The 230,686-nt window shown below is 34.0% G+C and carries 183 protein-coding genes, 10 tRNA genes, 7 rRNA genes, 1 other RNA gene, 6 pseudogenes, 1 riboswitch and 1 other annotated feature (2 of these 209 only partly in view); of the genes and pseudogenes, 161 read left to right on the forward strand and 46 right to left on the reverse strand.

Going from position 1 to position 230,686, the window contains the following annotated elements; translation table 11 throughout:
* On the forward strand, positions 1-139 hold the end of the coding sequence (locus MUA21_RS00270; RefSeq protein ID WP_262561547.1) for a phytoene desaturase family protein. The gene continues 1,367 nt to the left of window position 1, outside the view; 139 of the gene's 1,506 nt are visible here — the last part of the coding sequence; the start codon falls outside the window, past its left edge; it ends in the stop codon at positions 137-139.
* 176 nt (positions 140-315) lie between these two features.
* On the opposite strand, the gene MUA21_RS00275 is transcribed toward MUA21_RS00270, so the two are convergent.
* Positions 316-741: a pyridoxamine 5'-phosphate oxidase family protein gene (locus MUA21_RS00275; RefSeq protein ID WP_016911010.1), complete on the reverse strand. Its 426-nt coding sequence runs from the start codon at positions 739-741 to the stop codon at positions 316-318.
* Positions 742-965: 224 nt separating this feature from the next.
* On the opposite strand from MUA21_RS00275, the gene MUA21_RS00280 reads away from it, so the two are divergent.
* The 3 genes from MUA21_RS00280 to MUA21_RS00290 all read left to right on the forward strand — a co-directional run bounded on the left by MUA21_RS00280 (position 966) and on the right by MUA21_RS00290 (position 3,997).
* On the forward strand, positions 966-2,339 hold the full coding sequence (locus MUA21_RS00280; RefSeq protein ID WP_193325226.1) for a cryptochrome/photolyase family protein: 1,374 nt from the start codon (positions 966-968) through the stop codon (positions 2,337-2,339).
* Positions 2,340-2,369: 30 nt separating this feature from the next.
* Positions 2,370-2,801 (forward strand): antibiotic biosynthesis monooxygenase family protein, encoded by a 432-nt coding sequence (locus MUA21_RS00285; RefSeq protein WP_438873791.1) that lies wholly within the window; start codon positions 2,370-2,372, stop codon positions 2,799-2,801.
* A 644-nt stretch (positions 2,802-3,445) separates the two neighbouring features.
* Positions 3,446-3,997, forward strand: coding sequence for a DUF488 domain-containing protein (locus tag MUA21_RS00290; protein WP_019469203.1), 552 nt, complete (start codon positions 3,446-3,448; stop codon positions 3,995-3,997).
* Between the two features lie 222 nt (positions 3,998-4,219).
* Here the strand turns inward: MUA21_RS00290 and MUA21_RS00295 are convergent, their stop codons facing one another.
* Positions 4,220-4,402 (reverse strand): hypothetical protein, encoded by a 183-nt coding sequence (locus tag MUA21_RS00295; protein WP_258085596.1) that lies wholly within the window; start codon positions 4,400-4,402, stop codon positions 4,220-4,222.
* Between the two features lie 67 nt (positions 4,403-4,469).
* Positions 4,470-4,573, reverse strand: a riboswitch (SAM riboswitch).
* Between the two features lie 671 nt (positions 4,574-5,244).
* Between MUA21_RS00295 and MUA21_RS00300 the strand changes: the two genes are divergently transcribed.
* The 3 genes from MUA21_RS00300 (at position 5,245) to MUA21_RS00310 (ending at position 10,411) form a co-directional block, all read left to right on the forward strand.
* The gene (locus MUA21_RS00300) at positions 5,245-6,981 is read left to right on the forward strand and encodes an ATP-binding domain-containing protein (RefSeq protein ID WP_262561552.1); all 1,737 of its coding nucleotides are present in this window, start codon (positions 5,245-5,247) and stop codon (positions 6,979-6,981) included.
* Positions 6,982-7,068: 87 nt separating this feature from the next.
* Complete coding sequence (locus tag MUA21_RS00305; RefSeq protein ID WP_262561553.1) at positions 7,069-9,102, forward strand: MrcB family domain-containing protein; 2,034 nt, start codon at positions 7,069-7,071, stop codon at positions 9,100-9,102.
* Positions 9,089-10,411: a 5-methylcytosine restriction system specificity protein McrC gene (locus MUA21_RS00310; protein ID WP_262561554.1), complete on the forward strand. Its 1,323-nt coding sequence runs from the start codon at positions 9,089-9,091 to the stop codon at positions 10,409-10,411. The genes MUA21_RS00305 and MUA21_RS00310 overlap by 14 nt, the downstream gene beginning before the upstream one ends.
* 290 nt (positions 10,412-10,701) lie before the next feature.
* Here the strand turns inward: MUA21_RS00310 and MUA21_RS00315 are convergent, their stop codons facing one another.
* From MUA21_RS00315 to MUA21_RS00335, 5 genes are all read right to left on the reverse strand, one after another.
* Positions 10,702-11,724, reverse strand: a complete 1,023-nt coding sequence (locus tag MUA21_RS00315; protein ID WP_262561556.1) for a class I SAM-dependent methyltransferase — start codon at positions 11,722-11,724, stop codon at positions 10,702-10,704.
* The gene (locus MUA21_RS00320; protein WP_262561557.1) at positions 11,717-13,012 is read right to left on the reverse strand and encodes a tetratricopeptide repeat protein; all 1,296 of its coding nucleotides are present in this window, start codon (positions 13,010-13,012) and stop codon (positions 11,717-11,719) included. The genes MUA21_RS00315 and MUA21_RS00320 overlap by 8 nt, the downstream gene beginning before the upstream one ends.
* On the reverse strand, positions 12,993-14,114 hold the full coding sequence (locus MUA21_RS00325; protein ID WP_262561559.1) for an MFS transporter: 1,122 nt from the start codon (positions 14,112-14,114) through the stop codon (positions 12,993-12,995). Before MUA21_RS00325 ends, MUA21_RS00320 begins: the two co-directional genes overlap by 20 nt.
* The gene (locus tag MUA21_RS00330; protein ID WP_262561560.1) at positions 14,107-15,360 is read right to left on the reverse strand and encodes an ATP-grasp domain-containing protein; all 1,254 of its coding nucleotides are present in this window, start codon (positions 15,358-15,360) and stop codon (positions 14,107-14,109) included. Before MUA21_RS00330 ends, MUA21_RS00325 begins: the two co-directional genes overlap by 8 nt.
* Positions 15,361-15,832: 472 nt before the next feature.
* Positions 15,833-16,198, reverse strand: a complete 366-nt coding sequence (locus tag MUA21_RS00335; RefSeq protein WP_070038702.1) for a DUF4870 domain-containing protein — start codon at positions 16,196-16,198, stop codon at positions 15,833-15,835.
* Between the two features lie 257 nt (positions 16,199-16,455).
* On the opposite strand from MUA21_RS00335, the gene MUA21_RS00340 reads away from it, so the two are divergent.
* On the forward strand, positions 16,456-16,671 hold the full coding sequence (locus MUA21_RS00340) for a zinc ribbon domain-containing protein (RefSeq protein ID WP_262561561.1): 216 nt from the start codon (positions 16,456-16,458) through the stop codon (positions 16,669-16,671).
* 254 nt (positions 16,672-16,925) lie between these two features.
* Positions 16,926-18,860 carry a purple acid phosphatase family protein gene (locus MUA21_RS00345; protein WP_262561563.1) on the forward strand — a complete coding sequence of 645 codons (1,935 nt, stop codon included), beginning with the start codon at positions 16,926-16,928 and terminating at the stop codon, positions 18,858-18,860.
* 377 nt (positions 18,861-19,237) lie between these two features.
* Here the strand turns inward: MUA21_RS00345 and MUA21_RS00350 are convergent, their stop codons facing one another.
* Positions 19,238-20,170, reverse strand: a complete 933-nt coding sequence (locus tag MUA21_RS00350) for a ketopantoate reductase family protein (RefSeq protein WP_262561564.1) — start codon at positions 20,168-20,170, stop codon at positions 19,238-19,240.
* Positions 20,171-20,725: 555 nt separating this feature from the next.
* Here MUA21_RS00350 and isaB point away from each other — a divergent pair.
* From isaB to MUA21_RS00370, 4 genes are all read left to right on the forward strand, one after another.
* A complete protein-coding gene (gene isaB / locus MUA21_RS00355) occupies positions 20,726-21,322 on the forward strand; it encodes an immunodominant staphylococcal antigen IsaB family protein (protein ID WP_070038710.1) in 597 nt (198 codons plus the stop codon).
* Between the two features lie 405 nt (positions 21,323-21,727).
* Positions 21,728-22,156, forward strand: a complete 429-nt coding sequence (locus MUA21_RS00360) for an Rrf2 family transcriptional regulator (protein WP_262561565.1) — start codon at positions 21,728-21,730, stop codon at positions 22,154-22,156.
* Between the two features lie 433 nt (positions 22,157-22,589).
* Positions 22,590-23,228 carry an NAD(P)-dependent oxidoreductase gene (locus tag MUA21_RS00365; RefSeq protein WP_262561566.1) on the forward strand — a complete coding sequence of 213 codons (639 nt, stop codon included), beginning with the start codon at positions 22,590-22,592 and terminating at the stop codon, positions 23,226-23,228.
* 607 nt (positions 23,229-23,835) lie between these two features.
* Positions 23,836-26,316: a MucBP domain-containing protein gene (locus MUA21_RS00370; RefSeq protein WP_262561567.1), complete on the forward strand. Its 2,481-nt coding sequence runs from the start codon at positions 23,836-23,838 to the stop codon at positions 26,314-26,316.
* Here MUA21_RS00370 and MUA21_RS00375 read toward each other — a convergent pair.
* Positions 26,256-26,696, reverse strand: a complete 441-nt coding sequence (locus MUA21_RS00375) for a hypothetical protein (protein WP_262561568.1) — start codon at positions 26,694-26,696, stop codon at positions 26,256-26,258. The two genes, MUA21_RS00370 and MUA21_RS00375, sit on opposite strands and share 61 nt — an antisense overlap.
* Between MUA21_RS00375 and MUA21_RS00380 the strand changes: the two genes are divergently transcribed.
* Positions 26,686-26,931, forward strand: coding sequence for an LPXTG cell wall anchor domain-containing protein (locus MUA21_RS00380; protein WP_262561569.1), 246 nt, complete (start codon positions 26,686-26,688; stop codon positions 26,929-26,931). The genes MUA21_RS00375 and MUA21_RS00380 overlap by 11 nt on opposite strands.
* Positions 26,932-27,464: 533 nt before the next feature.
* On the opposite strand, the gene MUA21_RS00385 is transcribed toward MUA21_RS00380, so the two are convergent.
* On the reverse strand, positions 27,465-28,079 hold the full coding sequence (locus MUA21_RS00385; RefSeq protein WP_272884826.1) for an MFS transporter: 615 nt from the start codon (positions 28,077-28,079) through the stop codon (positions 27,465-27,467).
* 32 nt (positions 28,080-28,111) lie between these two features.
* Here MUA21_RS00385 and MUA21_RS00390 point away from each other — a divergent pair, with 32 nt between their 5' ends.
* A complete protein-coding gene (locus tag MUA21_RS00390; RefSeq protein WP_258085587.1) occupies positions 28,112-28,240 on the forward strand; it encodes a hypothetical protein in 129 nt (42 codons plus the stop codon).
* 420 nt (positions 28,241-28,660) lie between these two features.
* On the forward strand, positions 28,661-30,655 hold the full coding sequence (locus tag MUA21_RS00395; RefSeq protein ID WP_107525813.1) for a hypothetical protein: 1,995 nt from the start codon (positions 28,661-28,663) through the stop codon (positions 30,653-30,655).
* Positions 30,656-30,817: 162 nt separating this feature from the next.
* On the opposite strand, the gene MUA21_RS00400 is transcribed toward MUA21_RS00395, so the two are convergent.
* Positions 30,818-33,013, reverse strand: coding sequence for an amidase domain-containing protein (locus tag MUA21_RS00400; RefSeq protein ID WP_262561571.1), 2,196 nt, complete (start codon positions 33,011-33,013; stop codon positions 30,818-30,820).
* Positions 33,014-33,229: 216 nt separating this feature from the next.
* Here MUA21_RS00400 and MUA21_RS00405 point away from each other — a divergent pair, with 216 nt between their 5' ends.
* A complete protein-coding gene (locus tag MUA21_RS00405; protein ID WP_262561572.1) occupies positions 33,230-36,079 on the forward strand; it encodes a YhgE/Pip domain-containing protein in 2,850 nt (949 codons plus the stop codon).
* Positions 36,080-36,568: 489 nt separating this feature from the next.
* Here the strand turns inward: MUA21_RS00405 and MUA21_RS00410 are convergent, their stop codons facing one another.
* Positions 36,569-38,170, reverse strand: coding sequence for a trypsin-like peptidase domain-containing protein (locus tag MUA21_RS00410; protein WP_107525815.1), 1,602 nt, complete (start codon positions 38,168-38,170; stop codon positions 36,569-36,571).
* 288 nt (positions 38,171-38,458) lie between these two features.
* Between MUA21_RS00410 and MUA21_RS00415 the strand changes: the two genes are divergently transcribed.
* The 4 genes and pseudogenes from MUA21_RS00415 (at position 38,459) to tnpA (ending at position 43,851) form a co-directional block, all read left to right on the forward strand.
* Positions 38,459-39,832, forward strand: coding sequence for a poly-gamma-glutamate hydrolase family protein (locus tag MUA21_RS00415; protein WP_336606222.1), 1,374 nt, complete (start codon positions 38,459-38,461; stop codon positions 39,830-39,832).
* Between the two features lie 399 nt (positions 39,833-40,231).
* A complete protein-coding gene (locus MUA21_RS00420) occupies positions 40,232-41,299 on the forward strand; it encodes an acyltransferase family protein (protein WP_262561574.1) in 1,068 nt (355 codons plus the stop codon).
* A 116-nt stretch (positions 41,300-41,415) separates the two neighbouring features.
* On the forward strand, positions 41,416-43,191 hold the full coding sequence (locus tag MUA21_RS00425) for a glycosyltransferase family 2 protein (RefSeq protein ID WP_262561575.1): 1,776 nt from the start codon (positions 41,416-41,418) through the stop codon (positions 43,189-43,191).
* A gap of 184 nt (positions 43,192-43,375) precedes the next feature.
* A pseudogene (tnpA, locus tag MUA21_RS00430) lies at positions 43,376-43,851 on the forward strand (IS200/IS605 family transposase).
* Between the two features lie 431 nt (positions 43,852-44,282).
* On the opposite strand, the gene MUA21_RS00435 reads toward tnpA, so the two are convergent.
* Complete coding sequence (locus tag MUA21_RS00435) at positions 44,283-46,034, reverse strand: YSIRK-type signal peptide-containing protein (protein ID WP_262561576.1); 1,752 nt, start codon at positions 46,032-46,034, stop codon at positions 44,283-44,285.
* Between the two features lie 438 nt (positions 46,035-46,472).
* Between MUA21_RS00435 and MUA21_RS00440 the strand changes: the two genes are divergently transcribed.
* On the forward strand, positions 46,473-47,354 hold the full coding sequence (locus MUA21_RS00440; protein WP_046206882.1) for a mechanosensitive ion channel family protein: 882 nt from the start codon (positions 46,473-46,475) through the stop codon (positions 47,352-47,354).
* A 102-nt stretch (positions 47,355-47,456) separates the two neighbouring features.
* Here MUA21_RS00440 and MUA21_RS00445 read toward each other — a convergent pair whose 3' ends face one another.
* Complete coding sequence (locus MUA21_RS00445) at positions 47,457-48,191, reverse strand: NAD-dependent protein deacylase (protein ID WP_046206883.1); 735 nt, start codon at positions 48,189-48,191, stop codon at positions 47,457-47,459.
* Positions 48,192-48,403: 212 nt separating this feature from the next.
* Here MUA21_RS00445 and MUA21_RS00450 point away from each other — a divergent pair, with 212 nt between their 5' ends.
* The 8 genes and pseudogenes from MUA21_RS00450 to MUA21_RS00485 all read left to right on the forward strand — a co-directional run bounded on the left by MUA21_RS00450 (position 48,404) and on the right by MUA21_RS00485 (position 56,101).
* Positions 48,404-48,970, forward strand: coding sequence for a PadR family transcriptional regulator (locus tag MUA21_RS00450; protein WP_438873792.1), 567 nt, complete (start codon positions 48,404-48,406; stop codon positions 48,968-48,970).
* Between the two features lie 22 nt (positions 48,971-48,992).
* Positions 48,993-50,140 (forward strand): annotated as a pseudogene (locus tag MUA21_RS00455) (FAD-dependent oxidoreductase).
* Positions 50,141-50,358: 218 nt separating this feature from the next.
* Positions 50,359-51,222, forward strand: coding sequence for a MurR/RpiR family transcriptional regulator (locus MUA21_RS00460; protein WP_272884827.1), 864 nt, complete (start codon positions 50,359-50,361; stop codon positions 51,220-51,222).
* A gap of 14 nt (positions 51,223-51,236) precedes the next feature.
* Entirely contained in the window at positions 51,237-51,536 is a 300-nt protein-coding gene (locus MUA21_RS00465) for a PTS sugar transporter subunit IIB (RefSeq protein ID WP_262561578.1), read from the forward strand.
* Positions 51,537-51,572: 36 nt separating this feature from the next.
* Positions 51,573-52,868 (forward strand): PTS sugar transporter subunit IIC, encoded by a 1,296-nt coding sequence (locus MUA21_RS00470; protein ID WP_262561580.1) that lies wholly within the window; start codon positions 51,573-51,575, stop codon positions 52,866-52,868.
* 18 nt (positions 52,869-52,886) lie between these two features.
* Entirely contained in the window at positions 52,887-53,207 is a 321-nt protein-coding gene (locus MUA21_RS00475; protein WP_046206888.1) for a PTS lactose/cellobiose transporter subunit IIA, read from the forward strand.
* Positions 53,208-53,502: 295 nt separating this feature from the next.
* On the forward strand, positions 53,503-54,591 hold the full coding sequence (locus MUA21_RS00480; RefSeq protein ID WP_262561581.1) for a DUF871 domain-containing protein: 1,089 nt from the start codon (positions 53,503-53,505) through the stop codon (positions 54,589-54,591).
* Positions 54,592-55,093: 502 nt separating this feature from the next.
* Positions 55,094-56,101 (forward strand): zinc-dependent alcohol dehydrogenase family protein, encoded by a 1,008-nt coding sequence (locus MUA21_RS00485; protein ID WP_224396254.1) that lies wholly within the window; start codon positions 55,094-55,096, stop codon positions 56,099-56,101.
* A 551-nt stretch (positions 56,102-56,652) separates the two neighbouring features.
* On the opposite strand, the gene MUA21_RS00490 is transcribed toward MUA21_RS00485, so the two are convergent.
* The 3 genes and pseudogenes from MUA21_RS00490 to MUA21_RS00500 form a co-directional block, all read right to left on the reverse strand.
* On the reverse strand, positions 56,653-56,748 hold the full coding sequence (locus tag MUA21_RS00490; protein WP_145381056.1) for a type I toxin-antitoxin system Fst family toxin: 96 nt from the start codon (positions 56,746-56,748) through the stop codon (positions 56,653-56,655).
* 214 nt (positions 56,749-56,962) lie between these two features.
* Positions 56,963-57,862, reverse strand: a pseudogene (locus MUA21_RS00495) (Mph(C) family macrolide 2'-phosphotransferase).
* Positions 57,863-57,956: 94 nt separating this feature from the next.
* The gene (locus MUA21_RS00500; protein WP_145381058.1) at positions 57,957-58,787 is read right to left on the reverse strand and encodes a LysR family transcriptional regulator; all 831 of its coding nucleotides are present in this window, start codon (positions 58,785-58,787) and stop codon (positions 57,957-57,959) included.
* Between the two features lie 118 nt (positions 58,788-58,905).
* Here MUA21_RS00500 and MUA21_RS00505 point away from each other — a divergent pair, with 118 nt between their 5' ends.
* The 4 genes from MUA21_RS00505 to MUA21_RS00520 all read left to right on the forward strand — a co-directional run bounded on the left by MUA21_RS00505 (position 58,906) and on the right by MUA21_RS00520 (position 63,231).
* Positions 58,906-60,057, forward strand: a complete 1,152-nt coding sequence (locus tag MUA21_RS00505) for an MFS transporter (protein WP_224396253.1) — start codon at positions 58,906-58,908, stop codon at positions 60,055-60,057.
* Between the two features lie 369 nt (positions 60,058-60,426).
* Positions 60,427-61,530, forward strand: coding sequence for a helix-turn-helix domain-containing protein (locus MUA21_RS00510; protein ID WP_145381060.1), 1,104 nt, complete (start codon positions 60,427-60,429; stop codon positions 61,528-61,530).
* Positions 61,530-62,336: a membrane protein insertase YidC gene (gene yidC / locus MUA21_RS00515; RefSeq protein ID WP_224396270.1), complete on the forward strand. Its 807-nt coding sequence runs from the start codon at positions 61,530-61,532 to the stop codon at positions 62,334-62,336. The genes MUA21_RS00510 and yidC overlap by 1 nt, the downstream gene beginning before the upstream one ends.
* A gap of 112 nt (positions 62,337-62,448) precedes the next feature.
* Positions 62,449-63,231: a hypothetical protein gene (locus MUA21_RS00520; RefSeq protein WP_145381062.1), complete on the forward strand. Its 783-nt coding sequence runs from the start codon at positions 62,449-62,451 to the stop codon at positions 63,229-63,231.
* 201 nt (positions 63,232-63,432) lie between these two features.
* Here the strand turns inward: MUA21_RS00520 and MUA21_RS00525 are convergent, their stop codons facing one another.
* The 3 genes from MUA21_RS00525 to MUA21_RS00535 all read right to left on the reverse strand — a co-directional run bounded on the left by MUA21_RS00525 (position 63,433) and on the right by MUA21_RS00535 (position 65,207).
* On the reverse strand, positions 63,433-63,528 hold the full coding sequence (locus MUA21_RS00525) for a type I toxin-antitoxin system Fst family toxin (RefSeq protein WP_107526155.1): 96 nt from the start codon (positions 63,526-63,528) through the stop codon (positions 63,433-63,435).
* Positions 63,529-63,873: 345 nt separating this feature from the next.
* Positions 63,874-64,239: a cupin domain-containing protein gene (locus MUA21_RS00530; RefSeq protein ID WP_262561582.1), complete on the reverse strand. Its 366-nt coding sequence runs from the start codon at positions 64,237-64,239 to the stop codon at positions 63,874-63,876.
* A gap of 14 nt (positions 64,240-64,253) precedes the next feature.
* Positions 64,254-65,207: an NAD(P)-dependent oxidoreductase gene (locus MUA21_RS00535; RefSeq protein ID WP_107526153.1), complete on the reverse strand. Its 954-nt coding sequence runs from the start codon at positions 65,205-65,207 to the stop codon at positions 64,254-64,256.
* A 277-nt stretch (positions 65,208-65,484) separates the two neighbouring features.
* Here MUA21_RS00535 and ahlS point away from each other — a divergent pair, with 277 nt between their 5' ends.
* Complete coding sequence (gene ahlS, locus MUA21_RS00540) at positions 65,485-66,333, forward strand: AhlS family quorum-quenching N-acyl homoserine lactonase (RefSeq protein ID WP_262561583.1); 849 nt, start codon at positions 65,485-65,487, stop codon at positions 66,331-66,333.
* Positions 66,334-66,348: 15 nt separating this feature from the next.
* Entirely contained in the window at positions 66,349-67,476 is a 1,128-nt protein-coding gene (locus MUA21_RS00545; RefSeq protein WP_262561584.1) for a zinc-dependent alcohol dehydrogenase family protein, read from the forward strand.
* Positions 67,477-67,572: 96 nt separating this feature from the next.
* On the opposite strand, the gene MUA21_RS00550 is transcribed toward MUA21_RS00545, so the two are convergent.
* Positions 67,573-68,991 (reverse strand): anion permease, encoded by a 1,419-nt coding sequence (locus MUA21_RS00550; protein WP_046206908.1) that lies wholly within the window; start codon positions 68,989-68,991, stop codon positions 67,573-67,575.
* Between the two features lie 342 nt (positions 68,992-69,333).
* Complete coding sequence (locus tag MUA21_RS00555; protein ID WP_145381065.1) at positions 69,334-70,110, reverse strand: 3-hydroxybutyrate dehydrogenase; 777 nt, start codon at positions 70,108-70,110, stop codon at positions 69,334-69,336.
* Positions 70,111-70,311: 201 nt separating this feature from the next.
* Between MUA21_RS00555 and MUA21_RS00560 the strand changes: the two genes are divergently transcribed.
* The 3 genes from MUA21_RS00560 to ptsG all read left to right on the forward strand — a co-directional run bounded on the left by MUA21_RS00560 (position 70,312) and on the right by ptsG (position 74,516).
* Entirely contained in the window at positions 70,312-71,271 is a 960-nt protein-coding gene (locus MUA21_RS00560; RefSeq protein WP_145381066.1) for a cation diffusion facilitator family transporter, read from the forward strand.
* A gap of 213 nt (positions 71,272-71,484) precedes the next feature.
* On the forward strand, positions 71,485-72,321 hold the full coding sequence (glcT, locus tag MUA21_RS00565) for a glucose PTS transporter transcription antiterminator GlcT (RefSeq protein WP_107526148.1): 837 nt from the start codon (positions 71,485-71,487) through the stop codon (positions 72,319-72,321).
* 179 nt (positions 72,322-72,500) lie between these two features.
* Complete coding sequence (gene ptsG / locus MUA21_RS00570; protein WP_262561585.1) at positions 72,501-74,516, forward strand: glucose-specific PTS transporter subunit IIBC; 2,016 nt, start codon at positions 72,501-72,503, stop codon at positions 74,514-74,516.
* A gap of 85 nt (positions 74,517-74,601) precedes the next feature.
* Here ptsG and panC read toward each other — a convergent pair whose 3' ends face one another.
* Together panC and panB are read right to left on the reverse strand one after the other, a co-directional pair.
* A complete protein-coding gene (gene panC / locus MUA21_RS00575; RefSeq protein WP_107526146.1) occupies positions 74,602-75,450 on the reverse strand; it encodes a pantoate--beta-alanine ligase in 849 nt (282 codons plus the stop codon).
* Positions 75,447-76,259, reverse strand: a complete 813-nt coding sequence (panB, locus tag MUA21_RS00580; protein WP_073344825.1) for a 3-methyl-2-oxobutanoate hydroxymethyltransferase — start codon at positions 76,257-76,259, stop codon at positions 75,447-75,449. The genes panC and panB overlap by 4 nt, the downstream gene beginning before the upstream one ends.
* A gap of 288 nt (positions 76,260-76,547) precedes the next feature.
* Here panB and MUA21_RS00585 point away from each other — a divergent pair, with 288 nt between their 5' ends.
* From MUA21_RS00585 to MUA21_RS00600, 4 genes are all read left to right on the forward strand, one after another.
* Positions 76,548-78,044 (forward strand): glycosyltransferase, encoded by a 1,497-nt coding sequence (locus MUA21_RS00585; RefSeq protein WP_262561586.1) that lies wholly within the window; start codon positions 76,548-76,550, stop codon positions 78,042-78,044.
* Between the two features lie 301 nt (positions 78,045-78,345).
* A complete protein-coding gene (locus MUA21_RS00590) occupies positions 78,346-79,026 on the forward strand; it encodes a M15 family metallopeptidase (protein ID WP_073344814.1) in 681 nt (226 codons plus the stop codon).
* Positions 79,027-79,086: 60 nt separating this feature from the next.
* Positions 79,087-80,286, forward strand: coding sequence for a penicillin-binding protein PBP4 (gene pbp4 / locus MUA21_RS00595; protein ID WP_262561587.1), 1,200 nt, complete (start codon positions 79,087-79,089; stop codon positions 80,284-80,286).
* Between the two features lie 192 nt (positions 80,287-80,478).
* A complete protein-coding gene (locus MUA21_RS00600) occupies positions 80,479-81,750 on the forward strand; it encodes an amidohydrolase family protein (RefSeq protein ID WP_107520776.1) in 1,272 nt (423 codons plus the stop codon).
* 199 nt (positions 81,751-81,949) lie between these two features.
* Here the strand turns inward: MUA21_RS00600 and MUA21_RS00605 are convergent, their stop codons facing one another.
* From MUA21_RS00605 to MUA21_RS00615, 3 genes are all read right to left on the reverse strand, one after another.
* Positions 81,950-84,358: a heavy metal translocating P-type ATPase gene (locus MUA21_RS00605; protein ID WP_262561588.1), complete on the reverse strand. Its 2,409-nt coding sequence runs from the start codon at positions 84,356-84,358 to the stop codon at positions 81,950-81,952.
* On the reverse strand, positions 84,351-84,695 hold the full coding sequence (locus tag MUA21_RS00610) for an ArsR/SmtB family transcription factor (RefSeq protein WP_107520778.1): 345 nt from the start codon (positions 84,693-84,695) through the stop codon (positions 84,351-84,353). The genes MUA21_RS00605 and MUA21_RS00610 overlap by 8 nt, the downstream gene beginning before the upstream one ends.
* Before the next feature lie 399 nt (positions 84,696-85,094).
* Positions 85,095-85,712 (reverse strand): TetR/AcrR family transcriptional regulator, encoded by a 618-nt coding sequence (locus MUA21_RS00615; protein ID WP_064209913.1) that lies wholly within the window; start codon positions 85,710-85,712, stop codon positions 85,095-85,097.
* Positions 85,713-85,872: 160 nt separating this feature from the next.
* On the opposite strand from MUA21_RS00615, the gene MUA21_RS00620 reads away from it, so the two are divergent.
* A complete protein-coding gene (locus tag MUA21_RS00620; RefSeq protein WP_145381069.1) occupies positions 85,873-87,162 on the forward strand; it encodes a YhgE/Pip domain-containing protein in 1,290 nt (429 codons plus the stop codon).
* Between the two features lie 209 nt (positions 87,163-87,371).
* Here the strand turns inward: MUA21_RS00620 and MUA21_RS00625 are convergent, their stop codons facing one another.
* Complete coding sequence (locus MUA21_RS00625) at positions 87,372-88,202, reverse strand: AraC family transcriptional regulator (RefSeq protein ID WP_107520779.1); 831 nt, start codon at positions 88,200-88,202, stop codon at positions 87,372-87,374.
* Between the two features lie 180 nt (positions 88,203-88,382).
* On the opposite strand from MUA21_RS00625, the gene melB reads away from it, so the two are divergent.
* The 3 genes from melB (at position 88,383) to MUA21_RS00640 (ending at position 94,658) form a co-directional block, all read left to right on the forward strand.
* On the forward strand, positions 88,383-89,774 hold the full coding sequence (gene melB / locus MUA21_RS00630) for a melibiose:sodium transporter MelB (protein ID WP_046206928.1): 1,392 nt from the start codon (positions 88,383-88,385) through the stop codon (positions 89,772-89,774).
* A 13-nt stretch (positions 89,775-89,787) separates the two neighbouring features.
* Positions 89,788-92,766, forward strand: coding sequence for a glycoside hydrolase family 2 TIM barrel-domain containing protein (locus MUA21_RS00635; RefSeq protein WP_262561590.1), 2,979 nt, complete (start codon positions 89,788-89,790; stop codon positions 92,764-92,766).
* Positions 92,767-92,948: 182 nt separating this feature from the next.
* A complete protein-coding gene (locus MUA21_RS00640) occupies positions 92,949-94,658 on the forward strand; it encodes an ABC-ATPase domain-containing protein (protein ID WP_262561591.1) in 1,710 nt (569 codons plus the stop codon).
* A 223-nt stretch (positions 94,659-94,881) separates the two neighbouring features.
* On the opposite strand, the gene MUA21_RS00645 is transcribed toward MUA21_RS00640, so the two are convergent.
* The 4 genes from MUA21_RS00645 to lqo form a co-directional block, all read right to left on the reverse strand.
* On the reverse strand, positions 94,882-95,091 hold the full coding sequence (locus MUA21_RS00645) for a helix-turn-helix domain-containing protein (RefSeq protein ID WP_046206931.1): 210 nt from the start codon (positions 95,089-95,091) through the stop codon (positions 94,882-94,884).
* A gap of 36 nt (positions 95,092-95,127) precedes the next feature.
* On the reverse strand, positions 95,128-95,748 hold the full coding sequence (locus tag MUA21_RS00650; RefSeq protein ID WP_262561592.1) for a DUF2975 domain-containing protein: 621 nt from the start codon (positions 95,746-95,748) through the stop codon (positions 95,128-95,130).
* 325 nt (positions 95,749-96,073) lie between these two features.
* On the reverse strand, positions 96,074-96,175 hold the full coding sequence (locus tag MUA21_RS00655; RefSeq protein WP_064499651.1) for an SE2200 family small protein: 102 nt from the start codon (positions 96,173-96,175) through the stop codon (positions 96,074-96,076).
* Between the two features lie 227 nt (positions 96,176-96,402).
* The gene (gene lqo, locus MUA21_RS00660) at positions 96,403-97,893 is read right to left on the reverse strand and encodes an L-lactate dehydrogenase (quinone) (RefSeq protein WP_046206933.1); all 1,491 of its coding nucleotides are present in this window, start codon (positions 97,891-97,893) and stop codon (positions 96,403-96,405) included.
* Positions 97,894-98,410: 517 nt separating this feature from the next.
* On the opposite strand from lqo, the gene fadH reads away from it, so the two are divergent.
* Positions 98,411-99,175 carry a 2,4-dienoyl-CoA reductase gene (gene fadH, locus MUA21_RS00665; RefSeq protein WP_262561593.1) on the forward strand — a complete coding sequence of 255 codons (765 nt, stop codon included), beginning with the start codon at positions 98,411-98,413 and terminating at the stop codon, positions 99,173-99,175.
* Between the two features lie 131 nt (positions 99,176-99,306).
* Here fadH and MUA21_RS00670 read toward each other — a convergent pair whose 3' ends face one another.
* Positions 99,307-100,833 carry an SLC13 family permease gene (locus MUA21_RS00670; protein ID WP_046206935.1) on the reverse strand — a complete coding sequence of 509 codons (1,527 nt, stop codon included), beginning with the start codon at positions 100,831-100,833 and terminating at the stop codon, positions 99,307-99,309.
* Between the two features lie 295 nt (positions 100,834-101,128).
* Between MUA21_RS00670 and MUA21_RS00675 the strand changes: the two genes are divergently transcribed.
* Entirely contained in the window at positions 101,129-101,635 is a 507-nt protein-coding gene (locus MUA21_RS00675; protein WP_107520880.1) for a YfiT family bacillithiol transferase, read from the forward strand.
* 385 nt (positions 101,636-102,020) lie between these two features.
* Complete coding sequence (locus MUA21_RS00680) at positions 102,021-102,683, forward strand: transglycosylase family protein (protein ID WP_064209904.1); 663 nt, start codon at positions 102,021-102,023, stop codon at positions 102,681-102,683.
* 129 nt (positions 102,684-102,812) lie between these two features.
* On the opposite strand, the gene MUA21_RS00685 is transcribed toward MUA21_RS00680, so the two are convergent.
* On the reverse strand, positions 102,813-103,481 hold the full coding sequence (locus MUA21_RS00685; RefSeq protein WP_107520879.1) for an RluA family pseudouridine synthase: 669 nt from the start codon (positions 103,479-103,481) through the stop codon (positions 102,813-102,815).
* 441 nt (positions 103,482-103,922) lie between these two features.
* On the opposite strand from MUA21_RS00685, the gene MUA21_RS00690 reads away from it, so the two are divergent.
* A complete protein-coding gene (locus MUA21_RS00690) occupies positions 103,923-104,639 on the forward strand; it encodes a transglycosylase family protein (RefSeq protein WP_107520878.1) in 717 nt (238 codons plus the stop codon).
* A 155-nt stretch (positions 104,640-104,794) separates the two neighbouring features.
* Here the strand turns inward: MUA21_RS00690 and MUA21_RS13300 are convergent.
* The 3 genes and pseudogenes from MUA21_RS13300 to ilvD all read right to left on the reverse strand — a co-directional run bounded on the left by MUA21_RS13300 (position 104,795) and on the right by ilvD (position 108,503).
* Positions 104,795-106,338 (reverse strand): IS3 family transposase gene (locus tag MUA21_RS13300; RefSeq protein ID WP_437129139.1). Its coding sequence is split into 2 segments (ribosomal slippage): positions 104,795-105,661 and positions 105,664-106,338, totalling 1,542 coding nucleotides; the frame shifts between segments, so codons are not numbered across the junction.
* Between the two features lie 120 nt (positions 106,339-106,458).
* Positions 106,459-106,623, reverse strand: a pseudogene (locus tag MUA21_RS00705) (helix-turn-helix domain-containing protein); the annotation flags it as partial.
* A gap of 179 nt (positions 106,624-106,802) precedes the next feature.
* Positions 106,803-108,503 (reverse strand): dihydroxy-acid dehydratase, encoded by a 1,701-nt coding sequence (gene ilvD, locus MUA21_RS00710; protein WP_064209961.1) that lies wholly within the window; start codon positions 108,501-108,503, stop codon positions 106,803-106,805.
* Between the two features lie 445 nt (positions 108,504-108,948).
* Between ilvD and MUA21_RS00715 the strand changes: the two genes are divergently transcribed.
* Both MUA21_RS00715 and MUA21_RS00720 read left to right on the forward strand, forming a co-directional pair.
* Positions 108,949-109,728 (forward strand): arylamine N-acetyltransferase family protein, encoded by a 780-nt coding sequence (locus MUA21_RS00715; protein WP_107526063.1) that lies wholly within the window; start codon positions 108,949-108,951, stop codon positions 109,726-109,728.
* Positions 109,729-109,891: 163 nt separating this feature from the next.
* The gene (locus tag MUA21_RS00720) at positions 109,892-110,866 is read left to right on the forward strand and encodes a LysM peptidoglycan-binding domain-containing protein (RefSeq protein WP_262561595.1); all 975 of its coding nucleotides are present in this window, start codon (positions 109,892-109,894) and stop codon (positions 110,864-110,866) included.
* Positions 110,867-110,989: 123 nt separating this feature from the next.
* Here the strand turns inward: MUA21_RS00720 and MUA21_RS00725 are convergent, their stop codons facing one another.
* Positions 110,990-111,259, reverse strand: coding sequence for a hypothetical protein (locus MUA21_RS00725; RefSeq protein WP_262561597.1), 270 nt, complete (start codon positions 111,257-111,259; stop codon positions 110,990-110,992).
* A 182-nt stretch (positions 111,260-111,441) separates the two neighbouring features.
* On the opposite strand from MUA21_RS00725, the gene MUA21_RS00730 reads away from it, so the two are divergent.
* The 3 genes from MUA21_RS00730 to MUA21_RS00740 all read left to right on the forward strand — a co-directional run bounded on the left by MUA21_RS00730 (position 111,442) and on the right by MUA21_RS00740 (position 113,680).
* Positions 111,442-111,843: an NUDIX hydrolase gene (locus MUA21_RS00730; RefSeq protein WP_262561598.1), complete on the forward strand. Its 402-nt coding sequence runs from the start codon at positions 111,442-111,444 to the stop codon at positions 111,841-111,843.
* Positions 111,837-112,307: a GNAT family N-acetyltransferase gene (locus MUA21_RS00735; protein ID WP_262561600.1), complete on the forward strand. Its 471-nt coding sequence runs from the start codon at positions 111,837-111,839 to the stop codon at positions 112,305-112,307. Before MUA21_RS00730 ends, MUA21_RS00735 begins: the two co-directional genes overlap by 7 nt.
* 740 nt (positions 112,308-113,047) lie before the next feature.
* Positions 113,048-113,680, forward strand: a complete 633-nt coding sequence (locus MUA21_RS00740; protein ID WP_262561601.1) for a hypothetical protein — start codon at positions 113,048-113,050, stop codon at positions 113,678-113,680.
* A gap of 186 nt (positions 113,681-113,866) precedes the next feature.
* Here the strand turns inward: MUA21_RS00740 and MUA21_RS00745 are convergent, their stop codons facing one another.
* The 3 genes from MUA21_RS00745 to gltC form a co-directional block, all read right to left on the reverse strand.
* On the reverse strand, positions 113,867-114,655 hold the full coding sequence (locus MUA21_RS00745; RefSeq protein ID WP_262561603.1) for a YibE/F family protein: 789 nt from the start codon (positions 114,653-114,655) through the stop codon (positions 113,867-113,869).
* Positions 114,652-115,764: a YibE/F family protein gene (locus MUA21_RS00750; RefSeq protein ID WP_103161262.1), complete on the reverse strand. Its 1,113-nt coding sequence runs from the start codon at positions 115,762-115,764 to the stop codon at positions 114,652-114,654. Before MUA21_RS00750 ends, MUA21_RS00745 begins: the two co-directional genes overlap by 4 nt.
* A gap of 81 nt (positions 115,765-115,845) precedes the next feature.
* Positions 115,846-116,733, reverse strand: coding sequence for a glutamate biosynthesis transcriptional regulator GltC (gene gltC / locus MUA21_RS00755; protein ID WP_262561604.1), 888 nt, complete (start codon positions 116,731-116,733; stop codon positions 115,846-115,848).
* 141 nt (positions 116,734-116,874) lie between these two features.
* On the opposite strand from gltC, the gene gltB reads away from it, so the two are divergent.
* The 64 genes and pseudogenes from gltB to rrf (MUA21_RS01075) all read left to right on the forward strand — a co-directional run bounded on the left by gltB (position 116,875) and on the right by rrf (MUA21_RS01075) (position 180,497).
* Entirely contained in the window at positions 116,875-121,374 is a 4,500-nt protein-coding gene (gltB, locus tag MUA21_RS00760; protein WP_262561605.1) for a glutamate synthase large subunit, read from the forward strand.
* A gap of 18 nt (positions 121,375-121,392) precedes the next feature.
* On the forward strand, positions 121,393-122,856 hold the full coding sequence (locus MUA21_RS00765) for a glutamate synthase subunit beta (RefSeq protein WP_262561606.1): 1,464 nt from the start codon (positions 121,393-121,395) through the stop codon (positions 122,854-122,856).
* 60 nt (positions 122,857-122,916) lie between these two features.
* A tRNA-Ser gene (locus MUA21_RS00770) sits at positions 122,917-123,009 on the forward strand.
* A gap of 329 nt (positions 123,010-123,338) precedes the next feature.
* On the forward strand, positions 123,339-124,766 hold the full coding sequence (gene treP / locus MUA21_RS00775; RefSeq protein ID WP_064209969.1) for a PTS system trehalose-specific EIIBC component: 1,428 nt from the start codon (positions 123,339-123,341) through the stop codon (positions 124,764-124,766).
* 88 nt (positions 124,767-124,854) lie between these two features.
* Positions 124,855-126,489 carry an alpha,alpha-phosphotrehalase gene (treC, locus tag MUA21_RS00780; RefSeq protein WP_262561608.1) on the forward strand — a complete coding sequence of 545 codons (1,635 nt, stop codon included), beginning with the start codon at positions 124,855-124,857 and terminating at the stop codon, positions 126,487-126,489.
* A 30-nt stretch (positions 126,490-126,519) separates the two neighbouring features.
* Positions 126,520-127,245, forward strand: coding sequence for a trehalose operon repressor (gene treR / locus MUA21_RS00785; RefSeq protein ID WP_262561609.1), 726 nt, complete (start codon positions 126,520-126,522; stop codon positions 127,243-127,245).
* Positions 127,246-127,316: 71 nt separating this feature from the next.
* An RNA gene (gene ffs / locus MUA21_RS00790) (signal recognition particle sRNA large type) lies at positions 127,317-127,586 on the forward strand.
* Positions 127,587-127,767: 181 nt separating this feature from the next.
* The gene (locus MUA21_RS00795) at positions 127,768-128,298 is read left to right on the forward strand and encodes a GNAT family N-acetyltransferase (RefSeq protein WP_046206988.1); all 531 of its coding nucleotides are present in this window, start codon (positions 127,768-127,770) and stop codon (positions 128,296-128,298) included.
* 59 nt (positions 128,299-128,357) lie between these two features.
* On the forward strand, positions 128,358-130,067 hold the full coding sequence (gene dnaX, locus MUA21_RS00800) for a DNA polymerase III subunit gamma/tau (protein WP_073344944.1): 1,710 nt from the start codon (positions 128,358-128,360) through the stop codon (positions 130,065-130,067).
* A gap of 89 nt (positions 130,068-130,156) precedes the next feature.
* A complete protein-coding gene (locus tag MUA21_RS00805; RefSeq protein ID WP_026034724.1) occupies positions 130,157-130,474 on the forward strand; it encodes a YbaB/EbfC family nucleoid-associated protein in 318 nt (105 codons plus the stop codon).
* 4 nt (positions 130,475-130,478) lie between these two features.
* Complete coding sequence (gene recR / locus MUA21_RS00810) at positions 130,479-131,075, forward strand: recombination mediator RecR (protein WP_046206986.1); 597 nt, start codon at positions 130,479-130,481, stop codon at positions 131,073-131,075.
* Positions 131,076-131,602: 527 nt separating this feature from the next.
* Positions 131,603-133,156 (forward strand): 16S ribosomal RNA (locus tag MUA21_RS00815).
* Positions 133,157-133,439: 283 nt separating this feature from the next.
* A 23S ribosomal RNA gene (locus MUA21_RS00820) occupies positions 133,440-136,360 on the forward strand.
* Between the two features lie 77 nt (positions 136,361-136,437).
* A 5S ribosomal RNA gene (gene rrf, locus MUA21_RS00825) occupies positions 136,438-136,552 on the forward strand.
* The 16S, 23S and 5S rRNA genes sit together here, the layout of an rRNA operon.
* Positions 136,553-137,234: 682 nt before the next feature.
* On the forward strand, positions 137,235-138,578 hold the full coding sequence (locus MUA21_RS00830) for an aminotransferase class I/II-fold pyridoxal phosphate-dependent enzyme (protein ID WP_073346260.1): 1,344 nt from the start codon (positions 137,235-137,237) through the stop codon (positions 138,576-138,578).
* 1 nt (position 138,579) lies between these two features.
* The gene (gene tmk, locus MUA21_RS00835; RefSeq protein ID WP_046206572.1) at positions 138,580-139,197 is read left to right on the forward strand and encodes a dTMP kinase; all 618 of its coding nucleotides are present in this window, start codon (positions 138,580-138,582) and stop codon (positions 139,195-139,197) included.
* Positions 139,198-139,223: 26 nt separating this feature from the next.
* Positions 139,224-139,553, forward strand: a complete 330-nt coding sequence (gene darA, locus MUA21_RS00840) for a cyclic di-AMP receptor DarA (protein WP_046206571.1) — start codon at positions 139,224-139,226, stop codon at positions 139,551-139,553.
* A 125-nt stretch (positions 139,554-139,678) separates the two neighbouring features.
* Positions 139,679-140,605 (forward strand): DNA polymerase III delta subunit-related protein, encoded by a 927-nt coding sequence (locus tag MUA21_RS00845; protein ID WP_073346265.1) that lies wholly within the window; start codon positions 139,679-139,681, stop codon positions 140,603-140,605.
* Positions 140,606-140,607: 2 nt separating this feature from the next.
* A pseudogene (locus MUA21_RS00850) lies at positions 140,608-141,411 on the forward strand (PSP1 domain-containing protein).
* A 15-nt stretch (positions 141,412-141,426) separates the two neighbouring features.
* Positions 141,427-141,768 (forward strand): DNA replication initiation control protein YabA, encoded by a 342-nt coding sequence (yabA, locus tag MUA21_RS00855; RefSeq protein ID WP_107526251.1) that lies wholly within the window; start codon positions 141,427-141,429, stop codon positions 141,766-141,768.
* Between the two features lie 109 nt (positions 141,769-141,877).
* The gene (locus MUA21_RS00860) at positions 141,878-142,603 is read left to right on the forward strand and encodes a tRNA1(Val) (adenine(37)-N6)-methyltransferase (protein WP_262561611.1); all 726 of its coding nucleotides are present in this window, start codon (positions 141,878-141,880) and stop codon (positions 142,601-142,603) included.
* Complete coding sequence (locus MUA21_RS00865) at positions 142,596-142,844, forward strand: GIY-YIG nuclease family protein (RefSeq protein WP_046206566.1); 249 nt, start codon at positions 142,596-142,598, stop codon at positions 142,842-142,844. The genes MUA21_RS00860 and MUA21_RS00865 overlap by 8 nt, the downstream gene beginning before the upstream one ends.
* A 4-nt stretch (positions 142,845-142,848) precedes the next feature.
* Positions 142,849-143,682, forward strand: coding sequence for a 16S rRNA (cytidine(1402)-2'-O)-methyltransferase (gene rsmI, locus MUA21_RS00870; RefSeq protein WP_070039624.1), 834 nt, complete (start codon positions 142,849-142,851; stop codon positions 143,680-143,682).
* 302 nt (positions 143,683-143,984) lie between these two features.
* A complete protein-coding gene (gene metG, locus MUA21_RS00875; protein WP_262561612.1) occupies positions 143,985-145,958 on the forward strand; it encodes a methionine--tRNA ligase in 1,974 nt (657 codons plus the stop codon).
* Between the two features lie 25 nt (positions 145,959-145,983).
* Positions 145,984-146,757: a TatD family hydrolase gene (locus MUA21_RS00880; RefSeq protein ID WP_046206563.1), complete on the forward strand. Its 774-nt coding sequence runs from the start codon at positions 145,984-145,986 to the stop codon at positions 146,755-146,757.
* A gap of 132 nt (positions 146,758-146,889) precedes the next feature.
* The gene (rnmV, locus tag MUA21_RS00885) at positions 146,890-147,441 is read left to right on the forward strand and encodes a ribonuclease M5 (RefSeq protein ID WP_046206562.1); all 552 of its coding nucleotides are present in this window, start codon (positions 146,890-146,892) and stop codon (positions 147,439-147,441) included.
* Between the two features lie 6 nt (positions 147,442-147,447).
* On the forward strand, positions 147,448-148,332 hold the full coding sequence (gene rsmA, locus MUA21_RS00890; protein WP_169926878.1) for a 16S rRNA (adenine(1518)-N(6)/adenine(1519)-N(6))-dimethyltransferase RsmA: 885 nt from the start codon (positions 147,448-147,450) through the stop codon (positions 148,330-148,332).
* 98 nt (positions 148,333-148,430) lie between these two features.
* A complete protein-coding gene (veg, locus tag MUA21_RS00895) occupies positions 148,431-148,694 on the forward strand; it encodes a biofilm formation stimulator Veg (protein ID WP_019467722.1) in 264 nt (87 codons plus the stop codon).
* 346 nt (positions 148,695-149,040) lie between these two features.
* On the forward strand, positions 149,041-149,889 hold the full coding sequence (gene ispE / locus MUA21_RS00900; RefSeq protein WP_262561613.1) for a 4-(cytidine 5'-diphospho)-2-C-methyl-D-erythritol kinase: 849 nt from the start codon (positions 149,041-149,043) through the stop codon (positions 149,887-149,889).
* A gap of 18 nt (positions 149,890-149,907) precedes the next feature.
* Positions 149,908-150,732 carry a pur operon repressor gene (gene purR / locus MUA21_RS00905; RefSeq protein ID WP_046206559.1) on the forward strand — a complete coding sequence of 275 codons (825 nt, stop codon included), beginning with the start codon at positions 149,908-149,910 and terminating at the stop codon, positions 150,730-150,732.
* A gap of 17 nt (positions 150,733-150,749) precedes the next feature.
* A complete protein-coding gene (locus tag MUA21_RS00910; protein WP_046206558.1) occupies positions 150,750-151,124 on the forward strand; it encodes a RidA family protein in 375 nt (124 codons plus the stop codon).
* A 70-nt stretch (positions 151,125-151,194) separates the two neighbouring features.
* On the forward strand, positions 151,195-151,503 hold the full coding sequence (gene spoVG / locus MUA21_RS00915) for a septation regulator SpoVG (RefSeq protein WP_019467718.1): 309 nt from the start codon (positions 151,195-151,197) through the stop codon (positions 151,501-151,503).
* Positions 151,504-151,987: 484 nt separating this feature from the next.
* The gene (gene glmU / locus MUA21_RS00920; protein ID WP_262561615.1) at positions 151,988-153,343 is read left to right on the forward strand and encodes a bifunctional UDP-N-acetylglucosamine diphosphorylase/glucosamine-1-phosphate N-acetyltransferase GlmU; all 1,356 of its coding nucleotides are present in this window, start codon (positions 151,988-151,990) and stop codon (positions 153,341-153,343) included.
* A gap of 142 nt (positions 153,344-153,485) precedes the next feature.
* Positions 153,486-154,451, forward strand: coding sequence for a ribose-phosphate diphosphokinase (locus tag MUA21_RS00925; RefSeq protein ID WP_046206556.1), 966 nt, complete (start codon positions 153,486-153,488; stop codon positions 154,449-154,451).
* Positions 154,452-154,592: 141 nt separating this feature from the next.
* A complete protein-coding gene (locus MUA21_RS00930; protein WP_107526245.1) occupies positions 154,593-155,252 on the forward strand; it encodes a 50S ribosomal protein L25/general stress protein Ctc in 660 nt (219 codons plus the stop codon).
* A 190-nt stretch (positions 155,253-155,442) separates the two neighbouring features.
* Positions 155,443-156,015: an aminoacyl-tRNA hydrolase gene (gene pth, locus MUA21_RS00935; RefSeq protein WP_046206554.1), complete on the forward strand. Its 573-nt coding sequence runs from the start codon at positions 155,443-155,445 to the stop codon at positions 156,013-156,015.
* On the forward strand, positions 156,012-159,524 hold the full coding sequence (gene mfd, locus MUA21_RS00940; protein ID WP_262561616.1) for a transcription-repair coupling factor: 3,513 nt from the start codon (positions 156,012-156,014) through the stop codon (positions 159,522-159,524). The genes pth and mfd overlap by 4 nt, the downstream gene beginning before the upstream one ends.
* The gene (locus MUA21_RS00945) at positions 159,514-161,052 is read left to right on the forward strand and encodes a polysaccharide biosynthesis protein (protein WP_107526243.1); all 1,539 of its coding nucleotides are present in this window, start codon (positions 159,514-159,516) and stop codon (positions 161,050-161,052) included. Before mfd ends, MUA21_RS00945 begins: the two co-directional genes overlap by 11 nt.
* The gene (locus MUA21_RS00950) at positions 161,052-162,239 is read left to right on the forward strand and encodes a MazG nucleotide pyrophosphohydrolase domain-containing protein (RefSeq protein WP_107526242.1); all 1,188 of its coding nucleotides are present in this window, start codon (positions 161,052-161,054) and stop codon (positions 162,237-162,239) included. Before MUA21_RS00945 ends, MUA21_RS00950 begins: the two co-directional genes overlap by 1 nt.
* A gap of 2 nt (positions 162,240-162,241) precedes the next feature.
* A complete protein-coding gene (locus tag MUA21_RS00955) occupies positions 162,242-162,505 on the forward strand; it encodes an RNA-binding S4 domain-containing protein (RefSeq protein ID WP_046206575.1) in 264 nt (87 codons plus the stop codon).
* A 20-nt stretch (positions 162,506-162,525) separates the two neighbouring features.
* Positions 162,526-162,927, forward strand: a complete 402-nt coding sequence (locus tag MUA21_RS00960; RefSeq protein WP_046206550.1) for an FtsB family cell division protein — start codon at positions 162,526-162,528, stop codon at positions 162,925-162,927.
* A 100-nt stretch (positions 162,928-163,027) separates the two neighbouring features.
* Positions 163,028-163,426 carry a S1 domain-containing RNA-binding protein gene (locus MUA21_RS00965; RefSeq protein ID WP_046206549.1) on the forward strand — a complete coding sequence of 133 codons (399 nt, stop codon included), beginning with the start codon at positions 163,028-163,030 and terminating at the stop codon, positions 163,424-163,426.
* 197 nt (positions 163,427-163,623) lie between these two features.
* A complete protein-coding gene (gene tilS / locus MUA21_RS00970; protein ID WP_164987241.1) occupies positions 163,624-164,916 on the forward strand; it encodes a tRNA lysidine(34) synthetase TilS in 1,293 nt (430 codons plus the stop codon).
* A gap of 4 nt (positions 164,917-164,920) precedes the next feature.
* Positions 164,921-165,460, forward strand: a complete 540-nt coding sequence (hpt, locus tag MUA21_RS00975; RefSeq protein WP_046206548.1) for a hypoxanthine phosphoribosyltransferase — start codon at positions 164,921-164,923, stop codon at positions 165,458-165,460.
* A 284-nt stretch (positions 165,461-165,744) separates the two neighbouring features.
* Positions 165,745-167,859 carry an ATP-dependent zinc metalloprotease FtsH gene (gene ftsH / locus MUA21_RS00980; RefSeq protein ID WP_107526241.1) on the forward strand — a complete coding sequence of 705 codons (2,115 nt, stop codon included), beginning with the start codon at positions 165,745-165,747 and terminating at the stop codon, positions 167,857-167,859.
* Between the two features lie 213 nt (positions 167,860-168,072).
* Complete coding sequence (gene hslO, locus MUA21_RS00985; RefSeq protein WP_070039631.1) at positions 168,073-168,951, forward strand: Hsp33 family molecular chaperone HslO; 879 nt, start codon at positions 168,073-168,075, stop codon at positions 168,949-168,951.
* A gap of 157 nt (positions 168,952-169,108) precedes the next feature.
* Positions 169,109-170,041, forward strand: coding sequence for a cysteine synthase A (cysK, locus tag MUA21_RS00990; protein WP_046206545.1), 933 nt, complete (start codon positions 169,109-169,111; stop codon positions 170,039-170,041).
* 338 nt (positions 170,042-170,379) lie between these two features.
* Complete coding sequence (folP, locus tag MUA21_RS00995; RefSeq protein ID WP_262561617.1) at positions 170,380-171,183, forward strand: dihydropteroate synthase; 804 nt, start codon at positions 170,380-170,382, stop codon at positions 171,181-171,183.
* Positions 171,161-171,526 (forward strand): dihydroneopterin aldolase, encoded by a 366-nt coding sequence (folB, locus tag MUA21_RS01000; RefSeq protein WP_046206543.1) that lies wholly within the window; start codon positions 171,161-171,163, stop codon positions 171,524-171,526. The genes folP and folB overlap by 23 nt, the downstream gene beginning before the upstream one ends.
* Entirely contained in the window at positions 171,526-172,005 is a 480-nt protein-coding gene (folK, locus tag MUA21_RS01005; RefSeq protein WP_262561618.1) for a 2-amino-4-hydroxy-6-hydroxymethyldihydropteridine diphosphokinase, read from the forward strand. Before folB ends, folK begins: the two co-directional genes overlap by 1 nt.
* Positions 172,006-172,517: 512 nt before the next feature.
* Positions 172,518-174,005, forward strand: a complete 1,488-nt coding sequence (lysS, locus tag MUA21_RS01010; protein WP_070657450.1) for a lysine--tRNA ligase — start codon at positions 172,518-172,520, stop codon at positions 174,003-174,005.
* 473 nt (positions 174,006-174,478) lie between these two features.
* Positions 174,479-174,593 (forward strand): 5S ribosomal RNA (gene rrf, locus MUA21_RS01015).
* Between the two features lie 16 nt (positions 174,594-174,609).
* Positions 174,610-174,685, forward strand: a tRNA-Val gene (locus MUA21_RS01020).
* 15 nt (positions 174,686-174,700) lie between these two features.
* Positions 174,701-174,776, forward strand: a tRNA-Thr gene (locus tag MUA21_RS01025).
* Positions 174,777-174,782: 6 nt separating this feature from the next.
* Positions 174,783-174,855, forward strand: a tRNA-Lys gene (locus tag MUA21_RS01030).
* A gap of 14 nt (positions 174,856-174,869) precedes the next feature.
* Positions 174,870-174,944 (forward strand) — tRNA-Gly (locus MUA21_RS01035).
* Between the two features lie 7 nt (positions 174,945-174,951).
* Positions 174,952-175,040 (forward strand) — tRNA-Leu (locus tag MUA21_RS01040).
* Between the two features lie 13 nt (positions 175,041-175,053).
* A tRNA-Arg gene (locus tag MUA21_RS01045) sits at positions 175,054-175,130 on the forward strand.
* 27 nt (positions 175,131-175,157) lie between these two features.
* Positions 175,158-175,231, forward strand: a tRNA-Pro gene (locus MUA21_RS01050).
* Between the two features lie 18 nt (positions 175,232-175,249).
* Positions 175,250-175,325: transfer RNA gene (locus MUA21_RS01055), tRNA-Ala, on the forward strand.
* A 140-nt stretch (positions 175,326-175,465) separates the two neighbouring features.
* Positions 175,466-177,019 (forward strand): 16S ribosomal RNA (locus tag MUA21_RS01060).
* A gap of 102 nt (positions 177,020-177,121) precedes the next feature.
* Positions 177,122-177,198 (forward strand) — tRNA-Ile (locus MUA21_RS01065).
* Positions 177,199-177,384: 186 nt separating this feature from the next.
* Positions 177,385-180,305, forward strand: a 23S ribosomal RNA gene (locus MUA21_RS01070).
* A gap of 77 nt (positions 180,306-180,382) precedes the next feature.
* Positions 180,383-180,497: ribosomal RNA gene (gene rrf / locus MUA21_RS01075) — 5S ribosomal RNA — on the forward strand.
* Between the two features lie 418 nt (positions 180,498-180,915).
* On the opposite strand, the gene pdxR is transcribed toward rrf (MUA21_RS01075), so the two are convergent.
* Positions 180,916-182,292 carry a MocR-like pyridoxine biosynthesis transcription factor PdxR gene (gene pdxR, locus MUA21_RS01080; RefSeq protein WP_107526218.1) on the reverse strand — a complete coding sequence of 459 codons (1,377 nt, stop codon included), beginning with the start codon at positions 182,290-182,292 and terminating at the stop codon, positions 180,916-180,918.
* A gap of 97 nt (positions 182,293-182,389) precedes the next feature.
* Between pdxR and pdxS the strand changes: the two genes are divergently transcribed.
* Both pdxS and pdxT read left to right on the forward strand, forming a co-directional pair.
* The gene (gene pdxS / locus MUA21_RS01085) at positions 182,390-183,277 is read left to right on the forward strand and encodes a pyridoxal 5'-phosphate synthase lyase subunit PdxS (RefSeq protein WP_064209900.1); all 888 of its coding nucleotides are present in this window, start codon (positions 182,390-182,392) and stop codon (positions 183,275-183,277) included.
* A 1-nt stretch (position 183,278) separates the two neighbouring features.
* Positions 183,279-183,854, forward strand: coding sequence for a pyridoxal 5'-phosphate synthase glutaminase subunit PdxT (pdxT, locus tag MUA21_RS01090; protein WP_073343643.1), 576 nt, complete (start codon positions 183,279-183,281; stop codon positions 183,852-183,854).
* Between the two features lie 60 nt (positions 183,855-183,914).
* Here pdxT and MUA21_RS01095 read toward each other — a convergent pair whose 3' ends face one another.
* Entirely contained in the window at positions 183,915-185,129 is a 1,215-nt protein-coding gene (locus MUA21_RS01095) for a NupC/NupG family nucleoside CNT transporter (protein ID WP_107526217.1), read from the reverse strand.
* 156 nt (positions 185,130-185,285) lie between these two features.
* Here MUA21_RS01095 and MUA21_RS01100 point away from each other — a divergent pair, with 156 nt between their 5' ends.
* From MUA21_RS01100 to tuf, 28 genes are all read left to right on the forward strand, one after another.
* Complete coding sequence (locus MUA21_RS01100; protein ID WP_019468588.1) at positions 185,286-185,747, forward strand: CtsR family transcriptional regulator; 462 nt, start codon at positions 185,286-185,288, stop codon at positions 185,745-185,747.
* Positions 185,748-185,771: 24 nt separating this feature from the next.
* Entirely contained in the window at positions 185,772-186,323 is a 552-nt protein-coding gene (locus tag MUA21_RS01105) for a UvrB/UvrC motif-containing protein (protein WP_046207696.1), read from the forward strand.
* Entirely contained in the window at positions 186,316-187,326 is a 1,011-nt protein-coding gene (locus MUA21_RS01110; RefSeq protein ID WP_198644472.1) for a protein arginine kinase, read from the forward strand. The genes MUA21_RS01105 and MUA21_RS01110 overlap by 8 nt, the downstream gene beginning before the upstream one ends.
* 11 nt (positions 187,327-187,337) lie before the next feature.
* Positions 187,338-189,800, forward strand: a complete 2,463-nt coding sequence (locus MUA21_RS01115) for an ATP-dependent Clp protease ATP-binding subunit (protein WP_046207694.1) — start codon at positions 187,338-187,340, stop codon at positions 189,798-189,800.
* Between the two features lie 350 nt (positions 189,801-190,150).
* Positions 190,151-191,521, forward strand: a complete 1,371-nt coding sequence (gene radA / locus MUA21_RS01120; RefSeq protein WP_073343636.1) for a DNA repair protein RadA — start codon at positions 190,151-190,153, stop codon at positions 191,519-191,521.
* Positions 191,522-191,595: 74 nt separating this feature from the next.
* Positions 191,596-192,654, forward strand: coding sequence for a PIN/TRAM domain-containing protein (locus tag MUA21_RS01125; RefSeq protein WP_262561619.1), 1,059 nt, complete (start codon positions 191,596-191,598; stop codon positions 192,652-192,654).
* A 438-nt stretch (positions 192,655-193,092) separates the two neighbouring features.
* The gene (gene gltX, locus MUA21_RS01130; RefSeq protein WP_046207691.1) at positions 193,093-194,547 is read left to right on the forward strand and encodes a glutamate--tRNA ligase; all 1,455 of its coding nucleotides are present in this window, start codon (positions 193,093-193,095) and stop codon (positions 194,545-194,547) included.
* A 323-nt stretch (positions 194,548-194,870) separates the two neighbouring features.
* On the forward strand, positions 194,871-195,512 hold the full coding sequence (cysE, locus tag MUA21_RS01135; protein ID WP_046207703.1) for a serine O-acetyltransferase: 642 nt from the start codon (positions 194,871-194,873) through the stop codon (positions 195,510-195,512).
* Positions 195,496-196,896, forward strand: a complete 1,401-nt coding sequence (cysS, locus tag MUA21_RS01140) for a cysteine--tRNA ligase (protein ID WP_064209893.1) — start codon at positions 195,496-195,498, stop codon at positions 196,894-196,896. Before cysE ends, cysS begins: the two co-directional genes overlap by 17 nt.
* Before the next feature lies 1 nt (position 196,897).
* Complete coding sequence (locus MUA21_RS01145; RefSeq protein WP_046207689.1) at positions 196,898-197,284, forward strand: Mini-ribonuclease 3; 387 nt, start codon at positions 196,898-196,900, stop codon at positions 197,282-197,284.
* A 7-nt stretch (positions 197,285-197,291) separates the two neighbouring features.
* A complete protein-coding gene (rlmB, locus tag MUA21_RS01150; RefSeq protein ID WP_046207688.1) occupies positions 197,292-198,041 on the forward strand; it encodes a 23S rRNA (guanosine(2251)-2'-O)-methyltransferase RlmB in 750 nt (249 codons plus the stop codon).
* Positions 198,038-198,562 (forward strand): NYN domain-containing protein, encoded by a 525-nt coding sequence (locus MUA21_RS01155; RefSeq protein WP_019468577.1) that lies wholly within the window; start codon positions 198,038-198,040, stop codon positions 198,560-198,562. The genes rlmB and MUA21_RS01155 overlap by 4 nt, the downstream gene beginning before the upstream one ends.
* Positions 198,563-198,636: 74 nt before the next feature.
* Complete coding sequence (locus MUA21_RS01160; RefSeq protein WP_262561620.1) at positions 198,637-199,218, forward strand: sigma-70 family RNA polymerase sigma factor; 582 nt, start codon at positions 198,637-198,639, stop codon at positions 199,216-199,218.
* Positions 199,219-199,340: 122 nt separating this feature from the next.
* Positions 199,341-199,484: a 50S ribosomal protein L33 gene (rpmG, locus tag MUA21_RS01165; protein ID WP_071560108.1), complete on the forward strand. Its 144-nt coding sequence runs from the start codon at positions 199,341-199,343 to the stop codon at positions 199,482-199,484.
* 127 nt (positions 199,485-199,611) lie between these two features.
* Positions 199,612-199,791 carry a preprotein translocase subunit SecE gene (secE, locus tag MUA21_RS01170; protein ID WP_046207686.1) on the forward strand — a complete coding sequence of 60 codons (180 nt, stop codon included), beginning with the start codon at positions 199,612-199,614 and terminating at the stop codon, positions 199,789-199,791.
* Between the two features lie 14 nt (positions 199,792-199,805).
* Positions 199,806-200,354, forward strand: a complete 549-nt coding sequence (gene nusG, locus MUA21_RS01175; RefSeq protein WP_019468574.1) for a transcription termination/antitermination protein NusG — start codon at positions 199,806-199,808, stop codon at positions 200,352-200,354.
* A gap of 374 nt (positions 200,355-200,728) precedes the next feature.
* The gene (gene rplK, locus MUA21_RS01180) at positions 200,729-201,151 is read left to right on the forward strand and encodes a 50S ribosomal protein L11 (protein ID WP_019468573.1); all 423 of its coding nucleotides are present in this window, start codon (positions 200,729-200,731) and stop codon (positions 201,149-201,151) included.
* Between the two features lie 228 nt (positions 201,152-201,379).
* Positions 201,380-202,075: a 50S ribosomal protein L1 gene (gene rplA / locus MUA21_RS01185; protein WP_046207685.1), complete on the forward strand. Its 696-nt coding sequence runs from the start codon at positions 201,380-201,382 to the stop codon at positions 202,073-202,075.
* 90 nt (positions 202,076-202,165) lie between these two features.
* Positions 202,166-202,313 (forward strand) — a sequence feature (ribosomal protein L10 leader region).
* Between the two features lie 77 nt (positions 202,314-202,390).
* Entirely contained in the window at positions 202,391-202,900 is a 510-nt protein-coding gene (gene rplJ / locus MUA21_RS01190) for a 50S ribosomal protein L10 (RefSeq protein ID WP_107526213.1), read from the forward strand.
* Positions 202,901-202,940: 40 nt separating this feature from the next.
* Positions 202,941-203,309: a 50S ribosomal protein L7/L12 gene (gene rplL, locus MUA21_RS01195; protein WP_046207683.1), complete on the forward strand. Its 369-nt coding sequence runs from the start codon at positions 202,941-202,943 to the stop codon at positions 203,307-203,309.
* A 251-nt stretch (positions 203,310-203,560) separates the two neighbouring features.
* Positions 203,561-204,169 (forward strand): class I SAM-dependent methyltransferase, encoded by a 609-nt coding sequence (locus tag MUA21_RS01200; RefSeq protein WP_070657486.1) that lies wholly within the window; start codon positions 203,561-203,563, stop codon positions 204,167-204,169.
* A 199-nt stretch (positions 204,170-204,368) separates the two neighbouring features.
* Positions 204,369-207,920, forward strand: a complete 3,552-nt coding sequence (gene rpoB / locus MUA21_RS01205; RefSeq protein WP_064209891.1) for a DNA-directed RNA polymerase subunit beta — start codon at positions 204,369-204,371, stop codon at positions 207,918-207,920.
* Positions 207,921-208,090: 170 nt separating this feature from the next.
* Positions 208,091-211,684, forward strand: coding sequence for a DNA-directed RNA polymerase subunit beta' (gene rpoC / locus MUA21_RS01210; protein WP_169926877.1), 3,594 nt, complete (start codon positions 208,091-208,093; stop codon positions 211,682-211,684).
* 283 nt (positions 211,685-211,967) lie between these two features.
* Complete coding sequence (locus MUA21_RS01215; protein ID WP_070039467.1) at positions 211,968-212,222, forward strand: ribosomal L7Ae/L30e/S12e/Gadd45 family protein; 255 nt, start codon at positions 211,968-211,970, stop codon at positions 212,220-212,222.
* Between the two features lie 94 nt (positions 212,223-212,316).
* On the forward strand, positions 212,317-212,730 hold the full coding sequence (gene rpsL / locus MUA21_RS01220; protein WP_019468565.1) for a 30S ribosomal protein S12: 414 nt from the start codon (positions 212,317-212,319) through the stop codon (positions 212,728-212,730).
* Between the two features lie 71 nt (positions 212,731-212,801).
* Positions 212,802-213,272 carry a 30S ribosomal protein S7 gene (rpsG, locus tag MUA21_RS01225; RefSeq protein WP_019468564.1) on the forward strand — a complete coding sequence of 157 codons (471 nt, stop codon included), beginning with the start codon at positions 212,802-212,804 and terminating at the stop codon, positions 213,270-213,272.
* A 118-nt stretch (positions 213,273-213,390) separates the two neighbouring features.
* Entirely contained in the window at positions 213,391-215,484 is a 2,094-nt protein-coding gene (gene fusA, locus MUA21_RS01230; RefSeq protein WP_046207678.1) for an elongation factor G, read from the forward strand.
* A 215-nt stretch (positions 215,485-215,699) separates the two neighbouring features.
* Positions 215,700-216,887 carry an elongation factor Tu gene (gene tuf / locus MUA21_RS01235; protein WP_046207677.1) on the forward strand — a complete coding sequence of 396 codons (1,188 nt, stop codon included), beginning with the start codon at positions 215,700-215,702 and terminating at the stop codon, positions 216,885-216,887.
* 158 nt (positions 216,888-217,045) lie between these two features.
* Here the strand turns inward: tuf and MUA21_RS01240 are convergent, their stop codons facing one another.
* Positions 217,046-218,218, reverse strand: coding sequence for a M20 family metallopeptidase (locus MUA21_RS01240; RefSeq protein WP_262561631.1), 1,173 nt, complete (start codon positions 218,216-218,218; stop codon positions 217,046-217,048).
* A gap of 190 nt (positions 218,219-218,408) precedes the next feature.
* Here MUA21_RS01240 and MUA21_RS01245 point away from each other — a divergent pair, with 190 nt between their 5' ends.
* From MUA21_RS01245 to MUA21_RS01290, 10 genes and pseudogenes are all read left to right on the forward strand, one after another.
* Positions 218,409-219,596: a glycine C-acetyltransferase gene (locus tag MUA21_RS01245; protein WP_262561633.1), complete on the forward strand. Its 1,188-nt coding sequence runs from the start codon at positions 218,409-218,411 to the stop codon at positions 219,594-219,596.
* 194 nt (positions 219,597-219,790) lie between these two features.
* Positions 219,791-220,285, forward strand: coding sequence for an AAA family ATPase (locus MUA21_RS01250; protein WP_262561635.1), 495 nt, complete (start codon positions 219,791-219,793; stop codon positions 220,283-220,285).
* 108 nt (positions 220,286-220,393) lie between these two features.
* On the forward strand, positions 220,394-220,963 hold the full coding sequence (locus tag MUA21_RS01255; protein WP_070039463.1) for a GNAT family N-acetyltransferase: 570 nt from the start codon (positions 220,394-220,396) through the stop codon (positions 220,961-220,963).
* 24 nt (positions 220,964-220,987) lie between these two features.
* Positions 220,988-221,494: a GNAT family N-acetyltransferase gene (locus MUA21_RS01260; protein WP_064209885.1), complete on the forward strand. Its 507-nt coding sequence runs from the start codon at positions 220,988-220,990 to the stop codon at positions 221,492-221,494.
* Between the two features lie 159 nt (positions 221,495-221,653).
* Complete coding sequence (locus tag MUA21_RS01265) at positions 221,654-222,358, forward strand: CoA transferase subunit A (protein ID WP_262561638.1); 705 nt, start codon at positions 221,654-221,656, stop codon at positions 222,356-222,358.
* On the forward strand, positions 222,351-223,001 hold the full coding sequence (locus MUA21_RS01270; RefSeq protein ID WP_262561640.1) for a 3-oxoacid CoA-transferase subunit B: 651 nt from the start codon (positions 222,351-222,353) through the stop codon (positions 222,999-223,001). The genes MUA21_RS01265 and MUA21_RS01270 overlap by 8 nt, the downstream gene beginning before the upstream one ends.
* 147 nt (positions 223,002-223,148) lie before the next feature.
* A complete protein-coding gene (locus MUA21_RS01275; RefSeq protein WP_070657494.1) occupies positions 223,149-223,559 on the forward strand; it encodes a hypothetical protein in 411 nt (136 codons plus the stop codon).
* Between the two features lie 9 nt (positions 223,560-223,568).
* Positions 223,569-224,534: an ornithine cyclodeaminase family protein gene (locus MUA21_RS01280; RefSeq protein ID WP_262561642.1), complete on the forward strand. Its 966-nt coding sequence runs from the start codon at positions 223,569-223,571 to the stop codon at positions 224,532-224,534.
* A gap of 469 nt (positions 224,535-225,003) precedes the next feature.
* Positions 225,004-225,943, forward strand: a pseudogene (locus MUA21_RS01285) (NAD-dependent epimerase/dehydratase family protein).
* Positions 225,944-225,954: 11 nt separating this feature from the next.
* Positions 225,955-228,471 (forward strand): glycosyltransferase, encoded by a 2,517-nt coding sequence (locus tag MUA21_RS01290; RefSeq protein WP_262561644.1) that lies wholly within the window; start codon positions 225,955-225,957, stop codon positions 228,469-228,471.
* Between the two features lie 156 nt (positions 228,472-228,627).
* Here the strand turns inward: MUA21_RS01290 and MUA21_RS01295 are convergent, their stop codons facing one another.
* Together MUA21_RS01295 and MUA21_RS01300 are read right to left on the reverse strand one after the other, a co-directional pair.
* Entirely contained in the window at positions 228,628-229,011 is a 384-nt protein-coding gene (locus MUA21_RS01295; protein ID WP_262561646.1) for a hypothetical protein, read from the reverse strand.
* A 75-nt stretch (positions 229,012-229,086) separates the two neighbouring features.
* Positions 229,087-229,695, reverse strand: a complete 609-nt coding sequence (locus MUA21_RS01300) for an acyltransferase family protein (protein WP_262561648.1) — start codon at positions 229,693-229,695, stop codon at positions 229,087-229,089.
* A gap of 229 nt (positions 229,696-229,924) precedes the next feature.
* Here MUA21_RS01300 and MUA21_RS01305 point away from each other — a divergent pair, with 229 nt between their 5' ends.
* Positions 229,925-230,686 carry the 5' portion of a sialate O-acetylesterase gene (locus MUA21_RS01305; RefSeq protein WP_192958736.1) on the forward strand. 81 nt of this gene lie beyond the right edge of the window, so the window shows 762 of its 843 coding nt (coding positions 1-762); its start codon is at positions 229,925-229,927; its stop codon lies beyond the right edge, outside the window.

The raw sequence follows: 230,686 nt of genomic DNA on the forward strand, positions 1-230,686 counted from the left end.
ACCTAATGTGAGCAGAGATTACAAAAATTTGTATTTTGCTGGAGCTAGTGTTCATCCAGGGGCAGGCGTACCAATTGTACTGACGAGTGCTAAAATTACAGTTGATGCTATGTTAGAAGATATTAATGATGGTATATAAAAAACGGGAGTGGGACAGAAATCAAATTTTCTAATATAAATTTCGTAGTCCCACCCCGGCAAGGGTGACTAGGATTGAAAAAAGCTTGATATAATCGCATTTTCAATTCAGTCACCTACTGCCAAATTGAAAACGAGCCTGAGACATCTATTTATGTCCCAGGCTCGCCTTTTTAACTAATCGAACGTAATGGTTTGTGGTGTGTCTAATTTTTTATCGTTCATAATTTTTATGGATTTTGGTATTACTTTAATTACACACAAGTTTGGATCATCCTTAGAGTCAAAAAAGGACTTATCTTGTTTGTTCCAAATCCAATCAATAGTCTCTTGATCTTTCAGTATTTCAACATTAGCATCAATTTCTAGAAAACTACGATTATTCGTTTCATCGTAACCTATAAGTACATGAGCTTTGGGATTATCTTTAAATTCAGCAATTTTTTTAGACTCAATGCTTGTCTTAGTATAAAGTGTGTGTCCATCATTATAAAATACCATGTATCTACTATTAGGTGTATTGTTATGTGCAGTAGATAGGACACCTATTTTTGATGTATTTAATATATTTTCAATTTCATTTTGTAATTGTTCGTTATTCATAATTTAATCACCTCTAATAATTATATACCCTGAAGTGACCTATAATATGTACAGTGTTAACATTGGTTTTGTTTTTTAGTGAATTATACACAAGTTATAATGGGTATATGATTGAAAAATATCATTCTAAGTTAAGGGACGATTATAATAGTGAGGGTCTTTAATATACAAATTCAGCTATTTCGATAAAGTTATTATGTAAAAATAATCTGGGAGGCAATAAAATGCATTTAGGAGTCATACTTAACAGAGTTTTTAGAACGAAAGATAATCCACTGTTTCATTATATAGTGAAGCACCAAAATGAAATAAATAAATTGTATTTTATTTTACCTTTAGAAGATTTAACTGACGCATCAGAAGTCAAACGTGATTATTATCATAAAGTTGTAAAAGGGTTTGTAAATGCGTTAGATAAGTATGACATACAACCTTATATTGTCACGTATGACAAGTTAGGTGACTTAGCTGATACATTGGCGTTATCTCATGTATTAGTAGCAAAAGATATTATGAGTTATCACAAGGAAATATATGACTATCCTCATGTAAAACAAGCTTTTGAAAACCATCGAGTTACAGTAATTGGACAACGTGTGAATCATTATTTTGAACCAACAAAGACTTTTAATAAACAACAACAGCCTTATAAAGTGTTTACCAGTTTTTATAAAGCAAATCGTCAAGATTTAGTACGTACCCCTAAGAAAAGTTATCAAGTTAAGCAGTTGGCTCAAATTGCGGAAAAGGGTTTAAATCAAAGTGATCTAAAATTCACAAACAGTAAAGATGCAGAAAAGTTAGCACGTAAAGCTTGGGATGATTTTTTAAATGGTGACATAGTTCGTTATGATAAATTGACTGACGATGTAACCCAAGATTTTGTAAGTGGATTAGGTAGATCTTTAGCCTATGGACTACTCGATATTCGTGAAATTATAAATGATTTACTTGAAGGTTACGATAGTGATGAAACAAATTATGAAGCTTTTATAAGAGAAGTTATATTCCGTGAATTTTATTATGTATTAATGACACAATATCCAGAAACTGCAACTAAATCCTTTTCTGAAAAGTATCGAAGTATGGAATGGTCTTATAATAAAGCGCATTTTGAAGTATGGAGAAAAGGCCAAACTGGCTTTCCAATCGTTGATGCCGCAATGAAGAAACTAAATCGTACAGGATATATGCATAATCGTTTGAGAATGGTCGTATCTCAATTTTTAACGAAAAATTTATTTATTGATTGGACTTGGGGTGAGGACTACTTTAGACAGTATTTGATAGATTATGATAATGCATCTAATGTACATGGTTGGCAATGGTCAGCATCAACGGGGACGGACGCAGTGCCTTATTTCAGAATGTTTAATCCTATACGCCAAAGTGAGCGTTTCGATGCGCAAGGTTATTTTATTAAAACACAACTAGAAATATTTAATGATGTGATTAGTAAGTATATTCATGATCCAACTAAATATAAGAGTAAGTTACAAGAACTTTATCATATTGAAATTGGAAAAGATTATCCAGAGGCTATTGTGAATCATAAAGATAGTAGAGCTTATGTTATGGATAAATTTAAGCAATTGTGACATGTCAGTCATTAAAAAGGAGTGATTCATTTGTTGAACAATGAAATGCATCGTATTTATTTAGACGTAAATAATAATGAGGTAACTATTAATACATTTAATGTCGCATATAAATATACTATATTAGAACAAATTAATGATTTGCCTCAATATGGTTATGCAGTTTTAAATCATCTATATGTTAATCCTGGTCTAGAAGAAGACTTTGAACGTATTTTCTTAAATAGAGATAAGCACTTAAGGAATACTAAAGGGTTTGAAAATCTATTGTTTTTAAAGCCACATCGTACACATGAACATTATGTTATTATTACGTTTTGGCATGACGAAGCAGCTTACAAGCATTGGCAAGCGTCTCAGGAATATAAAGCCTCTCATAAAAATAGAGGAACTAGACAAGGTGCTGATAAATCTATTGTAAACAGAAACCTATCATTTAATATTAGTTTAGAATTTAAATAACATAATTTTTGAATTAAATGATATTTCTGCAAACATATAGGCGAGTTATTTAAATACTAACTTGCCTATTTTTTAAGCGATATAAAAATTTTAGCAAAATCACTGATAAGGGGAAGCGTATCATAAATAAAGCTAAAAAATAGGTCGTAAAAAATGTAATATGAGATGAATTGATGTAAATAATATATAGACAGCCTTGATAACTGGAGTATTTTTTATGGCTCTAAGGAATGGATTAGTTTATACGTGGGTATCAGAATTGCGAATACAAAGTTAAATTTAGAAATACTTTATCCAATCTATACAGATTTTTTATTTCAGCTAAGAAAATGATAGGAGCGTACAGAACTCCTATCACACAAGAAGGTATATTATATTTATGAAAATAATAAGTTGAAGGAGAGTTACAGGATGAATAACAGTAAAGTTTATGCCATTATAGGGTTAACTATATGCTTAATAATTATGGCAGTCTGCTTACCGTTTTTAATTAAAAATGGTAGTTATTCGGCTATTTTTTCTGCTTTCATTCCTATAGCAATAGTAATAATTTATCTTATCTTTAATAAGCAAAATAATAATGATAATTAGGTATTGTAATAACATCACTTATACTTTAAAAATGACGGAGGGATTGGTTAGAAGTGACAATATTTACAATAGGTCATTATAATTATAATCTAGAAACATTTCTTGAAATGCTAGAAAAAGCCAAGATAACAAAAATTATAGATGTTCGTTCATTTCCAAATAGTAAAAAACATCCACAATATAACCAACATGACTTCATGGATTGGCTAAAAGAGCACAATATAAAATATAAACATATTTCATTACTAGGCGGAAGAAGAAAACGTTCTGGCGTAGTTGGAGAAAATTTGAATGCTGGTTGGAAAAATCAATCATTTCACAATTATGCAGATTATACTTTGACCGATGATTTTAAAGAAGGTATCAATATATTGATGGAAGAAAAAGATAATAATGTGGTTGCATTGTTATGTGCTGAACGTCATCCTTCAAGATGTCATCGTTTGATTATTAGTAATTGGCTACAGGCACATAATGAAAATGTAACACATGTTATTTTAAATAATAATGGCATTGAATTAAAATCGCATAAATTAGGAGAATGGGGAGCTATGCCTATCATTGAAGATGATGGGCATGTTGTATATCCCTTTATGACAAAATAAATTCCAATGATAAATTAAAAAGTAATAAATAAAAATCACATGATCAAAGAAGATCCAGTAGTGTGTCACAAGTGATGCTATTTGATAGACATTTAATAATACAATAGGTCACGTGAAATAATTTAACAGCATCCAATTATACATTTATATAATTAATTAACAAAAAAGACACGATTAGATTCGAGTCTTTTTTACTTGGATTTATTATAGTAGGAGTTGTTGTTAATGAGAAGAATTTAGAATTTTTAATATGGTTTCTTTGTTACTTAAAAGATTAATTTGTTGAAGAATTTGATTTTTAGTATCATTCAATTTACCTTGTTTTAAAATACTACTGGAAAAATTTTTGGGTTGATAATTATCCCAATATTCTAATTCAGAAAATAGTTCATGATATGCTTTCATGATATATAACCACCTTTAATTATATTCAATAAAATAGCTCTTCAAATTAAGAAGAGCGTTACACATCTTCTCATCTTTCAGTTATTTAAAACTGTTGGAATTAGCACATCGCTATTTAGCTGTTGCTGGAGCTTCTAAGGGCCAAGTCCCTCCACTCACTCTTAATAAGAGAACTATTTTATTAACTGTATTATAACACATAATGGAATAATTGGTGATAATGCATTACTCAAATTTGATTGAAAATTAAGTTGTTTTATTACAAAATTTTCATCGAGGAAAAAGATAATAGATTTGAACAAAGAATGTATGAACCAAAAATAAAGTGCTGAGACGCATTACGGGAGGGGAATTATTAAGTTTAGTGTGACGCAGAACTGTCTTTTTAAACTCTACACGAATATCAATATGATTAATGACAGTAAAATATAATTTTTTGAGTTGTAACCTTATCCATTGTCTTTATATTTAAATATATGACATAACATAACAGAAACTTGTTTAGTATCGTAGGATAATTTCTCTTGATTTTGTTGTTACTTAAATCGGTTTATTTGTTTTGTAATGACATTCAGTTGTTTTTCTACTCGAGATAGATGTTTTATCAAATGAGGTGAAATAAATTATATTTAAAAAATAATAATTTAAAGGAATTGAACACTTGAAAAGTCAGAATATTATAAAAATAAATATGCAATTTTAAATTAATTAGCTTATAATGTCTATGAGAGAATTACAAAAATAGAAAATATATTGCAAATCATCGAAATATAAATTGAAATTTTTAATAATTAACAAGAATTATATAAGATAAAGAACTGTCAAACAAAGGAGAGATTGTTTTGGTTGTTTTAATTCCAAATGATAATGAAAGAAAAGAGGATTTTAACAATAGTGAAGCTGAAAAAAAGCTATATGAAGCTTTTAAAAATTTAAGTGATGACTACTATGTTTTTCATTCAACGAATATACCTGTTAAAAATGGTAAACGAATATTAGATAAAGAGATTGATTTTATTATCTTTAATCCTTCCTATGGAATTTTATGTATTGAAGTTAAAGGTGGGCTCATAAAATACGAGGATAATATTCTGAGACAAAAGAAAAATAAAGAAATAAGTGATCAAAATAACGAAGATGATTATAAAAAAATATATCCATATAAACAACTAAAAAAAGTAAAATATAGTTTAGTAAATACATTAAAAAGAAAATACCCAAAAGGTGTTAAAGCCTATGAATTATATTCTTGTGTGTGGTTCCCTGATATCAAAAGTGAAAATATAACAGGTCAGTTACCACTAGAGTATAGGGACAATGGAATGTTATGCAAAGAACATATGAATGATGTTCAATATACTTTAGATAAGGTGTTTAAAGATTTAACAAATAATAATGTTATTAGAAAAAATGAAGAAGCAATAAAAACAGTAATTGATACAATAGCTCCTAAATTTACTGCTTTTATACCATTGAATGATTTATTTATTAATCATCAAACTACTTTCAAAGCTATGACAAAAAGTCAGATAGAAGTTATTAAATCGTTTGAAAATAACGAAGCCGTTCTTGTTGAAGGATTGGCAGGGACTGGTAAATCTATAATCGCTTTAGAACAGGCTAAAAAATTGACTGAAAACGAAAATGATACAGTCATATTTTGTTTTAATAGGCTTTTAAAAGAACACTTTATCAATCGTTTATCCAGTTTTGGTGAAAATATTAACGTTATGAATATGCTCGACTTATATCGTTGTGTTAATAAAATAGGTCATGAATCATTTAATAAAAAAGAGCAAGAACAATTTTTACAAAATTTGTTAAATAATATTGAAAAATTCCCCTTTAAAAATGTTGTTATTGATGAAGCTCAAGATTTTACAGCAGATATACTCAGCAATTTATATAAAATAACTCAAAAAAAGGGCGGGAAATATTATGCATTTTATGACTTGAATCAGAAACATACAAATAATAATACAGAAGATTGGTTACTTAAAAATGATTTAACTAAAGCGAAACTATACAACAATTGTCGAAATACATTTGAAATAGCTGAAACGATTTCAAAGTTAAAAACTGCAGGAGAAATGTATTGTAAACATGATATAAGCGGCACGAAACCCTCTATGAATATTATAAAAAACCTTAATGATATGAATAAACACTTATTAAAAAGAGTGGATTATTACATTGAACAAGGGATAAAAAAATCGAATATTGTTATTTTATCATTAGAAAATGAAGAGAATATGAATAAAAGTAAATTAGATGGATTAAATATTAGCTTTGAACGTGAGGAAGATAAAGTGTTATTCACAACAGCTAGAAAATTTAAAGGACTTGAAGCTGATGTCGTATTTATTGTAGATTTACAGGAAAATTTATTTGCTAATGAAAAATATCGAAACTTGCTTTATATTGCAATTTCCAGGGCAAAACATGTAGCTGAAATTCTTGTGGATTATGAAGACAATAAATATAGACGCTTGAAAAATTCTGTAATAAGAAATGATAGTGATAGTCTAGCTGATGTTTTATCAGAAAGATATAATATAGAACTAAAATATAACTATTAAACCACGTATAAATTAAATTTTTACAACAAAACCATTATAATGGAATAAATAATACAATTTTTTACTTATGGAATAGGGGAATAATTAGTGACATTATCAACTTTAATTAAAGAGATAGGAAATACATACCTTAAAGAAAAGGAATCGGGTGAATTTACGGGGGCGCCAGTTGGAGACTTAGTAAAAAATCAGATGGTCGATGAACTAAAAAATATTGAACGGCTGAAGAGTTTTAAACTCAAAGGTAGTATTGGAAATGGTAATTTTGCAGAAGTACCATGGGTTGCTATTATGGATGGAAATATAACAAAAAGTACTACTGAAGGAATCTATATTGTTTTCTTATTTAGTGGAGATGGAGAGAAGGTATTTCTTACTTTAAATCAAGGTGTTACGTATTTTAAAAATAAAAAATTAAAAAAACATGACATCGTAAAAATATCAAACTCGATCTATGGAATATTAGACGCTCCTGAAAGCGCGCCTATTCATATTGATTTAAAAGCTAAGACATCATTAGGGAAAGGTTATGAAAAAACCACGATTAGTGGCTTCGAATATTATATAAATGATTTGCCAGATTCTTCAATAATTGAAAATGACATGAATAAATTATTGAATGATTATGAACAGTTAATTGCTAAATATAAAGAAAATGGGCAAAATCTTGATCAATTTTATCGATATATTTTAAATGCAAAAGATAAAAAATACCAATTATTCAAAAATTTATTTAGAAATTTTGTAGAACAAAGTCAAATCAATATTACGAGTAATGATAAAAGTACTGAAATAAAACATGAAGGCCTTGAAGAGGTGAAAATTACTAAAATTAAAGATTATAACTCTATACAAATTTACGATGTTGAATTTCATATCCATCTATTTAGTAATGGACAATATGGTAGAAAAAACGGTGACGGTAGCGGTAAAATTCCATATGTATGTTATAAATACTCAAATGCAAGGTGGGCAACTATTAGAACAACTTTTGAAAATTATAAAATGAGTACTGTTAGAGTGACATTATGGGATGAAATAGATCAAAAAGAACAAGAAACAGGGCAAAGTTATAATATTGTAGATATGGACTTATTTTTGGACAATCCACCTAATGAATATTTCAAACAATTTTATGATGATTATATGGGTTATAAAAACGGGGTTGAACCAATGATAGAAAGTGAAATAGTGAAAGAGTTAACAGATAAATTATTAAAATCCAAAAACCTCATATTGAGAGGTGCTCCTGGAACAGGTAAGAGTTATCTAGCGAAAGCAATAGCTTGTAATATGATAGGGGCTTCTAATGAAGATCTAGAGTCTTCGGAACAATTTGAGTTTGTTCAATTTCATCCCAATTATGATTATACTGATTTTGTTGAAGGCATTAGACCTGTTATATCTCATGATGGCACTATGGGGTTTGATTTAAAATCAGGAATATTCAAAATGTTTTGTGAGCAAGCTTTAGAGACACAAAGTGGTAATTCTTCAGATAAAACGAGCGAAAAACATGAAAATCACATTAAATATGGCGATAATCATAAAAAGTATATCTTTGTAATTGATGAAATAAATAGAGGAGAAATTTCAAAGATATTTGGTGAATTATTTTTTTCAATAGATCCTAGTTATAGAGGAATAGCTGGAGCAGTAAAAACACAGTATTCAAATATGGATTCTGAAAAAGACAAATTCTATATTCCTGAGAACGTTTATATAATAGGAACTATGAATGATATAGATCGATCTGTAGATACCTTTGATTTTGCAATGAGACGTAGATTTAGATTTGTCGAGATTAAGGCGAATGAAAACCTTGAAATGTTAGATTCTCTCGGAGATGACAAAGATGAAGCAATTAATAGAATGATTAGCCTTAACGATGCAATATCTCAAGTTGATGAGTTGGACAGAAATTACCATATTGGGGCTGCGTATTTCTTGAAATTAAAAGATATAAGTTTTGAAGAACTATGGGAAGACTTTTTAGAACCGCTATTATCTGATTATATAAGAGGAATGTTTAATGAAGAAGAGATCATGGAATCATTTAAATCGGTTTATGATAACCCCAAAATAAGTTCAGAATTAGGTTCAGAAGATGAAGTTGGTTAAAATTAAGGATAATTCTACTGAATCTTCCAATGAGTTTTGTGAAATTCCCAATATAATTTCTTCAATATTAGATAAAAACATATCAGAACTTGATGAGACGGGCATATTTGTGTTCCCTAATAGTTTAAAAGAGCAAGAAGGCATAACAACAGATCAATTTATTCTTAATAAGGTTGGTCAAGAATATCGTTCCAGTAATATTATGGGATTTATAGGTTACAATGACGAAAATTTAATAATTGAATCGCGTTTTTCGGAAGGACAACAAGATTATTTTTTTCAATATTTAATAGAAAATGTTTTGAAAATACCTTATGTTATTGATCTAAATACAATAATTGACCAAGACAATAAAATTATTGATTTATTTATATTTATTTTTCCATATTACTTAAAGAAAGCTATGCGCAAAGGTTTGTTCAAACAATATACAAGAAATGAATATAACAATAATAATATAAAGGGCACTATTGATATTCAAAGACATATTAAAAATAACACACCTTTTATAGGTAATATTGCTTATTCCCAGAGAGAGTTTTCATATGATAACTATATGCTTCAGTTAATTAGACATACAATAGAATTTATTAAAAAAAGAAAAGAAGGCGCAGGCGTGTTAAATAGTGTCAGGAATGAAGTGAAGCAAATTCGTGAAGTTACTACAAGTTATAATCATATGGATAGAAATAAAATAATAGCGTTTAATAATAAGCGAACTATAAGACACGCCTATTATAAGGAATATAGAGAGTTGCAGAAACTTTGTTTAACAATTTTGCAGCGTCATAAGCATTATATTGGTAATGGTAAAGAGAAAATTCATGGTATTTTATTTGATGGAGCATGGTTGTGGGAAGAATATATTGATACATTAGTTAGCACAGATTTTTATCACCCTAAAAATAAAGGGGGGAGTGGATCTCAAAGATTGTTTAGTAGACATTTAGGACCGAAAATTGGGTTAGTTTATCCAGATTTTATTGGACGTAATCAAGAAAATAGAATAATTGCCGATGCAAAATATAAACCAATCCAAAATATAGCTAATAGAGACTATTTACAAGTTCTAGCTTATATGTTCAGATTTGATTCTAAAATAGGCTATTATTTCTATCCAAACCATAAAGAAACTAGGGATGAAGTATTATATTTAAATCAAGGGATTAGCTATGAGAGAAATGTGCAAATGCGTGAGGATATAAAAGTAACTAAACTTGGTCTTGCTATCCCTAAAGAAGTTGAAAATTATAAAGATTTTTCAAAGAAAATGAAAAAAGCTGAACAAGCATTTTTAGCTAAAATGTGATTTATCTGGTAATCTGAAAGATTAGATGGTGAAACTAAATTACTTTATCATTATTTAGAAAATACTATTCGTATTAAAAACAACAGAATAATAGTATAGAGTAGAGGCTGGGCGATTAATGTTATCCTGCTTCTTTTCATATTGGCAGTAGATGACTGAAAGTCTACTTCAAATTCAGCTTTATCATGTTTATCCATAAAGATGCACCTCAGAAGTTAAATTTTTAGTCCAACTTTTGGGGTGCACATTATTTCAAATATTTTACAGTCTTTTCCTAATACTAAGCACTACTAAATGGTTTTTCTAAACAGGGCTAATGTAGAGTTGCCAAAAGATTCTGTGTCTGTGTCAAAAGTTTCGACTACTTCGAATCCAAAGTATGTGATTTCTTTTATTAGATCTGTCTTTGACTTTTCTAAATAAGGAATAACTTTTAATGGTATTTTTATTTTTTCTCCATTTATTCGTACCATTCTATCTATATAATTTTCTTTATGAAAGTTCTTTAATTGTTCTTTAACTTGATCGTAATCCTCTATTGTATGGAATCCTTTGCCCCACTCTGATTTACAATGATCAACTAAGAAGTAACCATCCTTTTTTAAGACTCTTGCAACATTTTGTAGATGACATAATCTGTCTGAATTTTTATTAATCATGTGTAAGCAGCCCATATTCATAGCTAAGTCGAAAGTTTCATCTTCATATTTATTTAAATAAAGTACATTTCCAGTGCTGAATATAGATTTTTCTTCATTAAAGTTTCCAATTTTATCTTTTGCTTTTTCAATTGCACTGTGAGAAATGTCGATACCCTGTATATCAATATTTTGTTTGTGTAAAAAAATGGTATCTCTTCCTTCGCCACACCCTAAATCTATAACTTTCCCTTTAAATATATTTGGATATTTTCGGAAAACCATTAATAATGACTCATTTGGTTTTCCTGTTTCCCATAAATCAGCACCAATGCTATAAATTTTTTTATATCTTTCTTCGTAACCAAAATAGTAGTCATCGATATCAGCAAATAGTTTTTGAGCATCTTCATCATCTTCTATGGCTAAATTATAGTGATTTGAAAGTGAAATACGTGTGTTAGACACTAATAAATTTATAAAGTACTTTTTATTTTTGTGTATTTCAAACTTTTCTCCGACACCGATAAGAAATGGTTTTGCTACTTTATTTTTATTAGAACATTCTATTATGGCTAAACGACCACTTTCAACAGTTAGATTATTCTCTTTATCACTAGTTATTTTGAAAGTGCGCAAATCATTATTTTCTATAAATTGTAGAGTGTTAATCATCATCACCTTCTAACTCAAACAATAGTTTTTCTTTTAATTTAGAAGGATGTTTAAATGCTCTGCAAGTGTTTAATAATTTCCGAGCTTCATTTAAATTATTAGATTTTAATAATGAAAAATAGAGTGTTATTGGAATAATATCTCTTTGAGCGTTGCTACCTCCAAAATTTGTATTATTTACTAAAGGAAACAATTTTTTAGAAGCTTCAGAATAATTTTGTCTAGCAAAATCGTAAAAGCCACTTAATAAGTTATATTGTTCGTAATTAATTGTATTATATTGTCTTTCTCTTATTTGTTGAATAAGTGATTCAATTTTTTCTTTTTCATCTTTTAATATATAGGCTATTAAAGCATGTAAATCATTGAAAATAAAGTGACTATTATTTAAGTAATCGTCCCAATTGTTTAATGACTTATAAGGAATAATATTATTTTCATCCAATAAATGTAATCTCCAAAGTAGGGCAGTGACGTCTAAATCTTCAAACCCATTCTCAATGTTTTTGCGTATGATTTCATTCGTCATAATCTGTTTAACTTCTTTGAAATCCAAGTTGAATAAATGAAATACTGCTAAATGCCACCAAACATGAATTCTCATACCTTTATTACATTCCCAATATGGTTTCATTTTTTTCATCCACAATATGCCTTCTTGATATTTACCTGTTTCATAAAAATAATGACACATAGCATGTATTGAATATACATCTTTAGGGTTTATACTAAGTGCAATATCGGCTGCATTTTTTGCTTCTTCAAACATTCCATTTTCAATTAAAGCAAATGATTCAATACCTTTGCTATATCCATAAAAAGAATGGTTTGTATTTGTAAAAGCATTGACTACAATTTGTGATGTTTCAAGCATACTTTTTTGCCAACCAAGATTAAATTCCATCATATGAAGGGCAAAGAAAGCAAGTCGGTTTTTTGGGTTATTATTAAGTAATTCTCTATATTTTTGGTGAGCATCAGTGTATTTACAAGTGGCTTGTTTTCCTAAAGCATTATTTAAAAGTACGGTATCAGTATTATCTATTGAATTGATGTTTAGAATTTTTAAATTCTCTAATGCTTTATTATGCTTTCTTTTTTCCATGCTACTTAAATATTCAATTGTTTGTAATTGTAATAGAAATATATCTTGAGTATTAATATTTACATATTGAATGGGTTCAATCATTCCATAAAGATGATCATATAATTTTTCGATATTAATTTCTTGTTGCGAGTAATATACATTGTTATAAATATCTTTCCTTTTAATCAAATGATTTTTCAATTGTAGTGTTCCTTTCGTGATGTTCAATTTTTAATAAAAGCATTAATATAATTAACAAAATAAATGATGGTAACCAAACAAAGTTTAAATTGAATATACCAAGATAAATACAGAGTGCAAGAACTGGTAGCCCCAAAGCATTTCCCAGGGAATAAATATGTTTTACAGTATGACTAGAGTATGCTGTAACAATGATTTTTCTGAAAATAATTCTTGCGCTGCCAAAAGTGAAACCGAACAATAGCATTAATAGTAATTTCATTACTAGCGTTCCTTCAGCCAAATACCACATTACAGTGATAACAATACTTATTATAAAAAATAGAGACAACCAATTATTAGATCGTAATTTACTGAGTATTATTCCAATTAAAGCCATTCCCAGACCTAAAGCACAGTCCAACAGTGCGACTTCATGAACTTCTCCACTCTTAAAAGCTGTAAAAGTAGGTAACATAAAATTGATAGTTCCTAATATTGGCCACATAAGCATACTTATAAAGTAATGTGTAAATTTTACAGATTCTTTAGTATGAACTTCATCATCTTTAGAAGGTAGCTGATTATTCTTATTTTGTTTCCTAATGGCAAAATAAAGAAGCAGATAGATTAAGGCATACAATAAAAATATCCAATGAAGTGTGGTAAATTTAACAATTATTGAAACAAACAAAGGTCCTATCATTAAAGCAACTTGATTGATAGTCATTGAAAGTGAACTATATTTGTTAATAAATACTTCACTTTCCTTTTCAACTAATTGTGAAAACCAAAATTCTAAACTTGTTTCCAAAAGGAAAAATACAACCCATAAAGCAAAATTTAGAATGATTAACTGCAAAGCGTTTCGATAGCATACTGTTATGATAATGACTATATAAAATAGTATTAAGAAAGATAATTTTGTCAAGCCAGCACCAGAATAATTTTTAAAGAATAGCCCTATTAGAAATGGAGTGAATATTGCTGGCAAAAATGAAAGGATTGTAGCCAGCGCTAAATCACTCGTAGATTCAGGATTTGCGAGTTCCCAATTTATAATGAGGATTAAACCTCCACAGATAAATCGATATAGTGCAGTAATGGTTAAATATTTAGTCATTATGAGCATCACCGCAATCAAAAATTTTATTTGCTAATTCACTGGCTTTGTGAATATGTTTGTATGTTTTTGAAGTTGGTAACTCAGGCCAGTTCAATTGAATGAGTCCTTCACGATTACTCCAATTTTCAGGGTCAGTTACGATATCTCCAACTTTTTTTAATACATTTATTTTTTTGATTTCGGGATCTTTTGATACATCTGGATAATGAATATGCATGATTTTACCTTTTTGAGCTTTCATAAATGCTATGGCAGAAGTTTTTTTGGGAGTAAATGGATATGTAGGTTTTACGTCATTGTTAATATACATAGATATATGAAGGCTGTAGGGGTTAATGTTATAAGAAGATTCGACTAAATCCATAATAGCATCGCCACCAGGTCTAGCTGCAGCTTCTATGACATAGAGGTTGTTGTCTTTAATTTTTATTTCAACATGAGCAATTCCGCGCGTAATACCTAGAGATTTACAAGTTTGTATTGCCAGGTCTTTAATATTTTTATCTTTATATCTGAAACTGGGAACTAAATGACCCATTTCAGTAAACCACGGTCTAGATGATAAATATTTCTCTGTAACAGTAATGACTTCATAGAAATTATGACCACACAGTACTTCAACTGAAACTTCATCATCACTATCAATAAATGCTTCGATCAGAAATCCACTTTTAGAAACTTGGAAATCATCTGCATAGACCTCTATCGTTTGTTTCGATTTAGTATAGGCATCCACACATTCTTGTTTATTATTGGCTAAATAAACACCGCCACTACCTCCGAAATCAACCGGCTTTATAATTACTGGAAAATTAAATTCATTCATTAGCTGTTCTAATTGTAATACACTATTAAAATACATAGACTTTGGTGTGGGGATATTAAACTTTTCAAATATTGACTTCATTATACTTTTATTTCTACAAGCGTTTATGACTTGTTCTTCAAGGTAAGGCAAACCGTAGTCTTGATTTAGTTTGTTAGCGACTTTTAGTGTCCAATCATTTAAAGGAACAATAGATTTAGGTTTGTAGCCTTGCGTTTTATAGTAAGCTATTTCATTTTTTATTTCTTCATAGTTTAAAGGATTGGCATTAATACAAAAATCCCAATAAGCATTATATTGATATTTTGCATTCTTAATAGCTGTCCAAACTTGAAAATCTCCGATTGCTTTACCACCTGCATAAGATCTTTCTCTAAGGAACTGATCTGCACCTAATAACAATAGATATTCTTTCATATGAGCCTCCTCATTCATAAAACATTTATTATATAAAAATAATACCATATAATTTTATGGTTTAAAATGATATAAAAATAGATTGTGAGTTTTATTTTTGTCGAAGGTCTTTATAGATATTTCTTAGAAAGTGTTAGTTTTAAACATATAAAAGACTTAAGAATATTTACTTAACCTGTCAGGTTTATTTTTTTTAAAGTTACAATGTGCAACATGATTTATCTATCTTAAAAGGTAATCAAGGAATAAAAAGACAAGGTAGAATGATGGGAGTTATTGAAGCGCATAATGTAATAATTGGGATTCTTGCACTTAAGAAGAAAATGAAATTGTAAATGATCTGAAATTTTATTTAGAAAAATCTATATAAAAAGCGTAGACAATATTTTACTATCATCTACACTTTTAACATATTCAAAATTCAAAAAATATTACTAATTTTTAATAAATGACCCTCATTAGAGCACTTTTATTACTTAATGATTTCAATTGTAAGAGGGACAACAAAATCTTCACCTTTATTTACTGTAACAATACCTATAATTGCATAAACAAATCCTGCAATTGATAAAACAAATAGTGGAATATAACCTATTAGTACGATAGTCAATATCCAAGATATAATAATATAACAAGTATAACTTATTGCAAAATTCAAGTAATTTTTACCTTGCTTGTTCAAGTATTCAGATTCGTCCTTTTTCATAAGCCATATAATTAATGGACCGATAAAACCTGTGAATATGTTTAATATCCAAATTAACATAGCCATTGTTTTATCATTTTGACTTACATTTGGAAAAGCATGTGGATTTTTCGATTGATTTAGTAAATTCATTTTTTAACCCCTTTGTTTTTATATATAGTATCAAAATACTATATAACTATATTAATTGATTTTGCAAAACTTGTATACTCAAATTTATCTTGCATATAAATATTATTAACATACAGAGAGTATTTGAATTTTAATATGCATATTCGTAATCACATAACCTCCAAAGGCCACAATGCCTATAACATCCCATCAAGTTTAAAGTGACCATATCAGTGATATGTACATAATAAAGCTTACGACAAAGGGGGTGGAAAATAATGGCAGTAGAAACACATAAAGGTTGTGTTAAGTGTGGACATACAGAAATTGAAGAAGGAACACTTTCAGCGACAGGTTCAGGTTTTTCTAAAATATTTGACTTGCAACATAATAATTTTACAACAATAACATGTAAAAATTGTGGGTATACAGAATTTTATAAAGTAGATAAAAATAGAACAACAGATATTGTCGATTTGTTCTTTGGAGGATAGAAATTATAAATAATTACACGGTGCATAAAATACTGTTTTACGATAACTGTATAAATACAGGTGGAATTTTATCGTATATTATAACTAGTCAACATTATGAGGTGGACTATGAAATCTTTTTAATTAGATTTCTAGTTCACTTTTTTAATTTAACATTTACTTCTATTTAATTTGAACTTAATACTATTTTGTTACGTTCGTGGTAATCAATATGAATTGGTAACTTAAAAAATAGATAGGAGTGGCGTTATTTTATGAAAAAAAGTACCTCGAGTATCATATTTACGATATCAGTGGCAGGCATTTTTGTAGGGACACAAGATGCTAGTGCATCGGAAGTAGAGGATCAACAGAAAACAACAGAAACAACCAATGAAACGAATCAAAATGATGATACAATCACACAAACTTCAGATAAAGCGTTGGAAACAGAATCACCTTCTAATAAAGTAGATAACTTAGAGCGTAATAATCAGAGATATGCAGCAAATGATACAAAGGCACAGTCAAAAGCAAATAATAATCAAAATTCAACTTCATCTAAAAATGCTGATGAGGAAGTAGATCAAGATACACAAATTACATATAAGCAACAAGGTGAAAGTAATAAACATATACAACCATCTAATAACCAAGGACAAAAAGAATCATATACAGCAGCGAAAGAACAACCAAAGTTACCAAATCAATCGACTTCCAATCAGTATAACCCAGGAAATAAGCAACACTGGGAAAATGAAGCGGATAAAACTGATGAAGCTACTTCAGAGCAACAGTACAAAGAGGAAGAATTAGATAAAGGAACAACAGAAGATAATCATAAGTCGAACAAATCGTTAACATCAGATGAAACAGCTACAACAAAAAATACAAATCAGCAAAATCAATCCTCTCAACAAAATAATGCTGAACGTGCTAACCAGGAATCTGATAATAAAAAAACAACTTCAAAACAAACACAATCCAATGACCATCGTTATGCGATCATGACGATTGGCAAAGATAACACCGAAAAGAATTTAACTTGGTATCATGAATCGGACGAGCAAGGTTATGTGGAAATTGCAAAAGCAAATGAGCAGGGTGATTTTTCTAATGCAAGACGTCTAGAAGGAGAAACACATAAAGGTAGCAACACAAAACGCTTGCTAAATAAAAATATACCAAAAATGAATTATACTCATGCAACGCTACCTCAATTAGAAGAAAATACAACTTACATGTATCGCTTTTTTAATGGTGTAAATGGAGAAAAATCCCCGATACGTCGTTTTGATACGAATAATAATGGAGAAACGAATTTTATCGCAGTCGCTGATCCACAGCTAGGTGCTTCAGGAGATTTAGTAGCGGATAATGCAGGATGGCAAAATACTGTGAATCAAATGGCACAGTTAAATAAAAATCCAGATTTCTTAATGAGTTTGGGAGATCAAGTCAATTTGCCTTGGGATGAAAAAGCATATAGTGGTTTTATAGAAGCCAAAGGGATGGAAAATTTCACAGTTGTTCCTACTTTAGGTAATCATGATCGTGCCAATAAAGCATATTCTGAACATTTTAATCTTCCTAATTTGCAAAATGGTGGTAAAAACCTTGCGAGTTCTGATTTTTATTTTATGCACAATGATACACTTTTTGTCAGTTTGAACTCTGAGAGTTTGGATTATAAAGGGCACGAAGAGACGATGAAACGTGCGATTGCAGATACTAAAGATCAAAATACCAAGTGGATTGTCGCACTCACTCACAGAAATCCATATTCAGCAGGCAAACATTCTGATAAGTTAGCAACAAAAATCAGACGTGATAAATTTGCGCCGTTGATGAAAAAGTACAATGTTGATTTAGTATTAGGTGGACATGACCATTCTTATAGTCGTTCACATGTTATGAATGGTAAAGATGCTCAAGTAAAATGGGATGAAAATTGCGCAGCACCACAAACATATTCAAATCCAAACGGTACAATTTATGTAACATTAAACTCTGCTAGTGGCAGCAAATTCTATGAATTAGATGGAAAAAAGGATTATGCAGTTAAATCAATACAGGACAACCAACCTGCTTATACGAAAGTGAACATCACGAAGGATTATATTGAAGTATTAACATACCATGTACCACAAGGTAATGAAAAACTTGGTGAACCGATTGATCGTGTCCGCATTAATAAAGATGATAATTAAACCTGCTTTCAGTTATGATATAACAAGTTATAATTTTATCAAAATATAGAGCGGTAAGTCATCGGGTTGTGTGACGTCACTATACGCTACCATTGATATGAGTTGCGTATTGTAATTGTAATGTTGAGTTTTACAGTGTGAGTGTGATATATCGCAAGTACTCATTTTTACCTACATCGCAATTTTAGAGAAATACGATATTTAACACCTTCATGAATAAAGCATAGTCAGAGTTGCAGAAACTAATAATATAGTAAACCTGCAACTCTATTTTTATTTAAATCCTTACCTGTTTCAGTATCAAACACAAAATAAAGACGAAGTGCTGATAAACACTTCGTCGATAGCATAATAATGATTAAATTTGTCTTTTGTAGTTATTGTAATTTTGACTCTAATTGATGTACAAGATGGGTGAGCATAGCATTAATAGGCGTAGATATGTTGAATGTTTTTCCATAAGCAGCTATTTGCCCATTAAGGTAATCTATTTCTGTTAAACGTCCGTTTGTATAATCTTGATGCATTGATGGATAATGAAGGCCTTGAGCTTCTTTTGGATAAGCTGCTTCAACTTTTTTTAATAGTGCATGACTATCTAAATGAATACCTTTTGCTTTGGCAACTGCGACAATTTCTTTAATGATAGGCATAACCATTTCAGCTGAATCCGGATGATTACCAAATTCATAAATGGTTTTGTTTAATATCGTACATAAAGGATTTAAAACACTATTTAATGTAGCTTTAGACCATATTGCTTCGAATACATTATTACTAATTTGAGCATTCAAATTTGCATCATTAAGAATTTGAAGTATAGCATGCGTATGGTCATCGGTCTCACCATCTGCGCTTTGTAAATATATAGATCCTTCACCCTCTAATAATAGTTGTCCTGGTCCACGTAGACCTGCAGTCCACATCGTTACTGCTAGATAAATTTGAGATAAAGGGACGATTTGTGATAATCGTTCTTCATGACCTAAGCCATTCATCATACTCATTATAGCTGTATTTTGATGGATGCAACCAGCTTCTTGTAATTGCTGTAACATTGCTTCCGAGTGCATAGCCTTAGTCAAGATAATGATAAGGTCAAACTCAGTTGAAACATCTTTGGTTAAAACTGCTGGGATGTTGACTGAATAGTTATCCGTTTCTGTTTTAATGTCCATACCATCTGTATTAATACGTTTGACGTGTGCTTCCCAATTATCAATAAGTGTAACATCATAGCCAGCTTCTTTTATGGACACACCAATTCGTCCACCCATTGCGCCAGCTCCTGCTATGCCTATCCTATACATCGAAACACGCTCCTTCGTTATTTTCAGTTTGAAAAATATTAAAATACAATTTAACTATATCATTTACATATATCGACAACAATATTGTGCAATTTATAACTATTTGAATGTTTATGTGAGGGTTGTAAAGAGGTAATTGAATCGTTAATAACTTTTAAAATTTAAATATATGAATGATTACGTGAAAATTAAGAGAAGATAAAAACCCCCAAACAGTGGATTTTCATTGTTAACCATCTTCAATCAAAATCCTATATATACTTGCATTTAAAAAAATATGATGTATGATGAAAGTGAATAATTACACTATGCATTTAACGTATGCCAAATCGTAGGAGTGATAACTTCAAACGACTGTTAAATGATTGTCATGATATAGCGACTTGTCATTATTATTTGGTTCAAACATCGTAAATAGAAGTATGAGCGTAGTTGTCAATCACAATCATTTGATGGGAATTTGAGAAATCGTTACTAATTTAGGGATTGTTCCACTTGAATGAAGTTTAAATAACTAAAGCCAAGCGGTATTCAATACTAAAGGAGTGATTGATTATGCGTAAAGTAGGTAAATTATTATCAACGACGGCCGTTGTATCAACACTTGTAGTAGGATCCTCAGCAACGTATTTTTCGACGATAACGAATGACGTACAAGCAGCGGAACAAGTTCAAAAATGGGGTAGTGGTGAAGGTGGTTCAAGTGGTGGAGAAAGTATGAATAGTCAAAACGTTTCAAAATTACAATCACAAACACCATGGTATAAGTATGAAGGCTATACGACATACGACCCAACATTTACGTTAGATTATAATTTCGTTAGAGCTATGAAATATGACAATGCAACTATCAATGGATATAAAGTAGATCCTAAAGCGTATAAAGATCATGCTTATAGTAAAACAATTTACGATACAACGATAGATTTTAACGATAAAGACGAAGTTATCCAAATGAGCTTTAAAACGAAACCCAAATCTGTAACTAAATCAGAATTTATAAAAGCACATGAATCTAACATGGATAAAGACGATGATGCTTCAGAATTAAAAGATGAGACAATGATTCCGTTTTATACAAATAATGGTGGTTCATATAAGGGATTCTTTGATGAAGATGGTTATTTAACTAAAATAATTATTGGGCAATAATTCAATGTCGTATTTTACAAAATCATTGTTATCAGTTATAGAACGCATTGATTATTGATAAAAATCCAGAAAATATGAAGTTGGCTATATATCATGCGCGTGTAGTTAACACAAAGCGTATGGAAGCCTGATATTTCAACCCCTCAAGAGCAGGAGACAATCAGATTTAAACCTGATTCTCTTCTGCTTTTACATTTTTTTAGAAAATGTGTGTTAAGCATTACTAATATAATATTAAAGTTTTTTGGCTATTTCAATAAACGTAGCACTGTTTATCCAGTTTCTTCATAAATATAATTTAATATAAAAAGATGCCACCTTTCTAACAGTTACCAAAATTGAATAATACGATTACGTTGACATTAACAATAGTTGTAACTATAATGGTTACACGAGGTGGTTGGTATGAAAATAAGCAGTCGTTTTACGGTAGCTGTTCATATATTAGCTTTAATTAAGATTGAAAAAGAATATACTTTAACATCGATTCAAATCGCAGATAGTGTGAATACGAATCCCGTGGTTATTCGAAGATTGATGGGAAGACTTAAAGAAGCTGGTTTTATTGATGTATCTCGAGGCAATTCAGGTGCTAAGCTTTTGAAATCTTTGGATGAAATTACATTATTTGATGTCTATAAAGCTGTGGAAGTGGTTGAAAAAGGACATTTATTCCAAATACATGAAGATACGAATATCAATTGTACAGTTGGTGCCAATATTCAAAGTGTGTTGGAAGTTATTTTAGAAAGTGCGCAAGACGCAATGGAAGCGGTATTAAAAGGTGTCACATTAGACAGTATCGTCAATAAAATACTCGTAAATAACGGATAAATCTATCCGTATGACCGACTTGTAACTGTAACTATTACAATTACAACCGTAATTAAAAAGCATTTAATAAATTATTTTAAAGCAACCTAAACGATTATCACAAACCTTATTAAATTGAAAGGAGGGCTGGTTGTTCACTGAAAATAAGTATTTATTCTGTGTGTCTATTTTGTTTTATAGGTAAAGATCAACATAAAAAAGTAATCTAAGAAACTGGCACAGATGTATCTATAGAAGGGCAAACGTTTGAGTTAAGACCAAAACCGTAACCGTTAGCACAATTAGATCTGTTAGTGACTTGTCAAAAATAGCATTTTGTCAGAAATTGTCATTGTAACAATGAAAGCAGTTTACCCTTTTATTATTAGCATTTTATCGTTATTAGTAGTTATTTTAAACATATTATATTGATTAAAAATTGGAGGAATTTATTATGAAAATTGGAATTATTGGAGCAACTGGAAAAGTTGGAAATTTGGTATTAGAAGAAGCAATAGAAAGAGGACATGACGTCACAGCCATCGTTAGAAATGCTTCAAAATTATCTAATAGTAATATAAATGTACTAGAAAAAGAAATATACGACATTACAGCGGAAGACTTAAAAGATTTAGATGTAGTTGTGAATGCTTTTGGTGCACCACTTGGTGAGGAAGAAGCACATGTAACTGCTGGGCGCGCATTAATTGAAGCATTAAAAGGAATAGATACAAGAGCGATTATTGTAGGCGGTGCTGGTAGTTTATATGTTGATAAAGCACAAACGACTAAGTTAATAGATACGCCAGAATTCCCAGAAATATTTGTACCTACTGCAAAAGGTCAAGGTAGAAATTTACAAGATTTAGAAGCTACACAAGGTATAACTTGGACCTTCCTTAGCCCATCTGCAGATTTTAATGCAGAAGGTGTCAGAACAGGGGGTTATCAATCAGGGAAAGATAATTTATTAGTGAATTCAAATGGTAATAGCTATATTAGTTATGCTGACTTTGCAATTGCCATTTTAGATGAAATTGAAAATCCACAACATAAAAATGAACGCTTTACAGTTGTTGGAGAAGAAGCGTAAGTATATAGTAGATAATTTAATTTTATTGGGGAAGAGGTAGAAACTTAGTATCTTAGAAAATTTACACAATAGGGATGGGTAATCATTAGATTTATTGAAAAATATCTTGTACCTATTCTAGGATAATAATGAAAAAATTCAGATGAATTGATACTTATGTATAAGTAGTGTACATTTTCATTTCAGTAAACTACTGCACTTATTAGAATTTAAAGCGAAAAATAAATATGTATTTTAAAAAGAACGAAATGATATGCTCCCTTCAAAGTAGACACTTAAAAATGTAAACTTTGAAGGGACCTTTTTATATACAATTACCAGTATTAATGGATTGATAATAATCATCAAAGTCATTCCTAATTTTGACGAATTCATGAAATTTTAAATCCGCGATTTTATACATTTAATTACTATTCGAAAGTAGAGCAGTCATTAAAATTAATTCATTTAGGTATATCACGCCATGAAAATCTGTTTTATAAATTTTATTTTAAATAAATAATAAGTTTTAGAATTTTTTAAAAAAATATAACAAACTCATTGCGGACAATTGAGTTAGGTGATATTAAGATATAAGTAAGTTTTATATAAGGAAGGAGAAAAGAAAATGAAGATTTTCAAACAACACGAACAAAAACAGCGTTTTTCAATCAAAAAATACCATTTTGGTGCGGCTAGTGTTTTAATAGGCGCTATATTATTTGTTGGTACAACAAATGATGCGTCTGCTGCTGAATTGGATGAAAAACCTTCTTTGACTGTAGATATTGGAAACATAGATTCAAAAGTAGCACCAGAAATATCAAAAAACTCAACAGACGCTTCAAAAGCTGAAAACGTACTCTCGAAAGAAGTGGCGATGACATCAGAGAATCAAGCAGATGCAACGAAATATGAGAGTACAGTTGTAAAAGAAACATCAAAAGCTACAGAAAATCAAACAGACGCTTCTAAAACAGAAAATGTATGCTCGAAAGAAGTGGCGGCAACACCAAAAAATCAAACAGATACATCGAAATTTGAGAACACAGCTGTAAAAGAAGCGTCAGAAGCTACAGAAAACCAACAAGATGCTTCAAAAGAAGTATCAGCAACACTAGAAAACAAAATAAATACTTCAAAATCAGAGAATGTAACAGCAAGTGAAACACCTAAATCTATAAAAAAACGTGACATTCCAGATGCATATGATTCAAACAGCATGCTTAGAAGCGCGAATGAAAGTTTAACTCAACCCCCTGCGGATGGTTATAGTGTTAACTCTGAACTCCCAACTAATAATAAGGTGACATATAAAATTCATAAAGCGACTGATCCGAAACAATATACATTCGAAGTAGCTAGAAGAGGTGAAAGTGGAGACAGACAATATGTCTTTTCTGTTAGAAAAGAGGATGTTGATCATGTAGGGGCGCCCACAAAATTTTTCGTTACGGTATTTAATAAAGATAAAAATACATTAGTAAAAGAGATTGATATCAAGACCATTACTCCTAGTGATATTCAGCTCGATGAAATGACTTTTTTAAATATAGTTGCAAAAAAGAATGGATTTTCATTCAGGTTAAATAAAATCGATGTAAATGAACCATCAAATTTTCTTCCCATCTATGGAAATTCTGCACAATTGGTAACGGGTGAGGTTGTGAGTTATTCAATTGTGTTACCACATTGGAAAGGTCAGACAACATATTACTATGATGAACAAGGTAGAGAAATTACACCATCATTCACTCAATATGGATGGACTAAGAGTACTTATACAACAGAACCTCCAGAAATTGCTGGATACGCATTTGATAGTACAAGAGCGCCACTTAATCAAAATGGAAAAATTAACAAACAATCTTCTAAAATAATTGGTAATGTTCGATATAGTAAAGCGACAACGAGTCGTGGCACAATGTATCATAAAGATAAAATTCTTGACGATAAAAGCACTGTAGAAAGTGAAGTATGGTTTACTTATGCTAAAGCACCGGATACATTTGATCCAGTGAATGGCAGTAGTGCAGATAGAGGAAGAATAGCATCGAATAATCTGCCAGATATAAATTATGATTTTGAAAAAAATACTAATGGTTATGAATTTAGAGAAAAAATTGTAGATGGCGCATCTGAAGGGAAATATCAACAACTCGGTTTGGAGGGGAAAGTGATATTTCAAAAATTCCGTTTCCATAAAAATGGATTACCTTCAAATGTAGCAATATCTGTTTCAGATTATGATGGGGGCGATGCAACGTCTAGCTCAGTTGTGAGACTAAAAAGAGGTGAAGTGACTAATTCCCGATATGATAATGGAAGAACATTTGATATTTCGAATAACTTTGAGTATCCAGATACTGTTGAGTACTATTATATTAGCCAAAAAGGGGAGGTAGTTGTTAGTTATGTTGATACGGAAGGCAATGAATTAAAAGGCCTTGTTGAAGATGTGAAAGGTGGGTTTGCAGGCACAGATTATGATACTGTAGTAGACCATCGTCCAGTGACAATTGAAAAAGATGGAAAAACTTATAAACTCGTTTCAGCAGGTAATTATACGATAGGTAAAGTTGATGACCAGGGTCATTTAACTACATCGGATGCACCGATAGGTAAAATAGCGGTAGGGAAGAAGACGGTTACTTATGTTTACGAAGAACTGAAACAAGGTAATGTCGTGGTGAATTATGTTGATGAAGCAGGAAATCCGATTAAAAAATCTGTAGAGGATACACCGGAATCAAACGTAGATACGGCGTATGATACGACGGATTACAAACCGAAAATCATTGGAAAAGATGGGAAATTATATTTATTCTCAAAAGTAAAAGAAGGAGATCATGAAAAAGGAAAAGTTGTAGAAGGAACAACGTCAGTGACATACATCTATAAAGTATTAGGCAGATATATTCCGTTTATTCCAGAAAATCCAGGAGATGCGTATGACCCAAGTAAACCAGGTACAAATAGGCCACCAGTATTGTATGATGAGACGCCAGAAGAACCGTCAGATAATCCACCATTACCATACATTCCAGGTTATACACCGAAGGATCCAAGTGGTAATCCATTGATTCCAGTAGATCCAGACCATCCATAAAGAGGATACATTCCACCATCTATAACAGATCCAAAGGACCCATCAAAGGATACGCCAGTGCCGTACGAGAAAGACTCAACACCACCAAACACACCGAATACGCCAAGTACACCGGATACACCGAATACACCGAATACGCCAAGTACGCCGAACACACCAAGCACACCGGATACACCGAATACGCCAAGCACGCCGGATACACCAAGCACACCGGGTACACCAAGCACACCGGGTACACCGAATACGCCAAGCACACCGGATACACCGAACATACCGAGTACACCAAGTACACCGAACACACCGAGTACACCAAATGAACCAAATGCACCAAGCACACCAAATACGCCGAATACACCGGATACATCAAGTATGCCAGACACACCAAATACGCCGAATACACCGGATACACCGGATACACCAAGTATGCCAGATACACTAAATACATCAAATGTATCAAGTTCGGAAAATACATCAAATGTTTTAGAAACATCTAATACAATTAAAAAGAAACAATTGCCAAAAACAGGAGAAACGAATAATACTGGATTTTTTGCGAGTGTACTCGCGTTAATTGGCGGTATACTACTTACTGTGTTTAGAAGAAAGAAAAACTAAAGTCTTTGGATTAAAGTGTTACGAATACTTTGTTAAATCGCACTAATATAATCTTTGAGGATTAAGCAATCATGGGTTGCTTAATCCTTTTTTTGCTTTGTATAGCATAATAATTCTACGATAAAACCTCGTTACAACATTGATAGTAAATCAAAACAGTGGAACTTTTTAGAGATATTCTGTTGCAATCTATTTAAAAAATTATGATTTGCTAAGTCAAAAAATATACTGAATAAAGCAATTAAAGATTTTCATACTATCCTTATTTGTATTTCATTTTTTTGGCGAAATATGGTTGGCTAGTAGAGATTTTCCAAATGAGATTAAGTCACTTTCTTGGTTACCAAGCATATCTATAGCATCTTGTTCTCCGCTTTTCCATTTCTAATAATAGTTACTTACTGTCACCTGTGAATTTGGAAACTGATATAAGATAAATGAGCAACTTTCATCTAAATATAAAAGTTCCTCTAACTTTGGTTCCTTTTCATGTTTATTAAGTTTAGGCTATCAAAGGTATACAAAAGCTAAATTTAAAATTCATATTTATTTTTACTTTTTTTAAATACAATGATAATATACGCTAACATTAAAAATTGTATAACAGTACCAATCACTATTGTATAAAATGTCAAATTATCGTGTGGTTCTCCTGTATAGCTTAGTATAAAAGTTGCTAAAACTAGCTCAAGTACTACACCTGTAGAAGATCCTATCTGATGTGAAAAGTTAACTAATCCAGAAGCAATGCCTGATTGGTCCGTTGATACGTTGTGCATGCCTAAATTCGTTAATGGGGTGAATATAAATCCCTGACCTATACCGATTAAAATGAGAGAAGGGATAAATAAAATAATTTGAGAATGATAATAGATACATAGTGCTAACGCGACCATACCTATAATTGAAATAATGATACCTTGTATGAGGAGTGAAATATTGGTTTTGCGCTCTAACAATTTATGTATATTTAGCGCAGTAATAAAATTAAAGCCAGTTGTGAAAATGAGTAATGATCCTGTAGTTATCGGTGATAAATGAAATACACTTTGGAGATAAATACTCATGTAATACCAAAAACTAAAACTCGTACATAAAAATAAAAAACGTAAAAAATAGCTTGAGCGATGATATTTAAAAAATATCATATGAAAATTTATTTGACATTAATGAACCGACGATGTTAAGCAATACATTAAAAAATGTTTCACGTGACACAATGAAATTTGATGAACGATTAGATTTACAACTACAACAAGGTGCTTCTATTGATAAAGCAACTTTCGCGCGGTTAATGGATTCTTTATAAAATAATATAGTATGTAGTTTTTATATGTGCGAAGATACAAACATAAAATTTATGTAGAGAAATTTTGAGAGTATTTGAATATACTATAATTTTAGTTGTTGAGAATTAGCTATTATTTCTCAACAACTTTTGTATTTAATAATGAAGAAACCTAGTAACTTTGAAATGATAAATATTTAGATATAAAATTGTTTACAGCAATTTGGATTTATATTCGTTTAATTCAGATTAATTGTTAAGTTCATCATATTTTACGCTTAACAACTAATTTTAATTGGCACGATAATAATTACATCGTCAAATGGTATAGCGTTCCGTTTGATATTGAATTAATAAACTTGTAGTTATTTGAAATTGTTCTTTGAATAAAGTGATATAACCGATATAATGGATGTGAATAACTAGGAAAAGGTGAATTTAATGAAACAGATAAAAACTCATCATTTAAATCATAAAAAAAGTTTGAATCATCAATTTAAATTGTCTGGTATCGCACTGATTATGACTACGACTTTAATAGGATATGGTATAAATCCAACATCATCTGCAATGGCGAAAGAAAGTACTGATGTGAAAGCTGATACGTATTTGACTAGCGAACAAGCGTTAGAAAAGCAAATTCAACAAGCTAAAGAAAAAATAAAGAAATTGAAAAATATAAAGCGTAGTGAAAAGCGTGATACGATTCAAAAAATGGAGAAGGCTAAAAGCATTGAAGAGGCCAAAGTAATATTGGAAAAAGCTGAGAATGATGACAATCGTCTCAGTGAACAACAAAGCGTATCTGCTAACATCCAAACAGAAGATAGCAATATTACTGAAGATAATCATGAATCGGACGATGACAAAAAAGATATTTCAGATAATCAAAAACATGTAACTGATCATCAAGAAAAAACTGTTCCTAGTGAGAAAACAGACTCAAGTAACTTACCTGAGCAAGAAAATAATCAAACGCAAAACGCTCATGATCGCATAACTAGTGAAAATTCACAACAGAACTTAGATCAATTGCTTGATAAAATTGATGCATTATCAAATGAAGTTGATGGGGGTAAACTAAAAAACGATAATGAAGCGTTAAGAGATACTGGAGACAATCAAGAACAACAAAATGAGGTTGCGAAAAGCACTAACAGTACAGGTGAAAAAAATCAGGCAGAAAAAAACACACCTGAAAAAACGTCTCGTTCAGATCATGATGCTCCCCAACCATTAGAAAAATTTGAAAAAGATATTGATAAAGTAACGACAAAACAAGCTAAAAACAATGACAACTTAGATGACTATGTAGCAACTAAAGAAGCAAAGTTACAAACATTAACATCAATGCTTTCAGAGCGTGATTCAATATCTAAAGAGAATAAAAGTAAAATGGCAAAAGAAATTAAGCAAGTTGAACAAAATTTAAATGAACAACATGATATTGTGCTGGATCAATTGAAATCTGTAGACAATAAAGACCGAGCAGTTAAAGATATCATTAATCGTACTTTTGATGACAGACATGCTCAATCTATCTTAGAACGTATAGACACAGATGGTAAAACAGATCAACAAATTGCCAATCAGGTAATCAGTCAATTAGACGGTTTGTCTACAACTTCAAGTGACGATATTTTACAAGCGATGTTTGATAAGACAGGCGATAAGCAAGCGTTGGTTAAAACGATATTGTCAACGCATTTGAACGATGTGGATGCATCTCGTATTGCTGAAAAAATTATGCGAGACAATCCTGATAACGAACAAATTGTAGCGTTACTAAAACAAAATTTTGGGGACAATGTAACAAGTGATGATATTTTAGAAACGCTATTGGATCAATCTGAAGATAAACGCCAAGCCTTGGAAACGATGTTGGCTAGCAAATTAAATGATGCGAAGGCACAAGCACTTGCTGATGTTATTGCTAAAAAAGAAGATGCTAAGCATAATATTGTTGATTTAATGAAATCAGGTCTTGATCAACAGTTGAATGACTTATTAAAAGTTGATAAAGATATAAGTAACTTTAGAGATGATATCCATGGTATCTTTGAACCTTTGAAAAATACACCAAGCATTGCTGATACATTGGATAAAAGATCATTAAATAAAGGTGACAAAATATCGACATTATTGGATGCAGAGACACAACGACTTCAAAAACCAAGTCTGTTGAGTGGCTTATTCAGTGGTGATGGTTTATTAGATGGTGTGCGAGATATACCGAACCCATCACCTGGACGTGCTTTATCTATAGGTGAATCAGACGGCTTCTTGAGTGGTTTGTTCGATGATGAAGGTAATTTCTCGTTACCTGATGCTGGTACAGTAATGAAAAAATCAACGATTCCAGTAGGTATCGTGTTGTTAATCGTTGGTGGCGGACTGATATGGTTTGCTAAACGTAAACAGTCGAAAAAATTATAGTTTATCAATTTAAACAGGTGCTAAGGCTACTTGTTATCATATAAAAAATGCACCATTCAAAGTTAGTCACATAAGTGAGACTTTTGAAATGGTGCACTTTTATTTTGCAGAAAATGAGAATTTTAAAATATTGATTGAATTCTATCATGTGTCTATATAAAGTTAGTTTTGTTTACCTGTAATATAACTTAAATCAGTAGCGACATCTGCATCAATGGTTCTGTGAGAAACGATGCCAAGTCCCTTAACATTTGATTCTGAAATAACGATAGAACCGTCATCGTTCACTTTTTCTACAAAAGCTACATGACCGTATATTGAATCTGCACCATGCTGACCTGCCTCAAATACAACGGCAGTATGTGTCTTAGGTGTTGAAGAAACCGTATAACCTTTTCTTTCTGCGCGATTGTTCCAATTTCTGGCATCACCTAGATCTCCACCGACATATTGATCGAATTGCGACATACGGTGATAGACATACCACGTACACTGGCCATGTGGGTAAGGCGAGTGATTTGTGGTTTCTGAAAATGGCTTGAAATCGCTATTATCGTCATCGTTCTTCAATTTATAATCGTCTAAATCTGGCATTTGTTTACGGTCAAATTGTGTTAAGTCGTAGTGCTCAATAATGCTGTTAAGTTTGTCAGCGTATTGAGAATCAGTTGCATATGTGGTAGCCAGATGTGCAGTTGCTGACCGATAGTTATGTGCTTCGCGCTTCCACGTTGGTTTATAAATATTTGGATTGCCATCAATACCTTGTTTGATTAATTTAGCATAATCCTCTAATGATTCTTTTTCACTCGGATAACTACGGAAATCGGCTGAGATTTGGAACATGTTGTTTCCATTGTCTTCAAGAGTATTGAAAGTAGTGGATTTTCCTTGGTAAGTTCCCTTGATACCGAATAAGTTATAATGAGGTGCTTGGGCAAGTGCACTCATGCCAGAATCTGATTCTAATATGGCTTGTGCAATCATCACGGATGCGTAAATGTCTTCATCTTGGCCTATGTCATGTGCATCTTGTGCGATTGTTTTAATGAAGTCACGTGTATTTTTATTTTCAGTTATTGTCAGTTGATTTGTAGTGTTATTATCGTCCGACAAGTTTGGTAATTGTTGAAAAATAGCAGTAGTGCGTATGTTAGACTGCTTGGTATCATTTTCAAAGGATTGGGCCGGTTTTTCTTTTTTGGCTAATTGTGATTGAGAAGGTAACTGCGGATTAGCATGGTTACTTGATGGTTGTTCACCTGAGTCACTTTTCTTATTTTCAGAATCCTTATTTGATGAATGTGCTTTTTGAGATTCATATTGTTTTTGGTTATTTTTAGCGTCTTCACTATACTCGTCTAAAATTGATTCTAATACTCTATCTTCCGACGATGAACCGGATTGATTGTCTGTTGTGCTGTCATTGTCACGAGTGTCTGCGTCATCATCCTGCTCACCTGTATCATTATTACTTGTCGTTGTTTCATCATCTTGTTTATTCTGACTATGCCCATCCTGCGTTGTGTTTTCACGAGATTGATTTTGGTGTGAATCTGAATTGGGTTCGGTATCATCTTGTTGCGCATCATGCTCATCTGTATACTGATTTGACTCATATTGACTGTTTTCTGATTCACGCGCTGTGTCATTAGCATCGTTGTCATAATCTGTACGACTTTGTTCTTGTATAGATTCTTCGCTATCTTCATTTGAATCATCATTTATCTCATTATCATCAATGAAAGCTGTCGCATTTGAATCTTCTGAATCAGTGTGGTCTGTTAATGAATTATTTTGTTTGTTATTGTCTTCGTTTGAATCATCGTTTTGTTTTAATGTGGAAGGGGTTTGGGTTGCTTCATTATTAGAAAGTAATTGATCTAGTAATTTAGATAAACTGTTATTGTCTTGGTTTTGTTTCAAAGGTGTTGGTTTAAACATATCAAATATGTTTGAACGATCATCGTCTGTTGATGTATCCCATGTATTTTTAGTTACATTTGTCGACGTTTTGTCAGGAGTCTTAGAATTATCGTTTTCTTGGCTGTTGTTCTGCTCACTTGTTTTAGTGGGGCCATCATTTTTACGATTTTGTTGATCTTCCCGTTCACTACTATGCTTATTATCGCTAGATTTCTCTTTTACATCATCAGATTTCTCGTTATTAGTTTTATGATTTTGGGAGGATGATAGCGATGAATCAGATTTTTCTTTGTCTTTGTCTTTCTGTGTCTCAGTTGACTTAGTAGTCATTGTATCTTCTTTTGAGGTTTCTGCTTTGGCATCATTGATAGGAAATGATGGCATAAGTAAAGAAGTTGAAAGTAAGCAAACTAATAATTTTTGTTGCCTCATGAAAATACCTCTTTCCTAAAATATATTATTTACTATATACAAAGTATTGTTTATCTTGGTAAACTGTTAATAGTCTTGCTTTTAGTTGAGGTCTATCAACTATGAAAGGTTAAACGTTATTAATGAATTCAGTATATCAATTTATATGCAATAAACAAATAGTAATTTGAATTTTATATAAGAAGAAATCACAGATCTAGTTTTTGAGGTGTATAAATGAAAAACGTAATAAAATTATTTTTTATGGATTTAAAAAAGATTGCTAAAGCGCCTAGTGTATTAGTGATTTTAGGTGGTTTAGCCTTGCTTCCTTCGTTTTATGCTTGGTTTAACTTGGATGCGACATGGGATCCATATGGTAATACTAAAAATATTAAAATCGCAGTTGTGAATGAAGATAATGGGGATAAAGTCAAAGGTGAAAAAATTAATGTTGGTGATCAAATTACCGATAATCTTAAAAAAGATGATAACTTTGATTGGCAGTTTGTAAGTAGAAAAAAAGCAGATCATGATTTGAAAATGGGAGAATATTATGCAGCCATTTATATACCAGATAAATTTACACACCAAATTACTGGTACGTTGCGAAAAGACCCACAACAAGCAAACGTTGAATATAAAGTGAACCAAAAACTTAATGCAATTGCGCCTAAAATGACTGATGCTGGTACAAGTGCTATCGTTCAAAAAGCGAATGAACAGTTTAATGAAACAGTGACACAAGCACTTTTAGATGAAGCGAATCGTCTAGGTGTAAAACTTGAAGAAGAGATTCCAACCATCAATAAAATTGAAGATGCTGTATCCGAAGCGAATAAAGCTATGCCAAAAATTAACGATTTTGCAGATACACTTATTTATTTAGATGAAAACCAAGATCAAATTGACAATTATGCGGATCGATTTAGAGGATTAGGTGACTATAAAGGTGAAGTTATCGATGCAGCAGATAAGTTAAATCAAGTTAATGCTGCAATACCTGCATTGAACGAGCGTTCTAAACTAATACTGGCATTAAATGACTACATGCCAAATATTGAAAATGCACTTAATGTTGCTTCTAACGATGTGCCAGAAGCCTTTCCTAAAATCAATCGCGGTGTTGATATTGCAAGCACTGGGGTAGACGCTGGCTTACAAGGATTGAACGATGCGCAAGGTTACTTGCCTGCGATTCAACAACGCGTAGAAAGTTACCAAGAAGTCGTTGATCGCGCACAAGATGCAAATCAAAATGTTAATCAACGCCTAGAAGATAATATACAAACTGAGCAGCAAAGTGCTAAGCGTTCAGGTCGATATTCAAATATTCAAACATCGCAAATAAGTAATAATCAAAGCGATGATGATGACAATGAACAACATGATTCTACAGTAAGTAGTAAAGATGTTAATGCTATGCAATCTTCATTATCAGAGTCATTGTTATCACTTTCTAATTATGCTGACAAACAAGCCGAAAGTAGTCAGGAAGATATCAAAGCGTTGGAAAATGTCACATATGGTATTTTATCTACAGACAAACCTAAAGATTTTCAAAAAACACTGGATCATATTAAATCCAGACTGGAAATGACTAGTAAATTTAATCAGCAATTTATCGATATATTAACAGAACTAGAAGAGAGAGAAAATGTCGATTTATCGAATGAAATCAAAGAATTAGAATCGACAAATAATAAAATAAATGACTTAATTAAGCAGCAGAATCAACTTAGTGATGCACTGTCAAACGGAAGTTCTGGTAAGGCAGAAGCAGTAGCATTACTTAAAGACCTACCTCGCGTAAATCGTAGCTTGGATGATTTAAGAAATTATATTAAAACAGAACTAAATCAGAATTTGTTCGACATATCAAACGAAGTAATGTCTGTATTAAATGAAGGTGATGCTAGACTTTCAACGCTTCAATCGAAATTAAATACGATAGAACAGGTTATAAACTCTGGACAAAGTATTTTGACAACAGGCAAAGATAGAATCGAAACGATTCAAAGTGCATTGCCAACCATTGAGCAAAGATATATGGATGCAATGGCTACTGCACAAAATTATTATCCACAATTTAAACAAGGCGTTGCGAACGCAGCATCCTTTATTGAAAATGATTTACCAGGGTTAGAGCAACAATTGTCTGATACGACAGCAACAGTAAATAGCACGATACCGACCTTATTCAATCGTTACGATCGTTTAGTTGATATTTTGGATACCAATCAACCACGTGCCAAAGAAGGATTGCATAATTTAGCGAATTTCGCACGTAACCAATTACCAAATGTTGAAAAAGATCTTGCTAAAGCGAACAAACTATTTGATGAGATTGAAAAAGATGATGCGGTAGACAAAATGGTAGATTTATTGAAGAATGATTTGAAAAAACAAGCGAATGTGATTGCGAACCCAATAGATATTGATCAAAAGGATGTATTTCCTGTGAAAGACTATGGTTCAGCAAGCACGCCATTCTATACAGCCTTAGCCATTTGGGTAGGTGCGTTATTGATGGTGAGCTTATTAACGACAGATAATAAACACAAATCATTAGCACCATACCTATCAACAAGAGAAATATATTTAGGTAAAAGTGGATTATTCTACTTATTAGGTATCGTTCAAGCGCTTATTGTATCTATTGGTGATATCGTAATACTGAAAGCACAAGTAGAATCAATTGGTTGGTTTATTGGTATCGCAGTATTCGCATCAATCGTATTTGTTACCATTGTTTATACTTTGGTATCACTGTTAGGAAATCCAGGGAAAGCCATTGCCATCATCTTTCTTGTGCTACAAATTGCAGGTGGTGGGGGAACATTTCCTATCCAAGTTACACCAGAGTTTTTCCAAACGATTCACCCTTACTTACCATTCTCTTATGCAATCGATGCATTAAGAGAAGCGGTTGGCGGACCTGTTCCTGAAATTCTAACTCAAAAATTAGTAGTACTTTCATTATTTGGTATAGGATTCTTATTAATTGGTGTAATATTCAAACCAATTACAGATCCACTGATGAGAAAAGTAACTGAAAAAGCTGAAGAAAGCGATGTAATGGAGTAAAGTTGCTAACAAGTTAAACGTCAAAATGATGTTTATCAGTTTGAATGATGATAGTGAAAAACAGTTTCGGTCTAAAACAGAAACTTAAAAATATAATGAGCGATGATTTCACTTCAAATAAGGGAGTAGGACAGAAATCTAATTTTATATAAAAGATTTTGTTATCTCCTCTTGCTTGGGTAATTAGAATTGAGAAAAGTATAAAATCATTACCTAGAACTGTAATTCATGCATAAGTCCCACTAACTCAATCAATTGAGAAGTGGGACTTTTATTTTTTGAATCAGTTTAGATTTTGAATGTGTATGCATACTTGTTTAGAAAATGGATATAATTCATAGATGCTTTTCTATAATATAATCCTGTTGTGAGCTGTTAAAAATGATTGAAGGTATGCATTTTAATATAAAAAAGACACTTTAAGGGTTTCGAATTATTGCAACAATAAAAAACATCCACGATAACAATCGAAGATGCTTATTAAATAGCTTAGATAATATTTTGAATAACTTCTTTGCGTAATTTACTTCTTAATTCTGCCATCGTATTTAAGTGATATTTTTTATAATCACCTGAATCAATTCTAAAAGCGTGTATACCTAAAACTTCATTTTTACTATTTAAAATGGCACCTCCTGAAGAACCAGGTTCAGCCATTATTTGATAATAGCCCATTGGATTGATGTTGCGAGCCATAAGGGAATATTTCCCCTTAGAATGATACATCGTACCCATAGGATCATTCTTGAATTTGCCAGTTGGTAATCCATAATGGTACATATGAATAGGCGTATTAGCCTTGATATTAGTAATCGATTTTTCTGGAGCAATTTTACGTATTTTCATATACTTTGAAATATCTTCTTTTGTATATAATAATGCGACATCACCAAATTGCATCATTTTTACACCAATCACATTGAGAGAACGTGTGTAGGTTGAACCTTCTTGTAGCAGGTTCACTCTAAGATTTTGTAATGAAGATGGTGACATTGGTTTATGTGCTTCTGGATTATTGACGACGTGATTAGCTGTTAATATTGTATGTTTACCAATTGCAGTTCCAGTGCCATATGTCAGAGCTTTTTTAATAGGATTCCAATTAAATACGGTTGCAATATTGGCTGATTTTGCAGTCGTATGTTCTAAAGTAACTCCTTTATTGCCGGATTTTTTCATGATTTTTAATGCATCATTGATGCCGGATGCTTCAGTCGTTTGACCAAAATCCCGCACATTATCGCTGCCTGGTATCTTTGATGACCAAGTTTTAGGTGCTTGATTATAGTAGTTGCTGTTTTTTGAAGTTTGCTTACTTGTTTTTGGAATAACCTTTACACTTTTAGATGCTTTTGCTTGCTTAGCTAATGGTTTTGTTTGTTGTTTTTTTGTTGTTGAAGATAAGGTTTGTGGTTTTATATTTTTATTTATTTTAGCCGTATTCGTTTGTTTTTTTGTTGTTTTAGTTGAACTTGATAGTAACTGTGGTTTTATAGATTTTGATGTACGCTTAGAAGAAGTATGTTGAGCTACTCGAACTTTGGTTTTTGATGACCCACTTTGTTTTTGTTTAATAGATGCATTTGTTTTTTGATTTTTGTTAGTGGGCATAATAGCTTTATTTTTATTTTGAATTATTGGTTGTTTTGATAGTTTTTTCTTTGGGGTTATTGGTGAGTGCGATTTTACTTTTATAGTTTTTGATGGTGGTTGCACATTTTTACCCAAAATTACTTTCGGAGTATCTTTTGGATCCCCTTTTATAACTGGATTTTTAAATTCTATGTCTTTATTATTGTATTTCAATTTAGTGTTTTGCTTGGGAAATTGAACTTCATTTTGTTGTGATTTTAAATTGCTATTACTAACTATTTTAGTATTTTTTACTTCATTTGTAGTATTGATCTTTTTTGTTGCTTTTGTTGTTATCGGATATTTTTTAGTTACTTTATGGTTAGTTGGATAGTTGATATCAGTAGTGTTTTCAGCAGCTTCCATTGTATCAACATGAAATATTATCACCAAACAAATTATCATAGATATGGCGATGATTGCAGAAATATATTTTATTGCCCACGACGGTTTATTCACTTAATCTGTCCCCTCTGTCTTTTGTGTAAAAAGTAAATAAGATTATTTCTTTAATATTATATACTTTTTCTTTTGTGTATGGCAATATATTTTTGGAAATAATATAATGAAATAGACATTTGTTTGGCAAAATATACTTGTGATAACTAACTTTTTTCTTTATTGCAGTATTTTTTACTAATGTCATAAGCTATTAATCTTAAGTTAAACAATAATTTAATTATTGCATTTTAAAAAACATTGTGTATTATTAAAATTACAGAAAACATTAAGGGGAAAAGAATGAAAATGAATACGAATATACGTACTTTTTCTAGCAAGAAGTTAGTGCTAGGGCTTGTAACGACTGCTATTGGGATTAGCACGATCGCTTTAGTAAGTGAAAATGCACATGCGAGTACTTCAACAGTAAAATCACAAACAGTAACAAAAAAAACTAAAACTACGACTTTGACAACTAAACCAACTACAACGGTGAAAACAGTAAAGCCTGCAGTGGTAAAAGCAACGACAACAAAAGTTGCTACAAATGTAACGACTAAAAAAACACAAGCAACAGTAAAACCTATAGCGCAAAAAGCACCAGTGACGAAGCAGTCAGTACCTGTAAAAAAACCTGTTAGTAAAGCTATTTCAACAACGACGATTAAAGCACCTGTTATGCCCAAAGTACCGACGACAACAGCGAAGAAACCGAGTACACCGATAAAAAGCACGACAATATCATCGACAAAAACGCAAACAATTCCAGTAAAGACACAGAGCACACCGACAAAGACTCAGGCTTCAAGTACAACAACGCCGCAGACTACAAAATCAAACACACCATCGACAGTACCTACACCATCTGCACCAGTACAACCCAGTACAATAGCAAACGCACCAGTCAAGACAAATGAAGCATCCCAAAACACAGTATCTCCTAAACTCGAAAATACGAACATTCAAGATAAGACATTACAGTCACAAGAAACAATAAAAGCAACTCCAGAAACGGAAACAAAGACAGCTAGTGCAACGCGTAAACAAGATTATTATAAGTCTATGACAGAATTATACAAAGATACGACAGAAGGTATCGACTGGAAGAAAGATACACGAAATGTCGGGAAATCAGTGTTGATAGCGGCACCACATGGTGGGAACATTGAACAAGGGACTTCAGAATTAACAAAACTAGTGGCGAATAATGGTGATTTTGATTATTTTTCATTTGAAGCGATACGTCCATCCAACAACACCCAATTACATGTAACATCTACAAATTATGATGATGCAACTTTGCATGAGATGATTCAAGATCGAACAGCTACCATTTCAATACATGGTGCTCAAGGTGAAGAACAACTCGTATACTTAGGTGGTTATCAATCACCGCTTAGAGACGCCATTCAAAGTCAACTTGAACTTAAAGGATTTGTAGTGAAGATACCGCCAGAATACCTTGGTGGGCTGAGTAATGCTAATTTTATTAATAAAGTAGAGGAAAGCACAGGTGTTCAATTAGAACTAACGACCGCTTTAAGAAAAGCGTTTTTCAAAGATGAAGACACTAGCACAGCATCACGTAAAAAAATAGAAAATTGGACTACCACGATGTATGATTTTGCTGAAGCGCTTAATCGTGCAATCAAGCAAGTCTATCCAGAAAATCAAGGATAATATATTGATTTTATTGCTAAAGTAGCACGTTTCAAGTTTTTAATTTTAATAAGTAGATTTCTTTTAATAAGCTAATGACCTCAATGCGTATGTATATACGTGTTGGGGTTTTTTATATATTTTAGTGAGATTCATATTCGGTTAGTCTAAGGGAAGTCTAAATCTTCCGATTTTCTGTAGAAAAACAAAAATTGTAATTGCGCATATATTTATAAAATTGTATAAGGACATAGCATGTAGCGTTAATAAATAAATCTCTAAGTATAGATTTCAAAAACAAGGAAATGTTTGAATTCAAAAAAACATTGTAATATAATTCACGTTATTTCATGCAAAATGATAAATTCACATTTGCGAAAATTTGAACATACATAGATTAATCTAAAGAGGAGCACAATGATGAAGGTATATACATCAATTATTTTTTGGATGAGAGCAATTGCTTGTCTAAGTATTGTGATGATTCATATAATTACTACAACATTTTATAAATTTGAAATGCCCAATGATGGCTATTTATTAAGAGGTTTTCAATTACTATTATTATACGCAACACCAATGTTTGTTTTTATTTCTGAGTTTTTATTAGCGAAACAGTATAAGACACAGGTTAAAGAAGGATTTGTAAAACAGAAGTTGCTGACACTAGGAATTCCATATATCATCATTAACTTAGGTTTAGCGTATGTCTACGGGCAGCCTAATAACTTAATGGAATATTTAGATTCTGTACAATTTATGATGTTTCATGGTGGCACGCTGACATATTTTATTGTTATTATTTTTCAATTTTATGCTTTACACATATTATTTGCGAAGCACTTAGTAAAACTTAATCCATTAAAATTAATCGTATATTCATTAGTTATCACGATGCTATTTTGGGCTATGAGAACTTTTGTTGATGCACCAGAGGTTTGGTATTTAAATTGGTTATGGCAACGAGAGGGCTGGATGATATTCATAGGTTGGCTTAGTTATTTCTTACTAGGTTTTTATATGGGTTATTATTATGAAACGTTGATGGCCAACATACAAAAGTATACGAAATACATTGTGTTAGGAACTGTTATAGTGACGGCCATAACGCTGATCAATTACTTGTCGGGCTGGTTAACGCTAGTGGACTCTAAGCGTATTGATACACCAATCTATGTTACTATGATAATCTTAATATTCTTTCTAATATCGTCTTATGTTAAATATGTACCAAAATTTTTCATCTTAATCAGTAATTATTCTTTTTCAATATACTTAATTCATTACTTTATTGTACATAGGTTAGGGACATTACATGAACATCCTATATTCAATATCGTATTTACATTTACATTAACGATTACGTTCTCAATATGCATTGCTTATGTGTTTAACCAGTTTAAACTAGGCAAATATATAGTAGGAGGCATTGGGAACGTTAAGTATGATACGTTTTATCAAAGTTATAAAAATAACCTAGTAGATTAAAAAGGGGAGAATTGAATGGATAAATTAGTCTCGGTTATTATATCTGTCTATAATAAAGAACCATTCTTAAAAAATGTATTGAATCTTTAATCAATTTAAATATGGAACAATCAAAATTGGAGGCAATCTTTGTTGATGATTGTTCTACAGATAACTCAGTAGCAATGATTGATAGTTATGCTAACCAGTATGATTTTATCCGATTAATTCAGTTATCAACGAATACAGGTAGTCCGTCAGAACCAAGAAATATAGGTATTAAAGCTGCAAAAGGAAAATATATTGCCTTATTGGATGCCGATGATTGGTTAGATACTGAAGGATTTCCAAGATTTATGGAAAAAGTTAATAGTGATGATGCAGAGTTAGGCTTAGGACAAAGCTACAAACATACGAATAAAAGTATTACGTATCATGCTAAATTCACATCCTATAAAGATGCATCAAATTTGATGCCACAAGATATTGAAAAGATTTTTAGAGCAGTAGGGCCACCGGGTAAAGTATTTAAACGTGATATTGTAATTAATAATCAGATTCAATTTGAACATATGAAATTTGGTGAAGATAAATTATTTTTCATCGATCTTATTTCTAAGATTCAAAACATTACGATGTCTACGATACCTGTTTATCATGTGAACAGATACGATGAAAATCAATCACTTGTGAAAGAGACCTCAGTGGTAGATAAAGCTTATTTGAATGTGGATATAACCAAACGTATTTGTAAGATGGATATATCCGAGTCTCTGAAAAAAATGATGTTATCAAGAATGGTGGAAGTAGACTTCTTTAGAAGGTTGTTGCATACAAAGACGTTTTTAAAGTCTGATAATAAGCAAACGTTCTATGCTATTTTTGATGATGTAGAACAGATGCTAAATGAATATGGTTATGATATGAAGGAATTTATTAGTAACAAAAAATTTATAGCTATGTATACACTTTATCATCAAGAAGATAAGGAAGCTTTTTTAAATTTTACAGAAGCACTTGTTTATGGTTATTGGCGTTATTATATGAAAAAAGATGCAATTTACATGGAAATTGACAGTGATTGTGCTATTTTAGAACCAACACCAGTGCGTTGTTATCCAGTGTATGAAGGTACACAAATGCTAAATGGTGAATTATATGAAGTGATTAAAGTATTGAAACCAGAAAACGTCCAAATCAATGGTGTGAAATTAATTGAAATTAATAACGCAATGAACGTGTATCATGTTGATTATGTGTATAAAGATAAAAGCATTTATATACCCCAGGAACAATTTAAGCAATCGAAAGAGATAGATGTTAATCTCGGTGTCGAATTTGGTGAAACGAATGATATCGCCTTAGTTTACGCTTCTTACCCGAGTAATAATGACATTTATAAAATGAAACGACAAAGCTTCAAGTTAGAGTTCGTCAATAAGTTGAGGGAAAAATACCAAGGAAAATATTTCCTAACGGCATCAGAACAACCATTGATGACGCTTAAAAAAACAAATGTATATCGTGATATTGAGTTTGAAACGAAGCTCATGAGTTTAAATCCAGGTATGAAAGTAGTGCCAAAAGATGTTCAGTTCACATCGAATGGTACACCTAGATTAATCCTTGAAGACGGTAGTGTGATCACAGCAAATAAAGATTTTGTGGCACAGATTCACATGGATAACCATCATAAATATATTACAGATGTTCCTAATGAGGTTAAAATTAAAAAAGTTTGTAAATTATATCATTCTAGAATATTCAAAAGTGAGCCATTGGAAACACTTAAAGTTGGAGACACGATTAGTATCGCTAATATTGCTTATACGAATAAATCAACACCACGATTAGTTACACAAGAAGGAAATTACTTAACAGCAAATAAAGATTTTGTTGAAGTTATAAAATAATATTTAAAAAGCTACTAAATAACCGGAAGTACTGGTTTTAGTAGCCTTTTTTGTTGGATAAAAAACCATACGCTATGCGTATGGTGCAGTATGGTTATACCGTTGTATTAAAAATTGCATCTCTACGTGCTAAAATAATATTTGGTCAGCCAACCAAAATAAACAACACGAGGAGATGCAACTTATGTCATCAGACACAAATAGTTTAGCACATACAAAATGGAATTGTAAGTATCACATTGTCTTCTCTCCTAAATATAGAAGACAAATTATATACGGAAAAATAAAGAAAGATATTGGAATAATATTGCGACAGATGTGTGAAAGAAAAGGCGTAGAAATTATTGAAGCTGAAGCATGTAAAGATCACATTCATATGTTAGTTAGTATTCCACCCAAATTAAGCGTTTCGCAATTTGTAGGATATTTAAAAGGAAAGAGTAGTTTGTTGATTTTTGATAGACATGCACATTTAAAATATAGATATGGTAACAGAAAATTTTGGTGTAAAGGTTTTTACGTTGATACAGTTGGAAGAAATAAAAAGTTATAGAAAATTATATTCGTAATCAATTACAAGAGGATATCGTTGCGGAGCAATTAACACTTGTTGAATATATAGATCCTTTTACTGGCGAAGAAACTAAGAAGAAAAAATAAAATAACCCTTTTAAGGGTTGCTGGGAAAGTAGTACATATGGCTGATCTTCTCAGAGCCCTTATCAGGGCTGGTCAGTAACAAAGGCTTATAGCCGAAGAACAAACCACCCGTTATACGGGTGGTTTTGATTTCTTAGGATTAATCGTGCCATTTTTAAATTATGCAGGTTTATATATTGCATTGGGCATATTGATGTTATTGTTAATCATCCCATACTATTTATTTTATGGACGCTATGATTATAAATACTTTTAGTCAAACATTTTTAAAGTATAACTTTTTTGTTAATTGAATTACTATTTATAAAAAGCAACGTACAATAAGACATTGTACGTTGCTTTTTAATTCGTTTTTACTATAATAGAAATTTTTCACTTATAATTTTCTGAAGGTTAGCATGTTAGATTAGGTTTTGTTTTATGGATTAAAGTTAGCGTTCTTTTCGTATGCTTTTAAGTCTGAATAGGATGAATATAACACCAAAAATTGCTGCGACTGCGCCAAATAATGGATTTGCTTTATCTTGTAATTGTCCAGTATTTGGTAGTTGATTTTTATCAGAATAATCGGTACTTTTTTTAGTCACATCTGTTTCTAAAGTGGGATACATAAATTTAGATGTTACGTGATTATTTGAGTTATAAACCATATTTGAAATAGAATTGTAGTTCGAATTATGGAATTTTTCCGGATTACCTATTAAATTACTGTTGTTGAAAGTGGCTAAGCCTTTTGTATTATTGGAAATGTTTGAGTTATTCATTAATTCAGATCTATCTGTATTATTTAAATAATCTAGGTTACCTGGGTTATACGAATTGTTTAGGTTATCCAGATTGCTAGGATTGTCCGGATTGTCCGGATTATCTGAGTTGTCTGGGTTGTGAGTATTTTCCGGATTATTCGGGTTGCTAGGGTTATCCGGGTTGCTAGGGTTATTCGGGATTTTGCAGACTTCGTTTATATACTCAATTTGCTTCGGACTTAGGTTACTTTTTAGATAATCTAATTGCGCATTATTAATTTCATCTTCGGTAAAACCTTGCGTTCGCATGTTTTCTTTCTTTAATTCTAACTGTCTTTGGAGGTCATCTTCGTTCCACGTTCCACCTACATTTGCACTTGTAGAAAGTAATCCATTACTCAAATTTTGCGGTGTATCAAATTGTTTAGTAAACATTATGCCATAAGCACTATTGGCTTCGATGTTACCAAAATTGACAATTGCTACATTACCATTAAATGTTACGCTTACCGGAGTTAGTATATGTTGATACTTACTCATACCGTTAGTTGAAACTGCAGGGTAATATCGATTTACTACCCAGTTTGATACGTCTGTTGTGGTTACATTTTCATATGGTAGTGTAACTCTCATCTCGGCGTTGTCTATTGCATAATCAGTAGCGAAAACGGCTCTCCAATACTGTGTTTTAGTAGCTTCATTTGGACCATCTTGCCAATGTTGAATTTCTAAATTACCAGGACCATAATTTTCTGTATCTACCGCATTGGGATGATTATTTGGATTTTTAACTTTTTCTTGGTATCCATTATTGGAATAGTCATCTAAATTTGTATCCATGATACTTTTTGCATTTAAATCAACATTATTTGTATATGACGTAGTTACTTCGTCCGCAGTACAATTTTCACCTGTTTTGACACCATTTTGAACAGTTTGAGTACGTTGTGGTATATAGCCGTTTTGTTCTTGGAAATATGTTAAATTGCCATCTTTATCAGCATCTTTATTTATATCTGACGTAGTTTCAACTGTCTTTGAAGTCGTTTCTTGGGTAGGATATTGATTTTCAGCATAAGAAGTTGGCGTATTGTTTGTTACTTCGGGTTGATTTACATCGGATGTATTTTCATTAGTGTTTAGTGTTGTGACTTCTTCTATCGTATTTGTAGATTCAGTCATATCATTCGTACTTGCTGAGGACTCTGATTCTGTTATTTCTGTTTTATTATCATTTTGATTAGTTGATTCATTAGGTTTAGTGGTTATCTTATTGTTATCCTCGACGAATGTTTGATGAGCTGTTTGTGTTGAATCTAGTTCGCTAGCATTTGCTTCATTGTGCATACCTACCATTAAAAATGTACCCAGTAATATGGATCCAGTACCAATTTTAAACTTTCTTAAAGAAAATCGTTGAAAACTACCATTTTTCATAAAATCATTCCCATCCCAATTTATAAAATTACATCATTCTTTACTATTTATACAGTACAATCTATTATAAAGCAATATAATTTTGCAATGTTTATTAAAAAATACAAAAGTTGTTAAACGTCTAAATATTAAAGACTGCTATAATGTTATTTTTTATTAAGAATAACAGATAAAGTAATCAATCATTAAAGATTTTTTATAATTTATATTTACACAAAATAAAGCAGGATAGTGAATATCTATCCTGCTTTTAGACTTCATATTGAAATAAAAGTGTCACTTTATGTTAAAGCAAGTTGTCCGAAACCGTAAAGGGTTTAGATAACTATTAAAGTATGATAACTTTTGTAATGGGAAAAGCAATTTCTTAATAAATCACTACTATTTGATGTATTGTAACACAACCGTATAACGAGCTAAGAATGGAGGAAATACAATATGAATCAATTGAAGCAATTTTTTATGAAGTTGATTGAACCACTTACACAGGTAGAATTTTATCAATCACTCTTAGTCAATATATTAATTATCGCGGCATATATTTTGATGGGGATTATAGTGATTGCCATTGCGAAGAAATTAGTGACGAAATTCTTCAAAGCGAATGCAAAGAAAAAAACACATTATAAAATTAAGCGAAGTGAGACATTATCTACACTAGTTCAAAATTTAGTTAGCTATGTTGTATGGTTTATCGTGCTCACCTCAATATTGTCACGCTTTGGGATAAGTGTATCTGCGATTTTAGCCGGTGCCGGTGTAGTCGGTCTAGCGGTCGGCTTCGGTGCACAAACAATTGTCAAAGATATTATCACTGGTTTCTTTATTATATTTGAAGGACAATTTGATGTGAGTGATTATGTGCAAATTAATGCTTCTGGTGTAACGATTGCGGAAGGTACAGTTAAAACGATTGGTTTAAGATCCACACGTATACAATCAGATACAGGTGAAATATATACTTTACCCAATGGAACAATAAGTGAAATCGTCAATTATTCTGCAACAGATGTATCACCACTTGTGATGATACCCGTTTCGCCATCAGAGGATTATGAAATGATTGAGAAAAAATTATTAGACTTTTTACCAACATTAAAAGATAAATATGATATGTTTGTCGCAGCGCCTGATTTATTAGGATTAGACAGCATCGACGGCAATCAAATGATTATTAAATTATTAGCTCATGTGAAGCCAGGCATGCATTTTCCGGGTCAAAGATTGTTGCGTAAAGAAGTTTTACATTACTTTAATGAAGAAGGTATTTCTACACCAAAACCAACGCTGGCAAAATTTGAAGAACCCGAAGTTGAATAATAATGTAATTATAAATAAAGAAGCGTATCTACATGTTAATCGTGCATGTAGGTACGCTTTTTATTTTTTAAACTATGCGAGCACACTAATTTATTTGGAATTTTACGATATCGCAAACAGTTCATTAATGACTGAGACCATATCATCGTGAATTACTAAATTTGCATCACTATCATAAGGTGTAGGGTCTCTGTTAATAATAACTAAGTTTTGACCCTCAAAGTTTGAAATAAGACCGGCGGCAGGCTGAACGACCAGTGAAGAACCTAAAACAACGAGCGTGTCAGCAGATTTGATTTTATGCAAGGCGTCAAAGATCGTGTCTTGGTTTAGCATTTCTCCATAAAGTACGATATCGGGTCTGATGGGACTGCCACAAGTTTCACAATAACGTAAGTTGTGGTGAATCACGTATTGTTTAGAATATTTTTGGTCGCAGTTAATACAATAAAATCGGTTTAGTGTACCATGTAGTTCATCTGTGTGTGAACTCCCAGCATCTGAATGTAGACCGTCAATGTTTTGAGTAATGACACCAAGGGATTGTTGATGCTTTTCAAGTTGTGCAATCCACTGATGAACGATATTTGGTTTTTTATCAGCAAACAGTAAATAATCATGACAAAAATTAATAAAGCCCTCAGGGTCATTTTGGAAATAGGTTTCACTTAGTAAATACTCAGGTGAGTAACCATTTTTTGAAATTTCTTCATATAAACCGCCAATAGAACGAAAGTCAGGAATACCACTTGCGACAGATATACCTGCTCCTGTAAAAAATGTAATGCTATTAGAAGTATCGATGATATTTTTTAATGATTCAATATTATGATTCATAAGATCACTCCATTAAAATATTTAGCACTTATTGTAATTTTGAAATTTCAATATTACATTCAAACCAATTTTAAAATGAAGTATTGATTTTAGCAAATTTAGGATTATGAATATATCTAACTAGCAACGGTTATTATTTTTCGATATATCGCTTGACGAATAACGATATATTTTTAATATTTCGATATATCGAAATGGAAGGATGATAATAAATGTTTAATAGATCATTTCACAATAGAAGACATATCATGATGCAACACGGAGAAGGTGGATTTGGACAAGGGTTTGAAAAGATGTTTGCAGCCGCACGCGGCAGGGACCGCTTTTTTAAAAAAGGAAATTTACAATATAGCATTTTACGATTATTGTTAACCGAACCCAAACACGGTTATCAAATTATTAAAGATCTTGAGGCACAATTTAAAGGATTTTATTCGCCAAGTCCAGGCAGTGTTTATCCTATTCTTCAAATGTTAGAAGATCGTGGATTTGTTTCTGTATCAAAAGAAGGAAAGAAAAAAATCTATACAGTAACAAAAGAAGGTAAGGCATTTTTAGAGGAAAATATTGATAATGATGAATTTACAAAACGTATGGAACAATTCAAAAATATGGATATTGACAAGATGAAAAAATCACGTGATGAGTTACAAGCACTTTTCCAATCATTTATGTTAGCGGGACAAAGTGCAATGAAAAATGAAGAGAAATATGAGCAGTTTCAACAATTAATCAAAGAAACTGAAACAAAGCTAATGAATTTTATTGAAGAAAAATAAAAATAATGAAAAAGGTGTAAAAATGAAAAAAGAAAATTTAAATCATATTGCGATTATTGGTGGGGGACCAGGAGGCTTAATGTTAGGATTACTTCTACAACAACAAGGCTTACCATTTACAATCTATGAACGTGGTTACCCTAATATGCATGCTGACCGAGGTGGTTCATTAGATATTCATGAAGACAGTGGTCAGTTACCATTGAAAGCAGCTAATATTTTTGAGGATTTTCTGATGCATGCGCGCTTTGAAGGAGAGGATACACGAATTGTGCGTAAAGATGGACGATTTTGTTCGACGAAGACGCAGGAAGTGAAGGTAGTAGACCCGAAATTGATAGAGGTAAGTTATGCGATATCATCATTGCACAAATTAACCCTACAAATATTAAATATGGTTATAAATACGAAAAGTTAATACAACATGATAATAGGGAAATTGAACTCGTTTTTGAAAATGGGATGACAGTGATGACAGGATTAGTAATAGGGGCAGATGGAGCCTTTTCTAAAATTCGCCCGTATTTAACAGATGCTAAACCAACGTACACTGGTATATCTATGATAGAAATGAACTCGAATGAAAAAGAACATCCAGACCTTTTGGCATTTAATAAAAATGGAAAGGTTATGGGACTAGGAGGAGATCAAGCGATACTAGGACAACGTAATGGCGATGGTCGTATTATGGCCTATGTAAGTCTTAAGACAACATATGAAATGCTAGATGAATATCGTGCGTTATCACTAGAAAAATTAAAAGAAAGACTATTAGTTGAATTTAGTGATTGGGGTACAGAATTAAAAAAATATATTGCATATAGTTATGATGATATTAAATTTCGTCGTATCTATCAGTTGCCAATTGGTTTGAAATGGATAACACAGCCTAATATCACACTTATTGGTGACGCTGCACACTTAATGAGTCCGTTTGCAGGAGAAGGTGTCAATATGGCATTATATGATGCATATTTGTTAGCACAATCATTCAAAAATAAAGAAAATGTTATTGATATATTGAAGGCTTATGAAAAGAAAATGTTTGAAGTTTCAGAAGTTCATGCTCAAGCGTCTCAAGATAATTTAGAGCTAATGTTTTCAAACGATGGCGCAGAAAAGATGGCAAACTTCTTTATAGATATGGAAGCACAACTCAGTGAATCATAAATTATTCATATCATATATTTAACTTAATATCAGTTGCGTAATATCAAAGGTTTATCTCTAAATCAAAATGGAGGTAAACCTTTAAACATACATAGATCTAAATTCAGCTTGTGAAAAGCAATGTTTTCAAAAGCATCATTTTACAAATAAAGAATAATTTGACACACGAAATAATGTTTTGTAAATTTTAGCTAAGGTGAAACAATATTTAAAAAGGGGTGATAGTCATTCGTAATATTTTAATATTATTGGAATCATCATTAGCGACATTGAATCCCTCGGAATATAGAGTGGCACAGTATATCATCGATTATCCGCATAGAACGATCAACAGTTCAATACAACATTTAGCAGACCTAACAAATGTCAGTGAAGCGACGATTGTTAGGTTATCTAAAAAAATAAAATGTAAGGGCTTTCAAGATTTAAAGATGGAAATTGCTATGGCGTTAAATAGACATAATGAAATTGAAGATGATTATGAAGAACTCAATATTACTGATTCCAATGAAAGCGTGATTAAAAGTATTTCTCAAAGTAATGCTAAAGCGATAAGGAATACAGCTCAAATTTTATCACCAGTAGCGTTAGAAAAAGCGGCTTTAATGATACATCAGGCTAGGAAAATTTGTGTGTTTGGTATTGGTGCTTCAGCAATTATTGCAGAAGATTTAAAGCAAAAGCTCACACGCATTGATAAGTGGTGTGAGGTTGGCAAGAGCTATGATGAGCAAGCGACATTGAGTGCCAATGTGACAAAAAATGATGTTATTATTGCTATTTCGAATACTGGCCAAACAGAAGATATTTTGCAGTCATTAGCATTAGCACATAAAGCGGGGGCTCAAATTATTTCCATAACTAAATATAGCAATAATGATGTAGCAGACTTAGCACATATTAACTTGTTTTATAGCTCTTCAGAAAAGCCAGTGAGAAGTGCAGCAATGAGTTCACGTATAGCTATGCTCAATGTCATAGATATTTTATTTGTATCATTAGCCAGTAGAGATTATGAACGACATACGAAATTATTAGAGCGTACACGGCAAGCAGTTAAAGTTAAAAAAAGAAAATATTGAAAGGGTGTTGTTTTATGAAAGTAATAATGGTTTGTTCAGGTGGCATGTCTAGTTCTATGATTGTTGATGCTGTGAAGAAAGAGGCGGCAAAAGAAAATTTTGATTTGGAAATCATAGCAGTTGGTACCGAAGCATTTGAAAATGAAATTGGTGATTATGACTTAGGTTTAGTAGCACCTCAAGTGAGACATCGGTTAGATAAATTTAAAAAAGTCGGTGAAGCAGTTAATAAACCTGTAGATGTCATAGATCCAATGGGCTATACACCGATTGGCGCACCTAAAATTTTAAAGCAAATAAAAACGTATGTATAAGTACTAAATTAAATAAGTAAACAGAGGGTGTATGTTATGCAGAAATTTTTGAAATGGATTGAAAAGGTATTAATGCCACCCATGGCCAAAGCTTCTGAGCAACGACATTTAACTTCTATTCGTGATGGTATTATTGCAACACTACCACTTATCATTGTTGGATCGTTCTTTACTTTATTTGCGTCTCCACCCATACCAGCGTTAGAAAAATTGGTAGAACCACATGCTGAGAAGATAATGGTCGCTAATAGAATGACGTTGGGCTTGATGGCAGTTTACGCTGCATTTTCAATGGGCTATAGCTTAGCAAAATCATATAAAATGGATGGCCAAGCAGGCGGGTTACTTTCACTGGCCACATTTTTAATGATGACGTTACCGCTCAACTTAGATGATAAATTACCTAAAAGCGATGCTGTGGGTTATGTGTTGCCTATGGCAGATTTAGGTGGTTCCGGCTTGTTTGTAGCAATCATTTCAATGATATTTGCTGTTGAGATGATGAGACTCGTAGTGAAGTCAGGTTTTACGATTAAAATGCCGGATCAAGTTCCAGGATCTGTTGCACGTTCGTTTGAATCTTTGGTACCTGCAATTGTCATTATCGTTATTTCTTGGTTTGTAAGAGTGATATTAAACATAGATTTAAATGCCATTATTAATAAAATCTTTGAACCTTTAGGTAATTTTGCTGGTGATAGTTTATTAGGTGCTTTGATTCCTGTGTTTTTCATTGTACTTTTATGGTCAGCAGGTATACATGGTGTGGCAGTAATGGGGGCAGTCTTCCAACCTATTTGGTTTTCATTATTAGATCAAAACATAGATGCTAAGGCTGCTGGGGAACCATTACCACATATTATTGTCGAACCATTTTTCCAGTGGTTTGTATGGATAGGCGGTGCAGGGGCGACGCTGAGTTTGTGTATATTGATGATATTTTCTAAGTCTGAATATTTGAAGAAAATAGGACGTTTTTCTATTATACCGAGCATATTTAATATCAATGAACCACTTATATTTGGTGCGCCATTAGTTATGAATCCGATTCTTGCGTTACCGTTTATAGGAATTCCACTTATTTTAACGACGATTACTTATTTTGTATTTAAGTTAGGTTTGATAGCTAAAATCACGATACTTGCGCCATGGACATTACCGGGGCCTTTAGGGGCATTATTTGCAACGAATGGTGACTGGAGAGCACTGGTGTTAGTCGTATTTAATCTTTTAGTTGCAGTAATCATATATTATCCATTCTTTAAAATGTACGAACGTAAAATGATAGAACAAGAACAAGGTGCTATAAATGATGATTTTAACGACGATTAATTGAGATGGGGAGATTTGATGAGTGAACAAAACGAACAAATTATTTTTGAAATTATTTCACATGGTGGTAATGCGAAAAGTTTAGCATATGAAGCTTTGGATGCGGCTACCGCATTTAATTTTGAACAAGCGAATGAACTGATGGCAGAGTCGAAGCAAGAAATGAGTAAAGCACATAATATACAAACAGAATTAATACAGTCTGAAATAAATGGTGACAAAGTACAAACATCTTTATTGATGATACATGCACAAGACCATTTAATGACAGCGATTAGTGAGAAAAATTTAATTGAAAAAATGATTGAGTTATATCAAAAATTAGAAGAGAAGTGTTAATATGATGCGATTGATTTATTTAATAGTATTATTTTTACTCATATTTTGCTTTTATAAAATAGCCCATTTTATAGTCAATAAATTTCATTTTAATAGATGGCTATTACTGATAGGTATACCATTTATCGTCGTTGTCCCTGTAGTTATATTTGAAAATATTAATTTGTTTGGATGGGGAATAATATTACTTTTATTAATATTTACGAGTATCCTCTTTTTTGAAAAATCTCGTGTATTGATTGAGCAACGTCAAATGCGTGGCATTATATATAAATCAAATAAGGAGTAAATATATATGCATAATTTAGGAATATCAGTTTATCCGACCCAATCAGATTTAGGAGAAATGTGTGACTATATTAAAATGAGTGCAAAATTCGGATTTAAGCGCATCTTCACAAATTTACTTTCGGTTAAAAGTGATGAAGAAGCGGTTTTTAATAAATTTAAGTCAGTGGTAAAAGTTGCTAAAGAGAATGATATGACAGTGATTGCGGATATTAACCATAAAGTTTTTGAAGCATTGAATTTAAAGCGTGATGATTTGTCCTTTTTTAAAACACTAGGTGTATCAGGAATACGTGTAGATGCGGGATTTTCAGCTCAAGAAATAGCACAACTGAGTTATAACAAACAGCATATGTATGTAGAATTAAACATCAGTGTGAGTGATACGTTTATTGAAGATGTGTTAAGTTATCAACCTAATTTAGACAAACTTATAGGTTGTCACAATTTTTATCCTCAAACCTATACTGGTTTATCATATCAACATTTTGTAAATACGAGTGAAGCTTATAAAAGAAATAATGTTCATACTGCAGCTTTTGTTTCTTCACAAGAAGCAACAGTAGGGCCTTGGATGATTATGGAAGGCTTACCGACATTAGAAAGTCATAGGAAATTGCCTATAGCAGTACAAGTTAAGCATTTATTAATGACGAATTTAGTAGATGATTTTATTATTGGTAATGCATTTGCTTCTGAATCTGAGTTACAATCACTTTCAGAAATTAATTTAGCAATGCCTAGTTTTGATGTTTATTTAAATAACGATATTACTGGATTAGATGAAACTATTGTGACAGAGGCATTTCATTTTAATCGGGGGGATATTTCAGATTATGTTATACGGTCAACGATGAGTCGCGTTCATTATAAGGATGAGCTATTCCCGCCAAATAACACAAAACAAATTAAAAAAGGTGATATTGTGATTTGTAATGAACAATATGGTCACTACAAAGGGGAGCTGCAAATCGCATTACAAGATATGGAAAATCAAGGTTATAAAAATGTTATCGGACATGTAAAAAAAGAAGAACATTTCTTATTGAATTTATTAAAACCATGGCAATCATTTGAATTAAAAGTGACATCATAATCTTTGTTTTATAGTGCGTAACTGCTTGGTTATTTAAGTATAAGTGGAAAGATTATAAAAAATAAATTGATTATGCAGTAATCGATAAGTGTGAAAAGTAGTTGTTTCTCACAAAAAGCATGATATGTATTTACCATAAGAGACTAAGCAATAGAAAAATTTTGAATTGAAACCCAATCAGTAGGACTAAAATAAAGGCACTTTCGTTAAATTCATTTTAAATGGATCATACGGAGGTGTTTTTCTTGTACAGCGTTTTTTATCCAATTCACAAATTATTCTGTCGTTGAAATTACATCAAAAGCCGTAATTATCATAAAACTTTTAGGTGGTTCTATGTAATTGGTTATTGTTGTAAATATCGCAATTAATAGCAACCAATATACGATTTATTATCATATCTATATATTGTTATAAGTCTATTTCTTTTAGTAATGTTGGTTATTTGTTTAACATTGATATTGAATATATATTAAGTTTAAATATTTAAGGAGGAAAAATTATGAGAGCTTGGCAATTAGAAGGTTTTGGATTGGAACACTTAAAAATGGTTGACGTTCCAACGCCTGAAGTTGGCAATAACCAAGTTTTAATTGAAGTTAAAGCCATTTCTTTAAACTATAGAGATCGTGCCATTATTGAGGGAAATTATGCACCAGATATATTAACATTTCCTTTTATTCCTACTTCAGATTTTTCAGGGAAAGTAGTGCAGGTAGGTAAAGAAGTTACGCAATTTAAAGTGAACGATAAAGTGATTTCGAGACTTTATGCTAAGTCATCTAAAGGCACTTTAAATTCAAGTGATGACAAACTTACATTAGGAGGTCCATTGGATGGTGGCCTTGCCGAGTACGTTGTTTTAGACGAAGATGATGTTGTATTATTACCTGGAAATTTATCTTATGAAACAGCAGCGACGTTACCTGTAGCTGCCTTCACTGCGTGGCTATCTTTAGTTCATTATGGAGCTTTAAAATCAAATGAAACAGTATTAATACAAGGCACTGGAGATGTTTCGCTATTTGGTATTCAGATTGCAGCCAGTATAGGGGCAAATATTATAGCAACAAGTAGTAGTAATGATAAATTAAGTAAGCTGGAATCATACGGAGTGACACATGCTATAAACTACGCTACCCAGCCAGATTGGGAGAATAAAGTGTTAGAAATAACAAATCATAAGGGTGTAAATCATATCTTGGAAGTTGTAGGTGGAAGCAATGTTCAAAAATCTATATCATTACTATCTAAGAAAGGAAAAATATATTTTATAGGCTTTCTAGAAAGTGCTATAGCAGAAATTAATTTTATGCAGTTAGCGGAAAAACAAGCGCAAACTTATGGTATTAATACAAATCATCATGATTTATATAACAAAATGATAGAAGATATAAACCATTTAAATCTTAACCCTGTTATTGATTCAGCTTTTGATTTTAATAATGTAGTTGGTGCATATCAACATTTATATGAAAATACTTTTGGAAAAGTAGTGATTAAAATATAACATGGAAGGAATAATTTTATTATCTTAAGATTCAATTTGTTTAATGTAAGTGAAATTTAAGCGTGATTACTCTTCATTTATTTATATATTAATTTAAACAGCATTAAAAATGTATGTTTATAGATATATATAAGGAATAATTTGTATGTCATTATCACCACATATCACTCAATTTATTAATAGTTTTTACTTGTATTCCATAATACATTTTAGAAGTGATAAATGTTAAAAATGGATTGATCCCTGGAGGATGATTTAAAACATTATTCATTATTATGTAGCCTAATTCTTTCATAAAAATTAGTGATATCTGGATATTGGTAAATAAAAATTTTCATTTGCTCAGAAAACATCATAATTTTAACAGTCTTTAATAAGCCTTTCATCAAAAGATAGTGAAACATTATATTTTACTATTTCCATTAGAACTATGGTTTTTGCGTTCCTACGCACTATGATGTTATAATACACTTAACAAGGAAACTAGCATGGATACACCAATCCCCTCACTACTCGCAATAGTGAGGGGATTTTTTGGTGTGGCTAGTCGCCTATTTATTATCGCGCTTGCGTAGCCAACGCGTAAATAACGCGATAATACAACCACTGATGACTGTGACCGTGATCTGAACAAGGATTTCTAGCATAGATTAACACCTCCTCTCTACGTCAAATAGACGCCTGAGAGATAGGCGACTTCATTATTATATCATCTGAATTACTAGCCATGCCCTTCAATATAACCCTTTTCACACGTAAATGTATGTGTAATTCTCCTTGTTCCAAACTTCCATTAATTTCTTTGCGTTTTTTCTCGCAAGTACGGTTGTTAAGTAAAATTATTTATCTTATTTCATAACTCTAATCTTCCATACCTAATTCTTTCAATGCCATCTTCTCGTACGCCGATTCCCCTGATTTCATAGCAAACTCAGCGATAAACATTGGAAATACTGCATTTAGTTCTATAATATGTTCTTTCATTCGTGGCCATGTTTCTCCTCCAGCTTCACCATATGCTTTTATGAGTTGCTCTAATCCTTCGTCACCGAATACACGATGGTGACCCATGAAATCCATTGCTGGATCGGAGTGGGTTGCTTCAGTCCAGTCTATGAGACCTGTAACGTTTGCATGTTTATCTACCATTATATGTCCTGGATGTAAGTCTCCATGTATCATGGTCGCCTTTCGAGGCCACAGGTTGTCGTTTTTCAACCATTGTTTCTACCTGTTCTATAGCTCATCTGATACGCCATAAGTTTCTTTTACTTTATACATTCTTCTTTGAAAATCATTTTTTATTTCTTGTACAGTTTTGAGATTTATATGATGTTCGGTAATGTTTTCTTCTGAGATGTTGTGTAAGTCTACAAGTGTTTTAGCTAATGTGCTAATAAAGTTTTCCGGCACTGGTTTGTGTTCAATTTCCCATACATAATTTTGTATTTCTGAATCTATTGTTGCTGCGGGTTTGCCAGTAAGTTTTGGATAAGCGATAAGATCTTTTGTGTGTATTTTCCATGCCGGTACTTCAAATAAAACATTCTTTTGCAAGAAGTCTAACATTTGCTTTTCGGATTTTGTTTGTTTATAAACATCTTGTCTCCTTGGCAGTCTTAAAACCCATTCTATGCCATTTTCATCTTTTCCAAATGCAACTTGGAAATCTAATCCTGATTCATTTAATGACATTGTTTGAGGCTGGATATGTAATTGATTTTTTTCTGCAATTTTAATAATTTCATCATGTTGAGTCATTTTATTTCCCCTTTATTTTTATTACATTTTTCATATGAACGCAAATTTTTATCTATAATATTTTGTGTTTTAAAAAATTATAGCAACATACTACTTATTCATGTAAAATATTCCATACTTTTTGCGCTATCTTTTCGTTATATGCAATTAGTCCAATTTCTCTTGAATGATTTTCCAATTCTTTGATTGAAAGATTCATACTTTCAACTCGTGTTATTAATGATTGAGGAATGATTGTTATTCCTTTTTCAGCCTTAACATTAGCCAATATGGATTCTAAATCATTTTTGTGTTCAATATTTATCGTAGTTTTAGAGAAATTTTTTTGTATAAAAGCTAAAGTATCACATGGTGGATTAAGGAGAAGTATCTGTTCATCCATTAAATCACTAGAAAATATATTATCAGATAGTCTTAAGTTACTAGTTATTGGAAAAACCACCATATACTTTTCGCGGTATAAAATATGACTGTAAAGTTGACTATTTTCTGTAGCAGTTATATCTCCAATTATTACATCTATATCCCCATTATGTAGATGATCAAGTAAAATGTGAGTATTACTTTCAATTTTTATAGATAGACTTTCACTTATTATTTCCTTTTTGTGTTCTGCCCATTTATATAGTGAAAAACTGGGCAATAACCCAATTCTAATTGTTGAATCTTCATTTTTTAAAATTTGTGCTTTTAATACATCTATATCACTTTTTATACGCTTAAATTTATTCAAAACTATCTCCCCGTTTTCAGTTAGAAATATGCCTCGAGAAGTTCTATAGAACAAGTCACTTTCAAAATATTCTTCAATACTTTTGATTCTTTTACTAAGTGCTGGAGTACTGATATTAAGTATTTTAGATGCTTGATTAAGACTTTGATATTCAGCAACTTTGATAAAATCCTCTATATATTCAATATTCATATATTACGCTCCCTGTTAACTTTTCTTTAATACCACCCTTAATATATTCATTCTTCCATTAATTACAATATTATACTACGCTAAATGACATCAAATATTTGTTAGAAAGGGTTAAATCATGAAGAAAATTTGGATTTTAACGTTAGGCATGTTTGCTTTAGGTATGGATACTTATATTGTGGCAGGACTATTACCTGATATGGGAAAAAGCTTTAATAAAAGCAGTGCTGAAATAGGACAAGGCGTTACTGTTTTTACATTGTTTTTTGCTTTATCTGCACCCATATTTTCAACACTATTGGCTAAGTATTCTGTTAAAAACATACTTTTAATCGCACTACTGACCTTTGGGGCAGCTAATTTAATTACGATGTTATCTTATAACTATTCAACATATATCTTATCTAGATGTGTAGCTGGATTAGGGGCAGGACTATTCTCACCTATGGCAGTTAGTTCGGGGGGGTATTTAGTAAGCCAAAAAAATAAAGGCAAAGCATTAGCTTTTATAGTTGGCGGTATGAGTGTAGGAACTGTAGTTGGCGTCCCTTTAGGGTTACAATTAGCTGATTTAATTAATTGGAGGTTTGCCATAGGGTTAATTGTAATTGTAAGTATAGTTGCGTTTATTAGTATATCTATTTTACTTCCTAATTTTAATATGCCTGCAGCACCTAACTTGAAAGATAGATTTTCACTTTTTATAGATATACATGTATTAAGGGTAGTATCTGTAACTGTATGTGCTGCAATTGCCAGCTTAGGATTATATACCTACCTCTCTCAGGTAATAAGCGCAGCTGTTTCACCACACTATATTTCACTTTTTTTAACGACTTGGGGAATAGGGGGATTATTAGGAAGTTTTGGTGTAGGTTTAGTCATGGATAAATTTAAAAACACTCAAATTTTAATGCTTATTATTTTAGTTGCTTTAAGTATAAGTATAGCGTTAATTCCTACTTTAATTAAAATACCTATTTTAGGACTTTTGCCTTTCTTACTATGGGGAGCTATGGGATGGGCGACACAAGCACCTCAACAGCATATATTATTAAAAAAGCATGCTGAACATGGAAGTGCATCTGTAGCTTTAAATAGTTCATTAAATTATTTAGGCAGTGCTATTGGTGCTGCATTAGGTGGTTTATTACTTGCGCAAGGAGGATCATTGAAGACTTTAATTTATGGTGCATTTACTGTGATTATTTTAGGAATTATTATTCAATTAATAAACATCAATATTGATAGAAAAAATGGAGAAACTTAAATCAGTTATATTAACTGCTCTACTGTATTGAATAGTAGGGCGCTTTTCTTTGAAAAGGTATCTATACGATACCTCTAACATTTCATTATCATTTACTGTATATACTACTCTACTTTTTGACTGTTTTATCTATTGTAATATCAAGTGAAATGGACAATTAAATTTTTTAATTTACTCATATCATTTAATGCGCCCTTTTATGGATGAAACTTGATGATAGATTAATTCTTTTATCCATCTCTTTTTATAAGTGATGGTTTTTAGCATTCTATAGTTTCTCATATGGAAACTTTGTTTCTATATGTTGATATATAAGAAATATACCTTATTTAAATTTTTTAGTAACATTAATTATAAGAGGTGTTATTAATGATTCAAATATCTAAAACAATCAAACAAGAACGTTTAAGACGTGGAATGACTCAAGAAACACTAGCTGAATATCTTAATACAACAAAAACAACTATTTCTAAGTGGGAAAACGCCACACTGTATCCTGATATTACAATGTTACCAAAACTAGCAAAAGTGTTTAATATTTCAGTGGATGACCTGCTCAACTATAGTATTACTATGACAGATGAAGAAATTAAGGAAGTATCTATATCATTATCTAAGATGATCAATAAAACTAGTTATGAAGAATATGTATCAACTGTACGTGATTACTATATTAGTCATTGTAATGAATTTAAGTTTCTCAACTCATTGTTAGGGATTTTAGCAAATAACATTTTATATTGTGAGAATGAAATGCAAGTAAAAGAAACAACAAAATTGGCACATGAAATAATTAAAACGACAGAGGACAACTCGGAATCTATATATTTGAAAAGACATGCACAAGGATATCAAACATTAATGTATATGTTTGAAGGTGACTATTCATCAGTTATAGATAATACACCTGATTTTGATTTAAAAATTGGTGAAAATGCTACCTTAACTTTAGCTTATTTACAAAAAGGTAATATTTCAAAAGCAAAAAATGTAATTCAGACAGATATGTACCAATCTCTCATGATTTATATGCATGAGTTTGCTTTAATGCTTACTTTTGACTTATATTCTGTTCCTATAGAGTGTTTAGAGTCTAAACTTGATTATGTAAATAAAGCCTTTAATGTGGATTATTTGTACCCACACTTAAGTATGAATTGCTATTATAAATTTGCATTATATTACGTTAAAAATGATGATAACAAAACCATTCAATATTTGAAGCAGTATTGTCAATGCTTTGATTATTTGACCCAAGATTTTGTTTATCAAAAAGATGAATTTTTTAATGAAATTGACGAATGGCTAAACACTTTACCATTAGAAAATCGCTTACCAGCAAATTATGAAAATACTTTGAATACAGCAAGCTCTAGGATTTTAGAAAATGAGGATTTTATGGCTTTGGATAACTTTAAATCTATACAAGAAGATGTGTACAGAATATATAACAAAGGGATGAAAAATAATTGATACATAGAAAAAAACTAATAGCATTACTATTATTAAGTTTTACTTTGCTTTCAGCCTGTGATTATTCAAAGCCAGAAAATAGAAATGGCTTTTTCTATCATACTTTTGCAGTACCAATGGATCAGCTTTTACACTGGTTAGGCTCTATATTTGATAACAATTATGGATTAGCAATCATTACAATCGTTTTAATCGTTAGAATTATCATGTTACCGTTCATGTTAGCTCAATCTAAAAATGGGCATTTGATGCGTAAGAAAATGGAAATTGTGAAACCTGAATTAACTAAGATACAAGAGAAAATAAAAAAAGCGAATACGCAAGAAGAAAAAATGGCAGCGAATCAAGAAATGATGGACAAATATAAAGAGTACAATATGAATCCTATGAAGACAATGCTAGGATGCTTGCCATTACTTATACAAATGCCTATTTTATTTGGACTGTACGTTTCATTAAAATGGCCTTCGAGTGGTGGTTTAAATGAACATACTGATTTTCTTTGGTTTAATTTAACACAGCCTGATATTTGGATTACTATAATTGCTGGTATTTTATACATTATACAACCCTTAATAAATATGGAAAATATGCCTAAAGAACAACGTTCTATGGGTTATATCATGGCAATTATTTCTCCTATATTCATCATATATATTTCAATCACCTCAGCTTCGGCTTTAGGGCTATATTGGACGATTAATGCTGCATTTTTGATTATTCAAATGTTCTTTTCAAATAAGTATTATTCGAATTTAGCTACAAAAGAGGCTAATCAATTGAAAAGAAAAATTGAAAATACTTAGAATGTTAACTAAATATAGTTAGATTCAAGCGATACTTATTGAACTAACAAAACTATACTATGTTATATTACATCTAGCGAAAAATTCAATATTTTTGAAAGGAGTTATAAAGTTGCCTGTCTTAGTATTATTTGTTGAAACAATTTTAGTAACAATATTTATGATTGGTAGCATGGTGGGATTTTTTGATAACTCCATTTCCCTATGGACATTGTCTATTTTTTGGATAGCGAGCATTATTGTTTTATTGGGAACTCTTATAATGAGAAATTACTCTAAACGAAAATATAAAAAAGAACTTACGTTACATGAAAAAAGTCCTAACTTATGGGAAAATGAATATTTTTATCAAGCCCCATTATATATATTCGATGGGATACATATTAAAATTCATGGTATGACTGATGCGATATGGACTCCTTATTTTAATAATAATCTTCAAAAATGGCTAAGTGTATTCGATATTTTCCCCATTTATGGCGTTAAATTTACGTCATCAGATCATGATATCATTTTAAAAAGAGTTAAATTATGGTCTTTAAGGCCCCATTATAGTGTTTTTATTAATGGAGAAGAAGTAGGCGTTTTAAAGATGATAAAATTGTTAAAAGGCGGTATAAAACAACAAACTCCCTATGTTTTTTCGGATAGTAATTACAGATATATGTTTAATAACCCTTATTTTTCAACTAAAACAGTGATAACAGGAAAAGAAAACAATGAAATATTAACAGCGCAACGTTCATTTTTTGATTTAGGTAAAAATATAGTAACTCGACGGAGAGGAGAAAGTCACAATATAGCAATTGGTTCAACTGAATCAGTTATACCTTACCCTAACGAACTTTGGATTGCTCTATACATTCAAGTCATGATAAATAAACAAAAGGATTAATAGTGAAACATTTATTTTATTAAAATAGTGTATATTTGCACATCGTTAGTGTATTGCATTTAAAGCATTTTGCATTCCTACTCACTATGATGTTATAATATAAACAACAAATAGAGTGTTTACATGGTGAACATCGAGCCCGATAACTACGGACATAGTTATCGGGCTCTTTTTGGTGTATTTGGTTATGTCGCCGTCGGATTATTTATCACGCTTATTTAACCAATGTGAAAACAACGTGACTATAACGCCTACTATAATAGGCGCTATAAGTACTACAAATAGAGTGTTAAACATGGTGTCACCTCCTTCCATGTTAGTTAAAACACAGAAGTAGAACGACGACTTCATTATTATATCATTGGTAAATATGTGAGCACATCTACTTCCCACAAGTTGAATGATGTTAGTAAAATAGGGGATAAATGAAGCAATAACAGAAATATATATACAAGAGCAAGAAAAAACATGATAAAAATACATAAATCAAGTGTTAAAGAATATAAGGGTGCATATAAGTGTTATTAAAGTAAGTCAAATACCACTTAAGAGCCCTAGCCACTAAAGCAGACTTATAACCTAAAAGAAAACCACCTGTGAAACAGGTGGTTTTAATTTTATAATAATTAAAATACATCGCGCTTATTGTGCACATTCATATGGGTTGAAGTCCAATGGCATTGGTGTAGCAAAACCTAACATGACAAAGTCTTCATCACCGGTGTTAGTCATGCCGTGCGCATCTCCTGGGAATGAAACGAATATATCTCCGGCTTTAATGGGTTTTTGTTCATTATCATTTGTGAAAAATGTTCCTTCGCCTTGTAGTACAATCCAAACATCATCTGCATCTTTATGTGTGTGACAAGGTAATGATTGTCCTGGTTTAAGACACCAAACCGCACCAGCTGAATGTCGCGTTTCATAAAATATAGTTTTTTTCGCTGTGTCGTCAGAAAAATGTTGTAACTCATTTATTTTAAAAAAGCGATTGGATGTTTGTGACATATTTCTCACTCCTGTCAGTTTACAATATAGTTTGGTTGTTCACCGCTCAGTTGCTTAACTACGTTAGATGCTGCAATATCAGCCATCATGTCTCTTGCTTCAAATGTTGCATTGCCAATATGTGGTGTGATAACTACGTTTTTCATTGATTTCAGTGCTTCAGTAATTTTCGGTTCAAACTCAAACACATCAAGTGCTGCACCTTCAATAATACCTTCTTCTAGGGCTTTTACTAATTCTTCTTCATAAACAATTGGACCTCTTGATGCGTTGATTAAATATGAAGTTGGTTTCATTTTTTTGATCGCATTATAGTCAATCATGTGCTTTAACTTTTCATTATATGCACAGTTTAAAGTTACAAAGTCTGAACGTTTTAAAAGTTCGTCTTGTGAAACATATTCTGCATTTAATTCAGCTTCTTTATCTTCATAACGTTTAGGACCTGAATAAAGCACATTCATATCAAAACCTTTAGCACGTCTTGCAACGGCAGTACCAATTTCACCTAATCCAATAATACCAATTGTTTTACCAGATACTTCACGTCCTCTAAAGAATAACGGTGACCAACCGTTAAATCCTTCATTACGGCAAAGTTGATCTCCTTCAGGAATACGTCTTGCAACAGCAAGTAAAATACCCATTGTTAACTCTGCAGTTGAATTGGTTGAAGCAATGGGTGTGTTTGTCACATTGATATCGTGTTCACGCGCAGCTTCTATGTCAATATTATTAAAACCAGCACCATAGTTAGCTATGATTTTTAATTTTGGTGCAGTTTCAATAATTTTTCGGCTCACGTTAGTAGATAATAAAGTGATTAATGCATCTACATCTTTAATTTTTTCTATTAATAATGCTTCGGAAATTAGCGTTTCACCAGTATACATATCTACGTCAAAATGTTGTTCAAGTTGATTAAGCCCGGCTTCTGGGATAGCACCTGCGATAAAAATCTTCTTCATAAAAATCGTCTCCTCCTATTATGTGAAAATATTCACAATACTTAATTTAAGTTTAACACTATTTGGTGTTTTGGGTATGTAAAAAGTGCCAAAGTGTATTGTGTGTTTTGTGTGATATGGACAAACTGCATTTGTACGTAGAAAAGTGTCGAAAGTTGATTGAATTTCAAGTGAAAATATAATAATTCATTTTTATATAAGTGTTGAGTCTAAGTATTAGTATATTTATGGAAAACCCTTACATTTTAGTGTAATATTATACTAAGAGGTGATTGGTATGGTGAATATAAAAAAAGACCGTATGAAAATATATGTGTTGGATAATGGGCGAATGAAAATGGATAAAAATTTAATGATTGCAAATTCAAACCAGGCGACATTAGATAATCCAAATAAAGAAAATGAACTACATGAATTTCCGATTTATACCGTTTTTATAGATCACCCGGATGCTAAGATATTATTTGATACTGCTTGTAATCCGAATTCAATGGGCGAGGAGGGACGGTGGATTAATGCAACACAAAAAGCGTTCCCTTATTTTTCTGATGAATCATGTCACTTACCAAATAGATTAGAGCAATTAGGTGTCGATCCTAAAGATGTGGATATAGTTGTAGCTTCCCATTTACATCTTGATCATGCTGGGTGTTTAGAGTATTTTACTAATGCGACTGTAATTGTTCACGATGATGAATTCAGTGGTGCAATGAAGTGCTATACGCGTAATCAACAAGAAGGTGCGTACATTTGGAGTGATATCGATGCTTGGATTAAAAGTGATTTGACTTGGCAAACTATAGCGCGAGATCAAGCACATCTAAATCTTGTAGATGGTGTGAAAGTACTTAACTTTGGTAGTGGACATGCCTGGGGAATGATTGGTTTGGAAATTGAAACTGAAGAGTTAGGAACACTCATCTTAGCCTCTGATGCTATTTACACACAAGAAAGTATGGAACCTAAATTACAACCACCTGGTATTCTTTATGATTCGGTTGGTTGGGCAAATTCAGTGGAATATATTAAGCGCCTTGCTCAAGAAAAGAACGCAGAGATTTGGTTTGGCCATGATGGTAACCAATTTGAATCTTTTAGAAAGTCTACGGATGGTTATTATGAGTAAAGGATGTGTGAAGCAATGAAAACAAAAGCTGCAGTATTATATGAAATGGGTGTTGAAGGGCCATATGAAAAAATGAAGCCTTTAAAAATAGAAACTTTAAACCTTGATGCCCCTAAACAAAATGAAGTGCTAATTAAAATTCATGCCGCGGGTTTATGTCACTCTGATTTGTCAGTAATTAATGGGAGTCGTCCAAGACCAATGCCTATGGCACTTGGCCATGAAGCTGCAGGTGAAATTATAGAACTAGGTGAAGGTGTTAGTGATTTTGAAGTTGGAGATCACGTTGTCTGTACTTTTATCCCTAGTTGCGGTAAATGTATACCATGTCGTGAAGGAAGACCTGCATTATGTGAAAATGGTGCAGCTTCCAATGAGAAAGGTGAGATGATAGAAGGTGGGTTCCGACTATCTAAAGAAAAAGATGTCATACATCATCATTTAGGTGTTTCTGGATTTTCAGAATATGCTGTTGTCTCAGAAAATTCAATAGTAAAAATAGATCCAGAAATTCCTTATGAACGGGCAGCAGTGTTTGGTTGTGCTGTCATTACAGGCATAGGTGCTGTTATAAATACAGCTCAGATTAGACCGGGGAGTAACGTAGCTGTAGTGGGTCTTGGTGGCATTGGACTCAATGCTATAATAGGTGCGAGACTGGCAGGTGCTAATGAGATTATTGCTTTAGATATTAACGAAGATAAATTTGAAATTGCTAAATCTTTAGGTGCAACAGCAGTGTTTAACTCAAGTGATGAAAATGTGATTGATGATGTTAAAGCTTACGTAACAGGCGGTGCTGAATACGTGTTTGAAACAGCAGGTGTAGTACCTGCAATGCAAGTAGCATACGCGATAACAAAACGGGGTGGTTCAACAGTGACCACAGGTTTACCTGATCCAAAAGCAGAATTTTCATTTCCACAAGTAACGTTAGCTGCTGAAGAGAGGACGATTAAAGGTTCATATGTTGGAAGTTGTGTTCCTGATCGTGATATACCAAGATTCGTGAGTTTATATCGTCAAAACAGACTCAATGTTGATCCATTAATCAGTGATATTATCTCATTAGATCAGATTAATAAAGGTTTTGATCAGTTAGCAAATGGCGATGCCGGTAGAATTATTATCAAAATGTCTTAATTAATAATTCAAAATATATAAAACAAAGGTTAAGTTGCACGTAAAATCAACAAACAACTTAACCTTTTTATAATAGAAAAACGCTGTGAGTTCATATTACATGATACCAATCATTTTCATCCAAATTGATCCTATGCCAATCCAAACGATAAAGTAAACAATACCGAGAATAAAATTCATTGTCCACCAACGTTTTTGGCTTATATAATCAGCAGAAAATAGTATCGGTGCAGGACCGCTACTATAATGTGTTGTTGAAGCTAATAGGTTACCGAAGAAACCTAATATTAAAGCGCTGAATAATGGCGGTGCACCAGCGGCGACAGCGACTCCTAATAGTGCAGCATACATCGCACTAACATGTGCCGTTGCGCTTGCAAAAAGATAGTGTGAATAAAAATAGAAAACAATTAATAATATGAGCACGATTGGCCAACTAAAATTACCTAAGCTGGATGCAATTAACTTACTTAACCAAGGGATAAAGCCCAGTTTATTAAGTTGATCAGCCATTAATACAAGCACTGAAAACCAAATTAATGTGTTCCAGGCGCCAGTTTCATTTAAAATATCTTTCCAATTTAAAACGCCTGTAATGAGTAAGAGTGAAAGTGCAATAAATGCTGTTAATGTAGCATCTATTTGAATGACACTTCCAGTAATCCATAAAGCGAGTGCTATGATAAAAATAGCAATCATAAATTTTTCTGGAATGGATATTTTACCCATTTTCATTAATTCTTTATGTGCCCAGTTTTTAGCATTTGGCGTTTTTTTAATACTGGGTGGATATATTTTATAAATAATAAACGGTACTATGATCAAAGAAATCAAGCCTGGCACAAGTGCAGCTAAGAACCAGTTCATCCATGTTATATGTACATTCGCAGTGCTTTCTGCAAGGTTTTGTGCGAGCGGATTACCAGCCATCGCAGTTAAAAACATTGCAGCAGTAATTAAATTACCTTGAAATTCAGTGAAAATTAGAAAAGCACCCATTTTTCTTTCTGTACCTTTTTTTGGGTCTGAGCCAAATGATTCAGATAAAGATTTAATAATTGGGAACATAATACCACCTGCACGGGCGGTATTACTAGGTGTTGCCGGTGCTAATATAAGGTCTACGCCTACGAGTGAGTACGCGAGTCCCAAGGTCTTTTTACCAAAAAGATTAACGAATTGTAATGCGATACGTCGTCCTAAGCCTGTCTTCACAAAGCCTCTTGAAATAAAAAAAGCTATGACAATGAGCCAAATACTATTATTTCCAAAACCTTGTACGGCATTTTTTATATCAGAGACGCCTGTAATTACCATGACAGTAAAACCTAGTATAGATACAGCTCCAATAGGCATTGGTTGTGTGATACAAGCAATGATCGTTGCCACAAAAATAGCAAACATATACCAAGCTTGTATACTAAGTGAATCTGGTTTGAAAGGGGTGAGCAGCCAAATAAGTATACCGATCACTAAAGGTAAAATGAATTTACGGTACTTTATTGAGTTTTGCATACTACAATTTCCTTCTTTCCATACAGGTTATTTACTACAGTTATCAATTTATACTTATAAAAAAGAGATGTAAAGAAAAAAGGTTATAGACAATTAAATACTGAATGATTCATTTTGTGAATCAAATTATTCGAAGTTTTGAGGTATATTAGAAAAACTAGAAATCAGTTTATGTACTTATACGAAAATTGATCATGGAAACATAGCTAATATGGGGGTTTACACACTCAGGAAGTCTTCGGTTTGTCTGCGCGTACTGTTCGCTCATGCTCATATATATTATAAAAAGACGACTGCTTTACAAATTTTAAATAAAGCAATCGTCTTTGTAATTGTTAAAAATTATTGTGCTGTATAGCCGCCGTCAATTACGATTGCTTGTCCAGTGACACTTTGAGCTTTATCGCTAGCAATGAATACAGCATAATCAGCAACTTCTTGAATATTTACAAGTTGTTTTTGTGGAATTAATGGGAATAGTACGTCTTCTAATACTTGTTCAACACTCACATTTCTTGTTTTGGCAAGGTCATTCATTTGGCCTCGAACGAGTGGTGTATCAATGTATCCAGGACAGATCGCATTGACTGTCACACCATCTTCGGCTGCCTCTAAAGCTGTAACTTTTGTTAGACCGATGATTCCGTGTTTGGCACTGTTATAAGCAGATTTGCCAGAAAATCCTACAAGTCCGTTGATAGAAGACATGTTTAAAATTCGTCCGTATTGTTGTTGCTTCATTAGCGGAAGTACATGCTTTGTCATAATAAAAGTACCAACTAGCATAATATCTATCATTTGTTTGAATTTATCAGTTGGAAAATCTTCAATATTTGCCACGTTTTGAAGACCTGCGTTGTTAATTAAAATATCAATTTGTCCATACTGTTTTACGGTTTTATCCACTAATGCTTCTACATCTTTTTCATTAGAAACATCCGCAGTAACACCAATACAATCAAAGCCGTTTGATTTAAATGATTCAACTGTACGATTTAATGCATCTTGATTAATATCGGTAAATACAACTTTTGCACCTTCATTTAAAAACACCTGAGCAATTTCCAACCCAATGCCACTCGCTGCACCTGAAATAATTGCGATTTTGTCTTTTAACATATGTTTGCCTCCCTTTTTATATCATATTTAGCTTACATTTGTTCAATGGATTAGTAAAATAAAGGATTTAATTGTGCTATATATGCTCTTTTTGTGGGAGTTCGATTATAGAAAGACAAACAATTCAATAATATTTATATTTTAATATAAAATAATAGTATAATTCATTTTAGAAAGAAGGTATAATTTAGTGTAGTTAAAATGAATAGGAGGCTAAAGTTATTGAGTAGGAGAGAATATTTTCATCACGTTGATCATCGGAAAAAGCAACAAAACTCTAAATTAACACTGTGGATAACATTTATTATTACACTGATATTTACCATAGTAGAGTTTGTCGGTGCCATACTTTCAAATTCTTTAGCATTGTTATCTGATTCGTTTCATATGTTAAGTGATGTTATCGCATTAAGTTTGTCTGTGGTTGCGATATATTTTGCAACGAAAAAGCCTACGTCACGTTTTACATTTGGTTATCTGAGATTAGAAATATTAGCTGCTTTTTTAAATGGTTTAGCATTAATGATTATTTCATTATGGATACTGTATGAAGCAGTTAAGCGTATGATTTATCAACAACCAATTGAAAGTGGTGTTATGGTTATCATAGCCACGATTGGTTTATTCGTTAATATCGTTTTGACAATCGTGCTTGTACGTTCTTTAAAACAGGAAGACAATATCAATGTTCAAAGCGCATTATGGCACTTCATGGGGGATTTATTAAACTCAATCGGTGTTATTGTTGCTGTCGTGTTAATCCACATAACAGGATGGCAGATGATAGATCCAATCATCAGTATCATCATTTCCTTAATTATATTACGTGGTGGATGGAAAATTGCTAAAAATGCTTGGTTTGTATTGATGGAAGCTGTGCCTGAAAAGTTCGATATTGATAAATTAATTGCTGATATGAAAAGTATAAAAGGGATTGATGATGTTCATGAATTTCATTTGTGGAGTATAACCACGGAACACTTTTCTTTAAGTGCCCATGTTGTACTAAGTGCTCCATCTGAGGATGAATCATTTAATGTCATAAATAATGTTTCTAAATTATTGGAAAATAAATACAATATCAAGCACACAACGTTACAAATTGAAAACCTTAGCATCAATAGTCATTCTAAGACATATTATGAAAATTTGAAATCATAACTATTCAGTGTTTGTAGAAATTTAATTTGTTGAATGTTTGATTATATAGACAGAGAGAAATATAAAATTTAAACAAGCTTTCATTATCGCGATAGAGAAAAACACCATCCTTTTTAGAAAATATGATTAATTTGAAAGAACTACATCTTCTTAGTTTTAATTTATTAAAATACGCTATATAATTTTAAGCAAAAACTTAGAAAGGTGTATATGATGGGTCAATATCAAATTACAAAACCATTAAACAATAATGTTATTATTTGTATGCATCAAGAGCGTGAAGTGGTACTTATTGGCAAAGGAATCGGGTTCAATAAGAGACCAGGGATGGTTGTAGATGATGAGACAATGATAGAAAAAGTTTATGCGCTAGAACAGAAAAAGCAACAAGAACATTATAAAGCACTTATTGAACATGCCGATGATTCTGTCATTCAAGCGATTATTGAAGCGATTAATATGATTACTAATACAGATTTAGAAATTGATGATAATCGCTTAATTGTAGCGTTAACCGACCACATTATATTTGCATATAAACGACTCATGCAAAATCAATATATTAATAACCCTTTTGCAATCGAAACGAGACATCTATACCCTGAAGCTTATAAAATAGCTGCTTCAGTTATCTATAAACTCAATTCAGTATTGTCACTTCAATTTCCAGAAGATGAGGTTGGGTTTATAGCATTACATATTGCGTCTAATATGGAAAAGCTAACAATGAGCGAAATGAATAAAATTAATGATTTAATCAGTAAATGTATTCAAATTGTGGAGCATGATTTACACCAATCTATTGATACGACGTCTGTACAATATCAAAGATTTATTAGACATATTCAATTTTTAATTAGAAGACTGAGTATAGGGGAAACGATCAAGTCGCAAACTGAATTTGAAAAGATGTTGAAAGCGCATTATCCGCTGTGCTATAATGTTGCTGTCAAAATAATAAAAATGATGCAAAAACAGTTAGGTGTCACGGTATACGAAGCAGAAGTTATTTATTTAACGTTACATATCAACCACTTAACACAACAATAAATAAGCACGTGTAACTGATTCGATCAGGCATGAGTACTTAGACAGAGCAAAAGCTCAGTTTATTTACTCATGCCTTTTTTGTGCCTTTAATCTTGTTTTGACGAAAAATAAAGGGACTTATAATATATTATGTTTTGTACATGAACGTTAGATAGTTTCTTGAAAATGGAGGATATATTATGTGGAAGAAATTTTTTGGTCAGCTTCAACGTATAGGTAAGGCTTTGATGTTACCTGTGGCCATTCTACCAGCAGCTGGTTTGTTATTAGCTTTTGGGACAGTTTTACAAGGAGACGTTTTACAATCTTATCTCCCATTTATTAAAGCAGATGGATTTCAACATGTTGCTCAAATGATGGAAGGGGCAGGGGTTGTCATTTTCGATAATTTACCTATGATTTTTGCATTAGGTGTGGCTATCGGTTTAGCTGGTGGAGATGGTGTTGCTGCGATTGCTGCATTTGTAGGGTTTATGATTATGAATAAAACCATGGGTGCATTTTTAGGTATTACATCAGATAATGTCAGTGATGCTGCTAGTGGTTATGCAAATGTACTAGGCATACCTACCTTACAGACAGGTGTGTTTGGAGGGATTATCATTGGGGCGTTGGCTGCATGGTGTTATAACAAATTCTATAATATTTCATTGCCAAGTTATTTAGGGTTTTTCGCTGGTAAACGCTTTGTACCGATTATGATGGCAACGTGTTCTTTCATTCTTGCATTTCCGATGGCGTGGATTTGGCCAACCATTCAATATGGTTTAAATGCATTCAGTGAAGGTCTCTTAGAATCTAATACAGGTATAGCCGTATTCTTATTTGGCTTTATTAAACGTTTGTTAATACCATTTGGTTTACATCATATTTTTCATGCACCATTCTGGTTTGAATTTGGAAGTTTTAAAAATGCGGCTGGACAAATTATTCATGGAGACCAGCGAATTTTTATTGCTCAAATCACTGAAAACGTACCACTGACAGCTGGTAAATTTATGGGTGGGGAATTTCCGGTAATGATGTTTGGACTACCTGCTGCTGCTCTAGCAATTTATCATTCGGCAAAGAAAGAAAATCGTAAAGTGGTTGGTGGTTTGATGTTATCAGGTGCCTTAACATCATTTCTTACAGGTATAACAGAACCGTTAGAATTTTCGTTCTTATTTGTAGCACCGCTCTTGTTCTTTATTCATGCAGTGCTAGACGGCTTTGGCTTCTTAATTATGCACTTATTGAATGTACATTTAGGCTATACTTTCTCAGGAGGATTTATTGATTTCTTACTGTTGAATATCTTACCTAATAAGACAGCTTGGTGGCTTGTTATTCCAGTAGGCATAGTCTATGCAATACTTTATTACTTTATATTTAGATTTATTATCAAAAAATTAAATTATAAAACGCCTGGTAGAGAAAATAAAGAAATGCAAAATAATTCTGTATCAGTAAGTGAGTTACCATTTAAAGTTTTAGATGCAATGGGTGGAAAAGAAAATATTAAACATCTTGACGCATGTATTACACGTTTAAGAGTAGAAGTTAATGAAAAATCTCAAGTAGATGTTGAAAGTTTGAAACAACTAGGTGCTTCAGGCGTACTAGAAGTAGGCAATAATATGCAGGCGATTTTTGGGCCGAAATCAGATCAAATTAAGCATGATATGGCACAAATTATCGCTGGTAATATCACAAAACCAGAAGAGACAACGATTGAAAGTGAAGCGATGAATGAATCAGTTACAGTTGAAGGTGAAACGATTTATGCACCACTTAAAGGTCGTACAGTACCGTTGGATGAAGTACCAGACCAAGTATTTAGTGATAAATTAATGGGTGATGGTCTTGCGATTTATCCAGCTAATGGAGAGGTTGTGGCACCGTTTGATGGCACAGTAGAGTTAGTCTTCCCTACCAAACATGCGATAGGTTTAAAATCTGAATCAGGTGTAGAAGTGTTAATTCACTTTGGTTTAGAGACGGTTGGATTGCAAGGAGAAGGTTTTACAGTCCATGTAGATTCTGGAGACACGATTGTAAAAGGTCAATCACTTATGACTGTAGATTTAGACTATATTAAAACACATGCAAAAAGTGACATTACGCCTATTATCGTAACTAACTCAGGAGAACATGAGATTAAAACAACACATAATGGTGCAGTTGATATAGGAGAAGTATTAATTAAATTATAATATATATAAAACCTCTTAATTCACAATATCGTGTAATTAAGAGGTTTTTTGTAGAAAAACAGTATTAATCTTATCATTCAATCAATTAATCTCCGATAATCATATTATCTATTAAACGTGCTTTGCTGAATTTTACAGCTAGTGAAATGAAAATTTTTCCTTTAATGTGTGTGATTGCTTCTAATTCTGGATAACTATATATAGCTACCGTTTCTATGTTACCGGATGTATGCTGTTCAATATATGTTTTAGCTGTGTCTATTAATTTGGCACTATCACGCTCTCCTTGAAGATATTGTTCGTTTGCTAACTGTAAGCTTTTATATAGTGCAGGCGCTTCTTGTCGTTCTGTATGCGTCAAATAAACGTTGCGTGAACTTTTAGCGAGACCATCAGATTCACGTACTGTATTAACACCAATGATTTCTATTGGATGATTAAAATCCATGACCATTTTTTCGACGATAGCTAGTTGCTGTGCATCTTTTTTGCCGAAATACGCACGTTGTGGGCGAATAATGTTAAATAACTTGTTAACAACTGTGATGACACCATTGAAATGGCCAGGACGTTGTGCACCTTCTAAAACAGTGGCGAGCCTACCAGCATTTAACTTTATCGTAGGTTCTTCAGGGTACATCTCTTCTGCTTCAGGATAAAAGATATAGTCTACACCAACCGATGCTGCTTTAATTTTATCTTGGTCTATATTCCTAGGATATGCATCAAAATCTTCATTTGGTCCAAACTGTAGTGGATTTACAAAAATGCTGATGATTGTAACATCATTTTCCATTACGGATTGTGACATCATTTCCAAATGGCCTTCGTGTAAAGCACCCATGGTTGGAACAAAGCCGATGGACTGATTATTTTCTATTAAATTTGCACTTAGTTTACTCATTTCTTGAATAGATGTAATTAATGTTGTCATTCTGATACCTCATCCATAATTTGTTTTTTATACGTATGTGATTCATCAGGAAATATTTCGTTTTTGACTTCTTTATGATACTGCATTAAAGCTGTTATGCCGCTGGAAAAGTCTCCATATTGCTTGACGAATTTAGCTTGGTGTGGCACTTCATAGTTCAGCACATCATGATAAACCAATACTTGTCCATCAGTATCCTTACCTGCTCCTATACCAATCACTGGGATGTCTAAATTTTTGGTGATTTGTGCAGCTAAATCGCTCGGAACAGCTTCTAAAACGAGCATAATGGCGCCAGCTTGTTGTACAGCGTAAGCATCATTTATGAGTTGCTGTGCTGTTTCTTTTGTATTGGCTTGCATCTTGTACCCAGTAATACCAACGCTTTGTGGTGTAAGTCCTAAATGTGAAACGACTGGTAGACCAATGTGATTACAATTTTTTATAAAATCAATTAAATGTGCACCTTCAACTTTGATTGCATTTGCATTAGTTTGTTTGTATAAATCTATAGCATTTTCTAAATCAGAGTGTTCGCTGATGCCAACAGCGCCAAAAGGAACATCAACAACCATAAATGTATTAGGGGCACCACGTCGCACAGCTTTCGCGTGATGGATCATATCTGACATTGTTACTTGAACTGTACTTTCATAACCTAAGACAGTCATACCTAAAGAATCACCAACTAAAAGGGTATCGATTTGTGCAGATTCTGCTTGTTTTGCACTAGGATAGTCATAAGCTGTAACCATTGAAATTTTATTTGCGTGCTGTTTCATATCAATTAAATGTTTTAATGTTAACAATTAAACTCAACTCCGTTGTCTCAATATTTTTATATTTAATCATATATTAACGAATGTATTCAAAAAATAAAATTAATTTAATACATCTTTTATACTTGATAAATAAATTAAAATGTTTTCTACGAGAAAAATCGACTAAATTGCAAATAATATTAGGTGTGTAATACATATTAGTTTATAATAAATAGTAAATAATAAGTAAAATCACAATATAAATTATTAGTTTTAAAATTTATTAAAGCAAATGATATCAATAATAGAATTTAGGGATGAGAATGAGGGGAAATCATGATTTATACAATAACGAGCACATTACCACCAGTACATGGAGGCAGAACTAAAGCATTGCTAAGCCGAATAAAATTAATAGATAGTGAATTGGGAATCAAAAGTAAAATTTTAACAATGAATTATAATGCCAATTATCCATCTGTTTATGAAAAGTTTATAAATGAAGGAAAGGTGACAGAGCATACAGAATTTGAAAATTTATATGATTGGCTGAGTGGTTTCAAACTATTAGAAACGCCAAAGACTAAATTTAAAAAGCAACCAAAGTATCAAACGATGGACCGTGAACTCGAAGGGTTGGAAAGTAAAAGTTTTAAAGATGGAAATGTTATGAGATACTACAAAAATAATAATTATGTATTGTACAGAAAATATTATGACAATAGCAATATAGTTCAACTTGAAGATTTTATGTCATCTATTAGTAAAAAACGGTTAGAACGTTGGGAATATAATGAATTTGGTCAATTGCATAGAAAGATTTATTACACGCATAAACCTTTTTCAAAATTATGTGAAGTTTATTTTGATACATACGGAGCTATATACTGTAAAAAATTTTTTAATACAGAGCGAGAAAGTTTAGATTATATCCAACTTTATAAAGATGATAGACCTTACTTATCCTTTAATAGTGAAAAAGCATTATTTAAATATTATTTCGACCATCGGTTCAGTGAGGATGATGTGGTATTTAATGATGCTAGACTTTTAGATGAACCATTATTAAATCAAACCCATGCGACTAAAAATATTTTAGTTTTTCATAATAGTCATTTGAATGGACAACAAATGAAAGGTTCATATAAATTTGCGCTCAATCATTCTGAAAAAGTAGAAAAATATTTAATATTAACTGAAAAGCAAAAAGAAGATATTTTTAGCCAAGTACCACTAGATGAAAGACAATTAACAGTAATACCACATTCGATTAAAACTTATAAATCACTTGCAAACGAAAATAAGTTAGATCGCTTTGTTTTTATAGGTAGATTAGGTTTTCAAAAACAAGTAGACCGTTTAATTAAAGCGTATAAGCAATTTTTAGATTATGGCTATGATACGAAATTATCCATATTTGGTATGGATGAAGATGGACAGAAAAAAGTGTTGTTGGATTTAATTGAGCAGTTTGGCATTCAGGATCAAGTAGAAATCAACGCTTTTACGAATAATCCTTTGAGAGAATTTCAACAATCAAAAGCCTCACTTTTAACAAGTAAATTTGAAGGATTTGGTTTAACTGTCATGGAGAGTATCGAAGTTGGTTGTCCAGTAATTGCTTATGATGTGAGATATGGACCGTCAGAGATTATAAATCATGGTGTGAATGGTTATCTCGTTGAGCCAGATAATATTAAAGCGTTTGCTGACTGTATGGCTAAAATCATCGATGAGCCATTTAATAACGTACAGACTAGACCCGAACTTAGTCATGATAAAGCTGTAGAAAATTATAAAAAACTATTTCAAGACATCGGGTATACTAAATAATAAAATTTTTTCCGTCTCTCTTTATCATATATTTATCAGTATGTTTCTGCTGCATATTTTACAAAATAAAACATATACGAAAAAACAGTTGTCATTGCTTAATCAAAGCAGTGTCACTGTTTTTATTTTGTTATTATCCATTTGAAGGTTGGTCGTTGTGATTTAAAATATTAATAAATTGAATAAAATACTTGTCTCTTATATACAGCGTGTTATATTAATGTTAATTGCAATTGTTTTTTAAACTATTTTATTGTTCGTCAATATTTGTTTTGATTATACTTTTTAAAAAGGAGTAACAATGAATAAATTTAAATTATTGATTATCATGTTGTGTTTAGTCTTAGTTGGATGTTCTGCTCAAGAAAATGAAGCTGAGCATAAAGACAGTAAAAATCATGAAAAACAGCAAAGTAGCAATAGTGAAAATAAGCATCACAAAGAAGTGAAGCATGGTGTAACGTATATTGATGATATTTTAATTGTGAACAAAGATATTTCGTTACCAGAACATTTTAACCCTGGAGAAAATAAAAAAGCACGTCATGCATTACAGAAACTTTTAAATGATGGTAATAAACAAGGATTTCAATTATCAAACGCTAGTGGTTTCAGAAGTTATCAAAGTCAAGAACAGTTATTTGACCAATATGTTCAAAGAGATGGAGAAAAGGCAGCCAATAAATATAGTGCGAAACCAGGACATTCTGAACATCAAACTGGACTGACATACGACATTGTTTCTGAGAATACAGACAACAACTTTAAAACTTCTTTTGGTAAGACCGAGGAAGGTCAGTGGCTCAAAGACAATGCTTACAAGTACGGTTTTATCATCAGATATCCCAAGAATAAAACACATATTACGGGATACCAATATGAACCGTGGCATATCAGGTATGTTGGAAAAGATACAGCTAAAAAATTATATAAAAGTAATGAAACATTAGAAGAGTACTTAGATCTATATCCAAAAAAATAAGATCAAATTCGAAATGTGCTTGATTAGTTAATATAAATTTTTAGAGAGGAATGGTCATCATTGTTTAAGAAATTAAGTGTGGCGATGCTAAGTTGGTTGCTCACTTTAACTGTTATTGCACCAACAACGACAATAACTGCTGAAACAGAAAAATCACCGAGTTCTAAGCAAAGTACACAATATAAACCAGAAAGTGTTAGTGTGACAGCACAAACAGGTCAAATTTTATATCAAGATAAAGCTGAAAAAGTAACGGATCCGGCTTCGTTGACTAAAATGATGACGATGTATTTGACATTGGATGCAATCGAAAACGGAGATATAAAACCTACAGACAAAATAAAAATCACTTCTGATTATGAAAAAATGTCTGTATTACCTGATTTGGCTAGTGTTCCTTTAGAGAGAGGAAAGTCATACTCTATCAATCAATTTCTTAGACAAATTACTTTAGAGTCGAGCAATGCAGCGACACTGATTTTAGGGGAAAAGGTGAGTGGTTCAACATCAAAATTTACAGATGAAATGAACCACAAAGCAAAAAAACTCGGTATGAATCATACGCGTTTTGTGAATCCTACAGGTGCTGACAACCATCTATTGCAACAATATGCACCCAAGCAATATCAAAAAGAACGTAAAACACAAACTACTGCAGATGATATGACCATTCTAATGCAACATTTATTAAAAGGTCATCCTAAAATATTAAAATATAGTTCTAAAACGACAGATAAACAATTTGGAACAAATTTAAAAACAAAAAATCTTTCTTTAAAGGGACAACGATTTGAATTAAAAGGTGCAGATGGATTGAAAACTGGAACAAGCGATGAAGGTTATAGTTTAGCGTTAACAGGTAAACGCAATGGTTTACGTCTCAATGAAGCGATTCTCAACGTGAAGCCATATCCAAGTATGAAAGCTAAAAATGAACGCCATAAAATTGCCAATGCGCTTATTAATAAACAATTTAAAAAATATGAATACCGAAAAGTATTAAGTGAAGGAGAACACGAAATTAACGGAAAAACGTACCAAGTTAAGCAGGATTTATATGATGTAGTTCCTAAAAAAATGGATCATTTAAAATTTAATGTGAATAAAGAAGGCAAGGTATATGTGGCATATAAGCGTCAATTTATGAAAGGTTCGCATGCCCCCCAAGTAGATGCTACAGTTAAAAAAGAAGACAATAAATTTACTGCATTTTTCAAAAATTTGTTTAGCAAAGATGCGCATAAAATGTCCCAAATATAATCTGTATATTTCTAATTAAATCATTCAATTTATCTTCTGATACCACGATTGTGTGACGTGTGTCAGCAGATTTTTTGCTGTTAATTAAGTTCAATCTCATAAGTGGGTATTCATTGCAAACATATTCACTGGGTAATCATTGCTTATACATGTATTAAGGCTTATGGTAGAAGTGTATAGGAGGTTTTATGAATGCGTAAAAAATTCATTAATGCATCAATTTATAAGTATGATGAAGCTTCAGAAATTTTAGTGGAAAACGGTAAGTTTAAAACATTTGGAAAGAACCTTGGTGAAGCGGATGAAGTAATTGATTTAGGAGGCGCTTTGGTCTTGCCACCATATGTAGATGCGCATCTTCATCTAGATTATTATTTTACAGGACAAGACACTCAAATCAAAAACACATCTGGGACGTTATTTGAAGCAATTGATTTATGGAATGATTATAAAAAAGGCACTACAAAAGAAGAGATGAAATCACGTATGCGTCAAGCAGTCAAAGACGTTGCAAGCTATGGTACACAATATATACGTGCTCAGACGGATTGTACTGACCCCAATTTAACGGGCATCAAAGCAGCACTTGAAGTAAGGGATGAATTGAAAGATAATATTACAATTCAGGTCGTGGCGTTTCCTCAAAATGGTATGTACGCTTTTGAAGCGCAAGGTAAAACGGGTCGTGATTTAACTGAAGAAGCCTTAAAATTAGGTGCAGATTGTGTCGGTGGTATTCCACATAACGAATGGAGCCCAGAAGAAGGAACGAAATCAATTAAAGAAATCGTTAGACTTGCGATCCAATATAATAAATTAATTGATGTACACTGTGATGAAACAGATGATGTACAAGCGCGTTTCTTAGAAATATTAAATGCTGAAGTGATGAAACAAGGTTATGGAAATGCTACGACAGCTTCACATACTTGCTCATTTGGTTCAGCAGATGATGCTTATGCATTTCGAATGATGGGTCTATTTCGTCAATCAGGTTTAAACTTTGTCTCTTGTCCAACCGAAAATTTATATTTACAAGGTAGGCAAGATAGTTATCCAAAAAGAAGAGGTTTAACACGTGTTAAAGAGTTTGTAGATAATGATATTAATGTGGCTTTTGGTCAAGACTCAATCGTCGATTTATGGTACCCAGCAGGGTCGGGTAATTTAATGAATATCTTGGATAATGGCTTGCATGCCACACAATTAATGCGAGAAGAAGATTTCCCACGCAATTTCGACTTAATTACTTATAACGGTGCAAAATTAATGCATTTAGATGAAGTTTATGGATTATCGGAAGGTAAGCCAGCGAACTTTATCGTGTTGGACGCACCAAATGTATTTGAAGCACAACGTCGACGTGTTGACTGTCTTGCTTCGATACGTAATGGTGAATATCTATTTAGAAAAGAAAAGCCGAAATATACAACTGCATTAGATATTGATCGCCAAACAAAATAATACGTGTAGTTGCATCGTATAAGATAAAATGCTGAGACGATAGAAAGTCCCAGCATTTTTTGTGTATTCATGGCGTGTATTGAAGTGTGTATTTTATGAAACTATAATGACGCTCCATTCGTTGCAATAATATTTTAGTAGTAAAAAAGTTTATATAAATATAAAAATTATAAAAAGCGAGCACTTGAACTGTGCTCGCTTATTGTTTATCTTTTTTTAAATTTAATAATCTCAATGAATTTAAAATAACTAGGATAGCAGCGCCAGTATCGCTGAGGACAGCTAACCATAAAGTTAATAACCCAGGAAATACTAATATGAAAGCAATCAGTTTAATAATCACTGAGAAGTAAATATTTTGCTTGATAATTGTTTTGGCTTTTTTACTAATAGAGATAGATTTTGGAAGTTGCTGCAAGTTATCTGACATCAAAACAATATTTGCTGTTTGCATTGCAGTATCAGATCCGACGCCTCCCATTGCAATTCCTACATCACTTTGGGCAAGTGCAGGTGCATCATTGATACCATCACCAATCATACCAACACGATAACCACGTTTTTGTAAATCTTCAATTGCTGATAATTTATCTTTAGGCATTAATTTTGCATAAGTTTCACGAATACCTGCAAGATTTGCAATTTTGTTGGCGGTCTCTTGATTATCGCCAGTTAACATAACTGTATTTTTAATGTTGTATTTCTGCAACTGATGAATAGTTGATTTTATATTTTCTCTTAATGGATCTTCAATCGTGATCAAACCATATAATGTTGTCGTTGAGGATATGATAATGATTGTGTAACCTTGTTTTTCATAATGACTAAACAGTGATGCATGTGATTTTATTTTGGGATTAATGGACTCAATCAAACTTTGATTTCCTGCATAAACGATTTGATTATCTATTTTACCTTTGATGCCTTTACCAGTTATATTTTCAAAATCACTAACGTGTTTGGGTGAAATATTTAATTTAGTGGTGTGGTCTACAATAGCTTTACTTATAGGATGTGTTGAATAAGCTTCCAAGCTAAGTGCAAGCTGTAATAGTGTTTGTTCATCACTTTCCATATGTTTAACAGCTGTTACCTTAGGTTTTCCTTCAGTGAGTGTACCTGTTTTATCAAATGCTAATGCATTTAAAGAACCTAATGCTTCTAAATAATTACCACCTTTAATAAGTACACCATTTTTTGCCGCATTGCCAATCGCTGTCACTATAGCAACAGGCGTTGAAATGACCAACGCACATGGACAAGCGATAACAAGTAATTCTAGTCCTTTATAGAACCCTTCCCCCCAGGAACCTAATGTAAGCATAGGTGGTATAATCATTACTAATAGCGCTAATACAAAAGCAACAGGTGTATAAATTTCTGAAAACTTGTCTATAAATGCTTGTGCAGGTGCTTTGTTTGCTTGTGCTGCTTCTACCATATCAATGATTTTTGACAGTGTAGTATCTGCTACTAATGTAGTAACTTTGATTTTCAATGTACCATTTTCATTAATGGAACCAGCATAAACGTCATCGTTCGTTGTTTTATCAACAGGTATAGATTCTCCGGTAATAGGTGATTGATTTAAGCTAGATGTTCCCTCAGTAATAGTGCCGTCTAATGGTATGCGTTCTCCAGGCTTTACAAGAATAATATCGCCAATGTGAATCTCATGTAAATCTTTAGATATAATACCCTCTTTAGTATATAAGTTGGCTGTTTTGGGCGTTAATTCCATAAGTGATTGAATGGAATTTCTTGTTTTATCTATCGAAATTGTTTGTAACAAAGTGCCAATTGTGAATAGGAAAATAACAATAGCACCTTCGAAAAACTCGCCGATCAGCATAGCGCCAATAACTGCAACTGTCATTAAGACGTTCATATCCAAACTTTTGGATTTTAATGAATAAAACGCACTTTTAAATGGTTTCATGCCGCTAACCAATATGGCAATTGTATATAAAATGTAAGAAAATCCAATTGGTAGAGATGTTATTGACATTAATAGCCCGAGTATTATGAATATGGCAGAAATGATGGGTTTAGTAAATAATCTTAATTTCTGCTCATCATCTTTTCTATTGTTTTGTAAAGTGGCAGTATAGCCAATCTTAGCGACTTCTTTTATAATATTTTTTTCATTTTGGCCATCGATATTGGCTTGAAGTTTACCTGTAGAAAAGTTAACTTGTGCATCTTTTACATAGGGAAGGTTCAAAACATGTTTTTCAACGGTTTTAGCACAGTTTCCACAGTCCATGCCTTTAATCATAAATATTGTGTTTTGTGTTGATTGTGGTTGAGTGTTTTGAATATCATAACCTAGTTTTTCCACAGTTTTTATAATTTGGTTTGTCGTATTTGCAGTACTCACTTCGGCTGTTAATTTACCAGTAGCGAAGTTAACTTTTGGATTGTAAACAGCATCTAAGGGTACGAGTGCTTTTTCTATCGTTGTGGCACAAGAACTACAATCGATACCATTAACTTGAAAAGTAACTTTCTGTAATGTGTCAGTAGCGTTTTTTATATCTTTTGAGACTTTTTCATTGTTCGCATTTTGACAAGTGTTAGTGCAACAAACATCAGATGATTTATTCATCAGCATCATCCATTCTTAAGTTATTATGGTATTTACAAGTGATAATATCATCTTTTGTTTCTTCTACAATATGATCTACCAAACTCAATAATTCTAAAATATATGGATTTTTAATTTGGTAATAAATATATTTACCGTCTTGTCTAGCAGTCACTAAGCCACATTCTTTTAGACAAGCTAAGTGTTGAGAAATACTAGATTGGCTCATTTTTGAGCTTGAAACAATTTCGTTAACAGTCATTTCGGAGACCTTTAATAATTCTAAAATAGTTAATCTAACTTTATTAGAAAGCCCATGTAAAAAACGTGCCTGTAATGTAAAATCATTACTATTCATTTTGAACACCTCATATTAGTAAAACTTAATATATAACATATTAGCATTTTCTAATATGTTATGGAAGAGACTATCGTAAAAAATAAGAAAATGATATAAATTTGTTGAATTTTAGAAGTGAATAAGTGGAAGTAGTAAATATTTTTTGACTTTAAGAGAAGCATGGGTTTGGATATAAAAATGCCATTATTACATATAGAAAAGCGTTCAATAATCATCTGTTAACATGCAACGACAAAAAGAAACATGAAAAAAGAGTTGGATTGAATATATTTCTTACTTTTAAGCTGATGTTTTTGCTTGATATTGTGAAATATAGACATTCAACTCATTTTGCAGTAGTGGACATTACACTGATAGAAAAATGTTATTCTTGTCCACACTGCAAGATTAAAGATATTATTGTTCGCTTATATTATATTGTTCTTTTGCCATTAAACGCAGTGGTCCATAAAATACAATTTTAAATAAACTTTCTACTAAAGTTTGTGGATCAATTTTCCGATTATCTTTCACCCAATATTTAATGAAAGAAATAGATGCACCTGCTACATAACTGTGAAAATAGTCTAGTGGAATGCCATCAACCGTATCTTTTGTAACTAAATGTTTTTTCATATTTTCATACATGACTTGATTTATTTTTGTTTCTAATTGGCTTCTTCTTTCTAACATAAATATAGTTTTATAGAATTCAAAGTTTGTATCGATATGGAGGATGATTTTTTTTAATTTTTCTTCAGTAAAAATACGAGCAAATGCTTCTGCATCCATGCCTACATAAAATTTATCTTTTGTGCTTAATGTATTAGACAAGTCTTCAATATAATCATTTTCCATTTTATTTAATAGCATATATTTATCTTCATAATGGAGATAAAAAGTACCGCGATTAATATCAGCTTTGTGTGTAATATCACTAATCGTTATTTTATCTAGGTCTTTTTCATTTAATAATTGTATAAATGCATGTTTAATAGCATTTTGTGTTTTTCTAACACGTCTGTCTTCAGCCATATATTGAATCTCCTTTTTATTTAATAGACATTTATCTTAAAAGTGTTCATTAAAGAACGTCTTGAACATAATTGCATATTGTATATTACTTACTAATTATTATAATAGACAATGTGATAAATATTCAACACTGTGTTCGTTAAATAGGAGGGAATTAAAAATGAATATTTTTAAAAATAAATTATTATGGCTTGCACCGATTGCAGCTATTCTAATATTTGTAATATTTTCAGTCGCTTTTTATCCAGCATTTAACTCTAAACCCAAAGATATTCCAATTGCAATTGTTAACAACGATAAAGGTGTTGATATGCAAGGTAAAAATATTAATATAGGTAAAAATTTAGAAGATAAATTGCTAGATAGTAATTCAAATAAAATAAAATGGATTCAAGTTGATAATGAAAAAGATTTAAAACAAGGGATGCAAGAACAAAAATATTTTGGAGCAGCTGTTATAGAAAAAGATTTTTCAAAAAATGCTTTAAGCAAAACACAAAAAGTTGTGATGGATTCTAAAAAAGAAGAAATGAAAGATAAAGTTCAATCTGGAGAAATACCAGCAGCACAAGCTAAAATGATGCAAGAAAAAATGTCACAATCTGGCGAGAATCAACAAATAAAAGCTCAAAAAGCAAGTTTTAAAACATTTATTAATGATGGTGCAGGCGCGCAAGTTTCACAAATGTCTTCCCAAGTTTTAAAAGGCATGGGTGATAACATGAACCAACAAATTACTAAACAAAGCTTAGATATTTTAGAGAAACAAAACATTGATTTAAAAGCATCAGATATTCAAAGTTTAACACACCCAGTTAAAGTAAATAGTGAAAAAGTAAATAAAATCGGTAGTCATCAAGCAGGTGGCAATGGTCCATTCTTAATGTTTATGCCTGTTTGGATGGGTTCTATTATTATTTCTGTATTACTATTCTTTGCATTTAGAACAAGTAATAACATAGCGATGCAACATCGTATTATTGCATCATTAGGACAAATTGCCATGACAATTGTTACAGCATTTGTAGGAGCTTTCACGTATGTGTACTTTATGAAACTAGTATTAGACTTTAATTTCAATGCGCCTAATACAACTGCTACATTTATCGCATTAGCAATCATGGGATTTGTCGGACTTATTCTCGGTACGATGACTTGGTTAGGCTTGAAGTCTGTTCCAATCTTTTTCTTATTAATGTTTTTCAGCATGCAATTAGTAACATTGCCAAAACAAATGTTGCCTGATTTTTATCAAAAATATATTGTCGATTGGAATCCATTTGCACATTATGCAAACTCATTAAGAGAAATTTTATATTTACATGGCAGCATTCAATTAGATACAACGATGTGGATGTTTATCGGATTCATGATTTTTGGTGCTATTTCTGCACTGATTGCAGCTATAATTAGAAAACACAGTACAAAACGTACAGAAGTTCCGTCTTAAATTTTTAAAACAGAAGTTTATAAAATATAATACACCATCGCTCTAAAACGATTTTTAATGAATCGTTTTAGAGCTTTTTTAATAGGTATTGGTTGAATTTATGAAACGTGGAATAAAAATATGTGATCAGTTATTTCATCGATATGTGGCTGTGCTTTTCTGTTGAAATGAATGTGTTAAAGTAATCATTTTTGTGGTTGAGCTAAGGTTTATCTGTTAGAAAATTGGTTACGATATTCAGAAGCGCTAACTTTAAAATGTTTTGTAAAAGTTTTAGAAAATAGAAGCGGGTCTTTATAACCAACTTGAAGTGCTATTTCATTTATTAAAGTATTACTATGGATTAATAATTGAGAAGCATGATACATTCGGATATAAGTTAAATATGCTTTTGGAGAACAATTTAAGTTTTTCTTGAATAGTCTAAATAGATGACTTCGTGTCACATTGACGTGATTTGCTACATCTACAATCATAATGTCTTTTTGATAGTTTGAGTTGATGTAAGCAACAGCTCTTTGAATATCTACATTAATGATATCAACATTAACAGAAAATGCTTTAGGAAATTGTTCTTGTAATTGATAAACTAAACTATATAAGTGCTGCATAATTAAAATATCTTTGGAATTATTTGTTTCAATGGATTTAGAAAAGTCGCATATTTGTTGAATAATATGTCTTATGCTAGATGTTTCTTTATTTGTAATAACATGTTGATCTACAATGTAGCAACGTTGTAAGTAATCTAAAATCTGTTTTCCGCTTATGCCAATCCAGTAATACGTCCATGGGTTAGAAAAAGAAGGTTTATATTCTACATCCATACCTTTCTCTAATAAAAACATGTCACCTTCTTTTAAAGTATGTGCTTTACCATTATATATAAATACGCCCTCTCCATTCGTCACAATATGCAAAACAGCGTCCCTTATTACTGTATATTTATAGCCAACATTTGGTACACCAATTTCAATACCACATTCTATTAAATTAGCATCAATATGCTTTTTTTGAAATTTTTTCCATAATATTTGCATCCAACATACCTCTTAAAATAAATAATCTTTAATTTATATAAACACAATTTAATTATGAAATGCAACATTTTGCCATATATCGTCATCATTATGCTATTCATAGTTGGCATACGCTGTTGATAAAATAGTAGTAACAATTATGAAAGCGTTTTAAATTGTATAAATTCAGAGGTGAAGAAAATGGACAGACATTTGACCGGTATACAAAAATTTTCATTTGGATTTGGTGCTATTGGAAAGGATGCCATATTTAATATTGTTGGCGTATTTTTGATGTTTTACATTACTGATATTGTTGGTTTGAGTCCAGCGTTTGTCGGTGTAATGTTATTTGTTGCACGAATTTGGGATGCGATTAATGATCCTATCATGGGTGTCATCGTTGATAATACAAGAAATAACTTTGGTAAATTTAAAACTTGGTTAGTGATTGGGACAATCATAAATGCAATTGTAACGATTTTATTATTCACAAATTTAGATTTACCACAAACGGCAATGTATATCTATGTATCGATTATCTATATTGCTTGGGGTATGACTTATACGATGATGGATATTCCCTATTGGTCTTGGCTTCCAAATTTAACACATAATCCAAGAGAACGTGAAGAAGTATCAGTAATACCGAGATTTTTTGCAAGTTTAGCTGCCTTTACAGTAGGTACATTTGGTTTATTTTTTATACATAAACTAGGGGATATTTTTGGTAAAGGTAGTGATTCAGTAGGTATTTTTGTTTTTGCGGTTATTTGCAGTATGGTTTTTATTTTTACAATAGGTGTCACTGTATGGAAAGTACCTGAAGATAAAGAAATGGAACAACAAACAGGCATTAAAGTACAATTTAAAGATATTGGTAGAATTTTATTTAAAAATAAAGAGCTCTTAGCAATTATGGGAGTATTGCTTACCTTTAACCTTTGCTTACAAACGCTGAATGGCTCAATCATTTATTACTTTAAATATGTAGTTAATGCAGAACATTTATTTGCTATTTTTAATGCAATGATTCTTTGCGAGATGATTGGTTTACTTACTTTGCCACGTTTTATCAAGTGGGTAGGTAGAACAAAGGCTTTTAATACAGCAATATCACTTATAATCATAGGCTTACTATTTATTTTGATTTCAGGTTTTATCGTACCACAAAGTGTTATTACCGTTATTGTGGGAGCAGGGTTATTACGCATTGGTTCTGGATTTATGATTGGTATTACAACAGTATCTTTGGCAGATGTTATTGATTACGGAGAAGTGAAATTTGGCCAACGTAACGAAAGTGTTATTACTTCTACGAACACATTTTTAACGAAAACTTCACAAGCAGTAGCTGCATTAATTGTAGGTGTAGGTTTATCAATATTTGGCTACACACCCAATGAAGAACAAACAGCACTAACCATCAATGGATTACGCATACTTATTATTGTGTTGCCAATTATTTTCGTCATCTTAGCAGCATTTTTATATCACAAAGCCTTCCATTTAAAAGGTGATTTTTTAACAGATATTGAAAAAACTCTACAATACAAACGTCAAAAAGAGCATAGAGAACGTATGAGTAAATAAGGGGGAACTTTTTATGTTAGAGCAACAATTTCACGAAAATATAGATATTCAACATGTAAACACTTTGCCACGACGTGCATTTTATATTCCTTATCAACTAAAGGAGTCTGCTTACCGCCTAGAAACGCGATATCAGACTAATAATGTCACATTATTAAATGGAAACTGGTATTTTAAATATTTTAATTCAATAGAAGATTACTCAAGTAGTTTTGAAATAGATAAGTCACAGATTATTCCAGTACCATCAGTTTGGAATATACATGGATATGACCAAATACAATATTTAAACACACAATATCCAATTCCATTTGATCCACCGTATGTACCCAAATCTAATCCCTGTGGACGTTATATCCGTTCATTTGAAGTGACTGAATACGACGAAAAAAGTGATTATCATTTGAATTTTGAAGGTGTCGATAGTGCATTTTATCTATGGATTAATGATCAATTTGTTGGTTATAGTCAGATATCACATTCAATTTCTGAATTTGATATCACTAGCTATGTACATTCAGGAACTAATACGATTCAAGTACTTGTTTTAAAATATTCGGATGGTACTTATTTTGAAGATCAAGACATGTTTCGCCATTCAGGTATTTTCAGAGATGTTTATATTTTAAAACGTGCGAAATCACGAATTAATGATTTTAGAATTGAAACGCGTGTTAATGAATTGCAAAACCAAGGGATAGTCGACGTAAAATTAGAAAATAAACAGGGATTGGATAGTGTACAGACACGATTATATGGTCCTGATGGTGCGTTGTTGCAGGAAGCGGAAATTTCAAACCGCCATCGTTTTATAATTGAAACACCACAATTGTGGTCAACAGAAAAACCAACACTTTATACTATTACGCTTACTACGAAATCAGAGGTAATTACTCAAAAAATAGGAATTAGAGAAATACAAATACAAGATAATCAGTTTTATATCAATGGTCAATCAATTAAATTTCGTGGAACCAATTATCATGATAGCGATCCTCAAACAGGATATGTAATGAGTGAAGCACAATTTATGAAAGATTTAACACTAATGAAGCAAGGTAACTTTAACGCTATTCGTACAGCACATTATCCTAAGTCGCCTTTGTTTTATGAACTTGCTGATCAATATGGATTTTATGTAATGAGTGAAGCAGATTTAGAAACGCATGGTGTAGTGAGACTTTATGGCGAAGAAAATACAGATTATTTTAATCTTATTACAGATAATCCGCAATATGAAAAACCAATTGTAGAACGTATTGAAGCGTCCATCATTCCATTTAAAAATTACAGCTCTATTGTTTCCTGGTCTATGGGAAACGAGTCAGGATTTGGTGTGAATATGGTAACAGCTATGTCACGAGTAAAAACATTAGATGACACACGTCCTATTCATTATGAGGGAACATTCCATAGAGATAAATCAAAATCATATGATTTATCTAATGTGGAAATGATTAGTAGAATGTATGCATCACCAGAAGAAGTTGAACAAAAGTATCTTACAGACCCTGATTTAGATAAACCATTTATACTTTGTGAATATGCACATGCTATGGGAAATTCACCAGGTGATTTACATGCATATCAAATGCTAGTGGAACAATATGATAGTTTTATTGGTGGTTTTGTATGGGAATGGTGTGATCATGGTATTCAAGTTGGTCAACAAAATGGTAAGCCTATTTTTAGATATGGCGGGGACTTTGGAGAAGAACTTCATGATGGGAATTTCTGTGTGGATGGCATCGTTTTCCCTGATCGTACACCACATGAAGGTTACTATGAATTTAAACATGAACACAGACCTGTTAGAGTAATAGAAGAAGCGAACGGTATATTAAAATTACGTAATCAACTAGATTTCAGTCATGTAGAAAATTATTTAACTATCGAAGCTACAGCAACATTTTTAAACGGTGATAAAACATCGTTTGATATTACGGTTGATAATTTTGAACCACATAGTACACAAGATATAGATTTAAGCAATCATATTAAAATAGCTGAATTAAGCGATATACTATTACGCTATAAATTGAAAAATGAAGAGCCTTTACGTCACATTAATTTTGAATTAGGACAAGATCAAATCGTCTATCAACGTCAATCTACTAACCAACACGAATTAGACGTACAGGAAGGGCCAGTCAGTTATAAAGAAAATAGTCATTCTCTAATAGTGTTAGCAAACGGTTATGCTTATACCTTTAATAAAGAAAATGGTAGTTTGATTTCTGTTGTTTACGAAGGCTATACCATAGTCAATCATCCTACAAAAAATAAGATTTGGCGTGCACCTATAGATAACGATATTAATGTTAGAAAAGATTGGGAATATATGGGTTATGCGGAAGCTTATACACGTGTACAAAATTATAAAGTTGAAGAAAATAACACTGCAGTCAGTATTAATTTCGAAATAGTGATTGTTCATGATGTGGTTCCTCCTATTTTACAAGGAGAAATGACGTGGACTGTTCAAAGCGATGGTTCAATAAATATAACATATGATTTGGAGAAAGATATTGCAGGGCCGTTTCTGCCTAGATTTGGCTTAGAGATAACATTACCACATACATTTGAAGCGGTGAAATACTATGGCAATGGCCCATTCAGTAGTTATTCTGATAAAGGTGTAGCAACGTATTTAGACTACTTCGATACAACAGTCACACAAAATGGTGGTAATCATATTAAGCCACAAGAATCAGGTAGCCATAATGGGACCACATATGCGAAGGTTTCTAATGGTGAACATCAAATTACAGTAACCAGTGATCAACCATTCAGTTTTAATACGACACATTACTCATTGGAACAACTTACACACACGATGCATGAAGACCAATTAGTAGAAGAAGAGACTTATATATATATCGATTATGGCCAAAGTGGTATAGGATCCAATAGTTGTGGACCAGAATTAAGTGAAATATACCAATTAAACGACAAGCATATCCAATTTCAATTTAAGTTAAATTTTGAATAATTAAATTTTTAAAAATGCCCACAAAAAGTAGTGATTAAAAACTAACTTTGCGTGGGCTCTTTTCGTTGGAATTTGGTCTTTTTATCAGGAAACTAACATTTATTATTAGAGTGAGTTTCACAGGTTCGGGAGTTTGGGTATGAAATAAAAGAGTATTAACCTATTTTGAAGGAGTGTTCCGTTTGAAAAATACATTGGAATTCGGGAAGTTATTAAAATCATTAGACGGACAAAAATATGGTGCATATAAACGACTTAAAGGTGAATATGCTTTTGATAAATTTCACTTAATTATAGATCATATACAAGCAGATCCTTACGCACCACCATCTAAAGTGCGTGCTAAAATGCAGCGTCATATTGCCAATATACCATATGAATTATTAGATTCAGAAGATAAAAAGATTGCTGTATCTGATTTTTTAGCAAGGTCATTTAGTAAGCGTATTAGTGATGTACTTAAAGCTGATAAAACCTCTAAAAAGAGACCTGATATTTTTATAAATCGCTGTGGCCAAGAAATATTACAACGTACTTCTGTAGTGATTAATCAAAGTGAAATTGAGGTTCGCTTTGAGGTAGGTTTACCAGCAGCAGGAAGAAAAATTTTAGGAAAAGTTGCTCATCATATTTTTATAGATTTATTACCTGAAATAGTAGAAAAATCATTAATGTATAAACATATCAATAGAACTGTATTAAATGATCAAGTGACTACGATGATAGATCAGGTATTTATACGCGAGGCACTGTCACGACAAAATTTAGTTGCATTTGTTGCGAATGGTTCTATATTGCCTAGAAAAAGTGGTGTGTCTGATATGCCTTTAGCTGGTGCTGTAACATTCCAAAGTCCACAGGAATTTGAAATTCAATTGAATTTACCTAGTGGAAAGACAGTTAGTGGTATGGGTATTCCGAAGGGGATTACGCTCATTGTTGGTGGTGGATTCCACGGTAAATCAACACTACTAGAAGCTTTAGAGCGTGGTGTATATCACCATATTCCAGGTGATGGACGTGAACTTATTATTACCTGTGAAGATGCGATGAAAATCCGTGCGGAAGATGGAAGAAGTATCGAAAAAGTAAATATTGAACCATTTATAAATAATTTACCAGGTAAAAAAGATACTACTCAATTTTCTACTGAAAATGCGAGCGGTAGTACATCACAAGCAGCAAATGTTATGGAAGCATTAGAATCTCAAACGTCGTTATTATTAATAGATGAAGATACATCTGCAACAAATTTTATGATTAGAGACGGGAGAATGCAAAAATTAATCGCACCCGAAAAAGAACCAATCACACCTTTTGCTATGAAAGTAAAGTCTTTATACCAAGATTATCATGTTTCAACAATTCTCATCGTAGGAGGTTCTGGCGATTACTTTGAAGTGGCTGATCAAGTATTAATGATGGATGAATATGTATTAAAAGACGTCACTCATAAAGCGAAAGCAATTGCTAGTGAAGATAGTCACTTGAAAGATGAAGCATCACAATGCCACTTTGGAAAAATTTCGCAAAGAATACCATTGAAATCTAGTTTTTCACATAAAGGCAAAGATCAACGTTTTAAAGTAAAAGGCATGCAGACAATTTTATACGGTAAAGAACGAATAAATATTTCGGGATTAGAACAACTTGTTGATGCTAGCCAAACGAACTGTATAGCTACCATGATAGATTATTATCAAAGTCATTTGTTAAATGAACAAGATACGATATCACAAGCAGCTGATAAAATTTTTAATTTGATTAGTGATAAAGGGTTAGATATTATTTCACCGCATCAAGGACACCCTGGTAATCTTGCATTGCCGAGAAAACAAGAATTCTGTGGCGCACTCAATCGCTATAGAGGTTTGAATATTAAAACATATTAAAACATACAAAAAACGGGAGTGGAACTTACGTATTACTTCGTTCCACTCCTATTTTCTATTTAAATAAAGTTTTAGACATCCGGTTAGTCTGAGCTAACACAAGCGTGAGCCTAACCACTAAGCAGAAGTTAAGGCAAAAGTATAGCTATGATAAATATAAGCTAATCTATGAATTTTAATGTAGCGTTGTTGAACTAGAAAAGTTATTAGTAAAGATGAAGATTTAATCTTCAGATTCTGTGTATTCTATAATATCTGCAGGCTGACAATCAAGTGCTTTACATATGGCATCTAATGTTGAAAAACGTATCGCCTTTGCTTTGCCTGTTTTCAAATTTGATAAATTTGCTACAGTAATATCAATTTCATTAGCTAATTCACTGAGTTTCATTTTTCTGTCTGCTAATATTCGATCTAATCTAACTACAATCATTTATATAATCTCCTAAACGGTATAATCAAACTCATCTTATAAGAATGCACCATATTTAAAAACATTTCCTATAATCCAAATAACGATACCCGCTAAAATAAGTGTGAAATTAAAATTAAAAAAGAAATCTGCAAAGGTTTCGATATCTTTGTCCATTAGTGCATACAATTTAGCATTTTGTCCTAAAAAATTATAAATTATAAAATTATTTGCCAATTCAAAAAATGCTTCAAATACACCCAATCCAATAAAGCAGTAAGAAATTAAAATTATGATGCTTGCGTTTTTATTTGTAAAAACTTGCCCTTTGCTAACATTTTTAAGCCATTTTCTGACATAGGCAATAACCAGAATATAAATTGCAATTAATACAATTATTAATAATAGTATTAATATAACAGATGGTTTAGGAAAAGTAATACTATTTAGGTCATGCTTGGTAATATCATGTGATTTTAGTCCTAATGAATCAACCCAAAAAGGTTTATTGGCTTTGTCTAATTGAGTGTTAATAAATGAAGAAGGAATGATTAACAATGCTATAATTGCGATAATAATTGGCAATATACTAAGAGAAGTTAAAACTAAAGCGATGGTTGCTAAAATAGTTAGTGTTTTGATTAAAATATTAAAACGTTTGCTTTTAATTGTAGACATATTGACGCTCCTTTTAATTGATTAATTTCATTATTACTTAAATATATCGATAATCAATACTTTTTTATCGAATAACGATAAAATAATCAGAGGACGAATTGAATCATTAGATAATACAAAAAGGAAATATAATAATGCTATTATACGATGAACGTGAGTGAGTTGAGTAAATGGAGATATAGTGCAGCCATTAATACAACAGTTTATACAAAGAGATATAAGTATAAATATCTCAGGATGATCAACGCTTTATACTTGCGTGTTATATAACAAAAACAAAAAGCGACCATTGGTAAGATTTACCAATGGTCGCTTTTGTCATTTATTAATATTCAATGTTTGGTGCTTTGTTTACATGTTGTTGGTAACGTTTAAGGCCTACAAATGCTAATGCGCCTATAGCCACAACTACTAATAATTTTTTCATACATTTCGCTCCTTTAAGTGAATCATTGATAACAAAGTATCTTTAAAAATACCAATGAACAACAAAGATTAAGGAACCAACAGGCATTCAGTAACGATAAAATCTATCGAGACACATCTCTTAAGATGCGAGCAGAAAATAATATACGGTTGTAGGTTCATAAATAGGTGTTTCACACAATCTTAATCTCAGTTCATTTTAGTTTTTACACTTAAGCAATCAAAAATTTATTCGTAATAATTTAATTCAAGATCTTTTGAAGTTTGTTGACGTGTTTTTCTCATTAAATCAACATCTTCAATTAATGATTTGCCATAAGAAGGAATCATTTTTTGGATTTTAGGTTCCCAATCATTTTTGTATTCAGAGAAGTTTTTCTCTAATACTTCTAATGCTACAGATACAGAAGTTGATGCTCCTGGTGATTCACCAAGTAATGCAATGACAGAATGGTCTTCTGAGTTTACAACTTCTGTACCAAATTGGATGAAGCCTTTACCATATTCTTCAGTATCTTTAATCACTTGAACACGTTTGCCGGCAGTATATAATTGCCAATCTTCATCGCGTGCTTCTGGATAGAAAGTACGTAAGTGGTTCATGCAACCTTCTTTTGTCATTAAAATTTGGTCAAATGAATATTTAAGTAGCGGTAAGTTTTTCGCTGCCGCTGATAATAATGTTGTGATGTTACTTGGTTTAACAGATTTAAATAAATCTAAGTTTGAACCATATTTTAAGAATTTAGGACCAATACTTGCAAACGGTCCAAATAATAATGTTTTTTGACCATTAATGAAACGTGTGTCTAAATGTGGCACAGTCATTGGTGGTGTGCCTGGTGGTTCTTTACCATACACTTTGGCATCATGTTCTTCAATCACATTTGGATTTGTACATGTTAAGAATTGGCCTGTAATAGGGAATCCACCTAAATGTTTACTTTCAGGGATGCCTGTTTTTTGTAGTAATGGAATAGCAGCACCGCCAGCACCGATAAATACATAATCAGCTAATTGTGTTTGTGTTTCACCAGTATTTACATTGCGGATTTGAACTTCCCATTTACCATCGTTACGTTGATTGAAATCAAGTACTTCATGATGATATTGAACTTCTACTTGTGGGCTTTTTTCAAGGTTTCTCGCCATTTTACGAGTTAATTCACCAAAGTTTACGTCAGTACCTTCATTAATTTTGCTGGCAGCCATAATGTCGTTTGCGCTATGACCTTGCATCATTAATGGAATCCATTTTCTCATCTCTTCGATATCTTCAGTATATTCGATATTATCGAACATAGGGAAGTTTTTCATTGCTTCATAACGGTCTTTTAAAAACTTAACGTTATTTTTACCTCTTACGAAACTAATGTGTGGTAAAGGATGAATGAATTCTCTAGGGTTTTCGATATAGTTATTTTTAACTAGATAGCCCCAGAATTGTTTAGAGATTTCAAATTGCTCATTAATCTCTTTTGCTTTTTCAATATCAATTGAACCATCAGGTTGTTGCACTGTATAGTTCAATTCACAAAGTGCAGCATGTCCTGTACCTGCGTTATGACGTTCGTTTGAGCTTTCGTCACCAGGACGATCTAAACGTTCGTATAATTTAATGTTCCAATTTGGTTCAAGTTCATTAAGCATAGAACCAAAAGTAGTACTTAATACACCGGCGCCAATAAGAATGACGTCTTTTGACTCAGTTTTAGCCATAGTTCCTCACCTTTCATTCTTAATAACATCAGTAACAAATTGTCATAGATTGTCACTCATCTTATGTCTTTATTTACTATTATATTACGCGATTCACACATGTGAAAATACATATTAATCATATAACACATTCCTATTTGGAATATGTGACCATACTTATAATAATTTACCCTATATTTCAAGTATAAATCATTAAAATAAGTGACAATAACTGCTACATAGTAATATTACATTATAGTATCTATAAATTTCAATTATATATGTCTTAATTAAATATAAAGGGTAGAGAAGTAAAAATTTAGACGTGTGAATTTGTATTTAAGCAATTGTTTTTATCAACCACTTATTAAATACATAACGATTAAATAAGCAAAATGTTTCATATGAAACATGGATATAGAATGATGTTTCTCAATAATTGAGAGTTATCTTTTAATGAGAAAAATTGGCAAAACTTTGTTATACTGATTTATAAAATGTAAGCGCTTACTAATTTAATTGATAAAGGAGACTCTATATGAAAGATAAAGTGATAATGGTTACTGGTGGAGGTAGTGGTATGGGAAAAGCAATGGCGAAACGTTTTGCTGAAGAAGGTGCGAATGTCGTTATAACAGGTAGATCGTTAGAACGGTTAGAAGCAACGAAAAAGGAAATTGAACACCGAGAAGGACAAATTTTATGTGTTGATATGGATGTTCGTGATACGGAACGCGTACAATATACAGTGGATGAAGCCATTAATACTTTTGGTAAAATAGATGGTTTGGTTAATAACGCAGCTGGTAACTTTATATGTGCTGCTGAAGAACTAACAACTAATGGTTGGAATTCTGTCGTAGATATTGTCTTAAATGGAACTTGGCATTGTACACAAGCTGTTGGAAAAAAATGGATTGAACAAGGACATCGTGGACGTATTATCAATATGGTGGCCACTTATGCATGGCGTTCAGGGCCAGGTGTTGTACACTCTGCTAGTGCAAAAGCGGGTGTGTTAGCCATGACCAGAACGCTCGCTGTAGAGTGGGGTTCAAAGTATGGCATTACCGTAAATGCAATTGCGCCAGGCCCTATAGATCATACAGGAGGCTCTGGAAAACTTAGTTTATCGGAAGACGCACGTCAACAAACATTGGATAGTGTGCCTTTAGGACGCATGGGCCAACCAGAAGAAATTGCAGGATTAGCTAAGTTTTTATTTTCTGAAGAGGCAAATTACATTAATGGTGCTTGTATGACAATGGATGGTGGTCAATGGCTTAACCAAAACGCATTTTAACATCATAGCGTAACTTTATGAAGATAACAGAAATAATAACAGGCTGTGACACACTAATTGTTACAGCCTGTTATTGATGATAATAGTTTTTTAGCAAGTCGATTTTGTTATGGATAAGGATAATTTTCACATTAAATTAAACCGAGCCAATGCCAATAAGTGGCGCTAAATAAAATCATAAGTAAATAACCAATAACCGTTATAGGAATCCCTGTTTTTAAAAAATCTTTAACAGTAAATGTTTCTGTGCCATAGGCCAACATTGATTGTGGTGAGCTTACAGGTAGTAAGAAACCAAAGCTGATAACGAATTGTTGTATAAGCACAAATCCCACAGACTGATTGCCTAAATCCAAGGTAGTGGTTAGTGAAATAAATACAGGAATTAACGCTGATGCTAAACTTGTTGCACTTGCAAAACCTAAATGTATTAAAATATTGAAAAGTGCAATTAATGCAATGGTTACTACAAGAGGATAATGATTTAAACCCATGATGCCAAACGTTTGATCACTCAACCATTGCGCAGCTGTTGTTTTTAAAAGTACATTTCCTAAAGATATACCAACGCCAAAAACAATAATAGTTCCCCAAGGTATACGACTTTCAGCTTCTTTCCAAGACATGACGCCAATTTTAGGAGTTAGCATGACAGCCAGTGCTAATAAAATGATTGAAGATGAATCAATAGGGTGTAATATTTTTTCGGTAGACCAAAGTATTAATAAAATGATAGATATTCCAATAAGACGCCACTCTTTAGAAGTTACGGGCCCCATCGCTTTTAACTGTTGTTGAATTAAAGATTTACCGCCTGAAAGTTCTTTTTCTTCAGGAGGCATCACTTTAAGCATGATAAAATAAAGCGCAATTGACATCAATACAGACCAAGGTCCTGCATATAATAACCACTGCCCCCATGATATATCAGTATTCAATTGATCATTTATAAAGTTAATTGCGACAATGTTTTGTGCAGCTGCAGTTTTTATACCAATATTCCAAATAGAAACTGCTTGTACAGCTGTGATAACTAAAAGTCCAGCTAATTTACTTTGTTTAGCAACACCGAATGCTGTAATCATTCCTAATAATATAGGAATCACAGCACCTGCTCGTGCAGTTGCTGATGGAACGAAGAATGCTAAAAATATTGCTACTAATATTGTACCTATGACGATGCGACTTGTCTTATTGCCTGCTACAGATAGTACAATGAGTGCAAGCCTTTTATGAAGTTGTGTGATTTGCATTGCGGTTGCTAAAAAAAGAGCAGCCGCAACTAAAGCTAATGCACTCGTAGAAAACCCACTAAAAGCAAGTTTTAAAGCATTACCTGTTCCGAAAAGTGAATTTCCCTTCAATATTTCACCATTTGACTGAGGATGACCTAGTGATTCAGATAAATTTTGTACTGGACTGAACCCTATTAATAAAATAATGAGTCCAACAATCATGACCGCAGAAACTGGATAAGTCACTGCTTCAGTAACCCATAATATGACTGCAAATAATAATATTGCTAATGCGCTTTTAGCCATAAGCGGTAAACTTTCTGGTGTAGGCAATAACAACAAAGCGATTAGGACGGTGATGCTTGTGAGTAACCAAAATGGTTTAAAATGAGATGTAGATTTAGTAGATGAATCTTTACGCATATATTTCCACTCCCTTGTTATATCTTTCACAATAATATTACAAATTTTATTAAGTTGTATCATTATAATTTAAGAAAGTTCATAAAAAGTTACTAATTATGTATATGATAAATCGTTAATTTTAAAAATTTTATAGTAATTATGAGAAGATACTTTTGATATGAATATGGAGAGGCGTTCAACCTGCGACATTAAATCGTTTACAAGTTTAATTAATAATAAATAGGTAATAGCAATACTAATGGAAAATATAAGAATGCCATTAAACATTTAATAAATAAAAAAGGTGATTAATATGGATGTTAGATTTCCAATTGGTGAATTAGAAGTACCAGATCATGTGACACTAAAAGATATCCAACGATGGCTTAGTGAAATTGAGACGTATGCATATAGATTAAGACAAACTGTAGATCATTTAAATGAAGAAGCGTTAAATAAACAATATCGGGAGAAAAGTTGGAATGTACGACAACTTGTTCATCATATAGCAGATTCTCAATTAAATATGTTTCAACGCTTAAAATTGGCATTAACAGATACGAATCCAGTTGTTGATCCTTTTATTCAAGATGAGTGGGCTAAACTTGCTGATAGTCAACTTCCTATAAAATGTTCCCTTAAAATGTTAGAAGGTATAAATGAACGTATTATAGCAATTGGTAATCATTTAACAGAAAATGATTTGAATCGTACATTTACATTAAGAGGAAGCGGAGAAATATCTGTTGCTACTAAAGTTGCTAAATTAGCTTGGCATGAAGAACATCATTTAGCGCATATTAAAATTGCATTATCATAATAAATATATGTTGAGACCGTTCAATTTTAATCATTGAACGGTTTTTTTCATGTATAAATAACAAACTAACTATGATAGTTGTCACACTAATTACAATTGTGTTACAGAAAAATTAGTTTGAAAATTAGTTTATATACTTTAGGAATAGGTTTTTTTACAAATTATCTTCGAATTTATATTCGATTTAATGTAATTATTATGTAAAATGCACAGGATTTTTTTAATTTCGCTGTAACCTACAAGGTTTTTATGGATGTTATAGTATTTACTGGAAATTGGTTGAAACATCATTGGATTTTTCAAAAATAACAATTGGTTTCAATATCACAGATAAAATTAATTCTTAAAAATATAAAAACAAACTTGTAGGAGGATTTACTCAAAAATGAAAAAAACAGTATTAGCTTCAACATTAGCAGTAGGATTAGGTGTAACAGGATTTGCAGCAGGAAATTCAGCTGACGCGGCTGAACAAGGTATCGACAAAGCAGAATTAGCAAACTTAGCACAATCTAACCCAGAACAATTAAATGCATCACCAGTACAAGAAGGTTCATATAGCTATAACTTTAATTATAATGGTTTAAACTATAACTTTGAATCAAATGGACAAACTTGGTCATGGAGTTATGGTGAAGGTTCAAGCGCTAACGCTTCAACTGTAGAACAACCACAACAAGCACAAACTGAGCAACCAGCTCAACAAACTGCACCACAAACTGAACAAACACAACAACCTCAACAAGAAGCAACTACAAAAGCTTCAACTCAATCATCAAGCTCAAATGAAGCTTCAAGTGGTTCTTCAGTAAACGTTAATTCACATTTACAAGCAATCGCGCAACGTGAATCAGGCGGCGACTTAAAAGCTGTTAACCCATCTTCAGGTGCAGCAGGTAAATACCAATTCTTACAAAGCACTTGGGATTCAGTAGCACCAGCACAATATAAAGGTGTATCTCCAACAGAAGCACCAGAATCAGTACAAGATGCTGCAGCTGTAAAACTTTACAATGAAGTTGGCGCTTCACAATGGGTTACTGCATAATCTGAATTATAATTCTTAATTAAAATCAAAAAATACGAATAAAAGCTATGAAAGCATCTTTCAGTAGAGAAGCTTTCATAGCTTTTTTATTTAACAATTGGATAAAGTTACGTGTATTTAAGCATAAAGTTATAAAAAGTCATTCCAAACACCTTCATTTGGAGTAGAAGTTACAGAAATAATTTCATCTTTAGTTGGATGTTTGACACTGAGTTTATATGCCCAAAGTGCGATTTGTTGACCGGGTTTATTAAATTTTTGGCCGTATTTTTGATCTCCGTATAAGGGTAAGTTTTGATTTGCGAATTGAACTCTAATCTGATGTGAACGACCTGTTTTTAATTGGATTTGAACCAAAGTTTTACGATTAATGGTTTTGATAACTTTATAATTCAAAATTGCCTCTTTAGCTTCTTTTTTCTTGGAATTAACCACATATACAATGTTTTTATTTCTATTTTTCCATAAATAATCACGAAGTTCACCTTCTTTTTTTGAAGGTACACCGTGAATAATCGCTAGATATGTTCTATATAATTTTTGTTTTCTAAGTTCATTAGATAACCTAGAGGCCGCTTTGGATGTTTTAGCGAATACGATTGCGCCTCCAACAGGCCGATCAAGGCGATGTACGAGACCAAGATATACATTTCCTGGTTTATTGTATTGGACTTTTATGTAATTTTTTAAAATAGACAACAAATCTTGATCTCTTGAGTTATCTTCTTGTACAGGAACATTGATAGGTTTCTCTACCATTAATAAATGGTTATCTTCATAAAGAATATTGTCGAACATTTAATTCCTCCAACATAATATACATTATTAGTTTTCGTAAATTTCAAAATAAAATTATTAAAATTAAACCAAATTAAGATATTATCAGTAGTTAGACATAAATTCAATCTTCCTTATATTTAAAAATCATAAAAAGTAATTATTTATTAAGGTGAAAGTGAATATTATTTTCACACTAATTACATTGTCATTACATATTTGTAAAAGTAGAATAATAGTTTCTGATTGATGTGTTGGTTGTTTGAATGGAATTGAGGTACGTGATCAATGTAATTGAGGCGTAAAAATTCTAGATATTTTTTAACTTCACTGTAACCCACAAGCTTTTTCCAGATGTTACAGTAGGGATTAGCAAATTTGATAAAAGTAATTTTGCAAAATCGAAAACACAAATTTAAACACAAATTTAAAAGTATTATCTCTTAGGAGGATTTATTAATAATGAAAAAAACAGTATTAGCTTCAACGTTAGCAGTAGGACTCGGCGTAACAGGAATCGCAGCAGGAAATTCAGCAGATGCGTCTGAACAAGGTATCGATCAAGCACAACTAGCTCAACAAGCGCAAAACAACCCTGAACAATTAAATGCTGAGCCAGTACATGAAGGTGCTTATAACTATAACTTTAATCAAGATAATTTAAATTATAACTTTGAATCTGATGGCACATATTGGTCATGGAGCTATGGTGAAGGTTCAAACGGATCAAGCGATGCATCAACACAATCAACAACTAATGTAGGACAACAAGAACAAGCACCGCAAACTCAAGACCAAACACAACCACAACAAGCTTCATCAGAACAACCAGCACAAGAGCAAGCACCTCAAACTGAGCAAACGCAACAACCACAACAAGAAGCAGCTTCATCACAACAATCAACAGATAATTCAAGTGAAGCATCAAGTGGTTCATCAGTAGAAGTAAACGATCACTTGAAACAAATCGCGCAACGTGAATCAGGTGGCGACTTAAAAGCAGTTAATCCATCTTCAGGTGCAGCAGGTAAATATCAATTCTTACAAAGTACATGGGATTCAGTAGCGCCAGATGAATATAAAGGTCAATCACCAACAGAAGCACCAGAATCAGTACAAGATCAAGCAGCAATGGATTTATATGAATCTGAAGGTGCTTCACAATGGGTTACTGCATAATAAGATAATATGCAATTTTAAAATATGAATATAAATGTATAGAGTGAGTGACATATAAAGCTCATACTAAAAATAAAGGACTAATCCGTTAGCAATGAACTGCACCCTGTCAAGTAGACAGTGAAAAAAACAAAATGTTTATGGCTACCTTATATTTACGATATAAGGGTAGCCATTTTTAATGTTATTCTTTCTTGATTAAAAAATTCTATATATGAATTAATTGCTTTTATTGCTGTAGCCTTGTCTTTAAAAATCACTTTTTTTCTTCCTCTAAACAATTCACTTTTAATAGTTCCCCATACACCTTCCATAGGTCCATTATCTATGCAACATCCTGGTCGTGACATACTTTGTTTTATACCAAGTTGCTCTAACGTAACTTTAAATAATCTGCTTGTATATTGATATCCTCTGTCGCTATGCAAGAGTATACCTTCGGTATTCGGCACAAGTTTGACTGCTTTTTTGAGCGTATCTAATACAAATTTATTGTTATTTGAGGTACTTAATTTATGACTGATAATCTGTTTGCTGCCTAAGTCATAAATAGCACTTAAGTAAAGTTTTTTACCATTGCTGAGTTTGAATTCTGTAACGTCAGTTAACCATTTTTTATTTGGGATTTGTTCTTCAAATTTTCTATTTAATATATTATGTGCTGTAATTTCAGGTGTTGTTTTAATATATCGTTTTCTTTTAGGGCGGATAGTAGATTTTAGATTAAGTTGATTCATCAATCTATAGACACGTTTATGATTTACTTTTTGATGTAGTTTAAGTCTTAAATATATGTATATACGACGATATCCATATATGCCTTTGTATTTATTGTAGATATCAACGATATCTTTGATCAATTTTTGGTTTTCAATTTCTTTATTTGATGGTTTGCGATGTAACCATTTATAGTAACTTGAACGTGATATCTTTAATACTGAACATAACCAAGCTATCGGATAAAGGTTTTTAAATGCTTTTACCGTTTGGTATGATGCTTTTTGTCTGATGCCTGTTTCATCAACTTCCTTTCTATTTCTTCTTCCTTTTTTAAAACGTCATTTTCCATTTGAAGAAATTTATTTTTCTCTTTAAGTATCTTAATTTCAGCTTTTAATGCCTCTTCAGGTGTTAATACAGACTGGGGTTTCCCTTTTCCACGTCCATCTTTAAGCCCATCATACCCATGCAAGTTGTACTTTTTTACCCAGTTATATACTTGGCTATAATTGATGTTAAAATGATTTGCTGTTGTCTTATACGATTGACCATGATTCATATAATAATCAACGATTTCCACACGATCTTCAAATGTTAATGATTTATATTTCAATTGATACACCTCGGGTTTTGGAGAATATGTTTTTAATATTTTACCCGATAAATACTTTGAAATCCATTTGTTTACAGTTGAAGTAGTGGGGATATTATATTTAACTACTAAATCAGTTAAAGATAGGCCATCATTTATATATTCGTGCACAACTTTAAGCTTAAATTCATTTGAGTAGGTATTATTTCTCTGAATTGGTAAAAGCACCTTTATTCCATGCTTCTTAAATTTATAATAGTTAATCAATAATGTTCTAGGAGAACAATTTAAATTTAATTTTTGAATTACATTTTTCATACTATATCCTTCTTCATATAAGCTGAAAGCTTTTTGATAAGTTTCAGGTGATAATTTTCTATGAGTCATAAAAAAACTCCCTTCAAAGTTTACATTTTTAAGTGTCTACTTTGAAGGGAGCATATCATTATCCCAGTTTGCTCTTTAAAATATCGTATAAATTGGAATTTTGACATACCGAATTCATGTGCTAAATCTGTAATTGTCCCCATTTCTATACCATCTCCACCATGTTTTCACTTGTGTTCTTTTTCTAATATTTAATGCTTCCATAATTTTTTTAATAGTATAACCAGCTTTTTTCATTTCAATAGTTTTATGCTTTGTTTCTAATGAATACGACACTCTTTTCATAGAAAAAAACACCTCCGTAGGATTCATTTTTAATGAATTCAACGAAAGTGTTTTTATTTTATTCCCATTATTTGGGGTCAGTGCTTTTTGATGTACATTGGTTTTTAATTAAAAGTTCAAATTATACTTTTAACATTAATTATAGAATGGTATTAAACAAATTAAACAAATGTGATGCATTAGTCAGTAATTGCACCTTTTGAAGCAGATGATACGAGTTTGGCATATTTTGCTAATGTACCACGCGTTTCTTTTAGTGGTGGTGCTTGCCATGCATTGCGGCGACGTTCTAGCTCTTCATCAGAAATATCAAAACTAATTTCTAAATTTTTAGCGTCAATGGTAATGATGTCGTCTTCTTGAAGTAATGCCATTGGGCCCCCTGCTTGGGATTCTGGAGCAGCGTGACCAACTACTAGACCATGTGAACCGCCTGAAAAACGTCCATCTGTTAGCAATGCTACAGATTCACCTAATCCTTTTCCTACTAAAATAGAAGAAGCTGATAGCATTTCTGGCATACCAGGCGCCCCTTTTGGTCCAGCATAACGAATCACCACAACATCTCCAGGTTGTATATCGTCATTGAGTATGGCTTTTGTTGCTGCAGGTTCTGAATCAAAAACCTTAGCAGGTCCTTTAATATAAGTCACACTTAAACCTGAAATTTTGGCTACTGCGCCCTCAGGTGCTAGATTACCTTTTAAAATAACAAGTGGACCCGTAGGATGTTTAGGCTGATCAAAATTAATGATGGCTTTATCGTCAGAAAGGCTAGGTTGTTGAGCTAAGTTTTCAGCAACGGTTTTCCCAGTAACTGTTAAACAATCTCCATGAATTAACCCTTTTTCATGTAATAATTTCATTACGCCTGGCACGCCACCTACTTCATCAAGATGTGCCATGACGTATTTGCCGCTAGGTCTTAAATCAGCAATATGCGGTACGCGTTTACGTATTTTTTCAAAATCATCAAGTGTCAAATCTACGTCAATAGTATGTGCAATAGCTAGTAAATGTAAAATCGCATTTGTAGACCCACCTAATGCCATGACAACAGTAATTGCATTTTCAAATGCTTCTTTGGTCATGATATCTTTAGGATATATACCTTGTTCCAATAAATGATAAACAGCTTTGCCTGCTGCACGACTATCTTTAGATTTATTAGTTGATACAGCTGGGTGAGACGCACTTCCAGGTAAGCTCATTCCCATAGCTTCAATGGCAGAAGACATTGTATTCGCAGTAAACATCCCGCCACAAGCACCAGCACCAGGGCAAGCAGCGCACTCTACTTTATGTAATGCTGCCTTATCTATTTCTCCATTATTGTATTGTCCCACACCTTCAAAAGCAGATACGGCATCCAAATCTTTACCATCTAATTTTCCGGGTAATATAGTACCGCCATATACAAAGACAGCGGGTAAATTAAGACGAGCGATACCAATCATACATCCTGGCATGTTTTTATCACAGCCACCGATTGCTACTACGCCATCTAAATTTTCTGCGTTGACTACAGACTCAATTGAATCAGCAATGATTTCACGACTTGGCAATGAGAAACGCATACCATCTGTGCCCATGGAGATACCATCTGAAACTGTTATCGTATTAAAAATCAATGGTGAACCTCCGGATTCGCTTATACCGCGTTTAGTTGCACGAGCGAGACCGTCGATGTGCATATTACATGGTGTGACTTCACTCCATGTACTAGCGACACCTATCATAGGCTTTTCAAAATCTTCATCTTCAAAACCAAGTGCACGTAAATAAGATCGATTTGGTGTGCGACTTACACCTTCACTAATCACTTTGCTGCGAATTCGTAAATCGTTTGGTTGTTGATTTTGCGATTGTTCCTTGCTCAAATAATCCCCTCCAAAATAAAAAACATAATATATTAAGAATAGTCTGAAAATTAATAATAAACACCAAGCAGTGTGACGCTTAAACGTTCATACATATCACTAAACCGTGAGGTGCCAAAATTTGTAAAAATTATTAGATTAGCTATACAAATGTATAGACATACACAATATCTATTTATTTAATTGATGTCAATATCAAAAGATTGTCTATAATCATTATTACCCCTTATCATATAAAATAATAGAGTATATTGAAGAAAATTATACATAACTTAGAATAACTATATTTTTGTTGTTTCGAGTGAATGAGTGGGGTTGATCGAGTTTAAGTTGAAGATGCTTTTTGATGTAGTTAAAATTCCTGGTTTGCTTGTTACTTCTAATTGAATTCATGCATCGTGAGTATCGAGCTTATTTTTAAGCTATTAAGAAATGGAGGAGTTGTATGACTAATTTTAACGTATTAGAAAATTATTTAGAGATAGACACACATATAGATCATGGCATTCACTTAGAAACATTGAACTATTATATTGAAAGATATGTATTGAATGTGCCATTTGAAAATATTAATGTGCAGAATGGACAACCTATTGCTTTAGATAATGCATCAATGATAGATAAAATTGTGAACCAACATAGAGGTGGTTATTGTTATGAACAAAACAGATTGTTTTGTGAATATTTAACAAGTAAAGACTATAACGTTTATATGGTTTCTGCGACAATTTATAATGGTTCAGGCTGGGCCATGGAAGGTTCACATATGGCATTAATCGTTATATTGAATCAGAAAAAATATTTAGTTGATGTCGGTTACGCGGATATACCTAAAGCAGCCATACCTATTGCACATGATGAGCAACCTGTTTATGATGTGAACGGTGAGTTTAAGGTAAGTAAAGTAAGTGACCATACATTTGAAATGAAGAAAGAAGTTGATTATAAATGGCAGACGCAATATCAATTTAAAGATGAACCTAGAGAACTGGCAGATTTTGAACCAGGTATAGCGTTTAATCAAAATAATGAATCATCTATTTTTGTACAGAAACTGTTAATTAGTAAAGCAATGCCATATGGTAGGGTGACAATGTCGAATGATCATATAACAATTACACATCATGGTCAAAAGGAAAAGAAAAATATAACATCTGAAAATTATAAATACTTTTTACATCGTTATTTTAATATTAAAGATATAGATATAAAAACATTTGACTGAAATATACAGTTTTCAAAGCCATGTTTCATTAGAAATAACAAAAGGTTTACTTTGTAATAATAATGTCATATAAATTATATACAAAAGTGTTAAATTAAATTGTATAATAGTAAGCGTGATGGAAACGAAAAGTATCGGATTTATATTTGGGAGGTTAACATAAGTGCATAAAAAAATAATAGCAACTGTAATTGGGACAAGTGCGCTTGCAGCTATTAACTCTGCAAATGCAGATGCAGCTACAACATACAAAGTCAAAAGTGGCGATTCTCTTTGGTCAATAGCGAATAAATATAATATTTCAATAGCAAAATTGAAATCATTGAATAATTTGACATCGAATGTGATTTTTCCAAATCAAACATTGAAAGTGTCAGGGACTACAACTTCAAGCACTTCAACAAGCAGCTCAAGTGCGACAACATATACAGTGAAATCAGGTGATTCATTGTCATCGATTGCTGCAAAACATGGGACGACATACCAAAAAATTATGAGTTTAAATGGACTCTCGAATTTTACAATCTATCCAGGTCAGAAATTAAAAGTATCTGGATCAACATCTACGTCAACAAGTGGTTCAACTGCATCAGGTAGCACAACGACATACACAGTGAAATCAGGCGATTCATTATCGGCGATTGCAGCTAAATACGGTACGACTTATCAAAAAATCATGAGTTTGAATGGTCTTAAAAACTTTAATATCTATCCAGGACAAAAATTAAAAGTATCTGGTACTGCATCGTCATCTAGTGGCTCAACAGGTTCAACTAGCTCAACTGGCTATAAAACGCCGGTATTCAATCATTCAAATTTATATGACTGGGGTCAGTGTACATGGCATGTATTTAATAAACGTGCTCAAATCGGTAAAGGGATTAGTACTTATTGGTGGAATGCTAATAATTGGGACAATGCTGCACCAGGAGATGGCTACACAGTAGATCATAGAGCAACTGTAGGGTCAATCTTACAAAGTGACCTTGGATATTATGGACATGTAGCATTTGTAGAATCTGTAAATTCAAATGGTAGTATTACGGTTTCTGAAATGAACTACAGTGCTTCGCCTGGCATCGTCACTTATAGAATAATTCCAGCATCTCAAGTAAGTTCATATAAATATATTCATTAAAGCTGTCGAAGAAATAAAAATTTTTTAACTCACGCATAAACGTCAATTTCTATATAATTAATAGAAATTGACGTTTGTTTTGCTTTTATGAAATTTTATAACACATTAACGTGCGGTTTATATTTATGGTTCTTGACGTAATGATTTTATACGCTTGGCAGTTGAGAACAACGTACTTGCCAAAGTGAATGTTGAAAATATTTTAGCAAATTTCTTAGGTGATTTTAAGGCAGTGTAGAAATCTAAGACTGCACCCACACTTGTAATAGCCATGCTCGTGTATAGTAATTTTTTATTTTTTGATTGATATGCATACCAATTAAAGCCTTCTACGGTAATACCTATGAAATTAATTGTATTTGAAATGCGGTTAATTTTTGTTTTTTTAGCCATGAATGAAATCCTCCATTTTATAAAATCCATTTTATTATTATAACATTAAATAAATTAAACTCTATGGTGAGGGAGATATACCAAATGTTTTCAAGGAAGAAAATATGATAACATAAGTGCTGAAAGTACAAAAATAGTTTGATTATGATGTTTATTCATGAGGGGGAGTGGAGACGTTAGTTATGATTAAATGTGTATGCTTAGTAGTTGAATCAGATGACAAGTTATTATTAGTACAAGCTAGAAACAGAAAGAAATATTATTTTCCAGGTGGAAAAATAGATTCAGGAGAATCCCTAAAACAAGCTTTACGAAGAGAATTACAAGAGGAATTACAGTTGGATATTTCGGAAGAAACCTTTACATATATGGGTAAAGTTGTAGGAAATGCTTATCCCCAAAAAGATAAAAAGACGGAGTTGAATTGTTTTTCAACATCTTTTGAAATTGATTGGTCATCAGTAAAACCCGCACAAGAAATTACTGATATAAAGTGGATGAAAAAAGATGAAACAGAAAAAATTGCACCTGCCGTGCTTACATGGATTGAATATGCTAAAGAAGTGCGGTATCTAAAATGGTGAAATTAAGACCGTATCATACATTATTATTTTCTGATTTAGAGAAATTTACGTTGTTGGAAGAAGATCGTAAATTCACTAAAACCCCTTTGGAAAATATTGATTTGGCAAATCGAGATCAAGAACGTCACCCTACGTTAGTGTATGATGACAAAGACCGATGTGTTGGCTTTTTTACGTTACATGAAGGTGAAGGGGTCAAACCTTATTCTACAAACCCAAATGCAATATTTTTTAGATCTTTTAGCGTGGATAGTCAATATCGAGGATTCGGGTACGGTAAAAAGGTTATGCAAGCATTACCTCAATATATCAAGCGGTATTATCCGACAATCAATGAAATTTATTTAGTGGTTAATACAGATAACCATTTGGCTAGAAAACTTTATATTCAACATCATTATGAAATCGTAGGGGAAACGTTATTAGAAAATAAACCTGTCTACATAATGAAACAAAGTTGTTGAAATTAAAAGTTGCGTCGTGAAAGCTAACAGAGTTTGTTAGACTTTGCGACGTTTTTTTTACGTGAAAAACTTGATAAATGTGGTTGCGTAATAGAGTTACAAATGGAAAGTAAATAAGAGTAAAAAATTGATAACTATAATTAAATTTGAGGATTTTAAACGCAGAATGAAAAATATATTATAATTATTTAAATTTAGATGAATCAATTATGTTTATTTAAATATGAAAATCTGCTATGGTTGGTTATTAAATGTTAAATATATAAATAATATAAAATAAGGATATGATTATTTTGAATGTATAAGCTGTTAAACTGAATTGCTCAAGGATGATTAGATTGAATAGACAATTTGAACCGAAGATTTTTATTTGAACTTCTTGATGTGCAGTTTGGTTTATGAAAAATCATTTTTAAACCGTTAAGATTGGCTTTTGCAAGTGCTTCGCATATGAGATTGTACGTAGAGCTTAATAGATATTATGGTTGAAAGTCATTTTTTAATGTCGTCTGCTGTCATGAGTTTAGATGATACTTTGTAGAAGCTTGATTTTTAAAAGTTTAGCATGACATAAATAGTAGATTATTTTATTGATTAATAATCATTGTTCTTAAGTTGAAAAATAAATATGAGCTTTGGCACTTCACATTTGATGTGGGGTGTTTTTCTATGTGTGTCGACAGCGAGTATTGCGATAGCCAACTATTATGATGAAAAACAATGTAATAGGAGGTTATTTTATGCTTATAAAACGTAACAATGTGAGCCCAAATGTGAGTCCATTTAATATTATGTGTAAAAATTTTAATGAAGAAATAAAACCTTTTACATATCAAAGGTTCGTAGATTTTGGGGAATGTTACTATTATTTGAAAGGTACTTCATTTAATTATATTGCGACAAGCGTTATTACTAGATATGAAAATGAAGCTTACGATACATTTAGTTCTAGATTTGATCATTTTGATGAAACTGAAAAGGTATACATTGAAAAATTAGAGGTGGCACCTCCTTTTGAAAACAAAGGGATTATGACAATTATGTTTTGTGACATTATGTTAGCATTATTAACGAGAAGTTTAGCGAATGAAAACCATATAGAGATTAAATTTATCAATACTTCAGATTTAATCAAAGATGGGAAGATAGTCAATGTGTACCATAGTGTGATGCCCCAATATGAATTATCCTTAGCACAACCTAGTAGTTCGAGAATTGTATTGGAAGGTAGACGTACTAAATTTAATATTGATTTTTATCAAGATATTTATTATATATTCCCACTGCAAACAAGAGAAGAGGATATCTCATATTACACAAAGTTACGAGAACGTAAAATACGGTTATTAAATGAAAAATTGCAAGAACTTTAAATGATATCAATGTGTTGAAAAAACGCTTGGAAAGTTAAATTCACAAATAAAAGCTGAAAAATTTGTGCCATTGTAGGATGGTAAAAAGCTTTAATTATAAAAATTAGTATGTATGCATTATATAATTATACAAATTTAAGAAGGAAGTGAGAGGCATTTAATGATGTCCCACTTCCTTTTCACTTTTTAATGTGACGATTGATGTGTGTGTTCTGGATGACGCTTTTTTTGATATTTAATTAAAAGTGCAGTTATCCAAGCAGTAATAGGGATGCTGATTGCAATAGCGATACCACCTAGAAGAATGGATATAAATTCTTGTGCGAAGATTTTAGAATTGATGATATGTCCAAAAGAATAGTTCAATCTAAAAAACCAAAAGAATAACGTTAATTGCCCACCAAAATAGGCTAGATAAATTGTGTTTGCAGATGTAGCTAAAATTTCACGTCCTACCCGCATACCAGATTGAAACAATGCTTTGCTTGATAAAGTTGGGTTGGTTTCGTATATCTCATACATGGGTGAACTGATTGTTATTGCTAAATCAATCACCGCAGCTATGACGGCAAGCACTACTGTGAACACCATGAATTTCACCATATCAATGCCAATATTCATAGAAAAAATATACGTTTCATCTTGTTGCTCGGTCGTAAATCCTTGTAAATGTCCGATAGATACTGATAAATAAATGCCGACTATCAAGCATAAAGTAGTAATAATCGTCGCGCAAAATGCTGCTTTGGTTTTTGTATTGTAACTATTTAAAACGAATAAATTACATGCTGCGATAACGATACAGAATATCAGTGTTACGAGATAAATAGGCGCACCAAGCATAATGATAATAACAGTGATTAATAATATGACAAAATTTAAAAAGAGTGTCAAATAAGAGATGATTCCTTTTTTTCCTCCAAAGATTGCCATTAATAAGAAAAGTATAAAACCTAAGATTGTTATGACGCTCACTGATTAGCACCTCGCATTTTAAACCATAATTGCATTAATAAAATAGTGATTGGAATAGTTAAAACAATGCCAATACCACCAGTAATTGCCCGGGAAATTTCTAATGACCAATTCATGGAAATTGTATAAGTAACTGTATTGGCATTTTTAAGATATATCAGAAACATTGGAAGACTACCAGATAAATATGAAAATAATAAGATATTTGTCATTGTCCCCATAATATCTTGGCCAATATTACGTCCTGCGAGCGCCCAACGAGTCATGTTGATGTTAGGCGTTCTGCGTAATATTTCAGCCATGCCACTTGCTATTGTGATAGCAACATCCATGACAGCACCGAGTGTGCCAATCATAACAGAAGCGAGGAAAACGTCCTTAGGAGGCAAAGTTAAGAAACTCATAGTTTCAAACTTTAAGCCAGCACCGCCTGTTAATTCAATAACTAATTGGGTAGCACCAACACAAATAAAAGTTCCTAATAAAGTGCTTGCTATCGTAATTGACGTTCGCCATCGCCAACCAGTAACTAAGAGTAAAGTGAATATCGTGCTGAAAATGACACCGATACTCATAAGTGCAAATAAGTTTAAATTCGGGAATTTACTGTGTAAGTAGATAGCCAAGAGCACAACAATAGTATTAAAAACTAAAGAAAGTATCGATTGTAAACCGATTTTTCGACCTACCAGTAAAACGGTTAATAAAAATATTCCAGTTATCATAACGACGAGGCTATCTCGTTTCTTTTCTATGATATAAGTATCACCTAGATGCTTGCCGATGTGTAACAAAACTTTGTTGTGTTTGGAGAATGCTTCACTATCAGCTTGTGATGCTATGTAATGGTGTGGTATCTTCGTCGTTTGCCCTTTGAACTTCCCGTTTAAAATTTTAAGTGTTAGGGTTTGGTTATATTTAGTATCTTTATTGTGATTATCATCCGTAATGTGTGATGTGGATTTATTTTCGATTTTTGTGATTTGACCGATTGGTGTATCGTAAAATCTGTCATTGAAAAATGTGAAAATAAATACAGCTAAAAATAAGATCATGAATATCAAGACGACCCAACCAAAAGGCCGTTTAAATAAAGTTTTAAAAGGCATTGTTTTGTTTCAGTCCTCTCTATATAGACAATGCGATTATACGCTCACAACGATTTAAATTCAAAAGTTTTATGCATATGATTAATGATAAGTTGTGCTTCTACTTAATAATTTATCAATGAGTTCTAATAAAAATTGTAAATCGTGTTTTCGATTGTCTAGTCGAACAACTTGGCAAATGGTTCTTTTCAATGCAGTATGTTCTAAAGATATTTTTTCCCATTTTTGTAGATTTTTTGTTAGCAAATGATAAGAAGCTGTGACGATGTAACCACGCGATTTGCTTAGGATATATTCTGCTAGTTGAGGATGTGTGATCGTTTGTATAGGTGTTTTGGTTGTTTTTACTAATGCTTGTCTGATTTTCGTTGGTAATGGATATAATTCGTAAATAGATTTATTCGAAAATTGTACTAAAGGTGGATTTGTAGCCATAGTGATAGGGTCATCTTTAGGTACATAGACATGAAATGTTTCTTCAAATAAAGGGCTTACTTTTAAAGAACGGTGTTGTTTGAGTTCATCTGACATAGCAGTAAAAGCAATATCAATTTTATCTGTGAGCAAAGCTCCAAATATATCGTCCTCTTCCATTAAAATAGGCTGAATGATAGATGTCCTTTCGTTTTCAAAGGATTGCATTAATAAGGTTAATACCTGCGTTATATAGCTTTCAACGTAACCAATACGTATAATATAATGCTCTGTTTCAGATTGGTTATGAAATAAACGTACTGTGTTATCAAGTTGTTCGATAATCTTGGTTGCTTCAGAAAATAATTGTTGTCCTTCTTCGGTAATGTGTATGTTACGTCCTTCTCTGTTAAACAACGTCACTTGTAACTCTTTTTCTAATAATTTAATTTGCCTGCTTATGGCAGATTGAGCAATGTTAAGTTCTAATGCAGCATCTGATAAATGTTCTCTTTTTGCAACTTCTATAAAATATTTCAATTGTTTAATTTCCATATAACCATTCCCAACATATTAATATTATTCGAATTATTAGAATAATATCATCTATTTTATATATTGAATAGATTAATGTATTACTATATAGTTTACTATACTTATTTAATATTCAGAATTTTCGAAAAAGAGGTGAGGGTTATGATCGAATATGGTAAGCAATTGGGATTATATGATAGTCGTGAAGAGCACGATGCATGTGGTATTGGATTCTATGCCAATATGAATAATGAAAGGTCACACGATATCGTTGAAAAGTCATTGGAAATGCTACGTAGGCTAGATCATCGTGGAGGAATTGGTGCAGATGGTATAACTGGTGATGGTGCTGGTATCATGACAGAGATTCCTTTTGGGTATTTTTCTGAACAAACAGATTTTGAATTACCGGAAGAAGGTCATTATGCAGTAGGCATGTTTTTTTCAAATGCGAAGATAAAAAATTCAAAGCATGAAGCAACGTTTAATCGTTACTTTGAAAGCGAAGGATTGAATGTTATTGGTTATAGAGACGTACCAGTTGATGTCAATGCCATTGCCGAACATGTAGCTCAAACAATGCCATATATACAACAGGTATTCATCGCCTTAAATAATCAAACGCATATAGAAAAAGCATTGTTTTTAGCACGTAAGCAAATTGAATTATATGCTAAAAAAAAACAAATAGATTTATATTTTACAAGTTTGTCTCATAAAACAATCGTCTATAAAGGGTGGTTGCGTTCTGATCAAATTAAGAAACTCTTTCAAGATTTAAATGATGAGCATTATATATCAAAATTTGGACTTGTACATTCCCGTTTTAGTACAAATACCTTTCCGAGTTGGAAACGTGCACACACCAATCGATTATTAATGCATAATGGGGAGATTAATACCATTAAAGGTAACGTAAATTGGATGCGCGCAAGACAAAATGATCTCATTGAAAGTATTTTTGGTGAAAACAAACATAAAGTAGAGGAAATCATTGATGAAGACGGTAGTGACTCTGCTATTGTAGACAACGCATTAGAATTTTTATCTTTAGCAATGGAACCAGAAAGAGCAGCGATGTTAATGATACCGGAGCCTTGGCTTTATAATACGGCGAATGACAATAATATCCGTGCTTTTTATGAATATTATAGTTACCTAATGGAACCGTGGGATGGCCCGACAATGATTTCTTTTTGTAATGGGGAGAAAATTGGTGCGCTAACAGATAGAAATGGCTTGCGTCCAGGACGTTATACAATCACTAAAGATAATTACATTGTTTTTTCGTCAGAAGTGGGTGTTGTAGATGTACCGGAAGAACAAGTTGCTTTTAAAGGCCAACTCAATCCAGGTAAATTGTTATTAGTTGATTTTCAACAACAAAAAGTAGTTGATAATAATGAATTAAAAGCACGTATCGCTGATGAATTACCATATGAGAATTGGCTAAATCAATTTAAAATAGACTTAGATTTAAATCATGTAAAAGTGACACCATCGGATTGGGATGAAACAACTTTAACAAGGTTACAAAAGCAATTTGTTTATACGAAAGAAGAAATCGACAAATATATGACAGAATTAATTGAAAGTAAGAAAGATCCAATTGGTGCTATGGGGTATGATGTTCCAATTGCTGTTTTAAATGAAAAAGATGAATCGTTATTTAATTATTTTAAACAACTTTTTGCACAAGTTACCAATCCGCCAATTGATGCATATAGAGAAAAAATAGTGACAAGTGAATTGTCTTATCTAGGTTCAGAAGGTAATTTACTAAATCCTAATGAAGATGTGTTGAACAGAATTCAATTGAAAAAACCGGTGCTAACTGAGGCGCAATTAAAAACGATTGACGACAGTAGGTTTAAAGTTAAGCATTTATCTACATTGTATCAAGAAAATTTAGAATCGGCGTTAGACCATTTAGGGGAACAAGCAATTCAATCAGTAAAAGATGGCTATGAAATCATTGTCTTAGATGACCGTGTATTAGTAGAAACGCAAGGTTATGCAATGCCAATATTGCTTGCGGTCAGTCATGTGCATCAGTTATTAATCAGAAAAGGTTTACGCATGCGCACAAGCATCATCGCACTTTCTGGTGAAACGAGAGAGGTGCATCATGTAGCGTGTTTATTAGGGTATGGGGCGAATGCAGTAGTACCATATCTAGCGCAACGTACAATAGAGAATTTAGTAGATAAAGGACGCTTAAACGGAGAGGTTACTGAAAATGTCCAAACATATACAGATACATTGTCAGAAGGTGTCATAAAAGTAATGGCTAAAATGGGCATTTCTACCGTTCAAAGTTACCAAGGAGCACAAATTTTTGAAGCGGTAGGTTTGTCGCAAGATGTGGTTGACCAGTATTTTACAGGTACACAAACCAAGTTATCTGGTATCGATATAAACTTGATAGATAAAGAAAATAAAGCAAGACAATCATCTGAGAGCGAGTACTTGGAATCTGGCAGTACGTTTCAATGGCGTAAACAAGGTCAACATCACGCATTTAACCCGACGACAATTCACTTACTACAACATGCGTGTCGTTTAAATGATTATGAACAGTTCAAAACATTTTCAAATGAAGTCAATCATCAACGTACAGATCATATTCGTCATTTAATGGAATTTAAAAAGCAAGACTCGATTGATATCAATGAAGTAGAAGCAACGAGTGAAATCGTTAAACGTTTTAATACAGGTGCGATGAGTTATGGCTCTATTTCTGAAGAAGCACATCAAACACTTGCTGAAGCAATGAATCAAATGGGTGGTAAAAGTAATAGTGGTGAAGGTGGAGAAAACCCAGAACGATTTGTGGTGGATGATGAAGGTCGAAATCGATCTAGTGCAATCAAACAAGTTGCTTCTGGAAGATTTGGAGTGACGAGTCACTACTTACAACATGCCAAAGAAATACAAATCAAGGTAGCTCAGGGAGCTAAACCAGGGGAAGGCGGGCAGTTGCCTGGTTCTAAAGTTTATCCGTGGATTGCTGAAGTCAGAGGGTCTACGCCGGGTATTGGCTTGATTTCCCCGCCGCCACATCATGATATTTATTCAATTGAAGACTTAGCACAATTAATTCATGATTTGAAAAATGCTAATAAAAACGCAAATATTACAGTGAAGCTCGTATCTAAAACTGGTGTCGGAACAATTGCAGCAGGTGTAGCTAAAGCTTATGCAGATAAAATTGTGATTAGTGGATATGATGGTGGGACGGGTGCTTCTCCTAAAACAAGTATCCAACACGCAGGTGTACCTTGGGAAATTGGCTTAGCAGAGACACATCAAACACTGATGATGAATAATTTAAGGTCGAGAGTGATTGTAGAAACAGACGGCAAATTACTTACAGGTAAAGACGTGGCATATGCGTGTGCGTTGGGAGCTGAAGAATTTGGTTTTGCAACAGCACCTTTAGTCGTACTTGGCTGTGTCATGATGCGTGTGTGTCATAAAGATACATGTCCAGTAGGTATTGCTACTCAAAACCAAGATTTACGCGCGTTATTTAATGGTAGAGCAGATCACGTGGTTAATTTTATGCATTTTGTTGCTGAGGAATTAAGGGAGATATTAGCCGAACTTGGATTACGCACGGTAGATGAATTGGTGGGTCGCACAGACTTATTAAAACGAAAAGATAATTTATCTCAACAAAGACCTAAAGCTGCTTCTATGAATGTAGAAGCATTATTATATCAGCACGACGGTGAAAGATATAAAAATATAGTGCAAAATCATCATCTTGATGAAGGTTTCGATTTAATGCAACTATTACCTGATGCTCAATCAGCAATTGAGCAACATAAGTCATTTACTGGCAATTACGTTGTAAAAAATGAACAACGAGACGTGGGTGTCATTACTGGCAGTACGATTACTGATATCCACGGTGCCGACGGTTTGCCTGAGGATCGTATTTATGTCAATACGGTAGGGCATGCTGGTCAAAGTTTAGGTGCCTATATACCTCAAGGATTAACAATACATCACACGGGTGATGCTAACGATTATGTAGGTAAAGGACTTTCTGGCGGTAAAGTGATTGTTAAGGCACCGACGCAACAACGAGAATCAGAAATTATAATTGGCAATGTTTGTTTCTATGGTGCATCATATGGCAAAGCCTTTATTAATGGTAAAGCTGGTGAACGATTCTGTATTAGAAATAGTGGTGTACAAGTAGTTGTTGAAGGTATTGGTGATCATGGTCTTGAATATATGACAGGTGGACGTGTCATTGTGCTTGGAGATGTCGGAAAGAACTTTGGTCAAGGTATGAGTGGGGGCGTCGCTTATATCTTCCCATCTGATGTTGAAAAATTTAAAGAAGCGCATCAATTAGACAGTTTAGACTTCGACGAAATCACTGTTGAAGCAGAAAAAAATGTTGTAAAAGAAATGTTAGAAGACCATTTACTTTATACAAATAGCGCTAAAGCTAAAAATATATTAAACCATTTTGAATCTGTAGTTGATCAAGTAGTAAAAGTCATACCAAAAGATTATAAATTAATGATGCAAAAAATTGAATTGCAAAAGCGCGAATCTAACCAGCAAGATGAAGCGTTATTGAATGCTTTTAATGACAAGAGAACACATTTAGAACCAGCACAACAATTAACGGCTGTATATTAAATTGAAGGGGGACTGATTATGGGGGAATTTAAAGGATTTATGAGTTATGACAAACAACCCTTGCCTGAATTGTCTTTAGTAGAACGTTTGAAAGGACACGCACCCTTTCAGCAGAGGTTTACCAAAGAAGAAGCATCAGAACAAGGTGCGAGATGCATGGATTGTGGCACACCATTTTGTCAGACAGGTGAGCCACATGGTAGAGAAACAATTGGTTGTCCTATTGGGAATTACATTCCTGAATGGAATGACTTAGTGTACCAAAAAGACTTCAAGACAGCATATGAACGGTTGAACGAGACAAACAACTTCCCAGAATTTACTGGACGCGTATGTCCAGCACCATGTGAACAATCGTGCGTAATGAAGATAAATAGAGCATCTGTTGCGATAAAAGGGATTGAACGTACCATTATAGATGAAGCTTTTGAAAATGGTTGGGTCGAACCTACGATACCAAGTGAGCGCAAAGCAGCATCAGTAGCGATAGTAGGAAGCGGTCCGGCTGGCTTAACAGCTGCAGATGAATTGAATAAATTAGGTTATTGGGTAACTGTATATGAACGTGCGCGTGAAGCAGGTGGGTTGTTAATGTACGGGATCCCCAATATGAAATTAGATAAAGCGGTCGTGCGACGTAGAATTAAATTAATGGAACAATCTGGTATCACCTTTATCACTGATACGGAAATAGGGGTAGACATCAGCAAAGAAAGTTTAGAGGAACAATTTGATGCCATTATTATTTGTACAGGCTCACAAAATGCTCGTGATTTACCATTAGAAGGCCGAATGGGTATGGGTATTCACTTTGCTATGGATTACTTAACAGAACAAGGCGAATATTTAAATGGTGAAATTGAAACGCCGTCCATTTCCGCAGAAGGAAAAAATGTGATTGTCATTGGTGCAGGTGACACAGGTGCAGATTGTGTGGCAACTGCATTGAGAGAAAATTGTAAATCTATCGTTCAATTTAACAAATACACGAAGCAACCAGAAGCCATTGAATTTGATGAAAATACGTATTGGCCGTTGGCAATGCCTGTGTTTAAAATGGATTATGCGCATGACGAATATGAAGCGCGTTTTGGTTTTGAACCACGAGCATATGGTGTGCAAACGATGCGTTACGAAGTGGATCGTATTGGTAATGTAACAGGTGTTTATACACAAATACTTGAAGAAACAGAGGATGGTATGGTGGTTGTCGATGGTACAGAACGTCATTGGCCAGCTGATTTGGTATTGTTATCCATTGGATTTATTGGTACAGAAACTACTGTGCCACATGCTTTTGATATACAAACTGAAAGAAATAAAATTGTCGCAGATAATAAAGATTTTAAAACGAATCAATCAAATATTTTCGCGGCAGGTGATGCAAGAAGAGGTCAAAGTCTTGTTGTTTGGGCTATTCAAGAAGGAAGAGCAGTCGCTCGTGCAGTGGACGAATTCCTAAATGAAAAAACATTGGTGTAATACTTTAATTATAATTGACTTTTTTAATGGGCTATAATATTATAATTATTGTGTTCATTTGGAGGAATACCCAAGTCCGGCTGAAGGGATCGGTCTTGAAAACCGACAGGGGCTTAACGGCCCGCGGGGGTTCGAATCCCTCTTCCTCCGCCATTATCATAAAATACCAAGACTAATAAATATAGTAGGCAAACGTTTATTTAATATAAAGTGTTTGTCTTTTTTTGCTTTTTAAGGTCAATGATGAAGAAAAATAGACGAATAGTGAATATCGTCTTACTATTGCTTGTGTCACAGGTTATTAAACATAATGCAATGATTACATCAAATGCAAAACAATATATTTTTGAAGTAGGTCTATACGGAAATTAAAAATTAATTTCCGTATAGACCTTTTTTGTGAGTTGAGTGAAAGCCTTTGCAAAACTTGTCTATACAAGTTATACTCTGGATAATATTAAAGTTTAAGGGAGGGAATCATCATGGCTGTTAAAAAGAAAGATGTTCAAGATATCGTCAAGGCTATTGGGGGCAAAGAAAACTTGGACACAGCAACACACTGTGTGACGCGTTTGCGACTTGTTTTGAAAGATGATGATAAGGTAGATAAAGAGAGTCTGAGTAACAATGATTTGGTTAAAGGACAATTCAAAGCTGACAATCAATATCAAATTGTAATTGGACCAGGTACTGTTGATGAAGTTTATAAACAATTTATTGAAGAAACTGGGGCAGAAAGTGCCTCTAAAGATGATGCTAAAGCAGCGGCAGCTCAAAAAGGCAATCCTATACAAAGATTGGTTAAGTTATTGGGAGATATCTTTATTCCGATTTTACCAGCTATCGTAACTGCTGGTTTATTATTAGGGATTTATAATGTATTAACGATGGAAGACTTGTTTGGGAAGCAGGCATTGGTGGCACAATATCCACAGCTAGGGGACTTTGCAGATATCATTAATGTTATCGCGAATACTGCCTTCATATTCTTACCGGCTTTAATTGGTTGGAGTAGTATGCGTGTGTTTGGCGGGAGTCAAATACTCGGTTTGGTATTAGGTCTGATTTTAATGAATCCGCAACTCGCTTCACAATATGACATAGGTAAAGGTAACATTCCGGCGTGGCATATCTTTGGTTTAGAAATTAAACAACTGAATTATCAAGGTCAGGTCTTACCAATTTTATTAGCATCTTATGTATTAGCGCAAATTGAAAAATTCTTAAGTAAATATGTGCATGATTCAATCAAGATGTTAGTTGTTGGTCCCGTCGCCTTATTAATCACTGGTTTCTTAGCCTTTATCGTTATAGGCCCAATTGCTTTATGGCTAGGAACAGGGATTACAAACGGTGTGACATTTGTGTTTGAACATATAGGCTGGTTAGGTGGCGCAATTTATGGATTCTTCTACGCACCTCTAGTGATTACAGGTTTACACCATATGTTCTTAGCGGTTGATTTTCAACTGATGGGAAGCAGTCTTAAAGGAACATATTTGTGGCCGATCTTAGCGATTTCAAATATCTGTCAAGGTTCGGCTGCATTCGGTGCATGGTTTGTCTATAAAAGACGCAAAATGGCAAAAGAACAAGGCCTGGCAATGACTTCTGGCGTATCAGGTTTCTTAGGTGTTACTGAACCAGCGTTGTTTGGTGTGAACTTACCGTTGAAATATCCTTTTGTTGCAGCGATTTTAACTTCGGGTGTGATAGGTGCTATCATAGGTGCAATCGGTGTCTTAGGTAATGTTGGCGTTGGTGGTGTACCAGCTATCATTTCTATTAAAAAAGATTTTTGGCTCATTTATGGCATAGGTACTGTTCTGGCAATGGTAGTACCAGCAATATTAACTGTGATCTTCTCGAAATTTAGTAAAGAAGAAGCGAAAGAAATAGTAGAAGAATAGTTAATGCAGATAGATAAGTATAACTAAACTCGCTAAGTTTGTTTAGCGGGTTTCTTAATTTAAAATACAAAGATAAGGTGGTAATCAAATGGTAGTCAATGATTGGAGAAAATCGGTAGTTTATCAAATTTATCCCAAATCATTTAATGATACGACAGGTAATGGTGAAGGAGATTTAAACGGCATAATTGAAAAGTTAGATTATCTACAATATCTGGGTGTAGATTATATTTGGTTAACGCCTATTTACGAATCACCTATGAATGATAATGGTTATGACATTAGTGATTATTATAAAGTGAACGAACAATTTGGCACGATTGAAGACTTAAAAAGGTTGATTGCTGAAGCGCATCGACGCAATCTAAAAATAATGATGGATATCGTCATTAATCATACTTCTACAGAACATGAATGGTTTAAACAAGCATATTCAGATAAAAGTAACCCGTACAGAGACTACTATTTCTTTAAGCGGTCAGCGGATAATCAACCACCAACTAATTGGGAATCGAAGTTTGGTGGTAATGCTTGGAAATACGATGACAAAACGGATGAATATTACCTACATTTATTCGATGTAACACAAGCAGATTTAAATTGGGATAATCCAGAAGTACGTCGGGAACTCTATAAAGTAATTAATTATTGGATTGACTTTGGCGTAGACGGTTTTAGATTCGATGTCATTAACTTAATCTCAAAAGGTGAATTTAAAAATTCAGAAAAGGTAGGAAAGGAATTTTACACTGATGGGCCACGTGTGCATGAATATTTACATGAAATGAATCAGCAGACATTTGGTAGTGAAGATATGATGACGGTGGGTGAGATGTCTTCAACAACGATTGAAAATTGTATCCAGTATACGGATCCTGCACGTCAAGAGCTAAGTAGTGTGTTTAATTTCCATCATTTAAAAGTAGACTATATTGATGGCGAAAAATGGACAAATGCTAAGTTAGATTTTCATAAATTAAAAGAAATATTAATGGAATGGCAAATAGGTATTTATAACGGTGGCGGATGGAATGCCATTTTTTGGTGCAATCATGATCAACCACGTGTGGTAACGCGGTTCGGTGATGATTCGACTGAAGCCTTACGTCAAAGTAGTGCTAAAATGTTAGCCATCGTCTTGCACATGCTCCAAGGCACGCCGTATATTTATCAGGGTGAAGAAATTGGCATGACAGATCCTCATTTTAATGATATCGACCAGTATAGAGATATAGAATCTTTAAATGCATATCATAAGTTAAAAGGTGAAGGTTATCCAGAAGCAGAGATTCTAACGATTTTAGGACAAAAATCTCGTGATAATTCTCGTACACCCGTACAGTGGACAAATGGTGAAAATGCAGGTTTTACTTCCGGTACACCTTGGATTGATATTCCTGATAATTATAAGGAAATTAACGTTGAAGCAGCTATAGAAGACGACCAATCTATTTTACAAACATATAGAAAATTAATAAAGCTACGTCACGAATATGATATTATAACTTATGGAAATATTGAGCCACTTTACATGGATCACGATGAATTGTTTATTTATAAGCGTCATCATGAAGATGAAACATGGTTGGTGATTGCTAACTTTTCAAAAGCAAAAGTTGAACTACCAAAAGCGTTAAACGTTGATGGGCAAGTCATGTTACAAAATGGGTCGATTGAGAATGGCTTAATAGAAGGATTTGGTGCCATAGTAGTTAGACAATAATTTAAAGTAAAAGGCAGTGAGTGAAATCACATGAAACAGAAAAAATTTATTGCGATTTATGAAAATTTACGCACAAATATCATCGAATCAAAGTTACCCTATGGCGCTCAATTGCCCTCAGAAAATGAATTGGTATTCGACTATAATGCTTCTCGCGAAACTGTGCGCAAAGCGCTTAATCTACTTGTTAGAGATGGCATGATTCAGAAAATAAAAGGTAAAGGTTCAGTTGTCATCTATCAAGGTATTACAGAATTCCCATTTGCGAATTTAACCAGTTTCAGGGAAGTTCAACAAGGGTTAGGTCTGAGTCACGAGACTGAAGTTAGATTATTAGAACGCATACCTGCTAGTGAAGCGCCAGAAGTAAAAAGCGCTTTGAGCTTGCGTCAGAGTGAGACATTGTGGCATATTATTCGAACGCGAAAGATTGATCATCATGTGAAAATTATCGATGAAGATTATTTAGTAGAAAAAATCGTTCCTAATATAACGATGCATATTGCTGAAGATTCGTTGTACCATTATATAGAACAAACATTGAAACTAGAAATTAGTTACTCTAATAAATCTATCACTTTTGAATCATTTGGTGATTTAGAATATGAAATATTTGGAGATGTAACGCCGTCGTATACTGCTACGGTCCGAGGAATCGTCCATTTAAAGGATACGACAAAATTTCAATATAATATTTCCAAACATTTAGCTACAGAATTTAAGTTTAACGATTTTTCGAGACGTCATAAAATTTAATGAAATAAGTTATAAAATAATGAATTGTATGACTTGCAATCAGTCATTACCTTATAGTATGATATATCTTGCCGTGCTAGGTGGGGAGGTAGCGGTTCCCTGTACTCGAAATCCGCTTTATGCGAGACTTAATTCCTTCGCTGAGGCTACGTTTTTGTGAAGTCTGCCCAAAGCACGTAGTGTTTGAAGATTTCGGTCCTATGCAATATGAACCCATGAACCATGTCAGGTCCTGACGGAAGCAGCATTAAGTGGATCATCATATGTGCCGTAGGGTTGCCGAGATTTAGCTGTCGACTTTGGTTACGTTTATGATACGTATTCGAAGCGAAGGTGCACGGTTTTAATTTTTAAATAAATACAATTAACCATATATTATGAGTGACTTATCTTTTGATAGCAGTCACTCTTTTTTTATATTAAAATAAGAGCGATACATTAATTTAATTGATCGAACTGCAACGATATCATTCTGATTGTAACTGCTGAAAATTGAATTTAGTGAATTTGGAGGAACGACATATGCAAATTTATTTAAGTACATTAACTGAAAATGACTATGACGCAAGTTTAGAGGAAATAAAAACCGCTTTTGAAAACGTCGTAGAGTCCAACCATGATGAACAAGATTTAGTTTTGAAAATTAGAGCGTCGACAGAATATAATTACGAATTGGAAGTTGTTGCTAAGACAGATGAAGGTGATGTCGTTGGTCATGTGATGCTTTCGGAAATAGAGATTATTAACGATGAAACACGCTTTACCGCCTTAGCGTTAGCCCCTTTATCCGTATTGCCGAAATACAGAGGTAAAGGTATAGGTAAAGCCCTTGTCCAAGCAGTGGAGGAACGTGCAAAAGCGCAAGATTATACGACAATCATTGTACTTGGAGATCCTGGATATTATGGTATGTTAGGTTATGAAGAGGCGAGCCGTTATCAAATTTATAGTCCGTTTGATGTGCCATCGAAATACTTTATGGTTAAATTCTTGTGGGAACAACTTGTTGAGCAACCAAATGGTAATGTAGTTTATCCAGAGGCATTTAATTAATATTCAAAATATAAAGCACAGTGATATAATAGTTGTTGAATGTTATTGGAGGTGCAAAGGTGAATTATCAAGCTTTATATAGAATGTTCAGGCCCCAAAGTTTTGAAGATGTAGTAGGCCAAGAACATGTAACTAAAACATTGCGCAACGCAATTTCAAAAGGAAAACAATCACATGCGTATATTTTTAGTGGACCTAGAGGAACAGGTAAAACAAGTATCGCAAAAGTATTCGCGAAAGCTATCAACTGTCTAGAACGTTCTGATGGAGAACCTTGTAATGAATGCGCTATTTGTACAGGTATTACGCGCGGAACGAATTCAGATGTGATTGAAATAGATGCTGCTAGTAATAATGGTGTGGATGAAATTAGAAATATCAGAGATAAAGTTAAATACGCACCAAGTGAATCAAAATTCAAAGTATACATTATAGATGAAGTTCATATGTTAACAACAGGCGCTTTCAATGCGTTATTGAAAACTTTAGAAGAACCACCAGCCCATGCAATCTTTATTTTGGCGACTACTGAACCACATAAAATACCTCCGACAATTATTTCAAGAGCGCAAAGATTTGATTTTAAAGCAATTAGCCATGATGAAATTGTAGAACGTTTGCAATTCGTAGCAGACAATCAAGAGATAGAATATGATCATGCAGCCTTAGATTTTATCGCTAAAGCTTCTGAAGGCGGTATGCGAGACGCGCTAAGCATTATGGACCAAGCAATCGCTTTTGGCGATGAACACCTTACATTACAAGACGCGTTGAATGTAACTGGTAGTGTAGATGCTCAAGCGTTGAATGATTTACTGAAAGAGGTAGTTGAAGGAGATGTAAAAACTGCATTTTCAACTTACCATCAATTTATTGCACAAGGTAAAGAAGTAAATCGCTTGATTAACGATATGATTTATTTTGTAAGAGATACCATTATGAATAAGACATCTAATATGGACTCTGAATATGATGCACTGATGCATTTTGACTTAGATACTTTATATAAAATGATTGACGTGATTAATGATACGCTTGTTTCAATCAGATTTAGTGTCAATCAAAGTGTTCATTTTGAAGTATTATTAGTTAAAATAGCAGAAATGATTAAAGGAGAACCTGAAAATGTGCAAACTGTTGCTACAACGAGTGTAGCCAGTGAGCCGAATAATGAAGTATTGTTACAGCGAATGGAACAATTAGAAAATGAATTAAAAACTTTAAAATCACAGGGCGTCGTAGCTAACAATGCTAAACCACAAGCTAAAAAAACAGCTAGTAAAGGTCCACAATCGAAAAATGCATTTTCAATGCAACAAATAGCCAAAGTGTTAGACAAAGCTAACAAAGAAGATATTAAGCAACTTAAAGACCACTGGCAAGAAGTTATAGATCACGCTAAGAGTAATGATATGAAGTCACTAGTAAGTCTTCTTCAAAATTCAGAACCAGTGGCAGCAAGTGAAACCCATGTACTGATTAAATTCGAAGAAGAAATACATTGTGAGATTGTAAATAAAGATGATGAAAAAAGAGAGAATATTGAGAACGTAGTATGTAACATTATAGATAAAACAGTGAAAGTAGTCGGTGTCCCAGCAGACCAGTGGATGAGGGTAAGGACAGAATATCTTCAAAATCGTAAACAAGGTACAAGTGCCGAGGAAAACAGAACAGCGACAACAACGTCACCTGAAGATGTTGATGTCGTTCAAAAGGCGAAGGACTTATTTGGAGAAAATACAGTAAATGTCATAGATGAAGAGTGATACATGACAATGAATTAAAAGGCATGTATAATGAGACAAAAGATGAAATACAATCAGATGAGATTGAAGTTTTTAAGGAGGATAAATATATGCGCGGTGGCGGAAATATGCAACAAATGATGAAACAAATGCAGAAAATGCAAAAGAAAATGAATGAAGAGCAAGAAAAATTAAAAGAAGAAAAAGTACAAGGTACGGCTGGCGGTGGCATGGTGACTGTCACAGTATCAGGTCACAAAGAAGTTCTCGATGTAGAAATTAAAGAAGAAGCAGTTGATCCAGATGACATTGAAATGTTACAAGATTTAGTTATTGCTGCTACTAATGAAGCGATGAATAAAGCTGATGAACTTACTCAAGAACGCTTAGGTAAGCATACACAAGGCTTAAATATTCCTGGAATGTGATTGTATGCACTATCCAGAACCAATATCCAAACTTATCGACAGTTTCATGAAACTGCCAGGCATTGGGCCTAAGACAGCCCAACGTCTGGCGTTTCATGTATTAGATATGAAAGAAGACGATGTCGTTCAATTTGCTAAAGCTTTAGTCGATGTTAAACGAGAACTTACCTATTGTAGTGAATGTGGGCATATTACTGAGCAAGATCCATGTTATATTTGTCAGGATAAACAGAGAGATCGCTCAATTATTTGTGTAGTTGAGGACGATAAAGATGTAATCGCTATGGAAAAAATGCGTGAATATAAAGGCTTGTACCATGTATTACATGGTTCTATTTCTCCGATGGATGGCATAGGACCGGAAGATATTAATATTCCAAGTTTGATTAATCGTTTGAAAAATGACGAAGTGAAAGAGTTAATCTTAGCGATGAACCCCAATTTGGAAGGTGAGTCAACAGCGATGTATATATCAAGACTGGTCAAACCAATTGGTCTAACAGTAACTCGATTAGCGCAAGGACTTTCTGTCGGCGGAGATTTAGAATACGCGGATGAAGTAACCTTATCAAAAGCGATTATGGGCAGAACAGAGATGTAGTAAATGCTCAATTGTAAATTCAAATGAAACCGAAGCTACCTTTTTTAAGGTAGCTTTAATTTTTCGAAAAGAATTTTAATAAATAGTAAAGTTTGTTTTATAGAGGTTTATCAGTTTTTTTTCGATACCAAATCCCATGACGAAGTAATAAAAACGAACTTTATGTATTTTTTGATATTTTAAAGTATGTAATTTGGAGAAGTTGTACTTTTGGTTTTACATAAAAGTGTAAATTTTACTGTTGTTCAAAGCGTTTTAAGCGTGTATAGTATTTACTTGTCGGACGAAACAAAACGACACACAAAACAATATTTCAAAACAAGCTTTAAAATTAATTTTAAAAAGTTCTTGACTTTCAAAGCCAAAACCTGTAGAATTAATTATTGTGATTGAAACAAATGAACATTGAAAACTGAATTGCAATATGTCAACGTTAATTCCGATTTCAACATTAAATGTTGAATCAAAACAACGTGTTATTAATAACACAAATTAGTATTTTATGAGCTAATCAAACATCATAATTTTTTATGGAGAGTTTGATCCTGGCTCAGGATGAACGCTGGCGGCGTGCCTAATACATGCAAGTCGAGCGAACAGATAAGGAGCTTGCTCCTTTGACGTTAGCGGCGGACGGGTGAGTAACACGTGGGTAACCTACCTATAAGACTGGAATAACTCCGGGAAACCGGGGCTAATGCCGGATAACATTTAGAACCGCATGGTTCTAAAGTGAAAGATGGTTTTGCTATCACTTATAGATGGACCCGCGCCGTATTAGCTAGTTGGTAAGGTAACGGCTTACCAAGGCAACGATACGTAGCCGACCTGAGAGGGTGATCGGCCACACTGGAACTGAGACACGGTCCAGACTCCTACGGGAGGCAGCAGTAGGGAATCTTCCGCAATGGGCGAAAGCCTGACGGAGCAACGCCGCGTGAGTGATGAAGGTCTTCGGATCGTAAAACTCTGTTATTAGGGAAGAACAAATGTGTAAGTAACTGTGCACGTCTTGACGGTACCTAATCAGAAAGCCACGGCTAACTACGTGCCAGCAGCCGCGGTAATACGTAGGTGGCAAGCGTTATCCGGAATTATTGGGCGTAAAGCGCGCGTAGGCGGTTTCTTAAGTCTGATGTGAAAGCCCACGGCTCAACCGTGGAGGGTCATTGGAAACTGGGAAACTTGAGTGCAGAAGAGGAAAGTGGAATTCCATGTGTAGCGGTGAAATGCGCAGAGATATGGAGGAACACCAGTGGCGAAGGCGACTTTCTGGTCTGTAACTGACGCTGATGTGCGAAAGCGTGGGGATCAAACAGGATTAGATACCCTGGTAGTCCACGCCGTAAACGATGAGTGCTAAGTGTTAGGGGGGTTTCCGCCCCTTAGTGCTGCAGCTAACGCATTAAGCACTCCGCCTGGGGAGTACGACCGCAAGGTTGAAACTCAAAGGAATTGACGGGGACCCGCACAAGCGGTGGAGCATGTGGTTTAATTCGAAGCAACGCGAAGAACCTTACCAAATCTTGACATCCTTTGACAACTCTAGAGATAGAGCCTTCCCCTTCGGGGGACAAAGTGACAGGTGGTGCATGGTTGTCGTCAGCTCGTGTCGTGAGATGTTGGGTTAAGTCCCGCAACGAGCGCAACCCTTAAGCTTAGTTGCCAGCATTAAGTTGGGCACTCTAAGTTGACTGCCGGTGACAAACCGGAGGAAGGTGGGGATGACGTCAAATCATCATGCCCCTTATGATTTGGGCTACACACGTGCTACAATGGACAATACAAAGGGCAGCTAAACCGCGAGGTCATGCAAATCCCATAAAGTTGTTCTCAGTTCGGATTGTAGTCTGCAACTCGACTACATGAAGCTGGAATCGCTAGTAATCGTAGATCAGCATGCTACGGTGAATACGTTCCCGGGTCTTGTACACACCGCCCGTCACACCACGAGAGTTTGTAACACCCGAAGCCGGTGGAGTAACCATCTATGGAGCTAGCCGTCGAAGGTGGGACAAATGATTGGGGTGAAGTCGTAACAAGGTAGCCGTATCGGAAGGTGCGGCTGGATCACCTCCTTTCTAAGGATATATTCGGAACATCTTCTATAGAAGATGACAAAGGAATAACATTGACATATTGTATTCAGTTTTGAATGCTCATTCGAGTATTCTTTAATGATTTGTACATTGAAAACTAGATAAGTAAGTAAAATTTATGATTTTACCAAGCAAAACCGAGTGAATAAGAGTTTTAAATAAGCTTGAATTCAAAAAGAAATAATCGCTAGTGTTCGAAAGAACACTCACAGATTAATAACATTTTGGATTTTCAACCGACGGTTGTCGAGTTGGAAAGCAAATAGATTAAGTTATTAAGGGCGCACGGTGGATGCCTTGGCACTAGAAGCCGATGAAGGACGTTACTAACGACGATATGCTTTGGGGAGCTGTAAGTAAGCTGTGATCCAGAGATTTCCGAATGGGGGAACCCAATACGAGTTATGTCGTATTATCGATACGTAAATACATAGCGTATCGAAGGTAGACGCGGAGAACTGAAACATCTTAGTACCCGCAGGAAGAGAAAGAAAAATCGATTCCCTGAGTAGCGGCGAGCGAAACGGGAAGAGCCCAAACCAACGAGCTTGCTTGTTGGGGTTGTAGGACACTCTATACGGAGTTACAAAGGAATAGATTAGACGAAGCATCTGGAAAGATGCATCAAAGAAGGTAATAATCCTGTAGTCGAAAATCTGTTCTCTCTTGAGTGGATCCTGAGTACGACGGAACACGAGAAATTCCGTCGGAATCTGGGAGGACCATCTCCCAAGGCTAAATACTCTCTAGTGACCGATAGTGAACCAGTACCGTGAGGGAAAGGTGAAAAGTACCCCGGAAGGGGAGTGAAAGAGAACTTGAAACCGTGTGCTTACAAGTAGTCAGAGCCCGTTAATGGGTGATGGCGTGCCTTTTGTAGAATGAACCGGCGAGTTACGATTTGATGCAAGGTTAAGCAGTGAATGTGGAGCCGTAGCGAAAGCGAGTCTGAATAGGGCGTTGAGTATTTGGTCGTAGACCCGAAACCAGGTGATCTACCCTTGACCAGGTTGAAGTTCAGGTAACACTGAATGGAGGACCGAACCGACTTACGTTGAAAAGTGAGCGGATGAGTTGAGGGTAGCGGAGAAATTCCAATCGAACCTGGAGATAGCTGGTTCTCTCCGAAATAGCTTTAGGGCTAGCCTCAAGTGATGATTATTGGAGGTAGAGCACTGTTTGGACGAGGGGCCCTTCTCGGGTTACCGAATTCAGACAAACTCCGAATGCCAATCAATTTAACTTGGGAGTCAGAACGCGGGTGATAAGGTCCGTGTTCGAAAGGGAAACAGCCCAGACCACCAGCTAAGGTCCCAAAATATATGTTAAGTGGAAAAGGATGTGGCGTTGCCCAGACAACTAGTATGTTGGCTTAGAAGCAGCCATCATTTAAAGAGTGCGTAATAGCTCACTAGTCGAGTGACACTGCGCCGAAAATGTACCGGGGCTAAACATATTACCGAAGCTGTGGATTGTCCGTAGGACAATGGTAGGAGAGCGTTCTAAGGGCGTTGAAGCATGATCGCAAGGACATGTGGAGCGCTTAGAAGTGAGAATGCCGGTGTGAGTAGCGAAAGACGGGTGAGAATCCCGTCCACCGATTGACTAAGGTTTCCAGAGGAAGGCTCGTCCGCTCTGGGTTAGTCGGGTCCTAAGCTGAGGCCGATAGGCGTAGGCGATGGATAACAGGTTGATATTCCTGTACCACCATGAATCGTTTTAAGCGATGGGGGGACGCAGTAGGATAGGCGAAGCGTACGATTGGATTGTACGTCCAAGCAGTAAGACTGAGTGTTAGGCAAATCCGGCACTCATAAGGTCAAGCTGTGATGGGGAGAGGGAATTGTTTCCTCGAGTCGTTGATTTCACACTGCCGAGAAAAGCCTCTAGCTAGATTTATGGTGCCCGTACCGCAAACCGACACAGGTAGTCAAGATGAGAATTCTAAGGTGAGCGAGCGAACTCTCGTTAAGGAACTCGGCAAAATGACCCCGTAACTTCGGGAGAAGGGGTGCTCTTTAGGGTTCACGCCCAGGAGAGCCGCAGTGAATAGGCCCAAGCGACTGTTTATCAAAAACACAGGTCTCTGCTAAACCGTAAGGTGATGTATAGGGGCTGACGCCTGCCCGGTGCTGGAAGGTTAAGAGGAGTGGTTAGCTTCTGCGAAGCTACGAATCGAAGCCCCAGTAAACGGCGGCCGTAACTATAACGGTCCTAAGGTAGCGAAATTCCTTGTCGGGTAAGTTCCGACCCGCACGAAAGGCGTAACGATTTGGGCACTGTCTCAACGAGAGACTCGGTGAAATCATAGTACCTGTGAAGATGCAGGTTACCCGCGACAGGACGGAAAGACCCCGTGGAGCTTTACTGTAGTCTGATATTGAAATTCGGTACAGCTTGTACAGGATAGGTAGGAGCCTTAGATACGTGAGCGCTAGCTTACGTGGAGGCGTTGGTGGGATACTACCCTCGCTGTATTGGATTTCTAACCCACACCATTAATCATGGTGGGAGACAGTGTCAGATGGACAGTTTGACTGGGGCGGTCGCCTCCTAAAGAGTAACGGAGGCGCTCAAAGGTTTCCTCAGAATGGTTGGAAATCATTCATAGAGTGTAAAGGCACAAGGAAGCTTGACTGCGAGACTTACAAGTCGAGCAGGGTCGAAAGACGGACTTAGTGATCCGGTGGTTCCGCATGGAAGGGCCATCGCTCAACGGATAAAAGCTACCCCGGGGATAACAGGCTTATCTCCCCCAAGAGTTCACATCGACGGGGAGGTTTGGCACCTCGATGTCGGCTCATCGCATCCTGGGGCTGTAGTCGGTCCCAAGGGTTGGGCTGTTCGCCCATTAAAGCGGTACGCGAGCTGGGTTCAGAACGTCGTGAGACAGTTCGGTCCCTATCCGTCGTGGGCGTAGGAAATTTGAGAGGAGCTGTCCTTAGTACGAGAGGACCGGGATGGACATACCTCTGGTGTACCAGTTGTCGTGCCAACGGCATCGCTGGGTAGCTATGTATGGACGGGATAAGTGCTGAAAGCATCTAAGCATGAAGCCCCCCTTAAGATGAGATTTCCCAACTTCGGTTATAAGATCCCTCAAAGATGATGAGGTTAATAGGTTCGAGGTGGAAGCATAGCGATATGTGGAGCTGACGAATACTAATCGATCGAAGACTTAATCAAATTTAAAAGTTTTGTTGGTTAAACTAAATTTTACTTACAATCTAGTTTTGAGTGTATAAATTTTATACATGACATTGTCTGGTGACTATAGCAAGGAGGTCACACCTGTTCCCATGCCGAACACAGAAGTTAAGCTCCTTAGCGCCGATGGTAGTCGGACTTACGTTCCGCAAGAGTAGGACGTTGCCAGGCAATCAAGACCCGAAAGGGTCTTTTTTTTTACATAAAAGGAGCTTAACTTCCAGTTCGAAGAACTGCAAACTGACAAAAGAAAGCGTTTGAAGCTGACGAAGTAAACGAGAGACGAAACGAGCTTACAAGCGGTAAGTGAGTGAGGAAAGCGTGAAATAGTAAAAGGAATGCATGAGCAAAAACTCATGCATATGTACCGCTATCTCAATAAATTGAGAGTGGTACTTTACGAGCGCTTGTCTGAAGTCAGGAATGCTTCTTAGCGCCGAAGGTAGCTGACTTACGTTCCGCAAGAGTAGGTAAAGAGGAATACATGAGCTAAAGCTCATGTATAAGTCACACTATTTCAATAACATGTAAATTTACAATATATATAAATGTCAAACGTAAAAATTAAAATTAAGAAGTGTGACTTTACAGGCAATCAAGACCCGAAAGGGTCTTTTTTGCATAAAAAGAATTTTAACAGAATGAGTTAAGGTCATGTATCGATATCATTAACTCATAAAGGCACGATACTTTAAAACTATGGTTATTAAGTGCACGCATTTTTTTATATTATTATGTTAAAATGTAGAAGATTACAACGTTATACTGTTTTATAAGGTAATGTTAATTTTATTATTTATATAGTGGGATTGTAATGAAACAAGAAATATTGAATTGAAAAGCGAGGATAAGCATGAGCAAATCGTTGTTACATAAATTGAAAGGACTATTAGCTGAAGAACCTATTTCATTACATGTACCTGGACATAAAAATATGACTATTGGGTACTTGAATCAATTAGATTTTAAAATGGATATGACAGAAATTACAGGGCTTGATGACTTACATTCTCCTGAGTCAGTAATAGCTGAAAGCATGAAGAATGTTGATAAACACCCTGATTATGATGCTTATTATTTAGTGAATGGTACTACTTCAGGAATATTGTCAGTGATTCAAGCGTTTTCCTCAAAAAATGGTGAATATGCGATAGCGCGCAATGTACATAAGTCTGTATTTCATGCATTAGATTTAATAAAGGCAAAGGCACAATTATTAAAAATGGATGTCAGTGACGCTACGAATCAATATCTAGGACCTGACAAAACGTCATTATATGATCAAGTAAAAGATAGTAAACTAGCAGTGTTTACTTACCCTAATTATTATGGTGAATGTTTTGATATAAAAACTGTTACAGAACTTTTAAAAACTTTGAAAATACCAATGCTAATCGATGAAGCACATGGTGCACATTTAGGATTTGAACATTTTCCAGAAACGGCATTGAACATGGGCGCGGATTATGTTGTGCAGTCATATCATAAAACACTGCCATCACTAACGATGAGTTCAGTGATATTTATTCATAAAAATGCACCTTGTCGAGAAGCAGTCATAAGATATTTATCCTATTTTCAATCTTCTAGTCCATCATATTTATTAATGAGTAGCCTAGAACTGGCACAAAAATTTTATGACGATTATCATAGCGAATACTTTTTTCAAAAGAGAGAACAATTGGTTCAACAATTGGAAAACAAAGGGTTCGAAATTGTGGAGGTTGATGACCCACTAAAACTAAATGTAAGATGCAGAGGGTATCATGGTTACGAATTACAATCATACTTTGAAGCACACCATATTTATGTTGAATTGGCTGATGACTTTCAAGTGTTAATGGTGTTGCCGTTGTGGCATGAAGGTGATCAATTCCCATTTGATGAATTACTATCAAGGATTGAAAAGGTTCAATTAGTAGAAAGACAGGACGATATAAATGTCAGCGTACCGTATAGAACGGGGAGTAGTATGTATTATGGTGGCGAAATACATAATGTGCGGAAAATAGACATTAAATACGCAGAAAATAAAATATTAGCTAATCACATTGTGCCGTATCCTCCTGGTATTCCAATAATGTTTAAAGGAGAAAAAATCACAGAAGATATGGTAAAATTAATGAATTATTGGTGTGAACAGCAACAAAGAGTAGAAGGAATAAAAAATTTTAAAATAGAAATTAAGGATGAATAAGATGTCAGCTTTTATAACTTTTGAGGGGCCAGAAGGTTCTGGAAAAACAACTGTAATACAACAAGTTGCAGAAAAACTCAAACATGAGTATAATATCGTACTTACAAGAGAGCCAGGAGGCGTGAAGACAGGAGAGCAAATAAGAGAAGTATTGTTAGAGGGAGAAGATATGGATGACCGTACTGAAGCATTATTATTTGCTGCATCAAGACGGGAACACCTCGTAGGTAAAGTTATTCCAGCATTAGATAATGATCATATTGTTCTATGTGATCGTTATATTGATAGTTCATTAGCATATCAAGGGTATGCAAGGGGTATAGGTATAGAAGAAGTTAAATCTATTAATGAATTTGCCATTAATGGATTATATCCAGACTTAACAATCTATCTAGATGTGAGTGTCGAAGTTGGTAGAGAGCGAATACTAAAAAATCAAAGAAATCAAAATCGATTAGATCAAGAAGATGTAAAATTTCATGAAAAAGTAGTTGAAGGTTATAAAAAGATTATTCATAATGAGTCTGAGCGCTTTATTGTAATTAATGCGGATCAAAGTATAGATAAAGTAGTGAATGCAACGTATGAATCTATCACCAATTATTTAGAAAAATTATGATATAATATTCAAAAGAGGTGTTTAGTATGAAAATGATTATAGCAATCGTACAAGATCAGGATAGTCAGGAGCTTTCAGACAAACTTGTTAAACATAATTTTAGAGCGACAAAACTTGCAACAACAGGTGGATTTTTAAGAGCGGGCAATACAACTTTCTTATCAGGTGTAGAAGATAATCGTGTCGATGAAATGCTACAGGTTATTAATGATACTTGTGGAAATAGAGAACAACTTGTATCACCGATTACCCCGATGGGTGGAAGTGCTGATTCATATATACCTTATCCAGTTGAAGTGGAAGTTGGCGGAGCAACGGTATTTGTTATGCCAGTTGAAGCTTTCCATCAATTCTAAAAACATGGTTGCTGTATATGGTAACTTTTCGACTTACATGTTGCTATTTGATTAGCTAATGCTAAATGTAATTCGTAAAGGCACTATGTATTAGCAGCCTTTTTATATAAAGGAGCAACATTAACATGGATGAACTAGAAAGACTGACAAAAGCATATCAATCTAATAAATTATCGCATGCATATTTATTTGAAGGTGACGATGGACAGACAATGCAACAAGTTGCGATTGATTTTTCTAAAATGATTTTATGTGGTGGAGAGGATCAATGTCAGTTAAAAGTAGAAACATTTAATCATCCAGATTTTATGTATGTGTCTTCTGAGGAAACAACCATAAAAAAAGATCAAATAGAGCAATTAGTGCATCATATGAATCAATTACCTATTGAAGGAAATTATAAAGTCTATATTATAGAATCCTTTGAAAAATTAACCATTCAAGGTGAAAATAGTATACTAAAATTTCTTGAAGAGCCTCCAGATAATACCATTGCCATTTTATTAACTACAAAACCAGAGCAAATTTTAGATACGATACACTCAAGATGCCAACATGTTTATTTTAAACCTATTAATAAATTGAATTTTATAGATAGATTAGTTGAGCGAGAAATCACTCGACCTGTTGCGGAATTGTTAAGTGCCTATACAACACAGATAGAGACTGCAGTTGCGTTAAACGAAGACTCAGATTTAATGGCTTTGCGCAAAAGTATCATCAAATGGTGTCAGTTAATATTAAAAAACCGTTCAATGGCATTAATAGCAGTTGTCGATTTATTAAAACAAGCTAAAAACAGACGTTTACAGTTATTATCGTTGGCAGCAGTTAACAGTTTCTTTGAAGATATTATGCATGCTAAAGTAGGATTAGAAGAAGCAATGATATTCCAAGATTTACAGGTTGAAATTAAACAATACGCACAAAATTTATCATATAATCAGATTGTTTTAATGTTTGATCAGTTAACAGAAGCACATAAAAAATTAAATCAAAATGTAAATCCAACATTAGTATTTGAACAAATCGTTATAAAAGGGGTGAAATAATTATGCAAAATGTAGTAGGCATACACTTTCAACACTCAGGCAAAATGGAATATTACGCACCACAAAATTTTGACTTAGGCTTGGGCGACTGGGTTGTGGTCGAATCAAAGCGAGGATTAGAAGTTGGACGAGTGAAGTATGAACCATTAAATGTAGCTGACGAAGATGTATCGTTGCCATTAAAACAGATTGTTCGTAAGGCTACTGAAAAAGATATTATGCAATATGAACAAAATGAATATGATGCTAAAGATGCTTTGAATTTGTGCAAAGATATCATTCAACAACAGGATTTAGATATGCGCCTAGTGAATTGTGAATTTACTTTAGATAAATCGAAAGTTATTTTTAATTTTACATCAGATGAGCGTGTAGATTTTAGAAAGTTAGTGAAGGTTTTAGCTCAAAAGCTGAGAACAAGAATAGAATTAAGACAAATTGGTGTTAGAGATGAAGCGAAATTATTAGGGGGCATTGGACCTTGTGGTCGCTCGTAATGTTGCTCTACTTTTTTAGGGGATTTTGAACCAGTTTCGATAAAGATGGCTAAAGATCAGAATTTATCGCTAAATCCTTCAAAGATTTCTGGTGCTTGTGGCCGTCTTATGTGCTGTTTAAAATATGAAAATGATTATTATGAAGAAGCGAGAGCTCAGTTACCAGATGTTGGAGATGTCATTGAAACACCAGAAGGTAATGGTAAAGTTGTGGGCTTGAATATTTTAGATATCTCTATGCAAGTTAAAGTAGAGGGTCTTGAGCAACCATTAGAATATAAAATGGAAGAATTAGAAACATTAAAGTAGGAGGCCGTGACAACATTGAATCGAAGCGACATATTTGAAAATCTAGCTCATTTAGAGGAAAACATTAATCAAATTAATCGTGACATGTTAAATTTAAAAAATCTTACAGTAGAATTAATTGAAGAAAATGTCGCCTTACAAATCGAAAATGAGAATTTAAAAACATTAATAGATAAAGAAGAAAAAACTAAGAAAATAGAAAATGATAAAAAAGATCAACCTAAACGCCCATTACGTAGTAAAGATAATTTAGCGATGTTATATAAAGAAGGTTTTCATATATGCAATGGAGAGCTATTTGGTAAACATAGAAAAGGCGACGACTGTTTGTTTTGTCTTGAAGTACTAAGTGAATAGTATCAATGTTTTTCATACAAATAAACAATATGGAGTTGAGGATGAGAAAAGCGATAGGCTTCATTAGCGAAGCATCGTAGGCTCATCCTCTTTTTTGGAGGTTACAAAAATGTTATTGCAAAACGAAAGGTATGATTTTTTACTAAAAGAGAAATTAGAAATTATACAAAATGATGATGTCTTTTCATTTTCAACGGATGCTTTGTTACTCGCACATTTTACAAAAATAAAGAAAAAGGACGTTATTATGGATTTATGTTCCGGTAATGGCGTTATTCCTTTACTGTTATCTCATAAAGGTAATCAGTTTATTGAAGGTATCGAAATACAAGAACAATTAGTGCACATGGCGAAAAGAAGTATTGTTCATAATCATCTAACCGATAGAATTCATATGTATCATATGGATTTGAAGCAAGCACATCATACGTTTAAACCAGCACAGTATAGTCTTGTTACATGCAATCCGCCTTATTTTAAAGTCAATCAACAATTTCAACATCAAAAAGATGCACATAAAATAGCTAGACATGAGATAATGTGTACATTGGATGATTGTTGTTTTGAGGCAAGACACTTATTGAAAGAAGGCGGAAGATTTTTAATTGTGCATCGTGCTGACCGTCTTATGGATGTCTTAAGCAGTATGAGACATTATCGCTTAGAACCTAAAAAGCTTTATTTTATTTATAGTAAGCCGGGTAAAGTAGCGCAAACAATTGTAGTTGAAGGACGAAAAGGTGGTAACCAAGGGTTAGACATACAGCAACCATTCTATATTTATAATGAAGATGGAACATATTCAGAAGAAATGAGAGAAATCTATTATGGATAAGCATTATATATATATCGTTAGATGTAAAGATGGAAGTTTATATACAGGTTATGCAAAAGATATAGAACAAAGAATAGCAAAACATAATAGCGGTCAAGGTGCTAAATATACTAAAATAAGACGGCCGGTAGAGTTAGTTTATCAAGAAATGTTTAATACTAAATCAGAAGCTTTGAAGCGGGAATATGAAATCAAAACATTTACCAGAGAGAAAAAATTACAGTTGATAAGTGAGGGGTAGAAGTATGGCGACATTGTATTTAGTAGGCACACCGATTGGAAATTTAGCTGATATTACATATAGAGCAGTTGATATATTACGTACAGTAGACTTGATTGCATGTGAAGATACACGAGTGACAAAAAAGCTTTGTGCACATTATGATATACATGCACCGTTGAAATCCTATCACGACCATAATAAAGCGCAGCAGACAGAATATTTAATCCAACAATTACAGGAAGGGATTGATATTGCGTTAGTGTCAGATGCTGGGCTACCTTTGATAAGTGATCCTGGATACGAACTTGTTGTAGCTGCAAGAAATAATGGAATCAGAGTTGAGACCGTACCGGGACCAAATGCTGGCTTGACTGCATTAATGGCAAGTGGATTACCTTCATTTACATACACATTTCTTGGATTTTTACCAAGGAAAGAAAAGGCAAAATATGATTTGTTAGAACAACGCATGTTTCAAGATAGTACATTGATTATTTATGAATCACCGCACCGTGTTAAAGATACATTAAAGGCAATTTATAAAATAGATGCGCAACGAAATGTGTCAATAGGTAGGGAATTAACAAAAAAATTCGAAGAAATTATCACGGACAAAGTTGAAAAATTACTAATGAAACTAGATGAAGGCGACATACTTACAAAAGGTGAATTTGTCATCATCATTGAAGGGGACATTGCAGTAGAAGATACGTCTTGGTTTGAAGATATGTCGATACATGAACACGTTGAGCACTACATTAATAAAAATATGAAACCTAAAGCAGCGATTAAACAAGTTGCTGAAGAAAGACAAATGAAGACAAGTGAAGTATATGATATATATCACAATGTATAAAATTAGGCTAACAAATCTCAGCGTTAAAAAGAAAATAGAAGAATAGATTTTTTGAAATTTTATCAATAAAATCAAGTGAAAAATTCCCATAACAAGCTTGATTTATGGTAATGTAGATAAGATAGAGATTATTTATCGTGTTGTAAAATGAGTGGAAATAGACGAGGGACAAATACTTAATTTTATACTACATCAAACGTATTAAAATGATTAATAAATATAAAATGAACACTTATCTGCTTCATTGAAAATAAAAATAAATTTAGATATATTTAAAGTGAGAGAAACGAGGAGGAACATTGATGGCGAAAGAAACATTTTATATCACTACACCTATATATTATCCGAGTGGGAATTTACATATCGGTCATGCATATACAACTACAGCTGGTGATGTCATCGCACGTTATAAAAGAATGCAAGGGTATGATGTTCGATATTTAACAGGAACGGATGAACATGGTCAAAAAATACAAGAAAAAGCGCAAAAAGCAGGGAAATCAGAATTGGATTATTTAGATGAAATGATTTCAGGCATCAAAGCGTTATGGAAAAAATTAGAGATATCCAATGATGACTTTATTCGTACAACAGAAGCACGTCACAAAAAAGTTGTACAACAAATATTTGAACGCTTATTGGCGCAAGGTGACATATATCTTGGTGAATACGAGGGTTGGTATTCTGTACCGGATGAAACGTATTATACTGAAACACAACTTGTTGATCCTGTATATGAGAACGGTGCAATTGTCGGAGGTAAAAGCCCTGATTCTGGACACGAAGTAGAATTGGTAAAAGAAGAAAGCTATTTCTTTAATTTATCTAAATATACTGATCGCTTATTAGAATTTTATGATGAAAATCCTGATTTTATTCAACCACCATCTCGTAAAAATGAGATGATTAATAATTTCATCAAACCAGGATTAGAAGATTTAGCAGTATCTCGTACATCGTTCGATTGGGGAATCCATGTTCAATCGAATCCGAAACATGTGGTTTATGTATGGATTGATGCGCTAGTAAACTATATTTCATCACTTGGCTACTTATCAGATGATGATAGCTTGTTTAAAAAATATTGGCCTGCAGACATTCATATTATGGCGAAAGAAATTGTTAGATTCCATTCTATCATTTGGCCGATTTTATTGATGGCTTTAGACATTCCATTACCTAAAAAGGTCTTTGCTCATGGATGGATTTTAATGAAAGATGGCAAGATGAGTAAATCAAAAGGAAACGTAGTAGATCCTAATGTGTTGATTGATCGTTATGGCTTAGATGCAACACGCTATTATTTAATGCGTGAGTTACCATTTGGTTCTGATGGTGTATTTACGCCAGAAGGATTCGTAGAACGCACAAATTATGATTTGGCGAATGATTTAGGTAACCTAGTTAACCGTACTATTTCAATGGTTAATAAATACTTTAATGGCGAACTACCAGCTTATGAAGGTCCTAAGCACGAACTCGATGAAGAAATGGAACAATTGGCGCTTGATACTGTGAAAACATTCCATGAAAATATGGATAATTTACAATTCTCAGTAGCGCTTTCAACAATATGGAAATTTATAAGTAGAACGAATAAATATATTGATGAAACCACGCCTTGGATTCTAGCGAAAGATGAAAACCAGAAAGAAATGCTCGGCAATGTTATGGCTCATTTAGTAGAAAATATTCGTATCATTGCAGTGTTATTAAGACCATTCTTAACAAATGCACCAAGACAAATTTTTGAACAGCTAAATATCAATTCACCTGAATTATATGAATTTAGCAGTATTAAACAATATGGTGTATTAACCGAGCCAATTATGGTAAGTAGTAAGCCACAACCTATTTTCCCACGCTTAGAAAGTGATGCTGAAATAGAATATATTAAGCAATCTATGCAACCAGATAAGGTGGAAGAAGCGAAAGCAGAAGTACCTAGTAAATCACAAATTGATATCAAAGATTTTGATAAAGTAGAAATCAAAGCAGCAACGATTATTGATGCTGAGAATGTAAAAAAATCTGACAAATTATTAAAAATCCAAGTTGATTTAGATAATGAACAACGTCAAATTGTTTCAGGTATTGCCAAGTTCTATCAACCCGAAGATATTATCGGCAAAAAAGTTGCGGTAGTTACCAACTTGAAGCCAGCTAAATTAATGGGACGAAAATCAGAAGGTATGATTTTATCTGCTGAAAAAGATGGTGTACTTACATTGGTAAGTCTTCCGAATGCAATTCCAAATGGTGCAGTAATTAAGTAATCATAGATAAAGGGAGCGATTTAATATGCTAATCGATACACATGTTCATTTAAATGCAGAACAATACGATGAAGATTTAGAAGCGGTTATTGAGCGTGCAAGAGATAATGGCGTAGATCGTATGTTTGTAGTAGGTTTTGATACACCAACTGTTGAACGTACAATGGAGTTAATTGATCAATATGACTTTATATACGGTATTATTGGATGGCACCCTGTAGATGCTATTGATTGCACAGAAGAAAGATTGGCATGGATAGAAAAGTTGGCAGCACATCCTAAAGTTATTGGAATTGGTGAAACTGGCTTAGATTATCATTGGGATAAGTCTCCAAAAGATGTCCAACAAGCCCTTTTTAGAAAACAAATTGCACTAGCTAAGCGTGTGAATCTACCAATTATTATTCATAATAGAGAGGCAACACAAGACTGTGTGGATATTTTAAAAGAAGAGCATGCAGAAGAAATCGGCGGTATTATGCATAGTTTTAGTGCTTCTCCTGAGATTGCTGACGATGTCATTAATAAATTGAATTTCTATGTATCATTAGGAGGCCCTGTTACATTTAAAAATGCAAAACAGCCTAAAGAAGTTGCTAAACATGTACCATTTGATAGATTATTAGTTGAAACAGATGCACCGTTCCTATCGCCACATCCTTATAGAGGGAAGCGAAATGAACCAGCACGTGTAACTTTAGTAGCTGAGCAAATTGCTGAGTTACGTGAAGTTAGCTATGAAGACGTTTGTCGTCAAACAACTGAGAACGCTGAACGGTTGTTTAAATTAAAAGCATAAAGATATTATTTTAAAGGTATCGGTCTGAAATATGGCTTAGTTGGTCTAGTGAATACTAAGAGTAACCATAATTTATGCCGATACCTTTTTAATTTTTTTAAAATGAAGTAAAAACGAAAGGTGTCACAATAAATGAAGATAAATGAATTTATTGTAGTAGAGGGCAGAGATGATACAGAGCGGGTCAAAAGCGCTGTGGATTGCGACACAATTGAAACAAATGGTAGTGCAATTGACGAAAAAACTTTAAATGTGATTGCACAAGCATATGAAACTCGAGGTGTCATTGTTCTAACAGACCCTGATTTCCCAGGTGATAAAATTCGTAATACGATAAAAAAATATATTCCAGGGGTTAAACACGCTTATATTGATCGAGAAAAAGCTAAGAGTAAACGTGGTAAAATAGGTGTCGAACATGCGAAAATTGAAGACATAAAAGAAGCTTTGATTTATGTAAGTACACCGTTCGAAGAGGGTCATGAAAGTATCAGTAAGGAAGTTCTGATTGATCTTGGATTAATAATTGGTAAAGATGCGCGTAGAAAAAGAGAAATTTTAGGGAGAAAACTTCATATCGGTCATTCTAACGGCAAACAACTACTTAACAAGTTAAATGCTTTTGGTTATACAGAAGAAGATGTTAGAAATGCCTTGAAAGATAATAAAGGAAGTGAAAAATAATTGGATATGAAAGATATTGCCACACCATCGCGAACAAAGGCACTTTTAAATCATTATGGTTTTAGTTTCAAAAAAAGTTTAGGACAAAACTTTTTAATCGATGTCAACATTATTCATAATATTATTGATGCCAGTCACATAGATGAACGTACAGGTGTTATTGAAGTAGGACCGGGCATGGGATCATTGACAGAACAATTAGCTAAAAGTGCAAAAAAAGTGATTGCTTTTGAAATTGATCAACGCTTAATACCAGTATTGAATGAAACAATGGCACCATATAACAATGTTACAGTAATTAATGAAGATATATTGAAAGCGGATATTGCGCATTATGTGACACATGAACTAGCAGATTGTGACCAAATTTTAGTTGTTGCTAACTTACCATATTATATAACTACACCTATTTTATTAAACTTAATGCAACAAAAATTACCGATTGACGGTTATGTGGTTATGATGCAAAAAGAAGTTGGTGAGCGATTAAACGCCGAAGTAGGCACGAAAGCTTATGGCTCCCTTTCTATAGTCGCACAGTTTTATACAGAAACGAGCAAAGTGCTGACTGTGCCCAAAACGGTATTTTTACCACCACCAAACGTAGATTCAATCGTTGTGAAGTTAATGAAACGTGATCAACCACTTGTCGATGTAGACGATGAAGATAAGTTTTTCAAAATGTCAAAAGCCGCATTCGGACAAAGAAGAAAAACCATTAACAATAATTATCAAAGTTTGTTTGTGGATGGAAAAGCAAATAAAGAAATCATTGTGAATTGGTTGGAAGCCAGTGGCATTAACCCTAAAAGACGGGGAGAAACACTTTCTATAAAAGAATTTGCAAAATTATATAATGAATTGAAAAATTTCCCAGAATTAGCATTTTAAATGATTGACAACTGCGTTTCACCTTGCTAAAATTGATGTTTATTTGACAAAATCGCGCTAAATGTGTTATTATACAACTTGTAGCGAGGTGGAGCAATATGCCAAAATCTATTGGAGACATCAAAAATTCACTTGATTGTCAATTAGGAAACCGTATTGTACTGAAAGCGAATGGTGGTCGTAAAAAAACAATTGAGCGTAGCGGTGTTTTAAAAGAAACGTACCCATCCGTTTTTATTGTTGAACTAGACCAAGATATTCATAATTTTGAGCGTGTATCATATACATACACTGACGTTTTAACAGAAAACGTACAAGTTTCTTTTGAAGATGATAATCATCAAGAAGCAATTGCACACTAAATAGCAGTAATATAAATTGAAATTTTGGTTAAAGCAACCATATTTTTATTTAAGACATTAATATGAGATTGATTAGAAAAAGGTATGTTGGTGAATAATCATCAATATACCTTTTTATTTTTGAAATAATATAAATCGCATCAGAATTAAAGAGATATAGTTTTGATACGTCAAAATATTAATGTAAAATAAGGAATTAACCGCTTATTTTATATGTCAGATTAATTTAAGTCATAGTAAGGTAAATTGGATAAATAACTTATAAATTTTAAAAAAAGAATAACGCAAGTATAACAATATGTTAAAATCATTTTATTACCATATCGAATTGAAAGAGGGTGGGAATATGATTTATGAGACTGCGCCAGCAAAAATAAATTTAACGTTGGACACACTCTTCAAACGAGATGATGGTTTTCATGAAGTTGAAATGATTATGACAACGATTGATCTTAATGATCGTTTATCTTTTGAACTGAGAAAAGATAAAAAAATAGTTGTAGACGTAGAGCAAAGTTATGTTCCCTCCGATAATAAAAATTTGGCCTACAAAGCAGCAGCGTTAATGAAAGAAACTTATAATTTACAGCAAGGTGTGACGATTACGATAGATAAAGATATCCCAGTTTCAGCTGGCCTTGCAGGTGGATCGACAGACGCTGCTGCAACATTGAGAGGAATGAATCGACTATATAAGTTAAATAGACCTTTAGAAGAACTATGTGAGTTAGGAATACAAATAGGCACGGATATTCCTTTTTGTATATATGGGAAAACTGCTTTTTGTAGAGGAAAAGGTGAGTTAATTGGATTTATGAACAAACCGCCGTCGGCATGGGTTATTGTTGCCAAGCCAGATATAGGCATTTCCTCCCCGGATATTTTTAAAAAGCTAGATTTAACTCAAGTACATGAGGTTTATACTGAAACTTGTAAAGAAGCATTGGATACAGGGAATTATGAATTATTATGTAATAGTCTTTCAAACAGATTGGAACCCATCTCTGGAGAAATGTATTCAGAAATCTATAAAATTAAAGAAAATATGCTTGAAAATGGAGCAGATGGTGCTGTAATGAGTGGGAGTGGTCCAACCGTATATGGATTAACACAAAAAGAACGACAAGCCAGGCATGTATATAATGCAGTCAATGGTTGTTGTAATGAAGTCTATATTGCAAAACTATTAGGTTAGTGAGAAGGGATGAAGAAAATGCGCTATAAAAGAAGTGAACGTATTGTTTTTATGACACAATACTTGATGAATAACCCCAATAAATTAATACCTTTAACGTTTTTTGTACAAAAATTTAAGCAAGCAAAATCATCCATCAGTGAAGATGTACAAATTATTAAGTCTACTTTTCAAAAAGAAAAATTGGGCACAGTGATAACGACCGCTGGAGCTAGTGGTGGCGTTACATATAAGCCACAGATGAGTAAAGCAGAAGCAAGTGAAGTCGTAGATGAGGTTATCGAACTTCTGCAAGAAAAAGATAGACTGTTACCAGGTGGTTATTTATTCTTATCAGATTTAATGGGGAACCCAACTTTATTGAATAAGGTGGGGAAATTAATTGCAACGCTTTATATGGATCAAGAGTTAGATGCGGTTGTAACTATTGCTACAAAAGGTATCTCATTAGCCAATGCAGTAGCTAATGTATTGAATTTACCAGTGGTAGTGATAAGGAAAGATAATAAAGTAACCGAAGGCTCTACGGTTTCGATAAATTATGTATCAGGTTCTACTAGAAAGATAGAAACGATGGTATTATCTAAACGTACATTACCAGAAAACTCTAATGTCCTCGTTGTGGATGATTTTATGCGTGCAGGTGGTTCTATTAACGGTGTAATGAATTTAATGAATGAGTTTAAAGCACATGTTAAAGGGGTATCCGTATTAGTAGAATCAAAAGAAGTTAAGCAAAGATTAATTGAAGATTATACTTCCTTAGTTAGATTGTCTGATGTAGATGAATACAATCAGGAATTTAAAGTGGAAAATGGCAACAGTTTAACTAAATTTACTTAAAGGAGCGGATCAACATCATGAAAGTAGTCAACACATCAAAAGCACCGGAAGCATTGGGCCCATACTCACATGCAACGGTCATTAACGGACTTGTGTTTACATCAGGACAAATCCCATTAAATTTAGATGGTGAAATTGTTAGTGATGATGTGAAAGCACAAACGAAACAAGTCTTAGAAAATGTAAAAGTTGTATTAGATGAAGCTGGATCGGATATAGATTCAGTAATCAAAGCAACAATATTCATTGCTGATATGAATGAATTTCAAAATATAAATGAAGTTTATGGTGAATATTTTGCGAAACATCAACCGGCAAGAAGTTGTGTCGAAGTCGCAAGATTACCTAAAGATGTAAAAGTTGAAATTGAAGTAATCGCAGAAGTGAAGTAATTTAAGGGATTTATAATTTTTGATGAAATTGTTAAGCTTCTAACAAAGAGATACTAGGGGGGCTCACTACATGAAAGTGACAGATGTAAGACTTAGAAAAATACAAACAGATGGAAGAATGAAAGCTTTAGTTTCAATAACTCTAGATGAATCATTTGTGGTACATGATTTAAGAGTGATTGAAGGCAACTCAGGTCTATTCGTCGCAATGCCAAGTAAAAGAACACCAGATGGTGAATTTCGTGATATCGCGCATCCAATTAATTCAGAAATGAGACAAGAAATTCAAGATGCGGTTATGAAAGTTTATGACGAAACGGATGAAGTTATCCCTGATAAGAATGCTCAATCATCAGAAGAAACAAATGATGAAGCTTAATATAAAAGATGAATCAAATTAAAAAAGCGCTTGGGACATAGATCTCAATCTTAATATAAAAAAGACCAATTCGTATGCTAACGGATTGGTCTTTTTGTGTCTTACTCAAAAATAAGAATATAAAGAATTGAAATAAATTATTATAATGAAAAGGTGACAAAAATATATTTTTTTGTTTTCAAATAAATCGAAAACTATTCTAAATAATTACAAGTTATTTTAATAATTGAAAAACTGACATTTAAATTAGTAACGGTGTGACATCTAAAATATATAATTTTTCACAAAGTATGAAATCAGTTTGTGACAAACATTTTGTGATGATTTGTGTCAGTAAAAGATGACAATTATGAATATGTGAAGTTGATAAAAAATAACTTGAATTGTTTCCATTGTATAACATTAGGGTTTTGAGCCTTGAAAGTGGTACTAGCGTTAAATTATAATAATATAGAAGTGTATAATTTAATGGAGGGTTACACACATGCAAAGACATGCAATAGTACTTGCAGCTGGAAAAGGTACACGTATGAAATCTAAGAAATACAAAGTACTACATGAGGTTGCGGGCAAATCAATGATTGAACATGTCGTTGATAACGTTAAACAATCTGGAGTAGAAAATCTTGTGACAATTGTTGGCCACGGTGCAGAAAGCGTGAAAGAAACGTTAGGAGATACATCATTATATAGTTTCCAAGACGAACAACTCGGTACTGCACATGCTGTTGAAATGGCAAGTGAGCACTTGAAAGACGAACAAGGTACAACATTAGTGGTTTGTGGTGATACACCATTAATAACTGGAGAGACACTTAAATCATTATTAGAACATCATGAGCGCAATCAAGCTGATGCAACAGTTTTATCAGCGACGACGAGTAATCCATATGGTTATGGTCGTATTGTGAGAGATGGCAATGATCATTTAGTTAAGATTGTAGAGCAGAAAGATGCAACAGCAGATGAACAACAAATCAATGAAATTAGCTCAGGTATTTTTGCATTTGATAATAAATTACTTTTTGAAAAATTGAAATTGGTAAAAAATGATAATGTCCAAGCTGAATATTATTTACCTGACGTTTTATCTCTTATTTTACAAGCACAAGGAACGGTTGAAATATATCGTACAGATGATTTTGAAGAAATTATGGGTGTCAACGATCGTCTAATGTTAAGTGAGGCAGAGGCAGCTTATAGAAAACGTATCAATGACTTCCATATGAGAAACGGTGTAACACTTATCGATCCTGCTACTACATATATAGGTGCAGATGTAAAAATCGCCATGGATGTTACAATTGAAGCAAATGTGAAATTAGCTGGTAGTTGTGAAATTGGCGAAGATACCATTGTTGGCCAAAACACAGAAATTCTTAATAGTAAAATAGGTTCAAACGTTACAATTAACCAATCGGTGATTAACGAATCAGTTGTAGGTGACAATACTACAATTGGACCGTTTGCTCAATTACGTCCTGGGGCAGACTTAGGTGAAAATGTTAAAGTTGGAAACTTTGTAGAAGTTAAGAAATCAGTCGTGAAAACAGGTGCTAAATTACCGCATTTAAGTTATATTGGTGATGCAGAAATTGGTGAACGTACGAATGTAGGTTGTGGTTCTATCACAGTAAACTATGATGGTAAGCATAAATCAAAAACAATCATCGGCAATGATTCATTTATCGGTTGTAATACCAACTTAGTAGCACCAGTTACTTTAGGTGATAGATCATTTATAGCTGCAGGTTCTACCATTACTGATAACGTGCCACATGATAGTTTAGCATTAGCAAGAGCGAGACAAACAACTAAAGAAGGTTATTTGAAAAAATAGACACGATTAGATTATGATTCTAATCACATAAATATAATGTAGATCTAAGTAAGACCTCAATCGACATTTTGTAGATTAATGAAATAAATATAACTTTGTCTATGAACGAAACTAATTGAATGAATTAATTGGAGGACTATAAATGTTAAACAATGAGTATAAGAATTCTGCTTTGAAAATATTCTCTTTAAAAGGTAATGAGCCCTTAGCCCAAGAAGTAGCAGATAATGTTGGAATAGAGCTAGGAAAATGTTCTGTAAAACGTTTTAGCGATGGAGAAATTCAAATTAATATTGAAGAAAGTATTCGTGGTTGTGACGTATTTATTATTCAACCTACTTCTAATCCAGTAAACTTACATTTAATGGAATTATTAATTATGATTGATGCTTGTAAACGTGCTTCAGCAGCCAATATTAATATCGTAGTGCCATACTATGGGTACGCACGTCAAGATAGAAAAGCGCGCAGCCGTGAACCAATCACAGCAAAATTAGTTGCAAACTTAATCGAAACTGCTGGCGCAGATCGCATGATTGCCTTAGATTTGCATGCACCACAAATCCAAGGGTTCTTCAATATGCCAATAGATCACTTGATGGGTGTTCCGATTTTAGCAGAATACTTCCAAAATGATACAGACATTGACCCAGAGGAATGTGTTGTAGTTTCTCCAGACCACGGTGGTGTAACGAGAGCACGTAAACTTGCAGATATTCTTAAAACACCAATTGCAATCATAGATAAACGACGTCCTAAACCTAATGTGGCTGAAGTAATGAATATTGTTGGTGAAATTGAAGGTCGCACAGCGATAATAATCGACGATATCATCGATACAGCCGGTACGATTACATTAGCAGCTCAAGCGCTCAAAGATAAAGGAGCTAAAGATGTTTATGCATGTTGTACGCACCCTGTCTTATCAGGCCCAGCTAAAGAACGTATTGAAAATTCAGCGATTAAAGAGCTAGTCGTTACAAATTCAATTCAATTAGATGAAAATCGTAAACCAGCCAATACTAAAGAATTGTCAGTTGCAGGTTTATTAGCACAAGCTATTGTGCGCGTATATGAAAGAGAATCTGTTAGTGTACTATTTGACTAATTAATGCAATAGTTGTATAATTATTCCGTTCGTGATTTCAATTCACGATTAAATAAACACTTGCAAGCAACATTATGTTGATGGGCAAGTGAGGGGTTCTTATTATGATAATAAGAACAAAAAATGAAAGGTGGAAATAATATGGCTTCATTAAAGTCAATTATTCGTCAAGGTAAACAAACACGTTCAGACCTTAAAACACTAAGAAAAATTGGTAAAGTACCTGCAATCGTCTATGGTTATGGTACAAAAAATACTTCAGTAAAAGTTGATGAAGTAGAATTTATCAAAGTGATTCGTGAAGTTGGACGTAACGGTGTTATCGAATTAGGCGTAGGTTCTAAAACAATTAAAGTAATGGTTTCAGACTATCAATTCGATCCACTTAAAAACCAAATTACTCACATTGACTTCTTAGCGATCAATATGAGTGAAGAACGTACAGTTGAAGTACCAGTTCAACTTACTGGTGAAGCAGTAGGAGCTAAAGAAGGTGGCGTTGTTGAACAACCATTATTCGACCTTGAAATAACTGCAACACCGGATAATATCCCAGAATCTATCGAAATTGACATCAGCGAATTAGATGTTAACGATAGCTATTCAGTTGCAGACATTAAAGTTTCAGGTGATTTCACAATTGAAAATGACCCTGAAGAGTCTGTAGTAACAGTAGTTCCTCCAACTGAAGAACCTACTGAAGAAGAAATTGAAGCTATGGAAGGCGAATCAGAAACTGAAGAGCCTGAAGTTGTTGGTGAAGATAAAGAAGACGACGAAGAAGAAAAAGAAGAAGAGTAATTTCTTCGATCCCTTTTTCAAACACGCGATTTCAATAAGAAAAATGATTTTAAAAAGCACCATGCTTAATTCGTTAAGCTGGTGTTTTTTTATGTTAATATAGTGAATGATATGAAAATTTAAAAGAAACTATAGAGTGTTGCGAAATAATAAATGTTTCTGAGTGAATACAACAATTGGAGGTAACATAATGAAATGTATTGTAGGTTTAGGCAATATCGGCAAACGCTTTGAGCTGACAAAACATAATATTGGTTTTGAAGTGATTGACTATATGTTAGAACAGAATCAATTTAAATTAGATAAACAAAAGTATAAAGGTGCCTATACAATTGAACATTTGGCTGGTGAGAAAGTGATGTTTATAGAACCAATGACGATGATGAACTTATCTGGGGATGCTGTAGGTCCACTGATGAAGTATTATGATATTGATATAGACGATTTACTTGTACTATATGATGATTTGGATTTACCTCAAGGGGAAATTCGATTACGACAAAAAGGCAGTGCCGGCGGTCATAATGGTATGAAATCGATTATTCAAGCTTTAGGTACAGACGAATTTAAACGTATTCGTATTGGTGTTGATCGTCCATCCAACGGCATGTCGATTGTTGATTATGTATTGCAAAAATTTTCAAAACAAGAAATGGAAACAATGAATAACGTAATAGAACATTCAGCACGTGCAGTAGAAGCTTATATTGAAAGTTCTCGTTTTGACCGTGTGATGAATGAGTTTAATGGTGAGGTCAAGTGAAATCAATAATTACAGAATACATTAAAGAAGATAAACGCTATCAAGAGTTGAATGAAGTATTTGGTGAAGCCAACGTATTGGTTACTGGGTTATCTAGTTCGGCAAAGGCAACAATTATAGCTGAAAAATTTATTCATAGTTCAAAGCAACTCCTTGTAGTAACGAACAACTTGTATCAAGCTGACAAACTAGAGAGCGACTTACAACAATATGTTGATACTGACGATATATATAAGTATCCAATGCAAGATATTATGACAGAAGAATTTTCCACACAAAGCCCCCAATTCATGAGTGAACGTGTACGTACTTTGACGGCACTTGCTCAAGAAAAGAGAGGGTTATTTATCGTACCGTTAAATGGTTTTAAAAAATGGTTAACACCCGTTGAAATGTGGAGGGAGCATCAACTCACACTTACCATTGGTGACGACATTGATATTGATGAATTTTTAAGCAAACTTGTAAACATGGGATATCGTAGAGAGAGTGTAGTATCGCATATTGGTGAATTCTCATTGCGTGGTGGGATTATTGACATATATCCTTTAATAGGCATGCCTGTAAGAATTGAACTATTTGATACAGAAGTAGATTCAATCCGAAACTTTGATGTTGAAACCCAACGTTCAGAAGAGAATTTAGACCAAGTAGATATTACGACAGCTAGTGATTATATTATTACAGATGATGTATTGAAGCATACTAAACTAAAATTAAAAGAAGCATATGAGTATACACGTCCCAAAATAGATAAATCTGTACGTAATGATTTGAAAGAAACATATGAAAGTTTTCAACTTTTTGAATCTTCTTTATTTGATCATCAAGTATTACGCAGACTCGCTGCTTTTATGTATGAAGCACCTGCAACCATTATTGATTACTTCAAGTCTGATGCGATTGTAGCAGTGGATGAATATAACAGAATTAAAGAAACTGAAACAACACTGATTTCTGAAGCTGAAGAATTTATGCAAAGTTTAATTGAAAGTGGTAAAGGATTTATCGGACAGAATTTCTTACAATATGACGGCTTTGAGTCACTATTAAATCGATATCCAGTTACGTATTTTACTTTATTTACGGCAACGATGCCGGTAGAACTCAATGAAATTATTAAATTTTCATGTAAGCCGGTACAACAATTTTATGGTCAATATGATATCATGCGTTCTGAATTTCAACGATTTATTCAAAATGACTATACGATTGTCGTATTAGCAGAAACTGAAGCGAAAAAAGAGCGTATTCAATCAATGTTAAATGAAATGCATATACCAACATTTATAGATACACCAAGCACACAAAGTGATGGTGGTAGTGCGATTATCACTGAAGGCAGTTTGTCAGAAGGTTTTGAATTGCCATATATGCATCTCGTTGTTGTAACAGAACGTGAACTATTTAAATCTAAACAAAAGAAAAAGGTAAAGCAACATAAGAAATTAACAAATGCAGAAAAAATCAAATCCTATCAAGATTTGAAAGTTGGAGATTTTGTTGTTCATGTTCACCATGGTGTAGGGAAATATTTAGGTGTCGAAACGCTTGAAGTTGGAGGCGTACACAAAGATTATATAAAATTACAATACAAAGGTACTGATCAATTATTTGTACCCGTAGATCAAATGGATCAAGTACAAAAGTATGTTGCTTCCGAAGATAAATCACCTAGATTAAATAAACTTGGTGGCACAGAATGGAAGAAAACGAAAGCCAAAGTTCAACAAAATGTTGAAGATATGGCCGATGAATTAATAGAATTATATAAAGAAAGAGAAATGTCAGTTGGTTATAAATATGGTCCAGACACCCCACAACAAAATGATTTTGAAATTGATTTCCCTTATGAGTTAACGCCAGACCAAGGCAAATCCATTGAAGAGATTAAACAAGATATGGAAGTAGAACGTCCAATGGACAGGTTATTATGTGGTGATGTAGGTTACGGAAAAACAGAAGTAGCGGTACGAGCGGCATTTAAAGCTGTAATGGAAGGTAAGCAGGTAGCGTTTCTCGTGCCTACCACAATCTTAGCGCAACAACACTATGAAACTTTGATTGAACGTATGCAAGATTTTCCAATAGAAATTCAACTTATTAGTCGGTTTAGAACGACTAAAGAAGTGAAAGAAGTGAAAGAAGGACTAAAATCAGGCTATGTTGATATCGTTGTGGGTACACATAAATTATTAGGCAAGGATATTCATTATAAAGATTTGGGCCTACTCATTGTAGATGAGGAACAACGTTTTGGTGTAAGACACAAAGAAAAGATTAAATCACTTAAGACAAATGTTGATGTGTTAACATTAACTGCAACACCTATTCCGAGAACGCTACATATGAGTATGTTAGGCGTGCGTGATTTATCTGTCATAGAAACACCACCAGAAAATCGTTTTCCTGTGCAAACCTATGTATTAGAGCAAAATATGAATTTTATTAAAGAAGCGTTAGAAAGAGAATTATCACGTGAGGGCCAAGTTTTCTACTTGTACAATAAAGTACAATCGATTTATGAAAAAAGAGAGCAGCTACAAATGTTAATGCCGGAAGCGAATATAGGTGTGGCCCACGGTCAAATGAATGAACGTGATTTGGAAGAAACGATGTTAAGCTTTATCAATCATGAATTTGATATTCTTGTAACGACTACGATTATTGAAACTGGCGTAGACGTTCCCAATGCGAATACTTTAATTATCGAAGATGCTGATAATTTTGGACTGAGTCAATTATATCAATTACGAGGGCGCGTGGGACGTTCAAGTCGTATAGGTTATGCTTATTTCTTACATCCATCTAACAAAGTATTATCAGAGACTGCAGAAGAAAGATTGCAAGCAATTAAAGAATTTACTGAATTAGGTTCTGGATTTAAGATTGCAATGCGAGATTTAAATATTCGAGGTGCAGGTAACCTTTTAGGCAAACAGCAACATGGATTTATTGATTCTGTAGGTTTCGATTTATACTCACAAATGTTAGAAGAAGCAGTGAATGAAAAACGAGGCATTAAAGAAGAACAGCATGATGCGCCTGAAGTTGAAATTGAACTAAATATTGATGCTTATTTACCAGCTGAATATATTCCAAATGAACAGGCTAAGATAGAAATTTATAAAAAATTACGTAAAATTGAGACGGAATCACAATTGATGGATGTTAAAGATGAACTCATTGACCGTTTTAATGATTATCCTGTTGAGGTTGAAAGATTGCTTGAAATGATGGAAATTAAAGTGTATGCATTGAATGCAGGTGTAACACTTATTAAAGATGTAGGTAAAAAAATAGAGGTTTATTTATCCGAAAAAGGTACTACTGACATCAATGGCGAAGCACTCTTTAAACAAACACAACCACTTGGACGCGCAATGAAAGTTGGTGTTCAAGAAGGTAAAATGAAAGTGACGCTAAATAAAGATAAAGTATGGTTGGACAGTTTGAAATTCTTAGTGAAATGTTTAGAGGAAAGTATGGTTATACCAGATGAACGTTAAATCTGATACAAAAAGTGTTTTTAATGGTGTTGTTGTACTAACAATAGCGCTTATTATCGTTAAAATACTCAGTGCATTATACCGTGTCCCCTATCAAAATTTACTGGGCGATGGCGGATTATATGCCTATCAACAAGTGTATCCCATAGTAGCTTTAGGCGTTATTTTATCGATGAATGCTATTCCTAGTGCGGTCACTCAAACTTTCAACGCAAACGGGAACCCCAATCAATATACACGCGTGTTATTAAGGTTACAATTTGTTGGTGTTATCTTTTTCTCACTTTTATTTATGTGTGCACACTGGGTTGCCTTTCTTATGGGAGATGTCAATTTAGCACCTATGTTAAGGGCGGCAAGTGTTAGCTTTTTATTTGTTGGCATACTTGGTGTTTATAGGGGCTATTATCAAGCGCATCATGAGATGAATATACCCGCTATTTCCCAGGTTATAGAACAATTTATTCGTGTCGCCATTATCATGATTGCTATTGTGATGTTTACGAGTCAATCATGGAGTATATACCGTGCAGGTACATTGGCGATTGTTGGTTCAGGTATTGGCTTTTTCGCATCTAGTTTGTTTCTGATGCAGCGGAAACCTTTTAAGCTATCTAAAGCACATGCCAATGTGGAAGTGGCTTGGAAAAAGTTAACGTTAGGTATCGTTGTGTTCGCGGTAAGCCAATTAATTGTTATTGTATGGCAAGTCGTGGATAGCTTTACAGTAATACATGCGCTTCAAATGACTGGTTTAGATTTTGACGAAGCAACTATTTTCAAAGGTATTTATGATCGAGGTGCGTCTTTTATACAGATGGGATTAATTGTAACGACAACGTTCTGTTTTGTACTTATCCCATTACTAACAGATGCATTAAAAACAAAACAACATATACTGGTAAATCGTTATGCTAACGCATCTATAAAGATTACAGTTTTATTTAGTGTTGCAGCAGCAATAGGTTTAATCAATTTGCTACCTGTAATGAATAGCGTATTCTTTAAAAACGATAGTTTGAACGGTACGTTATCCGTTTATATGCTTACCGTCATATGCGTTTCTCTTATAATGATGGATATCGCTTTATTACAAGTGAAAAATCACGTTAAAATTATTTTGTGTGCATTTGGTATTGGGGTAGTGGTCAAAGCGATATTGAATATGGTTTTAATACCGCAATTTTCAATTTTCGGTGCTAGTGTAAGTACTGTGATTTCACTGTTCATCTTTGTGTGGATTTTACAGTATCAAGTCTTAAAGCTGTATCATTTTCAAACAATGAAAAAGTTCATTGTTAAGTTAGTAATTACAATGATGCTGTTATCAATTACAGTACAAATAGTTATGTTTCTTATTCCGGGAGAAGGTAGAATGCAAGGCTTAGTCGAATTAGCTGTAGCAGCAACTATCGGCGTTATTGTAGTGATTTTTTCTATCGTACGCATGCATTTATTAAGTTTTAGAGAACTTAAACACCTGCCTTTTGGAGATAAACTATTCCATATGAAAAGAGGGAAACATTAATGACAAATAAAATAACAATTGTTGGATTAGGGAATTATGGTATAGAAGATTTACCCTTAGGAATTTATAAATTTTTAAAAAAACAAACACTCGTTTACACACGTACCTTTGACCATCCAGTTATCCAAGATTTAACTTCGGAAGGTATCGACATGGAAAGTTTTGATCAAGAATATAAACGCCATGACGCTTTTCAAAATGTATATGAAGCTATTGTGACAAAGTTGATTGATGCTGCAAGAGACAATGATATTGTATATACTGTACCAGGGCATCCACGTGTAGCTGAAACGACAACTGTGTATTTAGAGCAGTATGCTCAACAACATTCTGATATTGAAATTGAAATATTGGGCGGCAAGAGCTTTATAGACGATATTTTTGAAGCGGTAAAAGTTGACCCTAATGATGGTTTTACGATGTTAGATGCAACAGATCTTCAAAAAGAAAAGTTGAATATGCGTACGCACACACTTATCACACAAGTCTATAGTGCAATGGTCGCAGGTGATTTAAAAGTGACATTGATGGAACGCTATAGTGATGACCAACTTGTTTATATCGTAGATGGTGCGAGCAATAATCACGCCAATGTAATCAAAACACCGTTATATGAAATAGATCATTACGACGATGTTTTTAACAATATAACAAGTGTATTTATTCCAAAAGTGGAAACCGAAGAAGCATACTTTGGTGATTTTGACTATGCAGTTGGTATCATAGATCATCTTGTAGACGATGAAAAAGGTTGCCCATGGGATAAGGTTCAAACACACCATACGTTAAAACGCTATTTACTGGAAGAGACATTCGAATTGTTTGAAGCTATAGATAACGAAGACGATTGGCATATGATAGAAGAACTAGGAGATATCCTGTTACAAGTATTATTACACGCAAGTATTGGCAAAAAAGAAGGTTACATGGATATAAACGAAGTGATACAAAGCCTTTCAGAAAAAATGATACGCAGACATCCACATGTTTTTGGTGACACAAAAGCAGAAACTGAAGAAGATTTGAAAAATATTTGGTCCGATGCTAAGTCTAAAGAAGGTAAAGAACAGCGAGTGAAATTTGAGAAAGTATTTGCAGACCACTTCTTAGCATTGTATGATAAAACAAAAAATAAGTCGTTAGATGAAAATGCTTTAAAACGAATTTTAGAGCAAGGAGGAAAATAATGATGAGATTAGACAAATATCTCAAAGTGTCAAGATTAGTAAAACGTCGCACTTTAGCTAAAGAGATCAGTGATCAAGGACGTATTACTGTAAACGGTGTAGTTGCTAAAGCAGGTACCGATGTAAAAGAATCGGATGAGCTTGTTATCCGATTTGGTCAAAAAGTTGTAACAATCAAAGTTACGGGATTGAGTGAACATGCAACAAAAGAAAATGCAAAGGGCATGTATGAACTCATTAAAGAAGAAAAAGTAAGTGAAATATAGGAACGGGAGGTGACAAGCAAATGAATAAAAAAGTTGAAAATATAGGCAATACGTATACTTCAGCAGAAAACAAAAAAAAGCAACACAAACAAATGAGGAAGCGTGTTGTTCGTAAACGTATCACTTTATTCGGTGGTCTTTTACTACTGATTATTATCATTTTATCCATCATGCTTGTCACTCAAAAACAAAGTAACAATGACGATGCAGTCGAGCGCCAACAAAAAGAACAAAAGTATCAAAAGCAACAAGATGAAGAATTAGCACTAAAAGAACAATTAAATAATCTAAATGATAAAGATTATATTGAAAAAGTTGCACGTGATGATTACTATCTAAGTAATGATGGGGAAGTTATTTTCAAATTGCCCGGAGAAAATAAATCTGACACCAAATCTAAGGCGCAAAATGATGATAAATAAGTGAATTTAATTTTTTGCATCATTATACCATTGTTAATTTATGCAAACAGGCATATAATAGGGTTAAAATCGAAACGAATCGGGAGGATTTATTTATAATATGTCAATCGAAGTAGGAAACAAGCTTAAAGGTAAAGTCACTGGAATCAAAAAGTTTGGCGCTTTCGTCGAACTTCCAGAAGGAAAGAGTGGCTTAGTTCACATAAGTGAAGTTGCAGATAACTACGTTGAAAACGTAGAAGATCACTTATCTGTTGGTGATGAAGTTGAAGTTAAAGTACTATCAATTGCTGATGATGGAAAAATTAGTTTGTCAATCAAAAAAGCAAAAGATCGTCCGCGTAGACCTCAAAACAAACCAAATCATAAACAAACTCAACCTAAAGGTGAGGACTTTGAAAAGAAATTAACAAACTTCTTAAAAGATAGTGAAGATAAATTGACTTCTATTAAGCGTCAAACGGAATCTAGACGTGGTGGAAAAGGCGCTAGACGCTAAAATATATAAAATAAGACTGTTCCAAAGAGAACTTAAATTAATTGCTCAAATACAACATTTAATATCATTTTAACGACGTGTGACTTTGACAATAAATGACTGTTTTCTTACTTAAGGAAACAGTCTATTTTTTGTTGTTCACAGACATTACAAGGTGCATGTAAAAATTTTTCGTATTGTGACATAGGAGGTAAGCTATGATAAAAGTTAATGCTGATGGTTGGAAAAAAGAACAACACATTGTGTTAGCCGTTTCAACCGGGATTGATAGCATGGTATTATTACACAACTTAATTCATCCATTATCCCAATCGTATAGAAAATTAACTTGCTTACATGTGAATCATAATATTCGTGATATTGCACAAGAAGAAGAAACATTTATAAGAAAATATTGTGAGTTTTATCAGATTCCATTGTTCGTGCATCATTTAGATTTATCAGAAGTTATTGAACAGGGGAATAGCATTGAAAATATTGCGAGAAATGAACGATATCAGTGGTTTGATACTATGATGGTGGAGCTGGATGCAGACGTTTTATTAACCGCTCACCATCAAGACGATCAAATTGAAACTATCTTTTATCGATTGATGACTGGTCGTTCAACTAGAAGTAGTTTAGGTATGTCATATCTGACTTCACGAAGTGCCTATATGTTGTGTAAACCATTGTTAGAAACAACAAAAGCAGACATTCGAAACTATCAGCAAAGTTATGAAGTACCTTATTATGAAGACGAGACCAATGCTGAAAATCTTTATGTGAGAAACGATATTCGTAATCGTATTTTACCTGCCATTGACGACAACCGACATTTATCGACAAAACAGCTACTAAAATTGAAAGATTGGCATGATATACAACTGCAAGAATTACATGACCATGCGTTACATTTTATAGAAACTCATGTTCACGAAAATGCTGATAAAGATGAAATAGTCATTCCAAGGGTTGCATTTTCAAATTTGAATCATAATATTAAAATTATAATATTAGATAAAATATTTTCAAAATTACAGATAACAGCACCAATGACTGAAAAAATGTATGAATCTTGGTTTCAGCAACTCGAAAGCAAAGTTACGCAATGCACAATATATACAACGGATAAATGGAATATTTATATCGCTTATGATAAATTTATAATAATGGCAAATTATGATAAATTTCTTATGCCAACTAAAATTTTGCAGCCAGGTTTATATCATTATGGTCATTATAGTATAAGCATAACAGATGATTTTCCGGAAGATGGTTATCCGTTAGTTATTAGAACTAGAAATAATGGTGATAAATTCAAACTAAATGGGATAAAAGGACACAAAAAAGTAAGTCGATTACTGATTGATCATAAAGTGATACAAACTGAACGTAACCAATTACCAATTTTAGTTAATGCAGATGAAGCAATTATTGCTGTAGGTACGTTATATTTAAATAATGAATATAAAGATACTATTTTTATACGAAATACGGGAGAGGAATGAAATTATGCGAGATGATTTAAAGGAAATATTAATAGATGAAGAAGAAATAGAACAAATTTGTAAAGACTTGGGTGCAAAGATTACTGAAGCATATGCCGGTAAACCACTTGTTTGTATAGGAATTTTGAAAGGTTCAGTAATGTTTATGACAGACCTTATTAAACATATTGGAACGCATTTAGCTATCGATTTTATGGATGTTTCTAGTTATCATGGCGGTACTGAATCAACAGGAGAAGTACAAATACTTAAAGACTTAAGCGCTTCAATAGAAGGGAAAGACATTTTGATTATTGAAGATATTTTAGAAACTGGGACAACATTAAAATCAATAACTGAATTATTGGAATCAAGAAAAGTCAATTCACTAGAAATTGTGACATTGTTAGACAAACCGAATCGCCGTAAAGCAGATATCGAAGCAAAATATGTAGGTAAAAAAATTCCAGATGAATTCGTAGTTGGCTACGGATTAGATTATGCTGAAAATTATAGAAATTTACCATATATTGGAACGCTTAAACCAGAAATTTATTCAAAGTAAGCAGTACAATTTAATCGTATGAAATATTGTTATATACTGTAAAACGTAATCATATTAAATGAGTCGATATACATAATATATTGATAAAATACGCGAACATATACGTAAATCATTTAAGGGATTAATCATAAAGTATATGTAAAATGTTTGTATATCAAAAATATAAAAGTATAAAAACAACAAGAACTGTAACGTACATACAAAAGTAGAATTACTAGCCCAAAACTTGTGTATTGTGTTACAATTTTTGTTAGTTTTATTATTGAAGTAGGAGGAAACGACGCATGCAGAAAGCCTTTCGTAACGTGCTAGTTATCGCAATCATTGGCGTTATTATATTTGGCTTGTTTTCGTGGCTAAATGGTAACGGAAATATGCCAAAACAGCTTACATATAACCAATTTGTTAAGCAATTAGATAAAGGTGAATTAAAATCCTTAGAAATTCAACCAGAACAAAATGTATATATGGTAAGCGGTAAAACTAAAAAAGATGAAGATTATTCTTCAACTATTTTATATAATAATGATAAAGAGCTTGAAAAAATAACAGATAAAGCACAAAGTCAAGATGGATTGAAATTTACAGTTAAAGAAGAAGAAAAGCAAAGCGTATTTGTAAGTATTTTAACGACGTTAATACCAGTTTTAATCATAGCCTTATTATTTATTTTCTTCCTTAGTCAAGCACAAGGCGGCGGCGGTGGCGGCGGTCGTATGATGAATTTTGGTAAATCCAAAGCGAAAATGTACGACAGTCAGAAAAAACGTGTACGCTTCTCAGACGTAGCTGGCGCAGATGAAGAAAAACAAGAATTAATAGAAATTGTTGACTTCTTAAAAGATAATAAACAATTTAAGCAAATGGGTTCTAGAATACCTAAAGGTGTTTTACTTGTAGGACCTCCAGGTACAGGTAAAACGTTATTAGCTCGTGCAGTAGCTGGTGAAGCTGGTACACCATTCTTCTCAATCAGTGGTTCAGACTTCGTTGAGATGTTTGTAGGTGTCGGTGCAAGCCGTGTACGTGACTTATTTGAAAATGCTAAGAAAAATGCACCTTGTATTATCTTTATTGACGAAATCGATGCAGTTGGTCGTCAACGTGGTGCAGGTGTTGGTGGCGGTCACGATGAACGTGAACAAACGCTAAACCAATTACTAGTTGAAATGGATGGTTTCGGTGAAAACGAGGGTATCATTATGATTGCTGCTACAAACCGTCCTGATATTTTAGACCCAGCATTATTACGTCCTGGTCGTTTTGATAGACAAATTCAAGTTGGACGTCCAGATGTAAAAGGACGTGAAGCAATTCTGCACGTTCATGCTCGAAATAAACCACTTGATGAAACAGTAGACTTAAAAGCAGTTTCTCAAAGAACACCTGGTTTCTCTGGTGCAGATTTAGAAAACTTGCTGAACGAAGCATCATTAGTTGCAGTACGTGAAGGCAAGAAGAAAATAGATATGCGTGATATTGAAGAAGCGACTGACCGTGTGATTGCTGGTCCTGCTAAAAAATCACGTGTCATTTCTGAAAAAGAACGTAATATTGTTGCACACCATGAAGCCGGTCATACTATTATTGGTATGGTGCTTGATGAAGCAGAGGTTGTCCATAAGGTTACTATCGTACCACGTGGTCAAGCCGGTGGTTATGCAATGATGTTACCAAAACAAGATCGCTTCTTAATGACTGAACCAGAATTACTTGATAAGATCTGTGGCTTGTTAGGTGGTCGAGTTTCTGAAGATATTAATTTCAACGAAGTATCAACAGGTGCTTCAAATGACTTTGAACGTGCAACACAAATCGCACGTCAAATGGTTACTGAATATGGTATGAGTAAGAAACTTGGTACTGTTCAATTCTCAAGTAGCAGCAATGGACAAGTATTCTTAGGTAAAGACATGCAAGGCGAACCAGAATATTCTGGACAAATTGCGTATGAAATTGATAAAGAAGTTCAACGTATTATTAAGGAACAATACGAACGTTGTAAAGACATTCTTTTAGAACATAAATCACAATTACTTTTAATTGCTGAATCTTTATTAAAAGAAGAAACATTAGTTGCTGAACAAATTCGTTCATTATTCTATGATGGCGTATTGCCGGAAGTTGATTACGATGCAGCAGAAGTTGTAAGTGATCAAGAAAGTGAATTTAAAGAAGGTAAATATGGTAAATCATATGAAGATGTACGAAAAGAACAACTAGAAGTTGGTAAAAAACAACAAGAAGAAGACCAACAAGAGGAAAAAGATATCGATAAAGAAAGCCAAGAAAGTGAACATGACAATGACGACTCAGAAGAGACAGGTCATGAACAAGCACCAAATATCGATAAACCTAGCAACCCAAGTGATCCTAATGATCCAAGCAATAGAAATTAATAACTGAACAAAAAGCTTCTTTCTGCTATCATATTGATGTGGAAAGAAGCTTTTTTATTATTCATCAATCAATAAAATCACAAACAGATATGTAGCAATTTTTTGATTGAACACGTACAATAAATTGCATTGATAAAAAGTATTATAAAATTCTATATAGAAGTTAGAAAACAATTTAAACACTTACAATGAATAAAAGGAGAAATTAAAGAAATGACAAATGATTACATTGTTAAAGCATTGGCTTATGAAGGACAGATAAGAGCATATAGTGCATTAACTACAGAAAGTGTTCAAGAAGCACAAACAAGACATTATACTTGGCCGACAGCATCCGCAGCACTTGGCAGAACAATGACTGCAACGTTGATGATGGGGGCAATGTTAAAAGGCGATCAAAAACTGACAGTTACAGTTGATGGACAAGGGCCAATCGGAAAAATAATAGCTGATGCAGATGCCAGTGGTCATGTCAGAGGATACGTGACGCATCCGCAAACGCACTTCCCTCTAAATAACGTAGGAAAATTAGATGTTAGTAGAGCTGTTGGAACAAATGGTGCATTAACTGTAGTAAAAGACGTTGGAATGAAAGATTATTTCTCTGGTTCAAGTGAACTAGTCTCTGGTGAATTAGGCGATGATTTTACTTACTACTTTGCAAAAAGTGAACAAGTACCATCATCTGTAGGATTAGGCGTACTAGTGAATCCTGATAACTCTATAAAAGCTGCAGGTGGTTTTATCATACAAGTGATGCCAGGTGCAGAAGAAAAAACAATCAATAAATTAGAAACAGCAATCAACAACATGACACCCGTTTCGAAATTAATTGATCAAGGTTTAACTCCAGAAGAAATATTATATGAAATACTTGGTGAAGATGAAGTTCAAATTTTAGAAGAAATGCCTGCAAGTTTTGAATGTAATTGCGGTCACGAAAAGTTTTTAAATGCAATTAAAGGACTAGGCCAAGCTGAAATCGAAAGTATGATTAATGAAGATCATGGTGCAGAAGCAGAATGCCACTTCTGTAGAAATAAATATCAATATACAGAAAATGAATTACAGGAATTATTAGAAAAGATGTAAAAAATCCTTTAAAATGAACTTTAAGTCACTATAAAGTATAAAAATATTGTAATTTTTAATCTTCTTAGTTGTATTCAAATCAAAATCTGATAAAATATAAAGTATATCCGATAGAAAAAGTAGGTTTTAAACTTTTTAATGAAAAGGAGCAATACTTATGACAAACAAACCAGTAAATAATGTCGTTGAAGTGATTGGCAATACGCCAGTAGTTAAGTTGAACAATGTGGTGGATGAAAATGCTGCAGATGTTTATGTGAAATTAGAATATCAAAATCCAGGTGGTTCTGTTAAAGACCGTATCGCGTTAGCAATGATTGAAGCGGCAGAGAAAGAAGGAAAAATAAAACCAGGAGATACAATTGTAGAACCTACGAGTGGTAATACAGGTATTGGTTTAGCTTTTGTATGTGCTGCGAAAGGTTATAAAGCAGTATTCACAATGCCAGAAACAATGAGTCAAGAACGTCGTAATTTATTAAAAGCTTATGGCGCAGAAGTTGTTTTAACACCAGGATCAGAAGCGATGAAAGGTGCAATTAAAAAAGCCAAAGAATTAAAAGAAGAATTTGGTTATTATGAACCACAACAATTTGAAAACCCGGCTAATCCACGTGTGCATGAATTGACAACTGGTCCAGAACTCGTTGAACAATTTGAAGGTAAAACCATTGATTCGTTCTTAGCTGGTGTTGGCACTGGTGGTACATTAACTGGTGCAGGTAAAGTATTGAAAGAGAAATACCCTGACATTAATCTTGTAGCTATTGAACCTGAAGATTCTCCAGTATTAAGTGGTGGAGAACCTGGACCACATAAACTTCAAGGTTTAGGTGCAGGATTTGTACCAGATACTTTAGATACGAATATCTATGATGAAGTTATAAAAGTTGGTAATGAAACAGCGATGGATATGTCTCGTAAGGTTGCTAAAGAAGAAGGTATATTAGGTGGGATTTCTTCAGGTGCAGCAATTTATGCAGCTATAGAAAAAGCCAAATCTTTAGGTAAAGGTAAAACAGTAGTTACTGTATTACCAAGTAATGGTGAACGTTACCTTTCAACACCTCTATATTCATTTGAAGATTAAAAATATATTTATAAAACCGATTATGTGTAAGTATGATCAGTTTCAAATGTCGACAAGGTTTCTGACTTTGTCGACATTTTTTATGACTTCTGTGAATGCTTTGTTTGTAGAGTTTTTAAAGTTAACTAAAGTGATTGAAAAAGTACAATACGAAATGATTAAAATGTCTGAATAGCAGCTATTAATTACAAAATGTGGAAATGGGTGAAATAAACGAGTTTAAATTTTCCGACGATATGAACGTTGCTTACTGAAAAATTTATAAATTAGCGTTATTATAGAATAGTGATTACTAAGCTAACGATGAGTCATTTCATAGTGAAAGGAAGAAAGTAACGATGGCACATACAAAAATTATGGGCATATTAAACGTAACACCTGATTCATTTTCTGATGGCGGTAAATATAATTCAGTAGAAAAGGCTGTCAAAAGAGCGCAAGAAATGATTGAAGAGGGTGTAGATATGATTGACGTAGGTGGTATATCAACACGTCCTGGTTATGAGGAAATAAGTGTTACTGAAGAATTACACCGCGTGGTCCCTGTTGTAAAAGCACTTAGCCAATTAGATGTTCAATTGTCTATTGATACATATAGAAGTGAAGTAGCAGAAGCAGCGATGAAATTAGGTGCTACAATGATTAATGATCAGTGGGCTGGATTATATGATGAAAAAATCTTTGACGTTGTATCTAAATATGAAGGTGAGATTATATTGATGCACAATGGTGATGGTCATCGATCAATGCCTGTTGTGGATGAAATGCTTGTGTATTTATTGAAACAAGCTAATAAAGCAGAAATGGCAGGTATCCCACAAGAAAAAGTTTGGATAGATCCTGGCATTGGTTTTGCAAAAACTAGAGATGAAGAAAAAGAAGTAATGGCACGTTTGGATGAATTAGTAGCTACTGATTATCCTGTGCTACTAGCGACAAGTAGAAAAAGATTTATTAAAGAAATGATAGATCGAGACACGCAAGCAATTGAAAGAGATGAAGCAACTGCAGCTACTACTGCATACGGTATAATGAAAGGCGTTAAAGGTGTGAGGGTTCATAACGTTGCGCTCAATGTCCGTTTGGCTCAAAGCATGGATTATTTAAAGGAGAATGAGGATGAAAGACACAATATTTCTTAACGGTATGAAGTTTTATGGCTATCACGGTGCATTACCAGCCGAAAATGAAATTGGTCAAATATTCATTGTTGATTTGACTATGAAAGTCGATTTAAGCCTTGCAGGTGAAACAGATCAAGTAACTGATACAGTTCACTATGGTGAAGTTTATGCAGATGTGAAATCAATCATGGAAAGCGAACCAGTGAATTTATTAGAGCATCTAGCTGAACGTATTGCAAAACGTATAAATTCACACTATAATCGTGTAATGGAAACGCAAGTTAGAATCACTAAAGAAAATCCCCCTATACCAGGTCATTATGAAGGTGTAGGTGTAGAAATAGTGAGGGAGAATTTATAATGTCATATGCGTACTTAGGTTTGGGAAGTAACGTTGGAGATAGAAAAGCACAGCTCAATCAATCAATTCGTATTTTAAATGAAACAGAAGGTATCAATGTAACACAAACATCACCAATTTATGAAACTGAACCTGTTGGATATGTTGAGCAACCGCAATTTTTAAATCAATGTATTGAAATAGAAACATCACTGACACCTCATGATTTATTAAAGGCATGTTTAGGAACAGAACAACAGTTGCATAGAGTGAGAGATATAAGATGGGGGCCTAGAACATTAGATGTTGATATTTTATTATTTGAGGAACAAATCATAGATGAAAATGATTTGATCATACCGCATCCACGTATGTTAGAGCGCTCTTTTGTGCTCATACCATTAAATGATATTGCACCAGATTTTACTGAACCTCATACAAATAAAAAAATTAGAGATTTAGTAATGTTAGATAATTCAGTGAAACAATATAAAGGGTAAGGAAACAAATGTGTGTAAATTTCATGATGAAGCGGAATAGCAAAGCGCTATACTTGAATGCGTATACTTTCAGTTTTATTATATAAAAACTGTAAAATTCATGTTGTTTCTTCAATCATATTGACAGGATAGTAACTTACCAAATAATAAATGAGTAACAATACCTTTCGTATTATCGTTAACTCTAATAAAATATTTAAGTAGATGTAAAAGGGAATACAATAGCATTATTTTATCTACAATTGATTAATAATACTGATATAACATTTTAAAGTTTAAATTACTTTATTACATTCATGACCTCTAGTAAAATTAAAAGTTGAAAAATTGGTACTAAGCACATAAGCAAATACCATCTTTGTATTTAAAAGATGGGGTGGTCATGGTAAAGTTAGAAATGATTGGAACAAATCAAAATACGGTAATCATCTATGATAGATATTCCTCGAATTCTAACAAAAAGGTTAATGCTAAAATTAAAATTGGATAAGAAGTATAAAGGAGAGAAAGTTATGTCAGAAGAAATGAACGACCAAATGCAGGTGCGTCGTCAAAAAATGCAAGAACTATACGATTTAGGTATCGATCCATTCGGCGGAAAATTTGTACGAACTTCAATGGCTACACCATTGCATGATGATTGGGATCAATTCTCCAAAGAAGAATTACAAGAAAAAGAAGAAGAAAGTCATGTTAGTATCGCTGGACGTCTAATGACGAAACGTGGTAAAGGTAAAGCAGGTTTTGCACACGTACAAGATTTATCAGGCCAAATTCAAATTTATGTGAGAAAAGACCAAGTTGGAGAAGAACAATTTGAACTATGGAAATCAGCAGACCTAGGAGATATCGTTGGTATTGAAGGCGTTATGTTTAAAACAAACACAGGTGAATTGTCGGTCAAAGCAAAATCATTCACGCTCCTAACAAAAGCATTACGACCATTACCAGATAAATTTCATGGTTTACAAGATATTGAACAACGCTATCGTCAACGTTATTTAGATTTAATAACAAACCAAGATAGTACGCAAACTTTTATTAATAGAAGTAAAATCTTACAAGAAATGCGTAATTACTTAAACAATCAAGGATTCTTAGAAGTAGAAACTCCAATGATGCACCAAATTGCTGGTGGAGCTGCAGCGAGACCGTTTGTAACACATCACAATGCTTTGGATGCTACATTATATATGAGAATAGCAATAGAATTACACTTGAAACGATTAATTGTTGGTGGATTAGAAAAAGTATATGAAATTGGTCGCGTGTTTAGAAATGAAGGCGTATCTACACGTCATAATCCAGAGTTCACAATGATCGAACTCTACGAAGCATATGCAAACTATCACGATATTATGGACTTAACAGAAGATATGATTAGACATATATCTAATAAAGTACTTGGTACTGCAAAAATTAATTATGGTGAAGAAGTTATTGACTTAGAATCAAACTGGAAACGAGTTCATATGGCAGATGCTGTCAAAGAAGCTACAGGCGTTGATTTCTTTAATGTTCAAAATGATGAAGAGGCAAAAACACTGGCTAAAGCGCATGGTGTTGAAATTACTGAAAATATGAAATACGGTCATATTTTAAACGAATTCTTTGAACAAAAAGTTGAAGAAACATTAATACAACCTACTTTTGTATATGGACACCCAATTGAAATATCACCATTAGCAAAGAAAAATCCAGAAGACCCTAGATTTACGGATCGCTTTGAATTATTTATTGTAGGCAGAGAACATGGTAATGCATTTACAGAATTAAATGATCCGATAGATCAAAGAGAAAGATTTGAAGCACAATTAGTTGAAAAAGAGCAAGGCAATGACGAAGCGCATGAAATGGATGAAGATTTCATTGAAGCATTAGAATATGGTATGCCTCCAACAGGTGGTCTAGGTATAGGTATTGATAGACTTGTCATGCTACTTACTGATTCAGCTTCAATTAGAGACGTATTACTTTTCCCATATATGAGACAAAAGTAATATAGCTCAACTTAATAATAAAGGATTAAATATTGTGGCTTACAAATAAAAGCCGGGATGTTTAATCCTTTTTATTTACAAATATAAACTATGCAAGAAACAAGGAAATACAAAAGGCTTAGAATTAAAATAGAAAATAATAAAAGTAATAAGATACAATTATGCATATTTATGCTATTTAAATATAAAAATATACTAAAAAAGGTATGGTAAACCTCGATTTCTTATGGTAAGATAATTCAAGTCGAGTTAAGTAAACGCAAATACATACGAAATAAATTTATGTTTAAATAAAAGTTACGAAAACTATTGACTTCAGCAAAAAAACATAGTATTATATAAAAGTCGTCGAAAACGAGCATTTACATATAAAACACTAAGTAAAGAACTTGTGAAATTCTTTAAGATAGTGTAAAATTAACTATTGTAATTGAATAACAAACAATGTATCATACATTGAGTAAGTTATTTTGTCTGGTGGCTATAGCAAGGAGGTCACACCTGTTCCCATGCCGAACACAGAAGTTAAGCTCCTTAGCGCCGATGGTAGTCGGACTTACGTTCCGCAAGAGTAGGACGTTGCCAGGCTTTATAATAATCATGTGGAGGATTAGCTCAGCTGGGAGAGCATCTGCCTTACAAGCAGGGGGTCGGCGGTTCGAACCCGTCATCCTCCACCATTTAAAAAATGAATAGCCGGCCTAGCTCAACTGGTAGAGCAACTGACTTGTAATCAGTAGGTTGGGGGTTCAAGTCCTCTGGCCGGCACCATTTCATGAGCCATTAGCTCAGTTGGTAGAGCATCTGACTTTTAATCAGAGGGTCAGAGGTTCGAATCCTCTATGGCTCATCCAGTTTCATTTTGCAGAAGTAGTTCAGCGGTAGAATACGACCTTGCCAAGGTCGGGGTCGCGGGTTCGAATCCCGTCTTCTGCTCCATTATTTTGCCGGGGTGGCGGAACTGGCAGACGCACAGGACTTAAAATCCTGCGATGAGAGATCATCGTACCGGTTCGATTCCGGTCCTCGGCACCATCATTTTAATAGAGCGCCCATAGCTCAATTGGATAGAGTACTTGACTACGAATCAAGCGGTTATAGGTTCGACTCCTATTGGGCGCACCATTTTTAGAATGAATATTATAATAAATACGGGAAGTAGCTCAGCTTGGTAGAGCACTTGGTTTGGGACCAAGGGGTCGCAGGTTCGAATCCTGTCTTCCCGACTCTTATTAAAAGAATATGGGGGCTTAGCTCAGATGGGAGAGCGCCTGCTTTGCACGCAGGAGGTCAGCGGTTCGATCCCGCTAGTCTCCACCATATATATTTAAATGAACATTGAAAACTGAATTGCAATATGTCAACGTTAATTCCGATTTCAACATTAAATGTTGAATCAAAACAACGTGTTATTGATAACACAAATTAGTATTTTATGAGCTAATCAAACATCATAATTTTTTGTGGAGAGTTTGATCCTGGCTCAGGATGAACGCTGGCGGCGTGCCTAATACATGCAAGTCGAGCGAACAGATAAGGAGCTTGCTCCTTTGACGTTAGCGGCGGACGGGTGAGTAACACGTGGGTAACCTACCTATAAGACTGGAATAACTCCGGGAAACCGGGGCTAATGCCGGATAACATTTAGAACCGCATGGTTCTAAAGTGAAAGATGGTTTTGCTATCACTTATAGATGGACCCGCGCCGTATTAGCTAGTTGGTAAGGTAACGGCTTACCAAGGCAACGATACGTAGCCGACCTGAGAGGGTGATCGGCCACACTGGAACTGAGACACGGTCCAGACTCCTACGGGAGGCAGCAGTAGGGAATCTTCCGCAATGGGCGAAAGCCTGACGGAGCAACGCCGCGTGAGTGATGAAGGTCTTCGGATCGTAAAACTCTGTTATTAGGGAAGAACAAATGTGTAAGTAACTGTGCACGTCTTGACGGTACCTAATCAGAAAGCCACGGCTAACTACGTGCCAGCAGCCGCGGTAATACGTAGGTGGCAAGCGTTATCCGGAATTATTGGGCGTAAAGCGCGCGTAGGCGGTTTCTTAAGTCTGATGTGAAAGCCCACGGCTCAACCGTGGAGGGTCATTGGAAACTGGGAAACTTGAGTGCAGAAGAGGAAAGTGGAATTCCATGTGTAGCGGTGAAATGCGCAGAGATATGGAGGAACACCAGTGGCGAAGGCGACTTTCTGGTCTGTAACTGACGCTGATGTGCGAAAGCGTGGGGATCAAACAGGATTAGATACCCTGGTAGTCCACGCCGTAAACGATGAGTGCTAAGTGTTAGGGGGTTTCCGCCCCTTAGTGCTGCAGCTAACGCATTAAGCACTCCGCCTGGGGAGTACGACCGCAAGGTTGAAACTCAAAGGAATTGACGGGGACCCGCACAAGCGGTGGAGCATGTGGTTTAATTCGAAGCAACGCGAAGAACCTTACCAAATCTTGACATCCTTTGACAACTCTAGAGATAGAGCCTTCCCCTTCGGGGGGACAAAGTGACAGGTGGTGCATGGTTGTCGTCAGCTCGTGTCGTGAGATGTTGGGTTAAGTCCCGCAACGAGCGCAACCCTTAAGCTTAGTTGCCAGCATTAAGTTGGGCACTCTAAGTTGACTGCCGGTGACAAACCGGAGGAAGGTGGGGATGACGTCAAATCATCATGCCCCTTATGATTTGGGCTACACACGTGCTACAATGGACAATACAAAGGGCAGCTAAACCGCGAGGTCATGCAAATCCCATAAAGTTGTTCTCAGTTCGGATTGTAGTCTGCAACTCGACTACATGAAGCTGGAATCGCTAGTAATCGTAGATCAGCATGCTACGGTGAATACGTTCCCGGGTCTTGTACACACCGCCCGTCACACCACGAGAGTTTGTAACACCCGAAGCCGGTGGAGTAACCATTTATGGAGCTAGCCGTCGAAGGTGGGACAAATGATTGGGGTGAAGTCGTAACAAGGTAGCCGTATCGGAAGGTGCGGCTGGATCACCTCCTTTCTAAGGATATATTCGGAACATCTTCTATAGAAGATGATAAAGGAATAACATTGACATATTGTATTCAGTTTTGAATGCTCATCAGAGTATTCTATTTATGAGGGGCCTATAGCTCAGCTGGTTAGAGCGCACGCCTGATAAGCGTGAGGTCGGTGGTTCGAGTCCACTTAGGCCCACCATTTTTTGTACATTGAAAACTAGATAAGTAAGTAAAATTTATGATTTTACCAAGCAAAACCGAGTGAATAAGAGTTTTAAATAAGCTTGAATTCAAAAAGAAATAATCGCTAGTGTTCGAAAGAACACTCACAGATTAATAACATTTTGGGTTTTCAACCGACGGTTGTCGAGTTGGAAAGCAAATAGATTAAGTTATTAAGGGCGCACGGTGGATGCCTTGGCACTAGAAGCCGATGAAGGACGTTACTAACGACGATATGCTTTGGGGAGCTGTAAGTAAGCTGTGATCCAGAGATTTCCGAATGGGGGAACCCAATACGAGTTATGTCGTATTATCGATACGTAAATACATAGCGTATCGAAGGTAGACGCGGAGAACTGAAACATCTTAGTACCCGCAGGAAGAGAAAGAAAAATCGATTCCCTGAGTAGCGGCGAGCGAAACGGGAAGAGCCCAAACCAACGAGCTTGCTTGTTGGGGTTGTAGGACACTCTATACGGAGTTACAAAGGAATAGATTAGACGAAGCATCTGGAAAGATGCATCAAAGAAGGTAATAATCCTGTAGTCGAAAATCTGTTCTCTCTTGAGTGGATCCTGAGTACGACGGAACACGAGAAATTCCGTCGGAATCTGGGAGGACCATCTCCCAAGGCTAAATACTCTCTAGTGACCGATAGTGAACCAGTACCGTGAGGGAAAGGTGAAAAGTACCCCGGAAGGGGAGTGAAAGAGAACTTGAAACCGTGTGCTTACAAGTAGTCAGAGCCCGTTAATGGGTGATGGCGTGCCTTTTGTAGAATGAACCGGCGAGTTACGATTTGATGCAAGGTTAAGCAGTGAATGTGGAGCCGTAGCGAAAGCGAGTCTGAATAGGGCGTTGAGTATTTGGTCGTAGACCCGAAACCAGGTGATCTACCCTTGACCAGGTTGAAGTTCAGGTAACACTGAATGGAGGACCGAACCGACTTACGTTGAAAAGTGAGCGGATGAGTTGAGGGTAGCGGAGAAATTCCAATCGAACCTGGAGATAGCTGGTTCTCTCCGAAATAGCTTTAGGGCTAGCCTCAAGTGATGATTATTGGAGGTAGAGCACTGTTTGGACGAGGGGCCCTTCTCGGGTTACCGAATTCAGACAAACTCCGAATGCCAATCAATTTAACTTGGGAGTCAGAACGCGGGTGATAAGGTCCGTGTTCGAAAGGGAAACAGCCCAGACCACCAGCTAAGGTCCCAAAATATATGTTAAGTGGAAAAGGATGTGGCGTTGCCCAGACAACTAGTATGTTGGCTTAGAAGCAGCCATCATTTAAAGAGTGCGTAATAGCTCACTAGTCGAGTGACACTGCGCCGAAAATGTACCGGGGCTAAACATATTACCGAAGCTGTGGATTGTCCGTAGGACAATGGTAGGAGAGCGTTCTAAGGGCGTTGAAGCATGATCGCAAGGACATGTGGAGCGCTTAGAAGTGAGAATGCCGGTGTGAGTAGCGAAAGACGGGTGAGAATCCCGTCCACCGATTGACTAAGGTTTCCAGAGGAAGGCTCGTCCGCTCTGGGTTAGTCGGGTCCTAAGCTGAGGCCGATAGGCGTAGGCGATGGATAACAGGTTGATATTCCTGTACCACCATGAATCGTTTTAAGCGATGGGGGGACGCAGTAGGATAGGCGAAGCGTACGATTGGATTGTACGTCCAAGCAGTAAGACTGAGTGTTAGGCAAATCCGGCACTCATAAGGTCAAGCTGTGATGGGGAGAGGAAATTGTTTCCTCGAGTCGTTGATTTCACACTGCCGAGAAAAGCCTCTAGCTAGATTTATGGTGCCCGTACCGCAAACCGACACAGGTAGTCAAGATGAGAATTCTAAGGTGAGCGAGCGAACTCTCGTTAAGGAACTCGGCAAAATGACCCCGTAACTTCGGGAGAAGGGGTGCTCTTTAGGGTTCACGCCCAGGAGAGCCGCAGTGAATAGGCCCAAGCGACTGTTTATCAAAAACACAGGTCTCTGCTAAACCGTAAGGTGATGTATAGGGGCTGACGCCTGCCCGGTGCTGGAAGGTTAAGAGGAGTGGTTAGCTTCTGCGAAGCTACGAATCGAAGCCCCAGTAAACGGCGGCCGTAACTATAACGGTCCTAAGGTAGCGAAATTCCTTGTCGGGTAAGTTCCGACCCGCACGAAAGGCGTAACGATTTGGGCACTGTCTCAACGAGAGACTCGGTGAAATCATAGTACCTGTGAAGATGCAGGTTACCCGCGACAGGACGGAAAGACCCCGTGGAGCTTTACTGTAGTCTGATATTGAAATTCGGTACAGCTTGTACAGGATAGGTAGGAGCCTTAGATACGTGAGCGCTAGCTTACGTGGAGGCGTTGGTGGGATACTACCCTCGCTGTATTGGATTTCTAACCCACACCATTAATCATGGTGGGAGACAGTGTCAGATGGACAGTTTGACTGGGGCGGTCGCCTCCTAAAGAGTAACGGAGGCGCTCAAAGGTTTCCTCAGAATGGTTGGAAATCATTCATAGAGTGTAAAGGCACAAGGAAGCTTGACTGCGAGACTTACAAGTCGAGCAGGGTCGAAAGACGGACTTAGTGATCCGGTGGTTCCGCATGGAAGGGCCATCGCTCAACGGATAAAAGCTACCCCGGGGATAACAGGCTTATCTCCCCCAAGAGTTCACATCGACGGGGAGGTTTGGCACCTCGATGTCGGCTCATCGCATCCTGGGGCTGTAGTCGGTCCCAAGGGTTGGGCTGTTCGCCCATTAAAGCGGTACGCGAGCTGGGTTCAGAACGTCGTGAGACAGTTCGGTCCCTATCCGTCGTGGGCGTAGGAAATTTGAGAGGAGCTGTCCTTAGTACGAGAGGACCGGGATGGACATACCTCTGGTGTACCAGTTGTCGTGCCAACGGCATCGCTGGGTAGCTATGTATGGACGGGATAAGTGCTGAAAGCATCTAAGCATGAAGCCCCCCTTAAGATGAGATTTCCCAACTTCGGTTATAAGATCCCTCAAAGATGATGAGGTTAATAGGTTCGAGGTGGAAGCATAGCGATATGTGGAGCTGACGAATACTAATCGATCGAAGACTTAATCAAATTTAAAAGTTTTGTTGGTTAAACTAAATTTTACTTACAATCTAGTTTTGAGTGTATAAATTTTATACATGACATTGTCTGGTGACTATAGCAAGGAGGTCACACCTGTTCCCATGCCGAACACAGAAGTTAAGCTCCTTAGCGCCGATGGTAGTCGGACTTACGTTCCGCAAGAGTAGGACGTTGCCAGGCAAGTAAATAGGATGCGATGAGCCGAGACCGAAAGGTCTCTTTTTTACGTAAAAGGAGCTTAACTTCCCAGTTCGAAGAACTGTAAACTGACAAAAGAAAGCGTTTGAAGCTGACGAAGTAAACGAGAGACGAAACGAGCTTACAAGCGGTAAGTGAGTGAGGAAAGCGTGAAATAGTAAAAGGAATGCATGAGCAAAAACTCATGCATAAGTACCGCTATCTCAATAAATTGAGAGTGGTACTTTACGAGCGCTTGGCTGAAGTCAGGAAAGGTCCTTAGCGCCGATGGTAGCTGACTTACCTTCCGCAAGAGTAGGTAAAGAGGAATGCATGAGCTAAAGCCCATGCATAAGTCACAGTATTTCAATAACATATAAATTTATAAGAAATATAAAAGTCGAACTATCAATAATATATACTAGACTGTCAGTGTTTTGATTAGTGCGTCTGTATGTTCTTTGAGTTGGGATATCGGAATACCACCGAAACCTAGAATAAATTTAACTGTGTTTTGATCACTATCATATTTACTAAATGGTATTATATTTAAATCATTTTCCTTTGCACGTTCTAAGCATTGCCCCATAGTCAAATGATTTTTGACAGTGAGTGTAAAATGCATACCAGCTAAAGCACCATCTATTTTTAATTGCGATTGATAAGGCGTTAATGCATTTAAAATTGTTGTTAGTTTATGGCGGTACACGTTCCTCATTTTATTAAGATGCCTTTCAAAACTGCCTGATTTCATAAAGAGTGAAATCATTTTTTGTGTATGTGCCGGCACTGTGTTTCCTTCTTTATTTGCCAAGTTGTCATATTTTGAAAGTAAATTATTTGGTAAAACTAAATATGCAATTCGACAGCTTGGAAATAATGATTTGGAAAAGGTACTAATATATATGACCTTATCTTTAGTGTCTAAACTTTGTAGAGCAGGTATTGGTTTACCGAAGTAGCGAAACTCAGAATCATAATCATCTTCAATAATATATCTATCAGTACTTTGTTGTGCCCAATTGATGAGTTGGGTTCTTTTTTTTAAACTCATAACATAGCCTGTGGGGAATTGGTGTGATGGTGTGACATATGCGATATTATTATTGGATTTCTGAAAGGACGTAATTTCTATTCCTGTACTATTTACAGGTACTTGAAGATAAGCAATTTGCTTTTTATCTAGTACTTGCTTAATGGGTGGATAACTAGGATTTTCTATTAAAAAACGACCGTCATTTAAAATGTCAGTTAAAAGATTTATAAGTTGTTCTGTTGAAGAACCGATGATAATTTGTTCAGGTCTACAGTTAACGCCACGACTATTAAATAAGTAATGTGCAATTTCTTGTCTTAATGAAATCTCGCCTTTTGAATTAACATGTTGTAGTAAATCAATTTCTTCATCTTCAAATGCATCTTTTGCATATTTTCTAAATTGTTTCATAGGGAAGTATTCTGCATCAATCTCTGATAAATTAAATGCCAGTGAACGGACTGATTGTGTCACTTCATGATTATTTTTTGAGTTATTATGATGTTGGGATTGGTCCATATTTCTTGCGATAACAGGAAGCGTTTCTATATCTGAAACAAAATAGCCTGAACGCGGTTTGGAGTAAATATATCCTTCATCTAATAAGAGCTGATACGCATGTTCAATTGTTGTATTGCTTACAGATAAATGTTGGCCTAATGCACGTTTAGACGGAAACTTATCTTCAGATTTGTATTGACCTTCTATGATTTGTTGTTTTAAATTTTCATATAAATTAATATAGAGATGATTTTTAGACAATAAACTGACCTCCTAAATTATTTTGAAAGTGTACCTTTTTAAACACCAGTTTATCTTTTAAAATGAATTTAATCAACTAAGTAAAGGGGTAAATAAAATGTCTAAATTTACTGGATCAGAAAGAGTCAAAAGAGGAATGGCTGAAATGCAAAAAGGCGGCGTCATCATGGACGTTGTCAATGCTGAACAAGCGAAAATCGCGGAAGAAGCAGGGGCAGTTGCTGTAATGGCGTTAGAACGTGTTCCTTCTGATATTAGAGCAGCTGGTGGTGTTGCTAGAATGGCAAATCCTAAGATTGTTGAAGAAGTAATGAATGCTGTTTCTATACCTGTCATGGCTAAAGGTCGTATTGGTCATATAACAGAAGCACGTGTACTAGAAGCAATGGGTGTTGACTATATTGACGAATCAGAAGTCTTAACACCAGCTGATGAAGAGTACCACTTACGTAAAGATACTTTTACAGTACCATTTGTTTGTGGCTGTCGTAATTTAGGTGAAGCAGCGCGTCGCATAGGTGAAGGAGCGGCAATGTTACGTACGAAAGGTGAACCTGGTACTGGTAATATCGTTGAAGCTGTTAGACATATTAGACAAGTCAATGCTGAAGTGAGTCGCATAACAGTTATGAATGATGATGAAATTATGACGGAAGCTAAAAACATAGGTGCACCTTTTGAAGTATTAAAATCAATTAAAGAAAACGGTAAATTGCCAGTGGTGAATTTTGCAGCTGGTGGTGTAGCAACACCTCAAGACGCTGCTTTAATGATGGAATTAGGTGCAGATGGTGTATTTGTTGGTTCTGGTATTTTTAAATCAGAAGATCCTGAAAAATTTGCAAAAGCAATTGTACAAGCTACGACGCATTACCAAGATTATGAATTAATTGGTAGATTAGCTAAAGAGTTAGGTACAGCAATGAAAGGTTTAGACATTAATGATTTGTCACTAGAAGAACGTATGCAAGAGCGTGGTTGGTAATATGAAAATAGGTGTTTTAGCTTTACAGGGTGCTGTGAGAGAACATTTGAAGCATATTGAATTAAGTGGACACGAAGGTATTGCCATAAAACATGTGGAGCAATTAGAGGAAATTGATGGGCTCATACTACCTGGTGGTGAATCGACAACGTTACGTCGTTTAATGAATTTATATGGGTTTAAAGAAGCATTACAACAATCTGAATTACCTATGTTTGGCACTTGTGCAGGGCTTATAGTTATGGCAAAAGATATTGTTGGTGAAGAAGGATATCTCAACAAATTAGATATTACGGTCCAACGAAATTCATTTGGCAGACAAGTAGATAGTTTTGAAAGTCATTTAAATATTACTGGCATTGCAGAAGATATAGAAGGGGTATTTATCAGAGCCCCTCATATAGCCCAAGTCCATGGGAATGCCACAATATTGAGCTCGGTTGGTGAGAAAATAGTAGCAGTTCAAGAAGGACGCTATTTAGGTGTTTCTTTCCATCCAGAGTTAACAGAAGATTATCGCGTAACGCAATATTTCATTGAACATATTGTTGCAAAGGCTACAATTGAGCAAGTTTAATATAACATAAAAAAAACAGGTCAATTCCAAAATGGATTGACCTGCTTTTTGTCAGTTTAATTAGATAAAGAAACCTGCGATTGCTGCAGAAATAAATGACACAAGTGTGGCACCAAATAAAAGTTTTAAACCAAAACGTGCTACCATATCACCTTTTTCATTATTAAGCGATTTGATTGCGCCAGAAATAATACCAATAGAACTAAAGTTAGCAAAAGATACAACAAAGACAGAGATTACACCTTTTGCGTGTTCACTGATATTTTTAACTTCATTTAAGCTTTGCATGGCTACAAATTCATTAGATAGTAATTTTGTTGCCATAATAGAACCAGCTTGAACAGCATCGTCCCATGGTACCCCAATTAAAAATGCTAATGGTGCAAATATAAATCCAATTAAAGTTTGGAAATCCCATGTAATACTTCCACCTGAAGCTGCAGTGAAAATAGCACTTACAACACCGTTTAACAAAGCGATAATTGCTATATAACCAATCAGCATCGCACCAACGATTACAGCAACTTTAAACCCATCTAAAATGTATTCCCCTAACATTTCGAAGAAGGACTGTTTTTTCGTCTCACTTTCTTCAACGATTAATTTATCTTCTTTTACATCTACTTTATATGGATTAATAATAGAAGCAATGATAAACCCGCCAAATAAGTTTAGTACTACTGCAGTAACTACATATCTAGGCTCGATTAATGTAAAATAAGCACCGATAATAGAAGCCGATACCGTAGACATCGCGGAAGCAGTCAATGTATAAAGACGTTGTTTAGGGATATGTGCTAATTCTTTTTTGAGTGAAATGAAAACTTCTGATTGACCCAAAATTGCTGCTGCTACCGCATTATATGACTCTAAGCGACCCATCCCATTTACTTTAGAAATGGCTAAACCTAAATAGTTAATAATGAATGGCAGTATTCTTGTGTATTGTAAGATACCAATTAATGCTGAAATAAAAACGATTGGTAATAATACATTGAAGAAGAATGGAGGATTTTTAGGATCTACAAATTCAAATCCACCAAATACAAAATTGACACCTTCAGCAGCTTTAGCTAATAAGTAATTAAAGCCATCTGAAATGCCACCAATGACCGTAATACCAAATTTTGTTTTTAATAATATAAAAGCAAATACAAGTTGTATTACGAGTAATAAGCCAATGTATTGCCAGCGAATATTTTTTCTGTCAGAACTAAAGAGTAAAGCTAACCCAAGAAACACAGCAATACCAATTAAACCGATAATAATATGCATAATAATTCATCCCTTTAAATTTTTTCTTAACTCCTATAATACAATAAACAAGCGCTTACTTACATCCAAAATTGAAAAAATTTAAAACATATTGGTTGAAAAAGGTCAAAGTTGGTCATATAATATAGTCAAAGAAGGTCAAAAGAGGTGATAATCATGCATAACATGTCCGACATCATAGAACAGTACATTAAAAAATTATTTGAAGACACCAATGAAGACGTTGTTGAAATTCAACGTGCCAATATTGCACAGCGGTTTGACTGTGTGCCTTCTCAACTAAACTATGTGATCAAAACACGTTTTACAAATGAACATGGTTATGAAATAGAAAGTAAAAGAGGTGGCGGTGGTTATATTCGAATCACTAAAATTGAAAACAAAGATGAAACAGGTTACATTAATCATTTACTTCAACTCATCGGACCATCTATTTCACAGCAACAAGCTTATTACATCATAGATGGTTTATTAGATAAAGCATATATCAGTGAACGCGAAGCAAAAATGATTTACGCTGTAATCGATAGAGAAACTTTAAAAATGGATGTATTATCAAGAGATATTATACGTGCTAATATAGTGAAACGAATATTACATGTAATAAATTATTATTAAAGAAATTAAGAGAGGTGTTTGGTCGTGCTGTGCGAAAATTGTCATTTAAATGAAGCAGAAGTAAAGTTAGCAGTTAAAGGGCAAGATGGTGTACATGAAAAATGGGTTTGTGCCACATGCGCACAAGGCGGTAACCCATGGACTCAAAACCAACAAATGCAGTCACAAGATGACATTGAAGGTGCGTTTGTAGTAAAACAAATATTACAACATTTAGCAGCGAAACACGGTATTGATTTCGATGAAATTGCATTTAAAGAAGAAAAGAGATGTCCTACTTGTCAAATGACATTAAAAGATATTGCGCATGTTGGTAAATTTGGTTGTGCAGACTGCTACGCAACTTTTAAAGATGACATTGTCGATATTGTACGACGTGTACAAGGTGGTCAAATCGAACACACTGGAAAAACACCACGCTCTTCACATAGAAAGTTAGCTTTGAAAAAACAAATAGAAGAGAAAACAACTTATTTAAATCAGTTAATTGAAGAACAAAATTTTGAAGAGGCTGCAGTTGTTAGAGATGAAATTAAGGCATTGAAAGAAGACAGCGAGGTGAAACATGATGAGTAAGAATGATATCAGCACCCACATTAGTGAGTGGATGAGAGACGAAGCAGAAAGTCCAATCGTAATGTCTTCGAGATTGCGTTTGGCTAGAAATTTAGAAAATCATGTACACCCTTTGATGTTTGCATCCGAACAAGATGGTAATAGAGTGATAAATGAAGTTCAAGATGCGCTTCCTAACATGTTTATACAGAGGTTAGGCACGATGGACCAGCAGAGTAAATATAAACTTGTAGCGAAACATCTTATCAGTCCCGAGTTAATAAAAAGACCTGCTGCTGCAGTACTTTTAAATGAAGATGAATCTTTAAGCATTATGGTTAATGAAGAAGATCATATACGAATTCAAGCCATGGGAAATGATTTATCATTACAAACATTATATGAAAAAGCTTCCGCACTGGATGACACATTAGACAGTGAATTAGATGTAAGTTTTGATGAAACACTCGGTTATTTAACAACATGTCCGACGAATATCGGTACTGGTATGAGAGCCAGCGTAATGTTACATTTACCGGGACTTACGATTATGAAGCGGATGAATAGAATCGCTCAAACAATCAATCGTTTTGGATTCACAATAAGAGGTATCTATGGCGAAGGTTCCCAAGTATACGGTCACATTTATCAAATTTCCAATCAACTGACGCTTGGAAAAACAGAAGAAGAAATTATTGAAAGTTTAACTGAAGTAGTACAACAAATTATTAACGAAGAGATGCAAATTCGCGAACGACTTAGCAAGCATAATAAAATTGAAACTTTAGATAGAGTATATCGTTCGTTAGGTATCTTAAAATATAGTAGACTAATATCTATGGAAGAAGCATCATTTAGATTAAGTGAAGTGAAATTAGGTATAGATTTAGACTATATTGATTTAAAAGACTTTAAGTTTAATGAGTTGATGGTTGCTATTCAATCACCATTCTTATTAGATGATGAAGATGATAGAACAGTTAACGAAAAAAGAGCAGATATTTTAAGAGAACATATAAATTAGGAGGTCATGCTATGTTATTTGGTAGACTGACAGAACGTGCACAACGTGTATTGGCACATGCTCAAGAAGAAGCAATTCGCTTAAATCATTCAAATATAGGAACAGAACATTTACTTTTAGGTTTAATGAAAGAACCAGAAGGTATTGCAGCAAAAGTGTTGGAATCCTTTGATATTACTGAAGAAAAAGTAGTAACAGAAGTTGAAAAATTAATTGGTCACGGTCAAGAACAAATGGGTGCGTTACATTACACACCACGTGCTAAAAAAGTTATTGAGTTATCAATGGACGAAGCAAGAAAATTACACCACAATTTCGTTGGTACTGAGCATATATTACTTGGTTTAATTAGAGAAAATGAAGGCGTAGCTGCACGTGTTTTTGCTAATCTAGACTTAAACATTACGAAAGCACGCGCGCAAGTAGTGAAAGCTTTAGGAAGTCCTGAAATGAGCAATAAAAATGCGCAGGCAAACAAATCTAATAATACACCAACTTTAGATAGTCTTGCTCGTGACTTAACAGTAATTGCTAATGATGGCACGTTGGATCCTGTTATTGGCAGAGATAAAGAAATCACACGTGTCATTGAAGTGTTGAGTAGACGTACTAAGAACAACCCAGTATTAATTGGGGAACCAGGTGTCGGTAAAACGGCAATTGCTGAAGGTTTAGCACTTGCAATTGTTAATAATGAAGTTCCTGAAACACTTAAAGGTAAACGTGTGATGTCATTAGATATGGGAACAGTCGTTGCTGGTACGAAATATCGTGGCGAATTTGAAGAGCGTTTGAAAAAAGTAATGGAAGAAATTCACCAAGCAGGTAATGTCATTCTGTTCATTGATGAGCTACACACATTAGTAGGTGCTGGTGGTGCAGAAGGTGCAATTGATGCATCAAACATCTTAAAACCAGCATTAGCTCGTGGCGAATTACAATGTATCGGTGCGACTACACTTGATGAATATCGTAAAAACATTGAAAAAGATGCTGCGTTAGAACGTCGTTTCCAACCTGTTCAAGTAGATGAACCAACTGTTGAAGATACGATTGAAATCTTAAAAGGATTACGTGATCGTTATGAAGCACATCACCGCATCAACATCTCTGATGAAGCTTTAGAATCAGCTGCAAAACTAAGTCATCGCTATGTGTCTGATCGTTTCTTACCAGATAAAGCGATTGACTTAATTGATGAAGCAAGCTCAAAAGTAAGACTAAAAAGTCATACAACACCACCAAACTTAAAAGAGCTGGAACAAGAAATTGAGCAAGTGAAAAATGAAAAAGATGCAGCTGTACATGCACAAGAATTTGAAAATGCAGCTAATTTACGTGATAAACAAACTAAATTAGAAAAACAATACGAAGAAGCAAACAATAATTGGAAAAATAGCCAAAACGGTGCGAACACATCCTTATCTGAAGAGGATATCGGTGAAGTTATCGCTGGTTGGACTGGCATTCCATTAACAAAAATTAATGAAACAGAATCTGATCGCTTGCTTAACTTGGAAGATACGTTACACAAACGTGTCATTGGTCAAAAAGAAGCAGTAACATCAATCAGTAAAGCAGTAAGACGTGCAAGAGCAGGATTAAAAGATCCTCAAAGACCAATAGGTAGCTTTATATTCTTAGGACCTACAGGTGTCGGTAAGACAGAATTAGCACGTGCACTAGCAGAAACAATGTTTGGTGAAGATGACGCAATGATTCGTGTTGACATGAGTGAGTTTATGGAAAAACATGCTGTCAGTCGTTTAGTAGGAGCGCCTCCAGGTTATGTTGGTCATGATGATGGCGGTCAATTAACTGAAAAAGTAAGACGCAAACCATATTCAGTTATATTATTTGATGAAATCGAAAAAGCGCATCCTGATGTATTTAACATCTTGTTGCAAGTATTAGATGATGGACACTTAACAGATACTAAAGGTCGTCAAGTAGACTTCCGTAACACAGTGATAATTATGACATCTAACGTGGGTGCGCAAGAATTGCAAGATCAACGTTTTGCAGGATTTGGTGGCGCATCTGAAGGTCAAGACTATGAATCTATCCGTAAAACAATGATGAAAGAATTGAAAAATGCTTTCCGTCCAGAATTCTTAAACCGTGTAGATGACATCATTGTATTCCACAAACTGTCTCAAGATGAGTTGAAAGAAATTGTAACAATGATGGTAAATAAACTTACAGATCGTTTATCAGAACAAGATATTGATATTATCGTTTCTGATGCAGCTAAAGAACGCATCGCTGAAGAAGGATACGATCCAGAATATGGTGCGAGACCACTTATTCGAGAAATCCAAAAAACGATTGAAGATAACTTAAGTGAGTTAATCTTAGACGGCAATCAAATTGAAGGTAAAAATGTTTATATCGACCATGACGGTAAGGAATATAAATATAACATTAAAGATAGAACAGAAGATGAAAAAGAAAAAGAAACTTCTGAATCATAAAATTAGATAAACCAATATAGGTCATAATACCAAAGCGTTTCTCAAGTATTTATTTCAACCTTGAGAAACGCTTTTTTAATTTCAAAAACTACGATACAGTATGGTGAAAGTATGATATGACCTTGTAGGCTAATTTGGATATCAATAAAGTATATCTTTTTGATGGTGCTATAGGCATAATAGTGTTATTTTTAAAAATAGATTTTTGCAATATATTCATTTATATATTACAATATAAAGCTATTTATTTAGCATATAAAATATCAAAATAAATCATTTGTAAATAAAATTTGTTTTTACATAAACATAGGTATAAAATAGATTTGTTCAATAAAGATGGAGGTGCAGTTTTGGCCAAAAAGAAAGTGATTTTTGAATGCATGGCATGTGGTTATCAGTCACCTAAATGGATGGGGAAATGTCCTAACTGTGGTGGATGGAATCAAATGGAAGAAATCATAGAACAGAAATCGACAAGTCCGAAACATGGTGTGCGCAGTCGTGAAAATACATCCAAAGTACAGAAGTTAAATGATATAAAGCATGAGACAACACCACGTGTTAAAACGAATTCAGCAGAGTTTAATCGAGTGCTTGGTGGCGGGATCGTTAATGGTTCACTTGTGTTGATTGGTGGCGATCCAGGTATCGGTAAATCAACACTATTGCTTCAAATATGTGCAGCGTTATCACAAGAGAAAAACGTTTTATATATAACTGGTGAAGAATCATTAAATCAAACAAAATTAAGAGCAGATCGATTAGATGAAGATTCAAGTCAATTAAATGTATTTGCAGAAACAGATTTAGAAGTGATACATGAAACAGTTAAACAATTGAAGCCTGATTTGCTTGTTGTAGATTCTATTCAGACTATTTTTCACCCTGAAATCAGTTCTGCACCCGGTTCGGTATCTCAGGTGAGAGAGAGTACACAGAGCTTGATGAATATAGCTAAACAACTAAATATCGCGACGTTTATTGTTGGTCACGTTACGAAAGAAGGTCAGATTGCGGGACCTCGTTTGCTAGAACATATGGTGGATACGGTGCTTTATTTTGAAGGTGATGAGCATCATGCTTATCGGATTTTAAGAGCGGTAAAAAATCGCTTTGGTTCTACAAATGAAATGGGTATTTTTGAAATGAAACAGAGTGGATTGAAAGGTGTTAAAAATCCTTCAGAAATGTTTTTAGAAGAACGTTCTACAAATGTTCCAGGTTCAACAATCGTGTCTACTATGGAAGGTACGCGACCATTATTAATTGAGGTTCAAGCGTTAGTAACACCCACAACATTTAATAATCCTAGACGTATGGCGACAGGAATAGATCACAATCGTTTAAGTTTGTTAATGGCTGTATTAGAGAAAAAAGAAAATTATTTACTGCAACAACAAGATGCCTATATTAAAGTAGCTGGTGGCGTAAGGTTAACAGAACCTGCTGTTGATTTAGGAATCATTATTGCTACTGCCTCAAGCTTTAAAGATTTAACTGTGGATGGCTTAGACTGTTTTATCGGCGAAGTTGGTTTAACAGGGGAAGTGAGACGTGTTTCTCGCATTGAACAACGTGTACAAGAAGCGGAAAAATTAGGTTTTAAACGCATTATTATTCCTGAATCTAATATTGGGGGTTGGGAATTCCCGAGCAACATTAAAGTCATTGGTGTGACAAATGTCCATGAGGCATTAAAATATGCCTTATCAAAACATTGATCAACGACATTTATTTAAATGGTTACAAGGCTTATGAAGTCATAATAGCTTTCATGCGAAAGGAGCGTTAGCATTTGAACATGATAAGACTCATTGTAATCTTGTGCTATATCATATTGGGCGCAAGTTTAGGCGTGTATCTTATTCCAGAAATTATTACAGATGCTGGATTGAGTCATTTCATGCTACTTACAAATAATTATTTCAATGGACTACTAGGGATTATACTGTTTTTTGCTATCTTTGGTTGGTTTATTAAGAAAGTAACTTTAGCAATGAAAGATTTAGAACAAATGATTATGCGTCAAAGTGCGATAGAAATATTGTTTGCCACAATCGGGCTCATTATAGGTTTGCTTATTTCTGTAATGATTTCATTTATTTTTCAAATTATTGGCAACAACGTGTTAAATCATTTTGTACCAATTATTGTTACAATCATATTGGGATATTTAGGTTTTCAATTTGGTTTACGTAAACGTGATGAAATGCTTTTGTTTTTGCCAGAAAATATGACGCGTTCTATGGCTATGAATACACGTAATGCGATGCCAAAGGTGATTGATACGAGTGCAATTATAGATGGACGTATTCTAGATGTTTTAGAATGTGGCTTTGTAGATGGTGAGATTTTAATTCCGCAAGGTGTGATTAATGAATTGCAAGTTATTGCGGATGCGAATGATAGTGTGAAGAGAGAAAAAGGTCAAAGAGGCTTAGATATGCTTAATGCATTACACGATGCACAGCACCCTACACGTATTATTCAACCTACAAAATCACACAGTGATATAGACGCTATGTTAATTAAACTCGCGCTGCATTATAGAGCTCAAATTATCACTACAGATTTTAATCTGAACAAAGTTTGTCATATACAAGGCATTCAAGTACTCAATGTTAATGACTTATCAGAAGCCATTAAGCCAACAGTCCATCAAGGTGATCGGCTTAACTTATTGTTAACTAAGATGGGTAAAGAAGCTGGACAAGCAGTGGGTTATTTAGAAGATGGTACGATGGTAGTTGTAGACAATGCTAAAAAACATATTGGCGAACACATTGATTTAGAAGTCGTCAGTTTATTGCAAACATCTTCGGGTCGGATTATTTTTGCTAAAAAAATATATTGAAATAGCAGTTAGGTTTCATATGAAATGTAGCAACTACAGTTACAGTTTCACATGAAACCTTTTTTACGTAAAAACACTGAATGACCAAGTGACAAAAGAATTCATTTATAAACAATTAAATTTAAGCGTGGTAATATCATAATCAGCTTTAAAGTGCTACAATAGATAGCGAAATTGTATTACTATATTTAGAATTATGCCGTGGAATTAAAAACAAAAAATGTTTGATTTTAATATAGTGATGCTTTAAAAAATGATGAGCTATGATATTATAAGTAAGCGAATAAGCAATATACTTTAAATGCTGAAACATTATTTTTTAATATGAACTTCATTGGATTCGTATTGATATATTACTGTGTGTAATAGATAGACACAGTAAAAATGAAAGCAATGAAATTGAAAATAAAAAATTAATTTTAAACAGGAGTGAACATAATGAGTAATCGTGTAAGAGTTAGATATGCGCCAAGCCCAACAGGTTATTTGCATATTGGTAATGCAAGAACTGCATTATTTAACTATTTATTTGCTAAACATTATGATGGTGATTTTGTAATACGTATAGAAGATACAGATAGCAAACGTAATTTAGAAGATGGAGAATCATCACAGTTCGATAATCTAAAATGGTTAGGTATTGATTGGGACGAATCAGTAGATAAGGATAAAGGTTATGGCCCTTACCGTCAGTCAGAACGTGCTGAAATATACAACCCGCTTATTCAACAATTATTAGATGAAGATAAAGCATATAAATGTTATATGACTGAAGAAGAGTTAGAAGCGGAACGTGAACAACAAATTGCGCGCGGTGAAATGCCACGTTATGGTGGTAAACATGCACATTTAACAGAGGAAGAACGTCAACAATTTGAAGCAGAAGGACGTAAACCTTCTATTCGTTTCCGCGTTCCAAAAGATACAACTTATAAATTCGATGATATGGTTAAAGGCGAAATTTCATTTGATTCAAACAATATGGGAGATTGGGTAATTGTTAAAAAAGACGGTGTACCAACATATAATTTTGCCGTAGCTGTTGATGATCATTACATGGAAATTTCAGATGTTATACGTGGCGACGACCATATTTCAAATACTCCAAAACAATTAATGATTTATGACACATTTGGTTGGGAACCACCAAGATTTGCACATATGTCACTAATTGTAAATGAAGAACGTAAAAAATTAAGTAAACGTGATGGCCAAATCCTTCAATTTATTGAACAGTATAGAGACTTGGGTTACTTACCTGAGGCCTTGTTCAACTTTATTACGTTGTTAGGTTGGTCTCCGGAAGGTGAAGATGAAATCTACTCTAAAGAAGAATTTATCAAAATCTTCGACGAAAAACGTTTATCTAAATCACCTGCATTTTTCGATAAACAAAAATTAGCTTGGATTAACAACCAATATATGAAACAAAAAGATACTGAAACAGTATTTGAACTTGCTTTTCCACATTTAGTAAAAGCAGAATTATTGCCTGAAAATCCTTCTGAAGAAGATAAAGCGTGGGGGCGTAAACTGATTGCACTTTATCAGAAAGAAATGAGTTACGCTGGAGAAATTGTTCCGTTATCTGAAATTTTCTTCCGAGACGAACAAACACTAGGTGAAGATGAGCAAGAAGTTATTAATGGTGAACAAGTTCCAGAACTAATGAATCATTTATATGGCAAATTAGAAGCATTAGAACCTTTTGAAGCTGACGAAATTAAAAAAACAATTAAAGAAGTTCAAAAAGAAACAGGTATCAAAGGTAAGCAATTATTTATGCCGATACGTGTAGCTGTAACAGGACAAATGCACGGACCAGAACTGCCAAATACAATTGAAGTTTTAGGCAAAGACAAAGTGCTACAACGCTTAAAAAAATACGTTTAATGCATAGTGTGAATAAAATAGATTAAATGTATAACACTTGAAAAATTACAAGTTACCAACTATTATAATATGTGAATGAGCTAAAGGATTAGTATGCAATGGTATGTGTCAAGAGAGTGTGCGGTCGCTGTGAGCACAACACAAAAATTGTTGAATGCACCTTTAGTTTGATGAATTGAATAATGCAAATGAGTCAATATAAGTTGTATTGCTATGTGATTGAGGAATCAGCTTATTAAAAAAGAGTGGAACCGTGCAAAGCACCTCTAACAGTATGATGTTGGAGGTGCTTTTTTAATAAGGAGGTCGCAACCTTGTTTGAAATTTTGAAAAGAATCAAAGATGATGTAAATATGGTGTTTGAGCAAGACCCAGCAGCACGTACAACATTAGAGGTAGTTACATCTTATGCTGGTGTACATGCAGTGTGGAGTCACTTAGTTGCACATGCTTTATATAAAAAGAAAAAATATGTATTAGCCAGATTGATTTCTCAAATCACACGTTTTTTTACTGGAATAGAAATACATCCAGGTGCTCAAATTGGCAAGCGTTTATTTATTGACCATGGTATGGGCGTAGTGATAGGAGAAACATGTAGGATTGGTGATAATGTCACAATCTATCAAGGCGTTACTTTAGGTGGGACAGGTAAAGAGAAAGGGAAGCGTCATCCTGATATTGGAGACAATGTTTTAATTGCAGCAGGAGCAAAAGTACTCGGTAATATTAAAATCAATTCAAATGTTAATATTGGCGCAAATTCCGTAGTGTTAAACTCGGTACCTAGCTATTCTACAGTGGTTGGTATACCAGGGCATATCGTAAAACAAGACGGAAGAAGAATTGGCAAAACATTTGATCATCGTAATTTACCTGATCCAATTTATGAGCAATTAAAACAATTAGAGAAACAACTTGAGAAAACAAGAAATGGAGAGATTCAAGATGATTACATTATATAATACACTCACACGTCAAAAAGAAACGTTTAAGTCAATAGAACCAGGTAAGGTTAAAATGTATGTTTGTGGACCAACTGTATATAATTACATTCATATTGGAAACGCAAGACCTGCAATTAACTATGATGTTGTCAGAAGATATCTTGAGTACCAAGGTTATGAAGTGATTTACGTTTCAAACTTTACGGACGTAGATGATAAATTAATAAAACGATCTAAAGAATTAAATGAGCCTGTAAATACAATAGCTAATCGCTATATCGATGCATTTTATGAAGATGTGGGTGCATTAAATGTCAAAAAAGCGACTTCAAATCCAAGAGTCATGAATCATATGGACGATATTATTAAGTTTATAAAAGAACTTATTGATGAAGGCTATGCATATGAAAGCGGTGGCGACGTTTATTTCAGAACACGTAAGTTTGAAGATTATGGTAAATTAAGCCATCAATCGTTGAACGATTTAAAAGTAGGTGCGCGTATTGAACAAGGGGAACAAAAAGAAGACGCTCTAGATTTTACGTTATGGAAACAAGCGAAACCAGATGAAATCAGTTGGGATAGTCCATTTGGCAAAGGTAGACCAGGCTGGCATATTGAGTGTTCAGTGATGGCTTATCACGAGCTAGGTGCAACAATTGATATTCATGCGGGTGGTACAGATTTACAATTCCCTCATCATGAAAATGAAATTGCACAATCTGAAGCACATAACCATGCCCCATTCGCAAACTATTGGATGCACAATGGTTTCATTAACATAGATAATGAAAAAATGAGTAAGTCATTGGGCAATTTTGTCTTAGTGCATGACATTATTAAAGAAATTGATCCGGACGTCTTACGCTTTTTCATGATAAGTGTACATTATAGAAGTCCAATCAACTATAATATGGAACTTGTTGGGGCAGCTAAAAGTGGGTTAGAACGTATTCGCAATAGTTATCAAGCCATTGAAGAACGTGAAACAATTGCAACTAATATTGAAACGCAAGATCATTATATTGATGAAATCAATCAAATATTAGACCAATTTGAAACGGTTATGAACGACGATTTTAATACGGCTAATGCCATTACAGCTTGGTATGATTTATCAAAATTAGCGAATAAATACGTATTAGAAAATACGACATCTACTAAAGTGATTGCACGATTTAAAGAAGTGTATCAAATATTCAGTGATGTCTTAGGCGTTCCTTTAAAAGCATCAAACAACGATGAATTATTAGATGAAGATGTTGAAGCGCTCATTGAAGAACGAAATCAGGCGCGACAAAACAAAGATTTTGCACGTGCAGATGAAATCCGTGACCAGTTAAAAGAACAAAATATTATTTTAGAAGATACGCCACAAGGTGTGAGATTCAAACGTGGTTAACATGGATAATAAGTTATTAAATCCATTAACTTTGGCCTATATGGGTGATGCAGTATTAGATCAATTCGTAAGAGAGTACATTATATTGAAGTTAAAAGCTAAGCCCAATCGACTACACCAAGAAGCCAAGCGTTACGTATCGGCAAAAAGTCAGGCACAATCGCTTGAGCACTTATTAGAAAATAACTGGTTTACAGCGGAAGAATTAGATATTGTTCGTCGTGGTAGAAATGCGAAGAGTTATACTAAGGCGAAAAACACAGATATTCAAACTTATCGAAAAAGTTCGGGTTTAGAAGCAATCCTCGGATTTTTATATCTAGAAAAAAATCAAGAGCGACTCACCACGTTGCTTGAACGCATCGTAAAAAATGTAGATGAAAGGTAGTGAGACTTTGGAAGAGATTGTTATAGTAGGTCGTCATGCCGTAAAAGAAGCGATTGTTTCCGGACATACAATTAATAAGGTTTTAATTCAAGATACAGTAAAAAAAGGACAAATTAATGATATTTTAAAAAAGGCAAATAGTAATAAAATTATTGTACAAGCAGTGCCAAAATCAAAATTAGATGGTTTGTCTGATGCGCCTCACCAAGGTGTCGCTGCATACATCGCACCATATGAATATGCAGATTTTGATGCGTTTTTAGCACAGCAAAAGAACAATGAAAAACTATCAACTGTTTTAATTTTGGATGGCTTAGAAGATCCTCATAATTTAGGGTCGATTTTAAGAACGGCTGACGCTTCAGGTGTAGATGGCATTATTATTCCTAAAAGGCGATCGGTTGCACTTACGCAGACCGTTGCAAAAGCGTCTACTGGCGCGATTGAACATGTCCCTGTCATGCGTGTTACAAATTTGGCGAATACCATTGAAACATTAAAAGACCATGGATACTGGGTGGTCGGTACAGAAGCCGAAAATTCAACAGATTATCGTGAAATGGACGCTGGTATGTCGCTAGCGATTGTTATCGGAAGTGAAGGGCAAGGCATGAGCAGACTTACCAAAGATAAATGTGACTTTTATATAAATATTCCAATGGTAGGACATGTAAATAGTTTGAATGCTTCTGTTGCGGCAAGCTTAATGATGTATGAAGTCTATCGTAAACGTAATCAGATTGGAGAAAAATCATGAAGGATCGTTTCTTGATTATAGACGGTTACAATATGATTGGCCAATCACAAGATTTAAGTCAAATAGCCCAAGAAAATTTGGAAGAAGCACGCGATCAGTTATTAACTGCGATTGCAAATTATAATGCAGTTATAGCAGATGAGGTTGTATGTGTGTTTGATGCCTATGAACAATCCGGCATGTCATCAGAATATATGTATCACGGTGTAAAGATTGTCTTTACTAAAGAAAAAGAAACAGCAGATAGTTTTATAGAAAAATATGTTTATGATTTATACGACAAACATACAAGACATATCACAGTGGTAACAAGTGATATGAGTGAGCAACATGCCATATTTGGTGCGGGAGCTTATCGTATCTCTTCTAGAGAAATGTGGAGAGACTTGAGAGAAAATGAAGTTTCGGTTTCAAAAAAGCTTGAAGGGTTCAATGAGCAGAAACCACGCACACGTATAGAACTATCAAATGAAATTTTGGAAGAATTTGAAAAAATTAGAAGGGGTAACAATCACAAATAAGAAGATTGGCCCCTTGCTTTTTTTATAGCGTCCTTAGTATGCTAACTTTATTCTGATTGAAAGGATAAAAAAGCATGCACCAAAGAATAAAACATCAAGAATCAATACCAGTTTCAAAAAGCAAACGCCAAGATATTCATTTCCTAATCGATTTACTTGAGCAAATACAACCACATATTAGAAAATGTTTAAATCATTTCACAATACATCCTGATGATAAAGAAGATTTACAACAAGAAATACTTTTGAAATTATTCAAAGCGATAAGTCAATTTGATTTTTCAAAAGACATACCGTTAGTACATTACGTAAATCGCACTATCAAAAATGCCAGAAATGATTATATACGAAAAAAATTAGCTGATGTAAGACGACAAAGGTTATTAGAAAATGAAATGTTAAGTAGTGTCCAAGTGTTAAGGCAAGTGAGGCAACCGGATGACATTATTTTAAGAAGAGAAACCCTGGTTTTGTTGCATCAAAGTGTTGAAAAATTAACAGAGTTAGAACAAGGTATTATAAAATATATTTTAAATGATTATAAACCATCAGAGATTGCCCATATCTTAAATCTAAATGTTAAGATAGTTTACAATTCGATACATAGATGTAAACTGAAATTAAAGCGTGTTTTTAAGCAAAAGTATCATGACTAAAAACAGTTATTGATACGTATAAAATGATTTTTGGATTAATAGAAAGCAATAGTGGAAGATTGACAATTGACAGAGATGTTATGTATAGTAGATTGGTATTATAATGAGTAAGGTGAAGTGAAATGAAAAAAGTGCCATTAAGCTGTGAAACGTGTGGAAATAGAAATTATAATGTTCCTAAGCAAAGTAACCTTACATCAAGATTGACATTGAAGAAGTATTGTCCGAGATGTAACGCACATACAGTTCATAAAGAAGCGAAATAATGTCGGTATATTAGATTTAGTAATTGAGTAAATATAACCTTCCAATTTAGTTGTGAGTATTGTATTTGCTTAATTTGTCGTATGTATAAGCAAATGAGAAAATCGAATTAATATGGAGGTATTGCTAATGGCTAAAAAAGAAAATTTCTTTCAAGGCGTAAAGTCAGAAATGGAAAAGACGAGTTGGCCAACGAAAGAAGAATTATTTAAATATACTATTATTGTTGTGTCAACGGTAGTATTTTTCTTAGCCTTCTTCTATGTCTTAGATTTAGGTATTGGTAGAGTTATAGAGTTAATTAAATAGATAGGAGTGACGACATGTCTGAGGAAGTTGGCGCAAAGCGTTGGTATGCTGTGCATACTTATTCTGGTTATGAGAACAAAGTTAAGAAGAATTTAGAAAAACGTGTGGAATCTATGAATATGACTGAATTGATATTCAGAGTGGTTATACCTGAAGAAGAAGAAACACAAGTTAAAGATGGTAAAGCTAAAACGTTAACTAAAAAAACATTTCCTGGCTATGTATTAGTCGAATTAATCATGACTGATGAATCATGGTATATTGTGAGAAACACACCGGGTGTTACAGGATTTGTTGGTTCAGCAGGTGCTGGGTCAAAACCAAATCCATTATTACCTGAAGAAGCACGTTTCATCTTGAAACAAATGGGCATGAAAGAAAAAACAATTGATGTTGAATTAGATTTAGGTGAGCAAGTTCAAATCAAATCAGGTCCATTTGCGAATCAAGTTGGTGAAGTTCAAGAAATTGAAGCGGATAAATTTAAATTGACAGTTCTTGTAGACATGTTTGGTAGAGAAACACCTGTTGAAGTAGAATTCGATCAAATTGAAAAATTATAAAGGTATATAAGTAATACTAGACTTGTTAAAGCAAGAAATATTACTTTACATGCATTAAGAACCCCTAATCAATAAAATGATTCAGCGTAAGGAATACCTGAGCCAAGGCTCATGCATTAAGAACCCCTAATCAATAAAATGATTCAGCGTAAGGAATACCTGAGCCAGGGCTCATGCATTAAGAACCCCTAATCATTAAAATGATAAGGGGTTCTATAAAAAAAGTTCCATTTTACTCTTGCTTTATGATTTGAGTAGATGTTATAATACTGTGGTCGCGCTCATAGAGCGTTCATTTCGTCACGAAATGTAGAAGAGTGGGAGGACAAAACTGAGTCCTGTGACCACATCACGATATCAAGGAGGTGCACATCGTGGCTAAAAAAGTAGAAAAAGTTGTTAAATTACAAATTCCTGCAGGTAAAGCAAACCCAGCACCACCAGTTGGTCCAGCATTAGGTCAAGCAGGTGTGAACATTATGGGATTCTGTAAGGAATTCAACGCACGTACACAAGAAGATGCAGGTTTAATTATTCCGGTAGAAATCAGTGTTTATGAAGATCGTTCATTTACATTCATTACAAAAACTCCACCGGCTCCAGTACTACTTAAAAAAGCAGCTGGCGTTGAAAAAGGTTCTGGTGAACCTAACAAAAACAAAGTTGCTACAGTAACTAAAGATCAAGTACGTGAAATTGCAAACCAAAAAATGCAAGATTTAAACGCTGCAGACGAAGAAGCAGCTATGCGTATTATCGAAGGTACTGCACGTAGTATGGGTATCACAGTTCAATAATATTAAAAAATTAACGAAAACATAGATTGACGATGAAGCAGATGACAGAAATGACAAACAGGATCAAAGCGTTCAATATTGTCGTAATAAGAGGGAAATTGTCATTTATTTAGGAAGTGTTTCCTGAGATGAAATATGATTAAAACCTCTCTGTTATCTGCTCTTAACTTGCAAATGCGAGTAAATGTGGGAGGAAATTCCGCTAAAACCACTAAAGGAGGACATGAAATGGCTAAGAAAAGTAAAAGATTTCAAGAAGTAGCTAATAAAATTGACCGCCAAAAACACTATAGTGTGGAAGAAGCAGTTGAATTAGCTAAAGAAACAAGTATCGCTAACTTTGACGCATCAGTTGAAGTAGCATTCCGTTTAGGAATTGATACACGTAAAAATGATCAACAAATCCGTGGTGCAGTTGTACTTCCAAATGGTACAGGTAAATCACAACGTGTATTGGTATTCGCAAAAGGAGACAAAGCAGCTGAAGCAGAAGCAGCAGGTGCAGATTTCGTTGGTGAAGGTGAATATGTTCAACAAATCCAACAAGGTTGGTTTGACTTTGACGTAGTAGTAGCTACACCAGATATGATGGGCGAAGTTGGTAAACTTGGTCGTGTATTAGGACCTAAAGGTTTAATGCCAAACCCTAAAACTGGAACTGTAACAATGGACGTTACAAAAGCAGTTGAAGAAATCAAAGCAGGTAAAGTAGAATATCGTGCTGAAAAAGCTGGTATTGTACATGCTTCTATTGGTAAAGTATCATTTGATACTGACAAACTTGTTGAAAACTTCAAAGCTTTACAAGATGTGTTAACTAAAGCAAAACCATCTTCAGCTAAAGGTACTTACTTCAAATCTGTTGCTGTTACAACAACAATGGGTCCTGGCGTAAAAGTCGATACTTCTAGCTTCAAACTTTAATCTTAAATATAAATGATGATAAGACTGGATGGATATATTCAGTCTTATCTTTAAAAATATATTGACATATTATATTTAACCAGTTATATTGGTTAATGTATTATTTTACCTAAGACAGTAGGAGTTAGTCATAACTTAAAAATAATCCTACCGAGGCTAAAATTGACTTGAACGTGAAGATTTTTAGATCTTTCAAGCACTTTTTGCCGTGGGTAGAAAGTGCTTTTTTTATTGAGATAAAGTTGTTAATTGACATAATTAGCAGTTGTAATCAAGATTAAAAGCACCAAATAAAAAAACTATGGAGGTGTCTAAATGTCTGCTATCATCGAAGCTAAAAAACAACAAGTTGATGTAATTGCTGAATCATTAAAGAATGCAGTATCTACTGTAATCGTTGACTACCGCGGTCTAACTGTTTCAGAAGTAACTGAATTACGTTCACAATTACGTGAAGCTGGCGTTGAATTCAAAGTATTGAAAAATACAATGGTTCGTCGTGCTGCTGATCAAGTTGGCTTAGAAGATTTAAATGAACACTTAGTAGGTCCTACTGCAGTTGCTACTTCAACAGAAGATGTTGTTGCTCCAGCAAAAGTATTAGCAGGATTTGCTAAAGAACATAAAGCTTTAGAAATTAAAGTAGGTGTTATGGAAGGCAGTGTTATTTCTGCTGAAGAAGTTAACACAGTTGGTACATTACCATCACACGACGGTCTTGTTTCTATGCTTTTATCAGTATTACAAGCTCCAGTACGCAATTTCGCTTATGCAGTTAAAGCTGTTGGAGAAGATAAAGAACAAAACGAAGAAAGCGCTGAATAATTGCGCATAAAACTAATAAAATTAATGGAGGAATATTAAAATGGCTAATCAAGAACAAATCATTGAAGCAATTAAAGAAATGTCAGTTTTAGAATTAAACGACTTAGTAAAAGCAATTGAAGAAGAATTTGGTGTAACTGCAGCAGCTCCAGTAGCAGCAGCAGGTGCAGCAGGTGGCGGAGACGCTGCTGAAGAAAAAACAGAATTTGATGTTGAATTAACATCAGCTGGATCATCTAAAATCAAAGTCGTTAAAGCTGTTAAAGAAGCTACTGGCTTAGGATTAAAAGATGCTAAAGAATTAGTTGACGGAGCTCCTAAGGTAATCAAAGAAGCTTTACCAACTGAAGAAGCTGAAAAACTTAAAGAAGCATTAGAAGAAGTTGGCGCTACAGTAGAATTAAAATAATTCTAGCTGGCTAACAGTTCATAATTATATATTGAATGTTATTCAAGCAGTTTAACACATTAGCTATTTCGATACGCTAATCTTAAATGCAATGTGGATATCCTGAAATCTTTGAGAAATGAAAACCCCGTTATCGATATAACGGGGTTTTATCTTATTTGATCTATCCTGAATGAATCGTTTATTGTTACAAAGTTTCGTTGAGGGTATAGTATTAATCTAAGATGAATTAGATTAAAAGAGGTGTAGTCATGAGTCATTACTATGATGAAAATCCTGAAGTAGAAAGCGCTGAACTTCCTTTTACGTATTCCTACAAAAACTATGATTTAAAATTAGTTACTGATTCAGGTGTATTTTCTAAAGGGAAAATAGACTTTGGTTCAGATTTATTAATCAATACTTTTTTGAAAGAAAATCCCCCGGGTCCTACTAAAAAAATTATAGATGTTGGTTGTGGTTATGGACCGATAGGTTTGATGATTGCAAAAGTGTCTCCGCACCATGAAATAACGATGGTTGATGTAAATCAACGCGCACTTTCCTTATCGATTAAAAATAAAACGCAAAATCATTTAGAGAATGTAGAGATCAAAGAAAGTGATGGGTTATCGCAAGTAGAGGATAATGCTTTTGATTTTGTATTAACGAATCCACCGATTAGAGCAGGAAAAAAAGTAGTTCATAGCATCTTAACTGATGCGCATCATAAATTAAAAGCGAATGGTGCCCTTTATGTTGTGATTCAAAAGAAACAAGGTATGCCATCTGCGAAGAAAAAAATGGAAGAAACATTTGGTAATGTAGAAGTATTAGAAAAGCACAAAGGCTATTATATATTAAGAAGTGTAAAAGGTTGATTAAAAACCACTGTTCTGATATAGTAATAGAATGTAAAAAATTATGTTCAATAAGTGTGTACTTTTACGTATAAATTAACAAAGTATATAAGGTGAAATAGAAAATGGTGTCATGAGTTATGCTACCGTTTTCTTTTTGTCTAATTATATTTGCTGATTTAGTAAAAGTAAACACGCAATTTTTGAGGGGTGAATCTGTTTGGCAGGTCAATTTGTCCAATATGGAAGACATCGTAAACGTAGAAACTATGCGAGAATTTCAGAGGTATTAGAATTACCGAATTTAATTGAGATTCAAACTAAGTCTTACGAGTGGTTCTTAGAAGAAGGTTTATATGAAATGTTTAGAGACATTTCACCGATTGAAGATTTCACAGGAAATCTGTCTTTAGAGTTTGTTGATTACAGACTTGGAGAATCAAAATATGATTTAGAAGAATCGAAAAACCGTGATACGACGTATTCTGCACCTCTACGTGTAAAAGTACGTCTAATCATTAAAGAAACGGGCGAAGTGAAAGAGCAAGAAGTATTTATGGGTGATTTCCCATTAATGACAGATACAGGTACATTTGTGATTAATGGTGCTGAGCGTGTAATCGTATCGCAATTAGTTCGTTCACCATCCGTTTACTTTAATGAAAAATTAGATAAAAATGGTCGCACAAACTATGATGCAACAATTATTCCTAACCGTGGCGCATGGTTAGAGTATGAAACTGATGCCAAAGATGTAGTTTATGTACGTATTGATAGAACAAGAAAATTACCACTAACAGTATTATTGAGAGCTTTAGGTTTCTCAACAGATCAAGAAATCATTGATCTTTTAGGAGACAATGAGTACTTACGTAATACATTAGAAAAAGATGGTACTGAAAATACTGATCAAGCACTATTAGAAATTTATGAGCGTTTACGCCCAGGTGAACCTCCGACAGTAGAAAATGCGAAAAGCTTACTATACTCACGTTTCTTCGATCCGAAACGTTATGATTTAGCAAGCGTGGGTCGTTATAAAGCGAATAAAAAACTTCATTTAAAACACCGCTTATTCAATCAAAAATTAGCAGAACCAATTGTTAATGCTGAAACAGGTGAAATTGTAGCTGAAGAAGGTACTGTCCTAGATCGTCGTAATTTAGATGAAATCATGGATGTATTAGAATCTAATGCGAACAGTGAAGTTTTTGAACTTGAAGGTACTGTGATTGATGAACCAGTAGAAATTCAATCTATTAAAGTATATGTTCCTAATGATGAAGAAGGCCGCACAACAACAGTTATTGGTAATGCATTCCCAGATTCAGAAGTGAAATGTATTACACCAGCTGACATCATCGCATCAATGTCATATTTCTTTAATTTATTAAGTGGTATTGGATTCACAGATGATATTGACCATTTAGGTAATCGTCGTCTACGTTCAGTAGGGGAATTACTACAAAACCAATTCCGTATTGGTTTATCAAGAATGGAACGTGTGGTACGTGAAAGAATGTCTATTCAAGACACAGATTCAATTACGCCACAACAATTAATTAATATCCGTCCAGTTATTGCATCAATTAAAGAATTCTTTGGTAGTTCTCAATTGTCACAATTCATGGACCAAGCCAATCCATTAGCAGAATTGACACATAAACGTCGTCTATCAGCATTAGGACCTGGTGGTTTAACACGTGAACGTGCTCAAATGGAAGTGCGTGACGTTCACTACTCTCACTATGGCCGTATGTGTCCAATCGAAACACCAGAGGGACCAAACATTGGTTTGATCAACTCATTATCAAGTTATGCACGTGTAAATGAATTTGGTTTCATTGAAACACCATATCGTAAAGTAGATCTTGAGACGAATAGTATCACAGATCAAATCGATTATTTAACAGCTGATGAAGAAGATAGCTATGTAGTAGCACAAGCGAATTCTAAACTAGATGAAAATGGTCGTTTCTTAGACGATGAAGTTGTTTGTCGTTTCCGTGGTAATAACACAGTTATGGCCAAAGAAAAAATGGATTACATGGATGTATCTCCTAAACAAGTTGTTTCTGCAGCAACAGCATGTATTCCATTCTTAGAAAACGATGACTCTAACCGTGCATTAATGGGTGCAAACATGCAACGTCAAGCAGTACCATTGATGAATCCAGAATCACCTTTCGTAGGTACTGGTATGGAACACGTAGCAGCTCGTGACTCTGGTGCTGCAATTGTCGCTAAACATAAAGGCCGTGTTGAACACGTTGAATCTAATGAAATTCTTGTACGTCAACTTATCGAAGAAGATGGACAAGAATACGAAGGCGAAATCGATCGCTATCCGTTAGCTAAATTCAAACGCTCAAACACAGGTACTTGTTATAACCAAAGACCAATCGTTGCTACAGGTGATGTCGTAACGAAAGGTGAAATTTTAGCCGATGGTCCTTCAATGGAACTTGGTGAAATGGCGTTAGGTAGAAACGTAGTTGTCGGTTTCATGACATGGGACGGTTACAACTATGAAGATGCTGTAATTATGAGCGAACGCTTAGTAAAAGATGACGTATATACTTCTATCCATATTGAAGAATATGAATCAGAAGCACGTGATACAAAACTAGGACCTGAAGAAATTACACGTGATATTCCTAACGTTTCAGATAGTGCGCTTAAAAACTTAGATGACCGTGGTATTGTATACGTAGGTGCTGAAGTTAATGACGGAGACATTTTAGTAGGTAAAGTAACGCCTAAAGGTGTAACAGAATTAACAGCAGAAGAACGCTTATTACATGCGATATTCGGTGAAAAAGCACGTGAAGTACGTGATACATCATTACGTGTACCTCATGGTGCAGGCGGTATTGTTCTAGACGTTAAAGTCTTCAACCGTGAAGAAGGAGATGACACATTATCTCCAGGTGTAAACCAATTAGTACGTGTTTATATCGTTCAAAAACGTAAAATACATGTTGGTGACAAAATGTGTGGTCGTCACGGTAACAAAGGTGTTATCTCTAAGTTAGTTCCTGAAGAAGATATGCCTTACTTACCAGACGGTACACCAATCGACATCATGTTGAACCCATTAGGTGTTCCATCACGTATGAATATCGGACAAGTATTAGAGTTACATTTAGGTATGGCTGCTAAAAACTTAGGTATTCATGTTGCTTCACCAGTATTTGATGGTGCGAGTGATGAAGATGTATGGTCAACGATTGAAGAAGCTGGTATGGCACGTGACGGTAAGACAGTATTATACGATGGACGTACGGGTGAACCATTCGATAACAGAATCTCAGTCGGCGTTATGTATATGTTGAAACTTGCACACATGGTTGACGATAAATTACACGCACGTTCAACTGGACCATACTCACTTGTTACGCAACAACCACTAGGTGGTAAAGCACAATTCGGTGGACAACGTTTCGGTGAGATGGAAGTATGGGCACTTGAAGCTTACGGTGCTGCATACACACTTCAAGAAATCTTAACTTATAAATCTGATGATACAGTAGGTCGTGTAAAAACTTATGAATCTATTGTTAAAGGTGAAAATATTACTAAACCTGGTGTTCCTGAATCATTCAGAGTATTGATGAAAGAACTTCAAAGTTTAGGATTAGATGTTAAGATTATGGATGAGCATGACAATGAAATCGACATGCAAGATAACGAAGATGAAGATGCAGTAGAACGTAAAGTGGACCTTCAACAAAAAGAAGCGCCACAATCACAAAAAGAAATTACTGACTAATACAGATCGCATTTAAGTTTATAAAAAGGTATACCATTTTGGGGTAAAGTCGTCGTACTTGCCTCATTATGGCCTTATCTATTATTGATAAAGAGCAATCAATCAATTTGCACAGCTAATCTAAATTGAAGGAGGTAGGCTCCTTGATTGATGTAAATAATTTCCATTATATGAAAATAGGACTTGCTTCACCTGAAAAAATCCGTTCATGGTCTTTTGGTGAGGTTAAAAAGCCAGAAACAATTAACTATCGTACTTTAAAACCAGAAAAAGATGGTCTATTCTGTGAGAGAATTTTTGGACCTACAAAAGACTGGGAATGTAGTTGTGGTAAATACAAACGTGTACGCTATAAAGGTATGGTTTGTGATAGATGTGGAGTAGAAGTAACTAAATCTAAAGTGCGCCGTGAAAGAATGGGACACATTGAATTAGCTGCGCCAGTTTCACATATTTGGTACTTCAAAGGTATTCCAAGCCGCATGGGACTATTATTAGATATGTCACCAAGAGCATTAGAAGAAGTCATTTATTTTGCTTCTTATGTTGTTGTAAATCCTGGCCCAACTGGATTAGAGAAAAAGACATTACTATCTGAAGCAGAATTCAGAGAGTACTATGATAAATTCCCTGGTCAATTTACAGCTAAAATGGGTGCTGAAGGTATCAAAGAATTATTAGATGAAATTGATTTGGATACAGAATTAAAAGAATTGCGTGATGAGTTAGAGTCTGCAACAGGACAAAGACTTACACGTGCGATTAAACGATTAGAAGTAGTTGAATCATTCAGACATTCTGGTAATAATCCAGCTTGGATGGTATTAGACGTACTTCCAATAATCCCACCAGAAATCAGACCAATGGTTCAATTAGACGGTGGACGTTTTGCAACAAGTGATTTAAATGATTTATATCGCCGTGTCATCAACCGTAACAACCGTTTAAAACGTTTATTAGATTTAGGTGCCCCTGGCATCATCGTACAAAACGAAAAACGTATGCTACAAGAAGCCGTTGATGCACTTATCGATAATGGTCGCCGTGGTCGTCCAGTAACTGGACCAGGTAACCGTCCATTAAAATCATTGTCACATATGCTTAAAGGTAAACAGGGTCGTTTCCGTCAAAACTTATTAGGTAAACGTGTTGACTATTCAGGCCGTTCCGTTATCGCTGTTGGACCAAGCTTGAAGATGTATCAATGTGGCTTACCTAAAGAAATGGCTTTAGAGTTGTTTAAACCTTTCATCATGAAAGAATTAGTTCAACGTGAAATTGCGACAAACATTAAAAATGCGAAAAGCAAGATTGAACGTATGGATGATGAAGTATGGGATGTACTAGAAGACGTCATTAAAGAACATCCAGTTCTTTTAAACCGTGCACCAACGCTGCATAGATTAGGTATCCAAGCATTTGAACCTACACTTGTAGAAGGTCGTGCGATTCGTCTACATCCACTTGCAACTACAGCTTATAACGCTGACTTTGATGGTGACCAAATGGCTGTTCACGTACCATTATCTAAAGAAGCACAAGCAGAAGCACGCATGCTTATGCTTGCAGCACAAAACATCTTAAACCCTAAAGATGGTAAACCTGTTGTTACACCATCACAAGATATGGTATTAGGTAACTATTACCTTACTTTAGAACGTAAAGATGCAGTAAATACTGGTACAATTTATAATGATACAAACGAAGTGTTGAAAGCTTATGCGAATGGTTATGTACATTTACACACACGTATAGGTGTGCATGCAAGTTCATTTAATAACCCAACATTTACAGAAGCGCAAAATCATAAAATTTTAACAACATCTGTTGGTAAAGTAATCTTTAATGAAATCATTCCTGATTCATTTGCATATATTAACGAACCAACAAAATATAACCTTGAAAACAGTACGCCAGACAAATACTTTGTTTCTGCGACAGAATTAGGTGAGGGTGGATTAAAAGCATATTTTGATGAACAACCACTCATCGAACCATTCAACAAGAATTTCTTAGGAAATATCATTGCAGAAGTCTTTAATCGATTCAGCATCACAGATACATCTATGATGTTAGATAGAATGAAAGACTTAGGATTCAAATTCTCTTCTAAAGCTGGTATCACTGTCGGTGTATCTGACATTGTGGTTTTACCAGATAAGCAACAAATTTTAGATGAACATGAAAAACTAGTTGAAAAAGTACAAAAACAATTCAACCGTGGTTTAATTACTGAATTTGAACGTTACAATGCAGTTGTTGAAATTTGGACTGATGCCAAAGACCAAATTCAAAACGAATTAATGGGATCACTTGAAAAAACAAACCCAATCTTTATGATGAGTGACTCTGGTGCCCGTGGTAACGCATCTAACTTTACACAGTTAGCAGGTATGCGTGGACTTATGGCTGCACCATCCGGTAAGATTATTGAATTACCAATCACTTCATCATTCCGTGAAGGTTTAACAGTGTTAGAATACTTTATCTCTACACATGGTGCACGTAAAGGTCTTGCCGATACAGCACTTAAAACAGCGGACTCTGGTTATCTTACTCGTCGTCTTGTTGATGTGGCACAAGATGTTATCGTTCGTGAAGAAGACTGTGGTACGGACCGTGGTTTACTTGTATCTGATATTAAAGAAGGTACTGAAATGATTGAACCATTCAGCGAACGTATTGAAGGTCGTTATTCTAAAGAAACGATTCGCCACCCAGAAACAGATGAAGTCATCGTTCGTCCAGATGAGTTAGTAACAGCAGAAATTGCTAAGAAAATCACAGACGCTGGTATAGAAGAAATGTATATCCGTTCAGCATTCACATGTAATACACGTCATGGTGTATGTGAAAAATGTTATGGTAAAAACCTTGCTACTGGTGAAAAAGTTGAAGTTGGTGAAGCAGTTGGTACAATTGCTGCCCAATCCATCGGTGAACCAGGTACACAGCTTACAATGCGTACATTCCACACAGGTGGTGTAGCAGGTAGTGATATCACGCAAGGTCTTCCTCGTATCCAAGAGATTTTCGAGGCGCGTAACCCTAAAGGCCAAGCTGTCGTGACTGAAATTGAAGGTGTCGTAGATGACATTAGCGTTGCCAAAGATCGTCAACAAGAAATTGTCATCAAAGGCGCAAATGAAACGAAATCTTACCTAGCTTCAGGTACTTCAAGATTAAAAGTTGAAGTTGGCCAAAGTGTTGAACGTGGTGAAGCACTCACAGAAGGTTCAATTGAACCTAAGAACTTCTTATCTATATCTGGCTTGAATGCAACAGAAAGTTATTTATTAAAAGAAGTTCAAAAAGTTTACCGTATGCAAGGTGTTGAAATTGATGATAAACACGTTGAAGTTATGGTAAGACAAATGTTACGTAAAGTACGTATCATTGAAGCTGGAGATACGAAATTACTTCCAGGTGCACTTGTAGATATTCATAACTTTACAGATGCGAACCGTGAAGCATTCAAAGAACGTAAACGTCCAGCAACATCTAAACCTGTATTACTAGGTATAACAAAAGCTTCTCTTGAAACTGAAAGCTTCTTATCAGCAGCTTCATTCCAAGAAACAACACGTGTACTTACAGATGCTGCTATCAAAGGTAAACGTGATAACTTACTTGGACTTAAAGAGAACGTTATTATCGGTAAGCTCATCCCAGCTGGTACAGGTATGAGACGTTACAGTGATGTACAGTATGATAAAGCGACACCAGAAGAAGTTGTTGAAGAGATTCAACCAACTGAAATCTAGTATTGCTTTTAAAATATGAAATGGTTCAACATTCATTTGAGCTTGTATAAACATATAGACATGTGTTGTAGTTGTAGGACTGCAACACGTGTCTATGTCTTAAGTGACTGACCATTTTACTTTGGGTGAAATAAAAGATGAGATGGTAACATTTGATCTTTATTTCGCTCTTTTATTTTTTTATATATTTTCTGCAAAAAATGTTAATTAAAGTTGACTACGCAGTAATTTTGATGTTATTATTATTAAGGTTGATGCAAGCAGAACTTTGGAGGATATTTAGATGTCTAATGAAAAAGTTGCACGCTTTAACAAACAACACTATGTTATTGGTCTTAAACAGACGCTAAAAGCTTTGAATAAAGATCAAGTGACATCATTGATTATCGCTGAAGACGTTGAAGTTCATCTAATGACTCGCGTGTTAAGTCAAATCAATCAAAAAAACATATCTATCTCATTTTTCGAGAGCAAACAAGCTTTAGGAAAGTATGTAGGTATAAACGTTAATGCGACTGTTGTTGCATTATTGAAATGAGATTAGTAAGATTTTTCTTACTAAATTTTATTTACCTTTAAAATGAACCACCTGGATGTGTGGGATTATAAAAGAAGAGAGGAGGACATATTTCATGCCAACTATTAACCAATTAGTACGTAAACCAAGACAAAGCAAATCAAAAAACTATGATTCACCAGCATTGAACAGAAACTACAACAGTAAAAAGAAAAAGTACACTAGCTTAAACTCACCGCAAAAACGTGGTGTTTGTACACGTGTAGGTACTATGACACCTAAAAAACCTAACTCTGCGTTACGTAAATATGCTCGTGTGCGTTTGTCTAACAACATCGAAATTAACGCGTATATCCCTGGTATCGGACACAACTTACAAGAACACAGTGTTGTACTTGTACGTGGTGGACGTGTAAAAGACTTACCTGGTGTGCGTTACCACATCGTACGTGGTGCACTTGATACTTCAGGTGTTGACGGTCGTAGACAAGGTCGTTCATTATACGGAACTAAAAAACCTAAAAAATAAGTTTAAGATTGCGTAAATTTTCGTTATAAAGCATGAAAATATATTATAATTAGGAAGGGAGGATTTATATTATGCCTCGTAAAGGATCAGTACCAAAAAGAGACGTATTACCAGATCCAATTCATAACTCAAAATTAGTTACTAAATTAATTAACAAAATTATGTTAGATGGTAAACGTGGAACAGCTCAAAAAATTCTTTATTCTGCATTTGAATTAGTTCAAGAACGCAGTGGTCGTGAAGCTATCGAAGTTTTCGAAGAAGCTATCGACAACATTATGCCAGTATTAGAAGTTAAAGCACGTCGTGTAGGTGGCTCTAACTATCAAGTACCTGTAGAAGTTCGTCCAGAACGTCGTACTACTTTAGGCCTTCGTTGGTTAGTTAACTATTCACGTCTTCGTGGTGAAAAAACGATGGAAGAACGTTTAGCTAACGAAATTTTAGACGCTGCAAACAACACTGGTGGTGCAGTTAAGAAACGTGAAGACGTTCATAAAATGGCTGAAGCTAACAAAGCCTTCGCTCACTATCGTTGGTAGGATAGTAGGTTTTTCCCTGAGCATGTTCCACATTGATAGTTTACTATCTAGGTGCATGCTTAGGGCATCGCCATATTTATAGTATTTATTCGCAGTTATACTGGAAGGAGAAAAATACATGGCTAGAGATTTTAGTTTAGAAAGAACTCGTAATATCGGTATCATGGCTCACATCGATGCTGGTAAAACAACTACGACTGAACGTATTCTTTACTATACTGGACGTATCCATAAAATTGGTGAAACTCATGAAGGAGCTTCACAAATGGACTGGATGGAACAGGAGCAAGACCGCGGTATTACAATCACATCAGCTGCAACAACAGCTTCATGGGATGATCACCGTGTAAACATCATCGATACACCTGGACACGTAGACTTCACTGTTGAAGTTGAACGTTCATTACGTGTACTTGATGGTGCGGTTACAGTACTTGATGCGCAATCAGGTGTTGAACCTCAAACTGAAACAGTTTGGCGTCAAGCAACAACTTACGGCGTTCCTCGTATTGTATTCGTAAACAAAATGGATAAACTAGGTGCGAACTTTGAATATGCTGTAAGCACAATTCATGATCGCCTACAAGCGAATGCACAACCAATCCAATTACCAATTGGTGCGGAAGATGAATTTGAAGCAATCATCGACTTAGTTGAAATGAAATGTTTCAAATACAACAATGACTTAGGAACTGAAATTGAAGAAATTGAAATTCCTGAAGATCAAAAAGAAAGAGCTGAAGAAGCTCGTGCAACACTTATTGAAGCAGTAGCTGAAACAAGTGATGAATTAATGGAAAAATATCTTGGTGACGAAGAAATTACTGTAGCTGAATTAAAAGACGCTATTCGTCAAGCAACTAATAATATTGAATTCTACCCAGTTCTTGTTGGTACTGCCTTCAAAAACAAAGGTGTTCAATTAATGCTTAACGCAGTAATTGATTATTTACCTTCACCATTAGATGTTAAACCAATTATCGGTCACCGTGCTGATGATCCAGAAGAAGAAGTTATCGCAAAAGCGGATGACAATGCTGAGTTCGCTGCATTAGCGTTCAAAGTAATGACTGACCCTTATGTTGGTAAGTTAACATTCTTCCGTGTGTACTCAGGTACATTAACTTCTGGTTCTTATGTTAAAAACTCTACGAAGAATAAACGTGAACGTGTAGGTCGTTTACTACAAATGCACGCTAACTCTCGTCAAGAGCTTAACACAGTTTACTCAGGAGATATCGCTGCTGCGGTAGGTCTAAAAGAAACTGGTACTGGTGATACTTTATGTGGTGAGAAAAATGACATTATCTTGGAATCAATGGACTTCCCAGAACCTGTTATTCACTTATCAGTTGAACCAAAATCTAAAGCTGACCAAGACAAAATGACTACAGCTTTAGTTAAATTACAAGAAGAAGACCCAACATTCCATGCACACACTGACGAAGAAACTGGACAAGTTATCATCGGTGGTATGGGTGAGCTTCACTTAGACATCTTAGTTGACCGTATGAAAAAAGAATTTAACGTTGAATGTAATGTTGGTGCGCCAATGGTTTCATACCGTGAAACATTTAAGCAATCAGCACAAGTTCAAGGTAAATTCGCGCGTCAATCTGGTGGTCGTGGACAATATGGTGACGTTAAAATTGAATTTGAACCGAATGAAACAGGCGGCGGTTTCGAATTCGAAAACGCTATCGTTGGTGGTGTAGTTCCTCGTGAATACATTCCATCAGTTGAAGCAGGACTTAAAGATGCTATGGAAAACGGTGTATTAGCTGGTTATCCATTAATTGATGTTAAAGCAAAATTATTTGATGGTTCATACCATGATGTCGATTCATCAGAAATGGCCTTCAAAATCGCTGCATCATTAGCGCTTAAAGAAGCAGCTAAAAAATGTGAACCAGTTATCTTAGAACCAATGATGAAAGTTACAATTGAAATGCCTGAAGAATACATGGGTGACATCATGGGTGATGTGACATCTCGTCGTGGACGTGTTGATGGTATGGAACCTCGTGGTAATGCACAAGTTGTAAATGCCTTTGTACCACTTTCAGAAATGTTCGGTTATGCAACTTCATTACGTTCTAATACACAAGGTCGTGGAACATACACAATGTACTTCGATCACTATGCAGAAGTTCCAAAATCAATTTCTGAAGATATAATTAAGAAAAACAGTGGTAATAAAACAGCTGAATAATTACACTTGTATTGTGCAGTGACAGTCTGTACAATACATGTAAAGCATAATTATATGGCTTACAGTTTTATTAATTGATTTTTTAGGGAAAATGCATTATAAAGGTACTGTATGGTCCTTTTAAACTAAATTAATCATCTTCTCATGATGGTGAGAAACTGTCATGAGAGATAAATTTAACAATTATTTTTCTAACGAATAGGAGAGATTTTATAATGGCTAAAGAAAAATTCGATCGCTCAAAAGAACATGCCAATATTGGTACAATCGGACACGTTGACCATGGTAAAACTACTTTAACAGCTGCTATCGCAACTGTTTTAGCAAAAAATGGTGACACTGTTGCACAATCATACGACATGATTGACAACGCTCCAGAAGAAAAAGAACGTGGTATTACAATTAATACTGCACACATCGAGTATACTACTGACAAACGTCACTATGCTCACGTTGACTGCCCAGGACACGCTGACTATGTTAAAAACATGATCACTGGTGCTGCACAAATGGACGGAGCTATCTTAGTAGTATCTGCTGCAGATGGTCCAATGCCACAAACTCGTGAACACATCCTTTTATCACGTAACGTTGGTGTTCCAGCATTAGTTGTATTCTTAAACAAAGTTGACATGGTTGACGATGAAGAATTATTAGAATTAGTAGAAATGGAAGTTCGTGACTTATTAAGCGAATATGACTTCCCAGGTGACGATGTACCTGTAATCTCTGGTTCAGCATTAAAAGCACTTGAAGGCGACGCTGACTATGAGCAAAAAATCTTAGACTTAATGCAAGCTGTTGACGAATTCATTCCAACACCAGAACGTGATTCTGACAAACCATTCATGATGCCAGTTGAGGACGTATTCTCAATCACTGGTCGTGGTACTGTTGCTACAGGCCGTGTTGAACGTGGTCAAATCAAAGTCGGTGAAGAAGTTGAAATCATCGGTATGCAAGAAGAATCAAGCAAAACAACTGTTACTGGTGTAGAAATGTTCCGTAAATTATTAGACTATGCTGAAGCTGGTGACAACATTGGTGCGTTATTACGTGGTGTTGCACGTGAAGACATCCAACGTGGTCAAGTTTTAGCTGCTCCTGGTTCAATTACACCACATACAAAGTTTAAAGCGGAAGTTTACGTTTTATCTAAAGATGAAGGTGGACGTCATACTCCATTCTTCAGTAACTACCGCCCACAATTCTATTTCCGTACTACTGACGTAACAGGCGTTGTTACTTTACCAGAAGGTACTGAAATGGTTATGCCTGGCGACAATGTTGAAATGGAAGTTGAACTAATTTCTCCAATCGCTATCGAAGACGGTACACGTTTCTCTATCCGTGAAGGTGGACGTACTGTTGGATCAGGCGTTGTAACTGAAATCTACAAATAAGATATCTTATCTTTAATATAGATTTGAAGAGTCTCCATGTTGGAGGCTCTTTTTTTATTTTTGATGTAATATTTTTTTCAACTGAATAATATTATGACCAAGGTTGAAATTTAAAGTGTGAGATATTTGGAAATAAAAAGACCCTAGGCTATTCAGGCCTAGGGCTTAATTACATTTTCCAACTCTAATATTTTTAAAAACTGGCTGGCACTATATTTTAATGCTTTTTCATCTAGATTGAAATATGGGCTATGGTGTGGATGTGTGGTATCTTTTTCAGGGTTACCACAACCTGTTAAAAAGAATGCACCTGGACGTACTTTTTGATAATGTGAAAAGTCCTCGCCAATCATCATTAATTCAGATTCGTTAAATCTTAAATTCATCTCATTTGAAGCTTGTTTAACGATGTCAAAGCATTTAGGATTATTGTGGACAGGCAAATAACCTTTAATATAATCAAAATCATAACTAATGTCATTCGCAACAGCCAACCCTTGCAATAGCTTATCCATCTTGTGCATCACATGTGCTTGTACTTCTGTATCAAAAGTACGCACAGTTCCTTTACAAAATGCAGTATCTGGAATGACATTATCTGCCGAACCAGATTGTACCATGCCGAAGCTAATAACAGCTTGTTTTACCGGATCAATCGTTCTAGAAACAATTTTTTGCGCACTAATGATAAATTCAGCCATAATGACAACAGGATCGATGGTTTCGTGTGGCTTCGCACCGTGTCCCCCTTGACCATGAATCGTTACGTTGAATTCATCTGGAGAGGCCATCATCGCGCCAGGACGAGAATAAATTGTGCCGGTAGGGTAACCACTCCACAAATGGTTTCCATATATTCTATCTACGTTTTGTAAGCAGCCGTCATCAATCATTTCTTGTGAGCCACCTGGCATAATTTCTTCGCCATATTGGAAAATTAGCACGACATCACCATTTAATTTGCTTTTATGTGCGTCGATGATTTCAGCAACGGCTAGTAGTATTGCAGTATGACCATCGTGCCCACATGCATGCATTGCACCAGGATTTTTAGACTTGTAATCTACTTCAGTGAGTTCATCGATAGGTAAAGCATCAAAATCAGCACGTAATGCAATCGTTGGACCGTCTCCTTGTGCACTAAATGTTGCGACAATACCATTTCTTCCAACGAGCGACCGTACCTCGCATGATAGTTGGCTGAGTTGATTTAGGATGTAGTCACGTGTATGATACTCCTCAAATGATAATTCAGGATATTGATGCAAATAGCGACGTATTTGTATCATTCTGTTTTCCTTTTCTCTTGCTAGTTGAAACCAATCAAACAACTTCAACCCTTCTTCCTTAAAATGATTATTCTATTATATCATTTTAAATGATTTTACTGTAGAGACAATTATTGTGACTTTGATTAGATTGTAGAAAACGCTTTAATAAATCGTGTGATTCTACTTTCCTGATACAAGAAAATGGGTTATGATAGGATTAAATAGTAGATAACTCAAAGGGGGATTTCCAGTGGTACAGTCACTACATGGCTTTTTAGATGAAAATATTCAATATTTAAAAGGTAATGGACTTTATAATGAAATTGATACAATTGAAGGTGCAAATGGACCAGAGATTAAAATAAACGGGAAAAACTATGTTAATTTGTCTTCAAATAACTATTTAGGACTTGCAACAGATGAAGATTTAAAACAAGCTGCCAAAGATGCCATAGACACTCATGGCGTAGGTGCAGGTGCAGTAAGATCTATTAACGGTACATTAGACCTTCATGACGAATTGGAAGAAACACTTGCGAAATTTAAAGGTACAGAGGCAGCGATTGCATACCAATCAGGTTTTAATTGTAATATGGCAGCCATTTCAGCTGTGATGAATAAAAATGATGCTATCCTATCAGATGAATTAAACCACGCATCAATTATTGATGGATGTCGTTTATCTAAAGCGAAAATTATACGCGTCAACCATTCAGATATGGACGATTTACGCGCTAAAGCGAAAGAAGCTGTTGAATCTGGACAATACAATAAAGTAATGTATATTACTGACGGTGTATTTAGTATGGATGGCGATGTTGCTAAATTACCAGAAATCGTAGAAATTGCAGAAGAATTCGGTTTAATCACATATGTTGATGACGCACATGGCTCTGGTGTCATGGGCAATGGTGCAGGTACAGTGAAACATTTTGGCCTTCAAGATAAAATTGACTTCCAAATTGGTACATTATCTAAAGCGATTGGTGTTGTCGGTGGTTATGTAGCTGGTACACAATCATTGATCGATTGGTTGAAAGCACAATCAAGACCATTCTTATTCTCAACATCATTAGCGCCTGGTGATACAAAAGCCATCACTGAAGCTGTTAAGAAATTAATGGCATCAACAGAATTACACGACAAACTTTGGGAAAATGGTAATTACTTAAAAGACGGATTGAAAAAATTAGGTTTTGACATTGGTAATTCTGAATCACCAATTACACCAGTAATCATAGGTGACGAAAAAGAAACACAAGCATTTAGTAGCCGCTTAAAAGATGAAGGTATCTATGTGAAATCCATCGTCTTTCCAACAGTGCCTAAAGGTACGGGCCGTGTTCGTAATATGCCTACAGCTGCACATACAAAAGAAATGCTTGATCAAGCATTAGCGGCATATGAAAAAGTAGGTAAAGAACTAGGCACAATTTAACGCTAACTCTAATTTATAAAACGAATGAATAAAAAAATAAATGAAGCAACAAAATGCTAGACTGCTTATGTCCTATTTGTATGGATATAAAGGGTCTAGCTTTTTTGATTTTAATCACTTTGATAGGGTATAAGTTTAACACTTATGAAAGTATATACATAAATCACAATTTATCTAGAAGATAGGGTGATACAATGACAAAACTAATATTATTAAGAGGTAACTCTGGTAGCGGCAAAACGACTATTGCCCGTAACTTACAAAGCATGTTGGGGAATGGTGTCATGCGCGTGGGTCAAGATGAAATAAGACGCCATATGTTAAACGTCTCAGATAGACCAGGCAATTTATCAATTGAGTTAATAAAATACATTACACTATTTGGCATAGCACATTGTAAATATGTTATTGTAGAGGGTATTTTCAATAAAGAAAAATATGGTAATATGTTACAGAGCATTATTTCAAGTGCGCATATTAAAAGCTATATTTATTATTTCGACTTACCTTATGCAGAAACCGTGAGAAGACATCACTCAAAAACATATACGGATTTCAGTGCACAAAAACTTGCAAGCTGGTTTGTTGAAAAAGATACACTAAATGTAAAAAATGAGAAATTGATTCCTGAAATGATGACACAAAATGATATACTCACGATGATCATGAATGATCTTCATGACGAGTGAAAATTGTCCTTAGAAGTAGTTCATATTTTTAATAAATTAAAAGGTTGATTTTATGCCAAATGATGTTATAGTTTTGGTTGCTGACGCCTTACGTTAAGGGGTTTTTCAATGAAAAATAATTTAGGGTTGCATTTCACTACACAACGGCTTATCATTAGACCGTTAGAAGAAAATGATTATGAGTCATGGTTGTCAGGATTTGTTAATCGTTATCCTGCGCAATACAAGCATGATAAAGGCCAAGTCGACATGTCAGATGCTACGGAACCATGGTTTGCGGCAATGGTTTTAAAGCATCAACAAGCCATTAAAGATGATGATTTGTATATATTTGGCATCTTTGATAAAACGGGACGTCATCTTGGTATGCTTAACATTAAAAATTTAAGCCGCGATCAATTTCAATGGGCAGAAATCGGTTATTTTATCCATAATCAATACTGGCATCAAGGGTATGCTTATGAAGCTTTATCAGAACTTGTGAAACAAACGAAAGAGACTTTAAAGTTTCATAGAATAGAAGCACACATCAATTTGGATAATCAACCTTCTATTCAGTTAATTGAAAAATTAGGCTTTGCATTTGAATGTATTCGAAAAGGATTTATTTTCGAACATGGACAATGGACTGACAACTACGTGTATTATCTCAATACACATGACGAACCAATGGGATAGCAACTAAAAGGAAGGAGTGTCAACATGGTTGAATTTAGAGAGTTAACAATGGCTGACGAAACATTATATTGTGATTATATGAAAGAATGGATAGATCACGATGAAAAGGTAGTGCCTGAGATTACGAATATTACCAAATACAATAATTTTGAAGAAATTGTACATGAATTAGCAGATAACAAATCTAATGATGAGACAGTAGATAATACGACATTGTTTTTAATTGATGATGATAAGATTATTGGCGCTGCCAATATTCGCCATCATTTGAATGAAAAATTAAAAATCATTGGCGGCCATGTTGGCTACGGTGTTCGTAAGAGCTACCGAGGCAAGGGCTTTGGTAATAAAATTTTGAAAAAGTCATTAGACTACTTATCACGTATTGGCGTACAAGAAGCGCTGATTACTTGTGAAAAAAATAATGAAGCCTCTGCAGCTGTCATCTTACACAATGGTGGGGAAGAAATAGAATCTTCAACATTAGATGATGGCACAGTCGTTCGTCGCTTCCAGATAGAAATCGCATAAAAAACATAATAATTAAAAGTTGCCATGTAAGAAAATGGCAACTTTTTTTATATTTATTTATGAAAACGGCAACATGAAATAAAAGACTTCGCAAAAAATTTCAAGTATAATTGTTTTTAACACTAGGTATTAATTTTAAAAAAGAAGTGAGGTTATAACATGTCTAAAGTCATTCAAGACATACATACAGCATTTGAGCATTTAGAAGATGGCATGACAGTACTTGCCGGTGGTTTTGGGCTATGCGGGATACCAGAGCATGCCATTGAAGCGATTCGTACAAAAGGTACAAAAGGATTGACCGTAGTAAGTAATAACTGTGGTGTAGATGATTTTGGATTGGGCCGTTTACTTGAGAAAAAACAAATAGATAAAATGGTTAGCTCGTATGTGGGTGAAAATAAAATATTTGAGCAACAGCTGATCAATGGTGAGTTAGATGTAACACTAACACCTCAAGGTACGTTGGCTGAAAAATTACGTGCAGGCGGTGCAGGTATTCCAGCATTTTACACAAAAACAGGTGTGGGTACTTTGATCGCTGAAGGTAAAGAATCACGAGAATTTGACGGTGAAACGTACATTATGGAACGTGCCATTACAGGCGATTTTGGTATTGTGAAGGCTCAAAAGGCGGATACATTTGGTAATTTAGTATTTGAAAAAACAGCGCGTAATTTTAATCCTTTATGTGCTATGGCCGCCAAGACTACTGTCGTTGAAGTAGAAGAAATTGTTGAATTAGGTGAAATTGACCCAGATGATGTACATCTGTCAGGTGTATATGTGGATTATATCTATCTAGGCAAACATTTTGAAAAACGCATAGAAAAACGTACAGTGAAGGAGGTACAACATGGATAAACAAACACAACGTAAGAAGATTATTCAGCGTGCAGCACAAGAAATTCATAGTGATATGGTAATAAATTTAGGTATTGGTATGCCAACACTTGTAGCAAATGAGATGAATGACCATGTAGAAAATGTCTTTTTCCAATCTGAAAATGGTTTGCTTGGTATTGGCCCATATCCTACTGAAGATGAAGTGGATTCAGATTTGATTAATGCAGGTAAAGAAACGGTTACTGCTGCTAAAGGCGCATCATATTTTGACAATGCAGAATCATTTGCGATGATACGCGGGGGGCATATTGATTTAGCAATTCTTGGTGGTATGGAAGTTTCGGAAACAGGTGATTTAGCAAACTACATGATTCCTGGCAAGCTCGTAAAAGGTATGGGCGGTGCGATGGATTTGGTGGTTGGAGCTCAAAAAGTGGTCGTTATCATGGACCATATGAATAAACACGGTGAATCTAAGATAAAATCAAAATGTGAGTTGCCTTTAACAGGCGCAGGTGTTGTTAATACGTTAATCACAGATTTAGCTGTTTTTAAATTTGAAGATAAAGTTATGAAATTGGTTGAACTTCAAGAAGGTGCCACACTTGAACAGATACAAACCTATACAGATGCTTATTTTATAAATTGCTTGAATCATTAGCTGTTTTTCCACATATTGTACGATGTATTCATAGGTAGATCATTATCTATTTTTAAAAGATTAGCTCTTAGTCAAACTTAAAATTCCGAGTAAGTATGTTATTGTAACAATAGAGGTTGAATTAATGACAAAGGTTCGGAGATTGATATGAAGAAAAATGCAGAACTGAAAAGTATTGTTATCGCTATTATATTTGCAGCGGCTGCAGATGTGGTTCCTAACGGCATATTTCATAAAATCTTGTTGGTAATCGGTATTTTAGCATTTATTTATATGTTGATTACACATTTAAAGTTTACGTTATATCATATTAAAATAGAAGATAATCAGCAACAAACATGGTTTAGTGTGAAAACGGATTATTGGTTGCTGTTTATTAAAAATATGTTGGCCATAACACTATTATTAGCGATATATTGTGTGTCTGTGTATGTCGATAATCATATGGCTTGGATTATCATCCCTTTACTTGTCGTTGGATTTATAGGAATAATCTTATTTGAAAATAAATTTGAAAAGAAGAGTAACATTTTAGAGTCAGAAAATGTAAAAGAATAGAGGTGACTTATGAAATTTATTGATGAACATGAACAAGCTGAATTATTAAACATGGAAGAAGTCGTTGAAGCGGTAGCCGAATCTTTACAGGCCTATTCTGAAGGGAAGACGGATACCCCTTTACGTTATGTACTTCCTTTTAATGAAGACAATCGTTATCTAGTTATGCCGGCTTTATCTGATGAATTGAAAGTTGTGGGGCTTAAAACAGTAACAATGGCCCCTAATAATACAAAGATAGGTAAAAATACCATTGTTGGTTCTGTGATATTATCAGATTATGAAACTGGTGAAACATTAGCCGTATTAGAAGGTTCTTACTTAACTAAAATTCGTACAGGCGCAATTTCTGGCGTAGCTACAAAATACCTTGCTCGTGAAAATGCAGAAACATTATGTGTCATAGGGACAGGCGATCAAGCACAAGGATTAATTGAAGCTGTATTAGCTGTTAGAGATATCAAACATATTCAACTGTATAATAGAACTCACCGTAAAGCAGTGACATTTGCAGAAACGATTCAACAGCAATATCAATCCGTTGATGTGACAGTGATGGAAGATGTTGAAGCTGCTATGACCAGTGCTGATGTTATTGTCACTGCAACCAACGCCACGCAACCTGTTTTTAATAAATCATTAGAAGCTGGAGTGCATGTGAATGCTGTAGGTTCTTTTAAATCAGATATGCAAGAGTTGCCTTCACACGCTATAGCCAATGCCGATAAAGTAGTTGTAGAAGCATCGGAAGCGGCATTAGAAGAAACAGGAGATTTAATTACCCCAATAAAAGAAGGTCTGTTTGGAGAAAAAGATTTATATGGCGAACTAGGTGAAATTGTCGGTTCTCTTTTAGCTGGACGCGAAAGTGATGATGAAATTACCGTATTTAAATCTGTAGGTGTAGCCATTGTAGATATTATTGTGGCTAACTATTTTTATCAAAAAGCACAGAAAAATAATGACGTGCAGTAATTTATATATAAGGTTGATAAAGTAAAATTTTGATAGGCTATAGTAAAATTATTAAGCGTTTCGCTGTATTGCTTTATAGTATAATGTAGGTATTATTTTATACTTTAAAGGATACTTATGGCGAAACGCTTTTTATAATGATTTTTTAACATCGAAATTTTCAAACTATACTTAGACTGTAAATAAAATATATTATAAATAACTTTATTTAAATAAGGATCAAAAGATTTTTTGTAAAGTTCTTGGTAGCATTATTCAATTATTATTACAATTTCACCTCGATTTCTTTTGATTTGTTCGTCAAAATTGTTAAACTCATACTAATATATAGAAGACGTAAATTAACTAAATTTATAATTTTATTTGTAATACTATTTTATTTTTATAATAAAAATCAGGTGTTCAACGTATTATATTAATAAAATTGACGATAAGTATATTATGACTTGAGTATATAGGAGGATGAAAAATGAAACTACTAATTACAGGCGGTGCTGGATTTATTGGCTCGCACTTAGCAGAACACTTTAACAAAGCTAATGAGGTGTTTATATTAGACAATTTAAGCACAGGGCATCATTCGAATGTCGAATTTATAGATGATGCGCATTTCATTGAAAATGATGTAATTAATACATCATTTGTGACATCCTTAGTAGAGAAAGAACAATTTGATATCGTCATTCATTTAGCAGCCGTAGTTAGTGTTGTAGAAACAATAAATGACCCTATAAAGTCTCAGTCTGTCAATATAAATGGCACATTAAATCTCTTAGAAGCCAATCGTCAATATAATCATAATTTGAAGAAATTTATTTTTGCATCATCAGCGGCCGTTTATGGTAATACCGAAGGATTGCCAAAACAAGTCGAAACGTTCATTGATCCTGAATCACCTTACGCTGTGGAAAAATATGCTGGGGAACAATATACAAAAATTTACAATACACTATATCAACTGCCAACAACTGCTTTAAGATTCTTTAATATATATGGACCGAGACAAGATCCTCATTCACCATACTCTGGTGTATTATCTATTATAGATAATAAATTTAAAAATAACGAAACATTCACATTTTTTGGGGATGGAGAGCAAACGAGATTTTGTATACGTAAAAGATTTGGTGCGAGCAGTTTCAATAGTGTTAGATAATGAAGTAACGAATGGCAAAATTTACAACTTAGCTACTGGTAAACAAATATCATTATTAGAAATTTTCGATAAGTTCAAAATGGTTTATAATAAAACTATAAATTATCAGTTTGCTGAATCAAGAAGCGGGGACATTAAACATTCTTGTGCTGATATCAAAGGTTTGGAAGCGCTAGGATTTAATCCACAATATGATATTATGTCAGGTTTAACTGAATATATTAATTACTCGAATACAGATAAGATAAATTAAGAGGTGGAAGAATGATTGGTAAAACGAAAAAGTTTGTATTAAATCAAACAAAAAGAAAATTAAAATTCATTTCGGAACCATTGAAATTACAACTTAGAAGTAAATACACAAGAAATATTATGCATTATGCAAATCTATATAAAACGATTGAAGTAGATGACAAGCATATTTTGTATCAAGTTAGAGATGGACAAAGTATGACAGATAGTCCTTATGCAATATATAAATATTTAATGAACCATCCTGATTATCAAAAATATATACATATTTGGGTCGTAGCATCTCAAAAAATGCAAAAAGCATTTTCTAAAAAATATAGTAAATATAAAAATGTAAAATTTATAGTTAAAGAAAGTGAAGACTATTTACGTTATTTAACAAAGTGTAAATATCTCATCAATAATGCGACGTTTCCAACGTATTTTACGAAAAAGCCAAATCAAATATATGTTAATACTTGGCATGGTACACCTTTAAAAGCAATGGGGTTAGATATCAGACATAATTTATTAGAATCACAAAATACAATTCGCAACTTTTTAAGTTCTGACTATATTATTTCACCTAACCAACATACGACAGATATTTTTAAAAAAGCATTTAAATTAGACGGTTTAAATGATGAAGCAATTTTAGAAATTGGTTATCCTAGAATAGATGCAACGCTAAATTCACAGTCAAAAGAAGTTACGCAGAAATTAAAGCAACAAGGCATTAAATTAACAGATGCGCCGATTTTACTCTTTTCACCGACATGGCGTGGCCAAACGGTCAGTACACCAGAAGATAATATTGAAGAAATTGAAGCGCTGATTGAGTCATTAAATAAACAAACACATTATCAAGTATTATTAAAAGTGCATCCGTTTATTTATAAAAAAGCAGTAGGTAATAAAAAATTAAAAAAATACTTAGTTGAAGATACATTTGATACGAATGAATTACTCAGTATTGTTGATTTGCTTGTAACTGATTACTCAAGTATCTTTTTTGATTATTTAGTTACAGATAAACCTATTATTTTTTATACACCTGATTATAAAGCCTATGAAGAAGACAGAGGATTTTACCTTCCTGTGGATAGTCTTCCAGGTCCAAGTGTGCACTCAATTGAAGCATTGGTAGCTACTGTCCAAGAGTCACAGCGCATGCTAGCACAATATAAGGGGAACTATCAAAAATATAAACAAAAATTTGTGAATTACGATGATGGACAAGTAACGGAAAGAGTTGTCAATCAAGTGTTTCATCATGATGCACCCAAAAATGGCGTTCAAAACAACAGAAAAGAGCGTATTTTAATATATCCAGGTGGTATGAAACCTAATGGCATAACAACATCGATCCTGAATTTATTAGAAAATGTTGATTATGATAGATATGATATTACGGTTTATCTTGGATTCAATAGAAATAAAGATGTGATAGATAATCTATATAGCTTAAATGACAATGTGAGGGTTATTTTAAGAAAAGGACCATTGTTGGCAAACACTTCAGAATACTATCGTAACCTATTGGTACGCAATAGAGGCATCAAATCGAAAATTGAAGAAAAAATTTATCCGGATGCATTGTATCAACGCGAATTTAGAAAAGTGTTTGGTAACTCAGCGTTTGATGTCGTTATGGATTTCAGTGGCTATGCGATGTTTTGGTCTGAAATCTTGTTAGCGAGCAAGGCTAAAAGAAAATTAATCTACTTGCACAGTGATATGAAAATGGATATGGAGCGTAAAGTGAACGGTGTGAGACCGCATTACGCTAATTTAAAAGGTGTGATGTCCTTATATCCTTATTATGATAAGCTCGTAAGTGTGTCTGAAGTGACTAAGCAGGAAAATGTTAAAAAAATAGCGAATAGAAAAACAAAAGATAAATTTAAATCATCGATGAATACCATTAACTTAGATAGAATTTATAATTTGGTGGATGAAGATAATGATATCTTTATGAAAAATGGGGAACGTGTCATTGTAAGAGAACAGGATAAGCAAATTACAAGCATACCGTTCCATAAATCCGATTATAAAGTGATGACAATGGGAAGATTATCTCCTGAAAAAGGATTTGATAATTTGATTCAAGCGTTTAGCGGCGTGGTGGAAGCAAATCCTAACGCGAAATTATACATTTTAGGTGATGGCCCACTCAAAAATCAACTAAATAAACTAATTACGTCATTAGATTTATCAGATCATGTATTTTTAATGGGACAAAAAAGAAATCCATTTAATATTATGAGAGATTGTGATCTATTTGTTTTACCGTCTTATTACGAAGGGCAATCAATGGTCTTATTAGAGGCGTTGACTGTTGGTATAGATATTCTGGCATCAGATATACCAGCCAATCAATATGTACTTGATTATGGCAAGTATGGAATGCTGAGTTTTAATGATGCTGAATCATTACAAACAAGCATACAACAGTTTATTAATAAGGAAACACCTGTTTATGCCAAATTTGATCCAGAATTATATAATAAAGAAGCGATTGAACAATTTTATCATTTATTAGATGACTAAAGTATCATATAACTGAGGGATGAGAAATAATGCTCAAGCCCAAAATAAAGGACGCATCCATATGAAATGGATGCGTCCTTTTTATATTTAAAAGCCTTCAATTTATACTGTGCTTGTTTATTTGAAATGCCATGTTTATATAGCAATTTTTACACTTTAACTATGATGTTTATAATTATTGATAACCATAGGCTGTAGTGTATTTCTTCCTACAACAATTCTTATATATGGAATAAAAGATAGTATTATCGCTAATCCAATACAAAATCCAAGTGTGAAAATAGAACTTAAGATTAAAAATAGTGGTGGGAATGTAACAAATGATGCTAGCGATCTAGAAATAAAATCTACAATGATTTGGTGTGCTAAGTATATGAAAAATGATATTTCGCTTATTAAAAACACAAATACTAAATTAAACCGAGTTAAAAATTTAGATAAATAGACGATAAATACAAAACTGATTGCAGAAAATAAGACTAAATCAAATCGATTAGACTCATTTAGATGTACGTCTAAATAAGAAAAATTAAATGCCATATAGGATAAAGCCAATAGCCAAATCAATAGAAGCCAAACTAAATGACGCTTTAAAAAATGAATAACAGTATCATATTATTTACCGAAGTAGAAACCAACAACAAAGTAAAATAGCCAAAATAAAATAATGGTTCTACTGAATAAAGGATAAAAATCCCAGAATTCAAGATAAGCAGTACTGTAATACATTAAATAAGAATGTCCAAAACTAATGATAAAGGTAACGACAAGTACAAAAATAGGATTGGCTTTACTCAATAATTTATAAAATAAGCGATGTAATACATAAAACTGAAAAATAACAAGTACAAACCATCCGAAAAATTTACCTTCTACTACGATATTTAAAAAGATTTCCCAAAATGATTTATCTGAACTATCACCAAGAAATAGTCTAAAAGTGATAAATAAACCAAATATAGCATAAGGAATTAAAATAAATTTCATGCGCTTAAGTAAAAAGTTTTGCGGAATTTTAGTTGAATATAGCATACCTAATAATGTTTCGGACAAAATAATAAAGCAAGGTGTTGCAAATAATAAAATAACTTGTAAAAAACTATAAAATGATTTTTCAAATTGTGAAATGTGATAATCGTTTACTAAACCGGTTAAACAATGGACGATGACTATTGCGATACAAAATATCGCTCTAGCATAGGTGAGTTCCATTTTCCTCTCCAAAATAAAAACTCCTCTCAAAATCCATTCCATAATATGATAATTAGTATTAAAAGTAAAGTTTATATGAATTTATTTTTATAATAATTATATATAAAGCGTAGCACTTTCTAATATGAAATTTGGGTAAGTTTAAGAAAAGAATGATATGCTTATATATATTTAAAATAGTCACTGAAAAATAGCTACTAGTAGTTAATTAAAAAACTAAAAAATTGAAAGGAACAACGTTATGAAATCAATCTTACTAATTGGTCAATCAAATATGGCAGGAAGAGGATTTTTAGATAGTGTAAATCCCATCATTGATGAACGTATTTTTATGCTTAGAAATGGTAGATGGCAAATGATGGAAGAACCGATACATAGCGATCGTTCTGTCGCTGGTATTGGACCAGCTGCATCGTTTGCAAAGCAATGGCTCGATGATCATCCAAATGAAACAATAGGGTTCATTCCATGTGCTGATGGAGGTACTTCTATTGAAGAATGGTCAGATGAAAGTATGCTGACGCGGCATGCTGTAAGTGAAGCGAGATTTGCTATGGAAACGTCTGAATTGATTGGTGTTTTATGGCATCAAGGTGAAAGTGATAGTCAAAATAATAAATTTCAAACATATGAAACAAAATTATCACACCTCATTGATTATTTTAGAGAAGCACTTGAATTGCCTAAACTTACTTTTGTCATTGGATTGTTAGGAACGTTTTTAGGAAAAGAAGGGTTTGGCGCTAGTGCTACAGAGTATCAAGAAATTAATAACAGTATCAAGAACGTCGCGCAGAAACAACATGATTGTTACTTTGTTACAACAGAAGGCTTAACGGCAAATCCAGATGGTATTCATATAGATGGATTCTCACAACGCTTGTTTGGGATTAGGTATTATGATGCATTTTCAAAATCAAAGGACGTCGTCAATCCTTTAGATAATGAGAGCGAAAGAGAACAAGATTTATATAAAACTGAATTTACTAAAAATGAACAAATG

It is taken from the genome of Staphylococcus ureilyticus, from assembly GCF_025558845.1.
In the GTDB taxonomy this organism is placed as follows: domain Bacteria; phylum Bacillota; class Bacilli; order Staphylococcales; family Staphylococcaceae; genus Staphylococcus; species Staphylococcus ureilyticus.

Bases quoted from the DNA above. Each gene is read 5' to 3' on its own strand.
- MUA21_RS00510 (WP_145381060.1), top strand. From the start codon at position 60,427: ATGATTCAAATATCTAAAACAATCAAACAAGAACGTTTAAGACGTGGA.
- melB (WP_046206928.1), top strand. From the start codon at position 88,383: ATGGACAGACATTTGACCGGTATACAAAAATTTTCATTTGGATTTGGT.
- lysS (WP_070657450.1), top strand. From the start codon at position 172,518: ATGTCAGAAGAAATGAACGACCAAATGCAGGTGCGTCGTCAAAAAATG.
- pth (WP_046206554.1), top strand. From the start codon at position 155,443: ATGAAATGTATTGTAGGTTTAGGCAATATCGGCAAACGCTTTGAGCTG.
- MUA21_RS00395 (WP_107525813.1), top strand. From the start codon at position 28,661: ATGAAACAGATAAAAACTCATCATTTAAATCATAAAAAAAGTTTGAAT.
- MUA21_RS00295 (WP_258085596.1), bottom strand. From the start codon at position 4,402: ATGAAAGCATATCATGAACTATTTTCTGAATTAGAATATTGGGATAAT.
- MUA21_RS00950 (WP_107526242.1), top strand. From the start codon at position 161,052: ATGACAAATAAAATAACAATTGTTGGATTAGGGAATTATGGTATAGAA.
- MUA21_RS00465 (WP_262561578.1), top strand. From the start codon at position 51,237: ATGAAAGTAATAATGGTTTGTTCAGGTGGCATGTCTAGTTCTATGATT.
- MUA21_RS00675 (WP_107520880.1), top strand. From the start codon at position 101,129: ATGGATGTTAGATTTCCAATTGGTGAATTAGAAGTACCAGATCATGTG.
- MUA21_RS00930 (WP_107526245.1), top strand. From the start codon at position 154,593: ATGGCTTCATTAAAGTCAATTATTCGTCAAGGTAAACAAACACGTTCA.
- MUA21_RS00590 (WP_073344814.1), top strand. From the start codon at position 78,346: ATGAATAAATTTAAATTATTGATTATCATGTTGTGTTTAGTCTTAGTT.
- glmU (WP_262561615.1), top strand. From the start codon at position 151,988: ATGCAAAGACATGCAATAGTACTTGCAGCTGGAAAAGGTACACGTATG.
- MUA21_RS00490 (WP_145381056.1), bottom strand. From the start codon at position 56,748: ATGCTAGAAATCCTTGTTCAGATCACGGTCACAGTCATCAGTGGTTGT.
- lqo (WP_046206933.1), bottom strand. From the start codon at position 97,893: ATGGCTAAAACTGAGTCAAAAGACGTCATTCTTATTGGCGCCGGTGTA.
- MUA21_RS01270 (WP_262561640.1), top strand. From the start codon at position 222,351: ATGGATAAACAAACACAACGTAAGAAGATTATTCAGCGTGCAGCACAA.
- MUA21_RS00690 (WP_107520878.1), top strand. From the start codon at position 103,923: ATGAAAAAAACAGTATTAGCTTCAACGTTAGCAGTAGGACTCGGCGTA.
- MUA21_RS00405 (WP_262561572.1), top strand. From the start codon at position 33,230: ATGAAAAACGTAATAAAATTATTTTTTATGGATTTAAAAAAGATTGCT.
- MUA21_RS00500 (WP_145381058.1), bottom strand. From the start codon at position 58,787: ATGAATATTGAATATATAGAGGATTTTATCAAAGTTGCTGAATATCAA.
- MUA21_RS00445 (WP_046206883.1), bottom strand. From the start codon at position 48,191: ATGAATCATAATATTGAATCATTAAAAAATATCATCGATACTTCTAAT.
- pdxT (WP_073343643.1), top strand. From the start codon at position 183,279: ATGAAAATAGGTGTTTTAGCTTTACAGGGTGCTGTGAGAGAACATTTG.
- cysK (WP_046206545.1), top strand. From the start codon at position 169,109: ATGACAAACAAACCAGTAAATAATGTCGTTGAAGTGATTGGCAATACG.
- MUA21_RS00645 (WP_046206931.1), bottom strand. From the start codon at position 95,091: ATGATTGTAGTTAGATTAGATCGAATATTAGCAGACAGAAAAATGAAA.
- folP (WP_262561617.1), top strand. From the start codon at position 170,380: ATGGCACATACAAAAATTATGGGCATATTAAACGTAACACCTGATTCA.
- ftsH (WP_107526241.1), top strand. From the start codon at position 165,745: ATGCAGAAAGCCTTTCGTAACGTGCTAGTTATCGCAATCATTGGCGTT.
- fusA (WP_046207678.1), top strand. From the start codon at position 213,391: ATGGCTAGAGATTTTAGTTTAGAAAGAACTCGTAATATCGGTATCATG.
- ispE (WP_262561613.1), top strand. From the start codon at position 149,041: ATGATTTATGAGACTGCGCCAGCAAAAATAAATTTAACGTTGGACACA.
- MUA21_RS00530 (WP_262561582.1), bottom strand. From the start codon at position 64,239: ATGTCACAAACATCCAATCGCTTTTTTAAAATAAATGAGTTACAACAT.
- MUA21_RS00650 (WP_262561592.1), bottom strand. From the start codon at position 95,748: ATGTCTACAATTAAAAGCAAACGTTTTAATATTTTAATCAAAACACTA.
- metG (WP_262561612.1), top strand. From the start codon at position 143,985: ATGGCGAAAGAAACATTTTATATCACTACACCTATATATTATCCGAGT.
- treP (WP_064209969.1), top strand. From the start codon at position 123,339: ATGGCTGTTAAAAAGAAAGATGTTCAAGATATCGTCAAGGCTATTGGG.
- MUA21_RS00795 (WP_046206988.1), top strand. From the start codon at position 127,768: ATGCAAATTTATTTAAGTACATTAACTGAAAATGACTATGACGCAAGT.
- MUA21_RS00730 (WP_262561598.1), top strand. From the start codon at position 111,442: ATGATTAAATGTGTATGCTTAGTAGTTGAATCAGATGACAAGTTATTA.
- MUA21_RS00860 (WP_262561611.1), top strand. From the start codon at position 141,878: ATGTTATTGCAAAACGAAAGGTATGATTTTTTACTAAAAGAGAAATTA.
- pdxS (WP_064209900.1), top strand. From the start codon at position 182,390: ATGTCTAAATTTACTGGATCAGAAAGAGTCAAAAGAGGAATGGCTGAA.
- recR (WP_046206986.1), top strand. From the start codon at position 130,479: ATGCACTATCCAGAACCAATATCCAAACTTATCGACAGTTTCATGAAA.
- MUA21_RS00635 (WP_262561590.1), top strand. From the start codon at position 89,788: ATGTTAGAGCAACAATTTCACGAAAATATAGATATTCAACATGTAAAC.
- darA (WP_046206571.1), top strand. From the start codon at position 139,224: ATGAAAATGATTATAGCAATCGTACAAGATCAGGATAGTCAGGAGCTT.
- MUA21_RS00600 (WP_107520776.1), top strand. From the start codon at position 80,479: ATGCGTAAAAAATTCATTAATGCATCAATTTATAAGTATGATGAAGCT.
- MUA21_RS00880 (WP_046206563.1), top strand. From the start codon at position 145,984: ATGCTAATCGATACACATGTTCATTTAAATGCAGAACAATACGATGAA.
- ptsG (WP_262561585.1), top strand. From the start codon at position 72,501: ATGTGGAAGAAATTTTTTGGTCAGCTTCAACGTATAGGTAAGGCTTTG.
- MUA21_RS00360 (WP_262561565.1), top strand. From the start codon at position 21,728: ATGAAAATAAGCAGTCGTTTTACGGTAGCTGTTCATATATTAGCTTTA.
- rpmG (WP_071560108.1), top strand. From the start codon at position 199,341: ATGAAAAAAGTGCCATTAAGCTGTGAAACGTGTGGAAATAGAAATTAT.
- rpsL (WP_019468565.1), top strand. From the start codon at position 212,317: ATGCCAACTATTAACCAATTAGTACGTAAACCAAGACAAAGCAAATCA.
- MUA21_RS00715 (WP_107526063.1), top strand. From the start codon at position 108,949: ATGACTAATTTTAACGTATTAGAAAATTATTTAGAGATAGACACACAT.
- MUA21_RS00440 (WP_046206882.1), top strand. From the start codon at position 46,473: ATGAATCAATTGAAGCAATTTTTTATGAAGTTGATTGAACCACTTACA.
- MUA21_RS00865 (WP_046206566.1), top strand. From the start codon at position 142,596: ATGGATAAGCATTATATATATATCGTTAGATGTAAAGATGGAAGTTTA.
- MUA21_RS00475 (WP_046206888.1), top strand. From the start codon at position 52,887: ATGAGTGAACAAAACGAACAAATTATTTTTGAAATTATTTCACATGGT.
- MUA21_RS00350 (WP_262561564.1), bottom strand. From the start codon at position 20,170: ATGTATAGGATAGGCATAGCAGGAGCTGGCGCAATGGGTGGACGAATT.
- MUA21_RS00330 (WP_262561560.1), bottom strand. From the start codon at position 15,360: ATGAAAGAATATCTATTGTTATTAGGTGCAGATCAGTTCCTTAGAGAA.
- MUA21_RS00470 (WP_262561580.1), top strand. From the start codon at position 51,573: ATGCAGAAATTTTTGAAATGGATTGAAAAGGTATTAATGCCACCCATG.
- MUA21_RS00310 (WP_262561554.1), top strand. From the start codon at position 9,089: ATGAAGTTGGTTAAAATTAAGGATAATTCTACTGAATCTTCCAATGAG.
- hpt (WP_046206548.1), top strand. From the start codon at position 164,921: ATGCGAGATGATTTAAAGGAAATATTAATAGATGAAGAAGAAATAGAA.
- MUA21_RS00335 (WP_070038702.1), bottom strand. From the start codon at position 16,198: ATGAATTTACTAAATCAATCGAAAAATCCACATGCTTTTCCAAATGTA.
- MUA21_RS00545 (WP_262561584.1), top strand. From the start codon at position 66,349: ATGAAAACAAAAGCTGCAGTATTATATGAAATGGGTGTTGAAGGGCCA.
- MUA21_RS00965 (WP_046206549.1), top strand. From the start codon at position 163,028: ATGTCAATCGAAGTAGGAAACAAGCTTAAAGGTAAAGTCACTGGAATC.
- folK (WP_262561618.1), top strand. From the start codon at position 171,526: ATGTCATATGCGTACTTAGGTTTGGGAAGTAACGTTGGAGATAGAAAA.
- MUA21_RS00435 (WP_262561576.1), bottom strand. From the start codon at position 46,034: ATGAAAAATGGTAGTTTTCAACGATTTTCTTTAAGAAAGTTTAAAATT.
- treC (WP_262561608.1), top strand. From the start codon at position 124,855: ATGGTAGTCAATGATTGGAGAAAATCGGTAGTTTATCAAATTTATCCC.
- cysS (WP_064209893.1), top strand. From the start codon at position 195,496: ATGATTACATTATATAATACACTCACACGTCAAAAAGAAACGTTTAAG.
- MUA21_RS00960 (WP_046206550.1), top strand. From the start codon at position 162,526: ATGAATAAAAAAGTTGAAAATATAGGCAATACGTATACTTCAGCAGAA.
- MUA21_RS00485 (WP_224396254.1), top strand. From the start codon at position 55,094: ATGAGAGCTTGGCAATTAGAAGGTTTTGGATTGGAACACTTAAAAATG.
- gltX (WP_046207691.1), top strand. From the start codon at position 193,093: ATGAGTAATCGTGTAAGAGTTAGATATGCGCCAAGCCCAACAGGTTAT.
- MUA21_RS01250 (WP_262561635.1), top strand. From the start codon at position 219,791: ATGACAAAACTAATATTATTAAGAGGTAACTCTGGTAGCGGCAAAACG.
- MUA21_RS00750 (WP_103161262.1), bottom strand. From the start codon at position 115,764: ATGCCTTTTAAAACTTTATTTAAACGGCCTTTTGGTTGGGTCGTCTTG.
- MUA21_RS00735 (WP_262561600.1), top strand. From the start codon at position 111,837: ATGGTGAAATTAAGACCGTATCATACATTATTATTTTCTGATTTAGAG.
- MUA21_RS01215 (WP_070039467.1), top strand. From the start codon at position 211,968: ATGTCTAATGAAAAAGTTGCACGCTTTAACAAACAACACTATGTTATT.
- MUA21_RS00415 (WP_336606222.1), top strand. From the start codon at position 38,459: ATGAATACGAATATACGTACTTTTTCTAGCAAGAAGTTAGTGCTAGGG.
- tmk (WP_046206572.1), top strand. From the start codon at position 138,580: ATGTCAGCTTTTATAACTTTTGAGGGGCCAGAAGGTTCTGGAAAAACA.
- treR (WP_262561609.1), top strand. From the start codon at position 126,520: ATGAAACAGAAAAAATTTATTGCGATTTATGAAAATTTACGCACAAAT.
- rnmV (WP_046206562.1), top strand. From the start codon at position 146,890: ATGAAGATAAATGAATTTATTGTAGTAGAGGGCAGAGATGATACAGAG.
- MUA21_RS01145 (WP_046207689.1), top strand. From the start codon at position 196,898: ATGGATAATAAGTTATTAAATCCATTAACTTTGGCCTATATGGGTGAT.
- MUA21_RS00325 (WP_262561559.1), bottom strand. From the start codon at position 14,114: ATGACTAAATATTTAACCATTACTGCACTATATCGATTTATCTGTGGA.
- MUA21_RS00280 (WP_193325226.1), top strand. From the start codon at position 966: ATGCATTTAGGAGTCATACTTAACAGAGTTTTTAGAACGAAAGATAAT.
- rplJ (WP_107526213.1), top strand. From the start codon at position 202,391: ATGTCTGCTATCATCGAAGCTAAAAAACAACAAGTTGATGTAATTGCT.
- rpsG (WP_019468564.1), top strand. From the start codon at position 212,802: ATGCCTCGTAAAGGATCAGTACCAAAAAGAGACGTATTACCAGATCCA.
- MUA21_RS00525 (WP_107526155.1), bottom strand. From the start codon at position 63,528: ATGTTTAACACTCTATTTGTAGTACTTATAGCGCCTATTATAGTAGGC.
- MUA21_RS00765 (WP_262561606.1), top strand. From the start codon at position 121,393: ATGGGGGAATTTAAAGGATTTATGAGTTATGACAAACAACCCTTGCCT.
- tuf (WP_046207677.1), top strand. From the start codon at position 215,700: ATGGCTAAAGAAAAATTCGATCGCTCAAAAGAACATGCCAATATTGGT.
- MUA21_RS00680 (WP_064209904.1), top strand. From the start codon at position 102,021: ATGAAAAAAACAGTATTAGCTTCAACATTAGCAGTAGGATTAGGTGTA.
- isaB (WP_070038710.1), top strand. From the start codon at position 20,726: ATGCGTAAAGTAGGTAAATTATTATCAACGACGGCCGTTGTATCAACA.
- MUA21_RS00925 (WP_046206556.1), top strand. From the start codon at position 153,486: ATGTTAAACAATGAGTATAAGAATTCTGCTTTGAAAATATTCTCTTTA.
- MUA21_RS00955 (WP_046206575.1), top strand. From the start codon at position 162,242: ATGAGATTAGACAAATATCTCAAAGTGTCAAGATTAGTAAAACGTCGC.
- purR (WP_046206559.1), top strand. From the start codon at position 149,908: ATGCGCTATAAAAGAAGTGAACGTATTGTTTTTATGACACAATACTTG.
- MUA21_RS00585 (WP_262561586.1), top strand. From the start codon at position 76,548: ATGATTTATACAATAACGAGCACATTACCACCAGTACATGGAGGCAGA.
- MUA21_RS00625 (WP_107520779.1), bottom strand. From the start codon at position 88,202: ATGCAAATATTATGGAAAAAATTTCAAAAAAAGCATATTGATGCTAAT.
- MUA21_RS01095 (WP_107526217.1), bottom strand. From the start codon at position 185,129: ATGCATATTATTATCGGTTTAATTGGTATTGCTGTGTTTCTTGGGTTA.
- MUA21_RS00620 (WP_145381069.1), top strand. From the start codon at position 85,873: ATGAATATTTTTAAAAATAAATTATTATGGCTTGCACCGATTGCAGCT.
- MUA21_RS00550 (WP_046206908.1), bottom strand. From the start codon at position 68,991: ATGCAAAACTCAATAAAGTACCGTAAATTCATTTTACCTTTAGTGATC.
- MUA21_RS00670 (WP_046206935.1), bottom strand. From the start codon at position 100,833: ATGCGTAAAGATTCATCTACTAAATCTACATCTCATTTTAAACCATTT.
- MUA21_RS01200 (WP_070657486.1), top strand. From the start codon at position 203,561: ATGAGTCATTACTATGATGAAAATCCTGAAGTAGAAAGCGCTGAACTT.
- MUA21_RS00560 (WP_145381066.1), top strand. From the start codon at position 70,312: ATGAATAGGAGGCTAAAGTTATTGAGTAGGAGAGAATATTTTCATCAC.
- MUA21_RS01265 (WP_262561638.1), top strand. From the start codon at position 221,654: ATGTCTAAAGTCATTCAAGACATACATACAGCATTTGAGCATTTAGAA.
- MUA21_RS00315 (WP_262561556.1), bottom strand. From the start codon at position 11,724: ATGATTAACACTCTACAATTTATAGAAAATAATGATTTGCGCACTTTC.
- MUA21_RS00945 (WP_107526243.1), top strand. From the start codon at position 159,514: ATGAACGTTAAATCTGATACAAAAAGTGTTTTTAATGGTGTTGTTGTA.
- MUA21_RS00740 (WP_262561601.1), top strand. From the start codon at position 113,048: ATGCTTATAAAACGTAACAATGTGAGCCCAAATGTGAGTCCATTTAAT.
- MUA21_RS00345 (WP_262561563.1), top strand. From the start codon at position 16,926: ATGAAAAAAAGTACCTCGAGTATCATATTTACGATATCAGTGGCAGGC.
- MUA21_RS00275 (WP_016911010.1), bottom strand. From the start codon at position 741: ATGAATAACGAACAATTACAAAATGAAATTGAAAATATATTAAATACA.
- panC (WP_107526146.1), bottom strand. From the start codon at position 75,450: ATGACAACATTAATTACATCTATTCAAGAAATGAGTAAACTAAGTGCA.
- MUA21_RS01275 (WP_070657494.1), top strand. From the start codon at position 223,149: ATGAAGAAAAATGCAGAACTGAAAAGTATTGTTATCGCTATTATATTT.
- MUA21_RS01290 (WP_262561644.1), top strand. From the start codon at position 225,955: ATGATTGGTAAAACGAAAAAGTTTGTATTAAATCAAACAAAAAGAAAA.
- MUA21_RS00505 (WP_224396253.1), top strand. From the start codon at position 58,906: ATGAAGAAAATTTGGATTTTAACGTTAGGCATGTTTGCTTTAGGTATG.
- MUA21_RS00370 (WP_262561567.1), top strand. From the start codon at position 23,836: ATGAAGATTTTCAAACAACACGAACAAAAACAGCGTTTTTCAATCAAA.
- secE (WP_046207686.1), top strand. From the start codon at position 199,612: ATGGCTAAAAAAGAAAATTTCTTTCAAGGCGTAAAGTCAGAAATGGAA.
- MUA21_RS00340 (WP_262561561.1), top strand. From the start codon at position 16,456: ATGGCAGTAGAAACACATAAAGGTTGTGTTAAGTGTGGACATACAGAA.
- MUA21_RS00390 (WP_258085587.1), top strand. From the start codon at position 28,112: ATGTTAAGCAATACATTAAAAAATGTTTCACGTGACACAATGAAATTT.
- MUA21_RS00555 (WP_145381065.1), bottom strand. From the start codon at position 70,110: ATGTTAAAAGACAAAATCGCAATTATTTCAGGTGCAGCGAGTGGCATT.
- MUA21_RS01100 (WP_019468588.1), top strand. From the start codon at position 185,286: ATGCATAACATGTCCGACATCATAGAACAGTACATTAAAAAATTATTT.
- MUA21_RS00725 (WP_262561597.1), bottom strand. From the start codon at position 111,259: ATGGCTAAAAAAACAAAAATTAACCGCATTTCAAATACAATTAATTTC.
- glcT (WP_107526148.1), top strand. From the start codon at position 71,485: ATGGGTCAATATCAAATTACAAAACCATTAAACAATAATGTTATTATT.
- MUA21_RS01280 (WP_262561642.1), top strand. From the start codon at position 223,569: ATGAAATTTATTGATGAACATGAACAAGCTGAATTATTAAACATGGAA.
- rsmI (WP_070039624.1), top strand. From the start codon at position 142,849: ATGGCGACATTGTATTTAGTAGGCACACCGATTGGAAATTTAGCTGAT.
- MUA21_RS01155 (WP_019468577.1), top strand. From the start codon at position 198,038: ATGAAGGATCGTTTCTTGATTATAGACGGTTACAATATGATTGGCCAA.
- tilS (WP_164987241.1), top strand. From the start codon at position 163,624: ATGATAAAAGTTAATGCTGATGGTTGGAAAAAAGAACAACACATTGTG.
- rplA (WP_046207685.1), top strand. From the start codon at position 201,380: ATGGCTAAGAAAAGTAAAAGATTTCAAGAAGTAGCTAATAAAATTGAC.
- MUA21_RS00845 (WP_073346265.1), top strand. From the start codon at position 139,679: ATGGATGAACTAGAAAGACTGACAAAAGCATATCAATCTAATAAATTA.
- MUA21_RS00605 (WP_262561588.1), bottom strand. From the start codon at position 84,358: ATGAATAAATCATCTGATGTTTGTTGCACTAACACTTGTCAAAATGCG.
- rpoC (WP_169926877.1), top strand. From the start codon at position 208,091: ATGAAAATAGGACTTGCTTCACCTGAAAAAATCCGTTCATGGTCTTTT.
- MUA21_RS00685 (WP_107520879.1), bottom strand. From the start codon at position 103,481: ATGTTCGACAATATTCTTTATGAAGATAACCATTTATTAATGGTAGAG.
- MUA21_RS01110 (WP_198644472.1), top strand. From the start codon at position 186,316: ATGAGTAAGAATGATATCAGCACCCACATTAGTGAGTGGATGAGAGAC.
- MUA21_RS00385 (WP_272884826.1), bottom strand. From the start codon at position 28,079: ATGATATTTTTTAAATATCATCGCTCAAGCTATTTTTTACGTTTTTTA.
- MUA21_RS00830 (WP_073346260.1), top strand. From the start codon at position 137,235: ATGAGCAAATCGTTGTTACATAAATTGAAAGGACTATTAGCTGAAGAA.
- MUA21_RS00365 (WP_262561566.1), top strand. From the start codon at position 22,590: ATGAAAATTGGAATTATTGGAGCAACTGGAAAAGTTGGAAATTTGGTA.
- gltB (WP_262561605.1), top strand. From the start codon at position 116,875: ATGATCGAATATGGTAAGCAATTGGGATTATATGATAGTCGTGAAGAG.
- MUA21_RS01255 (WP_070039463.1), top strand. From the start codon at position 220,394: ATGAAAAATAATTTAGGGTTGCATTTCACTACACAACGGCTTATCATT.
- MUA21_RS00535 (WP_107526153.1), bottom strand. From the start codon at position 65,207: ATGAAGAAGATTTTTATCGCAGGTGCTATCCCAGAAGCCGGGCTTAAT.
- MUA21_RS00380 (WP_262561569.1), top strand. From the start codon at position 26,686: ATGCCAGACACACCAAATACGCCGAATACACCGGATACACCGGATACA.
- spoVG (WP_019467718.1), top strand. From the start codon at position 151,195: ATGAAAGTGACAGATGTAAGACTTAGAAAAATACAAACAGATGGAAGA.
- MUA21_RS01260 (WP_064209885.1), top strand. From the start codon at position 220,988: ATGGTTGAATTTAGAGAGTTAACAATGGCTGACGAAACATTATATTGT.
- MUA21_RS00910 (WP_046206558.1), top strand. From the start codon at position 150,750: ATGAAAGTAGTCAACACATCAAAAGCACCGGAAGCATTGGGCCCATAC.
- fadH (WP_262561593.1), top strand. From the start codon at position 98,411: ATGAAAGATAAAGTGATAATGGTTACTGGTGGAGGTAGTGGTATGGGA.
- MUA21_RS00480 (WP_262561581.1), top strand. From the start codon at position 53,503: ATGCATAATTTAGGAATATCAGTTTATCCGACCCAATCAGATTTAGGA.
- MUA21_RS00450 (WP_438873792.1), top strand. From the start codon at position 48,404: ATGTTTAATAGATCATTTCACAATAGAAGACATATCATGATGCAACAC.
- MUA21_RS00655 (WP_064499651.1), bottom strand. From the start codon at position 96,175: ATGAAAAAATTATTAGTAGTTGTGGCTATAGGCGCATTAGCATTTGTA.
- rplL (WP_046207683.1), top strand. From the start codon at position 202,941: ATGGCTAATCAAGAACAAATCATTGAAGCAATTAAAGAAATGTCAGTT.
- MUA21_RS00610 (WP_107520778.1), bottom strand. From the start codon at position 84,695: ATGAATAGTAATGATTTTACATTACAGGCACGTTTTTTACATGGGCTT.
- hslO (WP_070039631.1), top strand. From the start codon at position 168,073: ATGACAAATGATTACATTGTTAAAGCATTGGCTTATGAAGGACAGATA.
- MUA21_RS01115 (WP_046207694.1), top strand. From the start codon at position 187,338: ATGTTATTTGGTAGACTGACAGAACGTGCACAACGTGTATTGGCACAT.
- rsmA (WP_169926878.1), top strand. From the start codon at position 147,448: ATGAAAGATATTGCCACACCATCGCGAACAAAGGCACTTTTAAATCAT.
- nusG (WP_019468574.1), top strand. From the start codon at position 199,806: ATGTCTGAGGAAGTTGGCGCAAAGCGTTGGTATGCTGTGCATACTTAT.
- MUA21_RS01160 (WP_262561620.1), top strand. From the start codon at position 198,637: ATGCACCAAAGAATAAAACATCAAGAATCAATACCAGTTTCAAAAAGC.
- MUA21_RS01295 (WP_262561646.1), bottom strand. From the start codon at position 229,011: ATGGCATTTAATTTTTCTTATTTAGACGTACATCTAAATGAGTCTAAT.
- ahlS (WP_262561583.1), top strand. From the start codon at position 65,485: ATGGTGAATATAAAAAAAGACCGTATGAAAATATATGTGTTGGATAAT.
- veg (WP_019467722.1), top strand. From the start codon at position 148,431: ATGCCAAAATCTATTGGAGACATCAAAAATTCACTTGATTGTCAATTA.
- MUA21_RS00805 (WP_026034724.1), top strand. From the start codon at position 130,157: ATGCGCGGTGGCGGAAATATGCAACAAATGATGAAACAAATGCAGAAA.
- folB (WP_046206543.1), top strand. From the start codon at position 171,161: ATGAAAGACACAATATTTCTTAACGGTATGAAGTTTTATGGCTATCAC.
- MUA21_RS00400 (WP_262561571.1), bottom strand. From the start codon at position 33,013: ATGAGGCAACAAAAATTATTAGTTTGCTTACTTTCAACTTCTTTACTT.
- MUA21_RS00615 (WP_064209913.1), bottom strand. From the start codon at position 85,712: ATGGCTGAAGACAGACGTGTTAGAAAAACACAAAATGCTATTAAACAT.
- MUA21_RS00420 (WP_262561574.1), top strand. From the start codon at position 40,232: ATGAAGGTATATACATCAATTATTTTTTGGATGAGAGCAATTGCTTGT.
- gltC (WP_262561604.1), bottom strand. From the start codon at position 116,733: ATGGAAATTAAACAATTGAAATATTTTATAGAAGTTGCAAAAAGAGAA.